Genomic DNA, 221,083 nt, shown 5'->3' with positions numbered 1-221,083 from the left:
CGTCACCACCCGACTTGTTCGGGTGGTCCAGAGGATACTCGACCATCGCTGGATTGCCGGGACAAGCCCGGCAATGACGGCGGAACTAAAATCAGGATGCGTTGGACGACCGACCGAGCACGCCCCCCTACTCGTCCTTCTTGTGCCCATCGATCCGCCGCTCAGCCAGCGCCTTCTCCGCCGCCTGCGTCAGCTTCTCGGCCTTGCTCCGCCCAAACAGCACACGGTTCTGCGTCGCCTGCGTCTCCTTGTCGGCGCGGGCCTTCTGCTTGCGGAAATTTTTGAGGTTGATGATCTCGGCCATAGCATGCCCCTCAGGATTGCAACGCCACTATAGCGCGCTAAAGCCGATCAGGCGACCGGCCGCATGAGCGCCAGATAGATGCTGTGGCACCATTCCTCGCCGAGCAGAAAGGTGTTCTGGGCCCGCCCGGTCTCGACAAAGCCCAGCCGGGCCAGCACGGCCAGCGACGCCAGATTGCGCGGGTCAACATCGGCTCGCAACTCGGTGGCGGCGGTCTGGGTGAAGGCATAGTCGACAAAGGCTCGCGACGCCTCGGTGGCAATGCCCTGCCCCCAATAGTCCCGATGCAGCATGAAGCCGAAATCGGGCAACCGGCCAGCGCCGACCGTGCCGATGACACGGCCATCCATTTCAATGAGGAAATCTTCGCCGCCCGCCGCCGTGCGAGCGATCATCTGCTCCAGCCAAGGGCCCGTCACAGCGCGACTGGCATGGGGCAGTGTTGACCAGTAGCGCATGGCCACCGGGTCACTCATGATCTCGAACATGGCGTCGAGATCATGCAGATGCGGGCGACGGAGCAGCAGGCGCGCCGTCGCAAGTTCCATCAGACCAACCGGCTCTGATCCATCGCGGCAGCAATGAAGCTGGCGAACAGCGGATGCGGCTCAAACGGCTTCGACTTTAGTTCCGGGTGGAACTGCACGCCGATGAACCACGGATGGTCGGTGCGCTCGACGATTTCCGGCAGCTTGCCATCAGGCGACACGCCGGAGAACAGCAAGCCGTTCTTTTCCAGCAGCTTGCGGTAATCCATGTTCACCTCATAGCGGTGACGATGGCGCTCGGAAATCCGGGTGGTGCCGTAAATGTCGGCCACCCGCGAACCGCGCGTCAGCTGCGCCGGATAGGCGCCCAGCCGCATGGTGCCGCCCAGATCGCCTTCGGAGGCGCGGGTCTCGGTGTCGTTGCCCTTGACCCACTCGGTCATCATGCCAACCACCGGCTCCTTGGTCGGGCCAAATTCGGTGGAGGAGGCATTCTTGATGCCGGCGGTGTTGCGGGCCGCTTCAACGCAGGCCATCTGCATGCCGAAGCAGATGCCGAAATACGGCACATCCTTGACGCGGGCAAAGCGGGCTGCCTCGATCTTGCCGGCCGAACCGCGCTCGCCAAAGCCGCCCGGCACCAGAATGCCATGCACATGCTCAAGATAGGGCGCCGGATCGTCGCGCTCGAACACTTCCGAGTCGATCCACTGCAAGTTCACCTTGACCTTGTTGGCGATGCCGCCATGGATCAGCGCCTCCGACAGCGACTTATAGGCGTCCTTGAGGCCGGTATATTTGCCGACGATGGCGATATTGACCTCGCCCTCGGGGTTATGCACGCGGGCCGACACCTGCTCCCAGGCCGACAAATCCGGCGCCGGAGCGTCGGTAATGCCGAAGGAGGCGAGGATTTCGGTGTCGAGGCCTTCCTTGTGATAGGCCAGCGGCACGTCATAGATCGAGCCGACGTCGAGGCCCTGGATGACGGCGCTTTCGCGCACATTGCAGAACAGGCTGAGCTTCTTCTTTTCCCCATCGGGGATGGGCCTGTCGCAGCGCACCAGCAGCACATCGGGCGCAATGCCGATGGAGCGCAGCTCGCGCACCGAATGCTGGGTCGGCTTGGTCTTGAGTTCACCGGCCGAGGGAATATAGGGCATCAGCGTCAGATGCAGATAGCAGGCGTGGTTGCGCGGCAGATCATTGCCGAGCTGGCGCAGCGCCTCGAAATACGGCAGGCCTTCGATATCGCCGACCGTGCCGCCGACTTCGACCAGCACGAAATCGAATTCTTCGTTGCCTTCAACGACGAATTCCTTGATCGCGTCGGTGACGTGCGGAATGACCTGCACGGTAGCGCCGAGATATTCGCCGCGGCGTTCCTTGGCGAGAATGTCGGAATAGATCCGGCCCGTGGTGATGTTGTCGCGCTTGTTGGCCGCGCGGCCCGTGAAGCGCTCATAGTGACCAAGATCGAGATCAGTCTCGGCCCCGTCATCCGTGACGAACACTTCGCCATGCTGGGTGGGCGACATCGTGCCCGGATCAATATTGAGATAGGGGTCGAGCTTCCTCAGGCGGACCTTGTAGCCGCGCGCTTGCAGCACGGCGCCAAGCGCCGCCGATGCAAGACCTTTACCCAATGAGGAGACCACGCCTCCGGTGATGAATACGTACCGAGCCATGGGCGTTCACCTTAATCACATCAGCGCCGATTCGCAGAGCGGGCAAGCCGATCTACACAAAAAGAAGAAGGGGATGTTGCCATCCCCTTCTTTTGCAACTTCGCCTCGCGGCGATCAGTTGGTCGCCGGAGCCGGCGTTTCCGCAGGTGCCTCGGGCACCGGCAGGTCGCCAGAGGCGTCCGGAGTAGCAGTCGACTCGGCAGCCGGAGCAGGAGCCGGCACGGAATCCGCCGTCACCGGGTCGGCGCCAGCAGGCGCAACCGGATCGGTCGTCGGAACCGGCAGATCGGACGCCGGAGCGCCACCCTGCAGCGCATTGAGCGCATCAAGCACGCTGCCCGGTGCGGCGCCATCCTGGGTGGTGGCGGCACGGTCGAGAATGCTTGAGGTGGTGCGGTCGATTTGCGACATCACAGTCAGGCCGATTGCCGTGGCAAAAAACAAGGTCGCCAGAATCGCTGTGGAGCGGGTCAGCAGATTGGCCGAACCGCGCGCGGTCATGAAGCCGCCGCCGCCACCACCGCCACCAATGCCCAGCGCACCGCCCTCAGAGCGTTGCAGCAGGATCACGGCGATCAGCGCCAGCACGATCAGCAAATAGGCCACGATCAGGACGTTTGCCATTGTGTCTCAGTCTATAGGTCGGTCAAAAGATGCGGCCTCATACACGGCCCACGCCGCAAATGCCAGAGGCCGGGCGGAATTTCCGACCAGCTTCTGGCGCTCACGACGCACTACACAGCGGAGATAATGGTCGCGAAGTCTTTTGCCAAGAGGCTGGCGCCACCGACCAGCCCGCCATTGACGTTGTCGATGGCCAGGATTTCGCGGGCATTCTGCGGCTTGAGCGAACCACCATAGAGAATATGGATGCTCTCGCCCTGTGCGCCGAAGCGCTCGACCAGCTGGGCCCGGATCGAATTATGCATCTGGGCAATGTCGTCATTGCTCGGGGTGCGGCCGGTGCCGATGGCCCAGACCGGCTCATAGGCGACAATGACCTGATGCTGTTCGGCGGCATCGGGAATCGAACCGGCCAATTGGGCGGACACCACCGACTCGGCCCGGCCCGCATCGCGGTCGGCCTCGGTCTCGCCGACGCAAATGATTGGCTTCAGCCCGGCGCCGAGCGCGGCTTCCGCCTTGGCCCGCACCTGTTCATCGGTTTCGCCATAGCTGGCGCGGCGTTCCGAATGGCCGACGATCACATATTGGGCACCGGCATCGGCCAGCATCGGCGCGGCGAGGTCCCCGGTATGGGCGCCGGAGGCAGCGGCGTGGCAATCCTGCCCACCCGCCAGAATGCCGGCGCTCGCCCCCTGCCGTGCCACCGCAGCCAGCATGGTTGCTGGCGGGCAGATGACGACGACAGCGCGCGGAGCGTCCCCGGTGGTGAGCATGTCTGCCAGTGCCGTCAGCTGCTCCAGCGACGCCCGCAAGCCGTTCATTTTCCAGTTGCCAGCGATCAGCGGCGTGATTGTCGTTGTCATCTTTGCTCCTGTACCTCTTGCACCTGGGTAAGCTTTGCCCTAACCCCAGCTGTCAAAATGGATTACTAGTGCCCTCCCGCTGCCGCGGTAAAGCCCGGTGTTACCAACGGAACGTCTCAGATGCTCGATAGTTTGCGTGACTTTGCAAAATCCTGGCCCGGCAAGGTCATGGGCGCCTTTCTTCTGGCAGGCCTTGCGGGCTTCGGCATCAACAACGTTATCACCGATCTGGGCAGCAGCACCGTTGCCCGTGTCGGCGATGCGGAGATCAACTCCCGCCAGTTCCTGCGCGCCTATCAGAACGAAGTGAACGCCTGGGCCCAGCGCTACGGCACCTTCCCCACCGCTGAAGAAGCCATGAATTTGGGCATTCCCTCGGCCGTGCTGCAAAATCTGGCACAGGGCGCCGCATTGGACCAGATGGCCTCCAGCTTCGGCCTCGGCGTCTCCGAGCACAAGCTAAGCGAGATGCTGCGCGAGGATCCCTCGTTCCAAAACGCTCTGGGGACCTTCAATCCGACCAGCTTCAGCCAGGTGCTGCAGCAAAGCGGGATTACCGAGGCGGAATATTTCCAGACCCAGTCCGACGCCGCGCGGCGCGAACAGCTGATCCTCAGCCTGTTTGCCGACACCACGCTCCCCACCACCGCGTCCAGCCTGATCAACCGCTACATCGCCGACCAGCGCACCATCGACTATTTCGTGCTGGCCGAAACCAATATCGACACCCCCGCCGCTCCCACCGAGGCTGAGCTGACCGCTTACCTCGCCGAGCACCAGGCCGAATTCCGCACCGTCGAAACCCGCCGGGTGCAGATGCTGCGCCTGTCGACTGCCGAGCTGGCCGCCACCAAGACCATCGACGACGAGGCCATTGCCGCCGAATATGAGCGGACCAAGGCCAATCTGACCAAGCCGGAACGCCGCACCATCCAGCAGGTCGTGCTCAATGCCGAGCAGGTCACCGCCTTCGAAGCCGGTCTCGCCGCCGGTACGCCCTTCGAAGCCCTGATCGCCGAAGCCGGCCTGACCCCGACCGATCTGGGCACCATGGCCCAGGCCGACATCACCGACGCCAATCTCGCCACCGCCGCTTTTGGCCTGGCCGAGGGTGGCTTTGCCGTGATCGATGGCGTCGCCGGCAAGCGCGCCGTGCATGTCTCCGCCATTGATGCCGGCGGCGTCCCCAGCCTCGCCGATGCCCATGACCAGATCGCCGAATCCCTGGCCATGACCGCGGCCCGCAACGACATTGCCGAAGTGCAGGACCAGATCGAGGAATTGCGCGCCGCCTTCCGCCCGCTGACCGAAATCGCCCAGCGCTTTGGCCTCGACCTCTATGAGGCCGACGTCACCGCCAGCGGCACCGAACTGTCGGTCCTGCCCAATCTGGCCGCCGAAGACGCGCCGCGCGTCACCCAGGCCATTTTCAAGGCCGCCGAAGGTGCGCTGACCCCGTCCATCTCGCTGGCCGGCAATGGCAATCTGTGGTTCGACCTCAACACCATCGAACCCGCCCGCGACCAGACGCTGGACGAAGTGCGCGACACCCTGGTCGACACCGTCACCACCGAGCGCATCAACAACGCCATTCTGGCCGCCCAGGCCGATGCGGTGAAGCGGCTCGACAATGGCGAAGCCCTGGCCGACGTGGCCGCGTCCTACAACGTCTTCCCGCAGTTCAGCCTGCCCTTCACCCGCTTCGGTTCGGAAGACGGCACCGTCGATCCCGCTGTGGCCTCGGCCGCCTTTGCCGGCGACGCCAATCACCACGGCGCCACCGTCAGCCAGTCGGGCGAGTTCATCGTCTTCCAGGTCACCGACCTGACCGAAGCCGAAGGCACCCTGCCGGTGGCGGACAACACCAGCATCGAAAGCCAGGCGCGCGACGGCCTCTATGCCGATTTCATCACCGCCATCCGCGACGATGCCGGCCTGCGCATCAATCAGCAGGCGCTGGAGCAGGCGCTTACACTCAATACCGGCCTGTAAACCCACAGGCCGGACTTTTCCTGAACGGGACACCATGACGATGGCCGACGACTTGTATCAGCGCTTCTCCGAGCAATATGACGCTGGAAAATCGCAGATCGTCTGGCGTCGCATCGTGGCCGATCTCGAAACGCCCGTCGGCACCTATCTCAAGCTGGCCCAGGGTCGCCAGAACACCTTCCTGTTCGAATCCGTGCAGGACGGGGCGATCCGGGGCCGCTATTCGATCATCGGCAGCCAGCCCGACGTGATCCTCAAGGTCGAGGCCGGCACCGCCTCGATCAATCGCTCGGCCCAGATCGATGACGCCCGTTTCGAGCCCCTGCCCGCGCTGCCGCTCGACGCGCTGCGCGCTCTGGTGGCCGACAGCAAGGTCGACGTGCCCGAGGGCCTGCCGCCGCAATCGGCCGGCGTCTATGGCTTTCTCGGCTACGAGATGGTCCGCTACATGGAGAAGCTGCCCGACAGCAATCCGGACCATCTAAACACCCCCGAAGCCATCTTGATGCGGCCCTCATTGCTGGCGATTTTCGACACGCTCAAGGACGAACTGTATCTGACCGCGCCGGTCTATGTCCGTGCCGGCGTCTCGGCCCGTCAGGCCTATGAGGCCGCCGAAGCCCGCATTGACGACGCCATCGAGCGGCTGGGCCGGGCCCTGCCCCCGACTGCCGCGCTGCCCGACCTCGAATCCATCACCGTCACCAGCAACACGTCGAAAGACGAGTATTTTGCCATGGTGGCCAAGGCCAAGGACTACATCACCGCCGGCGATATTTTCCAGGTGGTGGTGAGCCAGCGTTTCGAGGCCGAATTCAATCTGCCGCCGACCGCGCTCTATCGCGCCCTGCGCCGGACCAATCCCAGCCCCTATATGTATTTCCTCGATTTCGGCGGCTTTGCCATTGCCGGCTCGAGCCCTGAAATCCTGGTGCGGGTGCAGGATGGCGAGGTCACCATTCGCCCCATCGCCGGCACCCGCAAGCGCGGCTCGACCCCGACCCGCGATGCCGAACTGGCCGCCGAACTGCTGGCCGATCCCAAGGAACTGGCCGAGCATCTGATGCTGCTCGACCTCGGCCGCAACGATGTCGGCCGCGTTGCCAAGACCGGCACGGTCAAGGTGACCGACAAATTCTTCCTCGAATATTATTCTCACGTCATGCACATCGTCTCCAATGTCGTCGGTGTGCTCGACCCGAAATATGACTTCGTCGACGCCCTCTCCGCCGGCTTCCCCGCCGGCACCGTCTCCGGCGCGCCCAAAGTGCGTGCCATGGAAATCATCGACGAGTTGGAGAAATCCAAGCGCGGCGTCTATGGTGGCTGTGTCGGCTATTTCAGCGCCGACGGCACCATGGACACCTGCATCGTGCTGCGCACCGGCATCCTCAAGGACGGCAAGCTCTATGTGCAGTCCGGCGCCGGCATCGTCGCCGACAGCCAGCCCGAGCTGGAACAGCTGGAATGCGAAAACAAGGCCCGCGCCGTCTTCAGCGCCGCCGAAGAAGCCCTCCGCTACGCCGGCGAACCGAGGATCGGGCAATGATGGGCGTGAACTTCACCTCGCCCCAATCTCGATGTCACCCCGGCCTTGAGCCGGGGCCCATCCTGAGATCAAACCGCACGACACCATCTCAGGATGGATCCCGGCTCAAGGCCGGGATGACACTGCGTTTGGGAAATCGTTCAGTGGCTGCACCAAGTCAGAAACTCACCGCCTCTCGATGGCGCAGCTGGTTCTAACGGGAGGCTCCACTGCGGAGCCGACCCAGTAGTCAAAACCACCTGCTGAGGACCAAACCCATGACCCGCACTCTCGTCATCGATAATTACGACAGCTTTACCTACAATCTTGTCCATTTCCTGGGCGAACTCGGCGCCGACCTCACCGTTGTGCGCAACGACAAGATCACCCTCGACGCCATCGCCACCATGGCCCCTGACGCCATCCTGCTGTCGCCCGGCCCGCGCACGCCCAATGAGGCGGGCATCTGCCTGGCGCTGATCGATCGCTTCCAGGCCGATATCCCCATTCTCGGTGTCTGCCTCGGCCATCAGGCCATCGGCCAGGCCATGGGTGGCGAGGTGGTGCGCGCGCCCCATCTGGTGCATGGCAAGACCTCCCGCATCAATCACACCGGCAAGGGCCTGTTCCGTGGGCTAAACGCCGGCTTCGAGGCGACGCGCTACCATTCGCTGATCGTTGACCAGAACAGCCTGCCCGATACACTCGAAGTGACGGCGACCACCGAGGATGGGCTGATCATGGGCATGCAGCACAAGACCCTGCCGCTGCATGGCGTGCAGTTCCACCCCGAAAGCATCGCTTCGGAAAACGGCCATGCGCTGCTGCAGAATTTCCTGAATCTGGCGCGCGACTTCAACCAGCAGAGGGCAGCGTAATGGATATCAAGGCAGCTCTGAACAAGATCGCCGACCGCAAGGACCTGACCGGCGAAGAAATGCGCGGCGTGATGCGCTTCATCATGGCCGGCGAAGCCACCCCCAGCCAGATCGGCGCTTTCCTGATGGGCATGCGTATCAAGGGCGAGACCGTCGGCGAAATCGCCGCCGCCGTCTCCATCATGCGCGAGCAGATGGTGCCGGTCGACGCGCCTGAAGACGCCATCGACATTGTCGGCACCGGCGGCGATGGCGGCGGCACGCTCAACATTTCGACTGCCAGCGCCATTGTTCTGGCGGCGGCGGGCGTTCCGGTGGCCAAGCATGGCAATCGCGCCCTGTCCTCCAAATCCGGCTCGTCGCAGGCGCTCGAAGCCCTCGGCGTCAAGCTCGACCTGACCCCGGCCGAAATTTCGCGCTGTATCCGCGACGCCGGCATCGGCTTCATGTTCGCGCCCAGCCACCATCCAACCATGCGCCATGTCGGCCCCGCTCGCGCCGAGCTGGGCGTGCGCACCATGTTCAACCTGCTCGGGCCGCAATCCAACCCGGCCGGCGTGCGCCGCTACATGCTGGGCGTCTATGCCCAGGAATGGGTGGAGCCCGTGGCCGCCGCCCTGCTCGCCAATCGCGCCATCAAGGCCTGGGTGGTGCATGGCAGCGACGGGCTCGACGAAATCACCGTTACCGGCCCCAGCTTCGTCGCCCAGATTGCCAATGGCGATCTGCGCAGCTTCGAGGTGACGCCCGAACAGGCCGGCCTCAAGCGGCATGATCCAAAAGACCTGCTCGGCGCTGACCCGGAATACAACGCCGCCGCCATCCATGCCCTGTTCGACGGCGCGCCGGGCGCGTATCGGGATATTGTGCTACTCAATGCCGGCGCGGCGCTGATCGTCGCCGACAAGGTTGCCGATCTGCGCGAAGGCGCCGAAGCCGCCGCTGCGGTGATCGACAGCGGCAAAGCCAAACAAACCCTCGCCCGCCTCGTGGCGGTTTCGAACGGACGAGAGCAATGAGCGATATACTCCAGCAGATTGAAGTCTATAAGCGCGAAGAAATCGCGGCAGCCAAAGCCCTGCGCCCCTGGGCCGAAGTGGTGGCTCAGGCCCACGACCAGCCGCCGACGCGCGGCTTTGTCAAAGCCCTCAAGGCCAAACGCGCGGCCGGCGATTATGCGCTGATCGCCGAGGTGAAGAAGGCCAGCCCCTCCAAGGGACTGATCCGCGCCGATTTCAACCCGGCAGCCATCGCCCGCGCCTATGAATCGGCCGGCGCGGCGTGCCTCTCGGTGCTCACCGATGGCCCCAGCTTTCAGGGCTCGCCGGAATTTCTGAAGCAAGCCCGCGCCGCGACCCAATTGCCGGTACTGCGCAAGGACTTCCTGTTTGAAACCTATCAGGTGGCCGAAGCCCGCGCCTGGGGTGCCGACTGTATCCTGATCATCCTCGCCGCTGTAGGCGATGACGTGGCGCGCTATCTGCTCGACGCCGCCCATGAGTGGAAGATGGACGCGCTGGTGGAAGTGCATGACCAGCTCGAACTCGACCGGGCGCTGGCGCTGGATGCGAGCTTTATCGGCATCAACAACCGCAATCTGCGCACCTTCGAAACCACGCTCGACACGTCGGTCAAGCTGGCCGTCGGCGTGCCCAAATCCACCCTGCTGGTCAGCGAGAGCGGCATCGTCACCCACGACCACGTGCTGATGCTCGACCGCGACGCCAATATCGGCACCTTCCTCGTCGGCGAAAGCCTGATGCGGCAGGACGACGTGGCCGCCGCCACCCGCACCCTGCTGACCGGCGCATCACAGGTCGTCGCCTGATGACCCAGGGCCTCACCCACCTCAACGCCAAGGGCGAGGCCCATATCGTCGATATCGGCGATAAGGCCGTCACCCGTCGCCGCGCCGTGGCCCAGGCCCGCATTCTGGCTCGGGCCGAAACCATCGCCCTGATCATGGGCGGCGGTCTCAAAAAGGGCGATGCGCTGGCCGTGGCCCGCATCGCCGGCATCATGGCCGCCAAAAAGACCAGCGACCTCATTCCGCTCTGCCATCCGATTCCGCTGACCAAGGTCAGCGTCGATATCGAGCAGGACGGAGCCGAAGCGATTCTCATCCACGCCACGGCGGAAACCACCGGCCAGACCGGCGTCGAAATGGAAGCGCTGCTCGCCGCCTCGACCGCCGCGCTCACCCTTTACGACATGGCCAAGGCCATCGATCGCGGCATGACCATCACCGACATGTGCCTGCTGGAAAAATCCGGTGGCAAATCCGGCGACTTCTCCCGGCCATGAGCCTGCTACCGGTCGAATCCGCCATCGCCGCCATCCTCAACCGCGTTCCTGCCCCGACGCTGGAAACCGTGCCGCTCGCCCAGGCGGCCGGTCGCGTCCTGCTTGAGCCACTGCTCGCCACTCACGACCAGCCCCCCTTCAACGCCAGCGCCATGGACGGCTACGCCATGCGCGCCGCCGATGTGGTCGACGGCCACGCCCTGACCATTGTCGGCACCTCGCAAGCCGGTGCCGGCTTCTCCGGCACAATTGAGCCCGGCCAGGCCGTCCGCATCTTCACCGGCGCCCCGGCGCCCCCCGGCGCCGATACCGTCATCATGCAGGAAGAGGCCGTCGCAGCGGACGGCGTCGTCCGTTTCACCGCCCCAGCCCGGCTCGGTCACAGCATTCGCCCCCGCGGCAACGACTTTGCCACCGGCCAGCAATTGCTCGATCCGGGCATGCGCCTCGCCCCGATGCACCTCGCCGTCGCCGCCGCCGCCAATGCCGCAACTTTGGGCGTCGCCAAACGGCCGAACATTGCCCTGCTCGCCACCGGCGACGAATTGGTGCTGCCCGGCAACCCACTCGGAGCCGACCAGATTGTTGCATCAAACAGCTTTGGTCTGGCTCCTTTGTTCGCTCCCTACGCCCAATCTGTTACCGACCACGGCATCGCGCAAGATAACCGCAAGAAACTTGCCAGCATGCTGGCAGAAATCTTCGACAATCCGCCAGATATCTTGGTGACTACTGGCGGCGCCAGCGTCGGCGATCATGACATCGTGCAGGCGGTTTTGCTCGATCTCGGCGTGAAGCTGGACTTCTGGCGCATCAACATGCGCCCCGGTAAGCCCTTGATGTTTGGGACAAAAGGCAAGACGCTGATCTTCGGCCTGCCCGGAAATCCGGTCTCCGCCATGGTCACCGCCATGGTCTTCATCCGCCCTGCCCTCCGCGCCTGGCTCGGCCACCCCGAACCCACCCCCTGGCACCTTCCGCTGGCTGGTCCGACCCCACCCAATACTGCCCGCCGCCACTTCATGCGCGCGCAGCTATTGCACACAGCTAACGGCTTGCAATTGCTGCCTATTTCGCAAACCGACAGCGGCCATACCTCGTCGCTGGCGCGCGCCGATATGCTGATTATCCAGCCCGAAAACGACCCCGGCCAACCCGCCGGCACGCTAGTCGAAGCCCTCCCCGTGGACGGTTTCTGACAGTAAAAGCCCAAGGGATATTGCAGAACATAACTGGAACACGTATGGTCGTTCCGTCTATGTTCCGATTCTGCTCCCGAGGGGTCCATGCTCACGCGCAAACAACACGAGCTGCTGATGTTCATCCACGAGCGGATGAAGGAAAGCGGTATTCCACCATCCTTTGATGAGATGAAGGATGCGCTCGACCTGGCATCCAAATCGGGCATCCACCGGCTGATCACCGCACTCGAGGAACGTGGCTTCATCCGCCGCCTGCCCAACCGGGCCCGGGCATTGGAGGTGGTCAAGCTCCCCGATTCGATGAACCCATCGCTTGGCGGCCGCAAGACCCGCTTCGAGCCCTCGGTCATCGAAGGCAATCTGGGCAAGGTGGCGTCGCCCCCCTCGCGCATGTCGGCCGCTGATGACTATGCAAGGCCGATCGCCATCCCGGTCATGGGCCGCATCGCCGCCGGCACGCCGATCGAGGCGATCCAGACCCATTCCCACACCATCATGGTGCCGCCCGAAATGCTGGGCAGCGGCGAGCATTACGCGCTCGAAGTGCGCGGCGACTCGATGATCGATGCCGGCATTTTCGATGGCGATACCGTGCTCATCAAGAAGCAGGATGTCGCCAGCACCGGCGAGATCATCGTTGCTCTGGTAGATGATGAGGAAGCAACCCTTAAACGCCTGCGCCGCAAGGGGAATACAATCGCGCTGGAAGCGGCCAATCCCGCCTATGAAACCCGCATTTTCCCGCCTGACCGGGTCAAGGTGCAGGGTCGTCTGGTTGGACTTTTGCGCAAATACTGAGCCGACGGCTTTGACCTTTGGCCGGCATGACGGGCATAAATCCTCGCATGCCGGCTCCCATCGAAAAGCTTTGCCCTGTGCTGCTCCGCCCCACGTCTGACGGGCCGGAGCTGCTGGTGTTTCGGCATCCGCTCGCCGGCGTACAACTGGTCAAGGGCACGCTTGAGGCTGATGAGACTATCGCCACCGGAGCGCTCCGCGAACTGGCCGAGGAGTCCGGCCTCACCCAAGCCATTGTGACGTCCGACCTGGGCAGCAGCCTTGCTATCGCTCCCGATCAACTCTGGCATTTTGTGCGCGTTGAGGCCGGACCGCTGGAATCACGCTGGCTTTTTGACACCGCGGATGATGGCGGCCACCGCTTTGCTTTTTTCTGGTGGCCGCTGGCGGCCGAGCCGGGTCCCGACTGGCACCCGATCTTCGTCCGGGCGCTGGCCCATATCAGGGCGGCGTTGGCGTAGCCCACTGCCGGTGTGGCGGGGATGAACAGCAAGCAGGCAGGCGGTTTGCTTGGGCTGCTGCATTGTTCTTGCAACCACTATTCGCGAGACCTTGCAATCGGCGCCATTTCGTGCCACATAGTGGGCATACGTTTTCAGCCTAAGTCGGCTGCCTAATGCCGGCGTGCCGGACCGTGGCTTCCTTCTCTACCATGCGAACGTTATTTTCCTTTGGCGTGTTGCCATTGGATAACCGCTCGTAAGAGCACAAGGAAACTATCATGTCCGTCATCACCGGCACCGTCAAATTCTTCAACACCACCAAGGGCTTCGGCTTCATTTCGCCTGAAAATGGCGGCAAGGATGCCTTCGTCCACATCTCCGCTGTTCAGCGTTCGGGCCTGCAGGGCCTGTATGAGAACGACAAGGTGACCTACGAGCTCGAGACCGGCCGTGACGGCAAGGAATCGGCAACGAACCTGACCCTGCTCTAGTTAGCAAGGCGAGCGCGCTTCGGCGCTGCTCGGTCAAGGGCCACCGCGTGAAAGCGCGGTGGCCCTTTTCTTTTGCGGGTTCTATCCCGCGCTGACCGGCAAAACAAAAGGCCCGCATCGAAATGCGGGCCTTTGCTATTTTGCCGTGCGCTTAGTGGTTGTCGCGCGGCACGCCTTCGGTCTGGGCGATGCGCTGATACTTCTCGGCTGGCTTGAGAATGGCGCCATCGCCCAGCTGGCTGACGATACCGCGCTGGATTTCCTGCCACGGCGTCTGGTGCTTGGGGTATTTGTAACCGCCCGCCGCTTCCAGTTCGGCCCGGCGCGTGGCGATGTCCTCATCCGAGATCAGGATATTGGCCTGCCCCTTGTTGAGGTCGATGCGCACCTTGTCGCCGGTCCGCAGGATAGCCAGATTGCCGCCGGCCGCTGCTTCGGGTGAAGCGTTGAGGATCGAGGGCGAACCCGAGGTGCCGGACTGGCGACCATCGCCAATGCAGGCCAGGGCATGAATGCCCTTCTTGATCAGATAGTTGGGCGGCCGCATGTTCACCACTTCGGCCGCACCGGGATAGCCGATGGGCCCTGCGCCACGCATGAACAGCAGGGTGTTTTCGTCGATTTCCAGCGCCGGATCGTCGATGCGGTGGTGATAGTCCTCGGGACCATCAAACACCACCGCCTTGCCTTCGAACATGCCGGGATGCGCCGGATTGTTGAGGTAGCGCTCCTTGAACTCGGAGGAGATGACGCTGGTCTTCATGATGGCGTTGTCGAACAGATTGCCGCGCAGCACCAGGAACCCGGCCTCCGCCTTGAGCGGATTGCCGAAATGCCGGATGACCTTGTCGTCCTGAATCACCGTGCTGGCGCAGTTTTCGCCGATGGTCTTGCCGTTGACGGTGGGCGCGTTCTCGCGGATCAGGCCCTGCGTCATCAGCTCGTTGACCACGGCGGGCACGCCGCCGGCATGGTAGAAATCCTCGCCGAGATATTCGCCGGCCGGCTGCAAATTCACCAGCAGCGGCACCTTGTGGCCCTGCTCCTGCCAATCATCGATATCCAGCGGTACGCCGATATGGCGGGCAATGGCGTTGATATGGATCGGCGCGTTGGTCGAGCCGCCAATGGCCGAATTGACCACGATGGCGTTGTGGAAATTGTCCTTGGTCATGATGTCGGACGGCTTGAGGTCTTCGTGGACCATGTCGACAATGCGCTTGCCGGTGCGATAGGCCATTTCCTGGCGGTCGCGATAGGGCGCGGGAATGGCGGCCGAACCGGGCAATTGCATGCCCAGCGCCTCGGCCAGCGAGTTCATCGTGCTGGCCGTGCCCATGGTGTTGCAGAAGCCGGTCGACGGCGCCGACGACGCCACCAGCTCGATGAACTGTGCATAGTCGATCTCGCCGGCGGCCATCATCTGGCGCGCCTTCCACACAATGGTGCCCGAGCCGGTGCGCTCGCCCTTGTGCCAGCCATTCAGCATCGGCCCAACCGACAGCGCGATGGCCGGAATATTGACGGTGGCCGCGCCCATCAGCATCGCCGGGGTGGTCTTGTCGCAACCGATGGTCAGCACCACGCCATCGAGCGGATAGCCGTACAGCACTTCGACGAGGCCGAGATAGGCCAGGTTGCGGTCGAGCCCGGCGGTGGGGCGCTTGCCGGTTTCCTGGATCGGATGCACCGGAAATTCGATGGCGATGCCGCCGGCTTCACGGATGCCCTCGCGCACGCGCTCGGCCAACACGATGTGATGGCGATTGCAGGGGCTGAGATCCGAGCCGGTCTGGGCAATGCCGATGATCGGCTTGCCCGACTGCAGTTCTTCCCGCGACACGCCAAAATTCATGTAGCGCTCAAGATAGAGCGCCGTCATATCCGGGTTGTCGGGATTGTCGAACCAGGCCCGCGAACGCAGTTTCTTGGGCGCCTCGCCCTGGCCATTGCCTGCAGTCATGTCATTTTCCTCTAGCGTCGCGAAACACACCGACGGGCCCGCGTTTGCAGCCGTTCTAACACGGCTTACGCCAGAGTGAACGCGATTCCGAAGAAAAAATCATACAATTGAACGCGGCGATGAATTCACGCCCGTCGATATTCCTCAACGCTCTGAAAACCTTACCAAACGAGGGGACCGCATGGGCCGATCCGGGCTGTTCTCTGACGCAGAATCGGGCTGGCTGAAACGGATATCAGCCATTAGGGTCGCGCCGCGACGAGGCAGGCGGTGAGGAGACGACGTGACTGAGATTGCAGACTGGGTAGCCGTTGACTGGGGCACCTCCAACCTTCGGGCCTGGGGCGTGCGCGCCGATGGCAGCGTCGCGTTCGAACGAAGCTCGCCCAAGGGGATGGGCAAGCTGACGCGCGAAGAGTTTCCTGGCGCGTTGAGCGAGGTGCTCGAGGGCGTTAGCCCGGAGCGCTCCGGCGCTATTGAGGTGCTGATCTGCGGCATGGCCGGCGCCCGCCAAGGGTGGCTGGAAGCGCCCTATCTCGAAGCGCCCACCGATTTGCGCGGGCTGTTCGACGGCGCCGTGCGCCCGGTCATGCCCGACAATTTTTTGGCCCCCGCCATCCTGCCCGGCGTCTGCCAGAAGGGCGGCGCCGACAATGTGATGCGTGGCGAAGAAACCCAGTTGCTGGGGCTGGCAGCGCTGCGCCCGGGCTTTACCGGCGTGGTCTGCATGCCCGGCACCCATTCCAAATGGGCGCAGCTCTCCGGCACCCGCATCGAGCATTTCTCCACCGCCATGACCGGCGAAATGTTTGAAGTGCTGCGCGTAAATTCCGTGCTGCGCCATTCGCTGGGCGGCGACCTCGATGGCCCCGGCCGGGCCGAGGGCTTTGCCGAAGGCGCGGCGGCCGGCCTGGCGCATCCCGAGCAATTGCTGGGCACGCTGTTCCAGGTTCGGGCCAGTTCGCTGCTTTCGGGCCGCCAGCCCGATTGGTGCGCCGGTTATCTGTCGGGCCTGCTGATCGGCACCGAGATTGGTGGCAATCGTCACCTGATCGGCACCGAGCCGGTGCCGCTGATCGGCTCGCCGGCGCTCTGCGCACTTTACACCCAGGTGCTCGCCATGATCGGCGCCACGGGCGAGGCCCAGGATACCACCGCTATCGTGCTCGCCGGCCTCAAGGCCGCGCGCAGTTTTGCCGCTTAGTTTGGAGTTCATTGCCATGAACCATCGTCACATCATCGCCATCCTGCGCGGCATTACGCCGGCCGAAACTGTGGGCGTCTGCGAGGCGCTAGTCGCCGCCGGCATCACCATGATCGAAGTGCCGCTCAATTCGCCCGATGCGCTGACCAGCATTTCCCTCGCCGTCAAGGCGCTGGGCCAGCAGGCCGCTATCGGCGCCGGCACGGTTCTCACCACCGCCAATGTCGCCGCTGTGGCCGAAGCGGGCGGCAGTTTCATCGTCTCGCCCGACACCAACACTGATGTCATCGCCGAGACGGTGCGCCGGGGCCTGCGCTCCTATCCGGGGGTCTTCTCCCCGTCCGACGCGTTCCGCGCGGTACATGCCGGTGCGACCGGTCTCAAATTCTTCCCGGCCGAAGTGCTGGGTCCCAAGGGCATCAAGGCGATGAAGGCGGTGCTTCCGCCCGAGCTGCCGCTTTATGCCGTGGGTGGCGCCAACCCCGACAATTTCCATGAATATTTCGCCGCTGGCTGCGTCGGCTTCGGCCTCGGCACCTATATCTACAAGCCCGGCATGAGCGTCGCCCAGGTGGCCGAGCGTGCCGCCGCGGCCGTCACCGCCTATGACGCGGGAGCCGCTCAGTGACCCAGACCGCGCGCCTTTTGATCGACAGCCAGTGTGCCCTGGGCGAAGGCCCGATCTGGCATGCTGGCCGCCAGCAATTGTTCTTTTTCGATATCAACGAGCAGACGCTGTTCGCGGTGACGGCGGCCGGCGAGATTGCCGATAGCTGGCTGTTCAACGAGATCGTGGCCGCCGCTGCCATCATCGATGACCACACGCTGGCGCTGGCCACCGAAACCGGCCTCAAGGAGTTCGATCTGAACACAGGCGGCATGAACCGGATCAACGAGATTGAAGCCGACAATCCGGCGACGCGCACCAATGACAGCCGGGTGCATCCATCCGGCGCGTTCTGGATCGGCACCATGACCAAGAGCGAACCGGAATCCCCGATCGGCTCGGTCTATCACTATCGCGCCGGGACGCTGACCACGCTCAAATCGGGCATTTCCATTCCCAACGCCACCTGCTTTTCGCCCGATGGCCGCATCGCCTATTGGACCGACACGCCTACCCGCAAGATCATGCAGGTGGCGACCGATCCCGATACCGGCCTGCCGGTGGGCGAATGGACGCTGTTTGCCGATGTCGCCGACGGGCGCGGCTATCCCGATGGCGCCGTGGTCGATAGCGAAGGCTATCTGTGGAACGCCAAATGGGGCGGCTCCTGCGTGGTGCGCCACGCGCCGGACGGCTCCATCGACCGCATTGTCGAAGTACCGGTAAGCCAGGTCACCTGCCCCGCTTTTGGTGGGCCGGACCTCAAAACCCTGTTCATCACCACCGCCAACAAAGGCATGAGTGCCGAACAGCTGGCCGCTGAAAAAGTCGCCGGCGGTTTGCTTGCCATCGAGGTCGACGTCGCCGGCCAGCCTGAAACGCCCATCACCCTCTGAGATCCGCCATGACCAGCCCTGCCCTCGGCGTCTGCTACTATCCGGAACACTGGCCTGAGGAGATGTGGGAGCGCGATGCGGCCCGCATGGCCGAGGTCGGCATTGCCTGGGTGCGGATTGGCGAATTCGCCTGGTCCAAGCTGGAGCCGACGCCGGGGCAGCTGACTTTCGACTGGATCATCCGCGCCATGGATGTGCTGGGTCGGCACGGACTAAAGGTGGTGTTCGGCACGCCGACCGCCACCCCGCCGCGCTGGATGATCGACAAGCATCCCGACATGCTGGCCGTCGACGCGGCAGGTCGGCGCAAGGGCTTTGGCTCGCGCCGTCACTATGATTTCAGCCATCTTGGCTATCGCGAAGAAGCCGGCCGCATCACGCGGCTGTTGGCGGAAGCAGTCGGCAATCACCCCGCGCTGGCCGCCTGGCAGACCGACAATGAATATGGCTGCCACGGCACCACCTATTCCTATTCGCCGGCCGCCAAGGAAGGTTTCCAAAATTGGCTGGCCGAGAAATATGGCTCGGTAGACGCACTGAACCAAGCTTGGGGCAACGTGTTCTGGTCGATGGAATATAACCGCTTCGATCAGGTGGAGCTGCCCAATCTGCTGGTCTGCGAGGCCGCGCCAGCGCATGATCTCGATTTCCGCCGTTTTGCCTCCGATCAGGTCGCTGCCTTCAACAAGGTGCAGTACGACATCCTCAAGGCGGCGCGGCCCGACCTGCCGGTGATCCATAATTTCATGAGCCGCTACACCGAGTTCGACCACTACGATTTGGCCGAAACGCTCGACATAGCGAGCTGGGATTCCTATCCGCTGGGGCATCTGGCGACCAGCGACGAACCGGACGAGTTCAAGCGGCTCTATATGCGGCAGGGCGATCCCGACAACGCCGCCTTCCACCACGACCTCTATCGCGCCGTCGGCCATGGCCGCATGTGGATCATGGAACAGCAGCCCGGGCCCGTGAACTGGGCCGACTTCAACCCCGATCCATTGCCCGGCATGGCCCGGATGTGGGCCTGGGAAGCCATCGCCCATGGCGCCGAAGTGGTGTCGTATTTCCGCTGGCGGCAAGCGCCGTTCGCACAAGAACAAATGCATGCCGGCCTGCTGCGGCCCGATAGCGAACCGGCGCCGGCCTATCACGAAGCCATGCAGGTGGCGCAGGAACTGCAAAGCCTTGGCATCGACGGCACGGCCAGCAAGGGCCGCGTGGCCATTGTCTATGACTACCAGAGCGAATGGGCCTGGGAAATCCAGCCGCAGGCCAAGGGCTTTTCCCATGGTGCCCATGTCCGCGCGCTCTATGCCGCCTTCCGCAAGCATGGCGTCGATATCGACATCCTGCCGCCCAGCACCAAGAGCTTTGCCGGCTACGACATTGTCGCCATTCCGGCGCTGTTCGCCTGGAATGACGATTTGCGCAGCGCTATCACCGAATTCGAGGGCCATGTGCTGATCGGCCCGCGCTCGGGCTCCAAGACCCAAGATTTCGCCATTCCCGCTACGCTGGCGCCGGACCTGCCGAGCAATCTGCTCGACGTCAAGGTGACGCGCGTCGACAGCATCGGCCCCGGCACCGATGTCGAGGTTCGTGGTGGCGGCGGCGCGGTGCGCCATTGGCGCGAGCGCATTGAGACCAAGGCCAATGTGGTGATCGAGGACGTCGAAGGCTGGCCGGTCTTGGTGTCACAAGGCAAGCTGTTCTATCTCGGCGCCAGTGGCACCAAGGCGCTGGTGCAGCGCGTGGCGGATTATCTGATCGCCGAGGTCGATTTGCCGACCCTCGCCTTGCCCGCCGGCGTTCGCTGCCGCACCCGCGATGGCTGGCGCATCTATGTGAACTACGGCGCGCAGCCGGCGACGCTGAACCCGGCCAAGGATGAGACCGGCTATGTGCTGGGGACGGCCGAGATGCCGCCCGCCGGCGTCACGGTGGCAAAACTCGCCACGGGCGCGTGAGATTGGGAATGGCGGTGCGGATCTCGAACCGCGCCGCCGCTCCATCCCAGCGCACCCAATGCACCCCGCCCGCCGCCAGCGCATCGGCGTCGATCACCGCTCCGCCGCCGCAGGTCACCGGCGCACGCATCCGGGCCACGATCAACTGGTGCAAGCCACAATCCTCGGCAAACGCCGCCGCATTGCGGATCACCGCGACCGAGAATGCATCGGTTCCGGCGATGCAGCCCAGACTATCGCAGCGCGCTCCTTGCACCTCCCCCGCAATCACCTCCTGATAATGCTCGCTCCACACATCCACGGCAAAGCTGCCGGCGCGGCCCGTCACCAGCCCCATGCCCGTCTCGGTTCGTAGCGCGACCGCCTGGGTGGTATCGGCGATGAGCAGATCGGGCCGTTGATCGAGCCCAACCAGCAGGATAAGCGGCACCGCCACGGCCGGGCCAAGCATGCGCCACCAGCTATTGAGAAAGGCGAACCAGGCCAGCGCCGCCAGCCCGATCAACAGCGCCCAATGGGTCAGCAACGGGTTACCGGTCAGGCCCTCGCTCCAGCCCGCTACCAGCTCTGCCCCGTCCACCATGCGGTCAATGCCCCAGCCCATCGCCATGACGAAGGGCCGCTCCACGCCGAACGGCATGGCCAGCACGGACAGCACGGCAAACGGCATGATGACGAGACTGACCACCGGCAGCACCAGCACGTTGCCGATTACCCCAAGCGGGGCGGTCTGCTGGAAATGATAGGCCGAAAACAGCAATGTGGCCGTGCCGGCAATGAAACTGGTCAGCGCCGTGGCCCAGACCGTCGCCCACAGCCGTAGCCCCCAGGAGCGATCTTCGGGTGGCGCGCCGCGCGGCAATTCATAAATGCCGATCAGCGCCACCACGGCGGCGAAGGATAGCTGGAAACTGGCGCGGAACACGCTGGCCGGATCGATGAGAATGATGGCGAGCGCCGCGATGGCGACATTGCGCATGGTCAGCGCCCGCCGCCCGGCCAGCACCGCGCCGAACACTAGCCCCAGCATGATGGTGGAGCGCAAGGCCGGAACATTGGCGATGCCCCCCGCCAGCAGCAGATAGCCCGCCGCCGCAACAATGCCGGCCAGCGCCGCGATTTTCTTCACTGGCCAGCGCATCGCCGTCGCCGGAATCGAGGCGAGTAGCAGCCGCAGCAGAAAATACATGCCGCCGGCGACGATGGAGAGGTGCAGCCCCGAGATGGAATAGATATGCGCCAGCCCCGAGGCCGCCATCACCTTGCGCGTCTCGTCGTCAATGGCGCTCTGGTCGCCCACCACCATGGCCCGCCCAATCGCCGCCGAAGCACCATCGAGCACCGCATCGATCCGGCCGCCGATGCTCATGCGCAGGCTTTCCACGGCGCGGGTCGCGTCCAACTCGCTGCCGCGTGCCACCAGTTCAAAGCCGCTGGTGACCGTGCCATAGGAGCCAATGCCGGCGAAATAGGCGTGGAACTGCCCGTCAAACGCCCCCGGCAGGATCGGCCCCGGCACCGGGGCCAGTCGCATATTGGCGCGGATAATGTCACCGGGGGCTAGCGGCGGCGTCGGTGGCACCACCAGCCGCGCCTTGGCAATCCGCACCGGCCGATCCCCCGCCACCGGCACCAGCTCCGACACCACGATGCGGCGGGTCTCGGCGGTGGCGGAGACAATCTCATCCACCCGCGCCTCGAACAGCCCGTAGGCCGGTCGCGCCAGCATCGAGGTGCCGAACCACAGCCCATGCAGCGGCAACAGGCAAAGCCCGGCCCAGAAGGCGATAACCAGACCGAGCAGCAGCAATGCCGGCGACCGCCAGAGCCAGACCGCGCTCAATGCCAGCGCGACAGCCACCCCGGCCAGCGCCCAGTGTTCCGGCTCAAAGGGCAGCCCGGCATAGACAACGAGACCGGCAATCATGGCGAAGGGCAGCAGCACGAATAGCCGCCGCGCGGCTATTGCCACATCGACAGCCAGCCATGGCGCCGGCGCATGCGCCACGCCGGCTGTACGCTCGCGTGTTCCGCGCCCCTGCACCCGGCTTGCCCCCGCCCTTGCGCTCGTGCCGTGCTATGCTACACACGGCGGCAAAATCCTCCAAGCATTCCGGTATCATGTCCCAGGTCGTAACCCGTTTCGCCCCTTCTCCCACCGGCTATCTCCATATCGGTGGTGCCCGCACGGCCCTGTTCAGCTGGGCCTTTGCCCAGAACCAGGGCGGCAAGATGCTGCTGCGCATCGAGGACACCGATCGCGAACGCTCGACCGAGGCCGCCGTGGTGGCGCTGGTCGATGGCCTCAAGTGGCTGGGCCTCGACTGGGAAGGCGAGCCGATCAGCCAGTTCGGCCGCGCCGCGCGCCACGCCGAAGTCGCCCATGAATTGGTCAAGCTCGGCCACGCCTATTATTGCTATTGCTCGCCCGCCGAGCTCGACCAGATGCGCGAAGAAGCCCGCGCTGCCGGTAAGCCGCCGCGCTATAACGGCTATTGGCGCGACCGCGACCAGAGCGAAGCGCCGGCTGGCGTGGCGCCCGTGGTTCGCATCAAGGCCCCGGTCAGCGGCGATATCGTCGTCGACGACCATGTGCAGGGCAAGGTGGTGTTCAAGACCGAAAACCTGGATGACTTCATCATCCTGCGCTCGGACGGCACCCCGACCTATATGCATGCTGTGGTGGTGGACGATCACGACATGGGCGTGACCCACATCATCCGTGGCGACGACCACCTGACCAATGCCGCCCGCCAGATCATCATCTACAATGCGATGGGCTGGACCGTGCCGGAGATGGCCCATATCCCGCTGATCCATGGTCCCGATGGCGCCAAGCTCTCCAAGCGCCACGGCGCGCTGGGCGTCGAAGCCTACCGCCAGCTGGGCTATCTCCCCGAAGCCTTGCGCAATTATCTGGCCCGGCTCGGCTGGAGCCATGGCGATGACGAAATCTTCTCGACCCAGCAAATGGTCGAGTGGTTCAGCCTCGACGCGCTCAACAAGGGTGCGGCGCGGTTTGACTTCGTCAAACTGGAAAACATCAACGGCCACTATATCCGCGAAGCCGCTCCGGCCTATCTCTATGACGTGATGCTGGCGACGGCGATCGAACTCGGCCGCCAGGTCGACGTCGATGGCCTCTCCGTCAACAAGGACACGGTGCTGGCCGCCCTGCCCGAGCTGCAGCCGCGCGCCAAGACGGTGCTGGAGCTGATCGACCTGGCCCAGTTCATTTATGCCGTGCGCCCGCTGGCCATTGAGCCGGCCGCCGCAGCGCTGCTGACCACCGACACGCGCACTGTGCTCAAGGACATGGCCGATGTGCTGCGCGGGCTCAATGAATGGTCGGTGCCGACCATCGACGCGGCCATGCGCTTGCTGGCCGAAGCCAAGGGACTCAAGCTCGGCAAACTGGCGCAGCCATTGCGCGCCGCGCTCACCGGACGCACTGTTTCGCCGGGCATTTTTGAAGTTATGGTGCTCATCGGACGCGACGAAAGTATGGCCCGGCTGGAGGATCAAATCGGCGCTGTCTAGTGCTAATAGGAGGGTAAGCCTTGCTTACCCATAAGTTGCCTCGGAGGGGCAAAAACTGATACCCCTCACCGAGCCATTCCAGACTGCCATTATGCGGCCCCGCCCTTACCGAAATCCCTTCCAGACTGGGGTTCGGGGCCATCGAGGAGAGCTCAATGACCGACAAAGTCGCCAAACTCGTCATCGGGGACCAGACCCACGAATTCCCGGTGCTGTCCGGCTCGGTGGGCCCGGATGTGATCGATATTCGTTCGCTCTATGCCAAGACGGGGATGTTTACCTACGACCCGGGCTTTACCTCGACGGCAGCCTGCGACAGCGCCATCACCTATATCGACGGTGACAAGGGCGAACTGCTCTATCGCGGCTACCCCATCGACCAGCTTTCCGAAAAAAGCTCCTATATCGAAGTCTGCTATCTGCTACTGTATGGCGAGCTGCCGACCAAGACCCAGCTTGAGGAATTCAGCGACATCGTCACGCGCCACACCATGGTGCATGAGCAGATGCATTATTTCTTCCGTGGCTTCCGCCGCGATGCGCATCCGATGGCAGTGATGACCGGCGTGGTCGGCGCCATGGCCGCTTTCTACCATGACTCCACCGACATCAACGATCCGCAGCAGCGCGAGATCGCCTCGATCCGCATGATCGCCAAGATGCCGACGATTGCCGCCATGACCTATAAATATTCGGTCGGCCAGCCCTTCGTCTATCCGCGCAACGATCTCGATTACGCGTCGAACTTCCTGCATATGTGCTTCTCGGTTCCAGCCGAGCCCTACCAGGTGAACCCGACCATCGCCAAGGCGATGGATCTGATCTTCACCCTGCATGCCGATCACGAGCAGAACGCTTCCACCTCGACCGTGCGCCTGGCCGGTTCGTCCGACGCCAACCCCTTCGCCTGCATCGCCGCCGGCGTTGCCTGCCTCTGGGGTCCGGCGCATGGCGGCGCCAACGAAGCGGCGCTCAACATGCTCAAGGAAATCGGCACCGTCGATCGCATTCCCGAGTTCATCGCGCGCGCCAAGGACAAGAGCGACAATTTCAAGCTCATGGGCTTCGGTCACCGCGTCTACAAGAACTTCGACCCGCGCGCGACGGTGATGCAGCAGACCGCCAAGGAAGTGCTCGACCTGCTGGGCGTGCACAATAATCCGACTTTGCAGGTGGCCCAGGAGCTCGAAAAGATCGCGCTCGAAGACCCCTACTTCATCGAGCGCAAGCTCTATCCGAACGTCGATTTCTATTCGGGCATCATCCTCGAGGCTATCGGCTTCCCGACCTCGATGTTCACCGTGCTGTTCTCGGTCGCCCGCACCGTTGGCTGGATCAGCCAGTGGAAGGAAATGATCGCCGATCCGCAGAAGAAGATCGGTCGTCCGCGCCAGCTCTACAACGGCGCTCCGGCCCGCGACTACGAGGCGCTCAGCACCCGCTGAGCCCAATGGGCGAGGACCCGGTCCGCCGGGTCCTGACGCGGGAAATCGGCTTCGCCGCTTTCCATCAACATCGCAAGCTCGCCAAAGCAGACGATCTGCTCCTGGCGGGCTTTTTTGTTGTCGAGCAGGTTCTGCACCACGCCGCCGAGCGCGGCCGCATCTGGCGTATCCTGCACCAGCTCGGGAACAGCCTCACGTCCCAGGATGATATTGGGCAAGGATACGGCCGGCCGGCCGAGCCGGGCATAAATGCCGCGCTGCGGCCCATCCATCACATAGCTGACCGCCATGGGCACCCGCGCCAGCGCCAGTTCCAGCGTCACCGTGCCCGAGACCGCCAGTGCCATCACCGCCCGCTGATATAGCGCCGCGCGGGCGGCACGGTCGGAGACGATTTGCACCTTCACCGGCCAGTCCGCCACTTCCTGGCTGATCCGCTCGACGAGCGCCGGCAGCGTGGGAATGACGATGCCGTCAACCGCCGGGTGATTGGCCAGTTGCGCCGCAACCTGGCGGAACAGCGGCAGATGTCGGCGCAATTCGCCCTCGCGGCTCCCCGGCAAGAGGATCAGCGGCCCCTGCTCGACCGCATCACGGTCAAGCCGTTCGCCCAGGGCGGGATGGCCGACATAGCTGGTGGGTGGACCGCCAAGGCGCTGCATCACCGCCGGCTCGAAGGGCAACACGGCCAGCACTTCGGCAAACAGCGGCTTGAGCTTGGCCGCCCGCTGCGGCGCGCGGGCCCAGACCGAGGGTGCAACGTAGAGAATGAGGGTACCGGCATAGCGCAGCTGTTTCAGCCGACGCGCCAGCAGCCGGGAAAAATCCTGGGAGTCGACCAGCACCACAATGTCGGGCTTGGCGGCGCGGATGGCGCGGGCCGTCTGTTCAATGCGCCACAGCAGCAGCGGCAGGCGCAGCAGCACGTCGCTGATCCCCATCACCGCCAGATCGCGCATCGGGAACAGCGAGCGCAGGCCCTGCGCCTCCAGTTCCTGCCCACCGACACCAATAATGGCCAGCGGCACGATGCGCTTGAGGCGGATCACCAGATCGGCGGCGATACGGTCGCCCGAGGGTTCGCCGGCCAGGATGAACAGCTTGAGGTGCTCGGGGCCCGCCGGCCCCGCCTGCCCGCTCATTACTCGGTGCTGTGGCCGTTGCGGGGCATCAGAATCGGCCGATCCGACGCGGCAACGATGAAGGCAACCACATCCTGCACCAAGGAATCGCCCTTGAACAATTCGGCCGCATCCTCGACCCGCTCGCGCAGCGTGCCTTCGCTGGCAAAGATCAGCCGATAGGCCGCCCGCAGCCGGTGAATGGCTTCGCGGTCAAATTTGCTGCGCTTGAGCCCGACCAGATTGAGCCCGGTCAGCGCGGCGCGGTTGCCCACGGCCATGCCATAGGGAATGACGTCGCCATCGACCATCGACTGCGCGCCGATAAAGGCATGCGCGCCGATGCGGGTGAACTGGTGGATGACGCAGGTGCCGCCAAAAATGACATTATCGCCAATCTGACAATGACCGGCGATGCCGACATAATTGGCCATGATGACATTGTTGCCGATGATCGCGTCATGCGCCACATGGGCGCTGGCCATGATCAGGCAATCATTGCCGATCTTGGTCAGCATGCCGCCGCCCTCGGTCCCCGGATTGATGGTGACCGACTCGCGGATCACGCAGCGTTCGCCGATCACTAGGCGCGAGGCCTCACCGTGATATTTGCGATCCTGCGGCGTATGGCCGATCGAGGCAAACGGATAGATCTGCGTGCCCGCACCGATTTCGGTGTGGCCATCAATGCTGACATGGGAAATCAGCTCGACATCGTCATGCAGCACGACATGGTCGCCGACGATGCAATAAGGGCCGATCTTGACGCCGTTGCCCAACCGGGCGAGCGGGCCGACAATGGCTGTCGGGTGAACGCTCGGTCCGCTCACGAAGCGGCCTCCACGATCATGGCGGTTATCTCGGCTTCCGCGATAATCGTGCCATCAACGATGGCCTTGGCCTCGTAGCGCCCGACATTGCGGCGGCGCTGGATCTTGGCGATGTGGAACTCGATGGTGTCGCCCGGGCCAGCCGGCTTGCGGAACTTGGCCTTGTCGACACCCAGCATGAGCACGATGTTCTTCTTGCCGCCACCGGAGTCATGTTTGATGACGATGGCGCCGGCCGTCTGGGCCATGCCTTCGATGATCAACACACCCGGAAAAATCGGGTTCTCGGGGAAATGGCCCTGAAAGATCGGTTCATTGAACGTGACGTTCTTGATGCCGATAGCCGTCTCATCACCGTCGATCTTGATGATCTTGTCGATCATCAGGAACGGATAGCGGTGCGGCAGGCTTTTCAGGATCTCCGCAATATTCATGGCCCCGAGTTCGGTGGTCACTGGTGCGCTGTCGGTCATCCCCGCTTTTCCCCCTTGGAAAGTTTCCGCATGGTGGCGATTTCTCGCCAAAAATCTCGAATATCCTGTGCCGGCGCACCGGCCAGTTTGCTGCCCGGCGGCCAGTCCTTGGTGACGGCGGCGCGGCCATGCACCATTGAACCGGCCCCGATGCTCATATGACCGGAGGTACCGACGCCGCCGCCCATCAGCACGCCATCGCCCACAGTGGTGGAGCCCGATAGCCCGCTCATCGCGGCAATCAGGCAGTTGCGGCCGATACGGCAGTTGTGGCCGATCTGAACCAGATTATCGATCTTGGTGCCTTCACCGATCATGGTGTCGCCCAGCGCGCCACGGTCGATGGTGGAGTTGGCGCCGATCTCGACGCGATCCTGAATCAGCACCCGCCCGAGCTGGGGCACCTTGCGGTTCGACCGGCCGTGATCTAGCCAACCAAAGCCCTCGGTGCCGACGCGCACGCCGGAATGGATCACCACCTCATTGCCGATATAGGCGCAGTCGATGGTGCAATTGGCGCCGATGATGCTGTTGCGGCCGATGGTGACGCCAGCGCCGATGACACTATTGGCGCCGATCACCGTGCCACGGCCGATCTCGACCCCGGCCCCGATGACCGCATTGGCGCCGATGATCACATCGCGCTCGAAAACCGGCTCGCCCAAGTCATCTCGGCCAGCCGCGAGTATGGCGCGGGTATTGCCGGGATAGAGCAGATCGAGAATTTCGGCGAACAGCAGATGCGGCTTGTCGCTGACAATGGCCATGCTGGTCGCTGGCACCATCTCGAGCAGCGCCGGCGTGACCAGCACGGCGCCAGCAGCGGTGGCGCGCAGCACTTCGGCATAATCAGTATGGGCTGCGAGGGCCAGATCGCCGGGACCGGCAAGATCCAGCTCGGTCACCCCTGAAACGGACCAATCTGCATTGGCCAGCCCGGTCAGCATCTCGCTGCGGCCAAGCGTGGCGAGAATGGCACCGATGGTGGACGGGCCGGCAAAACGATGAAAACGGGTGTCGACCATGATGTCACTTAAAAAGAATTGAGCCGCGGCGCTACCGCCCCGCGGCTCAATGAACTGTCACACGCTATGCGGTCTAGAACAAGGTCGACATGGTCAACTGGAAGACCTGGGTACGATCCGAGGTCGACTTGTTCATCACGTGGGCGAAGTCGCCACGCAGCGGGCCAAACGGGCTGTCCCAGATCAGCGAGGCGCCGATCGAGGTCCGCCACGGCACGTCAGTGCTCGCCGTATCGACGGCGTTGGTGCCATCGAGACGCGGCGTATTCACGCCATCGACCCAGGCAGCGTCAGCCCACAATGCACCCGACAGACCGTAGCTCTCAGGCAGGCCCGGAACCGGGAATTGCACTTCAGCGGAGAGGCCAGCATAGGCGACGGCACCAAGATACTCGCCAGTGGTCAGACGCGGGCCAAGGCCACGACCTTCAAAGCCACGGATGAGCTGCGGACCCGGGATGAACGCCTCGACCGAGTGAACACCATTGCCGCTCAGATCGTTGACGATACCGGCCTGGCCACGCAGGCTGGCGACGATGCCGCTATCCTGGATCACGGGGACGAAGTAGCGCGCCCGAGCCTCGGTCTTCACCAGGCTATGATCCCAGCCGATATACTGCTGGCTGAAGCTGGCGAACAGGCCTTCGGTCGGCTTCTTGGTGTCATCAAGACCATTCCAGGTCAGGCTGTAGCCAACGAATGCCTTGTAGAACTCCTGGCCATCGGAAACGACCGTCGATGCGGGCGGCTTGCCCGGATCGTCAGCAATGACCTTGCGCTCACCACCGACGAACACGGTACCCGACAGATCGCCGGTCAGCGGCACGCCGACGCGGAACTGACCGCCAGTTGCCTGCGAGCCGTAGAAGCTGGCAGCGTTTTCTTCGTTGATGCGATGATAGACGTCGACGCCGGTCGAGACCTTGAGGCCCATGAAGCGCGGCTCGGTGAACGAGAAGTCAAAGGTACGGCCGGCCTGCGAGGCACCAATGGCGGCGCGCAGATACTGGCCACGACCCAGGAAGTTCCGCTCGGTCAGCGAGATCTCGCCCAGGACACCGTCCACGGTGGAGTAACCGGCAGTGGCGCCATATTCACCCGTCGAGGTTTCGGTCACGGCGATGTTGATCACCACCTTGTCAGCCGACGAGCCCGGGCCAGTGGTCACGTCCACAGCCGAGAAGAAACCGAGGCCATTGATGTTTTCGCGGCCACGCACCAGCAGTGCACGATTGAACGGGTCGCCTTCGGCAAACTCCAGCTCACGGCGGATCACGAAGTCACGGGTCTTGGTGTTGCCGGTGACGTTGATGCGCTCGACATAGAGGCGCGCACCTTCATCGACCAGATAGGTGACATTGAACTTGCCCGACGCCACGTCACGATCGAGGCGAGCCCGAACGTCGACGAAGGAATAGCCCTGGGTCGTGGCTTCGTAAGCCATTTCCTCGATCGTCTGCTGCAGATCAGCAACCGAATAGGAGCCGCCCTGCCCGGTCTGCACCGTGCTCTTGAGCGCGTCGGTGTTCAGTCCGTCGATGCTGGTTTCAATACCGACATTGGCGAACTGGTACTTCTGGCCTTCATTGACGGTGAAGTTGATGAAGTAGGCGTTCTTGGTGGCGTCATATTCACCAACAGCATTCACCTGCGCGTCGGGATAGCCACGGTTGGCGTAATAGAGGCGGATGCGCTCACGGTCGATGGCGAGCTTCTGCTCATCATAGCCATCATCCTTGAGCAGCCAGCTCAGCAGGCCAGTTTCCTTGGTGAGCATGGTGCTCTTCAGGCTATTGGCGCCGAATGCGTTGTTGCCAGTGAAGTTGATCGCGGCGATGCCCGCGCGATTGCCTTCGTTGACATTGAAGATGACGCGGACGCGGCCATCGGCCGTCGCCTCGGAGCGCGCCGTCACGGAAACGGAAAGGAAGCCGTCGCGGTCATAGGCCTGACGGATGCTCTCGATATCGGAGTTGACCCGCTGCTGGGTGAAGATGCCGGAAGCCGACACATCGACCATGGCCAGCAACTGGCTATCGGAGAAGCGGCGATTGCCCTCAAAGAGAACTGCGCCAACCAGTTGTTCCTGGGCCTGCGCAGTTACAACTCCAAGAAGCGGAATGCTGGATCCGGCCAGTGGCGCTGCACCCAGTATCGCAAGCGCCAGAAAAGCGCCGCGCATCAGCTTGGTGGGATTGATCATATTATTATTGCCTCTGCGACCATGCCTGAGGAATCGCCATGCACAGCGCTCCCCCAGACTAACTCCATTGCACCGTTTTACCGTCTTTTTAACCAAGGACAAGGCTGAAGCCTCGACGCGGTTAGCAAATGATTGGTGCTCTTGTATTCCTGCAACACCTTGCGAACCAAGGCTAACCAGAGGTTAACGCAGGATTCCGAAGTATGCAAAAATCGTGTCGTTAAAGAGCGTGAACACCATGAGCGCAAGAACCAGGGCGAATCCAAAGCGGAACCCCATTTCCTGCACCCTCATGGAGAGCGCACGCCCTCTGACGGCCTCAACCAAATAATACAGAAGGTGCCCGCCGTCGAGCATGGGAACCGGTAAAAGGTTGAAGATACCGATATTTAGCGAGAGCAAGGCGGTCAGATTTATGAGTGCGATAATGCCCAGTGTCGCCACTTCGCCGGAAACCTTGGCCACTTTGACCGGTCCGCCCAGCTGCTCGACGTCGCCCCGCCCAACGAAAAAGTCCCCCAGGAACGCCGCTGTGCGCTGGATGATGAAGCGGATTTCCTCCACCGTCATGCCGACGGCCTCGACCGGGCCCGGCCGATAGAGGCTGACATCGGTCTGTGCCACGTCACGGCTCACGCCGATTCTGCCGATCTTCTGCATATTGCCGAAACGGTCTTCTACCTCGACCACCTCGGGCACCAGTACGATGGTTTCCGAGGTGCTGCCGCGATCCAGCTCAACCGTCACCGGTCGCGCCGGGCTGGTGGCAACCAGCCGCTGGAAATCCTCAAACCCCCGCACGGCATAGCCGTCGACGGCGATGATGATGTCACCCGGCTCGATCCCGGCGGTCTCCGCCACGGAACCAGCGATCACCGCGCCGACAACCGGCGGAATGGTGTAGCGGCCATAGCCCAGCAGCAGGGCATAGAGGATGAAAAACGTCAGCAGCACATTGGCGATGGGACCGGCGGCCACCACGGCGATGCGCTGCCAGACATTCTTGTTGGCAAACAGTCGCGGCGCCAGCGCTGGATCGACATTGGCGGTTGCCTCGGGGTCCGGCACGCTGGCTTCGTTCATGTCGCCGACAAAGCGCACATAGCCGCCCAGCGGGATCGCCGAAATGCGCCAGCGTGTCCCGTGCTTGTCGTCCCAGCCGATCAGCTCGCGGCCGAAGCCCACCGAGAAGGTCTGGATCGCCACCCCGTTCCAGCGCGCCACCAGATAGTGGCCCATCTCATGGACGAAGACGATGACCGTCAGCACCGCCAGGAAGGGCACCACGTAGGACAGCAGCCAGTAGATGAATTCGAACATGGTCTTCCTTGCTTGGTCGAGCGCCGGGCGCTCGTGGCCCTACCAGTAAAGCAGGCCCTCGGCGACCGCGCCGTAGCCGGCATGCAGGCCGCCGACCAGCAATACCAGCAACACGCCAAATGTGAGGCTGTCGAGCCGGTCCATCAGCCCGCCATGGCCGGGGATGATATCGCCGCTATCCTTGATCCGGAAATGCCGCTTGATGCCGCTTTCGGTCAGATCGCCGAGTTGACCCAGCACGCTGATCGACGCCGACAGCACCAGCCCGATCCACCAGGGCGAATCCGTCGCCACCACCCAGACCAGCAGCCCTGCCCCGGTGCCCAGCGCCAGCCCGCCCAGCGCGCCCGACCAGGTCTTGGACGGCGAAATCCACGGCGCGAGTTTTTCCCCGCCGATCTGTCGACCGGTAAAGAACGCCGCCGAATCCGTCATCCACACCACAGTGCCGAGATAGATGCCGGCCCAGACACCGGTAATCGTGTCGCCCCGCATGGCCAAAGCGGCGATGATGATCGCGCCATAAATGCACAGGCCGAGCACCCGCCATGGCGCCCCTTCGCGCCGCATCGTCAGCGCCACGACGCAGGCCACGGCAATCACCGCGATGGTGCCCAGCGGCCCGGTTAGCGGATAGATCAGGCCCGACAGGCCCACCAGGCCGATCAACACCCAGCCCGACGTCGAGGGCGCGGCCCGCGACACCATGGTCTCCCATTCGCGATAGGCGCCGGCAAACACCGCCCCCACCACGGCGGCGAACACATAGCTGCCGATATACAACGCCGACGCGGTCAGCGCGATCAGCACCATGGCCGACGCGAGGCGCGGGCCGAGATCGGACCACAACCGCCGACGATTTTGGGAATTTTCTGACGAAGGATCGCCGGGACTGGTCAAGGTTGCACAGCCTCGATACCGCCGAAACGCCGGTCACGCTGGGAGAAGGTCTCAAGCACGCGGATGAAGCTGGCCTCGCCAAAATCGGGCCAATACTCATCGACGAAGACGAATTCGGCATAGGCCGCCTGCCACAGCAGGAAATTGGAAATGCGCTGCTCGCCACTGGTGCGGATGATCAGATCGGGGTCCGGCAGGCCGGCGGTATAGAGCGCCGCGCCAATGGTTTCCTCGGTGATCGCCTCGGGCGCCAACTCCCCGGCGGCAACCGCCTGGGCGATACGGCGCGTCGCATCGACGATTTCGGCCTTGCTGCCATAGTTGAAGGCCACAATCAGCACGAGGCCGCTATTGGACGCCGTCTTGGCCTCCACATCATTGATCAACCGCACCAGGCTCGCATCGAGCCCCTCGCGCCGACCAATGATGCGCACCTGCACATTATTGCGGGTCAGGCTTTGCAGATCGGACGCAACAAAGCGGCGCAGCAGATTGAAGATGAAGGAGATTTCATCCTTCGGACGGGTCCAGTTCTCGGACGAGAAGCTGAACACCGTCAGATGCGGCACGCCATAGGTGATGCACAGTTCGACCAGATTGCGCAGCGCCTTGACGCCCTCGATATGGCCTTCGGTGCGGCGCTTGCCGCGGGCTTTCGCCCAGCGGCCATTGCCGTCCATGATCACGCCGAGATGAGCCGGAATCCGCAGGCGCTGCCGCTGGGCAGGATCGATGGTGAAGGCTGGATCAATGGACATCTACGCCCTCCTGGCGCAGTTCAGCCGACTTAGACCTGCATGATTTCTGCTTCTTTGGCCGCGACCACCTGGTCGATCTCGGCCACGGCGGCGTCGGTGGCCTTCTGGACCAGGTCGGTCTGCGCGCGCGCATCGTCCTGGGCCATATCGCCGTCCTTCTCCGCCTTCTTCAGCGCATCCATGCCGTCGCGACGGATATGGCGCACCGCCACGCGGGCCGCCTCGGCATAGTTGTGGGCGACCTTGGACAGTTCCTTGCGGCGCTGCTCGTTCAGCTCGGGCAGCGGCACGCGGATGATCTGCCCCTCCCCCATCGGATTGAGGCCAAGCCCGCTGTCGCGGATGGCCTTCTCGACGGCATTGGCCATCTGGCGGTCCCACACCTGCACGCTCAGCATGCGGGGCTCGGGCACGGTGACGGTCGCCACCTGGTTCAGCGGCATGCGCGAACCATAGGCCTCAACAGTCACCGGTTCCAGCAGGCTGGCACTCGCCCGGCCAGTGCGCAGGCCGACGAGTTCATCGCGCAGCGAGGAAATCGACTTCTGCATACGGGTTTTAATATCTGCGAGGTCATAGGCCATACTATTCGTCCTTCTAGGCTAGAGCGGCTTGCCGACGCGCGTGGAGCGGGTAGTTCCCGCCAAGACACCAGCGAGGCCGGCCGCGTCGTCGAGCGCATATACGATTATCGGCATGTCGTTGTCGCGGGCAAGCGCAAATGCCGCAGTATCCATCACCCGCAAGTTCTTGCTGATGACTTCGTCGTAGCTGACGGCCTCATAGCGCGTTGCATCGGGATTGGTCACCGGATCTGCGGAATAGACCCCATCGACCTTGGTGCCCTTGAGCACGACGTCACATTCCAGCTCGATAGCGCGCAAGGTGGAAGCGGTGTCAGTGGTAAAAAATGGATTGCCGGTGCCGCCGCCGAGAACCACCACATAGCCATCCTCCAGCGCCTGCTTGGCAGCGCGGGCGGTGAAGGCATCGGCCACGGTGGGCATCGAGACGGCGCTGTAGGGCTTGCACTTGCGGCCCTGGCGGCTGATGGCATTGCTCAGCGCCAGCGCGTTGATCATGGTGCCCAGCATGCCCATCATGTCGGCAGTGACCCGGTCGGTGCCATCAGCAGCGCCGGCCATGCCGCGGAAAATATTGCCGCCGCCGACCACGATCGCGATCTCGACGCCGGTATTGGCGACGTCGGCGATCTGCTTGGCCACGGCCTGCAGGAATGGGGGTTCGATACCGAAGGAGTTGTCTCCTGCCAGCGCCTCGCCCGAAACCTTGAGGAGAATGCGTTTATAGGCAGGTGCCATCGGCAGACCCCTCTTTCTGAAAAACGGACGGGGCGCCGAATCCGGCAACACCCGCATGACCCTATGGCAAAACCGCCTTCAACAGAAGGCGTCGCACCACTGGAAACTACATTACGGCAGGGTTTTGCGCTCAATCCCAGCTCGGATAAACCCTGCGGGAGAGCGGCGGACGGGCCCTTGGGCCCATCCGCAATCAATCGGCGTCTTACTTGACGCCGGCAGTGGCAGCGACTTCAGCGGCGAAGTCGGTCTCGACCTTCTCAATGCCCTCGCCCAGCGCAAAGCGCACGAACTTGGTCAGCTTGATCGGGGCGCCAGCGTCCTTCTCGGCATTCTTGATCACGTCGGCAACCTTGGTTTCGCCGTCGACCACGAACACCTGCGACAGCAGGGTCACTTCTTCGAAGTATTTGCGCATGCGGCCATCGACCATCTTCTCGGCGATCTCGGCGGGCTTGCCCGATTCCTTGACCTGCTCGAGAATGATCGCACGCTCCCGTGCCACCACGTCCTGGTCCAGCTCTTCCGGCGCAATCGCCTGCGGCTGGGCCGCTGCGATATGCATGGCAAGCTGCTTGCCCAGCGCCGACAGCACGGCCTTGTCGCCGGTCGACTCGAGCGCCACCAGAATGGCGATCTTGCCCAGGCCAGCCTTGACGGCGTTGTGCACGTAGCTTTCAACCACGCCATCACTGACCGAAACGGTCTGCGTGCGGCGCAAATTCATGTTCTCGCCGATCTTGGCGATGGCGGCGGTCAGTTCGGCCGAAACCGAATGGCCCGAGCCGGGATACGGCATTTCGCCGAGCTTGACCACGTCGCCATCGGCGTCGAGGGCCAGCGTGGCTGCATTGCCGACAATGCCCTGGAACTGTTCGTTGCGTGCAACGAAGTCGGTTTCCGAGTTCACTTCGACAGCGGCGCCCTTGGTGCCGTTGACGGCAACGCCAACCAGGCCTTCAGCGGCCACGCGGTCGGCTTTTTTGGCAGCCTTGGCCAGGCCACGGGTGCGCAACCAGTCGATTGCTGCTTCCATGTCGCCAGCGGTCTCGGCCAGAGCCTTCTTGCAGTCCATCATCCCGACGCCAGTCGCGTCGCGGAGCTGCTTGACCATTCCTGCAGTGATTTCCATAGGTTCACCTCTTGGCGGCCCCTTTCAAGGGGCCGCATTGGTTCAAATCGGAACGAAGTACGCGAAGCGTGCTTAGTTAGCGGCGGGTGCGACGGGCGCAGGCGCCTCGACCGGCAGCTCTTCAGCCGGGGTCAGGTCGCCAGCGCCGAGGTCGGCGCCGAGTGCGGACGACGAACGGCCGATACCGTCGATGGCAGCCTTGGCAACCAGCGAGACATAGAGCTCGAGGGCGCGGCTGGCGTCGTCATTGCCCGGAATGGCGTAGTCGACGATATCCGGATCACAATTGGTGTCGACGATGGCGATGACCGGAATCCCCAGACGGCGGGCTTCCTTGATCGCGTTCGCTTCCTTGTTGGTGTCGATGACGAACAGCAGGGACGGCAGGTTGCCCATGTCCTTGATGCCGCCCAGGTCGCGCTCAAGGCGTTCCTGCTCGCGGCTCATCATCAGGCGCTCTTTCTTGGTGCGCAGCGCCAGATCATCTTCGCTCATCGATTCGAGCGTACGCAGACGCGAGATCGAGTTCGAAATGGTCTGCCAGTTGGTCAGCGTGCCGCCGAGCCAGCGGGAGTTCACGAAATACTGGGCGGACTGCTTGGCAGCCTCGGCAACCAGCGGAGCGGCCTGGCGCTTGGTGCCAACGAACAGCACGCGGCCACCGTCAGCAACGGTGTCCGAGATCAGCTGCAGCGCGCGGCTCAGGGCCGGCACGGTCTGGCTCAGGTCGAGAATGTGGATGTCGTTGCGAACGCCGAAAATGTAGCGCTCCATCTTCGGGTTCCAGCGGTGCTTCTGGTGACCAAAGTGAACGCCTGCTTCAAGCAGTTGACGCATAGAGAAATCGGGCAGTGCCATGATGGCTGCTCCTAGTTTACCGGTTGATGCCGCCACGAGATCTTGCGACGGTTTCCCGTCACCGGACGGCTTTTCGATTGCTCGAACCGCCTGCCTCGTGTGTGAAATCGCGCTGACTCGCAGTCAAACGCATGCGCCATATAGGGGAAGACGGAAAAAAGAGCAAGGGTCGTGCGGAAACGCCGCCTGTGTGCGGGTTTCGAGCGATGATGGCGAGGCGCTGCCTCGATATTAGTTTTTTGATAGTGAGCCAGTCGCCTCGCCATCATGCCGGGATTTTCGCAGGTTGGTTCAGGTACGCCAATGTTGCAGACGCAGCTGCCGGTTTCCTCTGCTCAATGGGAGCGACCTCCCATCCCCGACCGTCCCCACGCTCATCACTCGTCATGATCGCGCTCTGGCGTGGGCGATGAGGGGAGTATGCGCGCAGGTGAAGGGGGCGGGGATAAGATGGATAAGTTGAAGCATCTACTCTCCCAGGCGCGCGTCACCCTCGGGCTTGACCCGAGGGGGCTGAACTTGCTGCGGCAGGGAAGTGTAGAGCCCTCGGGTCAAGCCCGAGGGTGACGGCCGGGGAAGGAGCACAGACTTCTCAGTCGACACCCTCCCCCTTTGCGGGGAGGGATCAAGGGTGGGGGTGGTTTGGTCCAGTTATCGGGGCTCTCGCACCCCCTCCCGGCTCGATCACGGACTTAGCAAGCTAAGTCCTATCTCGCTCTCCCTCCCCGCAAGGGGGAGGGTGGAGCCGGTGGTTGGGCAAAAATCTCATCCCACCCACCGTGTCACCCCGGCCTTGCGCCGGGGCCCATCCCCAGATCGCGCCAGTTCCCCCATCTCAGGATGGGTCCCGGCTCAAGGCCGGGATGACATCGCGTTTGTGGGAGCGCTCAGGGCAACACGGCTCCGCACCGCACATTTTTTACTGCATTAACAGCGGCTTAGCCGACCCATCGGAATCAAATCCCCAAGCCCCTCAGTGAAACCGCACATCCGTCACGCCATCCAGCGCCTTGATGCCACCGGCGACTTCGGCGGTGAGGCGATAACTGCCCGGCAGTTCGACCTCATATTCGCGGGCGCCACCGTCGCGGATGACGACGAAGTTCACCTTGCCTTCCCCGCCGCGCTTGAGCTGGGCGCTGATCGAGCCGAGGGCTTGCGCGCCGCCGGCAAAAATCGTCAGTCGGCGCTCAATGGTGTCTTCGATGCCGTCAATGGCCTGGGCCGAAAGCAGCCGCAGGCTGATGCCTTCGGCGCGCTCGTCGGCACCCACTTGCAGGATCACCGACTTGCCCGGCTGCAACAGCGCGCCGAATTCGTTGATCTGCTCGGAAAAGGCGATCACCTCGAAGCCGCCGGTCTGGTCCGACAGCGTCAGGATCATCATCGGTGTGCCCTTGCGGGTGCGGCGGTCCTGCCGGCCGCTAATGGTACCGGCCAGTCGCCCGGCCGAAGCCCCATCCTTCACCGCCCGCTCGAAATCGCCCCAGCGCTGCACCCGCAACTTCTCGAACAGGTCCGAATAGGCGTCGAGCGGATGCGCCGACAGATGGAAGCCGATCGCCGACAGCTCGCGGTCGGCCCGCTCGGTGGTGCTCCAATCCGGAATGCCGGCCGGCAGGCGGACGGGCTCGGGCTCGCCGGCGTCGAACATGTTCCACTGGCCCTGACTGCGCTCATGGGTCAGCGACTGCGCCATGCCCATCACCGCTTCGATGGCGGCAAAAGCCACTTCGCGGCGCGGCACGATGGCGTCGAAAGCGCCGGCATTGGCCAGCGTTTCCAGCGTCCGCTTGGAGAGGACGCGCGGATCGACGCGGCGGGCGAAATCGCCCAGATCCTTGAATGGGGTGTCCCCGCGCACTTCCACGATATGCTCGGCCACCTGCCGGCCGACGCCCTTGACCGCGCACAGACCATAATGAATGCGCTTGTCCTTGACCGAGAACACCACCTGCGAGCTGTTGATGCAGGGCGGCACCAGCTCGATGCGGTTGCGCTTGGCCTCGCTGCGGAATTCGGCCAGCTTGTCGGTATTGCCCATATCCAGCGTCATCGACGCGGCCAGGAACTCATGCGGATAATGCGCCTTGAGAAAGGCGGTCTGGTACGACACCAGCGCATAGGTGGCGGCGTGGCTCTTGTTGAAGCCGTAATTGGCGAATTTGGCCAGCAGGTCGAAAATCGTATCGGCCTGGGCCTTTTTCAGCCCGTGCGTGATCGCTCCCTCGCGGAAGCGCTCGCGCTGCGCATCCATCTCGGCCTTGATCTTCTTGCCCATGGCGCGGCGCAGCATGTCGGCTTCGCCGAGCGAGTAGCCTGACAGCAGCTGGGCGATCTGCATCACCTGCTCCTGATAGACGATGATGCCATAGGTTTCGTCGAGCACCTGCGACAGCTCGGGGTGGGGATATTCCACCTCTTCGCGACCATGCTTACGGTCGTTGAACAGCGGAATATTGTCCATCGGACCGGGGCGATACAGCGCCACCAGGGCGATGACGTCTTCGAAGCGGTCGGGCTTCATGTCGACCAGGGCGCGGCGCATGCCGGCGCCTTCCACCTGGAACACGCCAAACGTGTCGCCGCGGGCGTAGAGCTCGTAGGTGGGCTTGTCGTGGATGGAAATATCTTCGATGCGGAAGCTGCCGCCATCCAGATTGACCATGTTCACGGCATACTGGATCGTGGTCAGCGTCTTGAGGCCGAGGAAGTCGAATTTGACCAGCCCGGCGGCCTCGCTCCACTTCATATTATACTGGCACACCGGCATGTCGGAGCGCGGATCGCGATACAGCGGCGCCAGATCCTGCAGCGGTCGGTCGCCAATGATGATGCCGGCGGCGTGGGTGGAGGCGTGGCGGAACAGCCCTTCGAGAACGCGGGCAATCGCCACCAGATCGGCGACGGTCTCGTCCTCGTCGGCCATCTGCTTGAACTGCGGCACCTCATTCATGGTGCGCTCGATCGAATAGGGATCGGCCGGATTAGCCGGCACCAGCTTGCACAGCCGGTCGACCTGCCCATAGGGCATTTGCAGCACGCGACCGACGTCGCGCAGCACGGCGCGGGCCTGCAGCGTTCCGAAGGTGATGATCTGGCTCACCTGCTCGGCGCCGTATTTCTGCTGCACGTAATGGATCACCTCTTCGCGGCGATCCTGGCAGAAGTCGATATCGAAGTCGGGCATCGACACGCGTTCCGGATTGAGGAAGCGTTCGAACAGCAGATTGTAGGCGAGGGGGTCGAGGTCGGTAATGGTGGTGGTGTAGGCCACCAGCGAGCCGGCGCCAGAACCACGGCCCGGCCCCACCGGAATGCCCTGCGACTTCGACCAGCGGATGAAGTCGGCCACGATGAGGAAGTAGCCGGGGAATTTCATCGAGGCGATGATGCCCAACTCGAATTCCAGCCGTTCCCAATACTCCTGTTCGGTCTTGCCCGGCGCCGGGCCGGGACTGGCGAGGCGGGCACGCAGCCCCTCCTCCGCCATGGCGCGCAAAGCCGCGGCTTCGGCGGCGACGGCATCGTCTTCGCTCAGATCGGGCGCGGCGGCGAATTTGGGCAGGATCGGGCTACGGGTGCGCGGCCGGTAGGAAATGCGCTGGGCCACCTCGATGGTGGAATCCAGCGCCTCGGGCAGGTCCGAAAACAGCGCGGCCATTTCGGCGCGGGTCTTGAAATAATACTGGTCGTTGAGCTTGCGGCGCTCGGTCTGGGCCAGCACGGTGCCGCCGGCAATGGCCAGCAGCGCATCATGCGCCTCGAATTCCTTGGCAGATTTGAAGAAGGGCTCGTTGGTCGCCACCAGCGGAATGCCCTTGCGATAGGCATAATCGATCAGGCGCGGCTCAACCGCCGCTTCCTGCACCCGGCCATGGCGCTGCAATTCGATATAGAAACGGTCGCCGAACAATTCGGCCAGCCGGTCGAGCCGGCGGATGGCATTGGCGTCCTGCCCATGGGCGAAAGCCATGTCGATGGCGCCCTCGGGGCCGCCGCTGAGACAGATGATATCGTGCAGACCTTCGCGGGTCAGCCAATCGAGCTGCGCCCGCGCCGTGCCGCCATCGCCCTCGATGTAGGATTTCGACACCAGCCGCGACAGATTGGCAAAGCCGTTCTCGGTCTGCGCCAGCAGCACGACGCTGGATTTGCCAGCCCAGGCCACCTGCCCGCGCTCGCTGACCCGCTCTTCGCTGGCGGCAAAATCGATGGCCAGTTCCACCCCGGCCAGTGGCTGAATGCCCTTCTTGCTGGCCTTTTCGGAGAACTCGAGCGCCCCGAACAGATTGCCGCTATCGGCAATGCCGATGGCCGGCTGATTGTCATCCTTGGCGAGCTTGAGAATGGCATCAAGCTGCAGCGCACCCTCAAGCAGGGAATAGGCGGAATGGACGTGAAGGTGAATAAAGCCGGGACTGGTCATGATGGCCCTTTATGACCGGCCCGGAGCGATGATCATACCGCTCGCGGACCGCAATCCACAGGGACCGTCACACGAGTCGGGCCAACATATCCATCCAGGTGAGCGAACCGATGGTGAAGGCGCCAAGCGTGACGAAGGCGGCGAGGTCCTTGATGAAAGTGAGCATCTGCATCTCCCGTGTTGCTATAATGTTCTTATAGGTTCGTCCTTTGTTCTTGTCCAGTGTGGGCAATGGGAACAGCGGGGATTGGCCAGCCCTGGTTAACGAGACGTTAGGAAATGAAGCTGGGCGGTTGACCTGACCACCGATAATGCGTGCAGTGCCGCCACGCCGCCCTGCCCGTCCGAGGAATCGATGACCCCCACGCCCCAACTCAGTCTCGGCCTGCTGCTCACCGCCGCAGCCGGCTTCGCCGACGTGGTCGGCTTCATCGAACTGGGCGGCCATTTCATCTCGTTCATGAGCGGCAACATCACCCAATTGGGCGCGGGGCTGGCGCAGGGCATGTGGCCGGTGGCGCTGCTGACGGGCTCGCTGGTGGGCCTGTTCTTTCTTGGCAGCCTCGCCGGTTCGCTGCTGGCGCTGATGGCCGGGCCGCGCTGGGGCTCCAGCGCCGTCACCGCTCTGGTGCTGGCCAGCTTCATCGCCACCCTGCTGCTGGCCTTGGCCGGCTTCGTCCCCGGCCAGTTCATGCTGGTGCTGGCGGCGGGCGCCGGCGCGCAGAATGCCATTCTGCCGGCTGCCGGCTCGGTGCGGCTGGGCACCACCTTCGTCACCGGCACTTTGTTCGCGGCGGGACAGGATCTGGCGCGGGCGCTGCATGGCCTGGTGCCGCCGTGGCGCTGGGCCCAGCATATGCTGGTCTGGGCCTCGCTGCTGCTGGGCGGCTTGCTCGGCGGCTGGGGCTATGCCCTGGTCGGCATCAACACTCTGCTGGTGCCGGCGCTGATCTATCTCGGGCTGCTGGTGTTTTTCGTGGCCCGGCCGCCGCTGCGGCACGCCGCCTGAGCGGCAAACAAAAAGGCCGGAATCGCTCCCGGCCGTTTTATGTTGGTCAGCTACGCCTTGGCAGGCGGGGCGATCCGATGCGCCAGCTTGAGAGCAATCGGGCTCACCACACTGCTGATCAGGAAGGCCACCGGCCAGGCAATGGCAAACGCCAACGGCCAACGCGGCAGGAACTCACTCCCGGCATTGAGAAAGCCCATGACGCCCGACATGGCCAACGCCATCATGAAGGTCATGAGCAGCTGCATCACGAATTGGGTTTTTCTTGGCAAAAATCTACTCTCCAACAGGCCGGCACTGACAAAGAACACGCTCCGCCAGCATCACCACAAAATTTGAAACTTGTGACGCCGATGGAACGCTTGCGCGCCGAATCCCGCGAGTACGGGGCCGGATACCAACCGCCAGCTTCTTTTCGACCTGGATTAAGTAGGAAGCGCAAGTGACTCCGTCAACGGCAGAGTTCGCAAGTCTGCTTCCCGCTTCGTGGGCGGATAGACGAGGCCGGGATTGCTCCCGGCCGTTTGTGTTTTCGGCTTATGCCTTGGCGGGCGGCGCGATGAGGAAGGCCAGCTTGAACGCGACCGGGGTCACCACCTGGGTGACGATGAAGGCAACCGGCCAGGCGATGGCGAAGGTCAGCGGCCAATGCGACAGGAAGTCCTGCCCGGCACTGACGAAGCCCATGATGCCTGACATGGTCAGCGCCATCATGAAGGTGATGAGCAGCTGCAAAACGATCTGGGTTTTCTTTGGCAAAGTCTAATCTCCAACAGGTCTGACACTGACGGAGAGCATTCCCACGCCAGCATCACCCCACATAAAAGGTGTGATGCCGATGGGACGCTTGCGCGACGAATCCCGCTTGTACGGGGCCGGGATACCAACCGGCTGCTTCTTTTCGACCTGAATTAACTAAGAAGCCTAAGTGACTCGGTCAACGGAAAAATCCGCATGCCAGCTTCCCGTTTGGGTGGCTGAGACCAACAGAAACGCCTGCCGGAAATAACCAGCAGGCGTCCGAAAACGGCAACCAGCCCTGAGCAAAAGCCAAGCGCTGCACCGGACTGCGGCTAGGATCGCGGCGTCCCCACCTCGAAGCAGGACTGGCCATTGACGAAGGCAGTCGACGGGGTGCCGGCAAAGGTTTCGGTGAAGGCGCCAGGAAACAAGATAGATCCGGCGAAAATATCGCCCGACACGCCCGTAGAGGGCAGGACGCCTGCCCATTGCTGGAGCATTTCGGCGCCATTGGCCAGTACCGTGCCACTGCCGCAGGTCAGCGTGTTCTGCACCGTTTCGATTTTGCCGTAGGAGTTGGCCTCGAGGAAGGCGCGCAGCGTGCTGTCATCAATCGTATAGTCGATGAAGAAGCGCGCATACGGCACCTGCAGGCCGGCGTTCAACAGCAGCGAATTGGCGCCAAAATCCCAGCCGATGCCAGCATTCCCGAGCAGGCCGACGCCCAGCGTTCCGGCATCGCCGGCGATGCCGAGCAGACGAACTTGCATGTCCTCGAGCCCCTTGATGAGGGAGATCGAGGCGTTGATTTCACCGCCATAGACGAAATTGCTGGGATTGACGTTGGTGTGGCGCAGGCCGACGGCGAGATGGGGATTGAAGCCGTCGCCGATGGAAAAGCTGAGCCCGATAAAGCCGGTGGTGTCCCAACGATCCGAACCGGCCGATCCAGTCGGCGCCGAACAGGCGTTCCCGCCGTAAGCAAACCCGCTGTTGCCCTCGAGCCCGGCATAGCATCCGCTCACTGCGGGAGCGGCCCATGCCGACGCGGTCAGGGCAAGCCCGCCGACCATGCCAAGGGCAAGCAGCCCAGCACCAAGCGCCGCGCGCGGCAGGAAAGAATCAAGCATTGGTAGGCCCCCATTTTTGCCATCGTGTAGATACGGTCGTGGCAAAACGGGCAATAGGCTAGCGACGCTATGCTACTGAGCCTTCTGCTTTTTTTCTGGCTGGACTTGTGGGTGTCCTGCGTTATGCGCCCATGGACATGGCCCATTCGCCATTTCCTGCAAGCACAATGTCAGCCGGGACGACACAGTGGGGCGGAGACATCGCGCCCACCTCAGCAAACGAAAAGGCCGGGATCGCTCCCGGCCCTTTTGCTTAGCTCTTTTCGGCCGTGGCCTTGGGCTTTTTCGGCTTGGGCAGGGCCTTGGGCTTGGCCGGGCGCGGCGCCGCCGCGATCAGCTCCAGCTTGGCCTCATTGCCGACGCCGACAACCGCCACGGTCACCGTGCCACCATTAACCAGCTCACCAAACAGCACCTGCTCAGCCAGCGGTTTCTTGATGTATTCCTGGATCACCCGGCTCAATGGCCGCGCGCCCATGCGTTCATCATAGCCGCGTTCAGCCAGCCAGTCGGCGGCCTCCGGCTGCAGCACGATGGTGACACCGCGCTCGGCCAGCTGGCCTTCCAGCTGCAGCACGAACTTCTCCACCACGCGACGCACCACTTCGCGCGGCAGCGGCGCAAAGGAGATGATGGCGTCGAGCCGGTTGCGGAACTCCGGCGTAAACAGGCGATTGATCGCCTCTTCGTCGTCGCCCTGCTCGCGCTTGCGGCCAAAACCGATCGGGGCCTTCTGCAAGTCCATGGCTCCGGCATTGGAGGTCATGATCAGGATGACATTGCGGAAATCCACCGACTTGCCGTTGTGGTCGGTCAGCTTGCCGTGGTCCATCACCTGCAACAGGATGTTGTAGAGATCGGGATGGGCCTTCTCGATTTCGTCGAGCAGCACCACGCAATGCGGATGCTGATCGACGCCATCGGTGAGCAACCCACCCTGGTCAAACCCGACATAGCCGGGCGGGGCACCAATCAGGCGGCTGACCGTGTGGCGCTCCATGTATTCGGACATATCGAAGCGCAGCAGCTCCACCCCAAGGGTGTCGGCGAGCTGCTTGGCCACTTCGGTCTTGCCGACGCCGGTGGGGCCAGTGAACAGGTAGGAGCCGATCGGCTTTTCCGGTTCGCGCAGGCCGGCACGGGCCAGCTTGATCGCCGACGACAGCGCGGTGATCGCCACATCCTGGCCGAACACCACCGATTTCAGGCTCCGCTCCAGCCCGCCCAGCAGTTCGGCATCAGACTTGCTGACCGACTTTGGCGGAATCCGCGCAATGGTGGCGATGGTCGCCTCGATGTCTTCGACATCGATGATTTTCTTGCGCTTGTCTTCGGTGAGCAGCATCTGGCTGGCGCCGGTCTCGTCGAGCACGTCGATGGCCTTGTCGGGGAGCTTGCGGTCATTGATATAGCGCGCGCTCAGTTCCACCGCCGCCTTGAGGGCATCATCGGTGTATTTGATCTTGTGGAACTCTTCGTAATAAGGCCGCAGGCCCCGGATGATCTCGATGGCATCGGGGATCGACGGCTCATTGACGTCGATCTTCTGGAAGCGCCGCACCAAAGCGCGGTCCTTCTCGAAGAACTGGCGATATTCCTTATAGGTGGTCGAGCCGATGCAACGGATCGCCCCGCTCGCCAAAGCCGGCTTGAGCAGGTTTGACGCATCGAGCGCGCCGCCTGAGGTGGCGCCCGCACCGATCATGGTGTGGATCTCGTCGATGAACAGCACCGAGTTCGGCAGCTTTTCCAGCTCCTTCATCACGGCCTTGAGGCGTTCCTCAAAATCGCCGCGATAGCGGGTGCCGGCCAGCAACGAGCCGATATCAAGCGCATAGATTACCGCTTCACGGAGCACCTCGGGCACATCGCCCTCGACGATCTTGCGGGCCAGGCCCTCGGCAATGGCGGTCTTGCCCACGCCGGCATCGCCGACATAGATCGGGTTATTCTTGCTCCGGCGGCACAGCACCTGGATGGTGCGGCGCAGCTCGGCGTCGCGGCCGATCAGCGGGTCGATCTTGCCGGCCCGGGCCTTCTCGTTGAGATTGACGCAGAAATCGGCCAGCGCCGAACTCTTCTTGGCTTCGGCCCCGCCTTCGGCATGGCCGTCTCCGTCTTCAGCTCCGCGCACCTTGCGCTCCTCGCTGGGACCGGACTTGGTGATCCCGTGGCTGATGAAATTGACTGCGTCGAGCCGGCTCATATCCTGCTGTTCGAGGAAATAAGCGGCATGGCTTTCGCGCTCGGCAAAGATGGCGACGAGCACATTGGCACCCGTAACCTCTTCCCTACCGGACGACTGGACATGGATCACCGCGCGCTGAATGACGCGCTGGAAGGCGGCGGTCGGCCGCGCATCCTGGCCATTGGCCACGATCAGGCTGTCCAGCTCTTCATTGATGAAATCTTCGAGGTCGCTCTTGAGCGCGTCGATATCGACGTCGCAGCCGGTCAGCACCGCGATGGTTTCGCGGTCTTCGGTCAGCGCCAGCAACAGATGTTCGAGCGTCGCGAACTCATGGTTGCGCTCACGCGCCAGGTTCATCGCCTGATGCAGGGCCTTTTCAAGTCCGCGTGAAAATGAGGGCATATGATGTTCCTATTGCTTTTCCATCACGCATTGCAGCGGATGCTGGTTTTTGCGTGCCGTATCCATGACGCGGGTGACCTTGGTCTCGGCCACTTCGTATGGATATACGCCGCACTCACCCACCCCCTTTTGGTGAACGTGCAGCATGATCTGCATGGCGTCTTCACGCGATTTGTTGAAGACATCCTGCAAGACCAGAACGACGAATTCCATCGGCGTGTAGTCGTCGTTGAGAAGCAGCACCCGATAGAGATTCGGGCGCTTGGTTTTGGGACGGGTCTTGGTGATCGTCCCGGTTTCGGTGCTGCCCTTGCCGTCTCCACCCTCCTTTTCCGGGCCGGCATGCGCCAGCCCCGGCCGCAGCGCAGCCGCGTGGTCGATGGCATTGAGGTCGTCAAAAGTCATGGCAAAAACATCTGTCGCAAGGAAAACGAAGCAGCCTGGTGAGGACCATTATGTAGGCAAAAACTCGCCGGTGTTAAGGGGCATGATGTGCCGAATGCGTGAAGGCGTGGAATGGGTGCTCCGCCGCCGTCCCAGTCGACACCCTCCCCCTTGCGGGGAGGGATCAAGGGTGGGGGTGGTTTGGTCGGGATACCGGGGCCCTCGCACCCCCTCCCGGCTCGATCACGGACTTAGCGAAGGGCTAAGTCCTATCTCGCTCTCCCTCCCCGCAAGGGGGAGGGTGGCAGACTGATAGTCCAGTGGCCGCCATCCCGTGACCATCTTTCCACACTCCAACATAAATCGACGGCATTTTACGGAATGGTAACGGCACGCCCTTATTCTGTTCTGAAGCAATGGAGGTTCGGGAGCGTGGGGCTCGCCTGAATTCCGCTGCGAGTGTGTGTTGCGTACGGGTGCAGAAGCACCCGAGAGTAAAGTTGGAGTACCGGGTGGCTTCCCAGGCGAAAACCCCATGGCGTGTCGTGTTTTTGCGCGCCTTTGCCGCAGTCCTCGTTGTCCTTGCTGTCAGCGCCCACACTGTGGCGCCGGCGCAGGCCATTGAAAATCTTCGCAAATATGCAGGGATCGTGGTCGACGCCAAGTCGGGCAAGGTGCTGTATGAAGAGGCTGCCGACAGCAAGCGTTACCCCGCTTCCGTCGCCAAGGTGATGACGCTCTATGTCCTGTTTCAGGAATTGAGCGCCGGCAACCTCAAGCTCTCCACCAAGATGACCGTGTCCAAGCATGCCGCGGCCGCCGTGCCGACCAAGCTCGGCCTGCGCGCTGGCGCCACCATCACCGTGGAAGACGCCATCAAATCGCTGGTGACCCTGTCGGCCAATGACATGGCCCGCGTCATCGCCGAGCATATTTCCGGCTCGGAAAGCAAATTCGCCGAACGCATGACCGCCACGGCCCGCGCCCTCGGCATGCGCAACACCACCTACCGCAACGCCTCGGGCCTGCCCGATGGCGGCCAGGTGACCACGGTGCGCGACCAGGCGATCCTCGGCATCGCCGTCTATCAGCACTTTCCCAGCTATTACGAATTCTTCCAGACCAAGAGCTTCAGCTACGGCAAGTCGACCTATGGCAACCATAACCGCGTGCTCGGCTATATGGGCGCCGTCGACGGCATCAAGACCGGCTACATCAACGCCGCCGGTTCCAACCTGCTGACCGCCGCCCGCAAGGATGGCCGCCACATCGTCGTCGTCGCCTTCGGCTTCAATTCGGCCGGCGCCCGCGACGAAAAGGTGCGCCAGCTGGTCGCCAACTACCTGCCCAAGAGCCGCAGCGGCACCTATGTCGCCCAGATCCCCACCCCGGGCCGTCAGGGCAGCGCCGTACAGGTCGCCGTGGCCCAGTCGCCCTCCTCGGCGCCGGTCTTCGTCCAGCCCATGCCCCTGCCCGGCTTCCGCCTGGCCCAGCTGGTCGCCGCCAATGGTGCCCAGGCGCAGACGCCGGCCATCCAGCCGGTGGCCGTCGCCAGCGTTGCCCCGGCTCCTGCGCCCATGCCGGCCGATCTCGGCCTGCAGCCGGCCGTCCAGGCCGCCAATATCCTTGCCGCGCCCAGCCAGGCGCCGCAGCCCGCCTATCCCAGCCAGGACATTATCGGTGCCTGGCTCAGCGAGAGCTACAATCTGGGCGCGCCGCCCTCCGCTCTCGGCCAGACCACGCCGTCCGCCCCGCTCGATTTCGTACCGCCCGCTGCGGCCAGCCAGGGTGGTCAGCCGGTCGACCTGATGACCTCGGGCTCGGTGCAGACCGCTGCCGTCGCTACCCCGCCGGGCGGCTGGGTGGTGCAGATCGGCGCCGGCCCGTCGGAAGACAGCGCCCGCACCATGCTGTCGGACGCCGCCGGCAAGGTCGGCAAGCTCGGCGATTTCCGCTCCTATGTGGAGCGCTTCGAAAAGAACGGCCAGATTTTCTACCGTGCCCGTTTCGTCGGCTTCGGCGGACGCGATGATGCGACGGCGATGTGCAACCAGCTCAAGCAGCAGAATCTGAGCTGCCTGGCGATGCAGAGCTAAACAAGAATAACGCGCCGACGCCCAGAGCGCCGGCCATTCGGGGAGCAAATTGGCGCCTGTGTTTGGAGTAGCCCAATGAGCGAAAATACTGCCCTGCTGGATCTTGCCAATTTTGTCGGCCGGTCCAGTCTCGCCTCGGAAAACATGGCCGTGCGCAATCGCGCTCTGGCCGGAATGACCCAGCGCCTGCTGCCGCGCAAGCGTGGCGTCGGCGATCTGCTCGGTGTGGTGCTGGCCCTGTCGGCCCGCACGCGCCGCATGGTGCAGGAGCCGGTCGCTATCGACCTCGACGTCTTCGCCCCCGGCGGCGCCCGCGCTATCAGCATGTTTTTTGGCGAGCGCTAAGGCCCGTCAATTTCGCCTGTTGTTCAGGCCGAGAGGCGGGCTGGCTCCGCCGCTAATTCACGCGCCGGCAGATTCAGCGCGCCCACCAGATTGCGATATTCCTGCCTTGCGCTGACATGGGACACCGAGGACGCCTCGCCCTCCCCCTCCAGCGGATCGAACACCGTCAGGCCGCTGGCGAATAGCGAGCGGAAAATCACCCGCTCGGCGATGCCGTCAGCCATGCGACAACCAAACCGCGTGGCAATGCCCTCCAGCGTGGTGTGAACCTGCCGCGCATTGCGCGACGCCAGCATGGAGATGCGGTTGCGCACCAGCACCCAGTCGACGCTACTGCCATCCATCGCCAGCCGCTCGGCGCGGGCCCGCTGCACCAGCCTGGCATAATGGCTGGATTCGATCGGCAGGCCGCTTTCAGGATCAATGCGGGCCAGCACGTTGATGTCGATCAGGCTGTCATTGACCGGGGTCACCAGCGTATCGGCCAGCGAATGCGCCAGCCGCGTCAGATTGGTGTCGAAGCCCGGCGTGTCGATGATCAGGAAATCGACCCTGTTCTCGACCTCGCTGACGGCGCGGCGAAACACCTCGAACTCGGCCTTGTGGTTTTCCTTGACCGAGTCGCCCCAGGCCGATGGCAGATGGAAATGCGTCGGATTGGGCAGGCTGCGGCCGGTCTGCTGGCAATGCGCCCGCCGATGGCGGACATAATGCGTCAGCGTCTGCTGCCGGCTGTCGACATCGATGGTGGCAACGCGATGGCCCGCATAGAGCAGATACACCGCCAGATGAAAGGCCGTGGTCGATTTACCCGACCCGCCCTTCTCATTGCCAACCACAATGACATGCGCCCCGTCACGCGACATCGACCGCTCCAAATCAGCGCTTCACCAAGTCTGCTAACAGGGGCATTCATGGTTAATGGGGCGTTAACGCCGCCATGCGGCAACAATGCTACTGCTTGAGCAGCCGGTCGCGGGCTTCGTTGATTTTCGAGGCCAGATAGCTCGAGCCGCCATGGTCGGGATGCACCGCTTTCATCAGTTCACGATGCGCCGCGCGAATCTCGTCATCACTGGCGCCCGGCTGCAAGCCCAGCACCTCATAGGCTTCGGCCAGCGGATCGCCTGAAGCTCGCGCCGCATTCGGCGCATCCTGCGGCTCCTCCGCCTGTCCGGCGAAATATTCGCGCCAGCCGCTGCGATTGGCGTCGAGCCAGCTTTCCAGCAGGCTGACACTATCGGCGTCCCCGGAAATTTCGTCGATCAGCGCGCGGGTGTGGAATTCGTCCAGATCCATCAGATCGGCCCCGGCAAACTGCCCGGCGGTGACGTTGCCGGTCACCGTGCCGGTGTCATGGTCCAGTTCCATCATGAAATAGGGGCTTTTGACCCGCGAGACATTGCCGCCGCCCTGCCCGACGCCACCGCCATCGAAGGAATAGGGCCCGAGCCGGCCACTGCGCAGCACCGAAACCGCCGCCGCGCCGACAAACAGCGCGATGTCGAAGCGCCGCAGCAGCAGCAACCCGACCGTCAGCAGCGCCGCGCCGCCGCCGACCACCCAGCGCAGCCCGCGCATCACCCGATGCCGGCCCAGCTTGCGCAGATATTGATAGGCCGCCAGCGCGGCCAGCAGGGCAAAGCCGCCGAGGAAAAAATAACTCATCGCGGCAACTGCGCCAGCAGCGCCTGGGCCGGCGCGCTGCCCTGCAGCTTCAGCAGGTCGCGCCCGCCGCTGGCATAGGCCGCCACCGCCTTGAGCAGCGCCGCCAGCTCCTGCGGCGCCGAGGCGTCAAACCGCGCATAGGCGCCCTTGGTCAGCCGGGCGAATTCGCGAAACGCCGCCTCGACCCGGGCGTCCCGCCCCTCCTGAAATACGAACATCGGACACCCCAACAGTCCCAGCTGACCGGCTTTCTCGGCCAGGTCATCGACATTTTCCTCAATCGCATCACCGACATACACGACGGCGTTGATTCGACGCTTCGTATGTTCGGCCCGCGCATGGGCAAATACCTTGGAAATCTGCGTATTGCCGCCCTGGCAGGCAATTCCGGTCATCAGCTTGGCCAGCGCGCCAGCATCGGCCACCCATTTGGAGGCGCGGCATTCGCCAAAGCCGCGAAAATACTGCAACTGCACCTGCAAGGCGCTGTCCTTGGGAATGGCGCGGAACATCTCCGCCTGCAGTGTGCAGGCCAGGTCCCAGGTCGGCTGCCGGCTCATCGTCGCATCCAGCGCGAACAGCAAGCGCCCGTCCTGCGCCGCATTGGGCCGTGCCATTTTGCCCACCTGCTTGACGAAGGCGGCAATATCGCCACTCACCGCACTGGTTTGGGGCATGCCTGTCGTGGGACGCGCAACCGGGTCTTTTTTGCTCATGGCTTCAATATGTGGCCCACCCGCCCGAGCCGCAAGCCCGCGCGCGCTTCCACCCACGGTGTCATCCGGGGTTTGTGGAAACCTCAGATCAGCCCAAGCTTCGCCAGATCGGCCGCCAGGGCCAGCGAGTCGGCATTCTCGTTCGCGCCGAGATCGGGCGGCGCGTCTTCGGGGCGCAGATAACGCCAGCCCTGGAACGGGCGCTTGGGATAGGGCACCGTCTTCACCAGTTCGGGCGTCATGATGATGTCGCAGTAATTGATGCCTTCGGCATTGGTATGGGTGGCCAGCCGCAAAATCTTCTGTCGGCACACCACCTGCCCGGCGATCACCCAATAGATCGAGGACTGCCCTTCCATTTCGGCGGCACGCTTGGGCATCATGCGGGTGCGATGCACATGCACATCCTCGCCGTAATCGGCATCCCACCAATGGGCCCGCTCATCGCGATAGGATTCGAGTTCGGCCAGCGACTTCACCCCGACGCACAGCTTGATCATGTGGATCATGTCAGCGTCCCCGGCTTCACCCGCCCCTGAATGACGTCGATCTCGTCCTCATCGACAATCCACGGCTCGCGCAGCGCCAGCGCCAGCCAGTCCTGAAACGCCGGCAGGCCATAAATCGCTTCGACATACTCGGCCGCCACATCGGAGATCGGCAGGCCATAGGTGCGCAGCCGGGTCGCCAGCGGCGCAAACATGGCGTCGGCCGCCGTGAACGCCCCGAACAGGAACGGCCCGCCCGAGCGCCCCAGCAGCTCGCCCCACAGCGTCTCTACCCGGTGCAGATCCTTGGCCACGCTGTCGCGACTGACCTTGCCGGGATGAGACGCCCGCAAATTCATCGGGGCATGGCTGCGCAGCGCCTGAAAGCCGGCATGCATTTCGGCCGAAACCGCCCGCGCCCGGGCCCGGTCAGCAATATCGGCCGGCCAGATCGCCTTGTCGGGAAAACGGTCGGCCAGATATTCGATGATGGCGATGGTTTCGACCAGGGTCAGATCACCATCGAGCAATACCGGCACCCGGCCGGTCGGCGAGCGCTGCGCCAGCACGTCGCGAAAACCCTCGCCCTGCAATTGCAGCACTTCGTCCTCGAAGGGGATGTTGAAATGCTGCAGCACCAACCAGGGCCGCAGCGACCAGGTCGAATAATTGCGATTGCCGATCAAGAGCTTCACATCTGCCTCCCGGGAAGAAAGAAGGGCGCCCCAGTGGCCCGGGCGCCCTTCAAAATTGCTGTAAGTGAAAAACTCCCAGCGTCTATACGCCAGCAATAATGGAGAAAACCAATCCCATCGACAGCAGACAAACCAGGGTCCAGCTTGCAGCCCGCCAAATGGTGGCCTTCGGTTGACTTCGCATGATCGCTCCTTGTCAGCCGTTCACTCCGGGCCTGACTTTGTTCGTCAGGGCGCCGGTAGCAAACCGTTAACTGCGTCACAAAATCTTTGCAAGCGGCGAAGTTGCCACACTCCACAGCCGGCTAAAGCGCAGAGTTAACCGCGAGATAGCCGGATTAGTGGCATTTTAGCGGCCTCAAAACAGCCCGAACCACAGCCCGGCAATGCCCAAAAAGGCAAAAAATCCAACCACATCAGTCATCGTGGTCACGAACACCGCCGAAGCGATGGCCGGGTCGGCCTTGAATTTATCCAGCAGCACCGGCGTCAGAATCCCCGCCGTGCCAGCCACCACCAGATTGATGATCATGGCCGAGGCGATCACCGCCCCCAATTGCAGATTGTCGAAGCGCAGCCAGGTCACCAGCCCGATCAACACCGCGAAAATCGCGCCATTGGCCAGCCCGACCAGCATCTCGCGGCCGATCAGCCGGCGCAGTCGCCGCCCGTCCAGTTCACGCATCGCCAGCGCCCGCACCGTCACCGTCATGGTCTGGGTGCCGGCATTGCCACCCATCGAGGCGACGATCGGCATCAGCACCGCCAGCGCCACCATATGTTCGATGGTGCCGTCGAACAGCCCGATCACGAAGGACACCGCCACCGCGGTGAACAGATTGACCAGCAGCCAGGGCGCGCGGCTGCGCACCGTATCGACGATGGTGTCGGAAATATCCTCGTCGCCGACGCCGGCCAGCAGCTTGATATCCTCGTCGGCTTCTTCGTGGATCACGTCGACGATGTCATCGATGGTCAGCACGCCAACCAGCCGCTTGCCCTCGTCGATGACGCCGACTTCGACCAGATCGTAGCGCTCGAAATCGCGCGCCGCTTCTTCCTGGTCTTCCTCGGCGGCGACCACCACGAAATTAATGTTCATCAGCGCTTCGATGGAGGTCACCCGCGGCGCCCGCAGGAATTTATCCAGCGGAATCGTGCCCAGCACCTGATAGGCCGCGTCGACCACATAGATCTGGTAGAATTCGTCGGGTAGGTCCGGTTCGCTGCGCAGATAGTCGATGGTCTGCCCCACCGTCCAGAACGGCGGAATGGCGATAAACGCGGTCTGCATCCGCCGCCCGGCGGATTTTTCGGGAAAATCGAGACTCCGCTTCAGGCTGAGCCGTTCGAAGGTCGGCAGCTTGGCCAGAACCTCGTCCCGGTCTTCCTGATCCATGTCCTCGAGAATGGCGACGGCGTCGTCGTTTTCGAGCCCGGCCACGCCGCGCGCGATATCGGCGTTGGGCAGTTCCTCCATCAGCTCGATACGAACCGACTCGTCGACCTCGGTCAGCGCCAGATAGTCGAAGCGGTCGCCCAGCACCCGCACCAGATGCAGCCGTTCCTCGGCGTCGAGCGATTCGAGCACGTCGCCGACGTCGGCCGCATGCAGCGGCGCGATCACCGTGGCGACATCGTCATCCCGGCCCGCAGCCAAATAGGCGTGCAAACGTTCCAGCCAGAGCGGACTGATGCGGTCGTCCGCATCGCGCAACGCATTAGGATCGATCCCGGCCTGGTGGCCGGGCAAGGTCTCGGGATCTGTGCTCATGTGGGGGCCCTTGTGTGTCCGAGGTTTCGGGGCACCCAAGCTGTAGCCAATCACACAGCAATCCGCCAGACTGGGAACAGCGATTTGAGAGGGTTAGACGATGAAAACCGATCTCGACCAAATCTTTACCCGCATCGAACGCCTGGCCCACGCCCGGGCCCTGCCCGCGCTGACCCGCGCCACCAGCTACGGCACGCCGTCGCTCAAGGTGCGCGACAAATCCTTCGTCCGGCTCAAGGACGCCGCGACGCTGGTGCTGCAATGTCCGCCCGAGCAGAAGACGCTGCTGATGGAAATTTCGCCCGAAATCTATTTCGAGACCGCCCATTATGTCGGCTACCCGGCCGTGCTGATCCACCTCGATGCCATCGCCGACGAGGAACTCTCGCTACGCCTCGAAGACGCCTGGCGCTTCAAGGCCCCGGCCAAGCTGGCCAGCCAGCGTCCCGGTGTGTTGCCGAAGGCAGATTAGCGCCGTTTGTCCCCCGCCCGGCCCGGGCAAGCCGGCCGCCGGATGGGCAGATCGGCAAGCTGCGCCGGCGTCATGCGCTGGATCGCCGGGTGGGCGAAGGGATCGGCCTGCCAGTGCCTTTGCTCCGCCTCGCTGTCCCCACAATCCTGCATCCGGCGCAGCCAGCGCCGAATGGCTTTCCCCAGCGAGCTGGCCATGGCCCTGCCCTAAAGACCCGGCAATTCAACCGGCGGGAAGCGCATCGAATCTTCGCCACATTCATGCCAGTCCATCTCGGCATTGGACTGCCCTTGGCGGCCGCGACACCAGTTCTTGTCATTGAGCGCCACACCATAGATCGAGCGCGAGACACAGGCCACATCGACCTCGACGCTATCGATCTTGGCGAGGCGACAGCGCGAATCGGCCTCGTCATAGAGCTGGGTGAGAACCGGCACCGGCTCGATGGCCGAGGAAAAATCCCTGCCCTGGGCCACGCCCGCCAGCGGCGCCGCCACCAGGGCTAAAATCAGTGCTGAACGAAACATCATTTCTGCCTGTTTGCTGGAATTTGAGCATCCGTGACCAGCACGCAGTTCACGCCGGCAATCACGTCATGCCCTTCGATTTGATAGAGGCCGCCGCGGTCACACCGAAACGACATGGAAGATGAGTTTTTGGCGCTGGTCATGGCCTCGAGTTCGGTCAGCGGGATCGGCGTCTTGAAAAACACCTGCCCGAGGATCGACTCGCCATCCCGGAACTGGCTCGACACCCCCACCATGTCGGCGATCATCGCCGTGGGGTTGATGATGTCGGTCTGCCAGAAATGGACGGTGATATCGTCCTGCACCTCGACTTCGACCGCGTCGTCGGGAATGAGCGGTTCATCCTCGGCCAGCCCGATGGCCGGGACACTGATGCAAAACACCAGCGCCAGCAGTGCGCGGCGCATACGGCAATTCTGGGTCGCAACCCGTGATGCCAACCTCATGGGGCATCTCTGTTTTCGTGGCGATGCGCCGATCTAAACAGACTTCATTGATTAGTAAAAACGATATATCATCATGCCATTCAGTACGAAACGAGATGGCATCATGTTCGATCTGCCGCTGCTGCGCAGCTTTGAGGCGGTGGCCAGCCTCTCCAGCTTCACCAAGGCCGGCCAGCAGCTGAACCTGACCCAGTCGGCGGTCAGCGCCCATATCCGCCGCCTCGAACAGCAGGCCGACTGCGCCCTGTTCGAGCGCAACACCCGCACAGTGACGCTCACCCCGCAAGGCCAGGCCCTGCTCGGCTACACGCGGGCGATTCTGCGGCTCAGCGAAGACGCGCTGGCCCATATGAAGGGCAGCAGCCAATTTCATCTGCGGATCGGCACTTCGGATGATCTGATGAGCACCTGGCTGCCGTCGGTGTTGCGCAAATTCCAGGACTCAAGGCTGGGCCGAACGCTGGAAATCCATATCTCCAACACCAGCACCCTGCTCGACAGCATGGCGCGCGGCGAACTCGATCTGATCGTCGGCTGCCGCTGCCGCGGCGACGAAACCGGCCGCCGCCTGTGGCAGGAGCCGCTGGTCTGGGCCTTCGCCCGCGGCGCCGCGCTGGATCAGGACCGCTCCCTCCCCCTGGCACTGTTCCCCGAGCCCTGCCCCTATCGCGATGCGGCGCTGGCCGCGCTGGCGAAGGCCGACCGGGCATGGCGCATCGCCATGGTCAGCCCCAGCCTGGGCAGCCTGACCGCCATGGCCGCCGCCGCCCTCGCCGTAACCCCGCTCAACGCCGGTTCGGTGCCGCATGCCCTGCAAATTCTCGATGCCGATGCGCAGCTCCCGGCCCTGCCCGACATCGAATTCGTCGCCCATATCCGCGACAACCTGCCGGCCGAGACGGCGCTTCTCGCCGAATCCGTCATCTCATGGATCAAGAGCAACCGCCCCACCGCCCAAAATCGCGGCCCAAACTCTCGCTAAAGCCGAAAACGAAAAAGGCCGCCCCGAAGGACGGCCTTTTTTCATGTCACCCGAAGGTGATTTGGTGCGGTCGAGAAGAAACGCAGGGTAGCGCCTCAGACCGTTGAATTTACAGGGCTTTTAGCCGCCGCGCCGAGGCCGTTTGTAGCGGCGTTTGTAGCGATGGTCAAGTTAGCCTTTGAAGTCGGCAGGGAGCATGTCCCACTTGCCCATCCTCCTGGGCACCATTCGCTTGATCACTGCCTGCTCCAACTGGCCCGGTGAGTAGCTGCGTGGATTGTTGACAGTTGGGGCGTTCTCCAAGGACCGTATGGCTTTGAGCAACTTCACATGTGTCTCGCTATCTTCAGGTGACGGCTTCCGGGCCTCCCTTCGCTTCATCCCGGCAGCTTGCCAGATACGCCAAGTTAGGAAGCTCCCGTCCTCTGGGGGTGCCGATGCAAGCCGGAATAGCCCCTCCCGCTTGTCTCGTTCGGGGAGGCCGGAAAAGTATGCGTCCAGCTTGATCAGGTCGGCCTTCAAATCGTCACCTCTGACCAGTTGTTGCGAGGTGTGCATGAACAGCTTAGCCGTGCGCCAGTGCAGCTTATCTTGCGAGACGAACACCTTGCAGAATGGCAGGTAGAACAGGTAGGCCATGTCTACCCGATTGCTTGGGCGATCTGGTGAGATCAGCAACTTTTCCACGCAGATGTGGAAGAACACCTCCAGGTGAAGGCAGTAGGCCGTGTAAGGGGCGAAGGATTTAATGGCCGGTCTGCCAGCCACAACCCATCGGTCACGAATAAGCTTGAAGACCTTCGGCGGTAACCCGAGTAGAGCAAACGCAACAGATAGCTGCTCGAACCGGATGCTCTCCGCCCCAACTACCTCCCAGGCAATGCGGTGGGCGTCTTCCAGGGTTTTGGGACGGCTCTCGATGGCAAGAGCGCGCCGGGCCAGCTTCGCCACCTCCCGATGATCGACAGCATACATTCGTTCTCGCCAGACCTTGGCAAACTCGCGCTCGACTGAATAGAACTGCCCACTTTGCCAGCGGTTGAATGCCTCAAGCTCTTCAACATCGTCGTAAATGACGCTCAGCTTGCCTTGGTCCATAACCAATCGTCCACCCATCGTGGCAGGAAACCCGTCCAGCCGGATTCGTTCGCCGAAAAGCTCTGCCAGACACAGGCTGGTGTGTTCAGCGTTCGGGTAGCTGTGCATCGAGGGTGCTTTGTTAGCGAGGTCGCTAACAATCTTTTCGGGGGGCCGCTGCCCGGGAGGCTTCTTGGATAAATCAGCCAATGCCTCGGTGATGAAAACCGGGCAAAGATTGGCAGAGAAAAGGCAGTCGAAGAGGGCCGCTTGATCGACGCTTAGCATCTCCAGGAACGACTTATCGAAAAGCGTAATCGGCCCCATGTGCTGTTATTGCTCGCTTATCGTGGCCTCACCGTCCCATCGAGGGCCTGCAGGAGGCTTGGCTTGGGGCGTTGCAGGCGGGATTGGGTGGGTCATGGGCCACCTATAGCAGCTCGGTGGCGGGTTGGCCTTGGTGGCCTCATGCTGGGCCTGTGCCAGTACCGCCCTGTGGACAATTGCCATATCCCCTCCAGGGGGATAGGTTCGGAGTATGAGCCACATCAATGACCCACAAATCCACTCCCGCCTCCGCAGAGCCGAGGGGCATCTCAGCACAGTCGTCAAGATGGTGGCGGATGGCAAAGATGGCCTCGCCATTGCTCAGCAAATGCAGGCCGTCATCAAGGCGCTAGAGAAGGCCAAGCAGCTCATCATCATCGACCATATCGACCATCACCTCAGTGACGGCAGTGACGCGCTGTCTCCAGAAGTGAAGGACAAGCTGGCCGTGTTCCGCGAAATCACGAAGTACCTATAGGACACTAAGATGGCATTCGAGACGGCCACAGCCGGGCAGCACAGCCACGTCTTTCTGGGCGATGATCACGACCGCAACGCGCGTCGAACATGGTGGGTCATTGCGCTAACCGCCGCGATGATGCTGGGGGAGATTGCTGCCGGTGCCGCGTTCGGTTCGTTGGCGTTGCTCGCTGACGGCTTCCACATGGCTACCCATGCCGGTGCCCTAACAATCGCAGCCGTGGCCTACATGTACGCTCGCCGCCATGCCGACGATGAACGCTTCACCTTTGGCACAGGCAAACTCGGTGAGCTGGCTGGCTACACCAGCGCGGTCATTCTGGCAGTCGTCGCCGTGATGATCGGATTTGAGTGTATCGTGCGGCTGACCAACCCCATAGCCATACGCTTTGATGAAGCAATTGCGGTCGCGGTGGTGGGGCTGCTGGTGAACATCGCCAGCGTCTTTCTGTTGCATGACAGCGGTCATAGCCATGACCACGGCCACGCGCACAGCCACGCTGGCTACAGTCATGCGGGTCATGCCCATGACGATCACGACCATGATCACTCGCATGACGTTTCGGCCAATGCCCCCAAGACGGCAACAACCGACTTCAACCTGCGAGCGGCCTATTTCCACGTCCTTGCAGATGCGCTGACATCGGTGCTGGCCATCGTTGGACTGGTCGCGGGGCGGAACTTCGGCTGGCTCTGGATGGACCCAGCGGTGGGTCTGCTCGGCTCCATCGTGATTGCTCGCTGGTCATGGCAGCTCCTCAGGGGTGCAGGCGCGGTGCTGCTAGATAGGGTTCCCGATGACGGGACCGCTGACCAGGTGCGAAGCGTCCTAGAGCTCGGTTCGGACGAAGTATCTGACCTGCACTTATGGCGGGTTGGTCCGGGCCACCTGGCGCTCATCGTCTCGGTGATAAGCGAGAACCCGCGACCCGCTACTTGGTACAAGGCAAAGCTTGCTTCTATCGCTGAACTCTCACACATCACGGTTGAGGTTCTCAAACGTTAGCGAGGTGCCTGGCGTTGGCCCGACCTGATCAGGTCCAGCGCACGGCAGAGATCGCAGGAGGTGCTTGATGGAGGCTTTGGCCGGGTCATGGCCCGCCTATAGCGGTCGCGGTGGCTGGTTGGCGTAGGTCATCTTCACCACGGGGAAAATCGGCATCCTCATTCCCCTCCAAACGGACGGGGCAAGCATCGTCCCTATCGGCTAGTCTGGAGGTTCGGATGTGAGGGCTAAGTGATTATGACCAAAATGAAATGGGCCACAAACGGGCTAAAAGCGGCGCTGCCAATCTTAATGCTAACCGCCTGCGCCCCAGAAGCGGCGAACGCGCCCCCAGCTATCGAGACTGCGGCGGTGGCTGTCGGCACTGTCGTGACCAAAGCCGGGGTCTATATTCTAAAGCCGACAAGTTGCGCCTTCCACCACGAGGACGGTTTCGATGACATCGAGATCAGCGGGCCGGGCACGGCTCCAGACGGTGAGAAAATCTTCTTTGAGCTGTCCTCAACCGCCAATGAGATGACCATGGCGCTGGGTGCTGATGGCCCTTTTGACACGGTTGAGCGGCGGGTAAAGGCAGGACGTTTCGTATCGGAGGAGTTTCGCCTAGAGGTCTCAGGCAAAACCGTCTCAGCGTCCGGCATGGTGCTGGTGGACCAGAATGGCGAGCGCATTGATAGCAACGCGGCTCTCGCCGTTGAATGCGGGATATGAAGAGCCGATAGAGAAACGCGGGCAGGCATGGGAAAACCAATAGACGCCTCTCCTCTCGGAGACGCCTCAACCTACTCACCCCACGCCTGCAACACTGTCTCAGCCGCTGCCGGGTCAGCCTTAATCCGCAAAACCGTCTGCCGGGTGAGCCCTGAGGCGCGGGCAATATCACTGGTGCCAGCAGTCCCGGTGCTGATCATGTCCACCACGATGTCTAGCGCCTTGCGGTCATAGCTGGGCTTGCGCCCGAGATATGCTTTGCCGTCTGCCTTTGCCGCGTCGATACCGGCCCGCTGGCTGGCTTTGGTGGCCTCATGCTGGGCCTGTGCCGTTGCAGCCATGAAGCCTACCAGCGCGTCCCGCACGGCCATCTGGATAGGGTCTGTGGTGGCCCCGTCAAAGGTCATATTGTTGATCACCGTCCTGATGATCACGCCCCGGCCCATGAACTCCCGAATGGCCTCGGTGACATCCTGATAGTTCCGCCCCAAGCGGTCCACCCAGCGCACCACCAGCGTGTCGCCACGGCGCAGCATGTCGTACAGGCGCTTGCCTTCGGGGCGCTCCCGCAGCGTTGTGGAGACGCCTGAGACGCCATCATCAGCCAGCACGTGGTCAATGACGAACCCGGCCTGTTCGGCTTGGGTCTGCTGATGGCCGATGGTCTGGTCCGTGGTGGAGACGCGGGCATAGAGAATGGTGGTCATGGGAACTCCGGCGCATGTACGTAACGGTATTGTCCGTTAAAATGCATGTCCGTAAATCGAAGTCAACCCTTGCGTACATCTTGCCGGTGGGAATGCATCCTGTACGCAGGGCTATACCCTAAAGGACGATAACGCGATGCACCTAGGCCGCCCAGCCCTCTCGCTGATGCTGGATCACAATCGGGGAAAATAGGTCGCCTCGACTGAATTCTGACATGATCGTCCTGTAGCTTCTTCCACCTTATCTACATGATCGGAACACCAGATGCGCAAGACCCTCATCGCAGGGCTTGTTGTGGGCGTTGCGTTCTCTCACAGCGGGTTCTCTCAAGCACAATCGATCACAGTGCCGTTTTCGCCAACTCAAGAGGCCGCATTTTGTGCCGCCAATGGCACCGGAGGCTTGACCAACATCGACCTCCGTTTGCCGACCGGCGCGCACCTCATTGCGGTAGTTGACTGCTCGCCACCAGCACTTACAAGCGCCAGCAGTAGCGGTGAAGGCGTGCCCGATCTTGCGGCGCACGTTGGGGGGCGGTGAGGTCAGTCCTCGCTTAGCCCACTTAGTCCGCCCAAACCTCCCAATGCGCCCCTGCGAACGCATCCTTAGCCTTCTCCAGCGGCGCTACAGCCTCTCCAGCAGCCTCCACTGGCATCGCCTTGCGCGGCCTCACAGACTTACCGATAGCCTCAGCCAGCCTTGCTGCCATCACCCTGCCTTTCGTCAGGTGCATGGCGTGGGCACGAGTGTTGACCGGGTCCAGCGTCTTGACCACCAAGCCCGGCCCCGGTTCGCCAGCCTTCCCCTCTTTGGTCAGCATGGTGATGTTGCGGGAGATGGCAGACTGGCTCAGTCCCGTTCTCTTGCACAGCTCCGCTGCGCGGATGCCTTTCCGCTGGGCAATCATGAGGAAGACCAGCGGAACTTGTATTGGCATCTCAACCCGAAGCCCCCTGAACAGCTCTAGGGCCGCTTCAAGCGCCGCTAGTGATGAGCGAGTAGAGAGCAGAACTGGTGCTGAGGCTGGCTGCAATCATCGTCTCCCTTGATATTTCCACAAGGAAATCAGGGACTTATTGCGCGGTCAACAGCTAGTTTTGGCGGGTCATGGGGCCGAGGGGGTATCGCGTGGCTGACGATCTGATCTTAACGGCTCGGATTTTTGCGGCTAAACATTCTGATATGGGACACAAGAAAGATCGTTGGTGGCGTAGCGTGCCGTGGGGCTGGGTCTCGGTAACCGCCTATATAACCGGCTTGGCGTGCGTCGCGTTGTCTGAGGTCACAAGCCCGACCACCGCAATCAGCTTCGTCAAAGATTACCAGACCCTGTTGGCGGGCGTGGCTACCATCGCCGCGTTGCTGATCGCGGTTCAGCAGCTCAAGCGCCAAGGCGACCGAGATGTGGTGGATGCAGTGCGCCACTACGAGGCCGAAATCGACGCCATGCAGGCGCTCGACAAAGAGGCCCGCAGGTTGTCAAACAGAACCACAGGATTAGGTTCGATATACGCCCCCGACGAAATCGTCTTGGAAAGGGAGCGTTGGGACCGGCTGCAACACGGGGCTCACGTCTCGTTGTCCGGCGCGATAGCCCAATTGCTGGCGACCGTTGACGCGCACAACAACCTCATCCCGGAGCCCTTTGGAATGGGCTGGATGGGCGGGCATGATAATCGTCAGTTAATGGTTGCAAGGCAGGAGGTCCAATACGCCTGCATTGCGCTGATGGCTGACATCGAGCAGCGCCGGAAGCTCGTACTGCAACTGATCACGGCTACCAGCTAGGCCAGCACGAACTTTAAGGCTCATACCCCCGGCGTCATACCTACGTGCGTCCAAGGCACGTTGCGCTGTTCGCTGCTGTCGAGCCGTACGTAGGCCCGCTCCGGCGCTCCAATGTCGAGGCCCAGAACGTCCATACCCGCGAACCACGGCCCAACCCCCGTACAAGATTTGGGGGTACATCAGACGCACGTATGCCGTGCAAAGGCCCTGTCTCGGTGTTCACCAGTCGAAGCTCAAGCTCTCCGAACCAGAAGGACGCCAGCCCCTGCGCCGATAGGGCGGAGGGTGCCAGCGGCTGCCTCAGCTCGGCTTCCATCTCGTTGAAGCGGTTGCGGGGCCGGTCCATGCTGAGGCGTTAGGCCGTCCAATTTTGGACCGCCTGCGCAAACCAGTGCGCCAATGATGCGGGGGTATCAACTTACCAGAGGATGACGGCTGCGATTGCGACCGCGGAAGCGAAGTTGACGGCGAGCTTGTCATATCGCGTGGCGATCCGCCGCCAGTCTTTGAGACGGCAGAAGGCACGCTCGATAAGGTTGCGGCCGACATAGGCTGCCGCATCATGTGGAATGGGCCTTTTGCGGGATCGGGTTGAAGGGATCACCGCTTCGGTCGCGCTGGCTGCCAGGCGTGCTCGCAAGCTGTTGGCATCATAACCCTTGTCGGCCAGCAGCCGGGTCGGTGGTGGCACCTTGTCGAGCAGCGCCGGCGCTGCCGAGATATCGGCGTCGTTGCCGGGGCCGAGCAGGAAGGCCACGGTCCGCCCGCACCCATCGGTCAGGGCATGGATTTTCGTGGTTGGCCCGCCACGCGAGCGCCCGACGGCCTGAACTTTCGCCCCCCTTTTCCACCATGTGCCGAGCGGTGGGCACGCACGGCGGTGCTGTCGATGCTCAGATCATCGGGCAGGCCCGCCTGCGCCGACAGGATAGTGAAGATACGTGTCCACAGGCCGCGACGGCTCCACCGGCTGAAGCGATTGTAGATCGTGGTCGAAGGACCATAGTCAGGTGGACAATCCTGCCAGCGGCACCCCACCCGCAGGACGTGAATGATCCCGCTGATCACCCGGCGATCATCCACCCGCCGCGCGCCGGGCTGGTTCATCGGCAACAGTGGCTCAATTGCAGCCCAGGAGTCGTCGGAAAGCCAAAATCCTGCAGACATCACCATCTCCCCGCAAACTACGGGCAGTGAATCAGAGGAAACAAACCAATTCAATAGCTTGATCGGGTTTGGACCCTAGGGGGTGTCCACTGGATAGCGAGGGAAGACCTTGATGGCCTCGGCCAAATCCTCGACGGTCGGCAGCTCATAGATCGCCCCGACATGGCCAGCGGTGTGACCACAGAAGGCGTCACGGATGCGCTGCTCAATTTTGGCGCGGGCAGCACGGCGCTTGAACGTATGCCGCCAAGCGTGGTTCGGGCTAACGCCCCTATCGGTAACGCCGAGCTTACGGACCCAATCTGCCAGCTTCTGCCGAAGCAGCACGTACATAGGCCGCACGGGGTTCAGCGGGTCATCTGCCTTGCCAGTTAAACGGCTGCCGCCTGCCTTCGGGTCGCAGAACAGTGGCCCCCTGCCCGAACGGGTGACGAAATCGACAAACCCCTGCTCTATCAGATGGTCATGCAGCGCCACTGTACGGGCCACCGAGCCCTTCACAGTCCAGCCTCAGGGCTAATGCGGAGCGTCCAGAAGCCATCACGATGCTGCTCGACATCTTCACGGCGAAGCTGGGTCATCTCCCCAGGCCTTGCCCCGGTATAAGCGCAGAGCCACGGCACCCACCGCACGACTGCGCTGTAGTATGGCGATGTTCTGGCGCTGAGGGGGATGAGCGTTGCCGCAAGGATGGCTTGAACAATCCTCATCGGAGAACTCCGTCTTGGTCGGGCCAGACTTAGCCACCGCAACCTTGACGCCATCGAACGGGTTGCTGGCGATTTTCTTCTGCGTCTTCACCCAATTGAAGATGCCACGGGCCGCTGTGAGCCAGACCTCGTTGATGGTGCGACCGCTGGCCTTACCGGCCACCAGCTTGTCTTTCCATGCAACCGCATCGTCATCGGTCACCAGCGCCACGTCACGCTCATCCAAGAACTTGTTGAGATGATCGAGGACACCGCTCCAGCGATTGGCGGTCGCCGCTGCGGGCTTTCGTTCAGCCACCCACGCCCCAAACGCTTCCCAAGCGTTCATGCCCGCCAGTTTGACATTGCTGGGCACCACCGGCTTGTCATCGGGAAGCCGTTGCCTGTGCTGGTCGGGAGAGTAGTCACCACCAGCCTGCCGCCTCAGCAGGGCCATGGCAGCGACTAGATGGGGCTCCAGCGCATCCAGCAGCACCGCATGGCTGACGCTATCGAGCAACGTGGCTTCCTGCGCCAAAAATGAGGACAGCCGGGACAACTCGGTGACCTTGGCCAGAACACGCGGGCGATACCATGCTGGTGGTTCCCGCTCGTCACCTCGTCAATACCGAACGCTTCCAGCGCGCTCCGGTACCGCTCAAGCTGGTGGTCCCAGACCTCGACGGGCTGCGGGTGATCTTCATGCCGGGCAATGAACCAGTCATACCAGCGCCCCACCAGCGCGTGTGCCTGCCGCTGAGTAAGGTGCTGTGGCTCCCCGGCCCGTGCCGAACGCAGCGACTCGATTCGCCCCTCAACCTCCGCCACCCATTCGGCGAACGCGAACTTGGCCTGTCCTGTGGATAAACCGGAACGGCGAAAGCGAACTTCCTGCCGAACGCCATAGGCGCGCTGATAGGCATCCCGCACATCGGGTGGTATCGCCTTGCGGGCGAACCAGTCGCCGTTGTTTGCCTTGGTGAGGTTTGGCATGAGGATGGCCACTTGTAGCGCCCTTTGTAGTGGGCGGGCGGCTACAAGTGCCTATAATCCTTCAACTCTTTGGCCCATTCCAAGAATGGGAGAGTTTGGTGCGGTCGAGAAGACTCGAACTTCCACGTCTTGCGACACAGCGACCTCAACGCTGCGCGTCTACCAATTCCGCCACGACCGCACGCTTGGTAGAGCTTGGCCCGAGGGCCGAAGCGAGTGGGGATGTAGCAAAGGTCTCCCCTAACCTCAAGCGTTTAAATCAGCTTTCGCCTACGCCGGTGTGCAGAACTTTCGCTGCGCCCCGCTCCGCCCTAGCCGCGCCGGAAAATCTTCTCCGAAATCAGCACGCGCAGATGCCCGTCCTCGACACTTACTTCGCCATGGGCGATGAGCGTATTATTGGCATAGATGTTCAGCGGATCATTCTCGCTGGCATCCAGCTCGATCACCGCGCCACGGCCCATGCGCAGCAAATGGTGGATCGGCATCGTCGTCGCGCCAAGCTCGACGGTGATGTCCACTTCAATATCGGCTAATGTGTCCATAGATAGATAAAAAACCCGTCCCGGCCGATCATGCGGCCGCTGAATCTGATGCAGCAATTCTCCGGCAGGCATAGTTATGGAAGCGTTAACAGGCAACGGCGCGAACAGCGAAATCAGTAACAAACTGGCACGCATCGACGCTCGCCCGGTGCAATGGATCATTTCGGCGGTCCCCGTGCCCTATGAGCTGGCGCTCGCCACCATGCGCGCCCGCGCCGCCGCCATCGCCGCTGGTGAGGCCGAGGAAGCCATCTGGCTGCTCGAACACCCCCCGCTTTACACCGCCGGAACCTCGGCCGTGGCCGGCGACCTGCTGTCCGATCGCTTCCCGGTCTATGATGCCGGGCGTGGCGGGCAATATACCTATCATGGCCCCGGCCAGCGCGTGGCCTATGTCATGCTCGACCTGACCCAGCGCGGCCGCGATATCCGCCAGCTGGTGCAGGGGCTGGAAGGCTGGGTCATCGATACACTGGCCGCCCACAATATAGTCGGCGAGCGCCGCGACGGCCGCATCGGCGTCTGGGTAAAGCGCCCCGACAAGGGCGTGCTCAAGGAAGACAAGATCGCCGCCATCGGCGTGCGCGTCTCCAAATGGGTGAGCTTTCACGGCATTTCGCTCAATGTCAGCCCCGATCTCAGCCACTATGACGGCATCGTGCCCTGCGGCATCACCGATCAGGGCGTCACCAGCTTTGAGGATCTCGGGCAATTGGTCAGCCTGCCGGAGGTGGATTCGGTGCTGCGCGCCGCCTTCGAGCAACGCTTTGGCCCCACCACCGTTGCGTCAGAGGAAAGTCTTGTCAGCACCGGCGCAGCTAGCCAAGTTGCATAACACCCGAATCGCCCCCTGGAGGACGACCCCATGACCCTGGATGACCTCAAGCGCCTGTTTACCAGGCAAACCCTGTTCCGGCTCGACGCCATCCTGTCGCCGCGGCTGGTGCCCATCCTCTATGCGCTGGGCCTCGCCGCCATCCTGCTCTGGGCCATCAGCCATCTGTTCTGGAGTTTTGGCTTCGGCTTCGGCAACGGGCTGTGGGGCGTGCTGGAGATCGTCGTCTTCGGCCTGCTGTCGCTGGTCGGGCTGCGCATCGCCTGCGAGGCGCTGCTGGTGTGGTTCAAGGCGCATGAGTCGAGCGGGGAAACCGTCAACCGCTCGCGCTTCTCGGCCTCGCTGCTCGATGAGGTGCGCGACGCCATCCGCGATCTCGCCGAGGAAGGCGAAGATATCGACTATGCCGAGGCCGACGAATACATCACCCCGGCCACCGAACCCGCCCCCTATGTGCCGCCCGCCGGCAGCAGCGCCAGCGCCAGCGACGGCCTGCGCAGCCCGGCCACCGCCTCGGGCGAAGTGTTCAAGCCCCGCCGCACCGCCAAGCGCACGCCGCCGGGCAAGGAATAAGGCCTGAGGCCCAGCCACATCCTCGATGTCATCCCGGCTTTGAGCCGGGACCCATCCTGAGATCTCGAGTTGGGACCCGGCTCAAATCCGGGGTGATTCGGTGAACGGGATTACAAAAAAACCCGCCGAACCAATGCGTTCGGCGGGTTTTTCGATTCATTCTGGCAGCACCACCGCCCGTCACCCTCGGGCTTGACCCGAGGGCTCTACACTTTCCGACAGCAGCATAAGTTCAGTCCCCTCGGGTCAAGCCCGAGGGTGACGATTGCGTTGCGCTGCTTAGCGCTTGTTGACGCTCCAGGTGCCTGGGCCGGCGAACACCAGATACAAAAACACGAAGCAGAACAGGATGGCGGTTTCGCCGTAATTCTCGATCGGCAGCAGGCTCATCGGCGCATGCGCCATCCAATAGGCCACCGCCATCATGCCCGAAGCGATGAAGGCCACCGGGCGGGTGAACAACCCGATGGCGATCAGCACCCCAGCGATCACTTCGATCAGCCCGGCCACCTGCATCAGCCCGCCCGGAAAGGCGAAGTCCGGCATGGCGGGGAAATTGAACAGCTTCTGCGTGCCATGAGCCAGAAACAGCAGCGCGGTGACGATGCGCAGCACAGCGAGGGCCTGCGGCCGATAGGCGGAAAGGCGATCGAACATTAGTGAGAACTCATGGTTGGAATGGCGCCACCTATTTGACGCTGCAAAACCCTACTATCCCAATCCGTTACCGGTCGGAAAGTGACCAATCTCGACCGCACTGTTCGCTGCCGCGCAACGTCGGCCCACTTTAGCGCTGGTTGAAGCTCCAGGCTCCCGGACCAGCAAACACCAGATTGAGGAAGATGAAGCAGAACAGGATGGCCCCGCCGCCCAGATTGCCGGATGGCCAGAAGCCCATCGGGGCATGGCCCATCCAATAGGCGACGGCCATGAAGCCGCACAGCACGAAGGCCACCGGACGGGTGAAAAACCCCACCAGCAGCAGCAAGCCGCCGACAAATTCGAGAATCCCGGCGACCAGCAGCAGCCCCTCGACCGGCATCGGGAACGGTGTTGGGAAGCCGAACAGCTTCTGGCTGCCGCTTTCGACAAACAGCAACGCGGTGACGATACGCAGCACGGACAGGGCCTGCGGCGCGTAGCTGGAGAGACGATCGAACATTGTTGGCTCCTCCTCGTTCAGGTCAAAAGGCGCCATCGCCGTGACGGGCCTTATCCTCGCGACGTTCGGATCGGCACAATTTCGACACGCCGCACCTGCGCGCAGACCTGCCCCGCATTCTCCGGCGGGTCAGTCACATTGCGTAACTGTCAATTTTTCTATATGACGCGGCCAACATTTCCCACATTGGAACTCAAAGCTCACATGAGCCAAGCGCCAAAAATTGGCCTCGTCAGCCTCGGCTGCCCGAAGGCCCTCGTCGATAGCGAACGCATCATGTCGACGCTCCGCTCGCAGGGCTATGCCTTCAGCCGCGACTATGCCGGTGCCGATATCGTGCTGGTCAACACCTGCGGCTTCCTCGATTCCGCCAAGCAGGAATCGCTCGAAGCCATCGGCGAAGCCCTCAACGAAAACGGCCGCGTCATCGTCACCGGTTGCCTGGGCGTCGAAGAAGAGCTGATCCGCAAGACCCACCCGTCGGTGCTCGCCATCTCCGGCCCGCATCAATACGAAAACGTGGTCAACGCGGTGCATAAGCATCTGCCGCCGGTGCCGAACAAGTTTGTCGACCTGGTGCCCGAACAGGGCCTCAAGCTGACCCCGCGCCACTACGCCTATCTCAAGATTTCCGAAGGCTGCAACAATCGCTGCTCTTTCTGCATCATCCCGCAGATTCGTGGCGACCTGGCTTCGCGTCCGGCCGCCGGCATTCTCGGCGAAGCCGAAGGCCTGATCCGTTCGGGCGTCAAGGAGCTGCTGGTCATCTCCCAGGACACCAGCGCCTATGGCCTCGACATCAAATATGCCGAGAGCAATTATCGCGGCCGTCCGGTCAAGGCGAAGTTCTATGACCTCGCCAAGGAACTCGGCCAGCTCGGCGCCTGGGTCCGCCTGCATTATGTCTACCCCTACCCGCATGTCGATCAGGTGATGGAGCTGATGGCCGAAGGCCTGGTGCTGCCCTATCTGGACATTCCGTTCCAGCACGCCTCGCCGAAGATCCTCAAGGCGATGCGCCGCCCGGCCCATCAGGAAAAGACGCTGAATCGAATTCTCGACTGGCGTCGCCAAGTCCCTGATCTGACAGTGCGTTCCAACTTCATCGTCGGCTTCCCCGGCGAGACCGAAGAAGATTTCGAGATCATGCTCGACTTCATCGAAGAGGCCGAAATCGACCGCGCCGGCTGCTTTAAATACGAGCCCGTCACCGGCGCCCCGGCCAATGAGCTGGAAGGCATCGTGCCCGACGACGTGATGCAGGACCGTTTCGAACGCCTGATGGAAGTGGCGCAGCACGTCTCCACCGGCCAGCTGGCGAAAAAAGTCGGCCGCACCATTCAGGTGCTGGTCGATGACGTGCAGCCCGAAGCCAACCGCGCCATCGCCCGCTCCAAGTGGGACGCCCCGGAAATCGACGGCCAGGTGATCATCGACAACGCCACCGGCATCAAGCCCGGTGACATGCTCGACGTGCTGGTCACCGACAGCGACGAATACGACCTGTTCGCCGAGCCGGTAAAAGCGGTGCACTGACAGCGGCCTAGGGCCTGCTTCGGAATCAAAACAAAAGGCGTCGCGCAAGCGGCGCCTTTTGTTTTGCGGCCAACTTGTTTGCCAGATGGCATCCCCATCCACGGTGTCACCCCGGCCTCGAGCCGGGGCCCATCCTGAGATGGGCGATCACACCACGACCTTGCGGCTGTCGCAGATCTCGAGATGGGTCCCGGCTCAAGGCCGGGATGACATCCAGTGTGACCCTCCCCCCAGAACAAAAATCCCCTCCACCGCCCCCACCGCGCAACGCCATTGCCGTCGCTGCCCCGCCCGTAAATTACTCATCCAGAACAGGGTTTTACCGCTGGACGCCGCGCTGAACCCCATTGCATCAAGCTGGCAACGTCCCTCCTCCTCGTTGGAAACCAGCGTCCATGAACAAGCTTCTCGTCCTCGCCGCCGCGACGATTGCCCTCGGTTCGGCCCCGGCTTTTGCCCAGCCCACCGATATCCTCAATGCCTCCTATGATATCGCCCGCGAGCTGTTCGAGGCCGAGAACACCGCATATGCCGCGTCGGGCGCCACCGTCACCGTCAACCAGTCGCATGCCGGAACCTCGACCCAGGCCCGCGCCATTCTCGAAGGCCTCGCGGCGGACGTCGTGACCTTCAATCAGGTCACCGATATCGACAAGCTGGTGCAGGGCGGCTTCGTCGCGGCCGATTGGGCCAGCCAGTTCCCCAACAATGCCTCGCCGATCTATTCCTTCCCGGCCTTCCTCGTCCGCGCCGGCAATCCCAAGAACATCACCGACTGGGGCGATCTGGCCGCCGATGGCGTGCAGGTGATTTTCCCCAATCCCAAGACCTCCGGCAATGGCCGCTACACCTATCTGGCCGCCCGCGCCTGGGCGACTGAGGAATATGCCGGCGACGAAGCCAAGGTGGAAGAATTCCTCACCAAGTTGTTCGCCAACGTGCCGGTGTTCGAGACCGGTGGCCGCGCCGCCACCACCGCCTTTACCGAGCGTGAGCTGGGCGACGTGCTGATCAGCTTTGAGGCCGAAGTGCTGTCCGTGCGCCACCAGCTCGGCGCCGACAATTACCAGGCCGTCATTCCTTCGGTGAGCTTCCTCTCCGAATTCCCGGTCGCCATTGTCGACAAGGTGGTCGATGCCCGCGGCAGCCGTGAGCAGGCCAAGGCCTATCTCGACTTCCTGTTCAGCCCCGCCGGCCAGGAAGTCGCCGCATCCAATTTCCACCGCGTGCAGGACGCCGATGTCGCCGCCGCCCACGCCGCCGACTTCCCCGAGATTCGTCTGGTGACCGTGGAAGACGCCTTTGGCGGCTGGGAAAAGGTCGCCGCCGAACATTTCGCCGATGGCGGGTTGCTCGATCGGGTGTTCCTCAACCAGTAAGCGGTCGAGACATTACTGAATTTTGCGGCGTGGCGCCCAGCCACGCCGTTCGCGCTTGAGGGGCAGACATGAGCAAACGACGCAGCAAGCATCTCCTGCCCGGGTTCGGGCTGACGCTGGGCGTCTCCATGCTCTATCTCACCATCATCGTGGCGCTGCCGCTGCTGGCCATGCTGCTCAAGGTCAGCGGCATGGGCTGGCCCGAATTCTGGCGCATCGTCGCCTCCAACCGCTCGCTGGCGGCCTATCGCATCACCTTCAGCTCTGCCCTGGCGGCCACCGTGCTCAACGGCGCCTTCGGCCTGCTGCTGGCCTGGGTGCTCACCCGCTACAGCTTCCCCGGCAAACGCATCCTCGATGCACTGGTCGACCTGCCCTTTGCCCTGCCCACCGCCGTCGCCGGGCTGGTGCTGGTCACCCTGTTCGCCAAGACCGGCTGGTATGGCCAGTTCCTCGAGCCCAACGGGCTCAAGGTCAATTACACCCAGTTCGGCATCATCGCCGCCATGACCTTCACTTCGATTCCCTTCGTCGTCCGCACCATCCAGCCGGTGCTAGAAGACGTGCATGTCGATCTCGAAGAGGCCGCCCGCACTTTGGGCGCCACCCGCTTTCAGGTGTTCGCCCGCGTCATCTGGCCCACCATCCTGCCCGCCTTCATGGCCGGCTGCGTCCTGTCCTTCGCCCGCTCGCTGGGCGAATTCGGCGCCGTGGTGTTCATCGCCGGCAATCTGCCCGGCCTCACCGAAATCGTCTCGCTGCTGATTTTCATCCGGCTCGACGAATACAACTACGAGGCCGCCGCCGCTCTGGCCTTCGTGCTGCTGCTCGCGGCCTTCCTCACGCTGCTGCTGACCAATGCCCTGCAAGCCTGGCAGCTGCGCTACATGAATCGGAGCCGCTGATGAGCACGCTGCCGCAACACGCTCCATACGGTCCCCTCCCCCTTGAGGGGAGGGCTAGGGTGGGGGTGTCGGCCGATCAGCATACTCGCCCCGCCCCGTCAGGCACCGCCAACGACACCCCCACCCCTAACCCCTCCCCTCAAGGGGGAGGGGAACACCACCATCCAGCCCAGCCCCGCTCCCCCGCCGAAATCGCGCTGATCACCCTCGCCTTCGTGCTCTCGGCCATCATGCTGCTGGTACCGCTGCTGGTCATTTTCGCCTTTGCCCTGCGCGAAGGGCTCGGCGTCTATTTCGCCAATATCGTCGAAGCCACCACGCTGCACGCCATCGGCCTCACCGTGGTGACGGCGCTGATCGTGGTACCGATCAATATCTGCGTCGGCGTCGCCATTGCCTGGCTGGTCAGCCGCTTCCGCTTTCCCGGCCGCCAGCTCATCATCACCCTGATAGAGCTGCCTGCCGCCGTCAGCCCGATTGTCGCCGGCACGGTCTATCTGTTCCTCTATGGCGGTCAGGGCCTGCTCGGCCCATTCCTGGCCGCCGCCAATATCCAGCTGATGTTCTCGCTCACCGCCATCATTCTGGTCAGCCTGTTCGTCACCGCCCCGTTTGTGGCGCGCGAACTGATTCCGCTGATGCAGCAGCAGGGCTCCGAAGACGAAGAAGCCGCGCTCTCGCTCGGCGCCAATAGCTGGCAGATGTTCTGGTACGTCACCCTGCCCAATATCCGCTGGGCCATTCTCTACGGCGCCATCCTCACCAATGCCCGCGTCATGGGCGAATTCGGCGCGGTCTCCGTGGTCTCGGGTTCAATACGCGGCCAGACCAACACCCTGCCCCTGCAGATCAGCCAGCTCTTCAACGACTTCAACGTCACCGGCTCCTTCGCCGCCGCCTCGACCCTGGCCTTGATGGCCGTAGTCACCCTGGTGCTAAAATCCGCCCTCGAAGCCAAAGGCGGCTGGCGCTAGCACCAGCGCTTTCGTAATCCTCCACCCTCCACACGCTCGGTGTCATCCGGGTGCCCGCATTGCTCCACAAACTCGGTGTCACCCCGGCCTTGAGCCGGGGCCCATCCTGAGATCTCAAGATGGGTCCCGGCTCAAGGCCGGGATGACATCGTGGATGGGGCAACCACCTACAAACGCCCCCACCGCCCATCCCCCCTGCGCCAATTGGTTGCACCACATAATCGCCTCCCAACACGATTTTGCCCTTGCTCCCGACCGGCCATCCCGGCGACCCTAGCGCCATGTCAGCCGGAACCACTTGATGACCCTGCCGCAGATCTTCGCCTTCGCCATCATCGCGCTCATGATGGTTGCGTTCGTCTGGGGCCGCTGGCGCTATGATGTGGTCGCGGTCTGCGCCCTGCTGGCGTCCATGCTGTTGGGCATCGTGCCACCCGCCGAGGCCTTTACCGGCTTTGCCGATGACATCGTCATCATCGTCGCCAGTGCCCTCGTCGTCAGCGCCGCCGTGTCGCGCTCCGGCATCATGGAGCTGGCGGTACAGCGCTTTGCCCCCAATGTCAGCACGCCCCGCGCCCAATTGATCCTGCTGGTGATCACCGTCACCATCCTCAGCGCCTTCGTCAAAAACATTGGCGCACTGGCCATCATGATGCCCATCGCCTTCCAGATGGCGCGCAAATCCGGCGTCTCGCCGTCGCTGTTCCTGATGCCGATGTCGTTCGGCTCGCTGCTCGGCGGGTTGATGACCCAGATCGGCACCTCGCCCAATATCATCGTCTCCCGCGTCCGCGAGGAAATGGTCGGCAAGCCGTTTTCCATGTTCGACTACACCCCCACCGGGCTGGCGCTGTCCATCGTCGGGGTGATCTTCCTCGCCTTCTGCTATCGCCTGCTGCCCGAACGCAAGCGCGAGGATGGCGGCATTGACCGCGCCATCGAGATCAAGAATTACACCACCGAGGCCCGCGTCACCGAAGACAGCGCCGCGATCAACCGCACCATCGCCGAAATTCACGCCGCCGCCGATGGAAGGGCCATGATCACCCGCATCATGGGCGCCAATGGCCGTCGCCGCACCCCGTTGCCCGATGCCCAGTTGCGCGCCGGCGACATCCTGATCATCGAGGGCTATCCCGAAGCGCTCGACAAGATGGTGTCCACCTCCGGCCTGAGCTTTTCCGAACGGCGCGGCGCCGCCACCCGCGATGCCGCCCATATCGGCGTCATCGAAGCGGTGATCGGCGACAATTCGGGCCTGATCGGCGCTTCGGCGCAGGAATTGACCCTGTTCGACCGCACCGGGCTGAACCTGCTTGCCATCAGCCGCCGCGACCAGCGCTTCACCGACCGCCTCGGCCAGATCCGTTTTCAGAATGGCGACGTGATCCTGCTGCAGGGCCATCTCAAGCGCCTGCCCGAGCTGCTGCGCGAATGGGACTGCCTGCCGCTGGTCGAGCGTGGCTTGCGGCTGGGCAGCGTCCGCAATGGGCTGCTGCCGCTGGCCATCCTGCTGGTGGCCATGGGCGCCACCGCCTTCGGCCTCATCCCGGTCGCCCCGGCCTTCTTCGCCGCCGCCGTCGCCATGGTGTTCAGCCGCTCGATTCCGCTGCGCGAAGTCTATTCCCAGCTCGACGCACCGATTCTGATCATGCTGGCCTGCCTGATCCCGGTCTCGGCGACCCTGCAATCCACCGGCGGCACCGACATCATCGCCGGTTGGCTCTCCATGGTGGCCAGCACCATGCCGGGCTGGGGCGCGCTGGCGCTGATCATGGTCGCCGCCATGGCGGTCACCCCCTTCCTCAACAACGCCGCCACCGTGCTGGTCATGGCCCCCATCGCCGCCACCTTCGCCACCGGCCTCGGCTACGCCCCCGAAGCCTTCCTGCTGGCCGTGGCCATCGGCGCCGGCTGCGATTTCCTCACCCCCATCGGCCACCAATGCAACACCCTGGTCATGGGCCCCGGCGGCTACAAATTTTCCGACTACTGGCGCCTCGGCGCCCCGCTCTCAGTTTTGGTGGTGCTGGTGGCCGTGCCCATGCTCATGCTGGTCTGGCCGTTTTAGGTTTTCGCAACCTCGATCTTATCCCCTCGCCCCTTCGGGGAGAGGGTTAGGGTGAGGGGACCGGGCTCCCCCAGCCACTCCGCCGCAGCACGCCACCTACACCGCCACCCGAATCTGGCGTAAACCACTCCCCATGCACACCAGCCACACCATCCCCCTGCCCAACCGCGCGCCGCTGATCCTCGGCCAGACGCCGCTGGTGATGGGCATCCTCAATGTCACCCCCGACAGCTTTTCCGATGGTGGCCAGCACAACCTCGTCGCCAGCGCCGTCGCCCATGCCCGGCAGATGCTGGCCGATGGGGCCGACATCATCGACATCGGCGGCGAGAGCACCCGTCCCGGCGCCGAGCCGGTCGGCGTGCAGCAGGAACTCGATCGGGTCATGCCGGTGATCGACGCCTTGATCGCCGACGGCATCACCGCCCCGATCTCCGTCGACACCTACAAGCCGCTGGTCGCCGATCAGGCGCTGCAGGCCGGCGCGTCGATCATCAACGACGTCCACGGCCTGCAAGGCGCGCCGGAAATGGCCGAGGTCGCCGCGCTGCACAACGCAGTGGTGATCGTCATGCACTGGGACAAGGCGCACGACACTGCCGTGCCCATCCTCGAGGCGATGGCCAGCTATTTCGCCCGCAGTATTGCGCTGGCGACAGCCGCTGGCTTGAGTGCCGACCGGCTCATTCTCGATCCCGGCTTCGGTTTCGGCAAAACCCTCGCCGAAAATTATGAAATTCTCAAGAAAACCGCCAGCATTCCGCAAGCATGCTGCACGCCCTTGCTGCCTGTGCTGATCGGCACCTCGCGCAAGTCGATGATCGGAAAACTGTTGGAAAATCAACCGGAAGACCGGCTGGCCGGCACGCTGGCGACCACGGTATTGGGATACATCAATGGCGGGCATATCTTTCGCGTGCATGACGTGCGCGCTAACCGCGATGCCCTTCGCGTGGCGCAGGCAACGCTGTATGGTCCGCCCGCAGAACTGAGGTAGCCAGATGGCCGAAAGCTTTACGGGCGACCGTATCATCCTGAAAGACCTGGGCTTTTACGGCTACCACGGCGTTTTCGCCGAGGAGGCGACGCTGGGTCAGCGATTCTTCATCGATATCGAACTGGGCGCCGACCTATCGGTTCCGGCCAGCACCGACCGGCTCAGCACCGGCATTTCCTACGCGGATATCTATGACGTGATCAAAGCCGCCTTCGAGGCCAAGCGGATGAAGCTGCTGGAAGCGGTGGCGCAGAACATCGTCGATGCAATCTTCGAGAGTTTTGAAGGCGTTACCTGGGTCATCATCCGCCTGCGCAAGCCGGAGGCCCCGATTGCCATGGTGCGCGGCGAGGCCGCCATCGAACTGCATCGGCAGCGGAAAGCTCAATGATGTCAAAGGCCTGGCTGAGCCTTGGCGCCAATATCGGCGATCCATCGGCGCAACTGGCCGAAGCGCTGCGCCGCATCGATTCCCACGACGCGATCAGCATCACCAAACAATCGCGGGTGATCATCACCAAGGCCTGGGGCAAGACCGATCAGCCCGACTTCGCCAATATGGCGATCGAGCTGGAGACCAGTCTCAAGCCACTGGAATTGCTTGATGTTTTTCAGAGCATCGAACTGGAAATGGGCCGCATCCGCAAGGAAGTCTGGGGCCCGCGACTGATCGATCTCGACATCATCGCCTATGATCAGCTGGTGCTGCACACCCCCCGCCTGACCATCCCTCATCCCTACGCCCACGAGCGCGACTTCGTGCTGAGCCCCCTCAGCGAAATCGCTCCGGAGGTGAGTGAATGGGTGGTCGAGACGGCGGCAAACCGGGGCTAAGCGCGCATCGCGTCGACCACGGCGACGGCCGTATCGAACTCGACCCGGCGCATGGCGCGGCGCTCGGCGGCTTCCTCATCCTGACCCCATTGGGAGATCTGGCAGTCCTCATCGACATGGGCGGCCTGCCACACCTGGTCGGGCGAAAACAGCTGCGCCCACAAGCCGATAGCCAAAAGACCTGAACCGGTTAGCCCGGTGATCGACACCAGCGCCGTCAGCGTAAACAGGTTTTCCTCGGACAGCGCCTCGGCCAGTCGGTCGAGTGTCGTCTGCGGCTGCGGCTGGTGCATGATGCCCACGGTGGGCTGGAAACTGATGCCGAAATGGCGCGCCAAAGTTACCAGCGCCTTGTCCCAGGCCTGCTCCTGCTCCGACACCAATTTCTGCGGCGCCTCAGCGCGATAGAGCAGCAAATCGCCAGCGGCGAATTTGAGCACTTCCTCGCGAAACGCCGGTATCATCACCCCACCGCTCTCGACCGCCGAATTGATCAATCGAACCATGGGCATGGTCGCCGGATTGATGAATTCGCCCTGCGCCGCCCATTCCTCGGCCATCGCCGTGGCAATGCTCGCTGCGGGCACCACCACGGGCAACTTGTGCCCCGGCGTGCGGACCTGACGGCCATCCAGCGTCACCACGAAGCCCTGCTCCACCGGGGCGACACCCACCTCCTTGTAGAACCGCTTGGGCAGTTCGACCTTGTTGAGGTGCTGGGCGCGGCCATAGCCGTCATTGAGATGCTTCTGGATATCGTCGAGCTGATCACGCATGGGTCTAATCCAGCAATTGGGCGACCGCGCCGGGCAATTCGTCGTAGCGGTCGATCATGAGAGAGGCGCCGGCAGCGATGAGTTCGGCCGGCTCGTGGTAACCCCAGGTGACGCCAATGGTCTTGCAGCCGGCGTTCACACCCATTTCGATGTCGAACGTGGTGTCGCCGATCATCACGGTTTCGGCAGGAACGGCGCCGGTTTCGCGCATGGCGGTTTCCAGCATGCCGGGATGGGGCTTGGAGGGATTGTGGTCAGGCGTCTGCAAGGTGACGAAATGCGCATCAAGTTGGTGCAGCGCCAGAATGCGATGCACGCCGGACAGGCCCTTGCCGGTGGCAATGCCGAGCAATGTATCGGGCCGCGCCTGCAACAGGTTCAGCGCCTCCAACGTGCCGGGGAACAGGCCTTCGCGGCTGTCTTCGGTGAGCAGCGAGGCGCGATAATGCGTCTTGTAGTCATCCACCAGATTGTCGATCAGCACCTGATCTTCGGTCTGGGCCAGCCGGGCCAGCGCCAGGGGCAGCGACAGGCCGATGACCCGACGCGCCTCTGCCGGCGTCGGCGCGGTGAGGCCGCGCCCGGCAAAAGTGGTCGCCATGTGCTCGCTGATCAGCGCCTGGGTGTCGATCAGCGTACCATCCATGTCGAAGACGACGAGTTTCATTTCCCATCCTCGGGGTCGCCGCTGACATCATAGCGGTCCGGATCAAAGCCCAATGTCTCGAAGCTGGCCCGCATGTGCGGCGGCAGCGGGGCGGACATGTCCAGCCGCTTGCCATTGCGCAGCGGCAGCGCGATGCGACGGGCATGCAGATGCAGGCCTTCGCTAAGGCCCGGGGCGCCCTGCCAGTTCTCGATATTGAAATAGCGCGGGTCGCCGATGATCGGGGTGCCGAGCTGGGCCATGTGGACGCGCAGCTGATGCGTGCGGCCGGTAACCGGCTTCAACGTGACCCAGGCAAAGCGCCGGCTGGCGGTATCGGTGGTGGAATAATAGCTCAGCGAATGCTGCGAACCGGGGGCGCCATTGCGGACCACCACCATCTGCTCGCCATCGGCAGTGCTTTGGCGCGCCAGGAAGCAGGAGATTTCGCCCTGCTGGGGATGCGGGTTGCCGGCCACGATAGCCCAATAGATCTTGCGGGCCGAGCGCGAGCGGAACACGGTGCCGAAATGGCTGGCCGCCGCTTTGGTCTTGGCCACCACCAGACACCCGGAGGTGTCACGGTCAAGCCGATGCACCAGACGCGGGGCTTCTCCCTTGGCATTGGGAAGGCTCTTGAGCATGCCATCGAGGTGGCGCGTGGTGCCGCTGCCGCCCTGCACGGCAAGACCGGATGGCTTGTTGAAGACGTAGATATCGTCGTCTTCATAAAGGATCAGCCCGCGCAAGAATTCCGCATCGCCGTCGTTGAGCTTGACCGGCTTGGGGGTGTCCGCATCATCGATCGGGGGGATGCGCACGGTCTGGCCCGGCAACAACCGCGTGCTGGTGGTCACCTTGGCCTTGTCGACCTTGATCTCGCCATTACGGATCAATTTTTGCAGCCGGCCGAAGCCGAGCTGGGGGAAGTGATAAGCAAACCAGCGATCCAGACGCATCCCGTCTTCGTCACTCTCTACCTGTCGCTGTTGTACGCCACTCATGCCACGCCTCGGGTCACCAAAAGCCCGAGATAAAGCCCAATCACACAAACCACAACCGACAACAGCACATAGGTCCCCGCCAACAACAGTTCCCCACGCTCTAGCAGCACCACGGTTTCGAGCGAAAACGCCGAAAACGTGGTGAAACCGCCCAGCAATCCGACGGCAACAAACAGGCGCGCACTGTCCTGCCAGGCCGGCAGGAACCGGGCCAGCAGGCCAATGAACAGGCCCATGGCGAGCGAACCGATAATATTGATCAACAGCGTGGCCAGCGGGAAGGACATGGGCCAAAATCGGCCGATCACGCTGCCGAGACCGTAGCGGCTGATAGCGCCGATAGCGCCGCCCAACCCCACCAACAGCAGCGCGCGCATTTGCACAAGATCAACCAATTGGGCAATTCACCTGTGTGAAGGGAAGCATTTTGACAGATTTTGCACTAGGTTAGCGCCGATTCTGAAGGGGGTGACGGATGCAGGGTCGGATGCTGGCGCGCTTGAGCGCAATTATTGCGGTAACGCTGCTGCTCGCAGCTTGCGCCGGGACCATGGCACCGCGCAAGGCGCTGACGCCTGAACTCACCGCCAATGCGACCATTGCTGCGGACCAGACCATCCGCTACTGGGGCGACGATCCCGATTTCGTCGCCACCCATTCCAGCATCAAGGCCGGCGGCGACGGCATTGTCGACTATCTGACCCTGTCGGGCGGCGGCATTAATGGCGCCTATGGCGCTGGCTATCTCGTCGGCTGGACGGATCAGGGCAACCGGCCCGAATTTGAAGTGGTGACCGGCATCAGCGTTGGCGCCATGATGGCCCCCCTCGCCTTTCTCGGCCCACGCTATGACGCGCGGCTGCAAGCGGCCTTCTCGACCCTGACCCAGCAGACCAATATGCGGGTGGATTTTCTCGCGGCGCTGTTCGGCGCTCCCTCGGTGCTGGACAACAAAATTATCCTGACCGCCATCCGGGCGCTGGTCGACGAGCAGGTGATCAGCGAAGTCGGCGCGGCGCACCGGAAGGGCCGCCGACTCTATATCGGCACCACCAACCTTGATGCGCAGCGCCCGGTGATCTGGGATATCGGCGCCATCGCCATCAGCAACATCCCCAACAAGCTCGAATTGGTGCATCGCATCATTCTCGCCTCGACCGCCGTGCCCGGCGTGTTCGCCCCGGTGCTGCTGGACGTGGAAGCTCAGGGTTATGGGTTTGACGAGTTGCATGTCGATGGCGGCGTGACCCAGCAGGTGCTGCTGATGCCGGGCGGCTACAAGGGCGGGCGCGGCACGCAGAAGCTTTATGTGATCTTCAACGGTGTGGTCGATCCGACCCCGGCAACGGTCACCAAGCTCGCGAGTCTGGATCTGCTGGAGCGCGCCGTGCCGACGCTGCTGAAATATCTCGGCCGGGCTAATCTCGAGCAATTGGCCAATATTGCCGCGCGCAACGGCATCGCCTTCCGCCTGTCGGCGATCCCCGGCAGCTTCCCGCAGAGCGAGAGCATTCTCGGGGACAGCGCCTGGCTGGGACAATTGTTCGAGTTTGGTTTTGCCAATGGCAAGGCGGGGGCCTGGCAGAATACGCCGAGATAGGGCCTGGCCCTACTCGCCGGTGCGTTTAGCGGCCCTGAGACGGTCGAAATAATCGATGCGCTTCTTTAGGTCGCGCTCAAAGCCGCGTTCGACCGGCTCGTAGAATTTCTGCCGGCCGATCTTTTCGGGGAAATATTCCTGCCCCGAAAAGGCTTCGGGGGTGTCGTGGTCGTAGATATAGCCCTCGCCATAGCCAGAACCCTTCATCAGCTTGGTGGGGGCGTTGAGGATGACCATGGGCGGCGTGGGTGAGCCAGTGGTCTTGGCGACGCTCAGCGCCCCCTTGAAGGCCGTGTAAACGGCATTGGATTTGGGTGCGAGCGCCAGATAAACCACCACTTGCGCCAACGCCAGCTCGCCCTCGGGCGAGCCGAGCATCTGATAGGCGTCACGGCCGGCGACGGCCTGCGGCAGTGCCTGCGGATCGGCAAGGCCGATATCTTCCGAGGCCATGCGGATCAGGCGGCGCGCAAGGAACAACGGATCTTCGCCGGCATCGAGCATGCGGGCGAAATAATACAGCGCCGCATCAGGGTCCGAGCCGCGAATGGTTTTGTGCAGCGCCGAAATCAGATTGTAATGGCCGTCCTGCGCCTTGTCGTAAATCGGCGCGCGGCGCTGCACCACGGTGAGCAGGCTGGCCGCATCGAGGATTTCGCCTGGCTTGGCCGAGGCCAGCACCTCTTCCACCAGCCCGAGCAGCGCCCGTCCGTCGCCATCGGCGAGGGTCAGCAGCGTGGCCCGTGCTTCGGCGTCGAGCGGTAGCGCGTCGCCGGTCAGCTCCTCGGCGCGCTCGGCCAGCTTTTCGAGATCGTCGAGGCCAAGCGATTCAAAGCGCAGCACCTGGCTGCGCGACAGCAGAGCCGCATTCAGCTCGAAAGATGGGTTTTCCGTAGTGGCGCCGACCAACACCACGGTGCCGTCTTCCATCACCGGCAGGAAACCATCCTGCTGGGCGCGGTTGAAGCGGTGGATTTCGTCGACAAAGAGCAGCGTGCGATGGCCCGACAGGCGCTGGAAGCGGGCCTTCTCGAACACCTTCTTGAGATCGGCGACGCCGGAAAACACCGCGGAAATCTGCTCGAAACTATAGCCAATCTGGTCGGCCAGCAGGCGCGCCACGGTGGTCTTGCCAGTGCCGGGCGGTCCCCACAGGATCAGCGAGCCGAGCCGACCGCTGGCAATCATCCGCCGCAAGGTGCCGTCCGGCCCCAGCAAATGGGTCTGGCCAATGACCTCGTCCAGCGTGCGCGGGCGCAATTGATCGGCAAGCGGACGGGCGCTTTCGGAGTCGTCGGACGGGTCTGGGGCGAAAAGGTCGGTCATGGGCCTGTTCTAGCGGATTGAAACCGGCTTTCGTAGCCTTGCCATGCAATTCCCCACTATCGGGTCCGCGCCCTACCCGCTGACAATGCTCCGTGTTACCCGGCCATCGCGCTGCAGGATGATTTGCCAGGTGCGGGCGCGCTGGTTGGCGTTCTGGGCGAAGGTCGCAGCGGTGTCCATCTTCACATCATTGAGCGCCAGGATCACGTCGTCGACGCGCAGTCCCATCTGCTCGGCCGCCGAGCCGGGCTCGATCTTGGTGATGATGACGCCGCTGGCGTCATAGGGCAGCCCCTTGGCCTCGGCTAGCGCTGCATCGAGCTGGCGGACGCTGGTGCCGGCGAAGCGGGAATTGCCGGTGATAGTCGCCAACATGGCGTCATCAGCCGCTGGCGCTGGCTCTACGTTGAAGCTGATGGTGTCCGTGGCGCCGCCGCGCAGCCGTTCCAGCGCCGTCGTCTGGCCGATGGGCTTGGTGGCGAGGCGGAAATTGAAGGCGCTGGGATCATCGACCGACAGTCCATCGACGCTGAGGATGACGTCGCCAGCGGCAAAGCCGGCACGGGCGGCGGGGCCTTCGGGCGCGACTTCGGCGATCAGCGCACCATGCGGGGCAGTCATGCCCAGGCTGGACGCAATATCGGCAGTGACCGGCTGCAGCTTGGCGCCGAACCAGGGGCGGATGATCTCGCCGCCGCTGACGCCGGCATCGGCCACCAGCCGGGCCATATTGGCGGGAATGGCAAAGCCGATCCCGACCGAGCCGCCGCTCTGGGAAAAGATCGCGGTGTTGATGCCGACCAATTGGCCATCGAGATCGACCAGAGCGCCGCCCGAATTGCGGGGATTGATCGCCGCGTCGGTCTGGATGAAGAACTCATAATCCGAGGTTTCGACGCCGGTGCGGGCCAAAGCCGAGACAATGCCGCTGGTGACGGTCTGGCCGACGCCGAACGGATTGCCGATCGCCAGCACCAGATCGCCGACCTGCAGCGCGTCGGAATCGGCAAACTGGATGGCGGGGAAGCTGACCTCCCCCGGCTGGCGCACCCGCAGCACCGCCAGATCGGTCTGGGCGTCTTCGATGACGATATCGACCGGGAATTCGCGGCCATCCGACAGCGCGATGCGCACATCGGTGGCGCCTTCGATGACGTGGCGGTTGGTGAGTATCACCCCGCCGGCCTCGACAATCACCCCGGAGCCCAGCGCATGGGATTCGCGCGGCCGGCTGCTGAATTGGCCATTGCCGAAAAAGCGCGAGAAGAACGGATCATTGGCAAAGGGCGACACCGCCTGCTGCTCGATGCGGGTAGCGTAAACATTGACCACCGAAGGCGCCACGGCCTTCACCACCGGCGCGAAGCTGAGCTTGACTTGGCCATCGCTGGTCGGAACCTGGCGCGGCGCTGCGGCTGGAACTGCTGGCGCTTCGACCTGTGCGATGCTGGGACCGTTCCAGGGCGCAAACACCAGCGTGCCGCCAATGGCCAGGGCAAGGATGGCAATTCCGGCGAATAATAGCGGGCGCAGCGTCATGATTGGTCTCCACACAGCAGATGAGGCGAACGCCTCGAATTTGGCATCACCAAGGCGTCGCACTGCAGGCGCGGGCGCAACCGTCTGGCGCCCCGTTCGTTCCCCTTGTGAAACGCCCGGATTTCTTCGTGAAAATGCTGTTATCGAACGGTCGCAAACTGTGTCCAAATAATCAATTGCACCGGGGGTTTCCTAGTCCTATATGCAGCGCTCAATTTCACGCATCCCCAGCCCCGAAAGGCCAGTCGTCGATGACCACCGAGCCGAAGCACGTTTACCCGAACACCTCTGCCCTGATCGCGGCGGAGGCGCCGGACTTTCCGGCCTTCCTGTTCTCCGAACGTGAGCTTCGTAAGGCCACAAAGGTGTTCAAGAAGGGCTTTGACGGATTGCTGACCTATGCGGTCAAGTGCAACCCGTCGCCCCATGTCATCGCCCAGCTGCACAATGAGGGGCTGAAGGCATTCGACGTCGCGTCCAACACCGAGATGGAACTGGTGCGCGACCATGCGCCGGGCGCGGTGATGCACTACAATAACCCGATCAAGAACAAGCGCGAGATTGCCCGCGCTTATGAAGAGTTCGGCGTGCGCAGCTTCACCATCGACCATCCCCAGCAGCTCGACCAGCTGGCGGCCGTGGTGTCGCCGAGCCGCGACGTGGAAGTGACCACCCGCTTCAAGGCCGGCAAGGCGCTCAAGTCCTATGACTTCGGCATCAAGTTCGGCGTCATGGAACAGGGCGCGGCCGAAATCGCCACCATGGTCGAGCAGATGGGCTACACGCCCAGCCTGTGCTTCCATGTCGGCAGCCAGTGCGAAGACGCTTATGCCTATGAGCGTCATATCGCCGCCGCCGCCCGCATCGTTGCGGAATCCGGGATAGAACTGAAGCGCCTCAATATCGGCGGTGGCTATCCGGCCCCCTACCCGACCAGCGAAGCGCCGCCGATGGAAACCTATTTCGACACCATCTCGGCCGCAGTCACCGAGCATTTCGGCGACAAGAACAAGCCCGAGCTGATCATCGAGCCGGGGCGGTCGTTGGTGACGTCATCCACATCGCTGCTGCTGCGCGTAAAACATCAGCGCGGCGGGCAGTCAGTCTATGTCAATGACGGGGCTTATGGCAGCCTGATGGAAGTCAAGTTCATGCACTTCACCCCGCCGGTTCGCGTCTGGCGCGGCGCCCGCGTGCATGACAATGACCAGGAATTCTCCGAATTCACCATCTGGGGCCCGACCTGCGACAGCTATGACGTGCTGCCCCAGGTGTTCACCCTGCCGTCCGATATCGATGAAGACGACTGGATCGAATTCGGCCTGATGGGCGCCTATACCCAGGCCTCGCTGACCCCGTTCAACGGCTTTGACCGCCGTGACCAGTTCTGGGTCGACGAAGCCTATACCGGCAAGGACCAGCAGCCGGAATAAGCGGCGGCCCTAGCACAGCTTGCAAAACGGCCACTTCGGCGTTACCGGAGTGGCCGTTTTGCCGTCCGGTCCGTGGGAAATGCAAATGCCTGACCTGCTTCCCCTGCCCGCACTGGGCCGCCGCATCTGCCTGCTGGGACCCAGCAATGCCGGCAAATCGACGCTGGCCGAAGCGCTATCACGCCGACTAGCGATCCCGGCGGTGCATCTCGACCAGTTGCATCATCTGCCGGACAGCGACTGGGTAAAGCGCGATCCGGCCGAATTCCAGGCATTGCATGATCAGGCCATCCTGACGGACGAATGGGTGATGGATGGCAATTATTCCAGCCTGACGCCGCAACGCTTCGCTCGCGCTACCGCGATCCTCGTCGTTGACGACTTCTATCTCTGGCGGCTCGGCCGCTACTTCCGACGCAGCTTGTTCGAGCCCAACCGCCCGGGCGGCCTGGTGGGCCAGCGCGACAGCATCAAATGGCTGATGATCCACTGGATCTGGAAGACCCGCCACAACACGGCCAAATACCGGCGTGCGGCTGAGCAATCCGGCCTGCCCTATGTGTTTTGCAGCTCGCTGGACGAAATCAACGCGCTCTATGAAGCGTGGGGGCTGGAGCGGAGCTAAACCCAGAAGAAGGCGATCGCCAGCAGGAACGCACCGAGCCCGGCCAAGCTGCCGCCGATCATCAATTCGCTAAGGCTCCAGTTCGGGCGGCTGACATCGATGGGCACACGCGGGTTCTGCACCACCTCGAACACGCCGCCGACCGCCGGCACCATGCCCACATCCGCGACCGAGAGCGGCCTGACAAAGCGCACCGTTTGGCCGTCGCGTGTCACCGCCACCTCGCCGCTATAGACACGGCTTGAAGACCAGCTCCTGTTGGTATTGTCGGCTCTGAACCGGTCCACCTGCTCGCAGCCGATAATCACCGGGCGGTAGGAATGGCGATAGCGCCATCCCATCGGCGTCATCCGGCAGCGAACTTCGACCGATAGGATCTGCGCCGACGCGGTGGGCCAGGAGCTACGGTTGGTTCCCAGCTGGAACATCACCGCGGCGACAATCAGCGCGCCGAAACCTAGTAGCAGCAACAGAGCGTGTGCACTGATGAGTGACTCACCGCTGTCGTTGTACCATCGCATGGTCTGCTGGCCCCTGCCCCATGGCGGGCACTTTAGCGGGCCGTTTCTCAATGAAGGCTGAAAACAAAAAGGGCGGCCGCGAATATCGCAGCCGCCCTAAAATTGTCGACGTGAGGTCGAAGCTTACGCTGCTTCGTACTCGTCATCTTCGCGCACCTGCACCGGACCGCTATCGAGGCCCTTGGCGTTGACGTCGCGGTCAACGAACTCGATGACGGCCATCGGCGCATTGTCGCCGAAGCGGAAGCCAGCCTTCATGATGCGGATGTAGCCGCCCTGGCGTTCCTTGTAGCGCGGGCCAAGCACTGCGAACAGCTTGGCAACCTGGCCTTCGTCGCGGATCTGCGCGATCGCCTGGCGGCGGGCATGCAGATCGCCGCGCTTGCCGAGGGTGATCAGCTTTTCGACGATCGGACGCAGGTCCTTCGCCTTGGGCAGCGTGGTGATGATCTGCTCGTGCTTGATCAGCGCGGCGGACATATTTGCGAACATGGCCTTGCGGTGGCTGGCAGTCCGGCTGAATTTGCGACCTGAATTACCGTGGCGCATGGGAGTCTCCTAAAAATCTTGGCAGCGCGGGATCAATAGTGATCTTCATAACGCTTGGCGAGGTCATCGATATTCTCGGGTGGCCAGTTGGCAACGTCCATTCCGAGGTGAAGCCCCATCTGTGCCAGGACTTCTTTGATTTCGTTGAGCGACTTGCGGCCGAAGTTCGGCGTCCGCAGCATCTCGGCTTCCGTCTTCTGGATCAGGTCGCCGATATAGACGATGTTGTCGTTCTTGAGGCAGTTGGCCGAGCGGACAGAAAGTTCGAGTTCGTCGACCTTCTTGAGCAGAGCCGGGTTGAAGGCCAGTTCGGGAACGGCATCCTGTGCCTTTTCCTTGCTGGGCTCTTCGAAGTTCACGAATACCGACAGCTGGTCCTGCAGAATCCGCGCAGCGAAAGCCAGCGCGTCTTCCGGCGAGATGGCGCCGTTGGTTTCGACCTGCAGGGTCAGCTTGTCCTTGTCGAGGCTTTCGCCCGCACGGGTCGCATCGACCTTGTAGCTGACGCGACGCACCGGGGAGAACAGCGAATCGACCGGGATATAGCCGATCGGTGCGTCTTCCGGGCGATTCTTGTCAGCCGGGACGTAGCCCTTGCCAGTATCAACCGTGAACTCGATGTTGATCTCGGCGCCGTCGTCGAGGTGGCAGATCACCAGCTCGGGGTTCAGCACTTCGATATCACCGGTGACCTTGATGTCGCCAGCCGTCACAGCACCCGGCCCCTGACGGGACAGAGCGAGACGCTTCGGACCTTCGCCACCCATCTTCAACGCGATTTCCTTCACGTTGAGGACGAGGTCGGTAATGTCTTCCCGCACGCCCGGAAGCGAGGAGAATTCATGCAGGATACCGTCAATCTGGATTGCGGTTACTGCCGCGCCCTGAAGCGACGACAGCAGCACGCGACGAAGAGCATTACCAAGGGTAAGCCCGTAACCGCGCTCAAGCGGCTCGGCAATCACCGAGGCCACGCGCGCGCTGTCGCTGCCCGAAACAATCTCCAGCTTGGTCGGCTTGATCAGTTCTTGCCAGTTCCTCTGGATCGTCACGGTTATGTCCTTTCAAAATCGCGGCTCCAGCCCGAGCCGCACCGCCGCAAACGCAATAAGACTCCCGGCCAAAAGACGGCCGGGAGCTCTTCAATCGGTCTAACTTAGACGCGGCGCCGCTTGCGCGGGCGGCAGCCATTGTGCGGGATCGAAGTCACGTCGCGGATCGAGGTGACGTTGAAGCCGGCGGCCTGCAGGGCACGGAGAGCGGACTCACGCCCCGAACCAGGACCGCGCACCTCGACCTCAAGGGTCTTCATGCCGTGTTCCTGCGCCTTCTTGGCAGCATCTTCAGCAGCAACCTGGGCTGCATAAGGGGTCGACTTGCGCGAGCCCTTGAAACCCATGACACCCGACGAGGACCACGAGATCGTGTTGCCCTGCATGTCAGCAATGGTGACCATGGTGTTGTTGAACGAAGCATTCACGTGGGCAACGCCCGAAGTGATGTTCTTGCGTTCCTTGCGCTTAACGCGCGCCGTCTCAGTCTTAGCCATGTAAATCCTCTATTCGATATCAGCGCTGCCGTTAGCAACATGCCCCGGCAGCTACATCGAAGAACCCGTAAGACGGGTTCTTACTTCTTCTTGCCGGCAATCGCCTTCGCCGGGCCCTTGCGGGTACGAGCGTTGGTATGGGTGCGCTGGCCGCGGACCGGAAGGCCACGACGATGACGCAGGCCACGATAGTTGCCCAAGTCCATCAACCGCTTGATGTTCATCGCCACGTTGCGGCGAAGGTCACCTTCCACGACATAGTCGCGGTCGATGGTCTCACGGATCAGGATCACTTCGGCGTCGGTGAGCTCGTTTACACGGCGCTCCGCCGGAATGCCAACCTTGGTGCAGATATCCTCGGCGAACTTGTCGCCGATCCCGTGGATATACTGCAGCGCGATGATTACGCGTTTATTCGTCGGGATATTGACGCCAGCAATACGTGCCACGTCTGCTCTCCTTCATTCAGCGCGAACCATCACGGCTGGCGCCCTTATAACAACAAGGGACCGGACTTCGACCCCCAACGATGTGGAGAACCGAATCCAGCCCAATAATCCATGAGACTGACGCGGTTCTTTAAGGATTCGGACCCACAGAGTCAACTGTGAAACCCAATCCGTAATCAGTGTTCGATAGCTGCCTTGATGGCAGTAGTCACCTGGTCGACCGGCTCCATGCCATCAACGGTCCTGAGCAGACCCTCATCAGCATAGTAGGCGACCAGGGGCGCAGTTTGCTCCTGATAGACGCCGAGGCGCTTGCGCAGCACTTCCTCATTGTCGTCAGCACGAGCACCGCCCGATTCCTTGGCACGCTGGATAACCCGGCGCACCAGCTCGTCAGCATCGGCTTTAATTTCGATGACCGCATCGAGCTTGACGCCCTTGTCGATCAGCATCTGGTCCAGCGCTTCGGCCTGCGCAATGGTGCGCGGAAAGCCGTCGAGGATGAAACCCGGCTGGCAGTCCTCGGCGTCAAGACGCTCCGAGACAATACCATTGACGATGACATCAGACACCAGGTCACCCCGGTCGACGATTGCCTTGGCTTCGAGCCCCAGCGGGGTCTTGGCGGCAATGGCCGAGCGCAGAATGTCGCCAGTAGAGAGCTGGGGGATGCCATAGGCGTCGACCAGAATCTTGGCCTGGGTCCCCTTCCCCGCTCCTGGCGGTCCAAGCAGTATCAACCTCATCGGCGCTTGCCTCCTCCAAGACGGGACTTCTTGACCAGTCCCTCATATTGCTGAGCGATCAGGTGGCTCTGCACCTGGCTAATGGTATCCAGGGTAACGGTCACCATGATCAGCAGCGAGGTGCCACCGATGAACTGGCTGACGGCCAACTGGCTGAACAGCACTTCGGGAATCAACGCCACGACGGTCAGGTAGATCGCACCGAGAACCGTGATACGCGTCAACACGTAGTCAATATGCGCAGCGGTGCGCTCACCCGGACGAATGCCCGGAATGAAGCCGCCCGAGCGCTTCAGATTGTCCGCGGTTTCCATCGGGTTGAACACGATGGCCGTGTAGAAGAACGTGAAGAAGATGGTCAACCCGCCATAGACCAGCAGATAGAGCGGCTGGCCACGACCGAGCAGCGCCGTCACCGTCTGCAACCAGCCCAACCCACTGCTCTGCGCCGTGAACGACGCAATGGTGGCAGGCAGCAGCAGCAGCGACGAAGCAAAGATCACCGGGATCACGCCCGAGGTGTTCAGCTTGAGCGGCAGATGCGAGCTGTCGCCCTGGAACATCTTGTTGCCGACCTGGCGCTTTGGATACTGAATCAGCAGCCGGCGCTGGGCACGTTCGAAGAACACGATGATGGCGATGACCACCAGGGCCAGCACAATCATGCCGAGACCCGCCACGCCCGGAATAGCACCGGTGCGGCTGAGCTCGAGAGTCTGCGCAATGGTGCTGGGCAGATTGGCCACGATACCGGCGAAAATGATCAGCGAAATGCCGTTACCGACACCGCGCGAAGTGATCTGTTCGCCCAGCCACATCAGGAACATGGTGCCGCCGACCAGGGTAACCACCGTGGACATGCGGAAGAACCAGCCCGGATTGAGCACGACGCCCTGGCTGGCTTCCAGCCCGACGGCAATGCCATAGGCCTGCACAGCGCAGAACACCACGGTCAGGTAGCGGGTGTACTGGTTCATCTTGCGACGGCCAGCTTCGCCACCTTCCTTCTTCATCGCCTCAAGCCGCGGCGACGCAGTCGACACAACCTGGATGACGATGGAGGCGGTGATGTACGGAATCAGGTTCAGGGCGAGAATCGCCATACGTTCCACGGCACCGCCGGAGAACATGTTGAACATGCCGACAATGCCCTGCTGGCTCTGTTCGAACGTCGCGCGGAAGGCATCGGGGTCAATGCCCGGAACAGGAATGAACGTTCCCAGACGATAGACGAGCAGCGCGCCCAGTGTGAACCAGATGCGCTGCTGCAGAGCCTTCGCCTTGGAAAAGGTCGAAAAATTGAGATTACGTGCCAGCTGTTCGGCTGCGGACGCCATGTATCGCTCCCTATGGCTTCAAGGCCAGGTGCGCTCGGAGCGCTTCGGGAGCATATGCATCTACATCCCTAACGCAACAAACCAAAAGAGCGCACCCGGCCATACGGCCGGATGCACCCAACCAAGTGGATTACTCGGCGCGTGGGGCTTTCTTCCACGGCTGCTTCGCCGGGATGATGTCGACCTTGCCACCACCCGCTTCAATAGCAGCCAGCGCACCCTTGGTCGCATAATCGACCTTGAAGGTCACCTTCTTGGAGGTGAAGCCGGCAGTGCCGATGAGGCGGATGCCGTCCTTGGCGCGACGGATCACGCGGGCAGCGATGAGGGCTTCGGCGTCAATGACAGCCTTGGCATCAAGCTTGCCGGAGTCGATATAGGCCTGGATGCGGTCGACGCGGACTTCGTTCCAATCCTTGGGATTCCAAGCATTGAAGCCACGCTTCGGCATACGCATGTGAAGGGGCATCTGGCCGCCTTCGAAGCCGTTGATCGCCACGCCGGAGCGTGCCGTCTGGCCCTTGCCGCCGCGACCACCGGTCTTGCCAACGCCGGAGCCAATACCACGACCAACACGGACGCGAACTTTATTGGCGCCGGGATTGTCGCGAAGTTCATTCAAACGGGTCATCTGACCGACCTTCTCTCTTATTCGCCGACGACGCGGACGAGGTGCGGGAGCTTGTTGATCATACCCCGAACTTCGGGCGTATCGATCAGCTCGCGCTGCCTGTTCATCTTGTTGAGCCCGAGACCGATCAGGGTCGCGCGCTGCACCTTGTCGCGGCGGATCGGCGAACCGACCTGCTTGACGGTAATCATCTTCTTGTCAGCCATGGTGTCTCTCCGTCAGCTCGATCAAGCTTCGACCGCAGTCTCGCCGCGGCGAGCCTGAAGTTCCGAAACCTTGAGGCCACGGCGGGAAGCAACCGAGCGCGGGCTGTCAACACGCTTCAGCGCGTCAAAGGTGGCCCGGATCATGTTGTAGGGGTTAGCGGTGCCCTGCGACTTGGCAACGATGTCGTTGATGCCAAGGGTCTCGAACACAGCGCGCATCGGACCACCGGCAATGATGCCAGTACCCGGAACGGCGGCGCGCAGGAAAACCTTGCCCGCGCCGTGACGGCCGGCCACGTCGTGGTGCAGCGTACGGGCGTCGCGCAGCGGCACGCGGATCATCTGGCGCTTGGCCTGCTCGGTTGCCTTGCGGATCGCTTCCGGCACTTCACGGGCCTTACCGTGACCGAAACCAACGCGACCCTTCTGGTCACCGACAACGACGAGTGCGGCGAAGCCAAAGCGACGGCCACCCTTGACCACCTTGGCCACGCGGTTGATGTGGACCAGGCGATCGACGAATTCGCTTTCGCGTTCTTGAACGTCTCTGCTCATAATGTTTCTTTCCTTGTCCGTGCCTAGAACTGCAGACCGCCCTCACGGGCAGCGTCTGCAAGGGCCTTCACACGGCCATGATAGATGTACGACCCACGATCAAAGATCACCTCGGCCACACCGGCCTTGGTACCGCGCTCGGCGATCAGCTTGCCGATCGTAGCAGCGGCGGCGGCAGTTGCGCCGTTCTTGACCTCGGACTTGATGTCCTTGTCGAGCGTCGAAGCGGCAGCCAGCGTACGGCCGGTCGCGTCGTCGATGATCTGAGCGTAGATATTCTTGTCCGAACGGAAAACCGACAGACGGGGACGACCGAAGGCACGAGCCTTGAGCGCCTTGCGGACACGAGCCTTGCGGCGTTCCACACCTTTTGCACTGATAGCCATTGCAGGCGCTCCTTACTTCTTCTTGCCTTCTTTGCGGAAGACGAACTCGCCAGCATAGCGAACGCCCTTGCCCTTGTAGGGCTCTGGCTTGCGCCACGCGCGAATTTCCGCTGCCACCTGGCCAACCTGCTGCTTGTCGATACCGGAGACGACGATTTCCGTCGGCACCGGGACAGTGAGCGTGATTCCCTTGGGGGCTTCGTAAATCACTTCGTGGCTGAAACCAAGCTGCAGCTTGACATCCTTGCCCTGCAGCGCTGCGCGATAACCAACGCCCTGGATGGCGAGCTTCTTTTCGAAGCCAGCCGAAACACCAATGACGATGTTCTGCAGCAGAGTGCGGGTCGTACCCCAGGCCGAGCGAGCAAACTTGGTGTCATTGGTGGGCGTAACCACCAGACCTTCAGCAGTCTCCTGGACGTTCACGACGTCCATGAGATTGATGCTCAACTCGCCCTTCGGGCCCTTGGCGGTGACGGTACGACCATTGATCGTAACTGCAACGCCGCTTACCGGTGCAACCGGTTTCTTGCCAGTACGTGACATTCTCGTTCTATCCTTGAGTAATCGTCTTACCGCGAATTCTAAGGCTGAGCCTTAGAACACGCGGCAGAGTACCTCGCCACCCACATTGGCAGCCTTGGCTTCGTGATCGGCCATCACACCCTTGGGGGTGGAGAGGATCGAAACACCCAGGCCATTGGCAACCTGCGGAATATTCTTAACCGAGGCATAGACCCGACGGCCGGGACGCGAAACGCGTTCGATCGTGCGGATGACGCCTTCATTGTCCGAGTACTTCAGTTCGATTTCGTACTCGGAAGCACCGTTCTCGAACTTCGTCTCCGAATAGCCGCGGATAAAACCCTCGGACTGGAGAACGTCCAGCACACGACCGCGAAGGGTCGAAGCCGGCGTCGAAACGGAATTCTTGCGACGCATCTGGGCGTTGCGGATACGGGTCAGCATGTCGCCGATAGGATCGGAAAAGCTCATCTCGGTTTCTCCTTACCAGCTCGACTTCACGAGGCCCGGGATCAGCCCCAGGTTACCCAGCTGACGCAGAGCGATACGGCTCAGCTTCAGCTTGCGGTAGAAGCCACGGGGACGACCCGAAACTTCACAGCGATTGCGGACGCGCACCTTGGCGGAATTGCGCGGCAGCTCGGCCAGCTTCAGCTGGGCGGCAAAACGCTGATCCATCGGGATCGACTGATCCTTGGTCTGCGCCTTGAGGGCGGCACGCTTGCCAGCATACTGCTTGGCGAGCGCAGCGCGCTTGTTGTTCTTAACGATGGAGCTGGTCTTTGCCATATCCTGATCCTTTATCCCTTCCCTGTCCGCTTACGTGCGGAAGGGGAAGTTGAATGCCTTGAGCAGCGCGCGCGCTTCATCATCGGTCTTGGCCGTCGTGGTGATCACGATGTCCATGCCCCAAACCTGATCGATCTGATCATAGTTGATTTCGGGGAAAATGATGTGTTCCTTGATGCCCATAGCGTAGTTGCCACGGCCGTCAAAGGAGTTCGGGTTCAGCCCGCGGAAGTCACGAACGCGCGGCAGCGCGACGGTCACCAGGCGGTCAATAAACTCGTACATGCGCGTCTTGCGCAGCGTGACCTTCACGCCCAGCGGCATGTCTTCGCGGACCTTGAAGCCAGCGATCGACTTACGAGCGTAAGTGATCACGGCCTTCTGGCCAGCAATGCGTTCCATCTCGGAAGCGGCGATCTTGACCTTCTTGGAGTCGGCGACAGCTTCGCCAACGCCCATGTTCAGGACGACCTTATCGAGCTTGGGCATCTGCATGATGTTCGTGTAGGAGAACTGCTCCTGCATGATCTTGCGGATGTTGTCTTCGTATTCAGTACGAAGACGTGGGACGTAAGCTGTCTCAGCCATCGATCGTCTCTCCGGTCGTCTTGGCGATACGCGTCTTCACGCCATCCGTGATCTGGAAACCAACGCGGCTGGCCTTGCCATCCTTGTCGGCGATCGAGAGATTGGACAGGTGGATCGGCGCTTCCTTAGTGAAGATGCCGGCATCGGTCGACGCGGTCTGCTTGGTGTGGCGCTTGACCAGGTTGATACCCTGGACAGTCGCACGGTTCTCGGTCGGGAAAACCTGGAGGACCTGGCCAGTTTTGCCCTTGTCCTTGCCAGCCAGGACGACGACCTTATCGCCCTTCTTGATCTTGGCAGCCATTACAGCACCTCGGGTGCGAGCGAAATGATCTTCATGTGGTTCTTGGCGCGGAGCTCGCGCGGAACCGGCCCGAAGATACGAGTGCCGATCGGTTCTTTCTGATTGTTGATCAGAACCGCGGCGTTCTTGTCGAAACGGATGACGGTGCCATCGGGGCGGCGAATGTCGTACGCGGTGCGAACCACCACGGCCTTCATGACCTGACCCTTCTTAACGCGGCCGCGCGGAATAGCGTCCTTGACCGAAACGACAATGATGTCGCCGATAGACGCATACTTGCGATGCGAGCCGCCCAGCACCTTGATGCACATGACGCGACGCGCGCCGGAATTATCCGCGACGTCGAGATTTGATTGCATCTGAATCATGACTGGATGCCTTCTTGTTGAACCGGCTTGGCCGTCATCCGGCTCGCCGACCTAAAACTAAATTCTCTTACGCGGATGGCGCAGAAGCCTCTTGAACCAGCGTCCAGCGCTTGTTCTTGGAGATCGGAGCACATTCCTCGATCCACACGATCTGCCCGATCTTGGCCACGTTGGCCTCGTCGTGCGCGTGGTACTTCTTGGAACGACGAACCACCTTCTTCATCACCGGGTGCGTGAAGCGGCGCTCGACGCGCACCACAACCGTCTTCTCATTGGCGTCGGAGACCACAGTCCCCTGCAAAACGCGCTTTGGCATGGTCGCGGCTCCTTACTTCGCTGCGTTCTTTTCGGCCAAGATCGTCTTGATCCGCGCGATATCGCGGCGGACCTTCTTGACCTCGGTCGGCTTTTCGAGCTGCTGGGTAGCACGCTGGAAACGCAGATTGAACTGTTCTTTTTTCAGGCCGACGAGCTGATCCTTCAGTTCGTCTGCGGTCTTGCTCCGCACATCACTGGCTTTCATGCTCGTTGTCCTTAGTCGGCAATGCGGGTGACAACCCGCGTCATGATCGGGAGCTTCATCGCGCCGAGGCGCAGAGCTTCCTTAGCAACGTCCTCGGGGACGCCATCGATCTCAAATACGATACGACCGGGGTGAACACGGGCGGCCCAGAATTCAACCGAACCCTTACCCTTACCCATACGAACTTCGGTCGGCTTCTTGGACACCGGCAGATCCGGGAAAATACGGATCCAAACGCGGCCCTGGCGCTTCATCTCGCGGGTGATCGCACGGCGAGCCGCTTCGATCTGGCGAGCGGTGACGCGCTCTGGCTCGGTTGCCTTCAGGGCGTACTGGCCAAAAGCCAGCTCGGTGCCGCCCTTGGCAGCGCCGTGAATGCGGCCCTTGTGTGCCTTGCGGAACTTGGTCTTCTTAGGTTGCAGCATAATGAACTAACCTCTTATGCGCGTTCGCGGTCGCCGCGCTCACGGCGCGGTTCACGCTCACTACGCTGCCCGCCATCGTTACCTTCGGTAGCGCGGCGCTCATGCGCGGTGGGATCATGCTCAAGCACTTCGCCCTTGAACACCCAAACCTTGATGCCGATGATGCCGTAGGTCGTCGCGGCTTCAGCAGTACCATAGTCGATGTCAGCACGCAGTGTGTGCAGCGGGACGCGACCTTCGCGGTACCACTCGCTACGAGCAATGTCGGCACCGCCAAGACGGCCACCAACGTTGACGCGGATGCCACCAGCGCCCATGCGCATTGCGGTCTGCACCGAACGCTTCATGGCACGACGGAAGGCCACACGGCGTTCCAGCTGCTGGGCAATGCCCTGGGCAACCAGCGTCGCATCGGTCTCCGGCTTGCGCACTTCAACGATGTTGATGTGCACTTCGCTGTCGGTGAACTGCTTCACCTTGGCACGGATCTTGTCGATGTCAGCGCCCTTCTTGCCGATCACGATGCCCGGACGGGCAGTGTGGATCGACACGCGGCACTTGCGGTGCGGACGCTCAATGACGATCTTGGACACTGCAGCGGCCTTGAGGTCGTTGAGCAGCATCGTGCGGATCTTCAGGTCTTCCTGCAGCAGGTTCCCGAAATCGCCCTTGTTGGCGTACCAGCGGCTGTCCCACGTCCGGTTAATACCGAGGCGGAAGCCGATTGGATTGATCTTCTGGCCCATTATGCGGCCTCCTCAACTTGCCGGACGATGATCGTCAGATGCGCGAATGGCTTCTGGATCTGCGAAGACCGGCCACGACCGCGAGCGACGAAGCGCTTCATGACGAGCGAGTTGCCCACAAAGGCTTCGGCAACGACGAGAGCGTCGGTATCGAGGCCATGGTTATTCTCGGCGTTCGCGATGGCGCTTTCCAGCACCTTCTTGACCTGACCGGAGATGCGCTTGTGGCTGAACTCGAGTTCGGCCAGGGCCTTCTCGACCTTCTTGCCGCGGATCAACTGAGCCAGAAGATTGAGCTTCTGCGGGCTGACGCGCAGCATGCGCAGCACAGCCTTGGCTTCGTTGTCCTTGAGCGCGCGCTGGGTTTTTGGCTTGCCCATCTTACTTCCTCTTGGCCTTCTTGTCGGCCGCGTGACCGTAGTAGGTACGGGTCGGTGCGAACTCGCCAAACTTGTGGCCGATCATGTCTTCGGTGACATTGACCGGAATGTGCTTGTGGCCGTTATGCACGCCGAAGGTAACACCCACGAACTGCGGCAGGACGGTCGAGCGGCGGCTCCAGATCTTGACCACATCGTTGCGGCCAGACGCGAGGGCCTTCTCGGCCTTCTTGAGCATGTAGCCGTCGACGAACGGCCCCTTCCAGATTGAACGGGTCATGGCTTACCTGCCCTTCTTCACGTGACGCGAGCGAACGATGAACTGGTCCGTCGCCTTGTTGCTGCGGGTCTTCTTGCCCTTGGTCGGCTTACCCCATGGGGTAACCGGGTGACGGCCACCAGAGGTACGACCTTCACCACCACCATGCGGGTGATCGATCGGGTTCATTGCCACACCGCGCGTGACGGGCTTGCGGCCCAACCAACGTGCACGACCGGCCTTGCCGAGCGAGGTGTTGGAGTGGTCCTGGTTCGACACGGCGCCAACGGTAGCAAGGCAAGTGCCATGCACGCGGCGCTGTTCGCCCGAGTTCAGGCGAAGGATCGCCCAACCTTGGTCACGACCGACATACTGGGCATACGCACCAGCCGAACGGGCGACCTGGCCACCCTTGCGGGGCTTCAGCTCGATGTTATGCACGATCGTACCGACCGGCATGCGTTCCAGCGGCATCGCGTTGCCCGGCTTCACGTCGACAGCGTTCATCGACGAGATGACCTTGTCGCCAGCCGATACGCGCTGGGGTGCCACGATGTAGGCGACGTCGCCGTCTTCGTAGTTAACCAGAGCGATCCAGGCCGTACGGTTCGGATCATATTCCAGACGCTCGATCGTCCCAACCACGTCAAACTTGACGCGCTTGAAGTCGATCAGACGATAGGTGCGCTTGTGACCGCCACCCCGATGGAACGAGGTGATGCGACCGCGATTGTTGCGACCACCGGACTTGGACAGACCTTCGGTCAAAACCTTGACCGGCTTGCCCTTCCACAGTTCCGAACGATCAGTAGTCACCAGATGGCGATGACCTTCGGAGGTGGGATTATAGTGCCTAAGAGCCATTTTTTGTCTCTATCCCCTTACAGGCCGGTCGAAATATCGATCGACTGGCCGTCGACGAGGGTCACGATCGCCTTCTTGACGTCGTTGCGCGTACCAATCCGGCCGCGGAAGCGCTTCACCTTGCCCTTGCGGACCAGGGTGTTCACTGCCTTGACCTTGACCGAGAAGAGCTGCTCGACAGCAGCCTTGATGTCGGTCTTGTTGGCATCAATCGCCACGTCGAAAACGACCTGGTTTACTTCCGAAGCCATCGTCGACTTTTCAGTCACGACGGGGTTACGGATGATGTCGTAAGCGCTGAGCTTGTTCATGCGAACCTCGCTTCCAGCGCTTCCAGCGCTGCCTTGGTCAGGACGAGCTTGTCGCGCTTCAGGATCGAAACAACGTTGATCCCCTGCACCGGCAGCACGTCGATATGCGGGATGTTGCGAGCGGACAGAGCGAAGTTCTCATCCACCACTGCACCATCGATAATCAGCGCGTTGGTCCATTCCAGCTTGCCGAAAGTGGCCAGCAGACCAGCGGTCTTGGCTTCCTTCTGGACAATGCTGTCGATGACGATCAGCGAGCCGGACTTGATCTTGGACGACAGAGCATGCTTCAGCGCCAGGGCGCGAACCTTCTTGGGAAGGTCGATGGCATGGCTGCGCGGGGTCGGACCGAATGCACGGCCGCCGCCACGGAACTGCGGAGCCTTGCGATCGCCATGGCGAGCGCCGCCCGAGCCCTTCTGCTTCACGAACTTCCGGCCGGTGCGAGCACCTTCCGAGCGGTTCTTGACGTCATGCGTACCGGCCATAGCCTTAAGCTGCTGGTAGCGAACCATGCGGTGCAGGATGTCCTGGCGGACTTCCAGACCGAAGACGTCGTCGGCGAGCTGGATCGTGCCAGCGGCCTTGCCGTCGAGGGTTGTGACCTTGAGTTCCATTTAGTTACCTTCCCCCGCGACTTCTGCGGCGGCCTTGAACGACCCCGGGAAGGCGGCGCCCTGCGGGGCCGGCTTCTTCACCGCGTCCTTGATCATGATCCAGGCGCCCTTGGAGCCCGGAACCGAACCTTGGATCATGATCAGGCCACGTTCCACGTCGGTCTTGACGACCTTGACGTTCTGCGTGGTGATGCGACGATCGCCCATGTGGCCCGGCATCTTCTTGCCTTTGAAGGTCTTGCCCGGATCCTGGCGCTGACCGGTCGAACCGATCGAGCGGTGCGAAACCGACACGCCGTGAGTGGCGCGCAGACCACCGAAGTTCCAGCGCTTCATACCGCCGGCGAAGCCCTTACCGATCGAAGTACCGGTGACGTCCACCAGCTGGCCTTCGAGGAAGTGGTCTGCCTGAAGCGTTGCACCGACCTCGATGAGGTTGGCTTCGTCAACGCGGAATTCGGCGACATGACGCTTGGGCTCGACCTTGGCAACGGCGAACTGGCCGCGCTCTGCCTTGGTGGTGTTCTTGGCCTTAGCCTGGCCTGCGCCAAGCTGCAGCGCGACGTAGCCGTCTTTTTCAGCCGTACGCTGGCCCACCACCTGGCAGTTCTGCAATTCCAGCACGGTCACCGGAACGTGCGAGCCGTCCTCGGCGAAAATGCGGGTCATGCCCAGCTTCTGTGCGATCAATCCAGAACGCATCGGTTATTACCTTCTCTCTTGGCGCTGTATCGGGTCATGACTTCAGAGGACCCTTTGTCTGATACGCGCGGAAACTTCTTTTTGCTTAGAGCTTGATTTCGACGTCGACGCCGGCGGCGAGATCGAGCTTCATCAGAGCGTCAACCGTCTGCGGGGTCGGGTCCACAATGTCCAGAAGACGCTTGTGGGTCCGAATCTCAAACTGCTCACGCGCCTTCTTATCGATATGGGGCGAGCGGTTCACGGTAAACTTTTCGATTCGCGTCGGCAGCGGAATCGGGCCGCGAACCTGCGCGCCAGTGCGCTTGGCCGTCGAAACGATCTCGCGCGTAGACGCGTCGAGAACGCGATGGTCAAACGCCTTGAGGCGAATGCGAATATTCTGACCGTTCATCTTGTAAATCCTGACGAAAATGGATCGCGGCGCGCTATTCGCGCGCCGCGAATGTCTTATGGGCTTACTTCAGGATCTTCGCAACGACGCCGGCGCCGACAGTGCGGCCACCTTCACGGATAGCGAAGCGGAGCTTCTCTTCCATGGCGATCGGAACGATGAGCTGAACGTTCATGTTGATGTTGTCGCCCGGCATAACCATTTCCGTGCCTTCCGGCAGGGTCACGATGCCCGTCACGTCCGTGGTACGGAAGTAGAACTGGGGACGGTAGTTGCCGAAGAACGGAGTGTGACGGCCGCCTTCTTCCTTGGTGAGGATATAGGCCTCAGCAACGAAGTCGGTGTGCGGGGTCACGGAGCCGGGCTTGCAGAGCACCTGGCCGCGCTCGACCTGCGTACGGTCGATACCACGGATCAGCGCACCAACGTTGTCGCCAGCCTGGCCCGAGTCGAGCAGCTTGCGGAACATTTCAACACCGGTGACGGTGGTCTTCTGCGTCGGCTTCATGCCGACGATTTCGACTTCTTCACCAACCTTGACGATGCCGCGTTCAACGCGACCGGTCACCACGGTGCCACGGCCCGAGATCGAGAACACGTCTTCGATCGGCAGCAGGAACGGCAGGTCAACCGGACGCTCGGGCTGCGGGATGTAGGCGTCAACGGCAGCCATCAGCTCGAGAACGGCGTCGTGGCCGAGCTTGCGGTCGCTGTCTTCGAGAGCAGCCAGAGCCGAACCCTTGATCACCGGGATATCGTCGCCCGGGAATTCATAGGAGGACAGCAGCTCGCGCACTTCCAGCTCAACGAGTTCGAGCAGTTCGGCGTCGTCGACCATGTCGCACTTGTTCAGGAACACCACCAGCGCCGGCACGCCAACCTGGCGAGCGAGCAGGATGTGCTCACGCGTCTGGGGCATCGGGCCGTCAGCGGCCGACACGACCAGGATCGCGCCGTCCATCTGGGCAGCACCGGTGATCATGTTCTTCACATAGTCAGCGTGGCCCGGGCAATCGACGTGAGCGTAGTGACGGTTAGCCGTCTCATACTCGACATGCGAGGTATTGATGGTGATGCCACGCGCCTTTTCTTCGGGCGCGTTGTCGATCTGCGAATAATCCCGGAACGCGGCGCCGCCGGTTTCAGCCAGCACCTTGGTGATCGCTGCAGTCAACGAGGTCTTGCCATGGTCAACGTGACCGATGGTGCCGATGTTGCAGTGAGGCTTATTGCGGGAAAACTTTTCCTTGCCCATCGCTTCTCTCCGTATTCGTTAGCCCTCGGGCCAACCTTGAGTTTGAGTTTCTTGTTTTAGGCGTACTTGGCCTGGACTTCGTCGGCGACTGCCTGCGGCACTTGCTCGTAGTGATCGAACGTCATCGAGTACTGTGCACGTCCCTGGCTCATCGAGCGCAGCGAGTTCACGTAGCCGAACATGTTCGCGAGCGGCACATAGGCATTCACGACCTGGAGAACACCACGGCTTTCAGTGCCATGGATCTGACCTCGACGGGAGTTCAGGTCGCCGATGACGTCACCCATGTAATCGTCGGGCGTCACAACTTCAACCTTCATGATCGGCTCGAGGATCTTCGGCGACGCCTTGCGCAGAGCTTCATTGAAGCCCGCACGACCGGCGATTTCGAAGGCCAGAACCGAGGAGTCCACGTCGTGGTAAGCGCCTTCGGTCAACGTCACCTTGACGTCCACGATCGGGAACCCGATCAGCGGACCGGCCGGCATGACCGACTTCACGCCCTTTTCGACGCCCGGGATGTATTCCTTGGGCACCGAGCCGCCAACGACGGCGTTAACGAATTCGAGACCCTTGCCGAGTTCACCCGGCTCCACGGTCAGCTTGACACGAGCAAACTGGCCCGAACCACCCGACTGCTTCTTGTGGGTATAGTCCACATTGGCCGACTTGGTGATCGTCTCGCGGTAAGCCACCTGGGGCTGACCGATATTGGCCTCGACCTTGAATTCACGGCGCATGCGGTCGACGAGAATGTCGAGGTGAAGTTCACCCATGCCCGAAATGATGGTCTGGCCGGATTCTTCGTCGGTCTTGACGCGGAAGGACGGGTCTTCAGCTGCCAGGCGGTTCAGGGCGAGGCCCATCTTCTCCTGGTCGGCCTTGGACTTGGGTTCCACCGAAATGTCGATAACCGGCTCAGGAAAGATCATCCGCTCAAGGATAACCTGCGCGTTCGATGCGCACAGCGTATCGCCCGTGGTGGTGTCCTTGAGGCCAACGATAGCGACGATGTCGCCAGCATAGGCTTCCGTGATCTGCTCGCGGCTGTTCGAGTGCATCTGGAACAGACGACCGATACGCTCGCGCTTTTCCTTGACGGTGTTCTCAACCATCGTGCCCTGCTCGAGCTTGCCCGAGTAGATGCGTGCGAAGGTCAGCGAACCCATATGCGGATCGTTGGCGACCTTGAAGGCCAGCATCGACAGCGGCTCGTTATCGTCGGCATGACGCTCGATCGGCAGCTCGGTGCGCGCATCGATACCCTGGATAGCCGGGATATCGGCAGGCGACGGCAGGAAGGCCACAACGCCGTCCAGCAGAGGCTGCACGCCCTTGTTCTTGAAGGCCGAGCCGGCATAGACGAGGAAGAACTTGGTGTCGATGACGCCACGACGCAGCAGGCGACGGATGGTGTCATTGTTCGGCATATCGCCGTTCAAATAGGCTTCCATCGCGTCGTCGTCGAGTTCGACGGCGGCTTCGATCATCTTCTCGCGGTACTCAGCGGCCTTGGCCTTGAGGTCCTCGGGGATCTCAACGACGTCCCAGGCAGCGCCCAGCTCTTCGTTGTGCCAGATCAGAGCGTTCATCTCGATCAGATCGACGACGCCCTTGAATTCGGTCTCAGCACCGATCGGCAGCTGCACAGCAACGGCCTTGGCGCCCAGACGGGAGCCAATCATCTCGAGGCAGCGATAAAAATCGGCGCCGACCTTGTCCATCTTGTTGACGAAGATGAGACGCGGAACATTGTACTTGTCGGCCTGGCGCCAGACGGTTTCCGTCTGCGGCTCAACACCGGCATTGGCGTCCAGCAGTGCAACGGCACCGTCAAGCACACGCAGCGAACGTTCGACTTCAATGGTGAAGTCCACGTGGCCGGGGGTGTCGATGATGTTGAAGCGGAACTGCGTGCCGTCGCGGCCCTTCCAGAAGGTCGTGGTGGCAGCGGAGCTGATGGTGATGCCGCGTTCCTGTTCCTGCTCCATCCAGTCCATGGTCGAGGCACCATCGTGCGTCTCGCCCATTTTATGGTTCTTGCCGGTGTAATACAGGATGCGTTCGGTCGTTGTCGTCTTGCCAGCATCAATGTGAGCCATGATGCCGAAGTTACGGTAATGATCGATCGGGTGCTGACGGGTCATATTGGCTCCTACTACCAGCGGTAGTGCGAGAAGGCGCGGTTGGCATCAGCCATACGGTGCGTGTCTTCGCGCTTCTTGACGGCCTGGCCGCGACCATTGAGAGCGTCCATGAGCTCGCCGGAAAGGCGCTCGCGCATGGTGTTCTCGCCGCGCTTGCGGGCAGATTCGATCAGCCAGCGAATGGCCAGGGCCTGCTGACGCTCGGTGCGAACTTCGACTGGGACCTGATAGGTGGCACCGCCGACACGACGCGAACGAACTTCAACCGACGGGCGGATGTTTTCGAGCGCAGTGTGGAAGACCTCGATCGGGTCCTGCTTGACCTTGGCTTCGACGATGTCGAAGGCACCATAGACGATGCTTTCAGCAGTCGACTTCTTGCCGTCCTTCATGAGCGAGTTCATGAACTTGGTCAAAATCAGATCGCCGAACTTAGCATCCGGGATAACATCGCGTTTTTCTGCGCGGTGACGACGGGACATATCTCGATCTCCTTACTTCGGACGCTTCGCGCCATAATGCGAACGGCGCTGCTTGCGGTCCTTGACGCTCTGCGTATCAAGAACGCCGCGCAGGATGTGATAACGAACGCCAGGGAGGTCGCGCACGCGGCCACCACGGATCAGGACCACGGAGTGTTCCTGCAGGTTGTGGCCTTCGCCCGGGATATACGAGATGACTTCGCGCTGATTGGTCAGGCGAACCTTGGCGACCTTACGCAGAGCCGAGTTCGGCTTCTTCGGGGTCGTCGTATAAACGCGAGAGCAAACGCCGCGCTTCTGCGGATTTGCTTCCATGGCCGGAACCTTGTTCCGCTTTGGCTTGCTGGCGCGTGGTTTGCGGATCAGCTGATTAATGGTGGGCATTGCGCTCTTTCCATCGTCCAAAATTCATTGCGGTCTAGAAAAACCAAACCAAAACGGCGCTCATCCGAACCCAAAAGGTACGGCGGCGCCCTAATTGCAGCGGACCACCCACATAAATGGGCAGTCTTGCGCACAAGGATTTGCTTCGTCTAGTTACCCGGCAGTGTGTTTGAGTGTCCTGGATGCCCGCACAAGATGGCAGGAGCCCGGTGTGACATTCACGACCGACCGCTTAGGTAGCCGCTGTTTAGAACCGACTCGCCCAGCCGTCAAGGATTCTTTCGTGAAAAAACGGAGGGGGAGCCATGCAGGGGCTTGCCATCCGTTTGCTTCGGTGCCTGCAGCAACGTCAGGCCTATCCTGGGCTCGCAGCGGGACCCGCCCCCTGCCCTTCGCACCTGTGTCGGCTCAGCGACGCCGATATCCGTCCCGCAATGACGCAAGAGGTTAACAGGCGCTTGCGCGGTCGCGTCAAATTCAATTCCGGACCGGCAAAAAGAAAGGGGCCCTGAGGCCCCTTTCACGCATTCCATAATAGCGGACGCTTACTCGGCGGCGGGTGCTGCGATCTGCACGGTGGCCGCCTGACGGCGACGCTCGTCCAAGATCAGATCGTCGCGCTTGGTGGCGATCAGCTTGGCCGAGGAAATGCCGGCACCGGTACCGGCCGGGATCAGCCGACCGACGATGACGTTTTCCTTGAGGCCTTCGAGCAGATCGGCCTTGCCGGAAACCGCCGCTTCCGTGAGGACGCGGGTGGTTTCCTGGAACGAAGCGGCCGACACGAACGAGCGGGTCTGCAGCGACGCCTTGGTGATGCCGAGCAGCACGGGGTTGGCCGTTGCCGGCTTCTTGCCGTCGGCGACCAGCGCGTCGTTGAGCTCGTCGAAGTCCAGCTTGTCGAGCTGCTCGTCCTTGAGCAGGCCGGTATCACCTGGATCCACGATCTCGACCTTCTGCAGCATCTGGCGAACGATCACCTCGATGTGCTTGTCGTTGATCAACACGCCCTGCAGACGATAGACCTCCTGGATTTCATTGACGAGGTAACGAGCAAGCTCTTCCACGCCCTTGATGGCCAGAATGTCGTGCGGCGCCGGGTTGCCGTCGAGGATGTATTCACCCTTTTCAATGGCGTCGCCTTCCTGGAGGTGGAACGGCTTGCCCTTGGGGATCAGATACTCGACCGGATCAGCACCCTCTTCATGGGGCTCGATGATGATGCGACGCTTGTTCTTGTAGTCGCGACCAAAGCGGATGGTGCCATCGATCTCGGCGATGATGGCGTGATCCTTGGGACGACGAGCCTCGAACAATTCAGCCACGCGCGGCAGACCGCCCGTGATGTCCTTGGTCTTGGCGCTTTCCAGCGGAATACGCGCCAGCACGTCACCCGGCGATACCTTCTCGCCCGGCTCGACCGCGATGACCGCGTCGACGGAGAGCAGGTAACGGGCTTCGCCACCACGTTCCACCTTCTGGACCAGACCATCACGCGCCACGGCAAGAGCCGGCTTGAGGCCCTCGCCACGCTGATTGGTGCGCCAGTCGATGACAACGCGCTTGGTGAAGCCGGTCGCTTCGTCGGTATTTTCCGCAACGGAAGCACCGTCGACCAGATCCTCGAACACGACCTCGCCCTCGACTTCGGCGAGAACCGGACGGGTGTAGGGGTCCCATTCGGCCAGACGCTGGCCACGGCGAACGCTGTCGCCTTCCTTGACCAGCAGCTTGGAACCATAGGTCACCTTGTGGGTGGCGCGTTCCTTGCCGTCGGTATCGAGAATGGCGAGCGACACGTTACGGGCCATGACGACCAGCTTGCCGCCTTCAACCAGCACCACGTTCGGATTGCGGATGGCAATCGTGCCTTCCGCGCCGGATTCGAGGAACGAGCTGTCGACCACCTGTGCCGTGCCACCGATGTGGAACGTACGCATGGTGAGCTGGGTACCGGGTTCACCGATCGACTGTGCGGCGATGACGCCCACAGCTTCACCCATGTTCACGGGAGTACCGCGAGCAAGGTCACGGCCATAGCAGGCCGCGCAGGTGCCCTGGCGCATGTCGCAGGTCAGCGGCGAACGGATACGGATCGACTGGATCCGGGCGTCCTCGATGACATCGACATCCTTCTCTTCCAGCAGCGTGCCCTTGGCGGCGATCAGATCGCCGGTCAGCGGGTGGAAGATGTCGTCGGCAGCGGTACGGCCCAGCACGCGCTGGCCGATCGAAGCCACAACCTGGCCGGCATCGACGATCGGCTCCATGGTCAGGCCGCGTTCGGTGCCGCAATCGGTCGACACGATGATCGCATCCTGCGCCACGTCGACGAGACGACGGGTCAGGTAACCCGAGTTCGCGGTCTTCAGCGCCGTATCCGCGAGACCCTTACGGGCACCGTGGGTGGAGTTGAAGTACTCAAGAACGTTCAGGCCTTCCTTGAAGTTGGCCGTGATCGGGGTCTCGATGATCGAGCCGTCGGGGCGGGCCATCAGGCCGCGCATACCGGCGAGCTGCTTCATCTGCGCCGGCGAACCGCGGGCGCCGGAGTGGCTCATCATATAGACCGAGTTGATCGGCTTCTGACGGCCGGTTTCCTCGTCGATCTGCACCTTGCGGATCGCGTCCATCATCTCTTCGGCGACCTTGTCACCGCACTTGGCCCAAGCGTCGACCACCTTGTTGTACTTTTCGCCCTGAGTGATCAGGCCGTCATTGTACTGCTGTTCGAACTCTTCGACCTGCTTACGAGCCGCTTCCACGATGGTGTACTTGGAAGCCGGGATAACCATGTCGTCCTTACCGAACGAAATGCCCGCATCACATGCATTCTTGAAACCGAGCTGCATGACGCGGTCGCAGAAGATCACAGTCTCCTTCTGACCGCAGCCACGGTAAACCGTGTCGATCATCTTGGAGATCATCTTCTTGGTCATCAGCTGGTTTGCCGTCGAGAATGGCACCGCAGCGTGCTTGGGCAGGATCTGCCCGATCAGCATGCGGCCCGGGGTCGTTTCCACGATCTCGGTGGTCTCGTTGCCGTTCTCGTCGAACGCGGCCACGCGGCCTTTGATCTTGCTGTGCAGCGTGACGATCTTGTTGTCGAGCGCATGCTCGAGTTCGGCATAGGAACCGAACGCCATGCCTTCGCCGGGCTCTTTCTCGTTCATGAGCGAGAGATAGTAGAGACCCAGGACGATATCCTGCGACGGCACGATGATCGGCTGGCCGTTGGCAGGGTGCAGGATGTTGTTGGTCGACATCATCAGCACGCGCGCTTCCAGCTGCGCTTCGAGCGACAGCGGAACGTGCACAGCCATCTGGTCACCGTCGAAGTCGGCGTTGAAGGCCGAGCAGACGAGCGGGTGCAGACGGATGGCCTTGCCTTCGATCAGGATCGGCTCGAACGCCTGGATGCCCAGACGGTGAAGGGTCGGAGCGCGGTTCAGCAGAACTGGGTGCTCGCGGATCACTTCGTCCAGGATATCCCAAACCTCGGGCTTTTCCTTCTCGACCAGCTTCTTCGCCTGCTTGACAGTGGACGAGAAACCCTTGGCTTCGAGGCGCGAGTAGATGAACGGCTTGAACAGCTCGAGCGCCATCTTCTTGGGCAGGCCGCACTGGTGCAGCTTGAGGTTCGGACCCACGGTGATGACCGAACGACCCGAATAGTCGACGCGCTTGCCGAGCAGGTTCTGACGGAAGCGGCCCTGCTTGCCCTTGAGCATATCGGACAGCGACTTCAGCGGACGCTTGTTGGCACCGGTGATGGTGCGGCCACGGCGGCCGTTGTCGAACAGCGCGTCCACAGCTTCCTGCAGCATGCGCTTTTCGTTGCGGATGATGATGTCCGGAGCGCGCAGCTCGATCAGGCGCTTCAACCGGTTGTTGCGGTTGATCACGCGGCGATAGAGGTCGTTCAGGTCGGAGGTCGCAAAGCGACCGCCATCCAGCGGCACCAGCGGACGCAGTTCGGGCGGGATGACCGGAATGACGGTCATGATCATCCACTCAGGCTTATTGCCCGAGACGATGAACTGCTCGACGATCTTCAAGCGCTTGGCGAGCTTCTTGGGCTTAAGTTCAGTGGTGGACTCAGCAATTTCCACGCGCAGGTCGGCCGCGATCTTCTCGAGATCGAGGGCCAGCAGGATATCGCGGATGGCTTCGGCGCCAATCTTGGCGGTGAAGCTGTCGGCACCATATTCGTCCTGGGCGTCGAGGAACTGCTCTTCAGTCAGCAGCTCGTGCTGGGTGAAGGGCGTCAGGCCCGCATCGAGAACGACGTAGTTTTCGAAGTACAGGATGCGCTCGATGTCCTTCAGCGTCATATCGAGCAGCAGCGCGATACGCGACGGAAGCGACTTCAGGAACCAGATGTGAGCGACCGGAGCGGCCAGTTCGATATGGCCCATGCGCTCGCGACGAACGCGGCTCAGGGTGACTTCCACACCGCACTTTTCGCAGATGACGCCCTTGAACTTCATGCGCTTGTACTTGCCGCACAGGCACTCATAGTCCTTCACGGGGCCAAAGATGCGCGCGCAGAACAGGCCGTCACGCTCAGGCTTGAACGTGCGGTAGTTGATGGTCTCGGGCTTCTTGATCTCGCCGTACGACCAGCTCAGGATTTTCTCGGGCGACGCGATCGAGATTTTCATCTGATCGAAGGTCTGCACCGGGACGGCCGGGTTGAACGGGTCCATGACGTGGGAATGATGATTCATCAATTCTCTCCTCTTTCCGTCGGGAGCGGGCTGACGCCCGGCTCCCTCAGGAAGTGAATGGGGGTAGGATGCGCCGGATTATTCCGCCGCTTCCTGAGGAGGTGCGAGCTCCGCTTCGTGGCTGGAGCCATCCTCAATCTCACGCATGTCGAGTTCGACATTGAGACCGAGCGAACGGATTTCCTTGACCAGAACGTTGAAGCTCTCGGGGATGCCCGGCTCGAATGTATCGTCGCCGCGCACGATGGACTCGTAGACCTTGGTACGACCAGCCACGTCGTCCGACTTGATGGTGAGCATTTCCTGGAGCGTATAAGCCGCGCCATAGGCCTCGAGAGCCCACACTTCCATCTCGCCGAAGCGCTGACCGCCGAACTGGGCCTTGCCGCCGAGCGGCTGCTGGGTGACCAGCGAGTAAGGACCGATCGAACGGGCGTGGATCTTGTTGTCCACCAAGTGGTCGAGCTTGAGCATATAAATATACCCAACCGTCACCTGACGATCGAACTGCTCGCCGCTACGGCCGTCATAGACGGTCGACTGGCCGGAGGCCTTGAGCCCTGCCCGCTCAAGCATCACGACGATGTCGGCTTCCTTGGCGCCGTCGAACACGGGCGTCGCGATCGAGACACCCTTGGAGAGGTGCTCGCCGAGGCGGACCATGCCGTCGTCGTCGAGGTCGGTGATGGCTTCATCACCGGCAAACAGATCCTGCACTTCGAGGCGCAGCGGCTTCAGGTCGCCATTGCGATGATACGCACGGACCATCTCGTCGATCTTCTTGCCCATGCCGGCGCAAGCCCAGCCCAGGTGAGTTTCGAGGATCTGGCCGACGTTCATGCGCGATGGCACGCCCAGCGGGTTCAGCACGATGTCGACCGACGTACCATCTTCCAGATACGGCATGTCTTCGATCGGCACGATACGCGAGACAACGCCCTTGTTACCGTGACGGCCGGCCATCTTGTCGCCCGGCTGGATCTTGCGCTTGGTGGCGATGAAGACCTTGACCATCTTCATCACGCCCGGCGGCAGTTCGTCACCGCGCTGCAGCTTGTCGACCTTGTCGATGAAGCGCTGTTCGAGCAGACGGCGGCTCTCTTCATACTGAGCATGAAGAGCTTCCATCTCGGTCATGACCTTGTCGTCATCAACCGCGAACTGCCACCACTTCGAACGGGGCTGAGCCTCGAACATCTGGTCGTTGAGCTTGGTGCCGACGACATAGCCCTTCGGGCCAGCCGTTGCTGCCTTGCCGAACAGCATCTCCTTGAGACGCGCATAGACGTTACGGTCGAGGATCGACTGTTCGTCGTCACGGTCCTTGGCGAGACGCTCGATTTCCTCGCGCTCGATGGCCATGGCGCGCTCGTCCTTGTCGATGCCGTGGCGATTGAACACGCGCACTTCAACAACAGTACCAGCATCGCCCGGCGGCACGCGCAGGGAGGTGTCACGAACGTCCGAAGCCTTTTCGCCGAAGATGGCGCGAAGCAGCTTCTCTTCCGGGGTCATCGGCGATTCACCCTTGGGGGTGATCTTGCCGACCAGGATGTCGCCCGGCATGACTTCGGCGCCGATATGCACGATGCCGGCTTCGTCGAGGTTCTTCAGCGCTTCTTCCGACACGTTCGGAATGTCGCGGGTGATTTCCTCAGGCCCCAGCTTGGTATCGCGCGCCATCACTTCATATTCCTCGATATGGATCGAGGTGAAGACGTCCTGCATGGCGATCTTTTCGCTGAGCAGGATGGAGTCTTCGAAGTTGTAGCCATTCCAGGGCATGAACGCGACGAGCACGTTGCGGCCCAGAGCGAGATCGCCCAGCTCGGTCGACGGACCGTCGGCGATGATGTCGCCCTGGTTCACGTGATCGCCCACGACGACCAGCGGACGCTGGTTGATGCAGGTGGACTGGTTGGAACGCTGGAACTTCATCAGATTGTAGATGTCGACGCCCGACTTCGACGCATCGGTTTCTTCCGTTGCGCGAATAACGATACGGGTGGCGTCCACCTGGTCGACGATGCCCTTGCGCTTGGCGACGATGGCGGCGCCGGAGTCACGCGCCACGATAGCTTCCATGCCGGTACCGACAAAAGGAGCTTCGGCGCGCAGCAGCGGCACAGCCTGACGCTGCATGTTCGAGCCCATCAGAGCCCGGTTGGCGTCGTCATTCTCAAGGAACGGGATCAGCGAGGCGGCAACCGACACCATCTGCTTGGGGGAAACGTCCATCAAGTCGACGTTTTCCTTGGGCGTCAGGCCGTTGTCACCGGCGTGGCGAGCCACCACCAGATCGTCCTGCAGCGTGCCGTCCTTGTTGAACTGCACGTTGGCCTGGGCAACGTAGTGCTTGGCCTCTTCCATGGCGGAGAGATAGACCACGTCCTCGGTGAGCACACCGTCCACGATCTTGCGGTACGGGGTTTCGATGAAACCGTACTTGTTGACGCGGGCGAAGGTCGACAGCGAGTTGATCAGCCCAATATTGGGACCTTCCGGGGTCTCAATCGGGCAGATACGGCCGTAATGGGTCGGGTGCACGTCACGGACTTCAAAGCCGGCACGCTCACGGGTCAGACCACCAGGCCCAAGCGCCGACAGGCGACGCTTATGGGTGATTTCCGAGAGCGGATTGGTCTGATCCATGAACTGGGACAGCTGCGACGACCCGAAGAATTCACGCACAGCGGCAGCAGCCGGCTTGGCGTTGATCAGATCCTGCGGCATCACCGTGTCGATTTCGACCGAGCTCATGCGCTCCTTGATGGCGCGTTCCATGCGGAGCAGGCCAAGGCGATAGGAGTTTTCCATGAGTTCGCCGACGGAGCGAACGCGGCGGTTGCCGAGGTTGTCGATGTCGTCGATTTCGCCGCGACCATCACGCAGGTCGACCAGCGTGCGGACGACTTCCACGATGTCATCCTTGCGCAGGGTGCGCATGGTGTCGGGGGCATCCAGCTCAAGGCGCATGTTCATCTTGACGCGGCCAACAGCGGACAGGTCATAGCGCTCGCTGTCGAAGAACAGCGACTGGAACATGGCTTCGGCGGTGTCGACGGTCGGCGGCTCGCCCGGGCGCATGACGCGATAGATGTCGAACAGCGCGTCTTCACGCGTCTCGTTCTTGTCCACGGCCAGCGTGTTGCGGATATAGCCACCGATCGAGATGTGATCGATGTCGAGGATCGGCAGCTCGGTGAAGCCCAGTTCGACCATCTGGGTCAGGGTCTTTTCGTCGAGCTCGTCACCTGCCTCCATGTAGACCTCGCCGGTCTGCAGGTTGATCAGGTCTTCGGCGACATACATGCCATAGAGGTCTTCATCGACTGCCAGCAGGTGCGTCAGGCCGTTTTCGGCCAGCTTCTTGGCCTGGCGGGCCGAGAGCTTCTTGCCAGCTTCGTGGACCACGTCGCCGGTCTTGGCGTCGATCAGGTCCTGCGACGGCTTGGCATTCTTCATCTTCTCCGCGTCATACGGCTTCTGCCAGCCGGTCGCGGTCTTTTCGAAGGTGAGGGTGTTGTAATAGGTCGCCAGGATTTCCTCGGTATCCATACCAAGGGCCTTGAGCAGCGACGTTACCGGAATCTTGCGGCGACGGTCGATACGGGCGAACACCACGTCCTTGGCGTCGAACTCGATATCGAGCCACGAACCGCGATAGGGGATGATGCGCGCGGCAAACAGCAGCTTGCCCGACGAGTGGGTCTTGCCCTTGTCGTGATCGAAGAACACGCCGGGCGACCGGTGCATCTGCGAGACGATAACGCGCTCGGTGCCGTTGACGATAAAGGTGCCGTTCGACGTCATGAAGGGCATGTCGCCCATATAGACGTCCTGCTCCTTGATGTCCTTGACCGAACGAGCGCCGGTTTCCTCATCGACTTCGAACACGATCAGCCGCAGCGTCACCTTGAGCGGGGCAGCGAAGGTGATGTCGCGCGCACGGCACTCGTCGATGTCGTATTTGGGCTGCTCGAACTCGTACTTCACGAATTCGAGAGAGGCTGTATTGGAAAAGTCGGTGATCGGGAAAACCGAACGGAAGACGGACTGAAGCCCTTCATCGGGACGGCCACCCTTGGGCTCGTCAACCAACAGAAACTGATCATAAGAGGCCTTCTGGACCTCGATCAGGTTGGGCATCTCCGTGACTTCGCGAATGGATCCGAAGGACTTGCGAACCTTGCGGCGGCCGTTGAACGTGGTAGCCATGAGGGCTCCTTTGTCTAGCGATTGTCTCGGAGGCACATATCCAAAGACCCGACAATCAGCCGTCGGGCATCGGGGTATATGCCTTTGATAGGCAGTAAATTAGGCTCAGTGACGCCTGCAAACTTCCCCAGCCAGAGAAAGCAGACCCGAAAACGCCAAACACCCCATGGTCGATAAACCATAGGGCCACGTGGACGTCAGCGTGCCTCAGACATCAAAATCGTCATATATTCCGCAAATTGGCGCCTGGAACCCATCCAATCGGCCCGGCGAATCATCTCGTAGAGACGAAGTAGCGAAATGGCACATAGCGCGCCATCTCGCAATATTCAAGGCAAGAGTCGAAATTACTTGAATTCGACCTTGGCGCCGGCAGCTTCCAGCTTCTTCTTGATGTCTTCGGCTTCAGCCTTGTTGACACCTTCCTTGACGGCCTTCGGAGCGGCCTCAACCAGAGCCTTGGCTTCGCCGAGACCCAGGCCGGTGATGGCGCGGACTTCCTTGATGACGTTGATCTTGTTTTCGCCGAAGGAGGCGAGGATCACGTCAAATTCGGTCTGCTCTTCAACGGCAGCAGCCGGAGCGGCGGCAGCAGCAGCAGCAGCCGGAGCAGCGGCGGAAACGCCCCACTTCTCTTCGAGCATCTTGGACAGTTCCGAAGCTTCCAGAACGGTCAGGGCAGACAGGTCGTCTACAATCTTGGCGAGATCGGCCATTTGATAAATCTCTCTTTTTAGGTGTTCAGTTCAAACCAGAATGGTCCCACGAAAGGACCTATGGGGTTACGCTGCTTCGTTGCTCTTTTCCGCGTGAGCGGCCAACACACGAGCGATGCCACCAGCCGGCGCCACGATAACCGACGCGATACGCGTAGCGGGCTGCTTGAGCATCCCGGCCAGCGTTGCGCGCAGCTCGTTGAGCGAAGGCATGGTCGCCAACGCCTTGACGCTATTCGCGTCAAGAGCGGTCTGGCCCATAGCGCCACCAAGAACGACGTATTTCGCGTTCTTTTCAGCAAACTTCGCCGCAATCTTCGGCGTCGTCATTGGGTCAGCCGCATAAGCGATGACGATCGGCCCGGTAAACAGGGCCGACATGTCCGCATTGTCGGTTTCTTTAAGAGCAAGCTTGGCAAGACGGTTTTTAGCGATCTTGACGTAACCACCGGCAGCCTTCACCTCACGGCGAAGCACTTCCAGATTGGCTACGGTCAGACCGGAATTCTGCGCAAGGACGATCGACCCAGCGCCCGTAAGGGCCGCCTGGAGCGATGCGACAAGCTCACGCTTTTCCGCTCTTTCCACTGCTAGTCTCCACATTGAGCCCGGCATAGTCGTGCCGGGCCATTGCCAATTGCTGCCCTCCGATCTCCATAAAGGAGGAGAGGAGCAACGGTTAAACGCCTGTCAACCGTGCTGCCCGGAAGGGCAACTGGCCTGGTTCGAACCGCGATCACCCTGCCCCGGTTGGAGCAGGAAAATTGTGGTCTCACCCCATCTATGCTGGCGTCGGTGGACATTAAGCTGACCCAGATTGGTCAGCACCGGCAGTCTCGGACAGGACTTTATGTCTCCCTTGCGAGAGACAAAACCGGGCGACCGAAGCCGCCCGGAATTTCTTACAGAGCCGAAGCCGGCTCGACGTGAACGCCAGGGCCCATGGTCGAAGACACGGCGACGCGCTTCACATAGGTACCCTTGGCACCGGCAGGCTTGGAGCGCTGCACGGCGTCGGTGAACGCCTTGATGTTCTGCAGCAGGGCTTCTTCCGAGAAGGAAACCTTGCCAATGCCGGCATGCAGGATACCGGCCTTTTCGACGCGGTATTCCACGGCGCCACCCTTGGCAGCCTTGACGGCGCCGGCGACATCGGGGGTAACCGTGCCAACCTTGGGGTTCGGCATCAGGTTGCGCGGGCCCAGGATCTTACCCAGGCGACCGACCAGCGGCATCATGTCAGGGGTGGCAATGCAACGATCGAAATCGATCTTGCCAGCCTGGATGGCTTCCATCAGGTCTTCGGCACCAACGATGTCGGCGCCAGCCTTGCGGGCTTCGTCAGCCTTGGCATCCTTGGCGAACACTGCAACGCGCACGGTCTTGCCGGTGCCGTTGGGCAGGGTCACCACACCACGGACCATCTGGTCAGCGTGGCGCGGGTCAACGCCAAGATTGATAGCAAGTTCAATGGTTTCGTCGAACTTGGCCGAGGCGCGCGACTTCACCATCTTGATGGCTTCTTCGAGCTTGTACAGCTTGTTGCGGTCGATGCCCTCACGGGCCTTCGTGATCTTCTTACCAGCGTGTGCCATTCAATCAGCCCTCGACCTGAATGCCCATGGAACGGGCAGAGCCGGCGATCATCGACACAGCAGCGTCGATATTGTCGGCGTTAAGATCCTTCATCTTCTTCTCGGCGATATCACGCAGCTGAGCCACGGTGATGGTGCCAACCGACTCGGTGCCCGGCAGCTTGCTGCCCGACTTGAGGTTGACGGCCTTCTTGATGAAGTAGGTGACCGGCGGAGACTTCATCTCGAAGGTGAAGCTCTTGTCGGCATAGGCGGTGATCACGACTGGAATGGGCGAACCCTTTTCCATTTCCTGCGTGGCAGCATTGAATGCCTTGCAGAATTCCATGATGTTCAGACCGCGCTGACCGAGAGCCGGCCCGATCGGCGGGGACGGCGTTGCGGAGGCGGCGGGCACCTGCAGCTTTACGTAGCCAACGATTTTCTTTGCCATAATCGTCCTATCTAAATGCGCCCGCTGTCACGCGGACCGTTTGACGCTGTGGTCCGAGGCATGTCCGATTGCTTGGCAGCAACCGCCCTCTTCCACAGATTTCCTGCCAGTTTGCCGGCAGCATGCTGCCAGTTTTCCTGCAGTTTTCTGCCAGCATGCTGGCAGATTTCTTGCGATCAGACCTTCTCGACCTGACCATATTCGAGTTCCACCGGAGTGGGACGACCGAAGATCGACACTTCCACCTTGAGGCGGGCGCGCTCTTCGTCGACTTCTTCCACCACGCCATTGAAGCTGGCGAAGGGACCGTCCGAGACGCGGACGTTTTCGCCCACTTCGAACGACACGGAAGGCTTGGGATGCTCCACGCCTTCCTGCACCTGCTGCAGAATGGCCTGGGCTTCCTTTTCCGAAATCGGCATCGGGCGATTGTCCGAACCGAGGAAGCCGGTAACCTTGGGCGTGTTCTTGATCAGATGGAACGCCTCGTCGGTCATATCCATCTTCACCAGCACATAGCCCGGGAAGAATTTGCGTTCAGCGTCGACCTTGCGGCCGCGACGGATCTCGACGACCTTTTCGGTCGGAACGATCACGTCTTCAAACAGATGCTCAAGCTTTTTCTGCGCAACCTTCTGGCGAATGTCGTCCGCCACCTTGCGCTCGAAATTGCTATAAGCCTGAACGATGTACCAGCGCTTGGCCATTAAGCGTCGCCGCTCCCAGTATTATTGTGTCCGTGACCCGCTCAGCGGATCGAAAGCATCAGCCCGACGACCCAGGAAATGAGCTGGTCCGACAGGAGAAAGAACAGGCTCGCAAACACCACCAGCACGATCACCATAATGGTCGAAACCAGGACTTCATTCCGCCCCGGCCAGACGACTTTATTGGTCTCCTGCCGAACTTGCTGCAGAAACTGGATTGGGTTCGGACGGGCCATAGGCGAATCTACTCTTTGGTGTTTTTGGTGCAAAACCAAAGGCCGCGCAGGAATCCCGCACGGCTGGAATGTGGGTATCTAGAGAAAACCGCCGCCAAATGCAACAGGCCGCCGCCACAATCTGCCGGAGCCGCCCACTCCACCCCGATCACATTTGTTAACGACACGTTAAGAACACGCAGAATCTGGCTTGTGCGCCGCCTCACATTCGCATTTGATCGAATTAAGACGAAAAAATGGCAGCGGGAGGCTGGACCATGTCGCTGGGGAGCGCGAATTTCGAAGTCAAAGGCTGCGAGGTCCGTTATTACGGCCCGCATCGCGCCATTGCCGGCCGGGTGACGGGCGTGGTCCGCGTTCGCATCGAGGAATGCTTCATGGGCAATGTCTCGCGCTATCACCTCGACCTCAAGGTCAAGGCCGATGTCGGCGCCGTGTCGACGCCCGAAGTGCGCACCGCCCTGCTGACCCATGCCGCCCATCAGCTCAATCGCCTGAAATCCCGCCACACCGACAGTCTGCCGATGGCAGCCGAGTAGGCGCGCTGCCTTTGCATTGGCAACGCCTGTAGCCGGGCGTAAACTCCGCCCGACACAGGAGGAGCCCATGACGTCCAACGTGAAAGACATGCTGTCGGCCGCGAATGCGGCAGTGCCGAAAATCTCGCCTGCCGAAGCCCGCCGGATGGTCGCAGAGCAGAATGCCGTGATCATCGATGTCCGCGACCTGCCCGAATTGCAGGCCACCGGCAAAATTCCCGGCTCGGTGCATATCCCGCGCGGCATGCTGGAATTCCGCGCCGACGCGGCCACACCCTATCACGATGCCAATCTGACGCTGGACCGCCCCGTCATCCTGCACTGCGCCTCGGGCGGCCGTTCGGCCCTCAGCGGCAAGACGCTCAAGGAGATGGGCTATGAGAAGGTCTTCAACCTGGGCGGCTTCAAGGACTGGGTCGATGACGGCGGCGCTGTCGAAAAGGAGAAATAGGCCACCCCAGCCATAGCAACACGATCAGCGGGCAGCAGAGCATTGGCGCTCCCCTGCCCGCTGATCGGTAGCCTTTGGGTTACTTCTTATTGACGCTGGAGACGGCGAGATTGGTCAGCTTGCTGTTGGCGGCCTTCTCCTCGTCGAGAATTTCGCTCAGCAGCTTGTGGGCTTCGTCATGGCCAAGTTCCTTGGCCCATTCGCGCAGCGAGCCATAGCGGGCTATCTCGTAATGCTCGACCGCCTGGGCGCAGGCCAGCAGGCCGGCGTCCAGCGCCACGCCGGTCGCCTCTTCCATCAGCCCGTCGCCCTCTTTGAGCAGGCCCTCGATCGCATCGCATTTTTCGCCTTCGGCCTTCTCGCCGACCGAGGCGAAGACCTTCTTCATGGTTTCGATCTGGCCCTTGGTTTCCTTGAGATGGCTATCAAAGGCGGCCTTCAACTCGGCGCTTTTGACGGCCTTTGACATCTTGGGCAGCGCCTTGGTGATGGCGTTCTCCGCGTAATAGATATCGCGCAGCGTGTGTTTGAACAGTTCTTCCAGAGATTTCATCGGTGCCGGCTCCGTGCAAAATTGCAGGAGTAAAACTGAAGATGCAGAAGAAAGTTCCTAGGCGGCAGAAGCAAGCGCGGAGATGCACCGTTTGTCTGAAAAATTTGGTGCCGGTAAAAATTCCGACGCAGGCCGCTCTACCGAAGGACGGGAGGCCCGCCCGCCAGAGCGTCTTGGATCACGACTGAGTGCATCCGCATCAGGTTGGTCGGCAGGGCATTTATTGGAAACCACCTGACGTCCAAACTGTCAGTCCCGTTGGGCATCAGTTCACCGCTCAGAATCCGACACTCAACGGCAACCGCAAACGCCTGGACGCGGTTGCCATCTGCATAGCTAAACACGAACAATTCCGGATCAGAATAAGCGCCCACAAATCGTGACACCGCCGTTTCAAGCCCGGTTTCCTCCTTGATTTCGCGGATCGCCGCTGCCTCGAAGGTTTCCCCGAAGTCAGGAATTCCTCCCGGCAAGCTCCACATGGCTTGATCGTCGCGTAAGTGCAGAACGACCTCTGTCCGGTCGCCATTGAAAATAACGCCGATCGTGCCCGGACTAATTTTGTTCATTGGGCCGCAATTCCCTTTGATGACCCAATAGACGGGTTCGGGTAGCGTATGGGCTTGTTCGCGATGTTTCCAGCTCTCGGCCAGCGGCCATGGGCTTTTCAGCCAGAGCCATTGGTCAATACGATGGCCCGTTGGGGTGGCAAGCGGACTGTCTGATTCTAAAATAGCCGTGCCAAACTTGGGGTAGTGAGCAGACAAGCGGGACTTCAGGAGCGAGACTAGGAAGGCACACAAGTGTTTGCGTTTCACGGAAAGTATGTTCAAGCTTCCTGCGGCTCCCCAAGGTCACGTTCGATGTGGTTTCTCTGTCTGACAGCTGAGTTCTTCATTGCCCCCTCCATCTTTACTCTACCGCTATCGTTCACTCGCCGATGACAAATTGCTCAAGCGCGAACTCGATACGCTGAAGAACAGCTATCTCTATGCGCCAGCCTTCGGATCAATGAACGATCCCATGGAGGCCTTTTATGAGACTGGCGGGCCGGGTGATCGCATTGTCGACGCCATGCTTGGCCACGCCGGAAATGCCTCCCGCCAACTTTATAAGTTACTGGACGACATGATCGCGAAGTTCGCCTTGGTGTCCTTTTCGAGTTCGCCGGACGATTTGCCTCTATGGGCTTACTACGCTGGGAACTTCGCTGGCGTCTGTCTGGAATTCGATAGCGCAGCACTAACGATCAGTGATTTTCAGGGCGAGAAACTCTTTCCCGTCAAATACGCGCGAAACGCCCTTCCGCCGATCAGTCTTGCTGATTTGGGACAGGATAAAATGCAAGAGGCCGTGCTGGCACGCATCACACGCAAGCGGACTGAATGGCAGCACGAAAAAGAGTGGAGATACGTTACGGGTTCCGTCGGCCCCAAGCATTACGTCGATGATGCGCTGAAGCGCGTGTATCTTGGCCCTAGAATATCGAAGACGCACGCCGATGCTGTGGTCGAAACACTGAGAAGTCGTCCGGTAGAAATCTTGCAGGGAGAAATATCTGGCTTCGAATTGCGCTTCCGCACTGTGAAGGAGGCAACGCCGATCGATCAGTGTGAACGCGTCGGCGATCAAGGTTTTGATCGTGCCGGGGCCCTATACGCAGAAAAGGAGCTGCGCGAATTCTTGAGCGTCCCGTTCGAAGATCTTGTGGCCGAATGCGAGCGCATCGCGGCAAGACCAAACTTTGACGAATTTGGTGGGATTGATATCGCCGGGTCAGATGGCCAGTACATCTATCTATGGGTGACGCATAAGCTGCGAAACGGCCGTAAGGTCTACGAAAAAATGTACTTCGACCGGAAGTTGCAACGTCAGCGACGGTGAATGGCCGCTGTTGGATTTCAGCCTGCGCCCCCGAGCGTCCGCATCGGCGTCGATTTCCCCGCTCACAACTCCACGGCTTCGTGCGTCCCGTGTTTGGCCGCGGTGACAACCACGTGCTGCCGGCTGACGATTTCGATGCCTTTGCCGGGGTGGCGGATGATGGTGATCTTGTCGTGGCTCGAGCCGCCATGCTTGCGCCTGACGGTGTCGCGTTCGATCAGTTCCATGCGACGGCGGTCCGGGCCGATATAGTGATCCGCCTCGATAAACAGCCGCTCCTGGCCGACTTGCCCGGCCAGCCGCGCCGCCAGGACGGCGCTTTTTTCCGGCAGGCAGATGACGTCGTCAAAGCCCATTTCGATAAACTGGATCGTCAGATGCGCCGGGCCGTCCGGCATGAACAGGATGATCGGAGAAAACTTGATCATCAATATATCGGAGCGCCGAATATTCCAGATCAGCCGGAGCTTCATCGAATCCCGCAGCTGATGGTGGACCAGAAAGAACGGCAGGAATTGCGGCAGCAAATGACTGGACTGGGAGTGGTCAGCGACCGCTCCAAAGCCAACGCTTTGCCCCAATTTCAATAATGTGGCTCTCCCCACATCATCTGGAGCGATAATTATTGCAGCGCAGCCGCCTAAGCTCGCTGCATTCGCAGCCTCGGGCACGACAGGGCACCTTTCCTTGAGCATCACCAGCATGGTCCGCTCACAACATTAATAAACAGTTCGGTATATTTGCGTAGCTGAAATAAAGCGGCAGGCCGCATCTGTATTGTCGGTTGTGACAACGAGCGCGGCGGCGCCGGAGAGTTGCGCGCTACATGCAGGCCCCGGAAAATCCCAATCGCGCCTATGCAACTGAGTTTGTTAACCCGGGTTCACCAAGTCAATTTACGGCGACTTAGGGCCGGGCCCTGTATCGGTAGCCCCAAATAGGTGAGCCGATGCCCAGTCTTGATTTCCTGACGCTGTATATCGTCGTTTTTCTCCATTCCCTGACCGCCTGCGTGGTGTGGGCGGCGCTGGCCATCCGCTACCGGCCCAATCCGGCCGCCCTGTACTGGCTGGCGGGGATGGCGTTGACGATGGTCGGTGGCGCGGTGCTGGCGCTGCAGGGCAATGCAGGCTCGCTGGTCCCGGCCATTGTCGGCAACACCATCATCATTGTTGGCTTCGCCCAGTTCTGGATCGGCTCGCGGCGCTTTCAGGGACAGACGGGCGGGCAAAGCTTCGCCATCGGCTTCGCCCTGCTCGCCGCCTGCGTGATGATCGCCTTTCACGATTTTGATCGCGGGCGCGCCATGGTCTATGCCGCCGGCCAGGCCACGGTGATGGGGCTGTGCATCTTTCACCTGCTGCGCTACCGCCAGCCGGGGCTGGGGTCGATCATCGCGGCAGTGGCCTTCGCCGTGGCCGTGCTGGGCCAGCTGATGGTGATCGGCACCAATGCCGGCGTGCTGCTGGAGGTGCTGGAATACCCGATCTACTACGCCCTCGCCTCTTATGCCTTGCTGTGTACGGTGTTTAGCGGCGCGGTGTGGAATCTGGGCTTTGCCCTGATGACCATCGACCGGTTGCAGAGCACTCTGGCGCGGCTGTCCGAGACCGATGAGCTGACCGGGGTGGCCAATCGGCGCGGGCTGCAGCCCAATCTGGATCGGGCGCATCGCCTGGCGCTCCAGTCCGGCCAGACCTATTCCGTCGCCCTGTTCGATCTGGACGACTTCAAATCGCTGAATGACCAATATGGGCACGCGGCCGGAGATCAGGCGCTGGCGCATCTGGGGCAGTTGCTGGCGTCGCTGACCCGCCCCACCGATTTCGTGGCGCGGCTGGGCGGCGACGAATTTTGCCTGTTGCTGGCCGATACCGGGTTTGAGGAAGCCCAGAGCATCGCCGAGCGCCTGCGCGCCACCATTGCCGCCGCGCCACTGGCGGTGGCCGACACGCAGCTCAAGCTGTCGGTCAGCTTCGGCGTTTCGACCTTCGCCGCGTCGACAGCGGTTGATTTCGACGTGCTGCGCGAGGCCGACAAGGCGCTGTATCAGGACAAGGCGGAGAAAAGCCGCCGCAATGGCGCGGCCGGCCGGCGGATTGCCTAAAGACCGCCAAGTCTGCGGGCGTGCTTCGAGCCGAACAGCATCTGATCGGCCCGCGACATGGTGGCCTCAAAGCTCTGGCCCCGGCCGCAGGAATGATAGCCGAGCGACACCGTCAAATCCTCATCAAGCCCGGTCCGGGCGCGAAACTCGCGCGTCGAGATCGCATTCATCTGGCTTGTGAGCCCGGTCAGGTCCGGCGCAATCTCGGTCGGCAGAAACGCACAAAATTCGTCGCCGCCGATCCGGGCAATGAAGGCCCCCGAGCCCAGCGCTTCGCGCAAGGCGGTCGCGGTGGCCATGATCGCCGCGTCGCCCACCAGATGGCCAAAGCGGTCATTGACCGCCTTGAGGTAGTCGACATCCACGATCAGCAGGAAGCCAGCGGCGCCGCGGGCCTGGGCGAGGTCGAAATGCTCGACAAAGCTGCGCCGGTTGAGCACCCCGGTCAGCGGGTCGGTGCTGGCGCACTCGATGAGTTCGGCGGTTTGCTTGAGCAAATCCCGATAGGCTATTTCCAGCTGTTCCAGGCGGCTGAACCATAAGAGCGCGAAGGGGATCGCGATCACGAAAGGCAGCAGGATGCGGACCGCGACGGTGACCGTATCGGCGTGGATGCCCAAAATCACCCTTACGCCCGTCGAAATCGAAATCGACACCGTCGCTGCAATCAACGTCACCATGACCGTACGCTTTAAAACGAACGGCGACGGCCACTTAACCCAACCCATCACTCGACCCAGTCCAGCGGAAGTCCAAACCAGCGAGCCTCTGATCCAGCGCGGGAATCAGAGGCGACAAGGCGCAACAATATCAATGAGATGCCTGGCAGGGGCTGGGGGACTCGAACCCACGACCCTCGGTTTTGGAGACCGATGCTCTACCAACTGAGCTAAACCCCTTCAGGCGAGGTCTGTCTAATGGCAAAGCCCGCGCTTCGCAAGACCCTTTCGGCCTAGTTCCAGAGATGGGGCAAGAGCGGCAGCAGCAACAGCACCATGCCGATCAGGCTGGCCAGAAAACAGATCGAGCGCCAGGGCGTCAGGCCGCGCAGATAGCAGTAGCAATGGCCGATGCGGGCCACCAGATAGAGCCCTGCCCCGGCCAGCGACAACCAGCCCTGTTCGCCCAGCACGATGGACAAGACCGCCAGACTGAGAAAGATCGGCAGCGTCTCCTGCAGATTGGCCAAAGCGCGGCGCGACCGGGCCAGCATCCGAGTCGGCTTGGGCAGATCGTCCCGCGGCCCGATCTGCGCATCGTTCCCCACCTGCTCGGTCAGGTAACGGCCCGGCAACACGACCTGAACCAGCAACAGCAGCAGCACCAGCAAAATCATCAACAGCACAATATATCTCCTCGGCGCCCGCCAACCGGACGCACACTCCTGCCACCGAACGCATGAGGATGCCAAGAAGATCAAATTCTGAGGGGCATCTTCGTCATGCCCAGATCAGTGACTAAAATGCCCGCTCTCACCGGAGCCGTCCCATGATTCCCACCATCACGGCCTTTGAACACTCCCCCGATGGCGGCAAGGGGCTGGCGCGCGATACGCGGGTGCGCTGGGCGCTGGAGGAAGTCGGGCAGGCTTACGCGGTTCGTCTGGTGTCGTTCCCGGCGATGAAGGAACCCGCCCATCGCGCGCTGCATCCGTTCGGGCAGATTCCGACCTATGAGGAAGGCGACCTCGTCCTGTTCGAGACCGGGGCGATCGTGTTGCATATTGCCGAGCAGCATGCCGGCCTGCTGCCGCAGGATGCGACGGCCCGGGCGCGCGCCATCAGTTGGATGTTTGCCGCGCTCGGCACCATGGAGCCGCCCATCCTCGAGCGCGAAGCCGCGAGACTAGTAGAGCGCAACGAACCCTGGCACGCGCAACGGCTGCCGCTGCTTGAAGGCCGCATCCGCCACCGACTGGGCGAGCTGTCCAACCGCCTTGGGGCGGCGGACTGGCTCGATGGCGCGTTCAGCGCCGGCGACCTGATGATGGTGTCGGTGCTGCTCCGGCTGAAATCGTCGGGCATGCTGGACGAACGGCCGAACCTTGCCGCCTATGTGGCGCGCGGCGAAGCCCGGCCGGCCTATCAACGGGCGTTCGCCGCGCAATTGGCGGTCAACACCGCCACATTGGCCTAGATCAGCTGCCGACGGCCTCCTGCACGGCCAGCTCGGCCATGGCGAGAGCGGCTTCGCGCGATTTCGCGGCGGCAATGAAGCGGCCATTATGGCAGAAGCTGGCGCCGGCAACGCCGGAGACGGCTTCCAGATCCGCATCGGTCAGGCCGGCCCAGGCAGCGGGCAGGTCGGCGCGGGTTTCAAAGCCCTCATCGGCGCGGCGGATGGTGGTCAGGCACCAGTCCTGCCCCCGGGGATGGACGACGAACAGCAGATGATCGGCGCCGGCCTTGACGATGGCCGGACGGAACGGCATGCCCATCGGCAATTCCAGAACCTTGCCCGCGCCTGCCTGCTCGATAGCCTGCTGCACCAGGCCCTCGGCGCGCAATTTTGCGGCGCTGCGGGCAATGCTGGCCTCGACAAAGCTGCGGGCGATGGCCAGCGCGGTGTGGAAGCCCCGATCTTCGGCCTCGGGGTCGGTCTCGTCGAAGACGGGCTTCAAGGTTTCCAGCAAAGCCGACAGCGTCAGCCCGGCCAGTGGCCCGGCAATGGCGGGGCTGAGCGCCCCATTGTCGACCAGATCGATCGGCAGCACGAAGCTGGCATCAAACTTGGCATGCACGATCTCGACATGCGCCTCGGGAACGCCAGCGGCGGCCAGATAGTCGCGCCCATAATGCTTCCAGATCAGGCCGAACGAGCTGTAAGGCTGGTCATCGTCGCGCAGCGGCGCGCCGCGCTGATGGTGGTCATAGATCCGCGCGTCTGCATCATAGGCGCCGCCGACATCGTAGATGATGCGATCAGCGGCGGGGGTGATCCAGTCGCGGGCCCGGCTGCGGACGATCCTGGCCTGCGGGAACAGCCGGGTCAGGATGACGCTCGACAGCAGCTCGTCGGCATGGAAGCCACCCGAATGGGTGACGAGGTAATCTGGGGTCATGCCGGAATGCGCCTTGTTGTGGACTGGGTGCGCACCCCATAGCGATTGCCGGCCGGTAGCTCAACCGTTGTGCGGTCAGGCCGAAAGCCGCGCCGCCTCGCGCTTGGCTGGCACCGGCAGGCGCAGTGCGGCCACGAGGCTGCGATACTCCTGGCGCGCGTTGACATGCGACATCGATGGCGCGCTACCCAGAATATCGGCTTCCAGCGGATCGAAGACCGTCATGCCGATGGAAAACAGCGAGCGGAAAATCACCCGCTCGGCAATGCCGTCGGCGACACGGCAGCCGAGGCGCGCGGCGATGCGCTCGACGCTGTCCTGCACCTGGCTGGCATTGCGCGAGCCCAGATTGGAAATGCGGTTGCGCACCAGAACCCAATCGATGCCCGTGCCGGTCTCGGCCTGACGTTCGGCCCGGGCACGCTGCACATTGCGCGAATAGGGGCTGGTTTCAATCGGCTCGCCGCTGACGGTGTCGATCCGGGCCAACACGTCCAGATCGATCATGCTGTCATTGATCGGCGTGACCAGCGTATCGGCAAAGCCATGCGCCAGACGGGCCAGATTGCCATCGAAGCCGGGCGTGTCGATAACGATGAAATCGACCTCGTCGCGCAGGCCGGCGATGGCCTTGGTGAAAATGTCGAGCTCGGCGCGCTGGTTCTCGCGGATCGAGTCGCCCCAGGCGGTGGGCAGGTGCACATGCTTGGGCATCGGCACCTGTCGACCGGTGGTATCCATGGTGGCGCGGCGATTGCGGACATAGCGCGTCAGGGTCTGCTGGCGGCTGTCCACGTCGATGGTGGCGACGCGGTGGCCCTGATGCAGCAGATAGACGGCCAAATGCAGCGCCGTGGTCGACTTGCCCGAGCCACCTTTTTCATTGCCCACTGCAATGATGTGCGCGCCGTTTTGCGCCATGTCCGACTCTCCAAATCAGGGACCGATCCCTTTGGCCCATCAAGTCGCCACACGGTTAACAAAGCCCTAACGAGCGACCGCGACGCAGGCTTACTCGGCCGCAATAGTGAGGACGACATTGCCGCGCTTCCGGCCGGTATCGACATAGGCATGGGCTTCCGCCGCATGTTCCAGCGGATAGCTACGATCAATGACCGGGCGATAGGCCCCCGTTGCCGCCAGCTGCGCGAGATAATCCAGATGCGCTGTTTCGATCTTTACCACCCCGGCAATGACCTTCTTGCCGCTCGCCTTGGATGGCCGACCGATCCCGACCACCTGGGCCAGCGAGCCCAGGATCACCAGCAGGCGCCCGCCCGGCGCCAGCACTGGCTCGCAGCGGGAAAATGGCGCCGTGCCGGTGGTGTCGACGATGACATCCCAGCTGGCGCCGGATTTGGCGAAGTCGGTCACGGTGTAGTCGATGACGCTATCGGCGCCGATCGAGCGGACCAGTTCGAGATTGGCGGTGCTGCAAACGCCGGTGACATCGGCGCCGAGATGCTTGGCGATCTGTACCGCCGCCGTGCCCACGCCCCCCGAGGCCCCGACCACCAGAACCCGGTCGCCCGGCTTGACCCCGAGCTTGTCCTTGAGCGGCCCGAGCACCGTGGTGCCGCCGAAGCTGAGCGCGGCCGCCTCTTCGAACGAGATATTGGCCGGTTTCAGCGCGATCAGGCCAGTTTCCCGCATCGTCCGGTATTCGGCATGGCTGCCAAATTGCGCACCGGGAAAGGCGAAGACTGCATCACCCGCCTTGAAGCGCGTCACGCTCCGGCCGACCGCTTCCACGACGCCGGCAAGCTCAGTGCCGAGGATGGGCTGACGCGGTCCGAAGATCCCGAACACCAGCCGGCCAAGGATACCAAAACCCCGCGGCAGGTTGAGGCTCCGTGCCCGCCAGTCGCCGGTGGTGACGGTCGTCGCCCGGATGCGGATCAGCACCTCGTCGTCGCGTGGCACAGGCTTGGGCAGGTCAACGAGCGTGAGCACTTCGGGGCCGCCGTAGCGGTGGTAGACCATGGCTTTCATGTTTTTCTCTCCTGCGCTCCACAGCGCCTGAAAATCTTTTACGCCGATCCAGCCCATAGAAAAATTGACGAACTCGGTCCGTTTGATATGCATTTATGCATGGATTGGCGGGCGGTAAAATTCGACTGGAACCGGGCTCGGGCGTTTCTCGTCACGGCCGAAGAGGGCTCGCTCTCGGCAGCGGCGCGGGCGCTGGGCATGACCCAGCCCACGCTCGGGCGGCAGGTGGATGCGCTTGAGGAGGAACTCGGCGTCATCCTGTTTGAACGGGTCGGGCGCGGCTTTATCCTCACTCCGAGCGGGCTCGACCTGCTTGAGCATGTGCGCGCCATGGGCGACGCGGCGGGCTTGGTGTCACTAGCCGCCGCCGGGCAATCGCAGTCGATCGAAGGAACGATCTGCATTGCGGCGAGCGAGACCCATGCAGCGCTGCTGCTGCCGCCGGTGATCGCCAAGCTGCGCATCACCCATCCGGGCATCCATATCGAGATCGTCGCCTCGTCGCGCGCCAGCAATCTGCGGCGGCGGGAGGCGGATATCGCGCTGCGCAACTTCGCCCCGACCGAGCCCGATCTGATCGCCCGGAAAATCCGCGACATCCCGGCCCGGCTCTACGCCACGCCGGCCTATCTCGACCGCATAGGCAATCCGAAGCTGCCTTATGAGCTACGGAACGCCGATTTCATCAGCATCGACAGCTCGGGCATGTTCCTCAAGGGGCTCAACGCCATGGGGCTCAATCTGACCGAGCGCAATTTTCCCATCCTCACCGAGAACTATCTGGTGATGTGGGAATATGTGAAGCACGGCATCGCCATCGGCATTCAGGACGGCAATGTTGGCGACGCCGAGCCGCTGGTGCGGCGGGTGCTGCCGGACCTTGAGCCGCTGCTATTTCCCATCTGGCTGGTGGCGCATCGCGAACTCAACACCAGCCGCCGCGTCCGGGTGGTGTTCGACCTGTTGGCCACGGAACTGGCCCACCCCTAGCCGGCGCGGTTACGTCAGCACGACGTGTTGCGTCAGTTCCTCAATGGTGGTGTCGGCCTTGGCGACGTCGAAGACTTTGGTGCCGTGGCTCATGATGACGAAGCGGTCGCAGACCTGGTAGGCGTGGTAGAGATTATGCGTCACCAGCACGCTCGACACGCCCTCGGCCTTGAGCTTGAGCACCTGATGCAGCAGGGCCTCGGTTTCGCGCACCGATAGGGCTGAGGTGGGTTCGTCGAGCAGCAGCACCCGTCGCTTGAAGAACACCGCCCGCGCGATGGCGACGGCCTGTTTCTGGCCGCCGGACAGATCGCCCACCAGCTTGTCAGGCGAGTCGATGCCCGAAATATGCACAGCGCTTTCAAGCACCTGCATGGCGATGTCGCGCATCTGCTTGAGGTCGAGAAAGCCGAAGCGGTCGGTGATCTCGCGCCCCAGGAAGATATTGCGCGAGATGGAGAGGCAATCGACCAATGCGGTGTTCTGGTAGATCGTCTCGATGCCGGCCTCGGCGGAATCGCGGCGGCAGGTGAAATCCTGCTGCACGCCCTCGACGCTGATATGCCCCGAACTGGGCTGATGGATGCCCGAGAGCATGTTGACCGTGGTCGACTTGCCGGCGCCGTTGTCGCCCAGCAACCCGACCACTTCACTATGCCCGACTTCGAAGCTGAGATCGGTCAGCGCCTTGAGGGGGCCGAAGGATTTATTGATATTGTGCAGCGCAAGCAGGCTCATGACGAGGCTCCCCGGCGGTCGAGGCCGTGATTGAAGATCGAAGCCACCACGATCAGCGTCGCGATGAACATGTCGAGATAGAAGCCGGGCGCCCGCATCAGCAGCAGCACGTCGGTGATGGTAAAAATCAGCATCACGCCGAGAAACACGCCCAGGATCGAACCGCGGCCACCGCGCAATGACAGGCCGCCGATGACGCAGGCGGCGATGGCCTGCAGTTCGAGGCCCGCGCCCTGCCCCGGCTGCACGCTGCCGACGCGGGTGGTGGCCAGAATGCCGGCAAAGGCCGCCATGAAGCCGGCAATGGCAAAGGCGATCAGCTTGATGCGATTGGTGTTGACGCCGATGGCGGTGGCCGCCGAACGATTGCCGCCGGTGGCAAAGACGTGGTTGCCGAAGCGGTGGCGATGCAGCAGCGCCCAGAACACCAGGCAAAGGGCGATGAACCAGATGAAGGCGGCGTTGATGCCCAATAGCGTGCCGGAGAACAGCTCGTTGAACAGCGGATTGGGATCGAAGCGCACCTGAACAGCACCATTGATCAGCAGCACCGCGCCGCGCCAGAACAGCAGCCCGCCCAGGGTGACGATGAAGCTGGGCAGGTTGAAGCGCAGGGTGAGCGCGCCATTGAGCAGGCCGATGGCGGCGCCGATCAGCAGGCCGGCCGGTGCCGCAAGGAAGGCGTCGACGCCATTGCTGACCAGCATGGCCATGACGATGGCGGTGAAGGTGTAAACCGAGCCGATCGACAGATCGAACTCGCCGGCGATCATCAGCACCCCGACGCCGAGGGCAAGACACCCCAGCACGGGCACCGAGCGCATGAGAATGCCCATATTCTGCGACGACAAATAGCGGAAGTCGTCGGGGAAGAGCAGTCCGGCGGTGATGCAGGCAATCTGCACGGCCAAAAAGACCAGCAGGATGGCGCCCGCGGGCATGCTCAGCAGGCGGTGAAGCCATGCGGCGGCCGTCAGTCCGGGCGCGGCGGCGCGATCATTGATCATGGCGGTCACGGGTTATGTCCTGGTTCGAGAAGTTGGCCCCGACCGGCGAATGGCCGGGGCCAATGGATCAGCGATAGGTGCCGATGAACGGCTTGACGACGCCAATGCGTTCCTGATTGAGGAAGGCGCCCTGGCCGGTATCGACGTCAGTCGGCGTCAGGCCGTAGCGCGCCGCCATGGCGATCTGGGCGATCGGATAATAGCCCTGCAAATAGGGTTGCTGGTCCATGGTGGCGAACATGGCGCCGGACTCGACGGCGTTGACGATCTCGACCGCCAGGTCGAAGCCGCCGAACGGAATGTCGACACCCGCATCCTTGATCGCGCCGGCCCCCACGGTGGAGGTCACCGAACCGGTGCCGAACAGCGCCTTGATGTTCGGGTTGGCGATCAGCACCTGGGCCATGATGTTCTGGGCTTCGGCGGGGTCGAGACCGGAGCGAACCGTCTCCACCTTGATGCCATGCTCAGCCATTGCCTTTTCGATGCCGCCGCCGCGCGCCACGGCGAAGCTCGCCTCGGGGATTTCACGCGGGTTGAAGACGGTGTCGCCTTCCTTGAGATCGAAGGCTTCGATCATGCGGATGCCGAGTTCGTAGCCGGAGGCGAATTCGTCCATGCCGACATAGGCCTGGCGGCAATTGCCCTGGGCGCCTTCGAGATCGTCATTGTTGAAGCCGATGACGATGACCCCGGACTCGACGGCAGCGCAGATGCTTTCGTCGAAGGCATCCGAGCTGGAGATGGCCACGGCGATGCCCTGGACACCGGCGGCGACGGCGCTTTCGATCAGATCATTCTGCCGGACCGGATCATTATTGGCATATTGCACGTCGAGATCGACGCCGAAGGCCGCCGCGGCGTCCTGCGCGCCTTTGACCACGGGATTGAAGAACTGCACGCTGGGGTCGAGATAGATGATCATGGTCGCCGAGACCGGCGTCTGATCCTGCGCGATAGCGCCACAGGCACTGGCAAACAGGGTGCATCCGGCCAGTAGAGCGGCCTTTGACTTGGTCAATTTCATCGCTTAATCCTCCCTTTGGATCGCTGCGGGTCCCTCCTCGGTTCCCGCTTCGGCTGGCGTGCTCCGACCAAAGATTACGCCGTCCGAATCCGTCTTCCCTGGCTCCGGCCCGCCAAACTTTTTCGTTTGGTCGCGCTGTCGAACCGGAAAAGTGGTGTCCACTTTTCCTGACAGCCCTCCTCAGTGCTGGAACCAGGGCTCTCCCCGCCCAAGCGTCATATGCAGACCCTTGAACTGGGAATATTCATCAAAGCCGTAGCGGCCGAGTTCGCGGCCGGTGCCGCTTTTTTTGTAGCCGCCGATGGGCAATTCCGGCGTGCCGTCGATGACCGAGTTGATCCAGCAGCGGCCGACGCGCAATTTGCGGGTGGTCTGAATGGCGGTCTCGAGGTCGCGCGACCAGACACTGGCGGACAGACCGAAGGGGGTGCCATTGGCAAGCGCCACGGCCTCCTCGGGCGTATCAAAGCCAATGGTCGCCAGTACCGGCCCGAAGATTTCCTCCTGGGCGATCCGCATTTCGGGCCGCACATTGTCGAAAACCGTCGGGGCAAAGAAATTGCCGGACGATGCCGCCACCATATCGCCGCCCAACAGCAATTCGGCGCCTTCCTTGATGCCGGCGGCCACGTAGCTGGCGACTTTTTCGGTGTGAGCCTGGGAGACCATGGCGCCAAAGCGGGTGGTGGGTCCCAGCGGATCACCGAAGGGCAGACGCCGCGACAGATCGAGCAGCCGCTCCAGCAGCGCCGGGCGGATGGAATTTTCGACGATCAGCCGGCTGCCGGAAATGCAGCACTGGCCGGCATTGTGATAGACGCCATAGGCAATGCCATCGGCCGCCGCTTCGAGATCGGCATCGGCGAACACGATCTGCGGCCCCTTGCCGCCCAGTTCGAGCCCGACGCGCTTGACCCCCTTGGCCGCCAGACCCGCGAGATGGGTGCCAACGCGCACCGAGCCGGTAAAGGCCAGAACATCGACGCGCGGGTCTTCGGCCAGCACCTGGCCAACCTCGGGGCCATAGCCAGTGATGACATTGAACACCCCGGCCGGCAGCCCGGCTTCAAGCGCGATTTCGGCGAGGCGGATAGTGGTGCCCGAGGTGGCTTCGCTGGGCTTGACCACGACGGTACAGCCAGCGCCCAGCGCCCACGGCACCCGCTCGGACACGATGACGAAGGGGAAATTCCACGGTGTGATAATGCCGACGACACCGGCCGGTTCACGCAGTACCAGACCGAGCCGATTGGCGCCGATGGCGTTATGCGTGTCCCCCTCCAACCCGCGGGACTGGCCGGCGGCATAGGTCCACAGATCGGCGCAATAGCCGATCTCGCCCCGCGCCTGGCTCAGCGGCTTGCCGGTTTCGAGGCATTCGACCAGCGCCAGCTCGTCGATATGCTGCAAAATGCCGGCGGCGACCGCATGCAGGATGGTCGAACGCTCCGCCCCGCTCATGCGCGGCCAGGGACCAGTGTCGAAGGCGCGCCGCGCCGCGCCGATGGCAAGCGCCGTATCGGCGGCACCGCCCTCCGGCCATTCACTGACGACCTTGCCGCGGTGGCCGGGGCTCTCGCGCTCCATGGTCTTGCCGGACTGCGCCGCGACCGACTTGCCGTCGATCAGCATGCGATAGGCGTGTTTACTCGCCAGTCGCGGGTCACTAAGGTTCGGCACGACGAAATTGTCCTGAAAGCGTGACTGTATGACCATCGCAATGGCGGGTTGAAACCCGCCCTCCCCGAGACTGTCAGGCCGGTTGAACCGCGCCTTGTATGGAATTGTATGGTATCGTATGGTGCATTGACAACCCTGTCAATGACCCGGGTGAGATGTAGTATGACTCTGGAATTACAGACGGCAGAGAGCGGTGAAAGCGCTGCGGCATCGATCGAAAAGGATCTGCGCCGCGCCATTATCGAGCTGGAGCTGAAGCCCGGCTCACGCCTTTCCGAACAGGATATCGCGACCAGGCTGGGCGTCTCGCGCCAGCCGGTGCGCGAGGCGTTGATCCGGCTCGCCAATTCGCGGCTCATCGAGATTCGGCCGTATCGCGGCACGGTGGTGGCGCGGATTTCGGCCAAGGAAATGACCGAAGCGCTGTTTGTGCGCCAATCGGTGGAAATCGCCGTGGTGGCCAAGGCGGCGCAGTCTTTCGACGCCTGGCAGCGCAAGCGCATCGCCAGCCTGATGCTCAAGCAGGAGGAGGCGGCCAGCACGCTCAATCACGCCGCCTTCCGCGAGCATGACGAGGCCTTCCACATCGCCATCGCCACCGGGGCCGGCGTCGGCATCGCGTGGATCGCCATTGCCGACATGAAGACGCATATGGACCGGGTCTGTAACATGACGTTGCAGAGCGAAGCCGACATGCAGCGCCGGGTGCGCGAGCATCAGGCCATCATGGCCGCCATCGATGCCCATGATGTGGAGGCGGCGCAAAGTGCCATGGCCCTGCATCTGGGCAGCATCCTTGACGACCTGCCCGAGCTTGAAACCCGGCACGCCAGCCTGTTCATCTAGCCCGCGCCTTATCACTGATCGGAGCCTGCCCATGACCAACACCGCCCGCTACCCGAGCCTTGTTGGCACCCCCGTCGTCATTTCGGGCGGCGCCTCGGGCATCGGCGAAGCGCTGGTGCGCAGCTTTGCGGCCCAGGGGGCCAAGGTCGGCTTCGTCGATATCCAGGCTGAACGCGGGGCGCAGCTGGCGGCGGAACTGGTAGCAGCCGGCCAGAGCGCCCGCTTCGTGGGCTGCGATATCACCGACACGCCAGCCTATCAGGCCGCCATTGCCACGCTGGCCGCCGAACATGGCGACGCGCTGGTGCTGATCAATAATGCCGCGCATGACGAGCGGCACGAATGGGCCGAGGTCACGCCCGCCTATTGGGACGAGCGCATGGCGGTCAATCTCAAGCACAGCTTCTTTGCCATGCAGGCGGTCGCTCCGGGCATGATCGCCGCCGGGCGTGGCTCGATCATCAATACCGGCTCGATCAGCTGGATGATCATGGCGCCGCTGCTGCCGCTCTACGAGACGGCCAAGGCCGCCGCGCATGGCCTGACGCGGTCGATGGCCCGCGAACTGGGCCAGCATGGCATCCGCGTCAATACGCTGGTTCCGGGCTGGGTCATGACCGAGCGCCAACTGACCCACTGGCTCGACGACGCGACGGAAAAGCTCATCGACGACAGCCAGGCGCTCACCGGCCGGGTCTATCCCGAGGATGTGGCAGGCATGGCCCTGTTCCTCGCCGCCGAAGATAGCGCCATGATCTCGGCGCAGCAATTTCTGGTCGATGGCGGCTGGGCCAGCTAGCGCGAAATGATTGAAGCGACTGAATAAATCGACGCCCAATGCGTTGACAGCCGCGCCTGTGGGCCAGATAGAGATGCGCCCCGCCTCTCAGTTACCTTCGAGCCATCTTGTCAGCAGATCTCCGCCGTGCCGCCCTGCACCGCCTGCTGCGCTACCAGCTTTGGCGCTCAATGGCGCGCCTGGGTCTATCCCACTCGCTGGGCCGAAAATCCCTGCCGCCCACCAGTCACCGCGCCGACGTGACCCTGCTGCGGGACAATGGCCGGATCGAAATCGCCCTGCCCGCCGACCCGACCCATGTCGTGTTCATGCAGCGCGAGAGCATCACCGCCTATCTTTATCTGCTGTCCCATTGCCCGCCCGCCGTGATGGCCATGAGCTGCGCCTGCAGCGATGGCCATGAGGCTAGCGACGCCCGCTTCACTCCATCGAGCCGAACCCAGCACACTATTCCCGTGCCGGATCGCTATTTCATTCTGCGCCATGGCTTCAGCGCCGAACGCGCGCTCGCCGAGACTGCCGGCCTCGCATGGGCGCGGCGCAGCGACATCATCGTCTGGCGCGGCGGCGCCAATGGCGATGGCATCCATCCCCAGGTCGCCGAGGATGCAGCCAATCCCCGCGTCATCCAGCGTGCCCGCCTCTGCCTGCTGGCCAAAGCGGCGTCGGGCATCGACGCCAAGCTGATCTCGGGGCAAGGCGCAGGGCGGAGGCTGTCCGGTTTTGCTCCCCTCGGCATTGTCGGCGCCCAACGCCCTGAGTCACAGTGGCTGGGCGACAAATTCGCCATCGACATCGATGGCTGGACCAATGCGTGGTCCAATCTCATCACCCGCCTGCATTTCGGCTGCTGCGTGCTCAAGGTGGCAAGCGCCGACGGCTACCGCCAATGGTGGTACGACCGGCTACTGCCGTGGCAACATTTCGTCCCGGTCCGGGCCGACATGACTGACCTGCTCGAAAAAATCGATTGGGTCCGCAGCCATGATCGCGAGGCGCAGGCCATCGCCGCCCGGGGCCAGCAACTGGCGCGCAGCATGACCCTGCAAGCCGAAACGGCCATCGCCGTGCAGAGCGTAGAGCAGAACTGGAACACCAACTGAGCCTAGATGATCATTTCGCCGGCCAGCGCATTGCCGTGGCTGGCGGCGCCGGATTTATCGGCCGGCACCTCTGCACCGCGCTGCTCGATGCCGGCGCCAGCGTGCTGTGCATCGACAACTTCCAGACCAGTTCACGCCACCGTCTGGCGCCGCTGCTAAAGCGAGATGGCTTCGACCTGATCGAAGCCGATATTCTGGCGCTGCCCGACTTCCTGGCCGATGGTATTTTCAACCTGGCCTGCCCGGCATCCCCGCCGGCCTATCAGCGCGATCCGATCAATACGCTGCGGATCAACGTCATCGGCACCGACAATCTGCTGACCAGGGCCCGTGTTCTCGGCGCCCGGCTGGTGCAGACGTCGACCAGCGAGGTCTATGGCGATCCCAAGGTGCATCCGCAGCGCGAGGACTACCTCGGCCACGTCAACCCGATCGGCCCCCGCGCCTGCTACGACGAAGGCAAGCGCGCCGCCGAAACGCTGTGCACAGACTATGCGCGGCAATATGGGATGGATGTCCGCATCGCCCGCATCTTCAATACCTATGGCCCCGGCATGGCGCCGGACGATGGCCGCGTCATCTCCAATTTCGTCACCCAGGCTTTGGCGGGCCTGCCCATGACCATCTACGGCGATGGCACGCAGACCCGCTCGCTCTGCTATGTCGCGGACACGGTGGCCGCTTTAATGCGGCTTTATGCGTTGCCCGGCCTGGGGCCCGAGCCGATCAATATCGGCAATCCGCACGAAGTCAGCATCGCCGAACTGGCCGACGCGATTCGGCAGGCCTGCGATTCTCGATCCGCCATGGTCCACCGCGACCTGCCGGTCGATGACCCGATGCAGCGCTGCCCCGATATCGGCCGCGCCCGGGCTCGCCTCGGCTGGCAACCCGAAATCGCTTTGGCGGAGGGCTTGCGCCGCACCATAGCGCATTACCGGGACGACCTGCTCCGCTAGGCGTAAATCCCGGAGCCACATCAAGGTTTCTCATTTGCCGAGTTGGGCCCCGTTACCGCGCCATGCGGGACGGCCGACGGCTGTTGCGCCAGAACGGGGAAAGCCATGTTTATGAGGTGGCAAGCCCCCGTAAAGGATGCAATGTTTGTGACAGTTTGGTCACAATTGCCCAATGGGAGGAACCTCAATGCCCCGTACTAATTTCTTCAGCGCGACAGCTCTTGCCGTCATCGCGCTCGCGCTGCCGACCGTTATTGGCGCGCAGGCTCAGGACGGGGCCATTTCGGGGTCGACGCTGGTGGTTTACACGCCCAACGAAGAAGGCATGCTGGACAGCCTCATTCCGGTCTTTGAAGCCGAGACCGGCGTTTCGGTCGAGCTGATCACCGCCGGTACCGGCGAGCTGTACCAGCGTGTGCGCAGCGAGGCCGGCCGCCCGCAAGGCGACGTCATGTTCGGCGGTGGCGCAGCGCAGGCCAATGCCAATCTCGAGCTGTGGGGCGAATATGTCTCGCCGCAGGACGCCTCCATGGTCGAGGCCGGCAAGAACACCACAGGCTTCTTCACGCCCTATCAGGCTGACGGCTCCAACCTGCTCGTCAACACCGAAGCCGCCGCGGCGGCTGGCCTCGAAATCACCAGCTATGCCGATCTGCTGGCACCCGAGCTGAAGGGCAAGATTGCCTTTGGCGACCCGACGGCGTCGTCGTCGGCCTTTGCCCAGCTCACCAACATGCTCAAGGCCGTCGGTGGTGATTACGAATCCGCGGCCGGCTGGGATTATGTGACGGCGCTGGTAACCCAGCTCGACGGCATCTCCATCGGGTCGTCGAGCCAGGTGGCCAAGGACGTGGCTGCCGGCGAATATATCGTTGGCCTCACCTACGAGCCGCTGTCGCTGAACTTCGTCCTGAGCGGCGCTCCGGTCGAAATCGTCTATCCCAAGGAAGGCGCTGCGTTCCTCCCGGCCACCATTCAGGTGATCAAGGACGGCCCCAATCCTGCCGCCGCGCACGCTTTCATTGACTTCGTGATCTCCGAAGAAGGCCAGACCATCATCGCTGAAAAGACCGCCGGTCGTCCGCTGCGCGATGGCGTGACCAAGCCCGGCCTGCCGGCCCTGGCCGACATCCCAACCGTCCAGGAAGACGGTGCCTATGTGTCCGCCCATCGCGATGACCTTGTGGCAAAGTATCGCGCTATTCTTGAGGCGCAGTTTTGACGCTTAACGGGATCAATGCGGGAGCGCTCCGGTGACCAGCATCGCGATGCGCTCCCTGCGCAAAGAATATAACGGCCAGGTCGCGATCCCCAGTCTCGACCTGGACATCCGCAACGGCGAATTCTTCACGCTGCTTGGACCATCAGGCTGCGGGAAGACCACTTTGCTGCGCATGATCGCCGGATTCAATTCGATTGAATCCGGCACCATCTCGTTCGACGATGTGGTGATCAATGATCACTCACCCGCCGCGCGCAATATAGGCATGGTGTTCCAAAGCTATGCGCTGTTCCCGCAGATGAGCGCCGGAAAAAACGTCGCCTTCGGCTTGCAGACCCGCAATGTCGAGCGGGCGGAAAGCGCCCGACGGGTGGGCGTGGCGCTTGATCAGGTGCACATGGCGCATCTCAAGGATCGCCTCCCCGGCGAAATGTCGGGTGGGCAGCAACAGCGCGTGGCGCTGGCGCGTGCCCTGGTGATCAAACCGGCCGTGCTGCTGATGGATGAGCCGCTGTCCAATCTCGACGCCAAACTGCGTGTCGAAATGCGCGACACCATCCGCGAAGCCCAGCGCGAGTCCAAGATCACCACGGTTTACGTGACCCACGACCAGGAAGAGGCGATGGCGGTTTCTGACCGGATCGCGGTGATGAATCTGGGCGTGGTGCAACAGGTCGGCTCGCCGGCGGAGATCTACCGCAATCCGGCCAACCGCTTCGTCGCCGAGTTCATCGGCAAGACCAATTTGATCGAGCGCGAACTCCAGCATCGCGACGGCGCGACAGTGCTTGATCTCGGCGATGGCGTTGTGATCGACGTGACCGCGACCATCGACCCAGGGGCAACCGGCCGGGTGCAGATTTCGGTACGTCCCGAAGCTGTGCGGGTGGGCGACGGTGGCCTCAATGCCGAGGTGATGGACGAGACTTTCCTTGGCTCGCACTCGCAAATACGGGCGCGATTGAGCTCGGGCGAAACCGTGGAATTCCTTGAATTCTCTCGTCGCGCCGCCCTCTGGGAGCGTGGTGAAAAGGTCTCTCTGCTGCTCGACACCGCGATGTTGACCTATTTCGATGCCGAAACCGGCGTGTCGATCATGCGGGCAGCAGGCAAATGAAGGGCCCCGGCGACCGCTTTGACGGCTGGACCACGGTGGCGGTCGCGCTTACCGGTGGCTATCTGCTGATGGTGATCTGGCCGCTGATCATGGTCATGATCAGCAGTTTCGCTGGCGGCGGCGAGTTTTCGCTCGCCGGGTTCGAGAAGTTCTTCTCGTCGCGCCTGTATTACGGAACCTTGATCAACAGCATGCTGGTCACCGTCTGCGTGACCGTGCTGGCGCTCGTCGTGGCGTTCCCGCTGGCCTATTTCATGACGATGTTCCGCATCAGCGGCAACCGTACCGTGCAGATGCTGATCCTGGCGTCGATGATGTCGCCGCCCTTCATCGGCGCCTATTCGTGGATCCTGCTGCTGGGCAATAACGGCATGATCACCCAGCTGTTTCAGAGCATATTCGGGGTCAAGCCGCCCAGCATTTACGGTTTTGCCGGTATCGTTCTGGTGCTGACCCTGCAGCTGGTGCCGCTGATCTTCACCTATCTGATGGGGGCCTGGCGCACGATCGACGTGTCCTTGCTGGAAGCCTCGGAGAGCATGGGCGTCACCGGGTGGCGGCGCGCGGTGCAGGTCATCTCGCCTTTGCTGTGGCCCACCGTGCTGGCGGGTAGTCTGCTGGTCTTCGTGCGCGCCTTTGCCGATTTCGGTACGCCGATGCTGATCGGTCAGGGTTTCCGCACCGTTCCAGTGCTCATCTACAGCTCCTTCGTGGGTGAGGTGAGCACCGATAGGAGCTTTGCCGCCGCCGTATCGGTGATTGTCATCGTGGTGACGCTGGGCGTGTTCCTGGTGCAGAAATATCTGGTCGACCGGCAGAAATTCTCCATGACGGCGCTGCGCTCGATCGAACCACGCCGGCTGCCCGGCTGGCGCGGCGTTGCGGCCCATCTCTATGTCTATGGCTTCCTGACGCTGGCGCTGGCGCCGCTGGTGGTCGTGGTCATAAGTTCCTTCCGCAACACGCGCTATGGCCAGTTCGTTGATGGCTTCTCGTTCGAGAACTATCTGGATTCCCAGCGCGACATCCTGCGCTATGTCGGCAACACCTTCGGCATCGGGATTACCGCGCTGGTGATCCTGGTGGCCATTGCCGTGCTGGTTGCCTACCTCACCGTGCGGCGCAAAGGCATGCTCAGCGGCACGCTCGATACCATGACGATGGTGCCCTATGTGGTGCCTGGCCTTGTGATCGGCATCGCGCTGGTGACGGCCTTCAGCCAGGGGCCACTGATCCTGACCGGGACCTTCGCCATCATGGTGATCGCGCTGACGATCCGGCGTCTTCCCTACTCGGTGCGCTCGACGACCGCCCTGATGTACCAGCTCAACCCTAGCATCGAAGAGGCGGCGGTGAGTCTGGGTGCATCCAAATTCCGCACGCTGATGCGGATCATCGTCCCCGCCCTCGCGCCCGGAATCCTTTCCGGGGCGATCTTGAGTTGGGTCACCATCATCACCGAGCTGAGTACGACGCTGTTCCTCTACAACACCTCGACCCAGACCCTGTCGCTCGGCATCTATGCCGAGGTGATCCGTGGCCAGCTCGGCACTGCGGCGGCCCTCTCGACGCTATTGCTCGGGCTCACCATGCTGTCGCTGATCCTGCTGATGCGGCTGCCCGGGGGCCAGAAGGAATTGCGGGTTTGACGCGGAAGACGGTGCGGAACTGAGACGGCGATTACCGGCTCAGTTCCGATAGCCATGCGCAAAAATCGCGTTCAGCCCATGCGCGGTAGCGCCATGGGTTTCAGGCCGATTGAGCACCCAGGCGACGCCAAGCGTGCTCAAAAACAAATCATTGGCCGTCACCGAAGCGCGCGCGCGGCCATGCTGTTGCGCCCGCGCCAGGAACTCGCCAGTGATCCGGACCAGAGCGTCGCAGGACAGCGTCAGGGGCGAGGCGCGCTCCTTGACCGCCGTGAGCACCGGCTCGGGCAACCCGTTAAAGCTGCGCAGATAATGCTGCAGCGCATCCAACCAGGCGGACAGGGCATCGTCGGCGTCGGCGATCTCATGCGCAATCCGGGCCTGCTCGCGTAACTCCGCCTGCCGGTCCTGCAATGCCGCAGCGAGCAAGGCTTCGCGCGAGGGGAAATGCCGGTACAGCGTCCCTGCCCCCACGCCGGCGGCCTTGGCGATCTCCTCCAGCGAGGCATTGACCCCATGCGACGCGAAATGCTGCATGGCAATCTTGAGAACGCGATCGCGGTTGCGCCTTGCGTCGGCACGCAGCCCGGGGGTCTCATCATTCACTGGCTCGATTGTCATGCGGGTCCCCCTGCTGGATTGACACAATATGGAGGCAGCCTCCATATAGCGTCAAGACAAATGGAGGACGCCTCCGCTTGGCCGGAGCCGACTGACCAGATCAGCAAGGAGCGATCCATGACGCCACTATCCATTCTCGAGCTCGTCCGCGTGACCGAAGAGACCGACGCCAAGGGCGCGCTGGACAATGCCCGCGACCTGGCGGCCCATGCCGAACAATGGGGCTATAACCGCATCTGGGTCGCCGAGCATCACAACATGCCCGGCATCGCTAGCGCGGCCACCTCGATCGTGCTGGCCCATATCGCGGCCGGCTCAAAAACCATCCGTGTGGGTGCGGGCGGCATCATGCTGCCCAATCACGCCCCCTACATCATTGCCGAGCAGTTCGGCACGCTGGAGCGGCTGTTTCCGGGTCGCATCGATCTCGGGCTCGGCCGCGCGCCGGGCACGGACCAGCTCACGGTCAGAGCCTTGCGCCGCGATCCCCAAAGCGCCGAACGTTTCCCCCAGGATGTGCTCGAATTGCAGGCATTCCTGGCGCCGGCAGGACCCGGGCAGCGCATCGAGGCGGTTCCGGCTGCGGGCAGCAATGTCCCGCTCTGGATTCTCGGATCGAGCAATTTCGGCGCCATGCTGGCGGCCGAACTCGGCCTGCCCTACGCCTTCGCTTCCCATTTTGCCCCCGAACTGCTGCTGCCGGCGCTGGAGATCTATCGCAGCCGGTTCAAGCCCTCGGAACAGCTCGAACGCCCCTATGCCATGGTTGGCGTCAATATCATTGCCGCCGAAACCGACGCGGAAGCGCGCCGGCTGGCGACCACCCAGCAAATGTCCTTCGCCAGCATGCTGCGCGGCACGCGCGGCCTGAGCCAGCCGCCGATCGAGGATATCGAAAGCTATTGGTCGCCGGCGGAAAAGGCGCAGGCCTCACGCATGCTGGCCCGCTCCATCATCGGATCGCCGCAGACCGTTGGCGCGGGTATTGAGGCGCTGGTCAAGGAAACCGCAGCCGACGAGCTGATCGTCGTTTCGGACGTGTACGACCATGCGCAAAGACTGCAGTCGTTGCAGCTCATTGCCGAAGCGGCCGGCATCACGGCAGGGCGATAACGCGCAGGTGGGACAGCACGGCAGGATCATCGAAGCGGTCGGTCGGATCGCCATTGGTGATCAGCACGTCAATATCGGCCAGCCTGGTCACCTGATGCGGCGCCTGGCGGTTGAACTTGTCTTGGTGCGCCACCAGAATGACCCGGCGGGACTGGGGCAGAATATCGCGCACCAGATCGACCTCCATCGGATCGAATTCCAGCACCGCGCCATCGCGATCAATGGCGCTGGCGCCGATGATGGCAATATCGAATTTGAAGCGCTGGCGGTTGGAATCGGCCAGCGTCAGCACTGAGGAATCCTTGTTGCGCACATAGCCGCCATAGACATAGACGGTGGCGTCGGTCTTGAGCGCGCAGGAATAGGCCACTTCCAGATTGGGCGTGGCGATCAACACGCCGGGATGGCGAGCCAGGATTTCGTGCAGGGCGTGAAACGTGGTGCCCAGCCCGACAAATACCGTGGCATTTGGCACCAGGAATTCCTCCAGCGCCGCCACCAGCCGCTGCTTGACCGCGACCTGCACCGTCTGCCGCTCATTGTAGGAATGATGGGCGACGCCGGGCGAGGCAAAGGCGCCGCCAAAGCCCTTGACCAGCAGGCCCTTGGTTTCGAGCAGGCGCAAATCGCGGCGGATCGTCTGGCTGGTCACCTCAAACCGAACCGCCAGATCGGCCACCGAGGCGGCGCCATTGGTGCGCACGGCTTCGAGAATGGCGCTCTGCCGCTCCCCCAAGCGCGTGCCGCCACCGCGCGCCGGTGTCGGACTGGCATTTTCGGGGGACGGATGACCACTCATTTCAGGCGAATACCGAGATAGCTGCGGTCGTCGGTCAGCATGGTGGCAGTGGTGCCCTTGGTGCTCATATAGCGGCCGATCTTGTGCGGATCTTCGGCCTCCACTTCGGCAAATCCGGCCTCCCAGGCGGCAACGCCAAAGCCCTCTCCCAGCTTGAAATAGCCATCCGAGAACAATTCGATGGTGTCGATATCGGCCAGTGCGTAGCTGCGGGTTTCGATGAAGCGCGACGGCACGGCAAAGCCGTCAAGCCCGCCATAGCCCAAAGCCGGTTCGGTGAGGTTCTGAAAATCGCCTTGGCCATGCGAGATGCCGTGCTGGATCAGCTTGAGCAGTTCGACGTCGGGTACAGCGGGAAGGTGCGCCCGGCAGGCGGCCAGGGCTCGCTGCTCGATGGCGGCGATCACGGTGGGATCGGCGGTCGGTGTGCCGGCGGTTTGATTGCGGGTGCCCTGCCAAGTCATGGCGGCGGCCTGCCGGTCGGCTTCGGCAAGGGAGCGACCCAATGCCTCAAAATAGTGCCAGGTCTCGCGGCGCAGAATGGCGGTGACATCGTCGAGGGGCTTCAGCACCTGCAACACGTCATCACCATTGATGCGGATGCCGCTATCACCGACCGCGACGATCTCGAGCCGCTCGCCCAGCTGGAACGCAGCCATGACGGTGCAACCGGCGCGCAGCTTCCAGTCGGCGGTGACCGCGTCGAGCGCGCCGTGATCGACATAGCCTTGGTGGATGGCGGCGCTGAGATAGGCGATCAGATGCTCGCCGCCCTGAAATTGCAGGTCGGGCCGATCGGGCTGGCCCTGCGCCAGGATGAATTTTTCCAGCGCCCGCCGCACGGTGCGCGAGGCGTAGCGGCCGGACAGCATGCCGCCATAACGGGTGCCGTTGCGGTCGGTTACGCCGTCGATAACGGCGTAACCGAGGTCAGGCATGATAACGAGGCTGTCTTCATTGGCTTCTGGGTGGCCAATTTTCTTGCCTAGCGTGAACGCTTCGAGCTGCCTCATACCAACCTTCTTGTCGTCATTCGTTTAGTCGAGGATGGCTGGCGATTATTCGCCGATAGCCGTCCGCCATTTGGCCAGCACCGCTTCGGCCCCGCCGAAATCGGAGAGCGGCTTGACGTCGACCAGCGTCAGGTCAGCCAGGTTTGGCGTACCGGCCGGGCCGGCCACATCGAGACGCACCGAACGGCGGCCGATATCCATGGCCAGCTTTTCCTGGGTCGATTTTGACATGGCCCAATCGATGAAGGCCTTGCCGCCTTCGGGATTGGGGCCGCCCTTGACCAGCGCGACGCCATCGGGCGTTGCGGCAGTGCCATCGGTCAGGTGTACGATGGCCATCGGCGCACCGCCCTGGACATATTCCAGCGCATTGTCTTCCAGTGTCAGGCCCATCGAGGCTTCGCCATCGGCCACGAAGCGCGGCACGGCGCCCGAGCTGTCGGCGAAGACGAAGTTCTTGGCGATGGCGGCATATTCATCCCAGCCCTTGTCGCCGAACACCGTCAGCACGGTGGTCAGCTGCTGCATGGCCGAGCCCGAACCATCGGCGCGGGCCGAGGCGATCTGGCCGTGCCATTTGGGATCAGCCAGTTCGGCCCACGTCTTGGGCGCGGTGTCGAGCGGCTGCAGATCGGTGTTGACCGCCAGCACGTAAACCACGGCGGTGTAAGATGTCCAGGACGGGTCGCTGATGAACTGCGGATCAATCTTGTCGAAATCGGCCGGGGTATAGGGTTCGAGCTTGTCGGCCAGTTCGGTCAGCGAGCTGCCCGAAATCGACCAGATCACGTCGGCGGCGGGGGCGCCGGCTTCGGCATTGGTGCGCTTGGCGATATCGCCGGAGCCGAGCTTGACCACTTCGGCCTTGAGCCCGGTTTCCTGCTCGAAAATCGGCAACAGAGTGTCGACGATCGAGGATTTATGGGCGGTATAGATCACCACCGAGCCGGACTGCGCCAGTGCCAGCCCAGTCAGGCTGGTCGAGGCAATTAGCGCCGCGGACAGGGTGAGAAATGTACGTTTGCGAATGTTCAAGGCACGTCCTCCCGTTCGTTTTGGATCATTTTGAGATCAGCGCGATCCTGAACCGCGCAGAAAAATGTTGCAATACGAAAACTATGCCTGTTCTCTGGCGGCAGAGGCAAACTGCCCGGGGGAGCGTTGCATGAGCTATCTGACCGTCACCAATGCCATCAAGCAGTTCGGTGCCGACTTCATGGCACTGGGCGGGGTGTCGATTGCGGTCGAACGCGGCGAGTTCTTTACGCTGCTGGGGCCGAGCGGTTGCGGCAAGACCACGCTGCTGCGCTCGATTGCCGGCTTTAACGATCTGACCTCGGGCGAAATCACGCTCGACGGGGCGAATCTGCGCCAGGTGCCACCGCATAAGCGCGACATCGGCATGGTGTTTCAGGACTATGCGGTGTTTCCCCATCTCAGCGTCTTCGACAATGTCGCCTTCGGGCTGAAGCCGCGCAAAGTGCCGCCGGCCGAAATCCAGACAAGGGTGACCGAGGCGCTGGCGGCGGTGCGGCTGGGCGCCATGGCCGAGCGCCTGCCGGCGGCCATGTCGGGCGGCCAGCAGCAGCGCATCGGGCTGGCCCGCGCCATGGTGATCAATCCGCAACTGCTGCTGATGGATGAGCCGCTATCCAATCTGGACGCCAAGCTGCGTATCGAACTGCGCGAGGAAATCCGCGACATCCAGAAACAGGTCGATATCGCCACCATCTATGTGACGCACGACCAGGAAGAGGCGCTAGCGATCTCCGACCGCATCTGCGTGATGAGCGCCGGCAAGATCGAGCAGATCGGCACGCCGCAGCAGATTTACGGCGATCCGCAGACGCGGTTCGTGGCCGAATTCGTCGGCACGCTCAATAGTTTTTCCGACAATGATATCTTCAAGGCGGTGCTGGACCAGCTCAAGCTCTCGGCACCAAATGCGTCATGGGCCGCGCGGCCGGAGCGGCTGGGGTTGGGAGAGGCCGGTGCCGGCAGCACGGACGGCGTGGCGGCGGTGCCCGGCACGGTGGAGAAATACACCTATCTCGGACGCGAGGCGCATGTGCTGGTCAAGACCGAGATTGGCGATCTGGTGGTGCATGTCTCCAATCCGGGGATCGAGGCGACACGTGGCGCGGGCGAGCCGGTCAGCGTGTTGATCGAGCGCAGCGCGCCGATGGCGTTCGACGCCGCCGGCAAACGCCTCGCGACCGGGGAGTGAGCCTCATGCCGCGTTTCAATTTCTGGACCGGCGTCATGATCTGCACCTGGTTGCTGCTGATCGGGCTGCTGTTCGTGCCGGTGGGCAATGTGCTGCTGTCGAGCCTGTTCGACCAGTCAGGCAATTTCACCTTTGCCAATTATCTGAAATTTCTGGGGGAATCCCGGTTCCACAATGCCTTCATCAATACGCTGGTGGTGGGCTTTGGCGGCTTGATCGGCGCGCTGCTGCTCGGCTCGATCATGGGCTTTTGCGTGTCGCGCTTCGAAATTCGCGGCGGCAAATTCGTCTCGCTGCTGGCGATTCTGGCGCTGGTGTCGCCGCCCTTTATCGGGGCCTATTCCTGGATCGTGCTGTTCGGCGCGGGCGGGGTGGTGCGCGGGGCCTTGCGCGACATCGGCATCAATATGCCACCGGTCTATGGCGTGGGCGGCATCCTGATGGTGTTTTCGCTCAAGTTTTACCCTTACGTCTACCTGATGGTCTCGGGGGCGCTGAGCAACGTCAACCGCTCGCTGGAGGAAGCGGCCGAGGGGCTGGGGCTGACGCCGTGGCAGCGCACGCTCAAGATTTCCTTCCCCATGGTGTTCCCGGCCCTGTCGGCAGGCGGGCTTTTGGCGCTGATCCATGCCATCGCCGATTTCGGCACACCGCGTCTGCTGGGCCGTGGCTATAACGTGCTGGCGACGGAGGCCTATACGCTTTATTCTGCCGAAGTCGGCTCCAACATGTCGATGGCCACCACCATCTCGGTGGTGCTGATCCTGGTGTCGATGGTGTTCGTGCTGCTGCAGCGCTACATGTCGCGGCGCAATGTCTATCATGGCAACATGATCAACAAGCCGATCCGCATCAAGCTCAAGGGCTGGCGCAATGTGCTCGCCCATGTCGCGGTCTATCTGATCGGGCTGTGCGGAGCGACGCCGGTGATCGTCTCGGTGATCTATTCGTTCCGCAAGACAAATGGCCCGGTGTTTCAGCCCGGCTTCGCGCTGCAGAGCTATGAGCGCATCCTGTTCAATCTGGGTGACGTGATCCGCAACTCGCTGACATTTTCGATCAGCGCGGTGGTGCTGATCGTCATCGCCGGCACGCTGATCGGCGTGCTGGTGTCGCGGCGCACCAATCTGAACACTTCGGTGCTCGATGGCGCCTTCATGATCCCCTATGTGATGCCCGGCATCGTCATCGGCATCGCCTTCATCGCCGCCTTCAATACCGGCCCCATCGTGCTGACCGGCACGGCGGCGATCATCGTGCTGTCGATCTTCATCCGCCGGCTGCCTTATACGGTGCGGACCACGGCTTCCTCACTGCGGCAGATTTCGCCCAGCATGGAGGAAGCGGCGGTGTCGCTGGGCTACAGCCCGTTCCAGGCCTTCCTCAAGATCACCGTACCGCTGATCATTCCGGGCATCATCGCCGGCGGCATGCTGAGCTTCGTCACCGCGATCAACGAGCTATCGTCGTCGCTGGTGCTCTATGTCGGCAGCACCATGACCATGCCGGTGCGCATCTACCTGCTGATTCTGGACGGCGATTTCGGTACGGCCGCCGCGCTATCGACGGTGTTGTTGGCGATGAGCGGGCTGGCCGTCTATATCGCCTTCCGCTTCATGGGGAGAAATGAGCAGGCATTGCTCTGAGAGCGGCTGGCCGCTAATCCGGGCTGCGGTCGCGATCCTTGTCGATCAGCGCCTGCAGTCCCGCCCGCAGGTTCAGCAGATCCAGCGTCGTCGCGCCGTCCCGCAACGCCTGCCGCAGGTCAGCCTCCTTGGCCTCGCGCGCCGCGCACGCCGCCGCCGCGCTGGCAATCTCGCGGCGTGGGACGACGACCAGGCCGTCCTCGTCGCCCAATATTGCGTCACCCGCCGCGACCAGCACAGCGCCGAACCGCAGCACTTGGCCAATCGAGCCCAGCTGCGCCTTTTCGGTGCCCACAATGGAGGCGCCGCGGGCAAATACCGGAAACCCCAGCGCCTTGATCGCGCTCAAGTCGCGCACGCAGCCATCGATCACCAGACCGGCAATGCCCTTGGCGAGACAGGCGGTGGCCAGCACATCGCCGAAGGGGCCATCATCCATCGAGCCCTCGTGGTCGACCACCAGGATATCGCCCGGCTGCGCCTCGGCGATCGCCACATGCAGCATCAGATTATCGCCGCGCGGACAAAACACTGTCAGCGCCGGCCCACATAGCCGCATCGCGGCGTCGATCGGCTTGATAGATCCGGGCAGCGCGCCGCGCTGCCCGATCGCTTCATGAATGGTGGCCGAGGAAAATTGCCCCAGTTCCGCCAGCGCATCGCGTGCCGGACGCTCAAAGCCGAAGTCAAAGCTCACCATATGCCAGCGCCCTCAATCGAGCGGATCGCCGCTGGGCAGCGACCCGCCCTGCCCGCTTAGGCGGCGTTTTCGCCGATATGGATCGTCAGCGGCGCCAGTTTGTCGATGGTGCCGACCAGCACGTCGCCAGTCTTGACCGGGCCGACGCCGTGCGGCGTGCCGGTCAGGATGATGTCGCCGGCCTTCAGCTCAAAATAGTTCGAGAGGTTGGCGATGATCTCGGGCACGGTCCAGATCAGCAGGTTCAGGTCCGAATCCTGGGTCGCCTTGCCGTTGACCGTCAGCTTGATATTGCCGCTGGCGATATGGCCGACGCTTTCGACGGTCGAGAGCGCGCCCACCGGGCAGGATTCATCAAACGATTTGGCCACTTCCCAGGGGAGGCCGCCGCCCTGGATATCGCGGCGCGTCATGTCGAGGCCTACGCCATAGCCGTAGATATGGTCGAGCGCTTCGGCGGCGGGGATGTTGTAACCGCCCGATTTCAGCGCCACGACCATCTCCATCTCATGGTGATAATCGCCCGTCATCGTCGGGTAGGCGACGGTCGCGCCGTCCAGCACCACCGAGTCAGTTGGCTTCTGGAAGAAGATCGGCGGATCGCGGTCCTCGCTGCCACCCATTTCGCGCACATGGGCCACGTAGTTCCGCCCGACGCAATAGACGCGGCGCACCGGAAACCGGTCGCTGCTGCCGGCCACGGGAATGCTCACCTGTTCGGGAGCGTCGATCACAAATCCATTTTTTGCCATGGGCAAACCTCCTGCTCGGTTTCGGACTTTGAAAGTCCTTTTCTCGGATATCGATGCTAGATCATCGCGATGAACCAGCCAGAAAATCTATTATCCAGCCTCATTCGAAAAGATATGGATGCGATCTGCGCGCGGATTGCAAGCCAAGAAACGCGGGCTGGCTGCAACTCGCCTACAAAATCTCCCTAAGACCGGCCATTTTATGCGCAATTTCAAGCCATTTTGATACGGCGTGAATCTTTCGCGCCAACAAAACACGCGAGAATGATATATATTTTTGACAGACCCCTCCAATAATGTAGATTGTTGCTCAGCTACGGCTGGCGGGCAACGTCCCGTCCAATTAGGGAGGAAGACTCAATGAAGATGCGTACGGATTTTCGGGCAGCAGTCGGAGCGGCGCTGCTGCTAACCTTGCCTCATCTCGCCGGGGCGGGCGTCACCGCCCAGGCGCAGGACCTGACCGATGTCACCATCGTTATTCCCAACCCATCGGCCATCAACAACTTCGCCCTCTACACGGCTCTCGGCGAAGGCTATTTTGAAGATGAAGGCCTCAACGTCACCGTCGAGACGGTGAACGGCTCCGCCTCGGTGCTGCAGATGATGGCGGCCGGTCAGGCCCAGATCGGCAATCCCGGCGCTGGTCCGGTGCTCAATGCCCGTGCCCGTGGTGAGGACATCGTCTTCATCTACAACAACTTCGCCAAGTCGGTGTTCGGCCTCGTCGTCAAGGAAGAAGCCGCCATCACCGGCCCCGCCGATCTGAAGGGTGCGGTCATCGGCGTCGGCACCGCTGATGGCGCCGAAGTGGGTTTCACCCGCGCCATCATGGCCGGATCCGGCTTTACCGAAGGCACTGACTACGAATTCCTCACCATCGGCGACGGCGGCACCGCCGCGGCTGCGCTGCTCAATGACGAAGTGGTCGCCTATGCTGCCGCTGTCAGCGACGTGGCCATCATCGAGTCGCGCGGCATTGACCTGCGCGAAATCACCCCCGAAGCCTACCTCGCCTATTTCGGCAATGGCTGGGCCGCTACGCACGCCTTTATCGAGCAGAGCCCCGCCGTGATCGAAGGCTTCGGCAAGGCCTATGTCCGGGCTAACAAGTTCGCCCTCGATCCCGCCAATCGCGATGCCGTCCTGGCCCATGCCGCTGCCGGCAACCCCCAGGAAGGCGAAGACAAGGCCTTCGCCGACAACCTGCTGACCGCCATCATGGGTCGCACGACGCTTGATGATCCGGCAGCGCTGTGGGGTTACCAGCCGCCCGAGCATTGGGCACTGTGGCATCAGAGCCTGCTTGATACCGGTGAACTGACCGCACCCCTGCCTGACCTGAACGCCGTCTATACCAACGACTTCGTCGAAGTCTGGAACGCAGCCGAATGATTGCGGCGACAACAAATAATGCGCAGGTTGGCCCTTTGGGCCGACCTGTCTACCAGTTGCGCAACGTGGCCAAGAGCTACATCCGCCGCAAGCTGCACGCGCTTGACACGGTCGACCTGACGCTGACCGAGGGCAGTTTCTCCTCCGTCATCGGCCCCTCGGGCTGCGGCAAGTCCACCTTGCTCAAGATCATGTCGGGCCTGGTGCCTCCTTCGCAGGGCAGCGTCGTGCTCGAAGGCACGCCGGTGACCGGTCCGCGCAGCGATATCGGCATGATGTTCCAGCAGGCCACGTTGTTTCCCTGGCGCACCACGCTGCAAAACGTCGTGCTGCCGATCGAAATTCGCGATGGCAAGGCGGCCGCGGCCCGCAAGCACGAAGCAGCGAGCGACTTGCTCGACCTCGTCGGGCTCAAGGGCTTCGAAAATGCCTATCCGAACGAACTTTCCGGCGGCATGGCCCAGCGCGCGGCGATCTGCCGGATGCTGGTCACCGAGCCGGCGGTTCTGCTGCTCGATGAACCCTTCAGCGCGCTTGATGAATTGGCGCGCGACTTCATGAATATGGAATTGCAGCGCATCTGCATGGCCCGCAATGCCACCGCCTTCCTGGTGACCCATTCCATCCAGGAAGCGGTGATCCTGTCGGACGTGGTCTATGTCATGTCGCCACGCCCCGGCCGGTTCGTCGAAGCGGTCACCATCGACCTGCCCCGCCCGCGAACCCTCGATATGATGAGCGAGCCCCGCTTTGGCGCCTATGTTCAGCGCATAAGGGCCCGGCTCGACCAAGGAGCGTTCATATGACCGACATTGCGCACGAACAGCAGCCTCCCGTCGCCGACACCGTATGGACCGAGCCGGTCTCCTTTATTGACAGCGTGCCGCGTTCCGTCGCAATGCTGGGGCTCTTCATTATCTTCATTGCGCTGTGGCAGGCCGTGCACGGGTTCAGCATCGTTTCCCCCATCATTCTGCCCTCCCCCTGGTCCACCTTCATGGACATCCTGTTCGTGGGGCAGAACCTGATCACTGGCGGCTATATGCTGCCCGCTCTCGGCATCACCGCGGCCGAGGTCGTCCTCGGCTTCGCCATCGCGCTGACCATCGGCTTTTCGCTCGGCGTGCTGGTGGGTGAGACCAAGTTCGGCGAGCGCGCGGTCATGCCCTATCTGGTCGCCATCGACACCATGCCCAAGATCGCCTTCGCGCCCTTGTTCCTGGGTTGGCTGGGCTTCGGCATCTCCTCCAAGGTCGCCCTGGCCGCCTTCATCGCCACCTTTTCCATCGTTGTCGGCACAGCCGCCGGCCTGCATGCCGCCGAGGAAAATGCCCGCATGCTGTTCAAGACCATGGGCGCTACCCGCCTACAGACCTTGATCAAGATGAAGCTGCCCATGGCCCTGCCGCAGATTTTCACCGGCCTCAAGCTGGCTGCCGTGGGCGTCATGGCCGGCGCCATCACCGGTGAATTCATCGGTGGCGGCAAGGGCTTTGGCGAACTTATCCGTGTCGCCGCCGCCCAGTTGAATACGCCGCGCGTCTTCTCGCTGATTACCTATCTGAGCCTGCTCGGGCTCTCCCTGTTCTGGGGTGTGGTCTGGCTCGAACGCAAACTTGTGTTCTGGCGTCGCTCCAGCCTTGGCGAAGGCCTTTCCGGCCAATGAAAGTGCATCAATGAGCCTTGAATCCACTGCCAAAGAGCACACTGCCGTCGTGGATAATGCCACGGCGGCAACCATCGTTTATCGCAAGCTCCGCCAGGATATCCTGCGCGGCGAGCTGAATCCCGGCCAGAAGCTGCAGATCGAATTTGTCGGCGCCCGCTATGGCGTCGGGGCCAATCCGGTGCGCGAAGCGCTGAACCGGCTGTCCTCCGAACGTCTGGTGGACCGCTTCGACCAGCGCGGCTTCTTCGTGCCGCAACTGTCCATCGACAGCCTGCGCGAGCTGGTCAAAACTCGCTGCTGGCTCGAAGGCATGGCACTGGAACAGTCAATCGCCAACCGGACCCCGGCCTGGGAAGACAATCTGATCCTGGCCCACCACCACCTCGCCCGCACGCGCGTGCGCCTGCCCGAGGAGGATGGCGACAACACCGAATGGGAAATCAAGCACCGGGCTTTCCATAACGCGCTGATTGCTGCCTGCGGCTCGTCCTGGCTCATTCGGTTCTGCAACGACATGATGGATCACGCCGAGCGCTACCGCTACATCGTCATGGTCAGCTATCCCCGGCGCGACACCGACCAGGAACACCGCCTGATGATGGACGCCGCCCTGGACGGCGACGCCGAACTGGCCAAGCAGCGCCTCATCGCCCAATACGAACTGACGCTCCGCCTTATCGAAGAACAGATCGCTGGCCCCGACGGCCAAGGCGCCGCCCTGATGGGCCTGCCGGCGGTATAGGCGAACCATCACCCGCGCCGCCCCCCCGGCGAGGCGGCGCAGGCTCATACCGCGGCTAATGGGCGGGCCGGACGTTTTGGTTGACGTGGAACAAGTTCGTCGGGTCGAACTTTTCCTTCAGCGCAGCGAGCTTGGGATAGTTATCGCCATAGGTTGCGCGCAGCCGGGCTTCGCCTTCGTCATCCATCATGAAATTTGGATAGGCGCCCGCCAGATTGTACGGATGCACGGCTTCCCAATAGCCCTTGGCCCAGCTTTTGATGGCCCCTGCCTGCTTGGGATCAGGGTCGACCCCGGCGATCACCATCGACCAGGTAGCGTCGCGGCAGTTCCAGGCGGCGTCGCTCGAGCCGAGCCGATGCACCGCGCCGTCGATCGGGTAAAGATGCATCAGCGACTGGTCGCTGGGGGCCTTGGATGCATGCGCGATATGGGCATCGATCGCTGCGTCGGGCAGCGATTTGACGAAGTCGCCCTTCCAGTACCACTGCATCCCCGTGGGATAGAGCGCATCGAACATCGCCTGTAGCGCCGGGTATGGCATGTCGCCGGCCCAGTCGAACAGCGGTGTCGGCAATTGCTGGCGGATGGCATCAACCGCCGCCTTGGCGCCCGCGCCACTATGCGCGACCAGCAGGATGCACATCCGCTTGCCCCAATGCTCCTGCGGGAACGGCTCGCCGCTCGGGATGGTTTGCAGGCCCAGCCAGACGCAGAAATCATTGGGCGCAGTGGCCTGGAACTCGCGATACCAGCGCATCACGGTGGCCGCTTCGGAGAGATCGAAAACAATCGGCCCACCATAGACATCCTTGGCCTTATGGGTGCGGAACAGAAAACTGGTCACCACGCCGAAATTGCCGCCGCCGCCGCGCAGCGCCCATAAAAGATCGGGATTTTCCTTTTCGCTGGCGGTGACAAAGCGGCCATCAGCCAGCACCACATCGGCTTCGAGAAGGCTGTCGATGGTCAGGCCGTATTGCCGGCTGAGATAGCCATGCCCGCCATTCAATGTCAGCCCGGCAACGCCGGTGGTGGAAATGATGCCGAAAGGCACGGCCTGGCCGAAAGCGTGGGTGGCATGATCGACGTCGCCGGTGGTGCAGCCGGGGCCGACCCTGACGGTGTGGCCAGCCGGATCCACGCGGACGCCTTTCATCGTCGACATATCGATCACCAGACCTTCATCGACACTGCCAAAGCCGGGGCCATTGTGCCCCCCGCCCCGGATCGCGATGGCGAGCTTGTTCTCGCGGCCAAAATTCACCGCCGATATGACGTCCCCGACATCGGAGCAGCGGGCAATGACCAAGGGTCGCTTGTCGATCATGGCGTTGTAGAGCTTGCGCGTTTGCTCGTAATCGGGATGTCCGGCGTCCAGCACCGCGCCGCGCTGGCTCGCCGCAAAATTGCTGATGGTTTCGGTGTTCATGGCTGTCCTCCCGCAAGCGTATCGCTTGGCGGCGGATGCTAAGCCGGGTCCAGGCATCGGCAAATGGCCGATCGTCCGGTTTTGTTGCTCAGGCGTCTTGCCGCCGGCGACGCAACCCCGCTTATGTGTGCCGCTTGTTCCGGGGCCTGTTGAGGCATATTCTGGATCAAAGGATGGGCCCTGCAGGAGGAAGGGATCAGCCGGAGGTGCAGGCCAATGGATGTTCTCTCCGACGTACTCGCGGCGGTTCGATTGACCGGTGCGATCTTTTTCGACAACACGTTCCACGAACCCTGGGTGGCCGAGGCGCCCAAGGCATCGGCGATAGCGGCGGCGGTCATGCCGATCTCGCAATATGTGTTCTTTTTTCACACGCTTATCGAAGGCTCGTGCTGGGCCGAGCTGACCGACAGCTCCCTCGCGCCGATCCGGCTTCACGCTGGCGATATTGTGGCGTTTCCCATGGACGACGCGCATGCGCTCTGCTCGTCGATCGGGATGCGGGCCAAGCCGGACCTCGCCGTTTATCATAACCCGGTCGACCGGCAGCTGCCCTATATCGTCAACGATGGCTCCAATGCCGGAACCTGCCGCTTCATCTGTGGCTATCTTGGTTGCGATATCCATCCGTACAACCCGTTCATCAGCTCACTGCCGCGCGTGCTGCACGGGCGAGGCACCGCAGCGCAAGGCTGGCTGGCGCAGCTCGTGCACCATGCCGTTTCCGAAACCCAGAGCGAGCGTCCGGGTGGTGAAACGGTGCTGGCCAAGCTGGCCGAATTGCTCTTCGTGGAAGTCTTGCGCGACTATGTCGATACCCTGCCGATGGACTCGCGGGGCTGGCTTTCGGGCCTACGGGACCCGCAAATTGGCCAGGCTTTACGCCTGATCCACGGTCGGCCCGCTGACGATTGGTCACTCGAAAGTCTGGCGCGGGCCGTCGGCCTGTCCAGATCCGTTTTTGCCAGCCGCTTCACGCATTATTCCTGCGTCTCGCCGATGCAGTATCTGGGGCGCTGGCGCATGCAGCTGGCGGCAAGACGGCTGGAGAGCGCCGGGATCAGTATCGCGCAGGCCGGAGCCGAAGTCGGCTACGAGTCAGAAGCTGCCTTCAATCGCGCCTTCAAGAAGGTCGTCGGCTTGCCGCCCGGTGCCTGGCGCAAGGGGCGCCTAGCGTCGTCTGCAACCATTCAGATGCTGTGACTGCCATCGGTAGGTCGGCATCATGCTGCGCCGGTCTGTGGTGTCTTGGATTTTCGCCAGTTCGCAGCGAGCAGGGCCAGCGCGACACCGCCGAGAATACCCGCCGACGCAACCAGCAGACGACCCGTCAGCGGTTCCCCGATGAACAGCACGCCCCCTGCCGCCGCAATGGCGGGAACCGTCAACTGAATGAATGCAGCACTGGTGCGGGTCATGCTCGGCAGCACGCTGTACCAAATGGCATAGCCCAAGCCGGAGGCAATCGCCCCAGAAGCGACCGCATAGGCCAGCCCTGGCGCGCTGCTGGTGTGTGCAAGATCAGCAGTTGCCACCAGCAGCAGAGCAATCGGCAGGCAGCGGATGAAATTTCCGGCGGTATCAGCTAGCGGCGCACGCGATCCCTGCCCTAGCAAGGAATATGCCGCCCAGGACAATCCTGCGGCGGCCATCAATGCCGTGCCGAGCAGTGGCGGCGCCACCAGGCCCGGCGCCACGAGAAATACCAGCGCCGCAAAGGCAACGCCGAAGCCGAGCCACTCCAATAGCCCTGGCCGGTCCCCTTTCACGATGGCCCATGCCAGCATGCCGATCTGCACGCTGGCGAACAGGATGAGGGCACCGGTTCCGGCTCCCAGCATGAGGTAAGCGATGGAGAAGGCCAGCGCGTAGCCAAACAAGGCCGCGGCCCCTCGCCAACTGCCACTGATTGCGATCCTGGCGCCGCCATTCCCGCGCCTGCGAAAATAGAGGATCGCGATCAAAGTCAGGGCTCCCGACACGATCCGCACACCGGTATAGCCGGTGGCGTTCATGTCCCCCGCGCCCAGCGCCAGCCTTGCCAACACGGAATTGGCCGAAAAAGCGAGCAGCGCAACCGTCGCGAGCACAGGGACTCTCAACGCAATATCCTTTGTCCCGGATCGGAAATCGAGCATAGCCCCGTTATAGGACAACCACTAGCCGCTCCAGAGTTTGGACAAGGATGTGTCCATCATCGTAGACTCGAGGCTTGTTGGTCCAACCCCAAGCCGTCATTTCCCGTCCCGTTGGGGCTGCGCCTGGCCGGTAACGCTCTGCCAATAGTCATCGGCACGTTTCTCGAAGGTGGCGGCCCCGCGCGCGTCGCTTTGATACAGCGCCCCGCGCGGGAGCGGGGAATAGATCTGTTCCACCCAGCCGCGCGGGTCATCATGCGGCAGCTGATATCCCACATGGCCGAGCGCTTCTGCCCCCTTGTAATGGGTATCGCGCAAATGCATCGGCACCGCGACTGGCGGCTGACCAGCAACGAATTGCAAGGCGGTCATGATGCCCCGGCAGGCCGACGCCGACTTGGGTGCCCGCGCCACATGCAGCGCGGCATGGGCCAGCACGATCTGCGCCTCCGGATAGCCGATTTTCTCCACCGCCTGCGCCGCCGCCACGGCCGTCTGCAGTGCGGTATTGTCGGCGAGCCCGACATCCTCGGAGGCGTGGATCATGATCCGTCGGGCGATATAGCGCGGATCCTCGCCGCCATGGATCAACCGCGCCAGCCAGTACAGCGTCGCGTCCGGGTCGGACCCACGCATGGATTTGACGAAGGCCGAAACCACATCGTAATGCGCATCGCCCGACCGGTCGTGATTGATCGGCGCCGCCGCGTAGACCTCATCGAGCATGGCGTCGGTGACCGTAACGGCCCCAGCATCATGTCCAACCGCCAAGCTTTCGAGCGCGGTCAAGGCGCGTCTGGCATCGCCGCCCGAGCGGCCGGCAATCAGACGGACCTGCGCCGGCGTCAGCTCGATCGCCATGGCCTCGGCCCGCAAATAATCGATGCCGCGCCGAACGACCTGCTCCATGTCCTCAATGCTGAGCGGCTCAAGTTTGAGAATGGTCGAGCGCGAAACCAGCGCCGGCGTCAGCACGTGATAGGGATTGCCGGTGGTCGCGCCGATGAAATCGGCGGTGCCGTCCTCGCACAGCGCCAGCAGGTCATCGGTCTGCGTCGCCGAAAACCGCTGCACCTCGTCAACGAAAATCAGCAGCGGGGTCATCCGCGCTTCATCGGCCAGCCGCCGAATATCGGACACCCCCGCCCGCGTGGCGTTGAGCGGCCGAAAGCTCTTGCCCAGCATGTTGCCCACCGCGCGCGCAATGGAAGTCTTCCCAATGCCCGGGGGGCCATAAAGGATGACACTGCCCAACGCCCCCGCCACGATCCGGCGGCGCAGGATCGAGCCCGGCGCCACCACTCCCGGCTGCCCAACAACATCATCCAGCGTTGCAGGCCGCAAGGCCGCCGCAAGTGGCGCCCGCCCGGGACGCGCCCCGCTATCGAAGAGGTCGTTCATTCAGTGCCTCGAACCATAATTTTGCTTAGAGATGATACCCTGATGGATCAGTTCCGGCCACTGAGCGCGCATGTCGATGGGGCAATCTAGGCCGTGCCGCTACGGCTCATACCCGGCTTCCCTGATGGCCGCCAGATCGGGCGCGCACCTGCTGCTGCGCCTCCGACCGTATGTCGCTACGAGCAAAAACCATCAATCAAGGTCAATTGCGCAGCGTTGCGAGGTGGCCTACGCGTGTCTCCGCGGCCTCTATGGGCGATAGCGCAGCGCTTCAACTAGCCTGGCAAAGGCAGGCGAGGTCTGGCGCCGGCTTGGATAATAGAGGTGGTAGCCGTCAAATGTCGGCATCCAGTTCTCAAGCACCTGAACCAGTTGGCCGGTTTTGAGATAAGGCGCCGCAATGTTCTCGGGAACACACCCCAGGCCCGCTCCGGCGAGGGCTGCCGACAGGATATGGCTACTGCTGCTGAACGTCAGCTGACCCTCCACCCTGGCATTGATGCGCCGCCCCGCTTGTTCAAACTCCCAGGCGTAATGGCCGCCGTGTGTTGGCAGGCGAAGGTTGATGCAAACCTGCTCGGTCAGATCATCCGGCGTTTCCGGCCGCTGCCGGCCGTCAAAATATACCGGTGAAGCGACCACGGCCATACGCCAGTCGGGCCCGATGCGCACCGCCACCATATCCTTAGCCAGCTGTTCGCCCAGGCGCACGCCGGCGTCATAGCGCTGGGCTACAATATCGACAAAACCGTTCTCCGCGATGATCTCCAGCTGGATATCGGGATAGGCTTGCGTGAAGCCCTGCAACCTCGGCCAGAGCACAGCATTGATGGCATGTTCGCCAGCACTCAGCCGGATCGTGCCAGCCGGTTTGTCACGGAATTCGCTGACCATCGCGAGCGCCGCATCGACCTCTCGAAAGCGTGGCTCGACCGTTGCGAGTAACCGCTCGCCAGCGTCGGTCGGCGACACGCTGCGGGTGGTGCGCGTCAGGAGCCGGACACCAAGACGCTTCTCCAGCCGGCTCAGGGCGTGACTCAGCGCCGATTGAGACACGCCAAGGCGCGCCGCGGCGCGGGTGAAGCTACGGTCCTGGGCGACGGCAATAAACACTATAAGATCGGCTACATTGTCGCGGTTCATTCATAAACGGCTACCATGAAGCGCTGATTTCGTCATCAACACTGCGCGCGATCACCGGGCGCGAAATTGATGTCCGCAGCAAATGCAGGATGATCCCAGCCGCATTCCCAAGCTCCGCACGTATCTTCGCCATCACCGCTCATGAATTTCATTCATAGGCTCAAGCAGGATGGCCCCACTAATCAGATGATTGAAACAGGCCTATCTACGCTTCGCAACAAGGAGAGCCGTCATGAAAATTCAGCGCGCAGGTTCCCAGCCCTCAGCCAAGGGGCCAGCCGACTGGTTTACCGGTGCAGTTCGGATCGATCCACTTTATGCGGTCGACGCGCCGAGCGTCATGGCTGGCAACACCGTCACCTTCGAGCCCGGTGCCCGCACCGCTTGGCACACCCATCCGCTCGGGCAGACTCTCATCATCACCGCCGGTCGCGGCCTTGTTCAAAAAGCCGATGGCCCGATTGAAACCGTGTTGCCCGGCGACGTGGTGCGTTTTGCGCCCAATGAAAAGCACTGGCACGGCGCCAGTGCCGAAACAGCGATGACCCATATTGCCATCCAGGAAGAACTGAACGGCAGGGCCGTCGAGTGGATGGAGCACGTGAGCGACCAACAGTACGGCCGCTGAGCCGGCCCCAGGCTTTGACCACAAACAGACGGTTTCCCTAATGACAAGCGTACCGAACTTGCAACTCAACAATGGCGTTCAGATACCCGCGCTTGGTCTGGGCGTGTTCCAGACGCCGCCAGACGAGACGACAGCAGCGGTCGAAGAGGCCCTGCGCGTCGGCTATCGCCATATCGACACGGCGGCCGCCTATGGCAATGAGCGTGAAGTGGGCGAAGGCATTCGTCGCTCGGGCATCCCGCGCGACCAGATTTTCATCGAGACCAAGATCTGGATCAATGATTATGGTTTTGACGAAACGCTGCACGGGTTCGAAAAGAGCAGCAAGAAACTGGGCATCGAGCAGCTCGATCTGCTGATCCTGCACCAGGCGCTACCTTCGGCTTTTGACAAGACCCTGGAGGCGTACCGCGCCCTCGAAAAGCTCCTGACCGATGGCAAAGTCCGCGCCATTGGCGTCAGCAATTTCATGCCCGAGCACATCGAGCGCTTGCTGGCCGAAACTGAAATCGTGCCGGCGGTCAACCAGATCGAAGTGCACCCTTACTTCCAGCAAGCCGAACTGCAACGCCTGCACCGGCGACATGGCATCCTGACTCAGGCCTGGTCGCCCATTGGCGGCATTACCTTCTATCGCGGCAACGGCAAGAGCTCGCTGGAAGATCCCACGATCGTCGCCATCGCAGAGGCGCATGACAAGTCGGCCGCGCAGGTCATGCTACGCTGGGGCTTGCAGCAGGGCCGCTCGGTGATCCCAAAATCGGTCAAGCCCGCTCGCATTGCCGAGAATTTCGATGTTTTCGACTTCGAACTGACTCTGGATCAGCTGGCAGCCATCGACAATTTGGAAACTGGCGCGCGGGGCGGGCCGGAACCCGACTTCATCACGCTCGACAATTTCAGCCGACCGATCCCGGAAGCATGAGGAGATACGACATGAAAAAAAGACAACTGGGCACCAGCGGATTGGAAGTTTCGGCCATCGGCCTTGGCTGCATGGGCCTGAGCTTCGGTTATGGCCCGGAGACAACCACTCAAGACGGCATCAAGCTAATCCGTGGGGCCTACGAACGCGGCGTCACCTTCTTCGACACGGCGGAGGTTTATGGTCCCTATAAGAACGAAGAACTGGTCGGCGAAGCGCTGGAGCCGTTCCGCGATCACGTGGTCATCGCCACCAAATTTGGTTTTGACACCGATGGAGGCGGCGCACCGGACAGCCGGCCCGAACGCATCCGGGCGGCGGTCGAGGGGTCGCTCAAACGCTTGCGGACGGACCGGATCGATCTGCTCTATCAGCACCGCGTCGACAAGAACGTGCCGATCGAGGATGTCGCCGGAACGGTCAAGGCATTGATCGCCGAAGGCAAGGTCAAGTTTTTCGGCATGTCGGAAGCTGGTGTCGCCAACATTCGACGCGCCCATGCGGTCCAGCCGGTCACGGCGCTGCAGAGCGAATATTCGATGCTCTGGCGCGAACCCGAAGAACAGATTCTTCCAGCACTGGAAGAGCTTGGCATTGGCTTCGTTCCGTTCAGCCCGCTCGGGAAGGGCTTTCTTACCGGCACGATCGATGCGAACACCCGTTTTGCCAAAAACGACTTCCGCAACACTGTGCCGCGTTTCACGGCGGAGAACCGAGCAGCCAATCAAGTCATGGTGGACACGATTACCCGTATCGCCGGGGAAAAACAGATCACGCCAGCCCAACTCGCGCTTGGCTGGGTGCTGGCTCAGAAGCCTTGGATCGCACCCATTCCCGGCACAACCAAGCTGCACCGCCTCGAGGAAAACATCGGCGCGGTAGACGTCGAGTTGTCAGCAGCAGACCTTGCCGCCATCGAGGAAGCCGTCTCCGGCATTACGGTCCAAGGCGATCGCTACTCGCCGCAGAACCAGGCCAGGATTGATCGATAAGTGCAGGGCTCAATCCGTCGTCGCCAAAGGTGCGGATTATCGAGGGCTACGTGCTCGATGCAGCCTCCCTCAAGGGCACCATGCAGAGGCAGGATGTGGTCTATGCCAATCTCGCGGGAGACATGAAGCGACAGGCCCACAGCAAAGCCGGCGACGCTCCGGGTGCTGCCGAGGCCGTCAGCCGGCATATCAGCGGTTCCGACCGCCACATCGTCGAACACATGCGCGCCACCCGACGTCACGCCGCGGCGTCCGACGGCAAAAACTAGCGTCCTGAGTGCAGCCGTCCAGCTCGTATCCTAGATCGACTTGAGGCCGACCCACTCCTCAAGTTTGCTGACCGCTTCTTTGCGCTCGCTGTAGCGGGAGGTCAGATAGCCAGATACGCCGCGATTGATCAGTGTGAACTTCACCAGCTCTTCCATGACGTCCACGACCCTATCGTAATACGATGACGGTTTCATGCGACCGTCCGTCTCGAATTCCTGGAACGCCTTTGCAACCGACGATTGGTTCGGGATCGTGACCATCCGCATCCAGCGCCCCAGGATACGCATCTGATTCACCGCGTTGAACGACTGCGACCCGCCCGAGACCTGCATGACCGCGAGCGTGCGCCCCTGGGTCGGGCGGATGGCGCCGCCTGGCAGCGGTATCCAGTCTATCTGCGCCTTTAGCACTGAACTCATGGCACCATGACGCTCTGGGCTCGTCCATACTTGGCCCTCTGACCACAACATGGCCGCCCGCAGCTCCTGTACCTTCGGGTGATCATCGGGGGCATCCCCTGGCAGCGGCAATCCGTTAGCGTGGAATATGCGCACCTCGGCACCGAACGCCTCCAGCAGGCGCTGCGCCTCGATGGTCAGCAGACGACTGTAGGAGCGTTCGCGCAGCGACCCGTAAAGCATCAGGATGCGGGGCTTGTGTTGCAGGACCGGGGTGGTCAGCTGGCCGAAATCAGGCACCTGGAAGGCATCGCCAATGACATTGGGGAGATCAGACAATGCGCTTCCTCTCGGCGTCGATGATGACCTCGCCATCCTCTTTGGTGAACGGCCCGATGTCAGGATTTTCAAGGATATCCAGCACCGCCTCGGAAGGTCTGCACAGACGGGTGCCGATCGGCGTTTCGACAAATGGGCGGTTGAGCAGGATGGGGTGCGCCTCAATGGCGTCTTGCAGCGCTTCGTCCGACAGGGAAACGTCGGCCAGACCGAGTTCGGCATATGGCGTATCCTTCTGCCGGATCGCCTCACGCAGCGACATGCCTGCGGCGGTGACCAGTTCGGTGATCCTGGCCCGTGACGGTGGCGACTTGAGGTATTCGATCACGATGGGCTCAACACCTGACTGTCGGATCATCGCTAAGGTGTTCCGCGAGGTGCCGCAGTCGGGATTGTGGTAAATGGTGACGGTCATTCCGCTGTCCTTGCTTTGGTGTTGCAGCGCACTGCGGCGCCGTTTTCGTACCAGCCCTTGCTGCGGTTCACGATCCAGACCACCGACAGCATCACCGGCACTTCGACCAGCACGCCCACGACCGTGGCCAGGGCGGCGCCGGAATTGAAACCGAACAGGGCGATGGCGGCGGCGACCGCGAGTTCGAAGAAATTCGAAGCGCCGATCAATGCGGACGGTCCAGCAACGCAATGCTGTTCGCCGGAAACGCGGTTGAGGACATAGGCCAGTCCCGAGTTGAAATAGACCTGGATCAGGATCGGCACGGCCAGAAGCAGGATGATCGTGGGCTGGGCAACGATCTGCTCACCCTGGAAGCCGAACAGCATCACCAATGTCAGCAGCAGGGACGCGATCGAGATCGGTTGCAGGATCGACAGCACCTGGTTCATAGCATCGATGCCGCCACTGGCGAGCAGCCAGCGCCGGTAAAGCTGTGCAACGATCACCGGAACGACAATGTAGAGTCCAACCGACAGCAGCAGCGTATCCCAGGGCACGGTGATGGCCGACAAGCCCAGCAACAGACCGACGATGGGAGCGAAGGCGATGACCATGATGGCATCGTTGAGCGCCACCTGGCTCAAGGTGAAATGGGGTTCCCCCTTCACCAGGTTCGACCAGACAAACACCATCGCGGTGCATGGCGCCGCGGCCAGGATGATGAGACCGGCGATATAGCTGTCGATCTGCACTTCCGGCAGCAGCGGTCGGAACAGCCAGCCAATGAAGAGCCAACCCAGCAGCGCCATCGAGAAGGGCTTAATGGCCCAGTTGATGAAGACGGTGACGCCGATGCCCCGCCAATAGGCGCCGACCTGGCCCAGGCTCATGAAATCGATCCGCACCAGCATGGGAATGACCATCAACCAGATGAGCACCGCCATGGGGATGTTGACCTGGGCGTACTCGAAGGAGCCGAGCCCCTGGAAGAATGCTGGAAAGACTTGGCCAGCAGCAATACCGACAACGATGCAGATCGCGACCCACAGGGTCAGATACCGTTCGAAAATGGACATGGGAAACCTAGATGGCCCGCAACAGCATGGTCGCCGTGGCGCAGATGGATGATGCTTGGTGGGTGCCAAGGATCGAAGAAGGCGCCGAGGCCCGGTCTGTGTGCACCAAACCGAGAGGCTCGAAGCTGCCCTGGCCCACGTGGTTGAGGACCGGCTCGCCGACACCGTCAGACATGGCTCGGTCCCTTCGGAGCACAGCACGGGGTGAATTCGGCTATCAAAGGCTCGCACAATTCCGGGCGACCGCCGCAGCAGTCTTGGACCAAAAAGCTCGCGATCTCCCGCACCCGATCAACGACAGCCCGGTAAACAATGGATCTGCTGTAGCGCTCAGACTCGATGAGCCCGGCACGGGTCAGGATGGCGAGATGCGTGGACATCGTGTTCTGTGGCACCTCCAGGCGCCGCGCGATTTCGCCAGCCGGCAGGCCTGCAGGTTCGTGTTCCATCAGAAGACGGAACGTGTCGAGGCGAGTGGCCTGGGACAGAGCGGCGAATACGTCGAGTGCTTGCTTTGATTCCATATATCGAGTTTTATCGATATTCAGGCTAATCGTCAACTCAGCTGACCCGCGCCTTTACCGCCCATTCCTGCAATAACTGGGATTGAGCGGCGGCAGACCGCCCTTATGCCCCGGTCCTCGTACTCCGATAGACCCGGAGGATCGCGGCCGCCGCCATTTGCGCTTCTTGGGCGGTCGTTTGGTAGTTGCTGACCGAGAGGCGCATTACCTGCCGGTCGCGCCAGACCGCGCCGCCCACAAAAATCGTGCCGTCTTGTTGCAGTGCCGCGATCGTCGCTCGGGTCAGCGCGTCGCCGGATTCGGGCGCCAAGTCGCTACCGAACTGCACGATGAGCTGGTTGAGCGTCACGTCGTTGACGACGGCAATGCCATCCTCATCCGAGATCGCATCGGCGATCAGCCGGGCTGATTGGCAGCATTGCTCGACCATGGCGGCAATGCCGTCGCGCCCAAGATGCTTGATTATCGCCCAGGTCGGAAAACCACGCGCCCGGCGCGACAGCTCGGGCACGTAGTGCGAGGGGTCGCGCTCGCCAGCTTCTACCAGCGGCAGATAGCTTGCCGAAATCGTCATGGCGCGGCGATGTGCCAACTCGTCCCGAACGATCGCAAAGCCGCTGTCGAACGGGGTTTGAAGCCATTTGTGCCCATCGGTCGCCCAGCTATCGGCCAGCTCGACGCCGGCGCTCAAGTGCCGGCGATGCGGCGTCGCCTGTGCCCAGAGCCCGAACGCGCCATCGACATGCACCCAGGCACCGTGCCGGTGGGCGAGCGGCACGATGGCCTCGAACGGATCGAACGCACCGGTATTGATCTGCCCGGCCTGAAGGATCACGATCACTGGCCCCTCGACCGCCGCGATGGCGCTGGCAAAGGCGTCCGGCAGCATTCGCCCCTGATCGTCGGTCGCGACCCGCACCACCCGATCATGGCCAAGGCCCAAAAACTGCAGCGCAGAAAACACCGTCGCATGGGCTTCGGCTCCGATCAGCACCGTAATCGGCGGCGCACCGAACAGCCCGTTGGCATCGGCGTCCCAACCGGCCTTGCTCAATACCGCGCCGCGTGCAGCGGCGAGACAAGTGAAATTGGCGACGGTGGCACCGGTCACAAACCCGACCGAGCACTCGGCGGGCAAGGCCAACAATTCCAGCAGCCATTGCGCCGCCACCGTCTCAACCGCCGCTGCGGCGGGGGACGCGGTGTGGTTGCCGGCATTCTGGCCCCAGGCGCTGGTGAGGAAATCGGCCGCGACGCCCACCGGATGGGAGCCCCCGATCACCCAACCGAAAAACCTCGGCCCGGTAGTGAGGTGCAGGCCAGGCTCGGCCTGCTCGGCCAGCGTTTCAAGCACGCTATTCATCGCGGTGCCGGAAAGGGGCAACGGCTCGGCGAAGGTCCTTGCGGATGCCGCAAAGTCCTGCTCTGGCCGTTGCAAACGCGTGCTTGCGCCATCGCGAAACCGCGCGGCGTGGCTGGCTGCGGATGCAAAGAGCGTTGCAATAATGGTCATTTCGTTCTCCTCTTTGGATCGAGCTCTCACGTCTCAGCGTTTACCCTTGCGCATGGCCTCGTTGAGCATGTCGCCCAGGCTCGCGATGTAGCGCCCCGAAAATTATTCGGGGGAGAGGTTTTTCTGGGCGGTGCGTAGATGGTCTCAACAGAAGCCAGCGCGATTGGTATGGCTTGAGCCTTTACGAAGGCCCTGCAGGATGACCATCCTGGACCCAAGGGTGCAACAAGGCCGAAAATGTCGGAGCGGCGGAAAACGCGGCGTTTTCAGGCTTGCAGGTAATTTAAGAAGTCGGATTTTGGAGCGGGTAGCGTGCTCCATTTTTCGCCTCGGGGATTACCGGTAACGCGCTGAAACCCTTGTGTTTATTGGATTTTCTGAAGTTTGAGGAGTTGAATAGCTAGTGCTTTTGGCCTACCATTTGGCATAGCATGTCACCTCATAAGGCCCGCCGCGATGGCTAATCCGAAAAGCAAAAGCGAAGTTGACCGTTACCTGACGCAACGGGCGGGCAATTATTATTATCAGCGAAAGGTTCCCGCTGTGGCGCGTGTCGTCGACATGCGTGGCGACAAGAAAACCGGGGTCTTTCGGACCTCCCTTAAAACCAACGACATAATAGTTGCTCGTAAAAAGCGCGACGAACTGGACTCTGCCGACGAGAGGCTTTGGGGAGCCCTGCTAGGCGGTAGCGATGCCAAGACCGCTATGCAGGCCCACGCCGCCGCCGTTCGGCTGTCTGAGGCCCTTGGCTTTGGATTTAAACCGTCAGAAGAGTTGGCCCGCGCCTCCACTGTCACAGAAATTGTTTCTCGCATCAAAGCGCTTGGCCCAGCAGAAACAGCTCCGGTCCATGTTGAGAAAGCCTTGCTTGGCAACGTGCCGAAACCAGCCTTTACCGTCAAAGCCGCCTATGAACTCTATGTCAAAAAGCTGGCCGCTGATGAGCTTGTAACGAAGAGCGAAAACCAGCGGCGCAAATGGATCAACGTCAAGCGCAGGGGCGTCGATCTGTTCATTGAAGTAGTGGGCAATCTCGACATGGAGTCGATTGACCATACCCACGGCCAAAAGCTTTGGGACTATTGGCAGGAACGCATATCGCCCACTGAGAAGGGTTAAGAGGCCAACTCATACGCCATCCTCTGGCAATCGCGATATCAGCACCATGCGGACGCTTTATGGGGCCTATTTCAAATACAACGGCCAGCGCGACCGACCCAATCCGTTTGCCGGTTTCAACTTCGATGAACGCGGGCCAAAGAGGAAACGGCCACCATTCTCGACCGAACATATAACCGGCGTCATCATGAAGCCGGGCGCATTGGCCGGAATGAACGAAGAGGCCAGGGGCATTCTCCTAGCCTCTATCGAGACAGGCTCACGCCCAAGCGAAATTGCCAATCTGATGCCGGGAGATATCCGGCTGGGGGACGCCGTACCGCATATCATTATTCAGCCCCGGCATGATCCTAATGATCCTCGTGAGGTAAAGACCGACACTTCCGAGCAGACCATTCCGCTAATCGGTATCGCGCTTGAGGTTTTCAAGAAATTCCCAAACGGTTTTCCGCGTTACCGGGACAAGGAAGAGGCGGCTTCCGCCGCCATCAACAAGTATCTGCGCGAGAATGAGCTTATGCCTAGCGGCAAGCACACCCTCTACGGTTTCAGGCATAGCTTGGAAGACCGTATGAAGTTGGCAGGCTTGGGCGACGATGTGCGCCGCATGCTGCTAGGTCACAAGGTCAACCGTGAAGCCTATGGGACCGATCCGCTGGAATGGAAACAAGCGGAATTGCTGAAAATCGCTCTTCCGCATGATCCGCTGATTGTGACGCTAGATCGGGCCTGAGCTTACTAAGACGGGCTTGGACCGATTGAGCGGCGCGTTCGCGCTTCTCTGCTAGCTCAAGTTCGTCTTCTAGCCGTTGCCAGAGGGGGGAGGTAGCCAGCGCCGCCGCCTGCCACTCCCCCGGCCTTCTCTATGGCCTGTGCTAGCCTGTCTAGACATGCCTCGATTTCGAGGCTGCTAGGCGTCATTCAGGCTTCGTCTCTTCGGTGGGTAGGCTGAAAAGAATGTAGTTTCGGTCGCGACGGCCAGTGTCGACAAAATACCGTTGCCAGCGTTGGGGGATTTTGTCAGCAATTGCCGCTGAAATCCAAAGTCCATCACGGTCATCAAATCCCGCTAGGCTAATGCCTTCCGCGAGAGCGTGAGAGTGACTAGGCTGCGCAACTGCGCGACGATTATCAAAATTATCTTGCATAGAAATGCTCCAATTAACGATTGATCATATTCGGCTCTCCATTTCTGATGGCCGGGTTCCTGTCCGCATGAAAATTCTGTCATCGAACAAGAATGGCCTACCACTTAGAAATCAGTTCCGCAAATACTTTATATATTGAAATTATTTGCTTCATTGTTTCAATTTAATAACTGCTGGCTCTTGGCGAAGTAAACTTAGTCGGGACGCGGCAATGCCGACTCTGTTTTAATACGTTCATTTCCAATTTGGCAGATGGTCCCATGGCGGAAGAGGCAGCAAATCATCGTTTTCTTGCGGCGTTCTATCTCAAAACAGCGCTGAGACTTGCGGATGGGCAGGATCAGCTTGAGGGCCTGTACGCAGGCACCTCTATCTACATCAGGAATGTGCCTCGCAAACATGGCGAAGCGTATTTTCTCGACCTGCGCTTTGTGCTGCATGCTTCTGATCTTGCTTCGGCAGAGATTGAGGCAAAGGAGACGGCTGAAGAAATCACACATACCTTGAGTTTCGTGAGCGCTCTAAGCGTGAGAGTCCATAGGCCAGTGTTTCTGATCGATTGGGAACTCGGCAAGGCTATGAGGGACCAATACGTCTACGGTCACTATCCACTGATCGATCCGAAGGACGGCTTGGATGCAACAATGTGGAAGAGTGTCCAGGCCGTCTCAGATCACGAGGTGACTGCTGCAAAGAGGTCAGCATTGAGATGGCACACTAGGGCGACCAGGGCGCTTACCCACGAGGATCAGTTTCTCTACTACTTCTTCGCAATCGAAGTGCTTGCTGGCTCCGAAAAGTTCGTCGGCAAGGTTGTGGACCAATGCCCAACTTGTCGAGGCGAATTGGCTTGTCCAAACCCCGAATGTGGCAAGCCGGAGCATAGGCCATATCCGAAGCAGAAAATCAGCCTCTTACTGGCCGAGATTGGCCTTAGCGCGGGTCTGACCAATGCCCTGCTCGACCTGCGCAACTTGCTGTCGCATGGTGAGGAAAGGAAGCAGATCGATAAGGACATGCAAAAGCATGGACCGGGCTTTGAGATAGAGAAGGCAATAGGGATTATGGAGAAGGCCTCGTCAGACGCTATCCACCGCGCCCTAGACATGCCGCCATTCGATCCGCCTTTAACGTTCTACTATCAGGAAACCGCTGAGAACGTAACGGTGACACCAAGGGTCCACGCTCAAATCGGATTACCTGGCGACCCAAACAACCCTCAGGTTTACGATGTGTGGATGGCCGAAGTTAGCATGATCGTTACCGATCCCAAAACCGGCGAAAAGGAAACGATTGTCATTGGCGGTACTGAGGCAGCAACGCGATAGCCGCCAGTTGCCAGAGTGGAATCATAAACTAAGGGGTGGGGTGTTAGGAGAATTTAATTCGACTTGGCAAGGACCGGCGGTCATCCCTCCTTGTTGAATCACGGTGTACTTTGGCCCTTTTTTTGAAGAAATACCTACCCGCGAATTGCCAGTTTCCGGCGGCTTTCGGCTACCTCTTCGGGCGTCATACCGAACTCCCACGGCTTCAACTTGGCGTCCACCGTCTTTGGTCCACCCCGATATCCAGCCGTGGCGCTGGGGGTCGCCTTGAGCTTGGTCAAGAGCGTTGTCATAGTGGCGGTACTGGCCGACTGCGCCCTCATGAACTTCAAAAGCTCATTGGATTTGGTGGGATCAAGCTTTAGCTCTTCGATGCGGCCCGCAAGGTAATCGCCATTGAGCTTTTCCCGCACATAAGCGGTCAATAGCGGCTCTACCGTCTTTGTCATTGCCTGAGAGCTTGGATTTTCGAGATAGAACGTCCGGTAAAGTTGGCGCTCTTCCTCACTCGCCAGTTCTGGCGGAATTTCAACGTGGATATGTTCGTTTAGTTCGTTGAGGCGCTTTGTAGCGTCCTCATTCATGAAGGCTGACATATCCTTTTCAGCCTGACTCTTTGGTCCTGATTTTCTAGGCATTATATTCCTTTGGTCTAACAAATTCTCGGTCAGTGTTCGTGTCCTCTTTAGAGCGACGAAAAAAGTAAGTGGCAGGTTCTGCGGTGGCGCGAACCACTTCCGGGCTCCACACAGGCAAAAGGCCAGCCAGAAGATATGGAAAGTGGTCCTGATATTTAACGTCACCGAACCATTTGCCGGTGCGTTGATCCCGGACTTGACCGGCTGGATTCGCTTCAAGCCATGTGCCGGGAATGGTCATCCACTCGCCAAGTGGTGAGTCAATGAAGCGGTAGATTTCTGGTGTCATTTGTCATGCCGCTTCTGCGCGGAGCCGGTCTGCCCAAAGTACGCCCGGATTATTGGTCCGCTGGATAACGCCTTTCATGGTGAAGGGCGTATGGCCTTCAACTAAGCCAAGCACATCGGCCTTATAAACAACGCGACCGTACCAGCCGGAGCCATCGGCATGCCTAATGCGTGCGAAGTTGGAGATTTCTAGTTCTGGGTTGTTTGGTAGAGGGCGAAAGATTTCCGCATCGCTATCGAAGAATTCTTTGATTTCCATTTTAAATATATCCTTTTTGATTATTGTTTTTGTCTCTCCTGTCCCTCTCGCTTGTCCCCGGCCAAGGGACACGAAAACTTCAGGATTTGCGGGCTTTTTTGTGTGTGTCCCTCCTGTCCCCCCTAAATAGAGATAGAGTACAAAAGGAAGGCTGGATGGGTGAGCCGGATAAAGGAGTTTATACTCCTCTAGGCGTTTGCTTTGGGACATGAGGGACAGGGGGGACTCGTCTCGCGAAAGGCCCAGAAAATAAGGGAATTTTGAGTCCCCGCCCTATGTCCCCCTCTGTAGCTTTGTCCCCGCCCTAGAAAGGTCTTTCCGCGTTTATAACGTGCTGGCTTTCGCCACGCTGGTAAGCCCAACTAGTATTTGTTCCAAAGCGCATTTTCTTCCGTTGGAAGCCAAGTTGCTTCATCACAGAACCTAGACGGGCATTTTGTTCCTGAGTTCGCTTTTCGACCTCGACGCCTAAAGCGCTCCACAAGTCCAATGTGCTGATCTTGCCTTCCTGATCACCTAGTCGGTCTTGCAGAACCTCAACGAATGGATCGTCTATTCGCCGTTCTTCCTGCTCCGCCGCTGCGGCGTCCCATAGCGTCTTGTCGAGGCGAATGCTTTCGTCTGCCGCCTCTCGGGTGGATGCTTCGGCCCATAGCTGGTCAACGTCGCGGGAAAGAGCCGATAAGTCGAACTGCTCTATCCTGACGGGCCAGATGCGGCGATTGCCGGTGCTGTCTCTGAGATAGTTGCCAGAATTGTCAGTGCCGATGAAAACACACTGGCGAGGATGCTCTAGCGGAACCCTGCCATATGCCATTCTTGCCCGGTCGATGCGCCGGGACAGAAATGACTTCATGTGTTCGACTTCGCCTTTCCGCATGCCTGCCAATTCGGCAGCTTCCACGATCCAGCGCCCGGCGATACGCTCAATGACTTTCTGACTGTCAGCGTTCAGCGGCAAATCGTCTGAGAACCAATCTTCACGCTTTGCAAGAATGGCTAGAGCGCTCGACTTGTTTTTGCCCTGGTCGCTTTCCAGCACCAGCATTTCATCAAACTTGCATCCCGGCTTCCTGATGCGGCGAACGGCGGCAATGAGAACCAGACCGCCAATAGCTTTTGTGTAATCGTCGTCCTTTGCGCCGCCGTATCGATGAAGCCAGCCGTCTAGGCGTGACACTCCATCCCACTCCAAGCCATCTAGATAGCCCCTGACTGGATGGAAGCTATTTTGGTGCGCAATGTCGAAAACAACGTCAGTGAAGAAATCTTTGGCCGCTGACAGATGATATTTTTCATCGATCTGCATACGCATCCGATTGAGCGCCGCATCGGATAGCGCCGGGCCGAAACCTTCCAGCCCCTCGATTAGCAGCCTGTCTTGAAATTCATCCCGGCTTAGGCGAACTCCAAGCAGTCCAAGGGCCAATTTAATGTTGCGCTGGCTGGCAATCACCTTGCCGTTTTTGTCCCGCTCAATCTCATCTGGCCGATAGGCGGGGCCGATCCTCGCGATCAAGTCGTCTAAGGTGCCGCCAGCTTCGATAAAATCCGTCGCGTCAGCCTTCGGGGCCATATCGTCAAATCGGACGACTTGGATGCTTTTCGCTACCTTGCCAATGCTGCGCCGAATGACGCTGGTGCGGTGGCGGCTGGCTTCATCATTATCTTCAACGATGACAACGCGTCTATCCTTGAAAAATTCGGCAAAATCATCGCTCCAGCCTTCGTAACCGTTCGGGTTGGTCGTGGCGACTAGACCAAGTGCCACCAGCGTTTCTACGTCCTTTTCGCCTTCGGGAATCCAAACCGCCTCTTCCTTGGGAGCGGTCTTCAGTTGAGGGAGACGGTAGAGCAGTCGTCCAGAGGGGCCGAACCCATCTTCCCAACCATCGTCTCCGGGCTCTGCATTGCCGAACCCAACGAAATGCTGGATTCGGAACGCCTTATCGTCGCCCGTTCCCCACTTCTTGACCACATGGGCCGTGATGCCGGGCTCTGTATCGTAAATATATGTCTCGTCTGGCTCCGTATTCGGTGGTGGCCTTTTCGCCATCCTTTTGTATGATTTAATTGCTTCGATAGTCATTATGGTCTGCCATAGAACCTTTCTTTTGTTTTATTGCTGTGTTCCGGTTGTTTGTCTGAGGCCGTAGCCTCAGACAGTTTCGACCTTTACCGTCTTTGCTCTGGTCGTCTTTTTGATCTGGGATTTCTCGATAACCCCATTGGAGCGTTCAACGACTAGCCAGTCCCCTTCAATTTTGACCGATTCAACGCCGTTCGTGATCGTGCGCCATCCGGTTTCCGGGCCGGTAAACTGCCAGAGTGAACCCCCGCCGTTTGAAGCCAACTGTCCCTTTCGGTAACCGGTGCGGTCTGGGTCGAAGCCGTTGATGATCTGGACACCCGTTTCGGCTCTCAGATCATCGAAGCTCTTTTCAATTTTCGAAATGACCTTTTCCAGTGAGCTAACAAGCTCTTCGGTGATCATCATTGAGGTCTGTTCATCAAATGGCATTCTCTAAATTCCTTAGTCTGTTCAACAATTTAAAATACTTATCAACTTCCACGCCCGTTGATTTATCGGTAGCTTGTCCGTTACCGAATGGGTCTGGGCCGTTGTCTCTGCGCGACAGGGCGGCAACCGAATGATCTTGGTGCTGGAGGTAAACGCTCTCACCACCTTCAATCGGCGGGAGGTTCAACACCCGGCGCTGCTCGTTGATTGTGAGCTTGCCTTTTGACCTGTCGAGCCATTCCATCTGGGCCAGAGGATCAAGGCGGTGGATCGCCTCAAGGTCGAATTCCGTGCGCAGAAATGATGGAAGGCGTAGGCCCTCATCTAACAGGGCTTCAATCGCTTCTACCCGATGGCCGATGGCAGTCGAGTAGAAGTGCTGCTCTAGAGCCTGAACATTGGCGTTGCTCTGCTTTTCCCCGATCCCAATCATCGAAGGCGGGACGCCAAAGACCGAACATACGGTTTCGGCGGTCCATCCAAGCTGCTCTAGAACTTGGCTGTCGCCGTGCGTTGCGGATGGAATAGAAGTCCAGCCGAGTCCGTCCGCGAGTACCGCAACCTTGCCGGAATTGTTGCCGCCGTAGTTTTCGGCCCAATACTTCTTAAGCTGTTCTACGGTTTCGTCCGAAACCGCCCCAGCCGCTGTCAGGACGCCACCGGGGCGGGCTGAATTGGCGAAGAAAGCAACTGAGTTATCCATGATCTTCCGAGACTGGAGAACCGGTAATGCCGCCGCCACCAATGGCGAGACGCCAACCAGCGGATGGACCGCGTTCGCGCGATCATGAATGATTTCGCTGGCAGGTACAGTGATGGTGCTATGAACGGTAGCGAGGTCATCGACCTGCAATTCATAGAACACTTCCCCGCTTTCAGATATCAGCGGACGGACTCTCCGAGGGTCTAGGACATACGTTTCGACTACGATCGATCTTCGATCACGGCGTTTGATCACGTAAGTATTTCCGTGATGCAGAAGGCTTAGCACCCATCGAGAAATGAACTGCTGCCGCGTCTCGAAGCGGTTGGGCTTCTTTAGGACCGGCGAGAAGCTTGGATGGCTTTCGACCTTCGTCCAAACACCGTCTTTCCGCTCATGTAGATTGATCGCCATTTTCGCGATGGTGTTGCTGATCAGACTTGTGCAAGCGAACACTGCCGGATGGTTCAAAAGGTCATCTGGCGACAATTCCATGTTGCGCTGCCAAGCGCCCGCAAAAGGCTCTGTGACGACCATCCCAGCGGCGCTGTAACCGCTGGGTAAAGTTTGCGGAGCGAGCCGCTTTTTAATTGTCTTTTTGCGGCCCATTTATGAGAATACCTCTTCACCCCAGGTAACCCCTGATAGGTATGAGACAGCCTGCGGACGGCGTTTCTGCCACGAAATGTAGCGCTCTGCGCGGATGCCTACACTGTTAGTTTGCCAGAGTGAAACTAGCTGGGCTGGCGTTGGCGTGGTGCTGTTCATTGTCGGCGCATCGTCCATCGATAGCGAGGCCTCGCGCGAAGTATCAATGGTCGCCTGACCTTCGTCCGCTAAGAAAATATCTTCGGCTGATGCAAAGATAATCAGGCCAGCAGGGACGTAATCGGAGACGATCACAGGGCGTTTGAAGAATGTGCCGCCGTCTAAATCGAGGTCAGTGAATTCAAGATCGCCCATGACGTTTGTCATCATTGTGAGGCGCAACACTGTCATGGAATCCATGATCCAAACGCCCTTTTTCGGGGAGAGCTTGGCGGCAAGGAACGTGCCCATTATGTTGGAAACATCCCGGCGGATGGCGCTGATATCGCCGCCAACTGACGGAATGGCCGTAATGCCATGGGTGATGGCAGCAGGACGGACGCCTTCAATAGCGGCGCTGGCAGGATTGACGAAATCTTCGTCTAGGGTCTGCGCAAGAGCGGCGGCAAGCTGATCGCGGATGATTAGTTCTGCGGAGGGATCGCTGAAACGAAGTAGCTCTTCCGTGACCACGGCGATGTTAGCGACCTTGTTCCAGCCGAGGCGTACGGTATCAAAGTCGAATTTGGTTAGTGGCTTTGCCTGTCCAGCCCCGACCCAATACCCTTTGCCGCCTGTTGTCTGGCGAGGCATTTCAACATTGAATGGCACGGCGCGAAGTGCGGGAATGTTGCCAGTGCCGAAGCGACCAAGGATTGTCCCGCTGCGTAGGTACTCTACGAATTCAGCGGCATAGTGCTGATAGGCAGGGACTAGAGGCGAGGACCAAGTTGAATGGGTTGTCGTGCCCGCCGCTACCGCTGCCTTATAAAATTCGGTCAGTTCGCCGGGATACATCTTTTCGGCAATCGCAGCGGCCTGAAGGATGTTGCCACCGGCTAGGGCCGAACTGATTGCGATACGGGTAAAGCCAATGCCGCGTTTGTCAGCCTTCTTCTGGCTGGTGATGAGTGAGACGGGCTTACTGCGGGCCTTTTCGCGCTGATTATGCTCTGCAATCGGCGCTAATTTGTCGTCGTGAAATGTCATTAAATAAAATCTCCAAGTAATGTTTGGTCAGTAGCGGCACTCCTATTTTGATGAGCCGGTTATGATCTGATTGGGTGGGTAGGTCAGTTGTCAGGGGACAGCGAAAAGCGGCACGACAACAATGTTCTCAACCGTGCAATTTGATGGGTCGAGATCGCGAAAGCGGAGGTCGTGAACGGCTTTGTCGTAAGTCTCGTCAATGTGGGTCTTTGCCACCAATTCCGAGAGCAAGACGCGCTTGCATTGTCCGTTTTTATAGATGGACAGATATGGCCCACGCGACTTCCGGTAGGGCCTTGCGTCCGTCCTCATGTACAGGGGCTTTAGATGGTATTCTGGGCGTTTTCTTCCGCCCTCATCTGTGTAGGCAAGTCGCTTAACCCGGCCCTGCGAGCTAACATAATAGGGCGGGTAGCCAACCGCCGGTTTCCAAGATTCTTCAGTCATCAGATAATGATCTGGTCCTTTCTATAATTGTGATGATTAGAGGCATTGAAATGCGCTCGGATCGGGCCAGACAAAGTGAGGGAAAACCGGCCCGGTCGAAGCGCAATAGGCCCTCGCAAAGGCCTGGTAGGCATTCTCGCGAGGGCTTGGGAAACACAGTAAAATTGAGAATAGAATACTAAAACTATTCGAGCGGGACCGACAAACAAAAGAAAACACGACCCACTATATTTGTTACATTACCACACCTTTAGCAAATTGTCAAGCAAAATCGACGGTTCGGCGCAATAATATTCTAATTTAAAAGTATAGATGGGGTCTGCGTCGTGGTCGGCGTGGGGTTGGGCGGGTGACAGGGGGCAGTGAATCCCATGTTCACTGAACGAGTGTTCTGGCTTTTTCCCAAAGCGCGCTTGCATTTTGCTCCCAAAACGGAACGTCGAAAATTCCGCTTCCAGCCCCATGCGACATTTCCCATTTCGTCACATCAGGCGATGATCCAAAAGCTGCACCAGCGTCCGCAAATCCATTGGTGCCGTCACCGTACGGGTGAGATAGGCAGGGATGGCCCTTAAACGCTTCAAGGTCGGCAATCGGTAGGATTGCGACCAAAAGGATATGCGATCCGCTGCATTCGGAATGAGAGCATGGGATTCCCACCCGAAAGTCGGGAGCCCAATCGCCAACGGGCGTTGGACTGACTGCCCACGGCCAGCCTGCCAGATCAAAGAACGCCGCCCACTGCGCCTCCAGCGACGTTCTGAAAGCCAGCCCATTATAATTCGCGCCCATTTGTTTCTCCTGTGATTCACTCAATCTACAGGTCGAAAATCAGTCGGCAAGGCGAAATGACCGGCCTAGCGATTGGCCTATTATCTGGCCTACCATCGGGCGATTTCTCTGGAAATTATGTAATGAAATCAATGTCATATGAGGCCAATGGAGCGGGTAGCGGGAATCGAACCCGCATATTCAGCTTGGAAGGCTGCTGCTCTACCACTGAGCTATACCCGCAAGGTCGGTGACCGACCCGCAAGGCAATAGCCCGGCAGCGGCGCCTATGGCAACCCCCTCCCCGGCCGCGCGCTGCACATTAAATTGGCGCGGCGCTGCGGCACCGCAAAGCCGATACCGCGCTCGTAATGGGCTATCCGGACCCAGTTTTATCCACATAGCGCGAGGCCAGCGGCTTTTTTGCTGGGGGTTTGCCAAAGGGGTGTTGACACACTGTCATCGGACCACCATAAACCGCCCGGACGACGCGCTCCGGCGCTTCGTTTCCTACCCAAGCGACATCGTGGAGGGGTGGGAGAGTGGTTAAATCCATCAGACTGTAAATCTGACCGCTTAGCGTACACTGGTTCGAATCCAGTCCCCTCCACCATCGCTCCTTCGGGAGCACGGATTCTCAATCATTTTTCTAACATTTTTGGCTAACTCATTTCGAGGTTAGCCATTCTGGTGTTCGTGCGATCCGCACGACTGCGTCGACGCAAGCCAACTTTAGCGATGCAGCGCTGGCATGTGTGCGCAGCCGCTTGCTGCCTGCTCGCAAAGGCGATACGCCTCCCCCATGAGCTTCAATAAATTTCCGCCCAAGCCAAAATATGATCCCGATACCGGGCCAGTGTATCTCTATGGCCTGCACACGGTGCGCGCCGCGCTGGACAACAAGAATCGCATCAAGAAGGTGTTGCTGGCGACGCCCAACGCGCTGATGCGACTCAAGGACACCGGCGAAATCGGCAAGGTGCCCGTCAAGGAAACCACGCCCAAGGAACTCGACCGCCTGCTGGGCGAGGATGCCGTGCACCAGGGCGCCGCGCTGGAAGTCGATCCCGTGAGCCGTTTCCGGCTCGACGAGGTCGACCCGCTCAAGCTGGTGGTGGTGCTCGACCAGATCACCGATCCGCATAATGTTGGCGCCATCCTTCGCACCGCCTGCGCCTTTGGCGCCGATGCCGTCATCACCACGGCGCGTCATTCGCCGCGCGAGACCGGCGTGATGGCCAAGGCGGCCTCGGGCGCACTGGATCTGGTGCCGATGATCGAGGTTCGCAATCTGGGCGACGCGCTGGAAAAGCTCAAGCAGCGCGGCATGTTAGTGCTGGGCTTTGATTCTGAATCAGAACATCAGCTCACGCCGCGCAACGCCGATCAGCCGCTGGCTATCGTCATGGGCGCCGAGGGCAAGGGCCTGCGCCAGCGCACCCGCGAACTCTGCGACGAAATGGTCAAGCTCGACATGCCGGGGCCGATCAAGTCGCTGAACGTCTCCAATGCCGCCGCCATCGCGCTGTTTGCGGCCACTGCCGGACGGGTCTGATGAGCCAGCTTGCCCCCTTTGCCATGGCGCTACGCCTGTCAGGCGTGACGCTGCCGCAAAACGAACTCGACCGTGCGCTCAAGCAACTCACCAGCCGCTATGAGCCGGAAGACGCCGATCAGAGCTTTTATGCGCAGGTGGATGTGCCGGTGACCAATCCGGCGCGGGCACTGCTGGAACTGGCGGAACGCTCCGGCCCGGCGATTGCCGCCATGCTGGAAGATCGCCGCATCGGCAAGGCCGTGCTCGACCTGGCCTTCGACTATCCCGAGCATGGCGAAGCCATGTCGGCCCGCCTGCCCGCCCACGTCGCCGCGGCGGTCGCCAGCCACGGCATCGACATCGAAATGTCGGTCTATCTGACCGATGTCGAGGAAGACGACGAAGACTAGGCCCCCTAGAGGGCGCCGCGCAGCATCGGCCCGTCGGCGGTGATCACATCACGACCGAATACGCCAGTGTCCTTGGGCACGAGGCGAACCACCGAATAGCCGCGCTCCTGCAGTTGGGCCAGAAACAGCGGCAGCATCTCGACGGTGCGCTGGTGGATATCGTGGAACAGGATGATGCCACTGCCGCGTGCCTCCAGCCGCTGCAGCGTCCGCGCCGCCACCACGGCGGGCGTGTCTTTGTAATAGTCCTTGCTGTCGATATCGACGTCGAGGACCACCATGCTGCCCTGCATCAAATTGGTGCGGAGAAAGCCCGTCTGTGACAGATAGGGAAAGCGAAAGAACGGCGCGAGCGTTTGCCCGCCGCCAGCCAGTGCCCGTTGCACCGCCCGCTCGCCCTTGGCAATCTCGTCCAGTGCCGCTTGCCGGCTCAGGCCATTCAGATCAACGTGATTATAGGTATGGCTGCCCACGCTATGCCCACTGGCAGCCACTTTCTGGGCCAGGCCGGGATGGGCCTGCGCTGCCGAGCCAAGCATCAGAAAGGTTGCCTTGGCGCCAAAATCATTCAACGTGGCCAGAATTGAGGTGGTCTTGCCCGGGCGCGGGCCATCGTCGAAGGTCAGCACCACTTCGCCCGGCCGCAGGATGATGTCGGCCGTCGACGCCACCGCCAGCGTCCGACCCCCGAGCCTGCCAGTGGCAAAAATGCGTTCAGGCATTGGCTGGTGGGTGATCGGCTGGGATGCCGGCAAGATGCTGTTGGTGACCAGCGTCGCCCGGCTTGCAGCGGGCTGCGGCAGGTCAGCATGCTGACTGGGCGGCTTGGCGCAGCCCCCGAGAACGGCGCCGGCAATCACAAGAGAAATAACAAAACGCGAAAGCGACACGGACTGAACTCGGCACCATCAAAACCGAGCTCACTTTTGGCGATTATGGTTAATAATCCCCTCGCGAATGCTTAAGAACTACTTACCGGCAAGGGATTTCGCCTTTCGTCCCAAGGTATCCAGCGCGCTAAGAAAGGCGGAGCGATCCGCCGGGCGAAAACCGGGATTGTAGCCCTTGATTTCGCCGGTCTCGCGCAGATGCTGGTTGAGGTCGCGCATCGCCAGCGCCATGCCGATAGAGGCCGGGGTAAACGGCTTGCCGGTGAAGCCCAGCACATGGCAGCCCTTGTCGATGGCTCGGCTGGCCAGGGGGATATCGGCGGTCAGCACGATGTCATTGGCCTGGGCCTGCTCGACAATCCAGTCATCGGCAGCATCAGCCCCCGAGGGCACCACCACGACCCGGATCATCGGGTCGCGCGATGGTCGCACACCGCCATTGCTGACCAGCGTCACCACCAGCCCCAGCCGCTCGGCCACGCGCATCGCCTCGTCCTTCACCGGACAGGCATCGGCATCAACAAAGATAATGGGGTCAGCCAAGGATTTCTCGATCATGCTTGCGGTGGGTGCAGCCTTGTATCAAGGGCAAAGCCTTCCTGCGAGCGCAGCGCATAACGACCCGTGGCCCGGGCGGCGATGAACAGCAGGTTCCAGCTGTTGGGCGAGACGACACTGGGCACCAGCACAAACTTATGCGCCTGCAGCAGCGCATCGCCAAATTCCTGCTGGCCGGCGCTGGGCAGGCCGGAGCGCAGCCAGTTGGGATTGGGCAGCATTGCGGCCTCCACTACATGGATATCGGCGGGATCGACAATGCGAAACGAGGTCAGGCTGTGTGGAACCGTGTCCATGCGCTTGAAGCCACGATGCACCGCCACTTCGAGAATGGTGGTGGACGCATCGAGCGCACAATAGACGGCCCGGGTGCCCACACTGCTCCAGCGCCCGCCAAAGCGATAGGCGCCCTCCCCGCTATCCCAGGTCGCGGCGAACGGCCTGGTATCAAGACGCCAGGCGACCAATTCGGTTCCGCCCAGGGCGCCCGGTAGCGGTGCCGTCACACATAGACCCCATATTCGATCTGCCCGAGAAAGTTTTCCACCAGTTCGGCACCAGCCGAGGTGGTCAGCAGGTCGAGGGGGCGATAGCCGTTCAAGCCGATCGCCGGCTCATTGAGCCATTCCTCGGCATCGCGCTGGCTGCCCATGACCTCGCTGGCCTTGGCCAGAATTTCGGCGAATTTCCACACCCGCCCACTCTGCTCGACACTGAGCGGCTGGCCGGGATCAGCCCGTCGACGCTGCAGGGTGCGCAGGCTCATGCCGATGGCCTTTTCGAAGGCGCCGACGTCCAGCACAGTCAACTGGCCTTCAAGATGCGACAGCGCCTCGCCCGGAAGACCTGCCCCAATCAGCCGATGGGCATCAAGACCATCCTGAACGACCTGCTTCAGCACCCGCTTGCCGCCCAGCAGGGCAGAAACGCGGGTCTGTTCAGTCGTAAAGGGCATTTGAACGGCTTCGGCAAATCCCTGCATGGCAAACCTCCGTCACGTGTCGCAAAATACATGACACGTGACGGAAGGAAATGCAAGAGATGGACGTTAGTAGACGACGACGCTGCGGATGCTTTCGCCGGACCGCATCATCTCAAAGCCCTTGTTGATATCTTCCAGGCGCAGCGTGTGAGTGATCATCGGATCGATCTCGATCTTGCCGTCGAGATACCAGTCGACGATCTTCGGCACGTCGGTCCGGCCCTTGGCGCCCCCGAAGGCCGTGCCCATCCAGGTGCGACCGGTGACCAGCTGGAACGGGCGGGTGGAGATCTCCTGCCCGGCTCCGGCCACGCCGATCACCACCGATTTGCCCCAGCCGCGATGGCTGCATTCGAGCGCCTGACGCATAACCGTGGTGTTACCGGTGCAATCGAAGGTGTAGTCGGCGCCGCCGATCAGATCGCCCCGACGCTTGGTCAGATTGACCAGATAGGGCACCACATCTTCCCCGATTTCCTTGGGGTTGACGAAATGGGTCATGCCGAAGCGCTCGCCCCACTCCTTCTTGTCATTGTTGATGTCGACGCCGATGATCATGTCGGCGCCGGCAAGGCGCAGGCCCTGAATGACGTTGAGGCCAATGCCGCCCAGGCCGAACACCACGGCGGTGGAGCCGATCTCGACCTTGGCCGTGTTGATCACCGCGCCAATGCCGGTGGTGACGCCGCAGCCGACATAGCAGATCTTGTCGAAGGCCGCGGCGGGATCGATTTTGGCCACCGCGATTTCGGGCAGCACCGTGTGGTTGGCGAAGGTCGAGCAGCCCATATAGTGGAAAATCGGTTTGCCCTGATAGGAGAAGCGCGAGGTGCCATCGGGCATCAGCCCCTGCCCCTGCGTACTGCGGATGGCGGTGCAGAGATTGGTCTTGCCGGAGAGGCAGGAATAGCACTCGCGGCATTCCGGCGTGTAGAGCGGAATAACGTGATCGCCCTTCTTGAGGCTGGTAACGCCCGGCCCCACATCGACCACCACGCCCGCGCCTTCATGACCCAGAATGGCTGGAAAGATGCCTTCGGGGTCGGCGCCCGACAGGGTGAAATCATCGGTGTGGCAGATGCCGGTCGCCTTGATCTCGATCAGCACTTCGCCGGCCTTGGGGCCTTCGAGATCGACCTCGACGATTTCGAGGGGCTTACCAGCCTGAAAGGCTACAGCGGCGCGGGTCTTCATCTGCAGGTCTCCGATTCATCAAATTTGGCGGACCCTCGCATACCGACCGCCAACGGGCAATGTGACCAAACCTACAGCGACACCACCACATTGACCGTGGCGGCGACGATTACGGTATTGAAAAAGAACGAAAAAATGCCGTGCATCAGCACCAGCCGCTGCATTTCGCGCGAGCTGACATTGACGTCCGCGACCTGCGCCGTCATCCCGATTACGTAGGCAAAATAGAGGAAACCCATACCGTCCGGCTGCTGCTTCAGCGGAAATTCCAACCCACCGGCAACCTGCCGCTTGCCTTTGGGTTTTTCACTGGCAGTTGGATCTGCGTAATATTCAAAGGCGTAATGGTGCGCCGCCATGCAATGCACCGTCAGCCAGCCCAGCGGCACCGAAACCGCCGTCGCGGTCAGCTCCAACGCCCCTGCCGAGTCCGAGGCCACCAATTGAAACAGAGACACCACCGAAGCGGCAATGACCGCCACGGTGACGACAAAGATGATCCAGGGCGGCGCATCTTCCTGGTCGGCATGCTTTTGCAGGAACTCCGCACTGGCACGCGGAAACATTGTCAGACTCAAGGCGAGATAGAGCGCGAAAAAAATGTTGGAGCCCCAGAGCACCGCCTGCGCCGGGCTGATCAAGAGGGTGGCCATCGCGGCGGCCAACCCGGCGGCTACCGCCAAGTAGAACGATCGGTACCGCGTCGATTTGTGGAACACGCTGCTATCCTCCCGGTCTGGCAGGAGGATAGCGGCTCACTGCGCTACCGCAAGCGCCGTGTATCAGACCTCGATGGCGCCCGGTCCGGCGGTGGCGCCCGGAGGCACCTTGCCGAGGATGATCATGCCCAGCACTTCGTCCTTGGTCACATCCTCAGTCCGGGCGCTGCCCACCACTTGGCCGTTTTTCATCACCACCACGCGGTCGGCGAGATCGAACACATCGTGGATATCGTGACTGATGAGGAAGATGCCGATGCCATCGGATTTGAGCTGCTTGATCAGATCGCCCACCTGCGCGGTTTCCTGTGGTCCCAGCGCTGCGGTGGGCTCGTCCATGATCAGGATGCGGGCGTCAAACAGAATGGCCCGGGCAATGGCGACCGATTGGCGCTGGCCGCCGGACAGGGCCTTTACCGGCTCCTTGAAGCGGCGGAAATTCGGGTTGAGCCGCCCCATCACCTCGCGGGCCTTCGATTCCATGGCCGCGTCGTCGAGTGTACCCAGCGCGGTCGTGATCTCGCGCCCCAGAAACAGATTGGCGGCGGCGTCGACATTATCGGCCACGGCTAGCTGCTGGTAGATCGTCTCGATGCCATAGGCCTTGGCGTCACGCGGATTGTTGATCGTGGCGTCCTCGCCATTGATACGGATCGAGCCGGCGTCCCGCTTATAGGCGCCCGACAGGATCTTGATCAGCGTCGACTTGCCCGCCCCATTGTGGCCGAGCAGTCCCACCACTTCACCGGGATAAAGATCGATCGAGGCGCGGTCGACGGCGCGAATGCCGCCGAAGGAAATCGAAATATCATTCATTTCGACGAGAGGCGTTCTGGTGTCCAGCATGACAAGGACTCTCTAGATTTTGTTGCGGCGGTAGAGCGTGTCGAGCCATACCGCAAAGACAAGGACCACACCGACGACGATGGACTGCAGCGGGCTATCCATGCCCATGAGGACCATGCCCGATTGCAGCGATTGCATGACCAGCGCCCCGAGCAGTGCACCGGCAATGCTGCCGACGCCACCGGCCAGCGACGTGCCGCCAATCACTGCCGCCGCGATGACATAGAGCTCATCCAGCGTGCCCAGCGCGTTGGTCGCCGCATTGAGGCGAGCCGAGGCAATGGCGGCGGCGATGGCGCAGAGCGCTCCCATCAGCATGAAGATTTTGACGGTGACCCAGCGGGTATTGATGCCCGCCAGTTCGGCGGCCTCTGGATTGCCGCCCATGGCGAAGATGTAGCGGCCGAACCGAGTGCGGGTAGAGATGAAGGCCATCACCACGCCGACGCCCAGCGCGATCAGCACGGGAATGGCAATGCCATGGGCGATGAACAGCCCGCCTTCCGGCACCACCAGATTGTTGGCGGCGGCGTAGTTTTCCGCAATGCGGCGCGGCCAGGGATAGGAATTGGCGACCCAGACCGCGGCGATGGTGGCACCACAGCCGATGATGGCCAGTGCGGCCTCGGCCCAGAGCGGGCGTAGCGGAAAATTGAAGCGCAGGCGCTGCCGCCGGCCAAAATACAGCCCGAGCAGAATGGCGGCACAGGCGACGACCGCGACCACCCAGCTCCACAATGCCCCGACTGCGCCAGCCGGACCGCCCCCCATCAATTGGAACGTCGGGTCCATCGGCGCCACGGTACGCCCGGTGGTGACCCACCAGGCCGCGCCGCGCCAGACGAGATAGCCGCCCAGCGTGACGATGAAAGCCGGCACCCGCAGATAGGCGATGATGACGCCCTGCAGCGCCCCGATGGCCACGCCAACCACCAGCCCGGCGGCGAGCGAAAGCACCCAGATGAGAGGATGGCCTAGCCCCAGTCCGAACTGTACGGGCAGGATCTGGGTCTGCATTACGCCCATCACCATGCCCAGCACACCCAATATCGACCCTACCGACAGATCGATGTTGCGGGTGACGATGACCAGCACCATGCCGGTAACCATCACCGCGACCGAGGCGGTCTGCACCGACAGATTCCACAGATTGCGCGGCGTCAGGAACAAGCCGCCCGAAAAGATGTTGAAACCGACCCAGATGATCACCAGCGCGCCGACCATGCCCAGCAGACGGGTGTCGATCTCGGTGGCGATCAGGAAGCGCTGCAGCGGATTCTGCACGAACCTGCTCGGATGGCTATTGGCCGGATTGGCTTGCTGTGCTGCCAAGTTATTTCTCCCCCGCTGGGCAGCGCGGCCTTGTGGCAGCGCAGTCCCGTCACAACAGTGCCGCAGCGCGAACGCCGCGGCACTGTTTCAGACTATTACGTCTGCGCCTTAGTTACACGCAGCAACCGTACCGGCCGCCACGCCCTGGCACACCACATCCTTGGCAACCCAGCCGGCGTCGATGACGACGTTCAGGTTGTCCTTGGTGATGGCGATGGGGGCGATAAAGAAGGCGTTCATGGCGACGCCCTTCGGGCCACCCGAGAAGGGCACCACGCCGGTGACGGCATCGAGAGCCGTGCCGCCGGCCAGTTCCAGCGCCACTTCAGCGGCCTTCTTGCCCAGTTCGCGCGAGTCCTTCCAGACCGAAACGGTCTGCGTACCGAGTGCGATGCGGTTAAGGGCGGCGTGGTCGCCGTCCTGACCCGAAACCGGCACCGAGCCAGCCAGTCCCTGAGCAGCCAGCGCCGCGATGGCGCCACCAGCGGTACCGTCATTGGAGGCGACGACGGCGTCGACCTCGTTGTTATTGGCGGTCAGGAACTGTTCCATATTCGCCTGGGCGACTTCAGGGTTCCAGTTGTCGGTATAGGCTTCGCCGACATTCTTGATGTCGCCCTTGTCGATGGCCGCTTTGAGCACTTCCATCTGGCCTTCAAACAGGAAATCGGCATTGGGATCGGCCGAGTTACCCTTGATGAAGACGTAGTTGCCGGTTGGCTGCACGGCATAGACGCCGGCGGCCTGCAGGCGACCGACTTCCTTGTTGTCGAAGGTGAGGTAGAAGGCGTCCGGGTTCTCGATCAGCCGGTCGTAGCCGACCACCGGAATGCCTTCGGCGACGGCGGCGGCCACAGCCGGACCGACCGCATCGCTATCCTGCGCCAGCACGATAATGGCATCGGCGCCCTGCGAAATCAGGCTTTCGATATCGGTCAACTGCTTGGCGGCCGATGACTGGGCGTCAGCCGAAATATAGGTCGCGCCAGCAGCATCAAGAACGGCCTTGATCGCCGCCTCGTCGGTCTTCCAGCGCTCTTCCTGAAAATTATTCCACGAGACGCCGACGGTTACGCCGTCCTGCGCATAGGTAACGCCGGCCGTGCCGGAGATGACGGTCGTGCAAAGCAAGACCGCTAGAAACTTGTTCATGTCTGTCCTCCCGAGTGGGCCAGTCCTCCTGCCCACAGCTGTGCCGGTGGTATAACCCCAGCCGGGCCCGCTCCACCGGCGCCCTGAGCATTAATTTCACTGCTCGAAAAAAGAAGTGGCATAATCGTCTCAACCGAGTCAACTTCAATTTCGCAACTCGAAATAAATAGGTTTGCGCTAAGCGCCAGGGGAATGATGTGCTGCGTTTGGGTGAGGAGTAGGCTGCTTGGCGCGGAAGGTCAGCGATAGCGACAGTGTTCGGCGGCAGAACCGGGGCCTGGTGCTCGGTACGCTGCGCGTGCAGGGTCCGCTGTCCCGTACGGCGCTAGCGTCGGGGACCGGGCTCAGCCACGCCAGCATCACCGCCATTACCCAAGATCTCATCGAGCAGCGCGTCATCATCGACCTGGAGCCGACCACGTCGCCTGACACCCGCCGACGCGGCCGGCCGGCAACGCTGGTGGGGTTCAACCGCCACGTCGGCGCTGCCGCGCTGTTCGAGGTCGACGTCAACCGGGCCCGGCTATCGCTGGTCGATTATGGCGGCGTTCTGGTCGACCGCATCGAAACCCCGGTGACGCCCACCAGTTTTATCGAGACCGACCCCACGGCCTTCTTCGCCGAGCGTCTCCGGCAGCTGCAGGCGCGCAATCCTGTCGAAGCGGCAACGCTGCGGCGCGTCGCGGTTTCTGTGCAGGGCATTCTCGATCGTGATGGGTTGAGTCTGAAATGGTCGCCCATCGCCCATCTGGCCAATCAGCCATTTGCCCATGAGCTGGCCGAGGATCTCAAGCTGCCGGTGACGCTCCATAAGCGCGGGCGACTTTTGGCCGAGGGCGCACGCTGGCTCGACCCGTCCCTGCATGACGCCAGCGTAGCCACGGTATTCGTCGGCTCGACCGTCGCCATGGGCATGAGTTTTCGTGGCCAGATTCTGGGCCGCGGCGACGAGGGCGCCACCGAATTTGGTCACATGAACCACCAGCCCAGCGGCGCGCTGTGCCGCTGCGGCATGCGCGGCTGCATCGAAGCCTATGCCTCGGACTATGGCGTGCTGCGCACCGCCTATTCCGTTCCCGAGTCAGCGCACCCTGCCCCGGCCGTGCCGCAACACGAATATGATGGCCTCATCGCCCGCGCCGAAGCCGGCGATCGCAACGCCACCTATGCCTTCAATCTCGCCGGGCGCGCCGTGGGTTTTGGGCTCAGCCGCATGATGGCGGTGTTTGATCCGTCCCACATCCTGATCGTCGGTCCCGGCGCCCGCGCCTTCGCCCTGATGCAGGCCGAAATTACCTCCGCCCTGGCTAGCGCGTTGGTCTGTCGCGTCAACGGCCTGCCCCAGGTCATCGCTCTCCATGACGACAAAGAGCCAGTTTTCATGGGCCTGCTGATGAAGACGCTGCATGAGATCGATCAGGAAGATTTTGCCAGTCTGGCTTGACGTTCAGGGCGACCAATCCCGGTCGTCTCGGGGACTTCAATGGCATCCGGACCCAGGCACATCCAAGCGAAATTAAACGCCGACGACGGCCCAACTAATCGTCCCCAGCGGTAACAGTGTCAACTCTGCCGACCCAGCGTATCCTACAGCCCCAGCCACGCATGCAACTGCTCGGACAGCGCCAGCGGCTCCGCCTCGGCCCCATGCAGCACCAGTTCCGGCGTCGTCGGCGGCTCAAACGGGGAGTCGATGCCGGTAAAATTCTTGATCTCGCCAGCCCGCGCCCGCTTGTAGAGCCCCTTGGGGTCGCGGGCTTCGCAGACGGCGATTGGCGTATCGACATAGATTTCGGCAAAGTCGATATCGCCGGCAATTTCACGCGCCAGTCGCCGCTCGGTCTCGAACGGCGAAATGAACGACACCAGCACGATCAGCCCGGAATCCGCCATCAGCCGAGCCACTTCGGCCACGCGGCGGATATTCTCCACCCGCGCCGCTTCGGTAAAACCCAGATCCTTGTTGAGCCCGTGCCGCACATTGTCGCCATCCAGAATATAGGCGTGGCGACCCTCGGCAGTGAGGCGCTTTTCCAGCAAATTGGCGATGGACGACTTGCCCGAGCCGGACAACCCAGTGAACCAGACAATGCGGGACGTCTGCCCCTTCAGCTGCGAGCGGACCTCGCGGCTCACATCGAATGACTGATAAGTCAGGTTCTGCGCCCGGCGCAGCCCGAACTCGATCGTCCCGGCCCCCAGCGTCGCATTGGACAGCCGGTCCACCAGGATAAAGCCCCCCGTCAATGCGTTACTCGCATAGGAGTCGAAGGCAATTGGCTTGTCGGTGGCAATAGTGACCGTCGCCACTTCATTGAGATCGATCTTGGTCGCCGCCGCCTGCTCCAGCGTATTCACATTGGTGCGAAACCGGAGATTGGTGATCGTCGCCGGCACCAGCTGCGTGCCCAGCTTCAGCAGATAGGAGCGGCCCGGATAGGCTGGCTCCTCATTCATCCACACCAGCCGCGCCTGGAACTGATTGGAAAATTCTGGGGTCTCACCGGGATGGCTCAGCATATCCCCGCGCGAAATATCCACCTCGCGGTCCAGCACCAGCGTTACTGCCTGCCCCGCCTCCGCGCGCGACAGCTCTCCATCCATGGTGACGATGCGCTTGACCACCGCCGGCTTGCGAGAGGAGGCAATCAGCACCTCCTCACCCACCGCGATAGAACCAGACGCTAACGTCCCGGAAAAGCCACGGAAATCAAGGTTCGGCCGGTTGACCCATTGTACCGGGAACCGCAGCTTTTCAGCGCTGTGATCCTCGGCCACCGCGACGGTTTCGAGATAGGGCACCAGCGGCGTGCCGCCAAACCACGGCGTCTTGTCGCTGCGCGTCAGAATATTGTCGCCCCGCAGCGCCGAAACCGGCACTTCCGCCACTGTGGCAAACCCCAGCGGCTGGGCAAAGGCGCGGTATTCTGCAACGATCCGGTCGAACACCGCCTGGTCGTAATCCACCAGGTCGATCTTGTTGACCACCAGCACCACATGCTTCACCCCGATCAGCGACAGGATGAAGCTGTGCCGCCGCGTCTGGGTCAGCACGCCCTTGCGCGCATCGATCAGCACCAGCGCCAGATCGGCATTGGAAGCGCCGGTGGCCATGTTGCGGGTATATTGCTCATGGCCCGGCGTATCGGCGACGATGAATTTGCGCTTGTCGGTGGAAAAAAACCGATAGGCGACATCGATGGTGATGCCCTGCTCGCGCTCGGCAGTCAGGCCGTCGACCAGCAGCGAAAAATCGATGCCTTCGTCACCAGTCACCCGGTTGCGGCTCTCCTGCTTGAGGCTGGCCAGCTGATCGTCGAGCACCATCTGGCTGTCATAAAGCAGCCGCCCGATCAGGGTCGATTTGCCGTCGTCAACGCTGCCGCAAGTGAGAAAACGGAGCAGCGATTTGTCGGTCTGCTGGTTGAGCCAAAGGGCGATATCGGTGTCGGGTGTCGCGAGAGCCAGGCTCATGGTCAGAAATACCCTTCCTGCTTTTTCTTCTCCATCGACCCGGCCGAGTCGCTGTCGATCAGCCGCCCTTCCCGCTCCGAGGTGCGGCTGGCCTGCATTTCCATGATGATTTCCGGCAGTGTCGTAGCCGTCGAGCGCATCGCCCCAGTCAGCGGGTAGCAACCCAGCGTACGGAACCGCACCAGCTCGTCGCGCGGCACCTCACCTTGCCCCAGCGGCAAGCGCGCATCATCGACCATAATCAGCGTGCCGGAGCGCTCCACCACGGGGCGGCGTTTGGCGAAATACAGCGGCACGATCGGAATGCCTTCGGCATAGATGTAGGTCCAGATATCCAGCTCGGTCCAATTGGACAGCGGAAACACCCGCATGCTCTCGCCGGGATGCAGCCGCGTATTGAACAAGCGCCACAGCTCCGGCCGCTGGTTCTTCGGGTCCCAGGCATGACTGCCATTGCGATGGGAGAAAATGCGTTCCTTGGCCCGCGACTTTTCCTCATCGCGCCGCGCCCCGCCAATCGCCGCATCGTAACGGCCGGCATCCAGCGCCTGGCGCAGTGCGGCGGTCTTCATGATGTCGGTGTAGCGCGACGAGCCATGCTCGAATGGATTGATATTGTCCCGCAATCCGTCCGGATTGGTGTGGCTGATCAGATCGAAACCATATTCCCCGGCCATCCGGTCGCGGAAGGCGATCATCTCGCGAAACTTCCAGGTCGTGTTCACATGCAGCAGCGGAAACGGGATTTTGCTCGGGAAAAACGCCTTGCGCGCCAGATGCAGCAACACGCTTGAATCCTTGCCGATGGAATACATCATCACCGGCCGCTCGAAGCTCGCCGCCACCTCGCGCAGGATTTCGATGCTCTCCGCCTCAAGGCTTTGCAGATGCGTCAGGGAACCGCTGGACACTGGTTCATCCTCCATTTGCGTCGCGCTGGCGGCCGCATTTCGAGCCTGTTTGGTACGGCTGGAGCACCCCTTGCAGCAAGCCCAAAAGCCCGCAGAACAAGGGCCTTGGGCATAATCGTCTGCCATTCGCCGCCCCGGCAAACACGGCTCGCCCAACGATCGGCCGACGGCGACGAAAAAATGCGGTCGACGGCCCGCGCGACAGAAAAAAAGTTTCGGGGGGTGGTCAGCGGTCGTCGAGGTCGCATCCCAATTGCCGGCTGGCGGTCTGTTTATTCCGCCGCGTCAGCATCAGCAGGGCCGCATGAGGACCGGTCGTCAGGTAGCGCAACATCAGCCGTTTCGGGTCCTGGCCCAGGCGATAAACCCACTCCAGCCCCTTGTCCTGCATCCATTGCGGCGCCCGGTTGGCCGATGCCGAGAGGAAGTTGAACAGCCCTCCGCTGGTCTTGATCAGGCCGACACGCGGCATGGCGTGGGCAAACCGCATGTAGAACTCCTGTTCGCGCGGCACCCCCAGCGCCAGCCAGACGATGTCGGGACCCAATCGGTTGATTTCGCGCACCTGTCGGATCCAGCCACCATGATCGCGATAGCCATGTGCCGCCCCCACGATGCGCAGATGCGGATAGGCCACCCGGATATTGGCCACCGCCTTGGCATTCTCGGCTACCGATGCCCCCAGAAAATACATGCTGGCCGGCTGGTGCTGCGCCAGATCGGCAATGTCGTGGAACAGGTCCGTCGTCGCCACGCGTTCGGGCAGCGCGGCGCCGGCCACGCTCGCACTCGCCAACACCAGCGGCTGGCCATCGCAACTGATGATATCGGCAAACAGCATCGCTTCGCGCAACCCGGTCCGACGCGCGGCCTCGGACAGCACCTGCCCGTTGACACTGGTGGCAATCCACGGCCGGTCACGCCGCCGATAATTGGTCGCCAGCGACACCAGCATGGCGGCCGTTGCCGCGCGATCGAGCCGCGCCACCGGCAGCCCACCGACGCTGACCGTATCGATGCGCGGATAGACGCGCCGCGGCAGGACGGAAATATCCGAACCGCTGCGCCGCCGAACCGAACCATCCTGCCGCCGCCGTCTCACGGCAACGACCTCCCGGCAATTGCGGTGCTTACCTCATTCACGACCAACTCCGATTTGGCGATCTACCCACCGGGCTAACGGAAATCTCCGCCAAACTGAAACCAACTCGGATGTTTAGGTTACCTTTAGTATCAAATACTTAGGTAGATACTCGGGGGTGTTGCGGATCACCGCGAACTGGTGTGCGGCTGCTGGCCGTTATCCCGCAAGTTCATCACCCGACCGACGCCGGCATGGCTGCGCCACCATCCACCGCAATATGTGCAAAGCAGCGACCGGCGCGCTTGTCGAGCGAGACCCACAATGCTACAGGGCGCGTTGTTGCCGGTATAGCTCAGTTGGTAGAGCACCTGATGAACAGCTTCTCCGAAGATGACCTGGTGGGACGTCTCGCCTCGGTGCAGCGCACCCAGATCTTTCCGCTGTCGATGCAGGTGCTCGATACCACCGGCCATACCCAGACGGCGCTGGCGCTCAATGAAGTTTCGCTGTTCCGCTCCAGCTATCAGGCCGCCAAGATCCAGATCATCATCGATGGCGAAACCCGGCTCGAAGAGTTGGTCTGCGATGGCGTACTGCTGGCCACCCCGGCCGGTTCCACCGCCTATAATCTATCGGCGCATGGCCCCATTCTGCCCATTGAAGCGCCGCTGCTGGCGCTGACCCCGATTTCGCCCTTCCGCCCGCGGCGCTGGCGCGGCGCCATCCTGTCCAACCGGGCCGTGGTGCGGCTGATCACCCGCGAGTCCGTCAAACGCCCGGTCAATGCCGTGGCCGACAATGTCGAATTCCAGAACGTGCTTGAAGTCACCATTCAGGAAGACCGCACCCATGGCGTCACCCTGCTGTTCGATCCGGGCACCAGCCTCGAAGAACGCGTATTGAGCGAGCAGTTTCGCTTTTAGGCCGCCGGCAGCGCCAGCCGCGGCACGTCGCCAGCCGGCAGTGCCATCGGCATGGCGGCGTCTGCGGCAAAGGCGGCCATCACCCCGCGCGCCGCCTTGCGGGCCAGCACGATATTCTGCTCGCTGAGATAGGCAAACGCCTCTTCCAGCTCCGCCGGGATCACCCCGCCATGCTCGGCGATCAATTCCTCGGTCAGCGCCGTCACCACATAATGGCGTGCCGCCGCGTCGTCGGCCAGATCGCTGGCCCGCGCATGCAGCACCAGCCGGCACAGCAGATTGCGCACGCCCTCGCCCAGCCCGCACCGGGCCAGCAGCGCATTGAGTGCCGCCCGGCTGCCATTTTCCAGTAGGGCAAACACTTTGGCGCGCGGCGCCTGCGCCAACTCGGCCAGGCAATCGGCAAAAAACATCACATGCCCCGTCACCACTGCATGCAGCAGCACGCGGGTGTTGACCCGGTCCGTGACGATCAGTTCCGCCGCATAGCCAGCACCAGCCCGCCCCGCTTCGCGCTCGCCGATGGCCGATAGCGCCGTGTCGCCACTGTCGCGCAACACCCGCTCCAGCCGTTCCGCCGCCAGCGCCCCCTTGACGATGCGCGCGCCGCGCAGCGCCTCGGTCACCTGCTGCACCAGCAGCAGCCGCGCCCCGGCCGGCAGATCGGGCCGCGCCAGCAGCGCCCCACGCATCTCCGCCTGCCCGGCCAGCGTCGTCGCCAGCTCACCCAGCAATGCCGCGCCCAGCGCAATCTCGTGCCGGCGCAGCAGCCGCAGCGTCACCTGCCCCTGCCCGCGCGCCACAATGGCAGCGGCGAGCCGGGGGCTTAAATTCACGCGCTGGCTGACCGCCAGCAACATCGACAGATCCAGCGTCTTGATCATGCCGACCAGGTCGGCATCAATCAGCACTGGCGAATATTGGATCACGGCGCGCGCAATGATGGCACTGTCATGCAGCAGCGCCAGCATCAGTGGCCGCGGCGCTTCGCTCGCATGCAGCAGGCCATAAGCCAGCGCCGCGCGCACCTTGACCGAGGGATCATCGAGAAAGCCGATCAGGGCCGCATAGAGCGCCGCCTGCTCATCGGCCGGGCCGACATGGCTGAGATAGGCCAGCGCCGAAAGATGCGCCGCGCTGCCGCGTTCTTCGCTATCGGGCGATTGGGATAGCGATACGAAGTCCTGATAGGCAACCATTCCACTCTCCGCACTCGGCGGACTTCACTCTAGAAGCGAAGTTTTAAGGAACGGTTCACCATAACGACACGGAAATTACAGCGCCGACTGCACCAGCAGGAACAACTGGTTCAGCCCCGCCAGCAGGGCGGCAAGCACGATCCAGCTGGCCAGCGCCATGGCGAGCACGATCCAGCCACGCGGCAAACCCCGGCCCCACAAGGACTGATTACTGATCGTTGTCCGGCGCATATCGGCCTCCCGGCGTGAGCAACGAGCCCTCGGCTCAAGTCACGCCCCAAGATTAGACGTGGTCTTTGTTAACGCATCCTGCCGCCTGTCCATGGCATTTGCATGGCGCGGCAACAAACCGGCCCTAGCGGGCGTAAAGCTGGGTGAAAAACGCCCCACCCTCGGTTGCAGTTGCCGGCAGGTCTTCGATTTCATTCTTGAACAGGCCGGTAAACGACATGTTGTCCGGTGAAAACCGCGACGGCAGCGGCGGTGGTGCCGGCTGGCTGGCCATTTGCTGGGCCGCGAAAGGCGCATTGACGCCGCCGCCCTCATGCTTGGCCACCAGCACGCGATAGACCTCGCGGATCGTGCGCGGCTGGCCATCGGCATAAAAGATCGCCCGATTGGCGGCAGCCTGCTTGGGAAACAGATTGGCGGCGATCTGGTCGGGGTCCTGCAGCCCGGCCGTGAACATCCGCTCGGCCCCCTGCGCCCCGAGGAAATGGGCAATATAGAGTTCGCCCGCGCTCGGCCGCCGGCCAAACCGCCCGCTCAGATAATCGCCATTGGATTTGGTAAAGGCAGCCGCCAGATCGGCGGCGATTTTCGGATCTTCGCGCAGTTTGAGGATTTCGGCCTTGGCCGCCGGATCGCTGACCACATAATCGCCATCGGCCGTCCGGCGAATGCTGCTGGCAATCTCGCCATAGCCCAGCCGGGGGCCCTCTTCCTTCATCACCTGCAGCCAAGTGCCTTCAAGAAACTGAAACAGCCCTACCGCCGATGAGGTCTGTGCCTTGGCCTGCGGATTGAGGCTGCTTTCGCGCATCGCGGTCTGCAGCAGATAGTCGAAATCCACGCCGTTCCGGTCACCCGCCGCGGTCAGCACATAAGCCAGGCTCTGTGGCACCGATATTGGCTGCACGCCCATCCGACGACTGGTCCCGGAGAATCGTTAATGGCCTATTATGACCACGCCAATCATTAACAGCTTGTTAACCAATTCGCCCAAGGCGTTGCCGGCTGGCTCACGCCTGCCAGCGCGTCGCGATATCGGTCAGCGCCGGGCGCTCGCGATCCTCGATCTTGGTGGTCGGCGTGCCGATCTGCACGAAGCCCACAAAGCGCTCCCCGTCCCGCGCGCCCAGCATGGCGGCAGCCGCCACATCGAACGCATACCAGCGGGTGATCCATGACGCGCCAAAGCCCAGCGCATGCGCGCCGTGGATCAGATTGAGCGCCACATTGCCGGCCGACAGCAACTGCTCGAATTCGGGAACCTTGGGATGCGCCTTGGGTGACGAGATCACCCCAATCGTCAGCGGTGCCGGCAGGAAGCGCTGCCGCTCCACCTCAAGCCCGGCCTCATCCATGGCCGGATTATTGCGCTGCGCGATCTCGGCCAGCTTGTCTCCAGCCTGCCGACGCGCCTCGCCCTCGATGACGATCAGCCGCCACGGCGCGATCTTGCCGTGATCCGGCACCCGCATCCCGATAGTGAGGATTTGCTCAAGCTCATCCGGGTTCGGCCCCGGCTCCTTGAGAAAGGCCATCCCCACCGAGCGACGGGTCAGCAGATAGTCACGCAAAGCAGTATTGGCAGGCATGGCGGGCTCCATTCGGCGTCAGCAATAGCCATATCCGCCGCTCAAGGCCAGAACCTGCAACAAAAACAGTGATCCTGGCCATTCGGTGTTTTCATCGCGCCGGGTCTGTGACACAGCTTTTCCCCAATCGCGGCCTATGACGACATGACCGATTCAGCGACCGGGGAGACCAGATGCGTTTCAGCGACCGGGGAGACCAGATGCGTTTGCGACCGATACTAGCCATCCTGCTCGTGCTGGCCGCCGCTCTGCCTGCCCTCCCGCTGCTAGCCCTGCCCGTCAGCGCGCAGGACGCCGCCACCGAGATGCCGCCGATGCCGCGGCCCCGGCCCGACCGCGACAGCCTGCCCGCCACATCCGCTGCCGAGCCGGGCGTCGCCACCCCCGCGACCGATGCCATCGCTGCGCTGACCTCCGTGCCCCAGCCGGTAACCCTCAGCGCCCGGATCACCCCCGAGGGTGCACCAATCCCTGATGGCCTGGTCTGGCGCGTTTTCGACACCAAGCCCGATGCTAGCGGCGAGCTGGCGCTGGTCGCTAAATCCGATCTCGGCGCCCCAACGCTTGAGCTGCCGCCCGGCGACTATGTGGTTCACGTCGCCTATGGCCGGGCCCAGACCAGCGAGCCGCTCGCGGTGGCGCCCGGCGCCAACGAAAAAACCTTCGTGCTCGACGCTGGCGCACTCCGCCTCAATTCGGCGGTCACCGGCGACATTGCCATTCCTGCTGGCCTGTCGAAATTCGACATCTTCACCAGCGGCGAAGGCGGCGACCGCACCCTGATCGCCGAGGGCCTGGCCCCCAACGACATTGTCACGCTCAATGCCGGCACCTACCACATCGTCTCCTATTTCGGCACGGTGAATGCCGTGGTCCGCGCCGATCTGCGGGTCGAGGCCGGCCAGTTGACCGATGCCACGCTGTATCACCACGCCAGCCAGATCGCCTTCAAGCTGGTCTCCGAAGCCGGCGGCGAGGCCATTGCCGACGTCGAATGGACCGTCAAGACCACCGATGGCGCCACGGTCTTCTCCGAACTCGGTGCCTTCCCCTCGACCGTGCTGTCCGAGGGCGAATATCTGGTGCTCGCCAAGCAGGGCACCCAGGTATTCAACCGTGAGTTCCAGGTCCAGCCCGGCTCGCCCCGCGAGATCGAAGTGCTGACAACGGTTTACTGACGATCACAGATCGCTCCTTGCCTATTGAAGCAAGGCCGGGGATGCCTCAGATTGCCCGCTTCATACCAGCGGGAGAGAACCAACAATGTCGTTCAGCACCACGTCCCGGCGACGCCTGGGCCTTCTGGCCTTTGCGTGCCTGTCCAGCGTCGTCCTGCCAGCCGGAACGGCACTGGCGCAAAAGACCAAGACCAAATCGCCTCCGGCCGTAGAAGCCACCACCGCTCCGGCCCCAGCCGAGATTGCCGTCGATATTCCCAGCATCGACGCCGTCGGCTCCAATGTCGATGAGGCGACTTTGCGCGCCATTTTCAGCGGTAATCTGGTCGACAACGCCGACGCCCTGGCCGGGCTGACGGCAACCAGCATCACCATTCCCGAAATCACCCTCCAATCCACCACCACCATCGATGGCCAAGCCAATGAGGCCAGCGTCACCTTTTCCGATCTGGTGCTGTCCGACATCACCGATGGCATGGCCGCCTCGGTCAGCCTGGCCGGCATGAGTGTGGCGGGCATGGAAGACGCCACCGCCAGCTTCGGCCCGCTTACCGCATCCAGCTTCAACATCGCCGGCGTACTCAGCCTTTACGGTCTGGTGGAAGCCGATGGCTCCACTGAAATCGAAACCATTTACACCGACTTCAATTTCGCCGGCGGCAGCTTCGAAGCCCCCGAGATCAAGTGCAGCATCGGTCCGATGTCCGTTGGCGAGTTCAAGGCCCGGCCCCTGAACTACTCGCTTGCCGAAATCATGGCGCTGGCCGAAACGCTGGAAGCCCAGGACGACGACCCCTCGCCCGAAACGATCGGCACCGCCCTGCGCATGTATGTCGATATTTTCACCGCCTTTGAATCCTCGCCGGCCAAGTTTGGCGGCATCGACTGCGCGGGCACCGACGACGCCGGGCAGCCAATGAAATTTGCCATCGCCGGCATGACCATGGGCGGCATGAGCCCCGGCATCTATCCGGCAATCAGCATGGATGGCCTGGACATCACCGTCGAAGACGACGGCACCGTGCAGGTCGGCAACATGACCATCAAGGAAATGGACCTCACTGGCCCGATCGCCACCATCGAAGCGGCGCCCGCCGCGCTTGATGAAGCCTGGTTCACCGCCAATGCCCGCGCCCTCGTCCCCGCCTTTGGCGGCTTCTCCTTCAGCGACGTCCTCGTCGACGTTCCCGATAGCGAGGACATCGGCGCCCGGATCAAGGCCAGCATCGGCGCTTTCGACCTGTCCTTGAGCGACTATTTCAATGGCGTTCCCACCGCCATGGTGCTGAGCGCCAGCAACATCATCGCCGAACTGCCGACCGATACCGACGATGAGCAGATCCAGCAGCTGATCGCGCTGGGCGTCACCAGCGTCGACGCCGGCTTCAAGATCGATACCGCCTGGAACGCCGCCGACGACACCATCGCCCTCAATGAGTTCTCCGTCAGCGGCGTTGACCTGGCCACGATCAACCTGGCCGGCACGCTCACCAACGCGACCGCGGCGCTGTTCGATCTGGACGAGGATGCGGCGCTGGCCGCTGCCATGGGCCTGGCCATCAGCCATCTCAAGCTCGACATCACCGATACCGGTCTCTCCGACATCATCATGGCCAGCGTCGCCGCCGAACAGGGGAGCGACCCCGCCGCCATGCGCCCGGTCTTCGCCGGTCTGGCTCAGGGCACGGTGATCAGCCTGCTGGCCGGCGCTGCCGAAGCCCAGAAGGTGGGCGCCGCGCTCAATAGCTTCGTCAGCGGCACCGCCAAATATCTCAGCATCGAAATGACTGCCAAACAGGCGCCGGGGCTGGGTCTGATGGACTTCATTGCCGCCGAAGACGATCCAACCGCGCTGATCGGCAAGGTCACCATCGACGCCACTGCCAAATAATCTTGCAAGGGCCGCTTCACAGCGGCCCTTATTCTTCCCGGCTAGCGATCAGCGCCATAATGGCTTTGGAACCAGTCGAAAAAGCGCGCCACGCCCGTCTCGACCGAGGTTTCCGGCATCTCGCCGATCAGCGCCCGCAGCAGCCGCGTATCGGACTGTGTCGCCACCACATCGCCCGGCTGCATCGGCAGCATATTGAGCTGCGCCTTGCGCCCCGCCGCCCGCTCCATCGCCCCGATGAAATCGATCAGTTCGGTCGGCCGCCCACCGGCAATATTGACGCTGCGAAACGGCGCCACCGCCGACAGACTGTCATGCGCCACCGGCTTGCCCAGTTCGGGCGGCAGCTCCATCAGCTTGCCGATGGCCGCGACCAGATCATCGACATAGGTGAAATCCCGCCGCATCTGGCCAAAGCCATAAACATCGATCGGCCGCCCCGCCATGATCGCCGAGGCAAACTTGATCGCCGCCATATCGGGGCGTCCCCATGGCCCATACACTGTGAAGAAGCGCACGCAAGTGGCTGGAATACCGAACAGATGGGCATAGGAATGCACCATCGCCTCGCCCGATTTCTTGGTCGCCGCATAGAGCGACATCGGCGCGTCGGCCCGGTCAGTTTCGGCAAACGGCAGCTTGGTATTGCCCCCATAGACCGAACTGGTCGAGGCAAAGATCAGATGCCTGGGCTGATGCGCGCGCAGCGCCTCCAGCAGATTGGCCGTGCCCACCACATTGGACTGGATATAGCTCTGCGGATGCTCGAGGCTGTAGCGCACCCCCGGCTGTGCCGCCAGATGCACCACGATCTCGGCCTCGCTGGCCGCCACCGCCTGCTTTAGCCGCGCCGCATCCTCCAGCATCGCCTCGACGGCGGTAAAGCCCGGCGCCTCGGCCAGCAACGCCAGCCGCGCCCGCTTCAGCGCCGGATCGTAGTAATTCGTGACCCCGTCATAACCGGTCACAGAATGCCCCGCCGCCAGCAAATGCCGCGCCAGATGAAAGCCGATAAAGCCGGCCGTGCCGGTCACGAATATGTTCATGCTGCGCCTCACTCGGCGGCGTCAGCGATGACGCCTTGGCCCGCCCCGCCATTGGGCCGGCCGATGCTGGTATAGGCGAAGCCGTGTTTGGCGACTTCGTCATGCCGATAGATATTGCGCAGATCAATGAGCACGGGCGACTTCATCAACTCCTTCAGCCGCGCCAGATCGAGCGAGCGGAACTCGTTCCACTCGGTGATCAGCACCAGCGCAGCGGCACCGACCGCAACGTCATAGGCACTCTCGCCGAATTCGACATGCTCCAGGATTTGCCGCGCTGCCTGCATACCTTGTGGATCATAGGCCACAATGCGCGCCCCCCGATCAGCCAGCCCGGTGATGATATCGATCGACGGCGCCTCGCGCATGTCATCGGTATTGGGCTTAAACGTCAGGCCGAGCACCCCGATGGTCTTGCCCCGCACATCGCCGCCACAGGCCGCGATGATCTTGCGCGACATGGCGCGCTTGCGCTGCGAATTGATCGCCACCGTGGTTTCCACCAGCCGCAACGGGCTGTCGAAATCCTGGCCGATCTTGACCAGCGCCGAGGTGTCCTTGGGAAAGCACGAGCCCCCATAGCCCGGCCCGGCATGCAGGAACTTGGCGCCGATCCGGTTATCCAGCCCCATGCCGCGCGCCACCTGCTGCACGTCGGCGCCGGTGGCCTCGCACAAATCGGCAATTTCGTTGATGAAGGTGATCTTCATCGCCAGAAACGCATTGGCCGCATATTTGGTCAGTTCCGCCGTCCGCCGGTCGGTGAACAGCAGCGGCGCCTGATTGAGATAGAGCGGGCGATAGACCTCCGCCATCACGGCGCGCGCCCGTTCGTCCTCCAGCCCGATCACGATGCGGTCGGGACGCTTGAAGTCCTCGATGGCCGCGCCCTCGCGCAAAAATTCCGGATTGGAAACCACCGCAACATCGGCAGCGGGATTGGTCGTGGCAATGATGCGCGCCACCTCGTCGCCGGTGCCCACCGGCACCGTGGATTTGGTCGCCACCACGGTAAAGCCCTCGACCGTCACGGCAAGCTCCCGCGCCACCGCGTAAACATAGCTCAAATCGGCATGGCCATCGCCGCGTCGCGAGGGGGTGCCGACGGCGATGAACACCACTTCCGCCCCGGGCACGGCCCGCTGCATCTCGGTCGTGAACGACAACCGCCCCGCATCGATATTGGCCTTCACCAATTCTCCAAGGCCGGGCTCATAAATCGGGATTTCGCCACGCCCCAGGGCATCGATCTTGCTTTGATCCTTGTCGACGCACACCACGTCATGGCCAAAATCGGCGAGACAGACGCCTGTCACCAGTCCAACATAGCCTGACCCAATGATGGCAATCTTCATGGCGACGACCTCCCAATACAGTCGACAGGATAACAACGCTCAGCGCAGAAGTCGCTCCCGACTTTGCTCGTCGACCGCAGATCTATCGGCATGATGAATTGCCCGTCGAGCAGCAGTCCCGCTGCCGTCACTCGCTGTCAGATGGCGTACCGCGCATTTTCTTGACGTCCGACCGCACCGATTTGGCCACCAGCCGCCGGCGTTTGGAGGCCAGCGTCGGGCGGGTGGCGACGCGGAATTTGGGCACCACCGCCCCCTCCTGCAACAGCGCCACCAGCCGCGCCTGCGCATCGGCCCGGTTCATTGGCTGGTCGCGGTGCGAATTGGCGGTGATCACCAGCACGCCGGCCTTGCTCAGCCGCTTGCCGGCCAGCGCGGCGACGCGCCGCTTCATCGCCTCGGGAATATTGGGGGAATTGACCAGGTCGAAGCGCAGTTGCACCGCGCTCGACACCTTGTTGACATTCTGCCCGCCCGGCCCGGCCGAGCGCACGAACGTTTCCTCCAGCTCGGACACGTCAATGGAAATGCGCGGGGTAATGACGATTGGGTCAGCCATGCCCCGCTCCTGCTAGCTTCTGAGACGTCCGGCGAAGATAATCTCACCTTCGTGGATGGTCAGGCCCTTGATGGTTGCCCGGTATTTGCCCGGCAGACCTTCGGCGGGCACGACCCAGCCCTTCTTGAGCATACCGGCGAACACCTTTTCGCCGATATCCTTGAAGTCGCCGGGGCCCATGGCATTGTCCTCACCCAGATGGGTGAGGGCTTTGATTTCGCGATTGGAAGGACGTTGCGGCACGGCTCAGGCCACCTTGGCCTTGAGGTCGGGCGGGGTCGCTTCGGCCATGAGCGCCACCAGGGCATCCATGAACGGCTCGACCTTCTGCCCCTCGGTGCCAAGACGGCGCACCGACACGGTGCCCTCCTCGGCCTCGCGCTTGCCGACGACGAACATCAGCGGCGTCTTGCCGACCGAATGCTCGCGCACCTTGTAGTTGATCTTCTCGTTGCGCATGTCGAGTTCGGCGCGGATACCGGCCGCCTTGAGCTGGGCGACCAGCTTGCCGGCATAGTCATCCGCCTCGGAGACGATGGTCGCGACCACGACCTGGGTCGGGGCCAGCCACATCGGCATCTTGCCGGCATAGTTCTCAATCATCATGCCGATGAAGCGTTCCAGCGACCCCAGGATCGCCCGGTGCAGCATCACCGCATACTGGCGCGAGCCGTCTTCCGCGACATAGGTCGCATCCAGCCGCTCGGGCAGCACGTAGTCGAGCTGCAGCGTTCCCACCTGCCAGGAACGGCCAATGGCGTCCTTGAGGTGGAATTCCAGCTTGGGTGCATAGAACGCGCCCTCGCCCTCGGCAATCTCGAAGTCATAGCCGGTGGCGCGCAGCGCATCGCCCAGCGCCTTTTCCGCCGCATCCCAGCGCTCGATGGTGCCGCCGAAATTTTCCGGGCGGGTCGCCAGTTTGATGACCACATTGTCGAAGCCCATATGGGCATAGACCGAATACAGCAGATGCACGAAATGCTCGGTCTCGGACTGGATCTGGTCCTCGCGGCAGAAGATATGCGCGTCGTCCTGGGTCATCTGGCGCACGCGCATCAGCCCATGCAGCGCGCCATGCGCTTCATTGCGGTGGCAGCAACCAAATTCTGCCATCCGCAGAGGCAGATCGCGGTAAGATTTAATGCCCTGATTGAAGATCTGGATATGGGCTGGGCAGTTCATCGGCTTGAGCGCCATCAGGTCGCCCTTGCCGCTCAGCACCGGACCTTCTTCTTCCGTCCCCGGCACTTCGTCCGGCACCACGAACATGTTTTCGCGATACTTGCCCCAGTGGCCCGAGGCCTCCCAGAACTTGGAGCTCATCAGCTGCGGGGTTTTCACCTCGACATAGCCCGACGAATTCAACCGGCGACGGATATAGGTCTCCATCTGGTTGTACAGCACATAGCCCTTGGCGTGCCAGAACACCGACCCCTGCGCTTCCGGCTGGAAGTGATAGAGGTCCATTTCCTGGCCGATCTTGCGATGGTCGCGCTTTTCGGCTTCGGCCACCATATGCAGATACGCGTCCAGCTCTTCGCGCGTGGCGAAGGCCGTGCCGTAAATGCGGCTCAGCACCGGATTATTGCTGTCGCCGCGCCAATAGGCGCCGGCCACCTTGGTCAGCTTGAACGCAGCGCCGACATCCTTGACCGAGCGCATATGCGGGCCACGGCACAGATCGATCCACTGGCCCTGCTTATACATCTTGAGCGATTGGTCAGCCGGAATCGCATCGACCAGCTCCACCTTGAAATTCTCGCCACGCGCGGCAAAAAATTCCTTGGCCTGGTCGCGGCTCCAGATTTCCTTGGTGAAGGCGGCGCCACGATCGATGATCTCAGCCATCTTCTTTTCGATGGCGGGGAAATCTTCCTCGGAGAAGGGCTCGTCGCGCTTGAAGTCGTAATAAAAACCGTTCTCGATCACCGGACCGATAGTGACCTGCGTCGTCGGCCACAGTTCCTGCACCGCTTCGGCCAGCACGTGCGCCGCATCGTGGCGGATCAGCTCCAGCGCATCCTTGGAGCCGCTGTCGCGCGTCACGAATTCAATTTTGCCGTCGGTCTCCAGCGCATCGCTAAGATCGCTGAGCACACCGTTCCAGCGCATGGCCACGGTCTTCTTGGCCAGGCTCTTGGAGATGCCTTCGACGATGGTGGTCCCAGTGGTGCCACGCGCATAGTCGCGAGCTGCACCGTCGGGAAACGTCACCTTGATCGTCATTTTTTAGCACTCCAAAATCGGCCAGAAGCGGCCAAGCGGCTTGTCTAGCACGCTTTCCGCGCAATTCCAGCCGCTCTGGGCTGCAAAAAGGTGACGCCATAACGCGAAAGCCGCAGTCGACACCCTCCCCCTTGCGGGGAGGGATCAAGGGTGGGGGTAGTTTGGCCCCAATCATCGGGGCTCTCGCCCCCCCTCCTAGCCTCCCTCGTCAAGGGGGAGGTATCCTCCGGTGGGTGGGCCTACTTCCACCGCCCATAACGCCACGGCCGATACCACCGCGCCACCGCCGGCAGCGCCTCGGGCACCGGATCATAGCCATGCGTCCCGCCCGGTCGACAGCGCACAATCCGCGCCAATCCCATCCAACCGCCCGGCCAGAAGCCGAATTTCCAGATCGCGTTGCCGGTATATTCCGAGCAGCTCGGCGCATGCCGGCAGTTCCGCCCGATAAACGCCGAGATCGTATAGCGGTAGAGCGTGATCAGCCCCACCGCGACAAATTTGAACGGCAGATCCACCACCTGCCAGAACAGCGCAATGACTCGATCCATCAGCGAACCGCCGCAACCGATTCTGTGGATTCGATTTTTTCCAGCGCCTCAACCACCGCATCAAACACCAGCAGCGTCGACATATGCCGCGCCCGATAGTCGCGCACCGGCTCCAGAAACCGCAGATCGTCCCATTTTCCCGTCGGCGGCGGTCCATCCTGCTTGAGCATGGCGTGCATCTGCTCGCGCAGCTGGCGAAACTCGCCCACCGGTGTGCCGACAATCTCGCGCGCCACCACCGCCGCCGAGGTCTGCCCCAGCGCACAGGCCGACACTTCGTGGCCATAGGCAGCGATAATCCCGTCCCGCACCACCAGGTCGACATCGATGGCCGAACCGCAGACCCGGCTCACCTTGCGCGCACTGGCACCGGGCTCCGCCAGACGTCCCGGCGAACGGGCATTTCCGGCCAGATCGAGGATCTTCTGGGAATAGAGATCGCTTAGTTCCATAAAACGCACAATTCTGTTTCTTGTCGGCCTCGCCTCGGCCCCTTATATAGGGGCTCCAGAGCGGGCCGCCACGCACAGTAACACGGCCTTGAGGAACCAATCCACGCTTGGCGCATCCAATGCGCATGAGAGCGAAAAGGAACCGCCAATGGACGCCCGCGTCAACCCGCTGAACGGCTTGCCCGTCGAGACCACCACGCCCCGCCGGCCCAGCCAGGCCGAGGCCGAGGCCGCAGTGCGCACCTTGATCGCCTGGGCCGGTGACGATCCGAGTCGCGAGGGCCTGCTGGAGACCCCCGCCCGCGTCGCTCGCGCCTATGGCGAATTCTATGCCGGCTACGAGCAGGACGCCGAAACCGTGCTGTCCAAGACCTTCAAGGAAGTCGGCGGCTACGACGATATCGTGCTGATCAAGGACATCCCGTTCAGCTCGCATTGCGAGCATCACATGGTGCCCTTCGTCGGCAAGGCGCATATCGCCTATCTGCCCCATGATGGCGTGGTCGGTCTGTCCAAGCTGGCGCGGCTGGTGGAAGTCTTCGCCCGGCGCCTGCAGACCCAGGAAAACCTCACCGCGCAGATCGTCGACTCGATCAATGAGCATCTGGGTCCGCGCGGCGCGGCGGTGCTGCTCGAAGCCGAGCATATGTGCATGTCGATGCGCGGTGTGCATTCGCACGGCGCCTCCACCATCACCCATCGCTTCACCGGCGTCTTTGCCGAGGACCGGGTGGAACAGGATCGCTTCTTTGCCCTGATCGGCAAGCGCTGACTGGATCAACGCAGCGGCTGGGGCTAAAAGGCGGCATGACCCTGACCTTCACCGACCCAGCCGCCCTCACCCACGACCAGCTTGAAGAAGGCACTGCCTTCGCACCGCGCTTTGACGCGGCCGGCCTCGTCACCGTGGTGACCATTGAAGCCGGCAGCAATGACGTGCTGATGCTGGCGCATATGAACGCCGAAGCGCTATCGCTGACGCTGGAGACTGGCATCGCCCATTACTGGTCGCGCTCGCGCGGCAAGCTCTGGAAAAAGGGCGAAACTTCCGGCGAACTCCAGCAAGTGGTCGAACTCCGCACAGACTGCGACCAGGACGCCATCGTGATGCTGGTCAACCAGACCGGCCGCGGCGCCGCCTGCCATACCGGCCGCAAAACCTGCTTCTACCGCCGCACGGTGACCGTAGATGGGACCGTGATACTCGAAGATCGCGGCCTGCCGAAGCTGTTCGACCCGGCTGACGTTTACAAGAGCTGAGGCCCTCCTCAGCTCTCCCGCTCGAACAGCCCCACCATCATGATGCCGGCGAAAAACCCGCCCAGATGCGCCTGCCAGGCCACGGCCATCTCCACGCCGGTCACCAGCGGCAGCAGCGGCACGGCGGCATTCAGCACGATCCAGATCAGCGTAAAAAATCGCGCCCGGCTGTCGCGCCACAGCTCGCCAAACGAGGCCAGCCGGCGCCCGACCACCCTGCGCTCGCCGGTATCGGGATTCGTCGCCACGATCACCGGCTGGAAGATGAAGCGAATCGCCGCGCCGGTCAGCCCGGCCACGCCACCAGAGGCGCCGATCAGGTAAGAGCCTGAATACAGCGTTGTCGCCGCGAACAGGGCCGCCCCGGCCGCCGCCGAAATAAAGAAAATCGCCAGCATCGGCCCTGCCCCGTAACGCCGCGCCACCGGCGTCGCGAAAATCGCGAACCAGGCGACATTGACCAGCAGATGCTCCCACCCGCCATGCAGCAGGGCATGGGTGAACGGCGTCCAGATCAGCGGCACCGCCAGCGCCAGATCCTCCGCTGCCGCCAGGATGCGCAGCGGCTGGAAGGCGAACCAGAACACCAGCTGCAGCTGCCCGGCAGGGTTAAGAATCAGGGTTGCCGCCAGGTGAACAGCCACCAGCAGGCCAATCACCGCTGTTACCGCTCCCGGCAGCAGGAATACCGGCTCGCGCCCCGGCCCTTGGGGATTTGCTGGTACCCGGTCTTGTTCATTCATCACTTCGCTCCGACTCGCCGACGCCCTGCGCCTTACACTCTTCTTTTCCACACCGGCCCGCCGCCGTTAACCTTAACTATCCTTTAAGAGCGCTTTTGCCTTCCCGTTTTGCCAATGTCTGATTTGCGGCGGCCGCGTTCCAACCAGGAGCGACCGCGAGGGTTGGCGGGTCAGACACTATGCAAAAGACGAGCACCAGAACGCTCTACGATTACTGGAACTCCATTCGGGGCGCCCGCAGCGCACCCGACCGCAAGGATATCGACCCCACGCGCATCCGCGAGGCCCTGGCCAACACCTTCATTCTCGAACTCGACGAGAGCGAGAAATTCTCCTTCCGCCTCGCCGGCAGCCATCTGTGCACCAGCTATTGCCGCGAACTCAAGGGCCGTTCGTTCTCGGGACTGTGGCATGAGCGCGACAACGATGCGATGGAAACCCTGATCCGCGCCGTCACCGAGGATCATGCCGTCGCGCTGGTAACCTTCCAGGGCAGCACCGCCGTGCACACCAAGGTCACCTTCGAAACCATCCTGATGCCGCTGCGCCACAATGGCTCGACCCACACCCGCCTGCTCGGCGCCATGACCGCGCTGGACGAGCCCTATTGGCTCGGCGTGCAGCCCATCATGGAGCAGCGCATCACCGGCCTGCGCCTGATCTGGCCCGACGATGTCGCGTTTGAGGATTCGGTGCGCGAAGTCGCCACCAATGTCGGCAGCGACCTGGCGTTTTCCAGTGCCAACGCCCCGGCAGCGATTCCCGCCGTGGTCTATGGCCGTTCCGCCCGCCGCTATGCCCACCTCGCGGTGATCGATGGCGGCCGACAGTAAGTATTTCCTCTAGTTAATAGGCACAATTTGCGCCGCTTTGGTGTGCGCAAATCCACGGATGGCAATACTTTGCGTTAACCAAGACCGGTTAGCTTGTTGTGGAAACACAATAGGCTGCATTGGTCAGGCGAATGCTCAGCGACGACCTTCCTTCCCCGCAATTCATTGCCCCGATCCGCACCCGTGCCGAGTCGAGCAGGTATCAGCGCGTGCAGGTTTCTGTGCTCGGCCGCTACATGCTGGCCGACCGGCGCGAGTTTCCATGCCAGATTCTGGAGATGTCGCCCGGCGATGCCGTGGTGATCGCGCCGGTGGCCGGCGTGGCGGGCGAAAAGGTCATTGCCTATGTCGACCATATCGGTCGCATCGAAGGCACCCTGCTCAATCAGATGGAAGGCGGCTTCCTGATGGATATAGCCGCCTCGCCGCGCAAGCGCGACAAGATGGCGGCCCAGCTGACCTGGCTGGCCAATAAGGACATCCTCAACCTGCCCGAGGATCGCCGCCACGAACGCGTGGTGCCCGATATCCGCCATTCCACCGTCGTGCTCGACGATGGCCGGCGCTACAATTGCAAGATCATCGACATTTCCCTGTCCGGCGCCGCCATCGAACTCGATGTCCGCCCGGCCATGGGCACGCCGGTCACCCTGGGCCGCATGCGCGCCCGGGTCGTCCGCCATTTCCAGAATGGCGTGGCGGTCGAGTTCGCCTCCGCCCAGGAAATGCTGACCGTCATCCAGCAGAATCTGCGCATGAACTGACGCCACGCGCAGCCGTGAGTGGTGCGGTCGCGCCAACCTGTTTATGCTGCCATCATGACCGCAAGCCTGCTTCGCGCCTCGTCACTGGCGACCATCGCCGCCACCCTGCTTTCGTTTGGCTCCCCCCAGGGCGCCTTTGCCGACGGCCGTGGCGACTGGAACGGCTACGCCTGGCAGCAGATCAAGGTCGCCAGCTGCGCCGCCGTGGGGACCACGCTGGCTTGCCCGCCCTACCACCAGAAATGGGACTGGAAGCGCGACCAGTGGGTCGACATCGCCATCACGCTCGATCTCGCCACCGGCACGCTCCGCCTCACCCAGCAGCTCACCGATAATGATCCGCGTGACGATGACCATGTCTGCGTCACCGCGCTGGCGGTCGATGACGGTGGCCGGGACGTGGTTGCCCACCATCAGAACTGGCATATGAAATCGGGCACCACGCGCGAGGCCGCCTTCAGCTACGCCAGCGACCAACTGGCCAGCGTCACCGCCATCCATATCGGCTCCAAGCAATGCCGTGACGGCGCAAATCAGGACGACGCGCTCTATGCCCGTGTCCTCGCTGGAATCCCTTCCTGAGCCCCAGCAGCCAAGCCCTTGGCCTGCATGGTTAATTCTTCCAAAATACAATCGATAAAACACGCATAAAAACTGCGTGGTAGTTTTCGGACCGGCGCAAGTCGGCCCCCCTAACGTGGTCTCCATCAGGGAGATCACACAAATGCACACCAACAAAAAGGCACTGGGAGCCGCGCTTATCGGGGCCTTTATGGCACTCGCTGCGCTCACCGGTTCGGCACAGGCGCTCGACGTCACCAACATCGCCTTCGTGCAGACCGCTGGCGGCACCACCAGCATCCCCGTTGGCCATGCCGAATTCTGCGCCAGCCGTCCCGACGAATGCCGCGCCAATCCCAATCCGGTGACCGCCGTGTCGCTGAACGAGGGCCTCTGGCAGCAGCTGCTCAACGTCAATGCCGGCGTCAACCAGAGCGTTGTCCCGGTCACCGACCAGGACCTCTATCAGGTCGCCGAATTCTGGACCTATCCGAACGGCTATGGCGATTGTGAAGATTATGCCCTGGCCAAGCGCCGCGAGCTGATCAATGCCGGCTGGCCTGCCAGCACGCTGCTGATGGCCGTGGTCAAGCAGGCCAATGGCGAAGGTCATGCCGTACTGATGGTCCGCACCGATCGCGGTGACCTCGTGCTCGACAACCAGGTCGGCTCGATCGACCTGTGGCACAGCACGCCCTACCAGTACATCAAGCGCCAGTCGCAGGCCGATTCCGGCAAATGGGTCGACATGATCGACAACCGCGAGATCGTCGTGGCCACGGCAGCCATCAACTAGCGCCAACCGCGGAGCGAAGGAATCCAGGGCAGGCCGAGTCGAAAATGGCGGCCTTCGAGAACCGGAGCGGAGCGTATATCGGTACGTGAGCACCGGAAGCGCAGTAGGCCGGTATTTGCAGACCGGCCTCCCCTGGATACCGAGCTCTGAGAGTTTCCAGACCCCGCCCCAAGCCTATCCCTGATAGGGGTCTGATGAATGAGGCCAGCTTCGCAATCCGAAGCTGGCCTCATTGCTTTGGCCTTGCGCCATAGTCGGGTGACGTCCGACGGCGCATTGGGCCAGCAGCGTTCCTGGGAAACGGCCGCTTAGAAACGGATGGCGACGTAGGCGCCGACGAATAACAGCCCGGTGACGAAGGCCCAGCCAAAGGCCACTACCGCCGAAACCAGCGCCGAAGTCATGGAAATGGTGCCGTCCTCTTCATGCTGCCAGCCCAGCTGCAGCATGATGTAAGGGCCGCAGATGAAGCTCATCGCCAGATTGCCCATGGAGGTGACGAAACTCCGGCCATCATAGCGCAACATCGCCTGTTGCCTTGCGAGCCACTGGTAAAGATGGGTCCCCGCCCCCGCCACGCAGAGACCAACGCCAATCAGAAAACCCGCCAGCAGCAATTCCTTGGTCATGCCCATCATCCCCGCTGCCGATATCCAGACGCATTACGCGCCCTTATTAACCGTTCATTAAGCATATTGGCCGCTTGATAACCTGTCACGTCCCCTCGGCGAAACTGGTTAATGCTGGAGATGAGTTCGCAATCGGCCCTGGCCGACCGCCATCAGGCCCGCGCGTCGCTTGCCTATAACCTCGCCGGTATCGGCGTTCTGGTGCTACTGCTGGCGGTGGGATCGGCCTATCTGATCGACCAGCTCGGCCGCGCCAACGCCGCGACAGCCCCCTCGCTCACCGATCCAGATCCGATTGTGCAGACGCTGTCGGGGCATGAATTATCCATCCCTACCGCCTGGTTCCGCTATGGCGAACAATTGCGCGACGGCTTCACCAGCCAGATCGACCTGCGCATCCAGTTCGCCCCCGACGCGGCGCGCCCGGCGCTGCCGGTCGACATCACCCTGCTGCCGCGCAGCCGCGCCCGCACCAGCGCCAGCCTGCTCGACAGTGTCTATCTGCACCAGTTCGGCCCGGACATGCTCAGCGGCGTCCCCGGCCTCGTCGGCAAGCCGATGCAGTCCGGCAACGGCTATGCTGGCGAAAGCGTCTGGTATGACGCGATCGCTCCCAATCCGTTCGTGGCGAAATGTCTTGAGCCGGTTGCGACCGACGGCGCCGCGCAATGCGTCCGCACCGTCTATCTCTCCAGCGGCATCGCGGCGATCTACACCTTCGACGCCGCCATCCTGCAATCCTGGCGTCAGTTCGATAGTGAAATGGAACGCTGGCTGGCGCCCATCGGCGCCTGGTAGCCAGGGCGCTTAAGCACAAAAAACGCGGTGTCATCCCGGCCTTGAGCCGGGACCCATCCTGAGATGGCTTCAACGGCATGATCTGGGGATGGGCCCCGGCTCAAGGGCCGGGGTGACATCGTGGTGGTACCGCCAGATGATGGCGGCAAAATCTGGCTTACTCGACGTCTTCCAGATCGATATCGAGGATCGACATGTTGAAGATGTAGGACTTGTCGCCGTCCTCGTCGTCGGCATGGATCAGCCCGATCGATTCATCCCCAATGAACACCTCGACGGAATCGTTGAGCTTATGGCGCGGACGCACGTCGATATTCTTGTTGTTGAACTTCAGCTGCAGGAACTTCTGCAGTTTGATGATCTCGGGATGGTTCACTGTCGATATCCTGCTGATTTGCGTTGAGCCGGCAATCTAGTCACCCTCGCCCCGCATACAACCCCTGAACGATGGCATTTTAACGGTGACAACCGCCAGCCCGGGCTTGCCCGCTTGCGAAGCCAACCGGGTCAGGGCGAGCCGAAAATGAGCCTACTCTAAAGTACGTGAGCACCGAAAGCGCAGAAGCCGGCCATTTGCAGGCCGTCCTCACTCAGTTGGCGAAGCCACATCATACACCAGCACCATCTGGTCCATCACCAGTGCCGGCTGCGCACAGCCCGCTTCGCCGATGACCTTGGCCGGAACGCCGGCCACCGTCACCCGCGGCGGCACTTCCTTGAGCACCACCGAACCGGCCCCGATGCGCGAGCACTCGCCGATGATGATATTGCCCAGCACCTTGGCCCCGGCCCCGATCAGCACGCCATTGCCGATCTTGGGGTGGCGGTCCTGATCCGATTTGCCGGTGCCGCCCAGCGTCACATTCTGCAGCATCGACACATTGTCGCCGACCACCGCCGTCTCGCCGATCACCAGCCCGGTGCCGTGATCGAGCATGATGCCCCGACCGATCCGGACCGCCGGGTTGATATCGACCTGGAACACCTGGCTGGCGCGGCTCTGCAGATAGAGCGCGAAATCCCGCCGCCCGGCCTTGAACATGGCATGGGCAAAGCGATGCGTCTGGATCGCCTGATAGCCCTTGAAGAACAGCAGCGGCTCGATCGCCCGATGGCAGGCCGGGTCGCGTTCCAGCGTTGCCGCCAGATCCGCCCGCGCAAAATCCCCGATTTCGGGAGCGTCGATCAGCGTCTCGGCAAAGGCCTGCCGAATGAGGTCGGCGGAGACGTCGTCGTGATCGAGTCGCGCCGCCAGACGATGCGCCAGCGCCGCTTCGAAACTGTCGTGATTGAGAATCGCGGAAACCGCCATACCGGCCAGCGACGGTTCATCCGCCACGATCTGGCGCGCGCCAGCCCGCACCGCATCCCAGACGGGATCGAGCGACTTGATTTCCAGTGACTTCTTGACGCTCGTGGACATGGTGCGTCTCCGCTTCATCGACAAACACCGATATAAGCCATGTGATGCTCCAAGACAAAGCCTTGACGCATTATTTGCGTTATTTTTGCCTCTAGGCAGCGAATGTCCTGCTCAGAAACGCCAATGCGGCGGTCTTGAACGCCTTGTCGCCGGTGGCCCGCATATGGTCGCGCTTGGGAATGACGAAGGCTTCGGCCTGCGGCATGAGCTCGGCCAGCGGCTCGGGCGCTCCGGCCATCACGTCGGCCTCGCCGACCGCCACGAGCACCGGCACCGCGATGCGCCGCACATCCGCCCGCGCCATCGGCTGGCGCGAGGTTTCCATGCAGGCGGCCAGCGCCTCCCGGTCAGCGCCGGTATGGTCGGCAAAAATGCGGAACTGGCGGGCCGTGGGATGGGTCAGCCCCTCCAGCGACGGCGCCAGCAGCCCGGCGATAATGTCATTGCTGTCGCTCAGCCCGTTGAGCAGATTCATCCCCATGCCGCCGAAAATGGCGCAGGCAACCCGCTCCTCATGCTCGAACGCCATGAAGGCAGCGATTCGCGCGCCCATCGAATAGCCCAGCACCGCCGCCCGTTCGATTCCCAGATGATCGAGCAAGGCCACGGCGTCATTCGCCATGTCGCGGGGATAGTAGCGCTCCGGATCATAGGGCTTGTCCGATCCGCCATGTCCGCGATTGTCCAGCACGACGGCGCGGTAGCCGGCATCGACCAGCGTCTCGACCCAGCCGGTGTCGATCCAGTTGACCTTGCCGCTGGAGGCGAAGCCATGGATGCACAACACCGGCGTCCCCTCGCCAAACGATTCATAGGCCAGCGTCAAACCGTCGGACTGAAAAACGGGCAATTTCGAAAATCCTGTTGCTAGGCAGCAAACCACCAGAAAATCACAAGAAAGCTGACAGAAAACTGCCAGCCTGCTTGCAGCATGCTGCAAGTTCCCGATCGGGTTTTGAACCTTCCAATCGCCCCGTCCTTGGCATATGGTCCGGCAAAATCAAACAGGTCTTTTCTCCATGGCTCACGGCACCACGCCCCATTTCCACAACACCGAAGGTCTCCGTCAGATCGAGGTCGGGTCCAAGGAATTTAAGTGCGTCGGCGCCCTGCCCCCGTTTGACCATCCCCATATCTATATCGACATGGGCAAGGACAATGAGGCGGTTTGCCCTTATTGTTCAACGCATTACGTGTTCAATTCGCGTCTGGCCGCCGGCACCGCCAACCCGCTTTCCGCCCTGTTCCACGACGCCGCTTAAGTCCGGGCCATGCCCGGCAAAGGCCGCACTTGCTATATTGCCGGCGCTGGTATCGCCGGGCTGACGCTCGCCCTGACGCTCGCCAAATTCGGCGCGAAAGTCGTGGTACTGGAGCGCAGCGCAACTCTCTCCGAATTCGGCGCCGGCCTGCAGATCAGCCCCAATGCCCGCCGCATTCTCGACCGCCTCGGCCTCGAAAAAGCCCTTACCGCCCAAAGCCTTGAGCCGGTCGGCATCGACATCATCCCCTACCGCCGCCACACTCCGCTGGTGACGCTGGAACTGGGCGATATCATCCGCGAACGCTTCGGCGCCCCCTATGCCGTGATGCACCGCGCCGACCTCGCCGACATCCTCCACACAGCCTGCCGGCGCTTCGCCAATATCGACATCCTGTTCGGCGTTCGGTCCTGGGACGTGGTGTCGCATGCAAGCGGCGTCACCATCTCGATCAACGAAGCCAATGGCCAGACCCGCAATGGCCGCGGCCACGCTTTCATCGGTGCCGATGGTGTCCACTCCCACACCCGCATCGCCCTGCTCGGCGGCCCAGCGGCGCAGTACCGCCAGCGCGTCGCCTGGCGGACGCTGCTGCCCTTCGACTTCGTCGCCGGACAGCTCGCGCTGGACCGGGTTTCCGTGCTGTTCGGCCCCGCCTACCACATGGTCTGCTATCCCCTGCCGCACCGTCGGCAGGTCAATCTGGCGCTATTCGCCAAGGTCCCGCAGGCCACCGCCGACCTCGGCACCAGCCCCATGCTGCCGGGCGCACCCAACCACAGCCCACGCATCGACGTATTGCTCTCCGCCGCCGGAGACAGCTGGACTCCCTGGCCGCTCTACACCGTGGACGCTCCCAAATGGCATGAAGGCAATGTCGGCATCATTGGCGACGCGGCCCATGCCATGGTGCCATTCCAGGCCCAGGGCGCGGCCATGGGCATCGAAGATGCGGCCGTTCTGGCGCCCCTACTGGTGGCAGAGCCAAGCGCCGCGACAGCCTTCGAGAAATACGAGCAGATCCGCCGCCGCCGCGTCACCCGCGTGGCCCGGATCTCCGCCAGCAATGGCCGCATTTTCCACCTGCCCTGGCCCTTGAGCAGCGCCCGCAATCTGGTGATTGCGGCTGGGGGGCCCCGTGCTCATCTGCGCCGGCTGGCCTGGCTTTACGGTCACGACGCCCAGCCGCCGGCTGCGGCCAAACCCGGTTCGCATTGACCCCGTTCGAGCGCCTTTGGCGCATTCCGATGGAACCTTGCCCCACCCTCCGGCCTTGCGTTGGAAGGTCCGCCTGTGTCAACTGCCCGGCATCATTGAGCCCGGTCGAAACTTCAGAAGGTTAGCGCCCCAGTATGCAAGCAGCGACCCGCTCACGCCTGACTCTCACCTGCATTCTGGTGACGATCCTGCTTGATATGATCGGTGTCGGCATCATCGTGCCGGTACTCCCCGAACTGCTGGAAGATTTGACCGGCGGCAGCGTTGCCGACGCCGCCGTGATCGGCGGTTATCTGGTCTTCGCCTATGCCTTCATGCAGTTCGTGTTCTCGCCGGTGCTGGGCAATCTGTCCGACCGTTTCGGCCGTCGCCCGGTGCTGCTGTGCTCCCTGCTGGGCCTCACCTTCGATTACCTGATGATGTCGATTGCCCCGGTGGTCTGGTATCTGTTCATCGGCCGCATCATCGCCGGTATCGCTGGCGCTGCCGTGGCCACCGCCACCGCCTACATGGCCGACATCACCCCGCCGCATAAGCGCACCCACCGCTTCGGCCTGATCGGCGCCGCCTTCGGGCTCGGCTTCATCATCGGCCCGGTGATCGGGGGCGAACTCGGTGAGTTCGGCCCCCGCGTGCCGTTCTTTGCCGCAGCGGGCCTGGCCTTCGCCAATTTCCTGTTTGGCCTCTTGGTGCTGCCCGAGAGCCTGCCCAAGACCTCGCGCCGCAAATTCGACATCCGCCGCGCCAACCCCTTCGGCGCCGTCGCCGCCTTGCGCAAATATCCAGTGGTATTGTGGCTGCTGGCGATCCTGTTCGCCTTCTCGCTGGCCGCGCAGTCACTGCCGTCGGTTTACAGCTATTTCACGGTGGAAGTGTTCCAGTTCACCTCCTCCAATATCGGCCGTTCGCTGGGCGCCTTCGGCATCGGCTTTGCCATCTGTCAGGCCTTTCTGGTCGGTCCCATGGTCAAGCGTCTGGGCGAAACGCCGGTGGTTTTCATCGGCCTGCTGGCCGCCATCGTGGCCTTTGCCGGCGTCGCCTTCACCGATGAGGTGTTCTACCTCTATCTGTTCATCATGGTGGGCGCCGTCAGCGGCCTCGCCGCTCCTGCCATCAATGGCGTGCTGTCGCGCCAGGTGCCCGACAATGCCCAGGGCGAATTGCAGGGCGCCGTCAACGCCGCCAATTCGCTGGCGACCATTATCGGTCCGCTCGCCGCCACACAGATTTTTTCCTATTTCACCAGTTCACCCAGCTCGCCGGGCTACTTCCCCGGCGCGCCATTCCTCGCCGCCTCCATCTCGGTAGTGGTCGCCCTGGTGCTGTTCGCGGCGGCGGCGTGGCGGTTCGAACTCAGCCACCGCCCCTCCATCGCCAATAAGCCGATCGTGCCGGATATGGCACCACCCGGCCAGATCAGGGTTCCCCCGATAGATGACGACGAAGATGCAGATACGCCCAGCCGCTGACGCCGATCACCCTGCCATCCTCGCCATCGTCACCCCGGTGCTGGCGGCCGGCGACACCTACGCTATTGCCCGTGATCTCGACGCGGCTGGGGTCAGCGCCTACTGGTTCGCCCCCAGCCACGAGGTGTTTGTAGCCGAAGAAGACGGCGTCATCCTGGGCACCTATTATGTGATGGCCAACCAGCAGGGCGGCGGCGCCCATGTTGCCAATTGCGGCTACATGACCGCGCCGGCCGCGCAGGGCAAGGGCGTAGCCCGCGCCATGTGTGAACACTCGCTGGTCCGCGCCAAGGAACGTGGTTTCCGCGCCATGCAGTTCAATCACGTGGTGTCGAGCAACACCCGCGCCGTGGCGCTGTGGCAGAAGCTGGGCTTCGACATCGTCGGCACCCTGCCCTTGGCCTTCAATCATCCCGTCCACGGCTATGTGGACAGCTACGTGATGTTCCGCTCTCTCTAATTTCTTTACCTTGTGGCCAACAAACGCCACGCTGCCGATCAACTCGTGGAACCGTTCATCGCACTTTTACCAGCGGCGTCCGACACAGGGGCAATTGCTACGCCCCGAGTCCCACTGATGCAGACCGTCCTCGAAACCCTGTTTTACCAGCATAATCTTGGCCTGGTCGCGCTTGCCGCCCTGATCTGTGCTCTCTCTTCCTTCGCCGGCGTGAGCTTGCTCAGCCATGCCCGCAAATCCTCCGGTCCAACACAGAAGATCTGGCTCGCCGTTGCGGCCGTCTCGGTCGGGTTCGGCATCTGGGCTACCCATTTTGTTGCCATGTTGTCCTTCTCGGCCGGCATGCCGACCGGCTACGAAATCGGCAGGACGCTGCTGTCACTGCTGATCGCCATTGCCATCGTTGGCGGCGGCTTCTGGTGGGCTGTCCTGGGCACTCGGCGCTCCGACAGCGCCCTGGGCGGCGCCATCGCCGGCATCGGCATCGCGGCCATGCATTATGTCGGCATGTCTGCCCTGCAGATCGGTGGCGATATCGCCTGGGACAGTGCCCTCGTCTCGTCCTCGCTGGTGCTCGGTATTTCGCTGGGCGCACTGGCGCTCTATGTCGGCTCCCATCGCCCCGGCCTGCGCTGGCGTCTGGCCGGTGCCGGCATCCTGACCCTGGCGATCTGCTCGATGCACTTCACCGGCATGGGCGCCGCCGGCTTCGACAATTGCTACCCCATCGTCAGCGCCACCGACGCCACCCCGGAAAACCTCTCCATCGGTGTCGCCCTCGCCAGCATCCTGATCCTGGTGGCCGCCCTGGGCGGGCTCTATCTCGACCTGCGCGAGCAGCGCCGCAGCGTCCTTGAAGGCGACCGCATGCGGGGCCTGGCCGATGCCGCCGTCGAAGGCCTGCTGGTTTGTGACGACCAGGCCATCGTGACCGTCAATGCCAGCTTTCTCGAGCTGGTCGACCGTCACGGCTCCGAC

The 221,083-nt window shown here is 62.0% G+C and carries 240 protein-coding genes and 4 tRNA genes (1 of these 244 cut by a window edge); 86 read left to right on the top strand and 158 right to left on the bottom strand.

Annotated elements, in window-relative coordinates; all coding sequences use genetic code 11:
• Nucleotides 1–127: 127 nt before the first annotated feature.
• From ACX3OW_RS08620 to tpiA, 5 genes are all read right to left on the bottom strand, one after another.
• Nucleotides 128–304: a DUF4169 family protein gene (locus tag ACX3OW_RS08620; RefSeq protein ID WP_459095341.1), complete on the bottom strand. Its 177-nt coding sequence runs from the start codon at nt 302–304 to the stop codon at nt 128–130.
• Nucleotides 305–351: 47 nt separating this feature from the next.
• A complete protein-coding gene (locus tag ACX3OW_RS08615) occupies nt 352–852 on the bottom strand; it encodes a GNAT family N-acetyltransferase (RefSeq protein WP_459095340.1) in 501 nt (166 codons plus the stop codon).
• On the bottom strand, nt 852–2,480 hold the full coding sequence (locus tag ACX3OW_RS08610; protein WP_459095339.1) for a CTP synthase: 1,629 nt from the start codon (nt 2,478–2,480) through the stop codon (nt 852–854). Before ACX3OW_RS08610 ends, ACX3OW_RS08615 begins: the two co-directional genes overlap by 1 nt.
• Nucleotides 2,481–2,594: 114 nt before the next feature.
• Entirely contained in the window at nt 2,595–3,104 is a 510-nt protein-coding gene (gene secG / locus ACX3OW_RS08605) for a preprotein translocase subunit SecG (RefSeq protein ID WP_459095338.1), read from the bottom strand.
• 110 nt (nt 3,105–3,214) lie between these two features.
• Nucleotides 3,215–3,970, bottom strand: a complete 756-nt coding sequence (gene tpiA, locus ACX3OW_RS08600; protein ID WP_459095337.1) for a triose-phosphate isomerase — start codon at nt 3,968–3,970, stop codon at nt 3,215–3,217.
• A 120-nt stretch (nt 3,971–4,090) separates the two neighbouring features.
• Here tpiA and ACX3OW_RS08595 point away from each other — a divergent pair, with 120 nt between their 5' ends.
• From ACX3OW_RS08595 to ACX3OW_RS08550, 10 genes are all read left to right on the top strand, one after another.
• On the top strand, nt 4,091–5,962 hold the full coding sequence (locus ACX3OW_RS08595) for a peptidylprolyl isomerase (RefSeq protein WP_459095336.1): 1,872 nt from the start codon (nt 4,091–4,093) through the stop codon (nt 5,960–5,962).
• Between the two features lie 40 nt (nt 5,963–6,002).
• A complete protein-coding gene (gene trpE / locus ACX3OW_RS08590) occupies nt 6,003–7,511 on the top strand; it encodes an anthranilate synthase component I (protein ID WP_459095335.1) in 1,509 nt (502 codons plus the stop codon).
• A 257-nt stretch (nt 7,512–7,768) separates the two neighbouring features.
• Nucleotides 7,769–8,368 (top strand): anthranilate synthase component II, encoded by a 600-nt coding sequence (locus tag ACX3OW_RS08585; RefSeq protein WP_459095334.1) that lies wholly within the window; start codon nt 7,769–7,771, stop codon nt 8,366–8,368.
• On the top strand, nt 8,368–9,387 hold the full coding sequence (gene trpD, locus ACX3OW_RS08580; protein ID WP_459095333.1) for an anthranilate phosphoribosyltransferase: 1,020 nt from the start codon (nt 8,368–8,370) through the stop codon (nt 9,385–9,387). Before ACX3OW_RS08585 ends, trpD begins: the two co-directional genes overlap by 1 nt.
• Entirely contained in the window at nt 9,384–10,196 is an 813-nt protein-coding gene (gene trpC, locus ACX3OW_RS08575; RefSeq protein ID WP_459095332.1) for an indole-3-glycerol phosphate synthase TrpC, read from the top strand. Before trpD ends, trpC begins: the two co-directional genes overlap by 4 nt.
• The gene (gene moaC / locus ACX3OW_RS08570) at nt 10,196–10,672 is read left to right on the top strand and encodes a cyclic pyranopterin monophosphate synthase MoaC (protein ID WP_459095331.1); all 477 of its coding nucleotides are present in this window, start codon (nt 10,196–10,198) and stop codon (nt 10,670–10,672) included. Before trpC ends, moaC begins: the two co-directional genes overlap by 1 nt.
• Nucleotides 10,669–11,871 (top strand): molybdopterin molybdotransferase MoeA, encoded by a 1,203-nt coding sequence (locus ACX3OW_RS08565; RefSeq protein WP_459095330.1) that lies wholly within the window; start codon nt 10,669–10,671, stop codon nt 11,869–11,871. Before moaC ends, ACX3OW_RS08565 begins: the two co-directional genes overlap by 4 nt.
• 87 nt (nt 11,872–11,958) lie before the next feature.
• Nucleotides 11,959–12,672, top strand: coding sequence for a transcriptional repressor LexA (gene lexA / locus ACX3OW_RS08560; RefSeq protein ID WP_459095329.1), 714 nt, complete (start codon nt 11,959–11,961; stop codon nt 12,670–12,672).
• A gap of 47 nt (nt 12,673–12,719) precedes the next feature.
• Nucleotides 12,720–13,133, top strand: coding sequence for an NUDIX hydrolase (locus tag ACX3OW_RS08555; RefSeq protein WP_459095328.1), 414 nt, complete (start codon nt 12,720–12,722; stop codon nt 13,131–13,133).
• 260 nt (nt 13,134–13,393) lie between these two features.
• Entirely contained in the window at nt 13,394–13,606 is a 213-nt protein-coding gene (locus ACX3OW_RS08550) for a cold-shock protein (protein WP_332688260.1), read from the top strand.
• Nucleotides 13,607–13,757: 151 nt separating this feature from the next.
• On the opposite strand, the gene ACX3OW_RS08545 is transcribed toward ACX3OW_RS08550, so the two are convergent.
• Nucleotides 13,758–15,569, bottom strand: a complete 1,812-nt coding sequence (locus ACX3OW_RS08545; RefSeq protein WP_459095327.1) for an IlvD/Edd family dehydratase — start codon at nt 15,567–15,569, stop codon at nt 13,758–13,760.
• Between the two features lie 283 nt (nt 15,570–15,852).
• Between ACX3OW_RS08545 and ACX3OW_RS08540 the strand changes: the two genes are divergently transcribed.
• The 4 genes from ACX3OW_RS08540 to ACX3OW_RS08525 are packed head-to-tail and all read left to right on the top strand — an operon-like array spanning nt 15,853 to nt 20,246.
• On the top strand, nt 15,853–16,773 hold the full coding sequence (locus ACX3OW_RS08540) for a 2-dehydro-3-deoxygalactonokinase (RefSeq protein ID WP_459095326.1): 921 nt from the start codon (nt 15,853–15,855) through the stop codon (nt 16,771–16,773).
• 16 nt (nt 16,774–16,789) lie between these two features.
• A complete protein-coding gene (locus ACX3OW_RS08535; RefSeq protein WP_459095325.1) occupies nt 16,790–17,401 on the top strand; it encodes a 2-dehydro-3-deoxy-6-phosphogalactonate aldolase in 612 nt (203 codons plus the stop codon).
• A complete protein-coding gene (locus tag ACX3OW_RS08530; protein WP_459095324.1) occupies nt 17,398–18,276 on the top strand; it encodes an SMP-30/gluconolactonase/LRE family protein in 879 nt (292 codons plus the stop codon). Before ACX3OW_RS08535 ends, ACX3OW_RS08530 begins: the two co-directional genes overlap by 4 nt.
• Before the next feature lie 8 nt (nt 18,277–18,284).
• A complete protein-coding gene (locus ACX3OW_RS08525) occupies nt 18,285–20,246 on the top strand; it encodes a beta-galactosidase (protein WP_459095323.1) in 1,962 nt (653 codons plus the stop codon).
• Here ACX3OW_RS08525 and ACX3OW_RS08520 read toward each other — a convergent pair.
• Nucleotides 20,215–22,254, bottom strand: coding sequence for a ComEC/Rec2 family competence protein (locus ACX3OW_RS08520; protein WP_459095322.1), 2,040 nt, complete (start codon nt 22,252–22,254; stop codon nt 20,215–20,217). The genes ACX3OW_RS08525 and ACX3OW_RS08520 overlap by 32 nt on opposite strands.
• A 110-nt stretch (nt 22,255–22,364) precedes the next feature.
• On the opposite strand from ACX3OW_RS08520, the gene gltX reads away from it, so the two are divergent.
• Both gltX and gltA read left to right on the top strand, forming a co-directional pair.
• Nucleotides 22,365–23,786, top strand: coding sequence for a glutamate--tRNA ligase (gene gltX, locus ACX3OW_RS08515; protein ID WP_459095478.1), 1,422 nt, complete (start codon nt 22,365–22,367; stop codon nt 23,784–23,786).
• 155 nt (nt 23,787–23,941) lie between these two features.
• Entirely contained in the window at nt 23,942–25,231 is a 1,290-nt protein-coding gene (gltA, locus tag ACX3OW_RS08510; RefSeq protein WP_459095321.1) for a citrate synthase, read from the top strand.
• Here gltA and ACX3OW_RS08505 read toward each other — a convergent pair.
• From ACX3OW_RS08505 to dnaE, 13 genes are all read right to left on the bottom strand, one after another.
• Nucleotides 25,207–26,373 carry a lipid-A-disaccharide synthase gene (locus ACX3OW_RS08505; RefSeq protein WP_459095320.1) on the bottom strand — a complete coding sequence of 389 codons (1,167 nt, stop codon included), beginning with the start codon at nt 26,371–26,373 and terminating at the stop codon, nt 25,207–25,209. The two genes, gltA and ACX3OW_RS08505, sit on opposite strands and share 25 nt — an antisense overlap.
• Nucleotides 26,373–27,182, bottom strand: a complete 810-nt coding sequence (lpxA, locus tag ACX3OW_RS08500) for an acyl-ACP--UDP-N-acetylglucosamine O-acyltransferase (RefSeq protein WP_459095319.1) — start codon at nt 27,180–27,182, stop codon at nt 26,373–26,375. Before lpxA ends, ACX3OW_RS08505 begins: the two co-directional genes overlap by 1 nt.
• Nucleotides 27,179–27,655: a 3-hydroxyacyl-ACP dehydratase FabZ gene (gene fabZ / locus ACX3OW_RS08495; protein WP_459095318.1), complete on the bottom strand. Its 477-nt coding sequence runs from the start codon at nt 27,653–27,655 to the stop codon at nt 27,179–27,181. The genes lpxA and fabZ overlap by 4 nt, the downstream gene beginning before the upstream one ends.
• Nucleotides 27,652–28,680 (bottom strand): UDP-3-O-(3-hydroxymyristoyl)glucosamine N-acyltransferase, encoded by a 1,029-nt coding sequence (gene lpxD / locus ACX3OW_RS08490; protein ID WP_459095317.1) that lies wholly within the window; start codon nt 28,678–28,680, stop codon nt 27,652–27,654. Before lpxD ends, fabZ begins: the two co-directional genes overlap by 4 nt.
• A gap of 73 nt (nt 28,681–28,753) precedes the next feature.
• Nucleotides 28,754–30,883 carry an outer membrane protein assembly factor BamA gene (bamA, locus tag ACX3OW_RS08485; RefSeq protein WP_459095316.1) on the bottom strand — a complete coding sequence of 710 codons (2,130 nt, stop codon included), beginning with the start codon at nt 30,881–30,883 and terminating at the stop codon, nt 28,754–28,756.
• A gap of 183 nt (nt 30,884–31,066) precedes the next feature.
• On the bottom strand, nt 31,067–32,203 hold the full coding sequence (rseP, locus tag ACX3OW_RS08480) for an RIP metalloprotease RseP (protein ID WP_459095315.1): 1,137 nt from the start codon (nt 32,201–32,203) through the stop codon (nt 31,067–31,069).
• A 39-nt stretch (nt 32,204–32,242) separates the two neighbouring features.
• Nucleotides 32,243–33,103, bottom strand: a complete 861-nt coding sequence (locus ACX3OW_RS08475; protein WP_459095314.1) for a phosphatidate cytidylyltransferase — start codon at nt 33,101–33,103, stop codon at nt 32,243–32,245.
• Nucleotides 33,100–33,861, bottom strand: coding sequence for an isoprenyl transferase (locus tag ACX3OW_RS08470; protein ID WP_459095313.1), 762 nt, complete (start codon nt 33,859–33,861; stop codon nt 33,100–33,102). Before ACX3OW_RS08470 ends, ACX3OW_RS08475 begins: the two co-directional genes overlap by 4 nt.
• 29 nt (nt 33,862–33,890) lie before the next feature.
• Nucleotides 33,891–34,445, bottom strand: a complete 555-nt coding sequence (gene frr / locus ACX3OW_RS08465; protein ID WP_459095312.1) for a ribosome recycling factor — start codon at nt 34,443–34,445, stop codon at nt 33,891–33,893.
• 18 nt (nt 34,446–34,463) lie between these two features.
• Nucleotides 34,464–35,183 (bottom strand): UMP kinase, encoded by a 720-nt coding sequence (gene pyrH, locus ACX3OW_RS08460; protein WP_459095311.1) that lies wholly within the window; start codon nt 35,181–35,183, stop codon nt 34,464–34,466.
• Nucleotides 35,184–35,388: 205 nt separating this feature from the next.
• The gene (gene tsf, locus ACX3OW_RS08455; RefSeq protein ID WP_459095310.1) at nt 35,389–36,315 is read right to left on the bottom strand and encodes a translation elongation factor Ts; all 927 of its coding nucleotides are present in this window, start codon (nt 36,313–36,315) and stop codon (nt 35,389–35,391) included.
• Between the two features lie 72 nt (nt 36,316–36,387).
• Nucleotides 36,388–37,173: a 30S ribosomal protein S2 gene (gene rpsB / locus ACX3OW_RS08450; protein WP_459095309.1), complete on the bottom strand. Its 786-nt coding sequence runs from the start codon at nt 37,171–37,173 to the stop codon at nt 36,388–36,390.
• A gap of 973 nt (nt 37,174–38,146) precedes the next feature.
• Nucleotides 38,147–41,602 carry a DNA polymerase III subunit alpha gene (gene dnaE / locus ACX3OW_RS08445; protein WP_459095308.1) on the bottom strand — a complete coding sequence of 1,152 codons (3,456 nt, stop codon included), beginning with the start codon at nt 41,600–41,602 and terminating at the stop codon, nt 38,147–38,149.
• A gap of 355 nt (nt 41,603–41,957) precedes the next feature.
• Between dnaE and ACX3OW_RS08440 the strand changes: the two genes are divergently transcribed.
• Nucleotides 41,958–42,611 carry a YoaK family protein gene (locus ACX3OW_RS08440; protein ID WP_459095307.1) on the top strand — a complete coding sequence of 218 codons (654 nt, stop codon included), beginning with the start codon at nt 41,958–41,960 and terminating at the stop codon, nt 42,609–42,611.
• 50 nt (nt 42,612–42,661) lie between these two features.
• On the opposite strand, the gene ACX3OW_RS08435 is transcribed toward ACX3OW_RS08440, so the two are convergent.
• The 5 genes from ACX3OW_RS08435 to clpS form a co-directional block, all read right to left on the bottom strand.
• Entirely contained in the window at nt 42,662–42,859 is a 198-nt protein-coding gene (locus tag ACX3OW_RS08435) for a DUF2798 domain-containing protein (RefSeq protein WP_459095477.1), read from the bottom strand.
• Nucleotides 42,860–43,148: 289 nt separating this feature from the next.
• Complete coding sequence (locus ACX3OW_RS08430) at nt 43,149–43,370, bottom strand: DUF2798 domain-containing protein (protein WP_459095306.1); 222 nt, start codon at nt 43,368–43,370, stop codon at nt 43,149–43,151.
• Between the two features lie 314 nt (nt 43,371–43,684).
• Nucleotides 43,685–44,482 (bottom strand): hypothetical protein, encoded by a 798-nt coding sequence (locus tag ACX3OW_RS08425; protein ID WP_459095305.1) that lies wholly within the window; start codon nt 44,480–44,482, stop codon nt 43,685–43,687.
• Between the two features lie 253 nt (nt 44,483–44,735).
• A complete protein-coding gene (gene clpA, locus ACX3OW_RS08420; RefSeq protein WP_459095304.1) occupies nt 44,736–47,075 on the bottom strand; it encodes an ATP-dependent Clp protease ATP-binding subunit ClpA in 2,340 nt (779 codons plus the stop codon).
• A 9-nt stretch (nt 47,076–47,084) separates the two neighbouring features.
• Nucleotides 47,085–47,480: an ATP-dependent Clp protease adapter ClpS gene (clpS, locus tag ACX3OW_RS08415; RefSeq protein ID WP_459095303.1), complete on the bottom strand. Its 396-nt coding sequence runs from the start codon at nt 47,478–47,480 to the stop codon at nt 47,085–47,087.
• A 491-nt stretch (nt 47,481–47,971) separates the two neighbouring features.
• On the opposite strand from clpS, the gene ACX3OW_RS08410 reads away from it, so the two are divergent.
• Nucleotides 47,972–49,555: a serine hydrolase gene (locus ACX3OW_RS08410; protein WP_459095302.1), complete on the top strand. Its 1,584-nt coding sequence runs from the start codon at nt 47,972–47,974 to the stop codon at nt 49,553–49,555.
• Between the two features lie 75 nt (nt 49,556–49,630).
• Entirely contained in the window at nt 49,631–49,900 is a 270-nt protein-coding gene (locus ACX3OW_RS08405; RefSeq protein ID WP_459095301.1) for a hypothetical protein, read from the top strand.
• 23 nt (nt 49,901–49,923) lie between these two features.
• Here the strand turns inward: ACX3OW_RS08405 and ACX3OW_RS08400 are convergent, their stop codons facing one another.
• The 6 genes from ACX3OW_RS08400 to mgtE form a co-directional block, all read right to left on the bottom strand.
• Nucleotides 49,924–50,766: a division plane positioning ATPase MipZ gene (locus ACX3OW_RS08400; RefSeq protein WP_459095300.1), complete on the bottom strand. Its 843-nt coding sequence runs from the start codon at nt 50,764–50,766 to the stop codon at nt 49,924–49,926.
• Nucleotides 50,767–50,854: 88 nt separating this feature from the next.
• Complete coding sequence (locus ACX3OW_RS08395) at nt 50,855–51,568, bottom strand: DnaJ domain-containing protein (protein ID WP_459095299.1); 714 nt, start codon at nt 51,566–51,568, stop codon at nt 50,855–50,857.
• The gene (locus ACX3OW_RS08390) at nt 51,565–52,245 is read right to left on the bottom strand and encodes a VWA domain-containing protein (RefSeq protein WP_459095298.1); all 681 of its coding nucleotides are present in this window, start codon (nt 52,243–52,245) and stop codon (nt 51,565–51,567) included. Before ACX3OW_RS08390 ends, ACX3OW_RS08395 begins: the two co-directional genes overlap by 4 nt.
• Before the next feature lie 122 nt (nt 52,246–52,367).
• Nucleotides 52,368–52,793, bottom strand: coding sequence for a DUF1489 family protein (locus tag ACX3OW_RS08385; protein ID WP_459095297.1), 426 nt, complete (start codon nt 52,791–52,793; stop codon nt 52,368–52,370).
• The gene (locus ACX3OW_RS08380; protein WP_459095296.1) at nt 52,790–53,467 is read right to left on the bottom strand and encodes a glutathione S-transferase family protein; all 678 of its coding nucleotides are present in this window, start codon (nt 53,465–53,467) and stop codon (nt 52,790–52,792) included. Before ACX3OW_RS08380 ends, ACX3OW_RS08385 begins: the two co-directional genes overlap by 4 nt.
• A 358-nt stretch (nt 53,468–53,825) precedes the next feature.
• Nucleotides 53,826–55,241, bottom strand: coding sequence for a magnesium transporter (mgtE, locus tag ACX3OW_RS08375; RefSeq protein ID WP_459095295.1), 1,416 nt, complete (start codon nt 55,239–55,241; stop codon nt 53,826–53,828).
• Between the two features lie 100 nt (nt 55,242–55,341).
• On the opposite strand from mgtE, the gene ACX3OW_RS08370 reads away from it, so the two are divergent.
• Complete coding sequence (locus ACX3OW_RS08370; protein ID WP_459095294.1) at nt 55,342–55,713, top strand: MmcQ/YjbR family DNA-binding protein; 372 nt, start codon at nt 55,342–55,344, stop codon at nt 55,711–55,713.
• Here the strand turns inward: ACX3OW_RS08370 and ACX3OW_RS08365 are convergent.
• From ACX3OW_RS08365 to ACX3OW_RS08355, 3 genes are read right to left on the bottom strand one after another with little or no spacing between them, the layout of a single operon-like run.
• A complete protein-coding gene (locus ACX3OW_RS08365) occupies nt 55,710–55,910 on the bottom strand; it encodes a hypothetical protein (RefSeq protein ID WP_459095293.1) in 201 nt (66 codons plus the stop codon). The genes ACX3OW_RS08370 and ACX3OW_RS08365 overlap by 4 nt on opposite strands.
• A 9-nt stretch (nt 55,911–55,919) precedes the next feature.
• Nucleotides 55,920–56,243, bottom strand: coding sequence for a hypothetical protein (locus ACX3OW_RS08360; RefSeq protein ID WP_459095292.1), 324 nt, complete (start codon nt 56,241–56,243; stop codon nt 55,920–55,922).
• A complete protein-coding gene (locus ACX3OW_RS08355; protein ID WP_459095291.1) occupies nt 56,240–56,647 on the bottom strand; it encodes a hypothetical protein in 408 nt (135 codons plus the stop codon). The genes ACX3OW_RS08360 and ACX3OW_RS08355 overlap by 4 nt, the downstream gene beginning before the upstream one ends.
• Before the next feature lie 142 nt (nt 56,648–56,789).
• Between ACX3OW_RS08355 and ACX3OW_RS08350 the strand changes: the two genes are divergently transcribed.
• A complete protein-coding gene (locus ACX3OW_RS08350; protein ID WP_459095290.1) occupies nt 56,790–57,668 on the top strand; it encodes a LysR family transcriptional regulator in 879 nt (292 codons plus the stop codon).
• A 171-nt stretch (nt 57,669–57,839) separates the two neighbouring features.
• Here the strand turns inward: ACX3OW_RS08350 and ACX3OW_RS08345 are convergent, their stop codons facing one another.
• Nucleotides 57,840–59,072: a hypothetical protein gene (locus ACX3OW_RS08345; protein ID WP_459095289.1), complete on the bottom strand. Its 1,233-nt coding sequence runs from the start codon at nt 59,070–59,072 to the stop codon at nt 57,840–57,842.
• 211 nt (nt 59,073–59,283) lie between these two features.
• On the opposite strand from ACX3OW_RS08345, the gene ACX3OW_RS08340 reads away from it, so the two are divergent.
• The 3 genes from ACX3OW_RS08340 (at nt 59,284) to ACX3OW_RS08330 (ending at nt 61,269) form a co-directional block, all read left to right on the top strand.
• Nucleotides 59,284–59,550 (top strand): metal-sensing transcriptional repressor, encoded by a 267-nt coding sequence (locus ACX3OW_RS08340; protein WP_459095288.1) that lies wholly within the window; start codon nt 59,284–59,286, stop codon nt 59,548–59,550.
• Nucleotides 59,551–59,559: 9 nt separating this feature from the next.
• A complete protein-coding gene (gene dmeF / locus ACX3OW_RS08335) occupies nt 59,560–60,558 on the top strand; it encodes a CDF family Co(II)/Ni(II) efflux transporter DmeF (RefSeq protein ID WP_459095287.1) in 999 nt (332 codons plus the stop codon).
• A gap of 237 nt (nt 60,559–60,795) precedes the next feature.
• Complete coding sequence (locus ACX3OW_RS08330) at nt 60,796–61,269, top strand: hypothetical protein (protein ID WP_459095286.1); 474 nt, start codon at nt 60,796–60,798, stop codon at nt 61,267–61,269.
• A 71-nt stretch (nt 61,270–61,340) separates the two neighbouring features.
• Here ACX3OW_RS08330 and ACX3OW_RS08325 read toward each other — a convergent pair whose 3' ends face one another.
• A complete protein-coding gene (locus ACX3OW_RS08325; RefSeq protein ID WP_459095285.1) occupies nt 61,341–61,976 on the bottom strand; it encodes a recombinase family protein in 636 nt (211 codons plus the stop codon).
• 265 nt (nt 61,977–62,241) lie between these two features.
• Here ACX3OW_RS08325 and ACX3OW_RS08320 point away from each other — a divergent pair, with 265 nt between their 5' ends.
• The gene (locus tag ACX3OW_RS08320; RefSeq protein ID WP_459095284.1) at nt 62,242–62,517 is read left to right on the top strand and encodes a hypothetical protein; all 276 of its coding nucleotides are present in this window, start codon (nt 62,242–62,244) and stop codon (nt 62,515–62,517) included.
• Nucleotides 62,518–62,539: 22 nt separating this feature from the next.
• On the opposite strand, the gene ACX3OW_RS08315 is transcribed toward ACX3OW_RS08320, so the two are convergent.
• The gene (locus ACX3OW_RS08315; protein ID WP_459095283.1) at nt 62,540–63,010 is read right to left on the bottom strand and encodes a hypothetical protein; all 471 of its coding nucleotides are present in this window, start codon (nt 63,008–63,010) and stop codon (nt 62,540–62,542) included.
• A gap of 95 nt (nt 63,011–63,105) precedes the next feature.
• On the opposite strand from ACX3OW_RS08315, the gene ACX3OW_RS08310 reads away from it, so the two are divergent.
• Nucleotides 63,106–63,765 (top strand): hypothetical protein, encoded by a 660-nt coding sequence (locus ACX3OW_RS08310; RefSeq protein ID WP_459095282.1) that lies wholly within the window; start codon nt 63,106–63,108, stop codon nt 63,763–63,765.
• A 418-nt stretch (nt 63,766–64,183) separates the two neighbouring features.
• Here the strand turns inward: ACX3OW_RS08310 and ACX3OW_RS08305 are convergent.
• The 6 genes from ACX3OW_RS08305 to ACX3OW_RS08280 form a co-directional block, all read right to left on the bottom strand.
• Nucleotides 64,184–64,932, bottom strand: a protein-coding gene (locus ACX3OW_RS08305; protein WP_459095281.1) for an IS5 family transposase whose coding sequence is annotated in 2 segments (ribosomal slippage) — nt 64,184–64,599 and nt 64,599–64,932 — 750 coding nt in all. Because the reading frame shifts where the segments join, the coding sequence is not laid out codon by codon here.
• A 75-nt stretch (nt 64,933–65,007) separates the two neighbouring features.
• A complete protein-coding gene (locus ACX3OW_RS08300; protein ID WP_459095280.1) occupies nt 65,008–65,409 on the bottom strand; it encodes a site-specific integrase in 402 nt (133 codons plus the stop codon).
• Nucleotides 65,410–65,493: 84 nt separating this feature from the next.
• Nucleotides 65,494–66,141 carry a hypothetical protein gene (locus ACX3OW_RS08295; RefSeq protein WP_459095279.1) on the bottom strand — a complete coding sequence of 216 codons (648 nt, stop codon included), beginning with the start codon at nt 66,139–66,141 and terminating at the stop codon, nt 65,494–65,496.
• Complete coding sequence (locus tag ACX3OW_RS08290; RefSeq protein ID WP_459095278.1) at nt 66,087–66,626, bottom strand: hypothetical protein; 540 nt, start codon at nt 66,624–66,626, stop codon at nt 66,087–66,089. The genes ACX3OW_RS08295 and ACX3OW_RS08290 overlap by 55 nt, the downstream gene beginning before the upstream one ends.
• Nucleotides 66,627–66,710: 84 nt before the next feature.
• Nucleotides 66,711–66,795, bottom strand: a tRNA-Leu gene (locus tag ACX3OW_RS08285).
• Nucleotides 66,796–66,925: 130 nt separating this feature from the next.
• Nucleotides 66,926–67,159 carry a FliM/FliN family flagellar motor switch protein gene (locus ACX3OW_RS08280; RefSeq protein WP_459095277.1) on the bottom strand — a complete coding sequence of 78 codons (234 nt, stop codon included), beginning with the start codon at nt 67,157–67,159 and terminating at the stop codon, nt 66,926–66,928.
• 76 nt (nt 67,160–67,235) lie between these two features.
• On the opposite strand from ACX3OW_RS08280, the gene lipB reads away from it, so the two are divergent.
• Together lipB and ACX3OW_RS08270 are read left to right on the top strand one after the other, a co-directional pair.
• Nucleotides 67,236–67,994 (top strand): lipoyl(octanoyl) transferase LipB, encoded by a 759-nt coding sequence (lipB, locus tag ACX3OW_RS08275; RefSeq protein ID WP_459095276.1) that lies wholly within the window; start codon nt 67,236–67,238, stop codon nt 67,992–67,994.
• A 30-nt stretch (nt 67,995–68,024) separates the two neighbouring features.
• Nucleotides 68,025–68,567 (top strand): DUF4282 domain-containing protein, encoded by a 543-nt coding sequence (locus ACX3OW_RS08270; RefSeq protein WP_459095275.1) that lies wholly within the window; start codon nt 68,025–68,027, stop codon nt 68,565–68,567.
• A 279-nt stretch (nt 68,568–68,846) separates the two neighbouring features.
• On the opposite strand, the gene ACX3OW_RS08265 is transcribed toward ACX3OW_RS08270, so the two are convergent.
• Both ACX3OW_RS08265 and ACX3OW_RS08260 read right to left on the bottom strand, forming a co-directional pair.
• Nucleotides 68,847–69,224, bottom strand: a complete 378-nt coding sequence (locus ACX3OW_RS08265; protein WP_459095274.1) for a DoxX family protein — start codon at nt 69,222–69,224, stop codon at nt 68,847–68,849.
• 130 nt (nt 69,225–69,354) lie between these two features.
• On the bottom strand, nt 69,355–69,729 hold the full coding sequence (locus tag ACX3OW_RS08260; RefSeq protein WP_459095273.1) for a DoxX family protein: 375 nt from the start codon (nt 69,727–69,729) through the stop codon (nt 69,355–69,357).
• A 204-nt stretch (nt 69,730–69,933) separates the two neighbouring features.
• Between ACX3OW_RS08260 and rimO the strand changes: the two genes are divergently transcribed.
• The 8 genes from rimO to folK all read left to right on the top strand — a co-directional run bounded on the left by rimO (nt 69,934) and on the right by folK (nt 78,425).
• Nucleotides 69,934–71,265: a 30S ribosomal protein S12 methylthiotransferase RimO gene (gene rimO / locus ACX3OW_RS08255; RefSeq protein WP_459095272.1), complete on the top strand. Its 1,332-nt coding sequence runs from the start codon at nt 69,934–69,936 to the stop codon at nt 71,263–71,265.
• 395 nt (nt 71,266–71,660) lie between these two features.
• Entirely contained in the window at nt 71,661–72,644 is a 984-nt protein-coding gene (cysP, locus tag ACX3OW_RS08250; protein WP_459095271.1) for a thiosulfate ABC transporter substrate-binding protein CysP, read from the top strand.
• Nucleotides 72,645–72,712: 68 nt separating this feature from the next.
• The gene (gene cysT / locus ACX3OW_RS08245) at nt 72,713–73,549 is read left to right on the top strand and encodes a sulfate ABC transporter permease subunit CysT (protein ID WP_459095270.1); all 837 of its coding nucleotides are present in this window, start codon (nt 72,713–72,715) and stop codon (nt 73,547–73,549) included.
• A gap of 197 nt (nt 73,550–73,746) precedes the next feature.
• Entirely contained in the window at nt 73,747–74,523 is a 777-nt protein-coding gene (cysW, locus tag ACX3OW_RS08240; protein ID WP_459095476.1) for a sulfate ABC transporter permease subunit CysW, read from the top strand.
• A 301-nt stretch (nt 74,524–74,824) separates the two neighbouring features.
• The gene (locus ACX3OW_RS08235) at nt 74,825–76,594 is read left to right on the top strand and encodes an SLC13 family permease (RefSeq protein WP_459095269.1); all 1,770 of its coding nucleotides are present in this window, start codon (nt 74,825–74,827) and stop codon (nt 76,592–76,594) included.
• A 133-nt stretch (nt 76,595–76,727) separates the two neighbouring features.
• Nucleotides 76,728–77,591 (top strand): dihydropteroate synthase, encoded by an 864-nt coding sequence (folP, locus tag ACX3OW_RS08230; protein ID WP_459095268.1) that lies wholly within the window; start codon nt 76,728–76,730, stop codon nt 77,589–77,591.
• A 4-nt stretch (nt 77,592–77,595) separates the two neighbouring features.
• Nucleotides 77,596–77,982 (top strand): dihydroneopterin aldolase, encoded by a 387-nt coding sequence (gene folB / locus ACX3OW_RS08225; protein ID WP_459095267.1) that lies wholly within the window; start codon nt 77,596–77,598, stop codon nt 77,980–77,982.
• The gene (folK, locus tag ACX3OW_RS08220; RefSeq protein WP_459095266.1) at nt 77,979–78,425 is read left to right on the top strand and encodes a 2-amino-4-hydroxy-6-hydroxymethyldihydropteridine diphosphokinase; all 447 of its coding nucleotides are present in this window, start codon (nt 77,979–77,981) and stop codon (nt 78,423–78,425) included. Before folB ends, folK begins: the two co-directional genes overlap by 4 nt.
• Here folK and ACX3OW_RS08215 read toward each other — a convergent pair.
• From ACX3OW_RS08215 to crcB, 4 genes are read right to left on the bottom strand one after another with little or no spacing between them, the layout of a single operon-like run.
• Nucleotides 78,422–79,201 (bottom strand): ATP12 family chaperone protein, encoded by a 780-nt coding sequence (locus tag ACX3OW_RS08215; RefSeq protein WP_459095265.1) that lies wholly within the window; start codon nt 79,199–79,201, stop codon nt 78,422–78,424. The genes folK and ACX3OW_RS08215 overlap by 4 nt on opposite strands.
• A gap of 4 nt (nt 79,202–79,205) precedes the next feature.
• Nucleotides 79,206–79,868: an HAD-IA family hydrolase gene (locus ACX3OW_RS08210; protein WP_459095264.1), complete on the bottom strand. Its 663-nt coding sequence runs from the start codon at nt 79,866–79,868 to the stop codon at nt 79,206–79,208.
• Nucleotides 79,865–80,851, bottom strand: a complete 987-nt coding sequence (locus ACX3OW_RS08205; protein WP_459095263.1) for an RluA family pseudouridine synthase — start codon at nt 80,849–80,851, stop codon at nt 79,865–79,867. Before ACX3OW_RS08205 ends, ACX3OW_RS08210 begins: the two co-directional genes overlap by 4 nt.
• Nucleotides 80,848–81,228 (bottom strand): fluoride efflux transporter CrcB, encoded by a 381-nt coding sequence (crcB, locus tag ACX3OW_RS08200; RefSeq protein ID WP_459095262.1) that lies wholly within the window; start codon nt 81,226–81,228, stop codon nt 80,848–80,850. Before crcB ends, ACX3OW_RS08205 begins: the two co-directional genes overlap by 4 nt.
• A gap of 122 nt (nt 81,229–81,350) precedes the next feature.
• Here crcB and ACX3OW_RS08195 point away from each other — a divergent pair, with 122 nt between their 5' ends.
• On the top strand, nt 81,351–82,451 hold the full coding sequence (locus ACX3OW_RS08195; protein ID WP_459095261.1) for a patatin-like phospholipase family protein: 1,101 nt from the start codon (nt 81,351–81,353) through the stop codon (nt 82,449–82,451).
• Nucleotides 82,452–82,460: 9 nt separating this feature from the next.
• Here ACX3OW_RS08195 and ACX3OW_RS08190 read toward each other — a convergent pair whose 3' ends face one another.
• Both ACX3OW_RS08190 and ACX3OW_RS08185 read right to left on the bottom strand, forming a co-directional pair.
• Nucleotides 82,461–83,777, bottom strand: coding sequence for a replication-associated recombination protein A (locus tag ACX3OW_RS08190; protein ID WP_459095260.1), 1,317 nt, complete (start codon nt 83,775–83,777; stop codon nt 82,461–82,463).
• 72 nt (nt 83,778–83,849) lie between these two features.
• Nucleotides 83,850–85,316 carry a Do family serine endopeptidase gene (locus tag ACX3OW_RS08185; RefSeq protein WP_459095259.1) on the bottom strand — a complete coding sequence of 489 codons (1,467 nt, stop codon included), beginning with the start codon at nt 85,314–85,316 and terminating at the stop codon, nt 83,850–83,852.
• A gap of 251 nt (nt 85,317–85,567) precedes the next feature.
• Here ACX3OW_RS08185 and ACX3OW_RS08180 point away from each other — a divergent pair, with 251 nt between their 5' ends.
• Nucleotides 85,568–86,749: a type III PLP-dependent enzyme domain-containing protein gene (locus ACX3OW_RS08180; protein WP_459095258.1), complete on the top strand. Its 1,182-nt coding sequence runs from the start codon at nt 85,568–85,570 to the stop codon at nt 86,747–86,749.
• 85 nt (nt 86,750–86,834) lie between these two features.
• Nucleotides 86,835–87,374: a P-loop NTPase family protein gene (locus tag ACX3OW_RS08175; RefSeq protein WP_459095257.1), complete on the top strand. Its 540-nt coding sequence runs from the start codon at nt 86,835–86,837 to the stop codon at nt 87,372–87,374.
• On the opposite strand, the gene ACX3OW_RS08170 is transcribed toward ACX3OW_RS08175, so the two are convergent.
• From ACX3OW_RS08170 to secE, 40 genes are all read right to left on the bottom strand, one after another.
• Nucleotides 87,371–87,895 carry a hypothetical protein gene (locus ACX3OW_RS08170; protein ID WP_459095256.1) on the bottom strand — a complete coding sequence of 175 codons (525 nt, stop codon included), beginning with the start codon at nt 87,893–87,895 and terminating at the stop codon, nt 87,371–87,373. The two genes, ACX3OW_RS08175 and ACX3OW_RS08170, sit on opposite strands and share 4 nt — an antisense overlap.
• Before the next feature lie 123 nt (nt 87,896–88,018).
• Complete coding sequence (gene rplQ, locus ACX3OW_RS08165; protein ID WP_459095255.1) at nt 88,019–88,444, bottom strand: 50S ribosomal protein L17; 426 nt, start codon at nt 88,442–88,444, stop codon at nt 88,019–88,021.
• A 32-nt stretch (nt 88,445–88,476) separates the two neighbouring features.
• Nucleotides 88,477–89,502, bottom strand: a complete 1,026-nt coding sequence (locus ACX3OW_RS08160; RefSeq protein WP_459095475.1) for a DNA-directed RNA polymerase subunit alpha — start codon at nt 89,500–89,502, stop codon at nt 88,477–88,479.
• A 98-nt stretch (nt 89,503–89,600) separates the two neighbouring features.
• A complete protein-coding gene (gene rpsK / locus ACX3OW_RS08155; protein WP_108459110.1) occupies nt 89,601–89,993 on the bottom strand; it encodes a 30S ribosomal protein S11 in 393 nt (130 codons plus the stop codon).
• Between the two features lie 80 nt (nt 89,994–90,073).
• Nucleotides 90,074–90,442, bottom strand: a complete 369-nt coding sequence (gene rpsM / locus ACX3OW_RS08150) for a 30S ribosomal protein S13 (RefSeq protein WP_459095254.1) — start codon at nt 90,440–90,442, stop codon at nt 90,074–90,076.
• Between the two features lie 176 nt (nt 90,443–90,618).
• A complete protein-coding gene (locus ACX3OW_RS08145; RefSeq protein WP_459095253.1) occupies nt 90,619–91,188 on the bottom strand; it encodes an adenylate kinase in 570 nt (189 codons plus the stop codon).
• On the bottom strand, nt 91,185–92,525 hold the full coding sequence (secY, locus tag ACX3OW_RS08140; RefSeq protein WP_459095252.1) for a preprotein translocase subunit SecY: 1,341 nt from the start codon (nt 92,523–92,525) through the stop codon (nt 91,185–91,187). Before secY ends, ACX3OW_RS08145 begins: the two co-directional genes overlap by 4 nt.
• A gap of 130 nt (nt 92,526–92,655) precedes the next feature.
• Nucleotides 92,656–93,156, bottom strand: a complete 501-nt coding sequence (gene rplO / locus ACX3OW_RS08135) for a 50S ribosomal protein L15 (RefSeq protein ID WP_459095251.1) — start codon at nt 93,154–93,156, stop codon at nt 92,656–92,658.
• Between the two features lie 17 nt (nt 93,157–93,173).
• The gene (gene rpmD, locus ACX3OW_RS08130) at nt 93,174–93,362 is read right to left on the bottom strand and encodes a 50S ribosomal protein L30 (RefSeq protein WP_459095250.1); all 189 of its coding nucleotides are present in this window, start codon (nt 93,360–93,362) and stop codon (nt 93,174–93,176) included.
• 21 nt (nt 93,363–93,383) lie between these two features.
• On the bottom strand, nt 93,384–93,917 hold the full coding sequence (gene rpsE / locus ACX3OW_RS08125) for a 30S ribosomal protein S5 (RefSeq protein ID WP_459095249.1): 534 nt from the start codon (nt 93,915–93,917) through the stop codon (nt 93,384–93,386).
• Nucleotides 93,918–93,940: 23 nt separating this feature from the next.
• Entirely contained in the window at nt 93,941–94,303 is a 363-nt protein-coding gene (rplR, locus tag ACX3OW_RS08120; RefSeq protein WP_459095248.1) for a 50S ribosomal protein L18, read from the bottom strand.
• A 12-nt stretch (nt 94,304–94,315) separates the two neighbouring features.
• Entirely contained in the window at nt 94,316–94,849 is a 534-nt protein-coding gene (gene rplF, locus ACX3OW_RS08115) for a 50S ribosomal protein L6 (RefSeq protein WP_459095247.1), read from the bottom strand.
• A gap of 51 nt (nt 94,850–94,900) precedes the next feature.
• Nucleotides 94,901–95,299, bottom strand: coding sequence for a 30S ribosomal protein S8 (gene rpsH, locus ACX3OW_RS08110; RefSeq protein WP_201653384.1), 399 nt, complete (start codon nt 95,297–95,299; stop codon nt 94,901–94,903).
• A 12-nt stretch (nt 95,300–95,311) separates the two neighbouring features.
• Nucleotides 95,312–95,617 carry a 30S ribosomal protein S14 gene (gene rpsN, locus ACX3OW_RS08105; protein ID WP_459095246.1) on the bottom strand — a complete coding sequence of 102 codons (306 nt, stop codon included), beginning with the start codon at nt 95,615–95,617 and terminating at the stop codon, nt 95,312–95,314.
• 30 nt (nt 95,618–95,647) lie between these two features.
• Nucleotides 95,648–96,205, bottom strand: coding sequence for a 50S ribosomal protein L5 (gene rplE / locus ACX3OW_RS08100; RefSeq protein ID WP_459095245.1), 558 nt, complete (start codon nt 96,203–96,205; stop codon nt 95,648–95,650).
• The gene (gene rplX, locus ACX3OW_RS08095) at nt 96,198–96,509 is read right to left on the bottom strand and encodes a 50S ribosomal protein L24 (RefSeq protein WP_459095244.1); all 312 of its coding nucleotides are present in this window, start codon (nt 96,507–96,509) and stop codon (nt 96,198–96,200) included. Before rplX ends, rplE begins: the two co-directional genes overlap by 8 nt.
• Nucleotides 96,509–96,877: a 50S ribosomal protein L14 gene (rplN, locus tag ACX3OW_RS08090; protein ID WP_056251235.1), complete on the bottom strand. Its 369-nt coding sequence runs from the start codon at nt 96,875–96,877 to the stop codon at nt 96,509–96,511. The genes rplX and rplN overlap by 1 nt, the downstream gene beginning before the upstream one ends.
• Nucleotides 96,878–96,944: 67 nt before the next feature.
• Nucleotides 96,945–97,193, bottom strand: a complete 249-nt coding sequence (rpsQ, locus tag ACX3OW_RS08085; protein ID WP_459095243.1) for a 30S ribosomal protein S17 — start codon at nt 97,191–97,193, stop codon at nt 96,945–96,947.
• Nucleotides 97,194–97,205: 12 nt separating this feature from the next.
• Entirely contained in the window at nt 97,206–97,400 is a 195-nt protein-coding gene (gene rpmC, locus ACX3OW_RS08080) for a 50S ribosomal protein L29 (RefSeq protein ID WP_108459098.1), read from the bottom strand.
• 11 nt (nt 97,401–97,411) lie between these two features.
• Nucleotides 97,412–97,825: a 50S ribosomal protein L16 gene (rplP, locus tag ACX3OW_RS08075; protein WP_459095242.1), complete on the bottom strand. Its 414-nt coding sequence runs from the start codon at nt 97,823–97,825 to the stop codon at nt 97,412–97,414.
• A gap of 14 nt (nt 97,826–97,839) precedes the next feature.
• Nucleotides 97,840–98,571, bottom strand: coding sequence for a 30S ribosomal protein S3 (rpsC, locus tag ACX3OW_RS08070; RefSeq protein ID WP_459095241.1), 732 nt, complete (start codon nt 98,569–98,571; stop codon nt 97,840–97,842).
• Nucleotides 98,571–98,951 carry a 50S ribosomal protein L22 gene (rplV, locus tag ACX3OW_RS08065; protein WP_459095240.1) on the bottom strand — a complete coding sequence of 127 codons (381 nt, stop codon included), beginning with the start codon at nt 98,949–98,951 and terminating at the stop codon, nt 98,571–98,573. Before rplV ends, rpsC begins: the two co-directional genes overlap by 1 nt.
• Nucleotide 98,952: 1 nt before the next feature.
• Entirely contained in the window at nt 98,953–99,231 is a 279-nt protein-coding gene (gene rpsS / locus ACX3OW_RS08060) for a 30S ribosomal protein S19 (RefSeq protein WP_459095239.1), read from the bottom strand.
• A 3-nt stretch (nt 99,232–99,234) separates the two neighbouring features.
• Entirely contained in the window at nt 99,235–100,074 is an 840-nt protein-coding gene (gene rplB, locus ACX3OW_RS08055; protein ID WP_459095238.1) for a 50S ribosomal protein L2, read from the bottom strand.
• Between the two features lie 17 nt (nt 100,075–100,091).
• Complete coding sequence (locus ACX3OW_RS08050) at nt 100,092–100,385, bottom strand: 50S ribosomal protein L23 (RefSeq protein WP_459095237.1); 294 nt, start codon at nt 100,383–100,385, stop codon at nt 100,092–100,094.
• Nucleotides 100,382–101,002 carry a 50S ribosomal protein L4 gene (rplD, locus tag ACX3OW_RS08045; protein ID WP_459095236.1) on the bottom strand — a complete coding sequence of 207 codons (621 nt, stop codon included), beginning with the start codon at nt 101,000–101,002 and terminating at the stop codon, nt 100,382–100,384. The genes ACX3OW_RS08050 and rplD overlap by 4 nt, the downstream gene beginning before the upstream one ends.
• Complete coding sequence (gene rplC / locus ACX3OW_RS08040) at nt 101,003–101,704, bottom strand: 50S ribosomal protein L3 (protein ID WP_459095235.1); 702 nt, start codon at nt 101,702–101,704, stop codon at nt 101,003–101,005.
• A gap of 85 nt (nt 101,705–101,789) precedes the next feature.
• Nucleotides 101,790–102,098 (bottom strand): 30S ribosomal protein S10, encoded by a 309-nt coding sequence (gene rpsJ, locus ACX3OW_RS08035; RefSeq protein ID WP_046136738.1) that lies wholly within the window; start codon nt 102,096–102,098, stop codon nt 101,790–101,792.
• 64 nt (nt 102,099–102,162) lie between these two features.
• The gene (gene tuf, locus ACX3OW_RS08030) at nt 102,163–103,353 is read right to left on the bottom strand and encodes an elongation factor Tu (RefSeq protein ID WP_459095234.1); all 1,191 of its coding nucleotides are present in this window, start codon (nt 103,351–103,353) and stop codon (nt 102,163–102,165) included.
• A gap of 56 nt (nt 103,354–103,409) precedes the next feature.
• The gene (gene fusA, locus ACX3OW_RS08025; RefSeq protein WP_459095233.1) at nt 103,410–105,500 is read right to left on the bottom strand and encodes an elongation factor G; all 2,091 of its coding nucleotides are present in this window, start codon (nt 105,498–105,500) and stop codon (nt 103,410–103,412) included.
• Between the two features lie 11 nt (nt 105,501–105,511).
• On the bottom strand, nt 105,512–105,982 hold the full coding sequence (gene rpsG / locus ACX3OW_RS08020) for a 30S ribosomal protein S7 (protein ID WP_459095232.1): 471 nt from the start codon (nt 105,980–105,982) through the stop codon (nt 105,512–105,514).
• 12 nt (nt 105,983–105,994) lie between these two features.
• A complete protein-coding gene (gene rpsL / locus ACX3OW_RS08015) occupies nt 105,995–106,366 on the bottom strand; it encodes a 30S ribosomal protein S12 (protein WP_286018378.1) in 372 nt (123 codons plus the stop codon).
• A gap of 545 nt (nt 106,367–106,911) precedes the next feature.
• Nucleotides 106,912–111,096 carry a DNA-directed RNA polymerase subunit beta' gene (gene rpoC, locus ACX3OW_RS08010; RefSeq protein ID WP_459095231.1) on the bottom strand — a complete coding sequence of 1,395 codons (4,185 nt, stop codon included), beginning with the start codon at nt 111,094–111,096 and terminating at the stop codon, nt 106,912–106,914.
• A 78-nt stretch (nt 111,097–111,174) separates the two neighbouring features.
• A complete protein-coding gene (gene rpoB, locus ACX3OW_RS08005) occupies nt 111,175–115,314 on the bottom strand; it encodes a DNA-directed RNA polymerase subunit beta (RefSeq protein ID WP_459095230.1) in 4,140 nt (1,379 codons plus the stop codon).
• 347 nt (nt 115,315–115,661) lie between these two features.
• Complete coding sequence (rplL, locus tag ACX3OW_RS08000) at nt 115,662–116,030, bottom strand: 50S ribosomal protein L7/L12 (protein ID WP_459095229.1); 369 nt, start codon at nt 116,028–116,030, stop codon at nt 115,662–115,664.
• 66 nt (nt 116,031–116,096) lie between these two features.
• Nucleotides 116,097–116,618 (bottom strand): 50S ribosomal protein L10, encoded by a 522-nt coding sequence (gene rplJ, locus ACX3OW_RS07995; RefSeq protein ID WP_459095228.1) that lies wholly within the window; start codon nt 116,616–116,618, stop codon nt 116,097–116,099.
• A 314-nt stretch (nt 116,619–116,932) separates the two neighbouring features.
• The gene (rplA, locus tag ACX3OW_RS07990) at nt 116,933–117,625 is read right to left on the bottom strand and encodes a 50S ribosomal protein L1 (RefSeq protein WP_459095227.1); all 693 of its coding nucleotides are present in this window, start codon (nt 117,623–117,625) and stop codon (nt 116,933–116,935) included.
• Between the two features lie 4 nt (nt 117,626–117,629).
• Nucleotides 117,630–118,058 (bottom strand): 50S ribosomal protein L11, encoded by a 429-nt coding sequence (gene rplK / locus ACX3OW_RS07985; RefSeq protein WP_459095226.1) that lies wholly within the window; start codon nt 118,056–118,058, stop codon nt 117,630–117,632.
• A gap of 176 nt (nt 118,059–118,234) precedes the next feature.
• Nucleotides 118,235–118,765: a transcription termination/antitermination protein NusG gene (gene nusG, locus ACX3OW_RS07980; protein ID WP_459095225.1), complete on the bottom strand. Its 531-nt coding sequence runs from the start codon at nt 118,763–118,765 to the stop codon at nt 118,235–118,237.
• A 41-nt stretch (nt 118,766–118,806) separates the two neighbouring features.
• Nucleotides 118,807–119,001: a preprotein translocase subunit SecE gene (gene secE, locus ACX3OW_RS07975; RefSeq protein ID WP_459095224.1), complete on the bottom strand. Its 195-nt coding sequence runs from the start codon at nt 118,999–119,001 to the stop codon at nt 118,807–118,809.
• A 257-nt stretch (nt 119,002–119,258) separates the two neighbouring features.
• Here secE and ACX3OW_RS07970 point away from each other — a divergent pair, with 257 nt between their 5' ends.
• Together ACX3OW_RS07970 and ACX3OW_RS07965 are read left to right on the top strand one after the other, a co-directional pair.
• On the top strand, nt 119,259–119,540 hold the full coding sequence (locus tag ACX3OW_RS07970) for a hypothetical protein (RefSeq protein ID WP_459095223.1): 282 nt from the start codon (nt 119,259–119,261) through the stop codon (nt 119,538–119,540).
• Between the two features lie 67 nt (nt 119,541–119,607).
• Nucleotides 119,608–119,991, top strand: a complete 384-nt coding sequence (locus ACX3OW_RS07965) for a rhodanese-like domain-containing protein (RefSeq protein WP_459095222.1) — start codon at nt 119,608–119,610, stop codon at nt 119,989–119,991.
• 79 nt (nt 119,992–120,070) lie between these two features.
• Here ACX3OW_RS07965 and ACX3OW_RS07960 read toward each other — a convergent pair whose 3' ends face one another.
• Together ACX3OW_RS07960 and ACX3OW_RS07955 are read right to left on the bottom strand one after the other, a co-directional pair.
• Nucleotides 120,071–120,544: a YciE/YciF ferroxidase family protein gene (locus ACX3OW_RS07960; RefSeq protein WP_459095221.1), complete on the bottom strand. Its 474-nt coding sequence runs from the start codon at nt 120,542–120,544 to the stop codon at nt 120,071–120,073.
• A gap of 137 nt (nt 120,545–120,681) precedes the next feature.
• A complete protein-coding gene (locus ACX3OW_RS07955) occupies nt 120,682–121,377 on the bottom strand; it encodes an NUDIX domain-containing protein (RefSeq protein ID WP_459095220.1) in 696 nt (231 codons plus the stop codon).
• A 115-nt stretch (nt 121,378–121,492) separates the two neighbouring features.
• Here ACX3OW_RS07955 and ACX3OW_RS07950 point away from each other — a divergent pair, with 115 nt between their 5' ends.
• Nucleotides 121,493–122,428 (top strand): DUF2971 domain-containing protein, encoded by a 936-nt coding sequence (locus ACX3OW_RS07950; protein WP_459095219.1) that lies wholly within the window; start codon nt 121,493–121,495, stop codon nt 122,426–122,428.
• Between the two features lie 62 nt (nt 122,429–122,490).
• Here the strand turns inward: ACX3OW_RS07950 and ACX3OW_RS07945 are convergent, their stop codons facing one another.
• Entirely contained in the window at nt 122,491–123,132 is a 642-nt protein-coding gene (locus ACX3OW_RS07945; RefSeq protein ID WP_459095218.1) for a hypothetical protein, read from the bottom strand.
• 245 nt (nt 123,133–123,377) lie between these two features.
• Between ACX3OW_RS07945 and ACX3OW_RS07940 the strand changes: the two genes are divergently transcribed.
• Complete coding sequence (locus tag ACX3OW_RS07940) at nt 123,378–124,535, top strand: GGDEF domain-containing protein (protein ID WP_459095217.1); 1,158 nt, start codon at nt 123,378–123,380, stop codon at nt 124,533–124,535.
• Here ACX3OW_RS07940 and ACX3OW_RS07935 read toward each other — a convergent pair.
• The 3 genes from ACX3OW_RS07935 to ACX3OW_RS07925 all read right to left on the bottom strand — a co-directional run bounded on the left by ACX3OW_RS07935 (nt 124,532) and on the right by ACX3OW_RS07925 (nt 125,871).
• Nucleotides 124,532–125,215 carry a GGDEF domain-containing protein gene (locus ACX3OW_RS07935; RefSeq protein ID WP_459095216.1) on the bottom strand — a complete coding sequence of 228 codons (684 nt, stop codon included), beginning with the start codon at nt 125,213–125,215 and terminating at the stop codon, nt 124,532–124,534. The two genes, ACX3OW_RS07940 and ACX3OW_RS07935, sit on opposite strands and share 4 nt — an antisense overlap.
• 143 nt (nt 125,216–125,358) lie before the next feature.
• A tRNA-Trp gene (locus ACX3OW_RS07930) sits at nt 125,359–125,434 on the bottom strand.
• Nucleotides 125,435–125,487: 53 nt separating this feature from the next.
• Complete coding sequence (locus tag ACX3OW_RS07925) at nt 125,488–125,871, bottom strand: MAPEG family protein (protein ID WP_459095474.1); 384 nt, start codon at nt 125,869–125,871, stop codon at nt 125,488–125,490.
• Between the two features lie 152 nt (nt 125,872–126,023).
• Here ACX3OW_RS07925 and ACX3OW_RS07920 point away from each other — a divergent pair, with 152 nt between their 5' ends.
• Nucleotides 126,024–126,671, top strand: a complete 648-nt coding sequence (locus ACX3OW_RS07920; RefSeq protein WP_459095215.1) for a glutathione S-transferase family protein — start codon at nt 126,024–126,026, stop codon at nt 126,669–126,671.
• A gap of 1 nt (nt 126,672) precedes the next feature.
• Here the strand turns inward: ACX3OW_RS07920 and ACX3OW_RS07915 are convergent, their stop codons facing one another.
• The 3 genes from ACX3OW_RS07915 to ACX3OW_RS07905 form a co-directional block, all read right to left on the bottom strand.
• The gene (locus ACX3OW_RS07915; RefSeq protein WP_459095214.1) at nt 126,673–127,596 is read right to left on the bottom strand and encodes an MYG1 family protein; all 924 of its coding nucleotides are present in this window, start codon (nt 127,594–127,596) and stop codon (nt 126,673–126,675) included.
• Nucleotides 127,597–127,671: 75 nt separating this feature from the next.
• Nucleotides 127,672–128,517, bottom strand: coding sequence for a division plane positioning ATPase MipZ (locus tag ACX3OW_RS07910; protein WP_459095213.1), 846 nt, complete (start codon nt 128,515–128,517; stop codon nt 127,672–127,674).
• Between the two features lie 90 nt (nt 128,518–128,607).
• Nucleotides 128,608–129,588: an NAD(P)-dependent alcohol dehydrogenase gene (locus ACX3OW_RS07905; RefSeq protein WP_459095212.1), complete on the bottom strand. Its 981-nt coding sequence runs from the start codon at nt 129,586–129,588 to the stop codon at nt 128,608–128,610.
• A 99-nt stretch (nt 129,589–129,687) separates the two neighbouring features.
• Between ACX3OW_RS07905 and ACX3OW_RS07900 the strand changes: the two genes are divergently transcribed.
• The gene (locus ACX3OW_RS07900; RefSeq protein WP_459095211.1) at nt 129,688–130,578 is read left to right on the top strand and encodes a LysR family transcriptional regulator; all 891 of its coding nucleotides are present in this window, start codon (nt 129,688–129,690) and stop codon (nt 130,576–130,578) included.
• Nucleotides 130,579–130,587: 9 nt separating this feature from the next.
• On the opposite strand, the gene ACX3OW_RS07895 is transcribed toward ACX3OW_RS07900, so the two are convergent.
• The 4 genes from ACX3OW_RS07895 to ACX3OW_RS07880 form a co-directional block, all read right to left on the bottom strand.
• Nucleotides 130,588–131,316, bottom strand: a complete 729-nt coding sequence (locus ACX3OW_RS07895; protein ID WP_459095210.1) for an ATP-binding cassette domain-containing protein — start codon at nt 131,314–131,316, stop codon at nt 130,588–130,590.
• A complete protein-coding gene (locus tag ACX3OW_RS07890) occupies nt 131,313–132,257 on the bottom strand; it encodes an ABC transporter permease (RefSeq protein ID WP_459095473.1) in 945 nt (314 codons plus the stop codon). Before ACX3OW_RS07890 ends, ACX3OW_RS07895 begins: the two co-directional genes overlap by 4 nt.
• 133 nt (nt 132,258–132,390) lie before the next feature.
• Nucleotides 132,391–133,350 carry a sugar ABC transporter substrate-binding protein gene (locus ACX3OW_RS07885; protein WP_459095209.1) on the bottom strand — a complete coding sequence of 320 codons (960 nt, stop codon included), beginning with the start codon at nt 133,348–133,350 and terminating at the stop codon, nt 132,391–132,393.
• A 180-nt stretch (nt 133,351–133,530) separates the two neighbouring features.
• Nucleotides 133,531–135,066 (bottom strand): aldehyde dehydrogenase family protein, encoded by a 1,536-nt coding sequence (locus ACX3OW_RS07880; RefSeq protein ID WP_459095208.1) that lies wholly within the window; start codon nt 135,064–135,066, stop codon nt 133,531–133,533.
• Between the two features lie 126 nt (nt 135,067–135,192).
• Between ACX3OW_RS07880 and ACX3OW_RS07875 the strand changes: the two genes are divergently transcribed.
• The 7 genes from ACX3OW_RS07875 (at nt 135,193) to ACX3OW_RS07845 (ending at nt 142,725) form a co-directional block, all read left to right on the top strand.
• On the top strand, nt 135,193–135,876 hold the full coding sequence (locus ACX3OW_RS07875; protein ID WP_459095207.1) for a GntR family transcriptional regulator: 684 nt from the start codon (nt 135,193–135,195) through the stop codon (nt 135,874–135,876).
• A gap of 31 nt (nt 135,877–135,907) precedes the next feature.
• Nucleotides 135,908–136,675 carry an SDR family NAD(P)-dependent oxidoreductase gene (locus ACX3OW_RS07870; RefSeq protein WP_459095206.1) on the top strand — a complete coding sequence of 256 codons (768 nt, stop codon included), beginning with the start codon at nt 135,908–135,910 and terminating at the stop codon, nt 136,673–136,675.
• Between the two features lie 107 nt (nt 136,676–136,782).
• Entirely contained in the window at nt 136,783–137,778 is a 996-nt protein-coding gene (locus ACX3OW_RS07865; protein ID WP_459095205.1) for a glycosyl transferase family 90, read from the top strand.
• A gap of 35 nt (nt 137,779–137,813) precedes the next feature.
• On the top strand, nt 137,814–138,737 hold the full coding sequence (locus ACX3OW_RS07860; protein WP_459095204.1) for an NAD-dependent epimerase/dehydratase family protein: 924 nt from the start codon (nt 137,814–137,816) through the stop codon (nt 138,735–138,737).
• 187 nt (nt 138,738–138,924) lie between these two features.
• Nucleotides 138,925–139,959: an extracellular solute-binding protein gene (locus ACX3OW_RS07855; protein WP_459095203.1), complete on the top strand. Its 1,035-nt coding sequence runs from the start codon at nt 138,925–138,927 to the stop codon at nt 139,957–139,959.
• A gap of 31 nt (nt 139,960–139,990) precedes the next feature.
• The gene (locus tag ACX3OW_RS07850; protein WP_459095202.1) at nt 139,991–141,076 is read left to right on the top strand and encodes an ABC transporter ATP-binding protein; all 1,086 of its coding nucleotides are present in this window, start codon (nt 139,991–139,993) and stop codon (nt 141,074–141,076) included.
• Nucleotides 141,073–142,725 carry an ABC transporter permease gene (locus tag ACX3OW_RS07845; protein WP_459095201.1) on the top strand — a complete coding sequence of 551 codons (1,653 nt, stop codon included), beginning with the start codon at nt 141,073–141,075 and terminating at the stop codon, nt 142,723–142,725. Before ACX3OW_RS07850 ends, ACX3OW_RS07845 begins: the two co-directional genes overlap by 4 nt.
• Before the next feature lie 39 nt (nt 142,726–142,764).
• Here ACX3OW_RS07845 and ACX3OW_RS07840 read toward each other — a convergent pair whose 3' ends face one another.
• Nucleotides 142,765–143,346, bottom strand: coding sequence for a TetR/AcrR family transcriptional regulator (locus ACX3OW_RS07840; RefSeq protein WP_459095200.1), 582 nt, complete (start codon nt 143,344–143,346; stop codon nt 142,765–142,767).
• A 117-nt stretch (nt 143,347–143,463) separates the two neighbouring features.
• Between ACX3OW_RS07840 and ACX3OW_RS07835 the strand changes: the two genes are divergently transcribed.
• Nucleotides 143,464–144,459 (top strand): LLM class flavin-dependent oxidoreductase, encoded by a 996-nt coding sequence (locus ACX3OW_RS07835; RefSeq protein ID WP_459095199.1) that lies wholly within the window; start codon nt 143,464–143,466, stop codon nt 144,457–144,459.
• Here the strand turns inward: ACX3OW_RS07835 and ACX3OW_RS07830 are convergent.
• From ACX3OW_RS07830 to ACX3OW_RS07820, 3 genes are read right to left on the bottom strand one after another with little or no spacing between them, the layout of a single operon-like run.
• Complete coding sequence (locus ACX3OW_RS07830) at nt 144,443–145,258, bottom strand: DeoR/GlpR family DNA-binding transcription regulator (RefSeq protein ID WP_459095198.1); 816 nt, start codon at nt 145,256–145,258, stop codon at nt 144,443–144,445. The two genes, ACX3OW_RS07835 and ACX3OW_RS07830, sit on opposite strands and share 17 nt — an antisense overlap.
• Nucleotides 145,255–146,271: a hypothetical protein gene (locus tag ACX3OW_RS07825; protein ID WP_459095197.1), complete on the bottom strand. Its 1,017-nt coding sequence runs from the start codon at nt 146,269–146,271 to the stop codon at nt 145,255–145,257. The genes ACX3OW_RS07830 and ACX3OW_RS07825 overlap by 4 nt, the downstream gene beginning before the upstream one ends.
• 45 nt (nt 146,272–146,316) lie before the next feature.
• Nucleotides 146,317–147,306 carry an extracellular solute-binding protein gene (locus ACX3OW_RS07820; protein WP_459095196.1) on the bottom strand — a complete coding sequence of 330 codons (990 nt, stop codon included), beginning with the start codon at nt 147,304–147,306 and terminating at the stop codon, nt 146,317–146,319.
• 130 nt (nt 147,307–147,436) lie between these two features.
• Here ACX3OW_RS07820 and ACX3OW_RS07815 point away from each other — a divergent pair, with 130 nt between their 5' ends.
• Nucleotides 147,437–148,498, top strand: a complete 1,062-nt coding sequence (locus tag ACX3OW_RS07815) for an ABC transporter ATP-binding protein (protein WP_459095195.1) — start codon at nt 147,437–147,439, stop codon at nt 148,496–148,498.
• 5 nt (nt 148,499–148,503) lie between these two features.
• Nucleotides 148,504–150,144 (top strand): ABC transporter permease, encoded by a 1,641-nt coding sequence (locus ACX3OW_RS07810; RefSeq protein ID WP_459095194.1) that lies wholly within the window; start codon nt 148,504–148,506, stop codon nt 150,142–150,144.
• Between the two features lie 13 nt (nt 150,145–150,157).
• Here ACX3OW_RS07810 and ACX3OW_RS07805 read toward each other — a convergent pair whose 3' ends face one another.
• Nucleotides 150,158–150,844, bottom strand: a complete 687-nt coding sequence (locus tag ACX3OW_RS07805; protein WP_459095193.1) for a 4-carboxy-4-hydroxy-2-oxoadipate aldolase/oxaloacetate decarboxylase — start codon at nt 150,842–150,844, stop codon at nt 150,158–150,160.
• A gap of 56 nt (nt 150,845–150,900) precedes the next feature.
• Complete coding sequence (locus ACX3OW_RS07800; protein WP_459095192.1) at nt 150,901–151,596, bottom strand: fumarylacetoacetate hydrolase family protein; 696 nt, start codon at nt 151,594–151,596, stop codon at nt 150,901–150,903.
• Between the two features lie 360 nt (nt 151,597–151,956).
• On the opposite strand from ACX3OW_RS07800, the gene ACX3OW_RS07795 reads away from it, so the two are divergent.
• The 4 genes from ACX3OW_RS07795 to ACX3OW_RS07780 are packed head-to-tail and all read left to right on the top strand — an operon-like array spanning nt 151,957 to nt 155,402.
• The gene (locus ACX3OW_RS07795) at nt 151,957–152,991 is read left to right on the top strand and encodes an ABC transporter substrate-binding protein (RefSeq protein ID WP_459095191.1); all 1,035 of its coding nucleotides are present in this window, start codon (nt 151,957–151,959) and stop codon (nt 152,989–152,991) included.
• Complete coding sequence (locus tag ACX3OW_RS07790; RefSeq protein WP_459095190.1) at nt 152,988–153,797, top strand: ABC transporter ATP-binding protein; 810 nt, start codon at nt 152,988–152,990, stop codon at nt 153,795–153,797. Before ACX3OW_RS07795 ends, ACX3OW_RS07790 begins: the two co-directional genes overlap by 4 nt.
• Entirely contained in the window at nt 153,794–154,657 is an 864-nt protein-coding gene (locus ACX3OW_RS07785; RefSeq protein WP_459095189.1) for an ABC transporter permease, read from the top strand. The genes ACX3OW_RS07790 and ACX3OW_RS07785 overlap by 4 nt, the downstream gene beginning before the upstream one ends.
• A gap of 10 nt (nt 154,658–154,667) precedes the next feature.
• Nucleotides 154,668–155,402 (top strand): GntR family transcriptional regulator, encoded by a 735-nt coding sequence (locus ACX3OW_RS07780; protein WP_459095188.1) that lies wholly within the window; start codon nt 154,668–154,670, stop codon nt 155,400–155,402.
• 55 nt (nt 155,403–155,457) lie between these two features.
• On the opposite strand, the gene ACX3OW_RS07775 is transcribed toward ACX3OW_RS07780, so the two are convergent.
• Entirely contained in the window at nt 155,458–156,834 is a 1,377-nt protein-coding gene (locus tag ACX3OW_RS07775) for an FAD-binding oxidoreductase (protein ID WP_459095187.1), read from the bottom strand.
• 216 nt (nt 156,835–157,050) lie between these two features.
• Here ACX3OW_RS07775 and ACX3OW_RS07770 point away from each other — a divergent pair, with 216 nt between their 5' ends.
• Nucleotides 157,051–158,037: an AraC family transcriptional regulator gene (locus ACX3OW_RS07770; protein ID WP_459095186.1), complete on the top strand. Its 987-nt coding sequence runs from the start codon at nt 157,051–157,053 to the stop codon at nt 158,035–158,037.
• A gap of 20 nt (nt 158,038–158,057) precedes the next feature.
• On the opposite strand, the gene ACX3OW_RS07765 is transcribed toward ACX3OW_RS07770, so the two are convergent.
• From ACX3OW_RS07765 to ACX3OW_RS07755, 3 genes are all read right to left on the bottom strand, one after another.
• Nucleotides 158,058–158,924, bottom strand: coding sequence for a DMT family transporter (locus ACX3OW_RS07765; RefSeq protein WP_459095185.1), 867 nt, complete (start codon nt 158,922–158,924; stop codon nt 158,058–158,060).
• Nucleotides 158,925–159,068: 144 nt separating this feature from the next.
• Nucleotides 159,069–160,373 carry a replication-associated recombination protein A gene (locus ACX3OW_RS07760; protein WP_459095184.1) on the bottom strand — a complete coding sequence of 435 codons (1,305 nt, stop codon included), beginning with the start codon at nt 160,371–160,373 and terminating at the stop codon, nt 159,069–159,071.
• 249 nt (nt 160,374–160,622) lie between these two features.
• Entirely contained in the window at nt 160,623–161,516 is an 894-nt protein-coding gene (locus ACX3OW_RS07755; protein ID WP_459095183.1) for a LysR family transcriptional regulator, read from the bottom strand.
• 232 nt (nt 161,517–161,748) lie between these two features.
• Between ACX3OW_RS07755 and ACX3OW_RS07750 the strand changes: the two genes are divergently transcribed.
• The 4 genes from ACX3OW_RS07750 to ACX3OW_RS07735 are packed head-to-tail and all read left to right on the top strand — an operon-like array spanning nt 161,749 to nt 164,330.
• Nucleotides 161,749–162,144: a (R)-mandelonitrile lyase gene (locus ACX3OW_RS07750; RefSeq protein ID WP_459095182.1), complete on the top strand. Its 396-nt coding sequence runs from the start codon at nt 161,749–161,751 to the stop codon at nt 162,142–162,144.
• 40 nt (nt 162,145–162,184) lie between these two features.
• Complete coding sequence (locus tag ACX3OW_RS07745) at nt 162,185–163,069, top strand: aldo/keto reductase (RefSeq protein WP_459095181.1); 885 nt, start codon at nt 162,185–162,187, stop codon at nt 163,067–163,069.
• Nucleotides 163,070–163,080: 11 nt separating this feature from the next.
• Nucleotides 163,081–164,061, top strand: a complete 981-nt coding sequence (locus ACX3OW_RS07740; RefSeq protein ID WP_459095180.1) for an aldo/keto reductase — start codon at nt 163,081–163,083, stop codon at nt 164,059–164,061.
• Nucleotides 164,062–164,111: 50 nt separating this feature from the next.
• Nucleotides 164,112–164,330 (top strand): hypothetical protein, encoded by a 219-nt coding sequence (locus ACX3OW_RS07735; RefSeq protein ID WP_459095179.1) that lies wholly within the window; start codon nt 164,112–164,114, stop codon nt 164,328–164,330.
• 30 nt (nt 164,331–164,360) lie between these two features.
• Here ACX3OW_RS07735 and arsH read toward each other — a convergent pair whose 3' ends face one another.
• From arsH to ACX3OW_RS07710, 5 genes are all read right to left on the bottom strand, one after another.
• On the bottom strand, nt 164,361–165,104 hold the full coding sequence (gene arsH / locus ACX3OW_RS07730; RefSeq protein WP_459095472.1) for an arsenical resistance protein ArsH: 744 nt from the start codon (nt 165,102–165,104) through the stop codon (nt 164,361–164,363).
• Entirely contained in the window at nt 165,061–165,483 is a 423-nt protein-coding gene (gene arsC / locus ACX3OW_RS07725) for an arsenate reductase (glutaredoxin) (RefSeq protein ID WP_459095178.1), read from the bottom strand. The genes arsH and arsC overlap by 44 nt, the downstream gene beginning before the upstream one ends.
• Nucleotides 165,480–166,541, bottom strand: coding sequence for an ACR3 family arsenite efflux transporter (arsB, locus tag ACX3OW_RS07720; RefSeq protein WP_459095177.1), 1,062 nt, complete (start codon nt 166,539–166,541; stop codon nt 165,480–165,482). The genes arsC and arsB overlap by 4 nt, the downstream gene beginning before the upstream one ends.
• Before the next feature lie 167 nt (nt 166,542–166,708).
• Nucleotides 166,709–167,065 carry an ArsR/SmtB family transcription factor gene (locus ACX3OW_RS07715; RefSeq protein WP_459095471.1) on the bottom strand — a complete coding sequence of 119 codons (357 nt, stop codon included), beginning with the start codon at nt 167,063–167,065 and terminating at the stop codon, nt 166,709–166,711.
• A gap of 103 nt (nt 167,066–167,168) precedes the next feature.
• Entirely contained in the window at nt 167,169–168,578 is a 1,410-nt protein-coding gene (locus tag ACX3OW_RS07710) for a pyridoxal phosphate-dependent decarboxylase family protein (RefSeq protein WP_459095176.1), read from the bottom strand.
• A gap of 456 nt (nt 168,579–169,034) precedes the next feature.
• On the opposite strand from ACX3OW_RS07710, the gene ACX3OW_RS07705 reads away from it, so the two are divergent.
• Together ACX3OW_RS07705 and ACX3OW_RS07700 are read left to right on the top strand one after the other, a co-directional pair.
• Complete coding sequence (locus ACX3OW_RS07705; RefSeq protein ID WP_459095175.1) at nt 169,035–169,700, top strand: DUF6538 domain-containing protein; 666 nt, start codon at nt 169,035–169,037, stop codon at nt 169,698–169,700.
• 46 nt (nt 169,701–169,746) lie between these two features.
• Nucleotides 169,747–170,433: a site-specific integrase gene (locus tag ACX3OW_RS07700; RefSeq protein ID WP_459095174.1), complete on the top strand. Its 687-nt coding sequence runs from the start codon at nt 169,747–169,749 to the stop codon at nt 170,431–170,433.
• Between the two features lie 184 nt (nt 170,434–170,617).
• On the opposite strand, the gene ACX3OW_RS07695 is transcribed toward ACX3OW_RS07700, so the two are convergent.
• Nucleotides 170,618–170,848, bottom strand: a complete 231-nt coding sequence (locus ACX3OW_RS07695) for a hypothetical protein (protein WP_459095173.1) — start codon at nt 170,846–170,848, stop codon at nt 170,618–170,620.
• Nucleotides 170,849–171,108: 260 nt separating this feature from the next.
• Between ACX3OW_RS07695 and ACX3OW_RS07690 the strand changes: the two genes are divergently transcribed.
• On the top strand, nt 171,109–172,176 hold the full coding sequence (locus ACX3OW_RS07690; RefSeq protein WP_459095172.1) for a hypothetical protein: 1,068 nt from the start codon (nt 171,109–171,111) through the stop codon (nt 172,174–172,176).
• A 134-nt stretch (nt 172,177–172,310) separates the two neighbouring features.
• Here ACX3OW_RS07690 and ACX3OW_RS07685 read toward each other — a convergent pair whose 3' ends face one another.
• The 10 genes from ACX3OW_RS07685 to ACX3OW_RS07640 form a co-directional block, all read right to left on the bottom strand.
• Nucleotides 172,311–172,760 (bottom strand): hypothetical protein, encoded by a 450-nt coding sequence (locus tag ACX3OW_RS07685; protein WP_459095171.1) that lies wholly within the window; start codon nt 172,758–172,760, stop codon nt 172,311–172,313.
• A 46-nt stretch (nt 172,761–172,806) separates the two neighbouring features.
• On the bottom strand, nt 172,807–173,103 hold the full coding sequence (locus ACX3OW_RS07680) for a hypothetical protein (protein WP_459095170.1): 297 nt from the start codon (nt 173,101–173,103) through the stop codon (nt 172,807–172,809).
• 3 nt (nt 173,104–173,106) lie between these two features.
• Entirely contained in the window at nt 173,107–173,361 is a 255-nt protein-coding gene (locus ACX3OW_RS07675) for a hypothetical protein (RefSeq protein ID WP_459095169.1), read from the bottom strand.
• A gap of 304 nt (nt 173,362–173,665) precedes the next feature.
• The gene (locus ACX3OW_RS07670) at nt 173,666–175,450 is read right to left on the bottom strand and encodes a virulence-associated E family protein (protein WP_459095168.1); all 1,785 of its coding nucleotides are present in this window, start codon (nt 175,448–175,450) and stop codon (nt 173,666–173,668) included.
• A 69-nt stretch (nt 175,451–175,519) separates the two neighbouring features.
• Complete coding sequence (locus ACX3OW_RS07665) at nt 175,520–175,882, bottom strand: hypothetical protein (RefSeq protein ID WP_459095167.1); 363 nt, start codon at nt 175,880–175,882, stop codon at nt 175,520–175,522.
• Nucleotides 175,872–177,194 (bottom strand): phage portal protein, encoded by a 1,323-nt coding sequence (locus tag ACX3OW_RS07660; RefSeq protein WP_459095166.1) that lies wholly within the window; start codon nt 177,192–177,194, stop codon nt 175,872–175,874. The genes ACX3OW_RS07665 and ACX3OW_RS07660 overlap by 11 nt, the downstream gene beginning before the upstream one ends.
• On the bottom strand, nt 177,195–178,382 hold the full coding sequence (locus ACX3OW_RS07655) for a phage major capsid protein (protein ID WP_459095165.1): 1,188 nt from the start codon (nt 178,380–178,382) through the stop codon (nt 177,195–177,197).
• Between the two features lie 90 nt (nt 178,383–178,472).
• Nucleotides 178,473–178,829 (bottom strand): NUMOD4 domain-containing protein, encoded by a 357-nt coding sequence (locus ACX3OW_RS07650; protein WP_459095164.1) that lies wholly within the window; start codon nt 178,827–178,829, stop codon nt 178,473–178,475.
• A 375-nt stretch (nt 178,830–179,204) separates the two neighbouring features.
• Nucleotides 179,205–179,621, bottom strand: a complete 417-nt coding sequence (locus ACX3OW_RS07645) for a hypothetical protein (protein WP_459095163.1) — start codon at nt 179,619–179,621, stop codon at nt 179,205–179,207.
• A gap of 148 nt (nt 179,622–179,769) precedes the next feature.
• A tRNA-Gly gene (locus ACX3OW_RS07640) sits at nt 179,770–179,843 on the bottom strand.
• Nucleotides 179,844–180,128: 285 nt separating this feature from the next.
• Between ACX3OW_RS07640 and ACX3OW_RS07635 the strand changes: the two genes are divergently transcribed.
• The 3 genes from ACX3OW_RS07635 to ACX3OW_RS07625 all read left to right on the top strand — a co-directional run bounded on the left by ACX3OW_RS07635 (nt 180,129) and on the right by ACX3OW_RS07625 (nt 181,547).
• Nucleotides 180,129–180,213 (top strand) — tRNA-Tyr (locus ACX3OW_RS07635).
• A 189-nt stretch (nt 180,214–180,402) separates the two neighbouring features.
• The gene (gene rlmB / locus ACX3OW_RS07630) at nt 180,403–181,155 is read left to right on the top strand and encodes a 23S rRNA (guanosine(2251)-2'-O)-methyltransferase RlmB (RefSeq protein WP_459095162.1); all 753 of its coding nucleotides are present in this window, start codon (nt 180,403–180,405) and stop codon (nt 181,153–181,155) included.
• Entirely contained in the window at nt 181,155–181,547 is a 393-nt protein-coding gene (locus tag ACX3OW_RS07625) for a hypothetical protein (RefSeq protein ID WP_459095161.1), read from the top strand. The genes rlmB and ACX3OW_RS07625 overlap by 1 nt, the downstream gene beginning before the upstream one ends.
• Nucleotides 181,548–181,552: 5 nt before the next feature.
• Here the strand turns inward: ACX3OW_RS07625 and ACX3OW_RS07620 are convergent, their stop codons facing one another.
• The 9 genes from ACX3OW_RS07620 to xylF form a co-directional block, all read right to left on the bottom strand.
• The gene (locus ACX3OW_RS07620; RefSeq protein ID WP_459095160.1) at nt 181,553–182,437 is read right to left on the bottom strand and encodes a polysaccharide deacetylase family protein; all 885 of its coding nucleotides are present in this window, start codon (nt 182,435–182,437) and stop codon (nt 181,553–181,555) included.
• A 78-nt stretch (nt 182,438–182,515) separates the two neighbouring features.
• Entirely contained in the window at nt 182,516–182,980 is a 465-nt protein-coding gene (locus ACX3OW_RS07615) for a YaiI/YqxD family protein (protein WP_459095159.1), read from the bottom strand.
• An 11-nt stretch (nt 182,981–182,991) separates the two neighbouring features.
• Nucleotides 182,992–183,501, bottom strand: a complete 510-nt coding sequence (locus ACX3OW_RS07610) for an RES family NAD+ phosphorylase (RefSeq protein WP_459095158.1) — start codon at nt 183,499–183,501, stop codon at nt 182,992–182,994.
• Nucleotides 183,498–183,977: a type II RES/Xre toxin-antitoxin system antitoxin gene (parS, locus tag ACX3OW_RS07605; protein ID WP_459095157.1), complete on the bottom strand. Its 480-nt coding sequence runs from the start codon at nt 183,975–183,977 to the stop codon at nt 183,498–183,500. Before parS ends, ACX3OW_RS07610 begins: the two co-directional genes overlap by 4 nt.
• Nucleotides 183,978–184,043: 66 nt before the next feature.
• Nucleotides 184,044–185,171 (bottom strand): S-(hydroxymethyl)glutathione dehydrogenase/class III alcohol dehydrogenase, encoded by a 1,128-nt coding sequence (locus ACX3OW_RS07600; RefSeq protein WP_459095156.1) that lies wholly within the window; start codon nt 185,169–185,171, stop codon nt 184,044–184,046.
• A gap of 71 nt (nt 185,172–185,242) precedes the next feature.
• Complete coding sequence (locus ACX3OW_RS07595; protein ID WP_459095155.1) at nt 185,243–185,890, bottom strand: DUF1345 domain-containing protein; 648 nt, start codon at nt 185,888–185,890, stop codon at nt 185,243–185,245.
• A 63-nt stretch (nt 185,891–185,953) separates the two neighbouring features.
• On the bottom strand, nt 185,954–186,736 hold the full coding sequence (locus ACX3OW_RS07590) for an ATP-binding cassette domain-containing protein (protein WP_459095154.1): 783 nt from the start codon (nt 186,734–186,736) through the stop codon (nt 185,954–185,956).
• 12 nt (nt 186,737–186,748) lie between these two features.
• Entirely contained in the window at nt 186,749–188,068 is a 1,320-nt protein-coding gene (locus tag ACX3OW_RS07585) for a sugar ABC transporter permease (RefSeq protein ID WP_459095153.1), read from the bottom strand.
• Nucleotides 188,069–188,176: 108 nt separating this feature from the next.
• The gene (gene xylF / locus ACX3OW_RS07580; RefSeq protein WP_459095152.1) at nt 188,177–189,220 is read right to left on the bottom strand and encodes a D-xylose ABC transporter substrate-binding protein; all 1,044 of its coding nucleotides are present in this window, start codon (nt 189,218–189,220) and stop codon (nt 188,177–188,179) included.
• 226 nt (nt 189,221–189,446) lie between these two features.
• On the opposite strand from xylF, the gene ACX3OW_RS07575 reads away from it, so the two are divergent.
• Nucleotides 189,447–190,664 (top strand): ROK family transcriptional regulator, encoded by a 1,218-nt coding sequence (locus tag ACX3OW_RS07575; RefSeq protein WP_459095151.1) that lies wholly within the window; start codon nt 189,447–189,449, stop codon nt 190,662–190,664.
• A 143-nt stretch (nt 190,665–190,807) separates the two neighbouring features.
• Here ACX3OW_RS07575 and cysN read toward each other — a convergent pair whose 3' ends face one another.
• The 3 genes from cysN to ACX3OW_RS07560 form a co-directional block, all read right to left on the bottom strand.
• Nucleotides 190,808–192,694 (bottom strand): sulfate adenylyltransferase subunit CysN, encoded by a 1,887-nt coding sequence (gene cysN, locus ACX3OW_RS07570; RefSeq protein WP_459095150.1) that lies wholly within the window; start codon nt 192,692–192,694, stop codon nt 190,808–190,810.
• A gap of 2 nt (nt 192,695–192,696) precedes the next feature.
• Nucleotides 192,697–193,620 carry a sulfate adenylyltransferase subunit CysD gene (gene cysD, locus ACX3OW_RS07565; protein ID WP_459095149.1) on the bottom strand — a complete coding sequence of 308 codons (924 nt, stop codon included), beginning with the start codon at nt 193,618–193,620 and terminating at the stop codon, nt 192,697–192,699.
• Nucleotides 193,621–193,831: 211 nt separating this feature from the next.
• A complete protein-coding gene (locus ACX3OW_RS07560) occupies nt 193,832–194,707 on the bottom strand; it encodes a WecB/TagA/CpsF family glycosyltransferase (RefSeq protein WP_459095148.1) in 876 nt (291 codons plus the stop codon).
• A gap of 353 nt (nt 194,708–195,060) precedes the next feature.
• On the opposite strand from ACX3OW_RS07560, the gene ACX3OW_RS07555 reads away from it, so the two are divergent.
• Nucleotides 195,061–195,612: an NAD kinase gene (locus ACX3OW_RS07555; protein ID WP_459095147.1), complete on the top strand. Its 552-nt coding sequence runs from the start codon at nt 195,061–195,063 to the stop codon at nt 195,610–195,612.
• On the opposite strand, the gene ACX3OW_RS07550 is transcribed toward ACX3OW_RS07555, so the two are convergent.
• From ACX3OW_RS07550 to ACX3OW_RS07535, 4 genes are all read right to left on the bottom strand, one after another.
• Complete coding sequence (locus ACX3OW_RS07550; RefSeq protein ID WP_459095146.1) at nt 195,609–196,811, bottom strand: DUF2336 domain-containing protein; 1,203 nt, start codon at nt 196,809–196,811, stop codon at nt 195,609–195,611. The two genes, ACX3OW_RS07555 and ACX3OW_RS07550, sit on opposite strands and share 4 nt — an antisense overlap.
• A 75-nt stretch (nt 196,812–196,886) precedes the next feature.
• On the bottom strand, nt 196,887–197,042 hold the full coding sequence (locus ACX3OW_RS07545) for a hypothetical protein (RefSeq protein WP_459095145.1): 156 nt from the start codon (nt 197,040–197,042) through the stop codon (nt 196,887–196,889).
• A gap of 124 nt (nt 197,043–197,166) precedes the next feature.
• Nucleotides 197,167–197,955 (bottom strand): transglycosylase SLT domain-containing protein, encoded by a 789-nt coding sequence (locus tag ACX3OW_RS07540; RefSeq protein ID WP_459095144.1) that lies wholly within the window; start codon nt 197,953–197,955, stop codon nt 197,167–197,169.
• A 97-nt stretch (nt 197,956–198,052) separates the two neighbouring features.
• A complete protein-coding gene (locus ACX3OW_RS07535) occupies nt 198,053–198,631 on the bottom strand; it encodes a nitroreductase family protein (protein ID WP_459095143.1) in 579 nt (192 codons plus the stop codon).
• Between the two features lie 200 nt (nt 198,632–198,831).
• Here ACX3OW_RS07535 and ACX3OW_RS07530 point away from each other — a divergent pair, with 200 nt between their 5' ends.
• Nucleotides 198,832–199,809 (top strand): hypothetical protein, encoded by a 978-nt coding sequence (locus tag ACX3OW_RS07530; RefSeq protein WP_459095142.1) that lies wholly within the window; start codon nt 198,832–198,834, stop codon nt 199,807–199,809.
• Nucleotides 199,810–199,894: 85 nt separating this feature from the next.
• A complete protein-coding gene (locus ACX3OW_RS07525) occupies nt 199,895–201,700 on the top strand; it encodes a hypothetical protein (RefSeq protein ID WP_459095141.1) in 1,806 nt (601 codons plus the stop codon).
• A gap of 41 nt (nt 201,701–201,741) precedes the next feature.
• Here ACX3OW_RS07525 and ACX3OW_RS07520 read toward each other — a convergent pair whose 3' ends face one another.
• The 7 genes from ACX3OW_RS07520 to ACX3OW_RS07490 all read right to left on the bottom strand — a co-directional run bounded on the left by ACX3OW_RS07520 (nt 201,742) and on the right by ACX3OW_RS07490 (nt 207,889).
• Complete coding sequence (locus ACX3OW_RS07520; RefSeq protein WP_459095140.1) at nt 201,742–202,746, bottom strand: NAD-dependent epimerase/dehydratase family protein; 1,005 nt, start codon at nt 202,744–202,746, stop codon at nt 201,742–201,744.
• A gap of 8 nt (nt 202,747–202,754) precedes the next feature.
• On the bottom strand, nt 202,755–204,101 hold the full coding sequence (locus ACX3OW_RS07515) for a UDP-glucose dehydrogenase family protein (RefSeq protein WP_459095139.1): 1,347 nt from the start codon (nt 204,099–204,101) through the stop codon (nt 202,755–202,757).
• Nucleotides 204,102–204,228: 127 nt separating this feature from the next.
• Nucleotides 204,229–204,660, bottom strand: coding sequence for an alternative ribosome rescue aminoacyl-tRNA hydrolase ArfB (gene arfB, locus ACX3OW_RS07510; RefSeq protein WP_459095138.1), 432 nt, complete (start codon nt 204,658–204,660; stop codon nt 204,229–204,231).
• A gap of 12 nt (nt 204,661–204,672) precedes the next feature.
• Nucleotides 204,673–204,903, bottom strand: a complete 231-nt coding sequence (locus tag ACX3OW_RS07505) for a hypothetical protein (protein ID WP_459095137.1) — start codon at nt 204,901–204,903, stop codon at nt 204,673–204,675.
• A gap of 3 nt (nt 204,904–204,906) precedes the next feature.
• Entirely contained in the window at nt 204,907–206,886 is a 1,980-nt protein-coding gene (gene thrS, locus ACX3OW_RS07500; protein ID WP_459095136.1) for a threonine--tRNA ligase, read from the bottom strand.
• 239 nt (nt 206,887–207,125) lie between these two features.
• Nucleotides 207,126–207,437 (bottom strand): membrane protein insertion efficiency factor YidD, encoded by a 312-nt coding sequence (gene yidD, locus ACX3OW_RS07495; RefSeq protein WP_459095135.1) that lies wholly within the window; start codon nt 207,435–207,437, stop codon nt 207,126–207,128.
• Complete coding sequence (locus ACX3OW_RS07490) at nt 207,437–207,889, bottom strand: iron-sulfur cluster assembly scaffold protein (protein WP_459095134.1); 453 nt, start codon at nt 207,887–207,889, stop codon at nt 207,437–207,439. The genes yidD and ACX3OW_RS07490 overlap by 1 nt, the downstream gene beginning before the upstream one ends.
• A gap of 148 nt (nt 207,890–208,037) precedes the next feature.
• Here ACX3OW_RS07490 and folE point away from each other — a divergent pair, with 148 nt between their 5' ends.
• Nucleotides 208,038–208,661: a GTP cyclohydrolase I FolE gene (gene folE, locus ACX3OW_RS07485; protein ID WP_459095133.1), complete on the top strand. Its 624-nt coding sequence runs from the start codon at nt 208,038–208,040 to the stop codon at nt 208,659–208,661.
• Nucleotides 208,662–208,696: 35 nt separating this feature from the next.
• Nucleotides 208,697–209,149, top strand: a complete 453-nt coding sequence (hisI, locus tag ACX3OW_RS07480) for a phosphoribosyl-AMP cyclohydrolase (protein ID WP_459095132.1) — start codon at nt 208,697–208,699, stop codon at nt 209,147–209,149.
• 8 nt (nt 209,150–209,157) lie between these two features.
• Here the strand turns inward: hisI and ACX3OW_RS07475 are convergent, their stop codons facing one another.
• Nucleotides 209,158–209,892: a rhomboid family intramembrane serine protease gene (locus tag ACX3OW_RS07475; RefSeq protein WP_459095131.1), complete on the bottom strand. Its 735-nt coding sequence runs from the start codon at nt 209,890–209,892 to the stop codon at nt 209,158–209,160.
• Nucleotides 209,893–210,071: 179 nt separating this feature from the next.
• On the opposite strand from ACX3OW_RS07475, the gene ACX3OW_RS07470 reads away from it, so the two are divergent.
• The 4 genes from ACX3OW_RS07470 to ACX3OW_RS07455 all read left to right on the top strand — a co-directional run bounded on the left by ACX3OW_RS07470 (nt 210,072) and on the right by ACX3OW_RS07455 (nt 212,846).
• On the top strand, nt 210,072–210,725 hold the full coding sequence (locus tag ACX3OW_RS07470) for a PAS domain-containing protein (RefSeq protein ID WP_459095130.1): 654 nt from the start codon (nt 210,072–210,074) through the stop codon (nt 210,723–210,725).
• Nucleotides 210,726–210,856: 131 nt separating this feature from the next.
• Entirely contained in the window at nt 210,857–211,489 is a 633-nt protein-coding gene (locus ACX3OW_RS07465; protein ID WP_459095129.1) for a PilZ domain-containing protein, read from the top strand.
• A gap of 54 nt (nt 211,490–211,543) precedes the next feature.
• On the top strand, nt 211,544–212,071 hold the full coding sequence (locus ACX3OW_RS07460) for a hypothetical protein (protein WP_459095128.1): 528 nt from the start codon (nt 211,544–211,546) through the stop codon (nt 212,069–212,071).
• Nucleotides 212,072–212,213: 142 nt separating this feature from the next.
• Nucleotides 212,214–212,846 carry a transglutaminase-like cysteine peptidase gene (locus tag ACX3OW_RS07455; protein WP_459095127.1) on the top strand — a complete coding sequence of 211 codons (633 nt, stop codon included), beginning with the start codon at nt 212,214–212,216 and terminating at the stop codon, nt 212,844–212,846.
• 308 nt (nt 212,847–213,154) lie between these two features.
• Here ACX3OW_RS07455 and ACX3OW_RS07450 read toward each other — a convergent pair whose 3' ends face one another.
• On the bottom strand, nt 213,155–213,475 hold the full coding sequence (locus ACX3OW_RS07450; RefSeq protein WP_459095126.1) for a DUF6949 family protein: 321 nt from the start codon (nt 213,473–213,475) through the stop codon (nt 213,155–213,157).
• Nucleotides 213,476–213,595: 120 nt separating this feature from the next.
• Here ACX3OW_RS07450 and ACX3OW_RS07445 point away from each other — a divergent pair, with 120 nt between their 5' ends.
• The gene (locus ACX3OW_RS07445; protein ID WP_459095125.1) at nt 213,596–214,273 is read left to right on the top strand and encodes a hypothetical protein; all 678 of its coding nucleotides are present in this window, start codon (nt 213,596–213,598) and stop codon (nt 214,271–214,273) included.
• 157 nt (nt 214,274–214,430) lie between these two features.
• Here the strand turns inward: ACX3OW_RS07445 and ACX3OW_RS07440 are convergent, their stop codons facing one another.
• The 3 genes from ACX3OW_RS07440 to ACX3OW_RS07430 all read right to left on the bottom strand — a co-directional run bounded on the left by ACX3OW_RS07440 (nt 214,431) and on the right by ACX3OW_RS07430 (nt 216,546).
• A complete protein-coding gene (locus ACX3OW_RS07440; protein WP_459095124.1) occupies nt 214,431–214,649 on the bottom strand; it encodes a DUF3126 family protein in 219 nt (72 codons plus the stop codon).
• A gap of 210 nt (nt 214,650–214,859) precedes the next feature.
• Entirely contained in the window at nt 214,860–215,696 is an 837-nt protein-coding gene (gene cysE, locus ACX3OW_RS07435) for a serine O-acetyltransferase (RefSeq protein WP_459095123.1), read from the bottom strand.
• A gap of 91 nt (nt 215,697–215,787) precedes the next feature.
• Nucleotides 215,788–216,546, bottom strand: a complete 759-nt coding sequence (locus ACX3OW_RS07430; RefSeq protein WP_459095122.1) for an alpha/beta fold hydrolase — start codon at nt 216,544–216,546, stop codon at nt 215,788–215,790.
• A gap of 169 nt (nt 216,547–216,715) precedes the next feature.
• Here ACX3OW_RS07430 and ACX3OW_RS07425 point away from each other — a divergent pair, with 169 nt between their 5' ends.
• From ACX3OW_RS07425 to ACX3OW_RS07405, 5 genes are all read left to right on the top strand, one after another.
• On the top strand, nt 216,716–216,958 hold the full coding sequence (locus tag ACX3OW_RS07425; protein WP_459095121.1) for a zinc-finger domain-containing protein: 243 nt from the start codon (nt 216,716–216,718) through the stop codon (nt 216,956–216,958).
• 9 nt (nt 216,959–216,967) lie between these two features.
• Nucleotides 216,968–218,176, top strand: a complete 1,209-nt coding sequence (locus ACX3OW_RS07420; protein ID WP_459095120.1) for an FAD-dependent monooxygenase — start codon at nt 216,968–216,970, stop codon at nt 218,174–218,176.
• Nucleotides 218,177–218,310: 134 nt separating this feature from the next.
• Nucleotides 218,311–219,645, top strand: coding sequence for a TCR/Tet family MFS transporter (locus ACX3OW_RS07415; RefSeq protein WP_459095119.1), 1,335 nt, complete (start codon nt 218,311–218,313; stop codon nt 219,643–219,645).
• A complete protein-coding gene (locus ACX3OW_RS07410) occupies nt 219,623–220,105 on the top strand; it encodes a GNAT family N-acetyltransferase (protein WP_459095118.1) in 483 nt (160 codons plus the stop codon). The genes ACX3OW_RS07415 and ACX3OW_RS07410 overlap by 23 nt, the downstream gene beginning before the upstream one ends.
• Before the next feature lie 117 nt (nt 220,106–220,222).
• Nucleotides 220,223–221,083, top strand: partial view of an EAL domain-containing protein gene (locus tag ACX3OW_RS07405; RefSeq protein WP_459095117.1) — the 5' end (the start) only. Its footprint extends 1,548 nt past the window's final position; only the first 861 of its 2,409 coding nucleotides appear in the window; it begins with the start codon at nt 220,223–220,225; the stop codon falls past the right edge of the window.

The organism is Devosia sp. A449 (assembly GCF_054489375.1).
Note: the sequence above shows the minus strand (reverse complement) of the source record. Positions and strands in the feature narration are given on the sequence as shown.

What these genes read in the sequence shown, in the direction of transcription:
- lexA (WP_459095329.1), top strand. Translation starts at nt 11,959, where the DNA reads ATGCTCACGCGCAAACAACACGAGCTGCTGATGTTCATCCACGAGCGG.
- rpoC (WP_459095231.1), bottom strand. Translation starts at nt 111,096, where the DNA reads ATGAATCATCATTCCCACGTCATGGACCCGTTCAACCCGGCCGTCCCG.
- ACX3OW_RS07925 (WP_459095474.1), bottom strand. Translation starts at nt 125,871, where the DNA reads ATGATTTTGCTGGTGCTGCTGCTGTTGCTGGTTCAGGTCGTGTTGCCG.
- ACX3OW_RS08365 (WP_459095293.1), bottom strand. Translation starts at nt 55,910, where the DNA reads ATGGCCAGCTCGCTGGGGAAAGCCATTCGGCGCTGGCTGCGCCGGATG.
- ACX3OW_RS07970 (WP_459095223.1), top strand. Translation starts at nt 119,259, where the DNA reads ATGTCGCTGGGGAGCGCGAATTTCGAAGTCAAAGGCTGCGAGGTCCGT.
- rpsB (WP_459095309.1), bottom strand. Translation starts at nt 37,173, where the DNA reads ATGGCACTGCCCGATTTCTCTATGCGTCAACTGCTTGAAGCAGGCGTT.
- ACX3OW_RS08190 (WP_459095260.1), bottom strand. Translation starts at nt 83,777, where the DNA reads ATGACCGACCTTTTCGCCCCAGACCCGTCCGACGACTCCGAAAGCGCC.
- ACX3OW_RS08595 (WP_459095336.1), top strand. Translation starts at nt 4,091, where the DNA reads ATGCTCGATAGTTTGCGTGACTTTGCAAAATCCTGGCCCGGCAAGGTC.
- ACX3OW_RS07700 (WP_459095174.1), top strand. Translation starts at nt 169,747, where the DNA reads ATGCGGACGCTTTATGGGGCCTATTTCAAATACAACGGCCAGCGCGAC.
- rplR (WP_459095248.1), bottom strand. Translation starts at nt 94,303, where the DNA reads ATGGCTATCAGTGCAAAAGGTGTGGAACGCCGCAAGGCTCGTGTCCGC.
- rimO (WP_459095272.1), top strand. Translation starts at nt 69,934, where the DNA reads ATGAGCCAAGCGCCAAAAATTGGCCTCGTCAGCCTCGGCTGCCCGAAG.
- ACX3OW_RS07810 (WP_459095194.1), top strand. Translation starts at nt 148,504, where the DNA reads ATGCCGCGTTTCAATTTCTGGACCGGCGTCATGATCTGCACCTGGTTG.
- tuf (WP_459095234.1), bottom strand. Translation starts at nt 103,353, where the DNA reads ATGGGCAAGGAAAAGTTTTCCCGCAATAAGCCTCACTGCAACATCGGC.
- ACX3OW_RS08260 (WP_459095273.1), bottom strand. Translation starts at nt 69,729, where the DNA reads ATGTTCGATCGTCTCTCCAGCTACGCGCCGCAGGCCCTGTCCGTGCTG.
- cysT (WP_459095270.1), top strand. Translation starts at nt 72,713, where the DNA reads ATGAGCAAACGACGCAGCAAGCATCTCCTGCCCGGGTTCGGGCTGACG.
- ACX3OW_RS07900 (WP_459095211.1), top strand. Translation starts at nt 129,688, where the DNA reads ATGGATTGGCGGGCGGTAAAATTCGACTGGAACCGGGCTCGGGCGTTT.
- ACX3OW_RS07695 (WP_459095173.1), bottom strand. Translation starts at nt 170,848, where the DNA reads ATGCAAGATAATTTTGATAATCGTCGCGCAGTTGCGCAGCCTAGTCAC.
- ACX3OW_RS08370 (WP_459095294.1), top strand. Translation starts at nt 55,342, where the DNA reads ATGAAAACCGATCTCGACCAAATCTTTACCCGCATCGAACGCCTGGCC.
- ACX3OW_RS07540 (WP_459095144.1), bottom strand. Translation starts at nt 197,955, where the DNA reads ATGGGCGTGCAGCCAATATCGGTGCCACAGAGCCTGGCTTATGTGCTG.
- ACX3OW_RS07890 (WP_459095473.1), bottom strand. Translation starts at nt 132,257, where the DNA reads ATGCCCGCGGGCGCCATCCTGCTGGTCTTTTTGGCCGTGCAGATTGCC.
- ACX3OW_RS07550 (WP_459095146.1), bottom strand. Translation starts at nt 196,811, where the DNA reads ATGGTTGCCTATCAGGACTTCGTATCGCTATCCCAATCGCCCGATAGC.
- tsf (WP_459095310.1), bottom strand. Translation starts at nt 36,315, where the DNA reads ATGGAAATCACTGCAGGAATGGTCAAGCAGCTCCGCGACGCGACTGGC.
- ACX3OW_RS08185 (WP_459095259.1), bottom strand. Translation starts at nt 85,316, where the DNA reads ATGACGCTGCGCCCGCTATTATTCGCCGGAATTGCCATCCTTGCCCTG.
- ACX3OW_RS07935 (WP_459095216.1), bottom strand. Translation starts at nt 125,215, where the DNA reads ATGGTGACGTTGATTGCAGCGACGGTGTCGATTTCGATTTCGACGGGC.
- rplQ (WP_459095255.1), bottom strand. Translation starts at nt 88,444, where the DNA reads ATGCGCCACGGTAATTCAGGTCGCAAATTCAGCCGGACTGCCAGCCAC.
- secY (WP_459095252.1), bottom strand. Translation starts at nt 92,525, where the DNA reads ATGGCGTCCGCAGCCGAACAGCTGGCACGTAATCTCAATTTTTCGACC.
- ACX3OW_RS08175 (WP_459095257.1), top strand. Translation starts at nt 86,835, where the DNA reads ATGCCTGACCTGCTTCCCCTGCCCGCACTGGGCCGCCGCATCTGCCTG.
- ACX3OW_RS07790 (WP_459095190.1), top strand. Translation starts at nt 152,988, where the DNA reads ATGATTGCGGCGACAACAAATAATGCGCAGGTTGGCCCTTTGGGCCGA.
- folB (WP_459095267.1), top strand. Translation starts at nt 77,596, where the DNA reads ATGGCCGAAAGCTTTACGGGCGACCGTATCATCCTGAAAGACCTGGGC.
- ACX3OW_RS07755 (WP_459095183.1), bottom strand. Translation starts at nt 161,516, where the DNA reads ATGAACCGCGACAATGTAGCCGATCTTATAGTGTTTATTGCCGTCGCC.
- ACX3OW_RS07625 (WP_459095161.1), top strand. Translation starts at nt 181,155, where the DNA reads ATGAGCCAGCTTGCCCCCTTTGCCATGGCGCTACGCCTGTCAGGCGTG.
- ACX3OW_RS07875 (WP_459095207.1), top strand. Translation starts at nt 135,193, where the DNA reads ATGACTCTGGAATTACAGACGGCAGAGAGCGGTGAAAGCGCTGCGGCA.
- cysD (WP_459095149.1), bottom strand. Translation starts at nt 193,620, where the DNA reads ATGGAGGATGAACCAGTGTCCAGCGGTTCCCTGACGCATCTGCAAAGC.
- yidD (WP_459095135.1), bottom strand. Translation starts at nt 207,437, where the DNA reads ATGGATCGAGTCATTGCGCTGTTCTGGCAGGTGGTGGATCTGCCGTTC.
- ACX3OW_RS08550 (WP_332688260.1), top strand. Translation starts at nt 13,394, where the DNA reads ATGTCCGTCATCACCGGCACCGTCAAATTCTTCAACACCACCAAGGGC.
- ACX3OW_RS07525 (WP_459095141.1), top strand. Translation starts at nt 199,895, where the DNA reads ATGTCGTTCAGCACCACGTCCCGGCGACGCCTGGGCCTTCTGGCCTTT.
- ACX3OW_RS07715 (WP_459095471.1), bottom strand. Translation starts at nt 167,065, where the DNA reads ATGGAATCAAAGCAAGCACTCGACGTATTCGCCGCTCTGTCCCAGGCC.
- lipB (WP_459095276.1), top strand. Translation starts at nt 67,236, where the DNA reads ATGGAAGCGTTAACAGGCAACGGCGCGAACAGCGAAATCAGTAACAAA.
- ACX3OW_RS07420 (WP_459095120.1), top strand. Translation starts at nt 216,968, where the DNA reads ATGCCCGGCAAAGGCCGCACTTGCTATATTGCCGGCGCTGGTATCGCC.
- arsH (WP_459095472.1), bottom strand. Translation starts at nt 165,104, where the DNA reads ATGGCGAGGTCATCATCGACGCCGAGAGGAAGCGCATTGTCTGATCTC.
- mgtE (WP_459095295.1), bottom strand. Translation starts at nt 55,241, where the DNA reads ATGAGCACAGATCCCGAGACCTTGCCCGGCCACCAGGCCGGGATCGAT.
- lpxD (WP_459095317.1), bottom strand. Translation starts at nt 28,680, where the DNA reads ATGGTCGACACCCGTTTTCATCGTTTTGCCGGCCCGTCCACCATCGGT.
- ACX3OW_RS07470 (WP_459095130.1), top strand. Translation starts at nt 210,072, where the DNA reads ATGCAAAAGACGAGCACCAGAACGCTCTACGATTACTGGAACTCCATT.
- ACX3OW_RS08395 (WP_459095299.1), bottom strand. Translation starts at nt 51,568, where the DNA reads ATGAGTTATTTTTTCCTCGGCGGCTTTGCCCTGCTGGCCGCGCTGGCG.
- ACX3OW_RS08280 (WP_459095277.1), bottom strand. Translation starts at nt 67,159, where the DNA reads ATGGACACATTAGCCGATATTGAAGTGGACATCACCGTCGAGCTTGGC.
- ACX3OW_RS07910 (WP_459095213.1), bottom strand. Translation starts at nt 128,517, where the DNA reads ATGGCGCAAAACGGCGCGCACATCATTGCAGTGGGCAATGAAAAAGGT.
- rpoB (WP_459095230.1), bottom strand. Translation starts at nt 115,314, where the DNA reads ATGGCTACCACGTTCAACGGCCGCCGCAAGGTTCGCAAGTCCTTCGGA.
- ACX3OW_RS07460 (WP_459095128.1), top strand. Translation starts at nt 211,544, where the DNA reads ATGACCGCAAGCCTGCTTCGCGCCTCGTCACTGGCGACCATCGCCGCC.
- ACX3OW_RS08525 (WP_459095323.1), top strand. Translation starts at nt 18,285, where the DNA reads ATGACCAGCCCTGCCCTCGGCGTCTGCTACTATCCGGAACACTGGCCT.
- folP (WP_459095268.1), top strand. Translation starts at nt 76,728, where the DNA reads ATGCACACCAGCCACACCATCCCCCTGCCCAACCGCGCGCCGCTGATC.
- rplP (WP_459095242.1), bottom strand. Translation starts at nt 97,825, where the DNA reads ATGCTGCAACCTAAGAAGACCAAGTTCCGCAAGGCACACAAGGGCCGC.
- ACX3OW_RS08265 (WP_459095274.1), bottom strand. Translation starts at nt 69,224, where the DNA reads ATGTTCGATCGCCTTTCCGCCTATCGGCCGCAGGCCCTCGCTGTGCTG.
- fusA (WP_459095233.1), bottom strand. Translation starts at nt 105,500, where the DNA reads ATGACCCGTCAGCACCCGATCGATCATTACCGTAACTTCGGCATCATG.
- secE (WP_459095224.1), bottom strand. Translation starts at nt 119,001, where the DNA reads ATGGCCCGTCCGAACCCAATCCAGTTTCTGCAGCAAGTTCGGCAGGAG.
- ACX3OW_RS07515 (WP_459095139.1), bottom strand. Translation starts at nt 204,101, where the DNA reads ATGAAGATTGCCATCATTGGGTCAGGCTATGTTGGACTGGTGACAGGC.
- rplL (WP_459095229.1), bottom strand. Translation starts at nt 116,030, where the DNA reads ATGGCCGATCTCGCCAAGATTGTAGACGACCTGTCTGCCCTGACCGTT.
- ACX3OW_RS07555 (WP_459095147.1), top strand. Translation starts at nt 195,061, where the DNA reads ATGAACAGCTTCTCCGAAGATGACCTGGTGGGACGTCTCGCCTCGGTG.
- ACX3OW_RS08565 (WP_459095330.1), top strand. Translation starts at nt 10,669, where the DNA reads ATGAGCCTGCTACCGGTCGAATCCGCCATCGCCGCCATCCTCAACCGC.
- ACX3OW_RS08585 (WP_459095334.1), top strand. Translation starts at nt 7,769, where the DNA reads ATGACCCGCACTCTCGTCATCGATAATTACGACAGCTTTACCTACAAT.
- ACX3OW_RS07415 (WP_459095119.1), top strand. Translation starts at nt 218,311, where the DNA reads ATGCAAGCAGCGACCCGCTCACGCCTGACTCTCACCTGCATTCTGGTG.
- ACX3OW_RS07475 (WP_459095131.1), bottom strand. Translation starts at nt 209,892, where the DNA reads ATGAATGAACAAGACCGGGTACCAGCAAATCCCCAAGGGCCGGGGCGC.
- bamA (WP_459095316.1), bottom strand. Translation starts at nt 30,883, where the DNA reads ATGATCAATCCCACCAAGCTGATGCGCGGCGCTTTTCTGGCGCTTGCG.
- frr (WP_459095312.1), bottom strand. Translation starts at nt 34,445, where the DNA reads ATGGCCTATGACCTCGCAGATATTAAAACCCGTATGCAGAAGTCGATT.
- ACX3OW_RS07915 (WP_459095214.1), bottom strand. Translation starts at nt 127,596, where the DNA reads ATGACCCCAGATTACCTCGTCACCCATTCGGGTGGCTTCCATGCCGAC.
- ACX3OW_RS08145 (WP_459095253.1), bottom strand. Translation starts at nt 91,188, where the DNA reads ATGAGGTTGATACTGCTTGGACCGCCAGGAGCGGGGAAGGGGACCCAG.
- ACX3OW_RS07845 (WP_459095201.1), top strand. Translation starts at nt 141,073, where the DNA reads ATGAAGGGCCCCGGCGACCGCTTTGACGGCTGGACCACGGTGGCGGTC.
- ACX3OW_RS07775 (WP_459095187.1), bottom strand. Translation starts at nt 156,834, where the DNA reads ATGAACACCGAAACCATCAGCAATTTTGCGGCGAGCCAGCGCGGCGCG.
- cysE (WP_459095123.1), bottom strand. Translation starts at nt 215,696, where the DNA reads ATGTCCACGAGCGTCAAGAAGTCACTGGAAATCAAGTCGCTCGATCCC.
- ACX3OW_RS07530 (WP_459095142.1), top strand. Translation starts at nt 198,832, where the DNA reads ATGCGTTTGCGACCGATACTAGCCATCCTGCTCGTGCTGGCCGCCGCT.
- ACX3OW_RS07805 (WP_459095193.1), bottom strand. Translation starts at nt 150,844, where the DNA reads ATGGTGAGCTTTGACTTCGGCTTTGAGCGTCCGGCACGCGATGCGCTG.
- xylF (WP_459095152.1), bottom strand. Translation starts at nt 189,220, where the DNA reads ATGAACAAGTTTCTAGCGGTCTTGCTTTGCACGACCGTCATCTCCGGC.
- rplC (WP_459095235.1), bottom strand. Translation starts at nt 101,704, where the DNA reads ATGCGTTCTGGATTGATCGCACAGAAGCTGGGCATGACCCGCATTTTC.
- ACX3OW_RS08350 (WP_459095290.1), top strand. Translation starts at nt 56,790, where the DNA reads ATGTTCGATCTGCCGCTGCTGCGCAGCTTTGAGGCGGTGGCCAGCCTC.
- rpsE (WP_459095249.1), bottom strand. Translation starts at nt 93,917, where the DNA reads ATGAGCAGAGACGTTCAAGAACGCGAAAGCGAATTCGTCGATCGCCTG.
- rpsK (WP_108459110.1), bottom strand. Translation starts at nt 89,993, where the DNA reads ATGGCTAAGACTGAGACGGCGCGCGTTAAGCGCAAGGAACGCAAGAAC.
- ACX3OW_RS08235 (WP_459095269.1), top strand. Translation starts at nt 74,825, where the DNA reads ATGACCCTGCCGCAGATCTTCGCCTTCGCCATCATCGCGCTCATGATG.
- ACX3OW_RS07905 (WP_459095212.1), bottom strand. Translation starts at nt 129,588, where the DNA reads ATGAAAGCCATGGTCTACCACCGCTACGGCGGCCCCGAAGTGCTCACG.
- ACX3OW_RS07800 (WP_459095192.1), bottom strand. Translation starts at nt 151,596, where the DNA reads ATGGCAAAAAATGGATTTGTGATCGACGCTCCCGAACAGGTGAGCATT.
- ACX3OW_RS08615 (WP_459095340.1), bottom strand. Translation starts at nt 852, where the DNA reads ATGGAACTTGCGACGGCGCGCCTGCTGCTCCGTCGCCCGCATCTGCAT.
- ACX3OW_RS07600 (WP_459095156.1), bottom strand. Translation starts at nt 185,171, where the DNA reads ATGAAGACCCGCGCCGCTGTAGCCTTTCAGGCTGGTAAGCCCCTCGAA.
- ACX3OW_RS08360 (WP_459095292.1), bottom strand. Translation starts at nt 56,243, where the DNA reads ATGATGTTTCGTTCAGCACTGATTTTAGCCCTGGTGGCGGCGCCGCTG.
- clpA (WP_459095304.1), bottom strand. Translation starts at nt 47,075, where the DNA reads ATGCCCTCATTTTCACGCGGACTTGAAAAGGCCCTGCATCAGGCGATG.
- ACX3OW_RS08330 (WP_459095286.1), top strand. Translation starts at nt 60,796, where the DNA reads ATGACCAAAATGAAATGGGCCACAAACGGGCTAAAAGCGGCGCTGCCA.
- ACX3OW_RS08505 (WP_459095320.1), bottom strand. Translation starts at nt 26,373, where the DNA reads ATGAGCGGGCAGGCGGGGCCGGCGGGCCCCGAGCACCTCAAGCTGTTC.
- ACX3OW_RS07680 (WP_459095170.1), bottom strand. Translation starts at nt 173,103, where the DNA reads ATGACACCAGAAATCTACCGCTTCATTGACTCACCACTTGGCGAGTGG.
- ACX3OW_RS07885 (WP_459095209.1), bottom strand. Translation starts at nt 133,350, where the DNA reads ATGAAATTGACCAAGTCAAAGGCCGCTCTACTGGCCGGATGCACCCTG.
- ACX3OW_RS08555 (WP_459095328.1), top strand. Translation starts at nt 12,720, where the DNA reads ATGCCGGCTCCCATCGAAAAGCTTTGCCCTGTGCTGCTCCGCCCCACG.
- ACX3OW_RS07960 (WP_459095221.1), bottom strand. Translation starts at nt 120,544, where the DNA reads ATGAAATCTCTGGAAGAACTGTTCAAACACACGCTGCGCGATATCTAT.
- ACX3OW_RS07740 (WP_459095180.1), top strand. Translation starts at nt 163,081, where the DNA reads ATGAAAAAAAGACAACTGGGCACCAGCGGATTGGAAGTTTCGGCCATC.
- ACX3OW_RS07645 (WP_459095163.1), bottom strand. Translation starts at nt 179,621, where the DNA reads ATGGGCGCGAATTATAATGGGCTGGCTTTCAGAACGTCGCTGGAGGCG.
- rplO (WP_459095251.1), bottom strand. Translation starts at nt 93,156, where the DNA reads ATGACCCGTTTGAATGAACTTCGCGACAATCCCGGCGCCAATAAAGTT.
- ACX3OW_RS08320 (WP_459095284.1), top strand. Translation starts at nt 62,242, where the DNA reads ATGCGCAAGACCCTCATCGCAGGGCTTGTTGTGGGCGTTGCGTTCTCT.
- rpsJ (WP_046136738.1), bottom strand. Translation starts at nt 102,098, where the DNA reads ATGAACGGTCAGAATATTCGCATTCGCCTCAAGGCGTTTGACCATCGC.
- ACX3OW_RS07710 (WP_459095176.1), bottom strand. Translation starts at nt 168,578, where the DNA reads ATGACCATTATTGCAACGCTCTTTGCATCCGCAGCCAGCCACGCCGCG.
- rplD (WP_459095236.1), bottom strand. Translation starts at nt 101,002, where the DNA reads ATGGAACTCAAGGTCACAACCCTCGACGGCAAGGCCGCTGGCACGATC.
- ACX3OW_RS08385 (WP_459095297.1), bottom strand. Translation starts at nt 52,793, where the DNA reads ATGATCCACATGATCAAGCTGTGCGTCGGGGTGAAGTCGCTGGCCGAA.
- cysP (WP_459095271.1), top strand. Translation starts at nt 71,661, where the DNA reads ATGAACAAGCTTCTCGTCCTCGCCGCCGCGACGATTGCCCTCGGTTCG.
- ACX3OW_RS08340 (WP_459095288.1), top strand. Translation starts at nt 59,284, where the DNA reads ATGAGCCACATCAATGACCCACAAATCCACTCCCGCCTCCGCAGAGCC.
- ACX3OW_RS07410 (WP_459095118.1), top strand. Translation starts at nt 219,623, where the DNA reads ATGCAGATACGCCCAGCCGCTGACGCCGATCACCCTGCCATCCTCGCC.
- pyrH (WP_459095311.1), bottom strand. Translation starts at nt 35,183, where the DNA reads ATGGCACCTGCCTATAAACGCATTCTCCTCAAGGTTTCGGGCGAGGCG.
- ACX3OW_RS07490 (WP_459095134.1), bottom strand. Translation starts at nt 207,889, where the DNA reads ATGGAACTAAGCGATCTCTATTCCCAGAAGATCCTCGATCTGGCCGGA.
- ACX3OW_RS08180 (WP_459095258.1), top strand. Translation starts at nt 85,568, where the DNA reads ATGACCACCGAGCCGAAGCACGTTTACCCGAACACCTCTGCCCTGATC.
- ACX3OW_RS07940 (WP_459095217.1), top strand. Translation starts at nt 123,378, where the DNA reads ATGCCCAGTCTTGATTTCCTGACGCTGTATATCGTCGTTTTTCTCCAT.
- parS (WP_459095157.1), bottom strand. Translation starts at nt 183,977, where the DNA reads ATGCAGGGATTTGCCGAAGCCGTTCAAATGCCCTTTACGACTGAACAG.
- trpD (WP_459095333.1), top strand. Translation starts at nt 8,368, where the DNA reads ATGGATATCAAGGCAGCTCTGAACAAGATCGCCGACCGCAAGGACCTG.
- thrS (WP_459095136.1), bottom strand. Translation starts at nt 206,886, where the DNA reads ATGACGATCAAGGTGACGTTTCCCGACGGTGCAGCTCGCGACTATGCG.
- ACX3OW_RS08325 (WP_459095285.1), bottom strand. Translation starts at nt 61,976, where the DNA reads ATGACCACCATTCTCTATGCCCGCGTCTCCACCACGGACCAGACCATC.
- ACX3OW_RS07690 (WP_459095172.1), top strand. Translation starts at nt 171,109, where the DNA reads ATGGCGGAAGAGGCAGCAAATCATCGTTTTCTTGCGGCGTTCTATCTC.
- ACX3OW_RS08620 (WP_459095341.1), bottom strand. Translation starts at nt 304, where the DNA reads ATGGCCGAGATCATCAACCTCAAAAATTTCCGCAAGCAGAAGGCCCGC.
- ACX3OW_RS07665 (WP_459095167.1), bottom strand. Translation starts at nt 175,882, where the DNA reads ATGCCATTTGATGAACAGACCTCAATGATGATCACCGAAGAGCTTGTT.
- rpsG (WP_459095232.1), bottom strand. Translation starts at nt 105,982, where the DNA reads ATGTCCCGTCGTCACCGCGCAGAAAAACGCGATGTTATCCCGGATGCT.
- rpsN (WP_459095246.1), bottom strand. Translation starts at nt 95,617, where the DNA reads ATGGCAAAGACCAGCTCCATCGTTAAGAACAACAAGCGCGCTGCGCTC.
- ACX3OW_RS07895 (WP_459095210.1), bottom strand. Translation starts at nt 131,316, where the DNA reads ATGAGCCTGCTTGCGCTGCACAATATCAATAAATCCTTCGGCCCCCTC.
- ACX3OW_RS07920 (WP_459095215.1), top strand. Translation starts at nt 126,024, where the DNA reads ATGATTCCCACCATCACGGCCTTTGAACACTCCCCCGATGGCGGCAAG.
- ACX3OW_RS07660 (WP_459095166.1), bottom strand. Translation starts at nt 177,194, where the DNA reads ATGGGCCGCAAAAAGACAATTAAAAAGCGGCTCGCTCCGCAAACTTTA.
- ACX3OW_RS07825 (WP_459095197.1), bottom strand. Translation starts at nt 146,271, where the DNA reads ATGAGGCAGCTCGAAGCGTTCACGCTAGGCAAGAAAATTGGCCACCCA.
- ACX3OW_RS07685 (WP_459095171.1), bottom strand. Translation starts at nt 172,760, where the DNA reads ATGAATGAGGACGCTACAAAGCGCCTCAACGAACTAAACGAACATATC.
- arsB (WP_459095177.1), bottom strand. Translation starts at nt 166,541, where the DNA reads ATGTCCATTTTCGAACGGTATCTGACCCTGTGGGTCGCGATCTGCATC.
- trpE (WP_459095335.1), top strand. Translation starts at nt 6,003, where the DNA reads ATGGCCGACGACTTGTATCAGCGCTTCTCCGAGCAATATGACGCTGGA.
- ACX3OW_RS08205 (WP_459095263.1), bottom strand. Translation starts at nt 80,851, where the DNA reads ATGAGTGGCGTACAACAGCGACAGGTAGAGAGTGACGAAGACGGGATG.
- ACX3OW_RS07750 (WP_459095182.1), top strand. Translation starts at nt 161,749, where the DNA reads ATGAAAATTCAGCGCGCAGGTTCCCAGCCCTCAGCCAAGGGGCCAGCC.
- rpmD (WP_459095250.1), bottom strand. Translation starts at nt 93,362, where the DNA reads ATGGCTGACAAGAAGATGATTACCGTCAAGCAGGTCGGTTCGCCGATC.
- ACX3OW_RS07855 (WP_459095203.1), top strand. Translation starts at nt 138,925, where the DNA reads ATGCCCCGTACTAATTTCTTCAGCGCGACAGCTCTTGCCGTCATCGCG.
- rpsL (WP_286018378.1), bottom strand. Translation starts at nt 106,366, where the DNA reads ATGCCCACCATTAATCAGCTGATCCGCAAACCACGCGCCAGCAAGCCA.
- ACX3OW_RS07650 (WP_459095164.1), bottom strand. Translation starts at nt 178,829, where the DNA reads ATGACTGAAGAATCTTGGAAACCGGCGGTTGGCTACCCGCCCTATTAT.
- rplB (WP_459095238.1), bottom strand. Translation starts at nt 100,074, where the DNA reads ATGGCTCTTAGGCACTATAATCCCACCTCCGAAGGTCATCGCCATCTG.
- ACX3OW_RS08400 (WP_459095300.1), bottom strand. Translation starts at nt 50,766, where the DNA reads ATGTCGCGTGACGGGGCGCATGTCATTGTGGTTGGCAATGAGAAGGGC.
- ACX3OW_RS07760 (WP_459095184.1), bottom strand. Translation starts at nt 160,373, where the DNA reads ATGAACGACCTCTTCGATAGCGGGGCGCGTCCCGGGCGGGCGCCACTT.
- rpsC (WP_459095241.1), bottom strand. Translation starts at nt 98,571, where the DNA reads ATGGGCCAGAAGATCAATCCAATCGGCTTCCGCCTCGGTATTAACCGG.
- ACX3OW_RS07445 (WP_459095125.1), top strand. Translation starts at nt 213,596, where the DNA reads ATGAGTTCGCAATCGGCCCTGGCCGACCGCCATCAGGCCCGCGCGTCG.
- ACX3OW_RS07815 (WP_459095195.1), top strand. Translation starts at nt 147,437, where the DNA reads ATGAGCTATCTGACCGTCACCAATGCCATCAAGCAGTTCGGTGCCGAC.
- ACX3OW_RS07965 (WP_459095222.1), top strand. Translation starts at nt 119,608, where the DNA reads ATGACGTCCAACGTGAAAGACATGCTGTCGGCCGCGAATGCGGCAGTG.
- ACX3OW_RS07590 (WP_459095154.1), bottom strand. Translation starts at nt 186,736, where the DNA reads ATGCTGGACACCAGAACGCCTCTCGTCGAAATGAATGATATTTCGATT.
- ACX3OW_RS07450 (WP_459095126.1), bottom strand. Translation starts at nt 213,475, where the DNA reads ATGACCAAGGAATTGCTGCTGGCGGGTTTTCTGATTGGCGTTGGTCTC.
- ACX3OW_RS08050 (WP_459095237.1), bottom strand. Translation starts at nt 100,385, where the DNA reads ATGAACAAGCTCAGCGCTTACGACATCATCCGTAACCCCGTCGTGACT.
- rpsQ (WP_459095243.1), bottom strand. Translation starts at nt 97,193, where the DNA reads ATGCCAAAGCGCGTTTTGCAGGGGACTGTGGTCTCCGACGCCAATGAG.
- ACX3OW_RS07705 (WP_459095175.1), top strand. Translation starts at nt 169,035, where the DNA reads ATGGCTAATCCGAAAAGCAAAAGCGAAGTTGACCGTTACCTGACGCAA.
- ACX3OW_RS07425 (WP_459095121.1), top strand. Translation starts at nt 216,716, where the DNA reads ATGGCTCACGGCACCACGCCCCATTTCCACAACACCGAAGGTCTCCGT.
- ACX3OW_RS08610 (WP_459095339.1), bottom strand. Translation starts at nt 2,480, where the DNA reads ATGGCTCGGTACGTATTCATCACCGGAGGCGTGGTCTCCTCATTGGGT.
- ACX3OW_RS07745 (WP_459095181.1), top strand. Translation starts at nt 162,185, where the DNA reads ATGACAAGCGTACCGAACTTGCAACTCAACAATGGCGTTCAGATACCC.
- ACX3OW_RS08355 (WP_459095291.1), bottom strand. Translation starts at nt 56,647, where the DNA reads ATGCGCCGCGCACTGCTGGCGCTGGTGTTTTGCATCAGTGTCCCGGCC.
- ACX3OW_RS08390 (WP_459095298.1), bottom strand. Translation starts at nt 52,245, where the DNA reads ATGCCCCAAACCAGTGCGGTGAGTGGCGATATTGCCGCCTTCGTCAAG.
- rplN (WP_056251235.1), bottom strand. Translation starts at nt 96,877, where the DNA reads ATGATTCAGATGCAATCAAATCTCGACGTCGCGGATAATTCCGGCGCG.
- ACX3OW_RS07780 (WP_459095188.1), top strand. Translation starts at nt 154,668, where the DNA reads ATGAGCCTTGAATCCACTGCCAAAGAGCACACTGCCGTCGTGGATAAT.
- nusG (WP_459095225.1), bottom strand. Translation starts at nt 118,765, where the DNA reads ATGGCCAAGCGCTGGTACATCGTTCAGGCTTATAGCAATTTCGAGCGC.
- secG (WP_459095338.1), bottom strand. Translation starts at nt 3,104, where the DNA reads ATGGCAAACGTCCTGATCGTGGCCTATTTGCTGATCGTGCTGGCGCTG.
- ACX3OW_RS07670 (WP_459095168.1), bottom strand. Translation starts at nt 175,450, where the DNA reads ATGACTATCGAAGCAATTAAATCATACAAAAGGATGGCGAAAAGGCCA.
- ACX3OW_RS08425 (WP_459095305.1), bottom strand. Translation starts at nt 44,482, where the DNA reads ATGCTTGATTCTTTCCTGCCGCGCGCGGCGCTTGGTGCTGGGCTGCTT.
- ACX3OW_RS07945 (WP_459095218.1), bottom strand. Translation starts at nt 123,132, where the DNA reads ATGCTGGTGATGCTCAAGGAAAGGTGCCCTGTCGTGCCCGAGGCTGCG.
- moaC (WP_459095331.1), top strand. Translation starts at nt 10,196, where the DNA reads ATGACCCAGGGCCTCACCCACCTCAACGCCAAGGGCGAGGCCCATATC.
- ACX3OW_RS08435 (WP_459095477.1), bottom strand. Translation starts at nt 42,859, where the DNA reads ATGCAGCTGCTCATGACCTTCATGATGGCGTTGGCCATGTCGGGCGTC.
- rplA (WP_459095227.1), bottom strand. Translation starts at nt 117,625, where the DNA reads ATGGCACACGCTGGTAAGAAGATCACGAAGGCCCGTGAGGGCATCGAC.
- rplF (WP_459095247.1), bottom strand. Translation starts at nt 94,849, where the DNA reads ATGTCACGTACTGGCAAGAAACCGGTTGCACCGGTAAGCGGCGTTGCA.
- folK (WP_459095266.1), top strand. Translation starts at nt 77,979, where the DNA reads ATGATGTCAAAGGCCTGGCTGAGCCTTGGCGCCAATATCGGCGATCCA.
- ACX3OW_RS07785 (WP_459095189.1), top strand. Translation starts at nt 153,794, where the DNA reads ATGACCGACATTGCGCACGAACAGCAGCCTCCCGTCGCCGACACCGTA.
- fabZ (WP_459095318.1), bottom strand. Translation starts at nt 27,655, where the DNA reads ATGACCGACAGCGCACCAGTGACCACCGAACTCGGGGCCATGAATATT.
- ACX3OW_RS08210 (WP_459095264.1), bottom strand. Translation starts at nt 79,868, where the DNA reads ATGAAACTCGTCGTCTTCGACATGGATGGTACGCTGATCGACACCCAG.
- ACX3OW_RS07545 (WP_459095145.1), bottom strand. Translation starts at nt 197,042, where the DNA reads ATGCGCCGGACAACGATCAGTAATCAGTCCTTGTGGGGCCGGGGTTTG.
- folE (WP_459095133.1), top strand. Translation starts at nt 208,038, where the DNA reads ATGGACGCCCGCGTCAACCCGCTGAACGGCTTGCCCGTCGAGACCACC.
- ACX3OW_RS07830 (WP_459095198.1), bottom strand. Translation starts at nt 145,258, where the DNA reads ATGAGTGGTCATCCGTCCCCCGAAAATGCCAGTCCGACACCGGCGCGC.
- rplV (WP_459095240.1), bottom strand. Translation starts at nt 98,951, where the DNA reads ATGGGCAAGCCAAAAACCCAGCGCGCGCTCAAGGACAACGAAGCCAAG.
- ACX3OW_RS08345 (WP_459095289.1), bottom strand. Translation starts at nt 59,072, where the DNA reads ATGGGGCCGATTACGCTTTTCGATAAGTCGTTCCTGGAGATGCTAAGC.
- rpsS (WP_459095239.1), bottom strand. Translation starts at nt 99,231, where the DNA reads ATGACCCGTTCAATCTGGAAGGGGCCGTTCGTCGACGGCTACATGCTC.
- ACX3OW_RS08405 (WP_459095301.1), top strand. Translation starts at nt 49,631, where the DNA reads ATGAGCGAAAATACTGCCCTGCTGGATCTTGCCAATTTTGTCGGCCGG.
- ACX3OW_RS07520 (WP_459095140.1), bottom strand. Translation starts at nt 202,746, where the DNA reads ATGAACATATTCGTGACCGGCACGGCCGGCTTTATCGGCTTTCATCTG.
- ACX3OW_RS07770 (WP_459095186.1), top strand. Translation starts at nt 157,051, where the DNA reads ATGGATGTTCTCTCCGACGTACTCGCGGCGGTTCGATTGACCGGTGCG.
- ACX3OW_RS08535 (WP_459095325.1), top strand. Translation starts at nt 16,790, where the DNA reads ATGAACCATCGTCACATCATCGCCATCCTGCGCGGCATTACGCCGGCC.
- ACX3OW_RS07655 (WP_459095165.1), bottom strand. Translation starts at nt 178,382, where the DNA reads ATGACATTTCACGACGACAAATTAGCGCCGATTGCAGAGCATAATCAG.
- gltA (WP_459095321.1), top strand. Translation starts at nt 23,942, where the DNA reads ATGACCGACAAAGTCGCCAAACTCGTCATCGGGGACCAGACCCACGAA.
- rpsH (WP_201653384.1), bottom strand. Translation starts at nt 95,299, where the DNA reads ATGAGCTTTTCCGATCCTATCGGCGACATGCTGACCCGTATCCGCAAC.
- ACX3OW_RS08545 (WP_459095327.1), bottom strand. Translation starts at nt 15,569, where the DNA reads ATGACTGCAGGCAATGGCCAGGGCGAGGCGCCCAAGAAACTGCGTTCG.
- ACX3OW_RS07465 (WP_459095129.1), top strand. Translation starts at nt 210,857, where the DNA reads ATGCTCAGCGACGACCTTCCTTCCCCGCAATTCATTGCCCCGATCCGC.
- ACX3OW_RS07835 (WP_459095199.1), top strand. Translation starts at nt 143,464, where the DNA reads ATGACGCCACTATCCATTCTCGAGCTCGTCCGCGTGACCGAAGAGACC.
- rplK (WP_459095226.1), bottom strand. Translation starts at nt 118,058, where the DNA reads ATGGCAAAGAAAATCGTTGGCTACGTAAAGCTGCAGGTGCCCGCCGCC.
- trpC (WP_459095332.1), top strand. Translation starts at nt 9,384, where the DNA reads ATGAGCGATATACTCCAGCAGATTGAAGTCTATAAGCGCGAAGAAATC.
- rplX (WP_459095244.1), bottom strand. Translation starts at nt 96,509, where the DNA reads ATGGCTGCCAAGATCAAGAAGGGCGATAAGGTCGTCGTCCTGGCTGGC.
- ACX3OW_RS08440 (WP_459095307.1), top strand. Translation starts at nt 41,958, where the DNA reads ATGACCCCCACGCCCCAACTCAGTCTCGGCCTGCTGCTCACCGCCGCA.
- arfB (WP_459095138.1), bottom strand. Translation starts at nt 204,660, where the DNA reads ATGGCTGACCCAATCGTCATTACCCCGCGCATTTCCATTGACGTGTCC.
- arsC (WP_459095178.1), bottom strand. Translation starts at nt 165,483, where the DNA reads ATGACCGTCACCATTTACCACAATCCCGACTGCGGCACCTCGCGGAAC.
- hisI (WP_459095132.1), top strand. Translation starts at nt 208,697, where the DNA reads ATGACCCTGACCTTCACCGACCCAGCCGCCCTCACCCACGACCAGCTT.
- rpmC (WP_108459098.1), bottom strand. Translation starts at nt 97,400, where the DNA reads ATGAAAGCCAGTGATGTGCGGAGCAAGACCGCAGACGAACTGAAGGAT.
- ACX3OW_RS08170 (WP_459095256.1), bottom strand. Translation starts at nt 87,895, where the DNA reads ATGCGATGGTACAACGACAGCGGTGAGTCACTCATCAGTGCACACGCT.
- ACX3OW_RS07840 (WP_459095200.1), bottom strand. Translation starts at nt 143,346, where the DNA reads ATGACAATCGAGCCAGTGAATGATGAGACCCCCGGGCTGCGTGCCGAC.
- ACX3OW_RS07535 (WP_459095143.1), bottom strand. Translation starts at nt 198,631, where the DNA reads ATGCCTGCCAATACTGCTTTGCGTGACTATCTGCTGACCCGTCGCTCG.
- ACX3OW_RS07880 (WP_459095208.1), bottom strand. Translation starts at nt 135,066, where the DNA reads ATGGTCATACAGTCACGCTTTCAGGACAATTTCGTCGTGCCGAACCTT.
- ACX3OW_RS07870 (WP_459095206.1), top strand. Translation starts at nt 135,908, where the DNA reads ATGACCAACACCGCCCGCTACCCGAGCCTTGTTGGCACCCCCGTCGTC.
- rplE (WP_459095245.1), bottom strand. Translation starts at nt 96,205, where the DNA reads ATGGCTGAGACAGCTTACGTCCCACGTCTTCGTACTGAATACGAAGAC.
- rseP (WP_459095315.1), bottom strand. Translation starts at nt 32,203, where the DNA reads ATGTTCGAATTCATCTACTGGCTGCTGTCCTACGTGGTGCCCTTCCTG.
- dnaE (WP_459095308.1), bottom strand. Translation starts at nt 41,602, where the DNA reads ATGACCAGTCCCGGCTTTATTCACCTTCACGTCCATTCCGCCTATTCC.
- ACX3OW_RS08470 (WP_459095313.1), bottom strand. Translation starts at nt 33,861, where the DNA reads ATGTCCATTGATCCAGCCTTCACCATCGATCCTGCCCAGCGGCAGCGC.
- ACX3OW_RS07795 (WP_459095191.1), top strand. Translation starts at nt 151,957, where the DNA reads ATGAAGATGCGTACGGATTTTCGGGCAGCAGTCGGAGCGGCGCTGCTG.
- clpS (WP_459095303.1), bottom strand. Translation starts at nt 47,480, where the DNA reads ATGACTTTTGACGACCTCAATGCCATCGACCACGCGGCTGCGCTGCGG.
- ACX3OW_RS08270 (WP_459095275.1), top strand. Translation starts at nt 68,025, where the DNA reads ATGACCCTGGATGACCTCAAGCGCCTGTTTACCAGGCAAACCCTGTTC.
- crcB (WP_459095262.1), bottom strand. Translation starts at nt 81,228, where the DNA reads ATGCGCGCGCTGCTGTTGGTGGGGTTGGGCGGCGCTATCGGCGCTATC.
- ACX3OW_RS07455 (WP_459095127.1), top strand. Translation starts at nt 212,214, where the DNA reads ATGCACACCAACAAAAAGGCACTGGGAGCCGCGCTTATCGGGGCCTTT.
- ACX3OW_RS08215 (WP_459095265.1), bottom strand. Translation starts at nt 79,201, where the DNA reads ATGCGTGATCAGCTCGACGATATCCAGAAGCATCTCAATGACGGCTAT.
- ACX3OW_RS07675 (WP_459095169.1), bottom strand. Translation starts at nt 173,361, where the DNA reads ATGGAAATCAAAGAATTCTTCGATAGCGATGCGGAAATCTTTCGCCCT.
- rlmB (WP_459095162.1), top strand. Translation starts at nt 180,403, where the DNA reads ATGAGCTTCAATAAATTTCCGCCCAAGCCAAAATATGATCCCGATACC.
- dmeF (WP_459095287.1), top strand. Translation starts at nt 59,560, where the DNA reads ATGGCATTCGAGACGGCCACAGCCGGGCAGCACAGCCACGTCTTTCTG.
- tpiA (WP_459095337.1), bottom strand. Translation starts at nt 3,970, where the DNA reads ATGACAACGACAATCACGCCGCTGATCGCTGGCAACTGGAAAATGAAC.
- cysN (WP_459095150.1), bottom strand. Translation starts at nt 192,694, where the DNA reads ATGAGCCTGGCTCTCGCGACACCCGACACCGATATCGCCCTTTGGCTC.